We start from the raw sequence: 228,729 nt of genomic DNA, 5'->3' as shown, positions 1-228,729 counted from the left end.
CCCGTCGACAAATCCGGACAACGCGGTACTAAAGGACAGGCGTTCGGATGCCGAGTAGGCGCCGGAAACCCCTGGTCCAGATGGGGTGGACCAGGGGTTACGGGTGCGATTACCCGTATTCGGTAACGGTCACGGAGAGGCCAATCACAGGCCAAAGCACGGCTGGACCATTGGCCGGAGCACCACCCGCCGACCGGTCATAGATCAGCCCTCGGCGCCGCGCCCCTCGTTGTCCGCCGCCTGCGCCCGCAGCGCCCGCGCCAGATCGTCCCGCGCCTCCAGCACCAGCCGCCGGAGCGCCGGCGCGGCCTCCTCGTGGGACGTCAGCCAGGCGTCCGTCGCGTTCAGCGTCGCCTGCGCGTCCGCCGCGGCCGGGTACGCCGGGAACAGCCCCCGCACCACGTCCACGCCGATCTGGATCGACCGCTCCGCCCACACCCGCTCGATCGCCGCGAAGTACTTCTCCGTGTACGGCGCGAGCAACTCCCGCTGCGAGGGCTGCGTGAACCCCGCGATGGTCGCCTCGACGAGCGCGTTCGACAGCGCGTCCGACTCCACGACCTGCGCCCACGCCTGCGCCTTGACGGCCGCCGAGGGCCGGGCGGCGAGACAGCGGACCTGGTGACGTTTGCCCGACGCGGTGTCGTCCCGGGCCAGTTCGGCGGCCATGGCCGTCTCGTCGGCGGCACCGTGCGCGGCCAGCGGCTCCAGGAACGCCCAGCGCAGCTCCTGGTCGACGGCCAGGCCCTCGATCTGCTCCGTGCCGTCCAACAGGGCTTGCAGCAGGGCGAGTTCCTCCGGCGCCGACGCCACCGACGCGTAGAACCGCGCCCACGCCAGCTGGTGCTCGCTGCCCGGCTCGGCGTCCCGCAGATCCCGCAGCGCGACATGCGCCAGGAGCTTCGCGCCGGTCTCGCGCCACCACGGCGGCGAGTAGTTGACCAGCGCCGAGTTCGCCCACGCGTGCAGCATCTGGAGCACGCCGATGTCGGTCTCCCGGCGCCCGAAGCGCATCACCAGGTCGATGAAGTCCGGCGCGGGCAGCAGCGCGTCCCGCGTCATGTTCCACAGCGCCGACCAGCACAGCGCACGCGCCATCGGGTCGGTCAGCGCCCCGAGGTGATCGCGCAGGGTGTCCAGCGAGGTCGCGTCGAAGCGGGTCTTGCAGTACGTGAGGTCGTCGTCGTTGACGAGCACCAGCTCCGGCGCGTCCGCACCGGCCAGCTCCACCACGACCGTGCGCGGACCGTCGACGTCCACCTCGGCCCGCTCGTAGCGCACGAGCCGGCCGTCCTCCATGCGGTAGAGGCCCACCGCCACCCGGTGCGGGCGCAGTTCGGGGTGCGACTCGGGCGCCTCCTGGAGCACGGTCAGCTCGGCGACCCGGCCGCCCTCCACGTCCAGCACCACTTGCGGGGTGAGGGAGTTGACCCCGGCGGTCTGGAGCCAGGACCGCGCCCAGGACGTCATGTCCCGCCCGCTCGTCTCCTCGAGCACCGACAGCAGATCACCGAGACGCGTGTTGCCGTACGCGTTCCGCTTGAAGTAGCGGCGCGCGCCCTCCAGGAACGCGTCCTGCCCGGCGTACGCCACCAGCTGCTTCAGTACGGACGCCCCCTTGGCGTACGTGATGCCGTCGAAGTTGAGCTTGGCGTCCTGGAGGTCGCGGATGTCGGCGGTCACCGGGTGCGTGGAGGGGAGCTGGTCCGCGCGGTAGGCCCACGCCTTGCGGCGGTTGGCGAAGGTGATCCAGCCGTCGGTGAAACGGGTCGCGCCGACCAGCGCGAACGCGCCCATGAAGTCGGCGAAGGACTCCTTCAGCCACAGGTCGTCCCACCACTCCATGGTGACGAGGTCGCCGAACCACATGTGGGCCATCTCGTGCAGGATCGTGTTCGCCCGCCCCGAGTAGGACGCCTGCGTGACCTTCCCCCGGAAGATGTACTCCTCGCGGAAGGTGACGAGCCCCGGGTTCTCCATCGCCCCGAGGTTGTACTCCGGCACGAACGCCTGGTCGTACTTCCCGAAGGGGTACGGGTAGTCGAAGTGGTCGTGGAAGAAGTCCAGGCCCTGCTTGGTGATCAGGAAGACGTCGTCGGCGTCGAAGTGCGGCGCGAGCCCCTTGCGGCACATCGCGCCGAGCGGGATCTCCAGCGTCGTACCGTCGTCGAAGGTGCGCGAGTAGGCGTCCGTGACGTAGTGGTACGGGCCCGCGAGGAACGCCGTGATGTACGTCGAGATCGGCTTCGTCTCCGCGAACCTCCATACGCCGTCGGTCAGTTCGCCGACGCCGTTGCTCCACACCGTCCAGCCCTCGGGGGCCTTCACCTCGGCGCGGAACGGCGCCTTGAGGTCCGGCTGCTCGAAGGTGGCGAAGACGCGCCGGGAGTCGGCCGGCTCGTACTGCGTGTAGAGGTAGACCTCGCCGTCCTCGGGGTCGACGAAGCGGTGCATGCCCTCGCCGGTACGGGAGTACGCGCACTGCGCGTCGACGATCAGCTCGTTCTCGGCGGCCAGGTCCTCCAGCTGGATGCGCGTGCCGTCGAAGACCGCGCCCGGGTCGAGGTCCTTGCCGTTCAGCGACACCGCGGTCACGGACGGTGCGATCAGGTCCGCGAAGCTCGCCGCGCCCGGCTCGGCGCAGCGGAACCGGACCGTCGTCACCGACCGGAAGGTCCGCGGCCCCGCGCCGGCGTCGTCACCGACCGCCGAGCGCAGGTCGAGAGACACGTCGTACCCGTCGACGGACAGCAGGGCGGCCCGCTCGCGGGCCTCGTCGCGGGTCAGATTCTCACCGGGCACGGAGGCACTCCCTCGGATGGTGTTCGATATGCGGTCAGGGCCGATCCTGCCATGCGCCCCTGACCGTGGGCACCCGGGAATGAGGGGTGAAAGAGCGGTGTTGCCCCAAGGAAACGGCCGTATTCCGAGGAGCGTCATGTCTGAGACCGCCAAGACCCCCGTGGACTTCTGGTTCGACCCGCTGTGCCCGTGGGCCTGGATGACCTCCCGGTGGGTGCTGGAAGTGGAGAAGGTCCGGGACATCGAGGTCCGCTGGCACATCATGAGCCTGGCGGTCCTGAACGAGCCCAAGCTGGACGAGCTGCCCGACGAGTACCGCGAGCTGCTCGCCACCAAGGCCTGGAAGCCGATCCGCGTGGTCACCGCCGCCTGGCAGAAGCACGGCTCGGACGTCCTCGGCCCGCTCTACACCGCGCTGGGCACCCGCATCCACAACAACGGCGAGGGTCCGACCGTCGAGGCCATCGCCGGCGCGCTCGCCGACGTCGGCCTGCCCGCCGACCTGATCGACTACGCGGACCAGGACGACTTCGAGTTCGACGCCGAGCTGCGCGCCTCCCACAAGGAGGGCATCGACAAGGTCGGCCCGGACGTCGGCACCCCCGTCATCGCCGTCCCCGGCCCCAACGGCGAGCAGATCGCCTTCTTCGGCCCGGTCGTCACCCCCGCCCCCAAGGGCGAGGACGCGGCCCGCCTCTGGGACGGCACCGTCGCGGTCGCCTCGGTCCCCGGTTTCTACGAGCTGAAGCGCACCCGTACGAAGGGCCCGGACTTCAGCAACCTCTAGGCCCGCGCGCCGACCCTCAGGCCTTCGCGTCCGGCTTGGGGAAGTAGCCGCCGTCCCGCCAGTTGAGCTGCCGCTGGTAGCGCCGACACCCCGGGACGGCGCACCGTATGTACGCCTCCGGGGCGAAGTCCTTCTTCTCCGCCCGGACGAACGCCAGCTCCTCGTCGTCCCGCAGCCCGCAGAACTCCCGCAGCGGACCACGACACCCGGGGCACCACTTGTAGACCATGCAGAACCTCCACGAGACCCGCCCGAGGCGACTCGGCGCCCCGGCCCCGCGAGCGTAGACGCCCACGGGGCCGGGGCGCAGCCGGTCAGCCCCCATTCAGGCGTCCCGTGTCGGCCTATCGCTCCCGCCCCCGCGCCACCGCCAGCCGCGCGAGGTGGTCCTCGTAGCCCTTGGCGCAGGCGGCGGCCCGTCCCGCGTCCGGCTCGACGATCTCCGTCGGGCGGGTCCAGGCCGCCGCGTCCAGCGGGACCCCGTACCGCTCCGCTGCCGCGAGCACCGCGCCCCGCGCGCCGACCTCGCCCTCGACGACCCGCAACGGCCGCCCCAGCACATCCGCGAGCAGCCGCATCCAGGCGGGGCTGCGCGTACCGCCGCCGCACACGGCCAGGGAGCCCGTGAGGCCCGCCGCCTCCAGGCAGTGCCGGGCCGCGTAGCCGATGCCCTCGCAGGTCGCGCGGATCAGGTCGGCGGGGGTCGACTCCAGGGAGACGCCGGTGAGTTCGGCGCGGAGCCGGGGCTCGACGAAGGGGGCGCGCTCGCCGGACGGCGCGAAGTACGGCAGCACCCGCACCCCGTTCGCGCCGGGCGGGGTCGCCGCGAGCAGCGCGTCCACCTCCTCGTGCCGGACGCCCGTCGTCGACAGCACCCAGTCCAGGGCCGCCGTGCCGACCATCGCGGGCATGGCCCGCAGCCAGTGCCCCGGCCGGTCGAGGGAGATGTACAGCCCCGCCGGTTCACCGCTCAAATCCAGCTCGGTGGTCGCGACCAGACTGGCGAGGCAGGTCCCCACGATCAGCAGCCCGTCACCCGGTTCCGTCACCCCGGCGCCGAGCGCGCACGCGGGCAGGTCGTACGGCCCGTTCGCGATCCGGGTCCCCGCCGGCAGTCCTTCCCCACGCGTCTCGGCCGTGGCGACCGGGTCGGCGACCGGCGCCAGCAGCCCCCGCCGCCGGGTCAGCCCGAGCAGCTCCACGACACCGTTGTCGTACGACCGCGTCCTGGGGTCGAGGAAGGGCATCGACGCGTCCGAGACATCCGTGGTCGCCCGCGCCCCCGTCAGCCGCTGGAACACCATGTCCTTGCAGTACAGCGCGGTGGCGGCGGCGTCGAGCGCCTTGGGCTCGTGCGCCTCGAACCAGGCCAGCAGGGGCCCCGGACAGCCGGGGAACATCGCACTCCCGGTCCGCCGGAACACCGTCTCGAAGGTGCCGTCCGCGAGCCACCGGTCGAGCAGTTCGTGCGCCCGCCCGTCCATCCAGGACGCCGCCGCCCGCACCGGCCGCCCCTCCCCGTCCACCAGCCACACCCCGTCGCCCTGCCCGGTCAGCCCGGCCAGCTCGACTGGCCCGTCCACCCCCGCCGTCAGTTCGTCGAGCACGGCGACGACCGCGCCGTAGACCTCGTCCATGTCCTGCTCGACGAACCCGCCGTGCATCGACAGCTCCACCGGCCGTGCCGCCACGGCGAGTTCACGCCCGGAGCCGTCGAAGGCGGCGGCCTTCACCGTGGACGTGCCGACATCGATTCCGACGTACATAACGCCTCCTCGGAGTTGGTGACGATCCTCAGGTCAGGCTGTGCGCGAGCGGCTCCCGACGCGCCCACCGTCCCACCTCCGCCGCGGCGATCCGCGCCGCCTTCTCGGCCACGGCCCGCGAGGCGCCCCCGAGATGCGGAGTCAGTACGACCCGGTCGGCGAACCCGAACAGCCGCGCCCCGGCGGGCAGCGGCTCGCGCGCGTAGGTGTCGAGGGCGGCGGCCGCCACCTGCCCGCCGTCCAGCGCGTCGCACAGCGCGTCCTCGTCCAGCAACGGACCCCGCGCCACGTTCACCACCACCGCGCCCGGCCGCAGCAGCGCCAGCTCGCGCGCGCCGATCAGCCCCCGCGTCTCCGGGGTCAACCGGGCGTGCAGCGTGATGACTTGGGACCGGCACAGCAGCTCGTCCAGTGTCCCGACCCGGAGCCCGTGGATCTCGCCGTGCACATACGGGTCGTACACCATCACCCGCGCCCCGAACGCGCACAGCACGCGCGCCACCCGGCTCCCGACGGCCCCGTACCCGACGAGCCCGACCGGCAGGTCCTCCAGCTCCAGCCCGCTGTGTTCGTACGTGTAGTAGGCCGCACCGCCGGACCAACTCCCCTGCCCGGCAAGGAGGTCGTGCGCCTGCGGAATGCGGCGGAGCGCGGCGAGCATCATCCCGACGGTGAACTCGGCGGTCGCGGCGGCGTTCCGCCCCGGCGCGAAGCACACGCGTACGTCGTGTGTCTTCGCCGCGTCCAGGTTGACGTTGACGGGGCCGCCCCGGCACACGACGACCAGCCGCAGATCCGGGCAGGTCGCCAGCACGCGCTCGGTGACGGGCCCCATCTGGGTGACCAGCACCTGCGCCCCGCAGTCCCGCAGGGCGTCGATCACCTCGTCCTCGGCGTCGCTCGCCTCCTCCACCTCGGCGACGGGACCGAAGGGCTCCAGCGGCCAGCCAAGCTCCAACTCTCCTACGGTGAAGGGGTGTTCGCGCAGTTCCTCGGCGATGGCCGCCGTGATCAGCGACGGCAGTACGAAATGGTCACCGGCGGCGACGACACGCAGGGTCTCGGTCATCGTGGGGCTCCCTCCCTCTCCGCCACGATGAACGGGGAATGCCGAATGCGTAACCCCTGAGGGAGGTCCGGATGATGTTCGAGGGCGAAGCGGAAGCGTGGCTGGGGATCGACCTGGGTACGCAGAGCGTCCGCGCCCTGCTGGTCACGGCCGAGGGCACGGTCCTCGGCAGTGGGTCCGCCCCGCTGACGGGCCGCCGGGAGGGAGTACGGCACGAGCAGGACCCGGGGGAGTGGTGGGAGGCGGTGTGCACGGCGTCCCGGGCCGCGCTCTCCTCACCGGCCGCGCGAGGGCCGATCGGCGGCCTCGCGGTGTGCGGCACCTCCGGGACGGTCCTGCTGACGGACGCCCGAGGCCGCCCGCGCACACCGGGGTTGATGTACGACGACGGCCGCGCGGTCGAGGAAGCGGCACGGCTCGGCATGCAGACGAGCTGGGCCCTGCCGAAGGCGCTCTGGCTCCTGGACGCCTACGGCCCCGGCCGCGTGACCCACCAACCCGACGTGATCACGGCGCAGTTGACGGGAGCGGCGATCCCGACCGACTCCAGCCACGCCCTCAAGACGGGCTACGACGCGGAGCACGAGGCATGGCCGCCCCAACTGGCCCACTTGGCCGAGCGGTTGCCGGAGGTGGTCCGGCCCGGCACCCGGTTGGGCGAGGTCTGCCGGACCGCCGCCGAAGCGACGGGCATCCCCGCCGGCACCCCGGTCATCGCCGGGATGACGGACGGCTGCGCGGCCCAGATCGCGTCCGGGGCACTGCGTCCGGGCGCCTGGAATTCGGTGCTGGGTACCACCCTGGTTCTCAAGGGAGCGTCCCCGGCCCCTGTCCGGGACGACGCCGGGGTGGTCTACAACCACCGTGCACCGGACGGCAGTTGGCTGCCGGGCGGGGCGTCGAGCGTGGGGGCGGGGGCCCTGCCGCCGGGGCTGGACCCGGCGGCGATGGACACCCGGGCGGCGGCCTGCGAACCGTCGGGCGCCCTGACGTACCCCCTGGCCTCACCCGGCGAACGCTTCCCCTTCCTGGCCCCCGAGGCGACCGCCTTCACGCTCGGCACTCCGGCGTCCGAGGCGGACGGCTGGGCGGCGGTGCTCCAGGGCGTGGCGTTCACCGAGCGCCTGTGCCTGGACTACCTCGACCACCTGGGCGCCCCGATAGACGGGCCCCTCGCCTTCACGGGCGGCGCGGCCCGCAGCGCGTACTGGAACCAGCTCCGCGCCGACATCCTCGGCCGCCCCGCCCGAGTCCCGGAACAGATCGAACCGGCCCTGGGAATGGCGGTGTTGGCGGCGTACGGCACCGGAGCGGGCGGGGAGCTGGCGGAGGTGGCCGACGGCATGGTCCGTATCCGCACGGTCCTGGAACCCCGCGCGTTCCGCACGGCCCGCTTCACCGGCCCGTACGCTCGCCTGGTGGACGAACTGGAGACCCGGGGCTGGCTGCCGAGCCCGGTCGCGACCCATGCCCGCACCCGCCTGAACCAGGACACGAACGCCTCATGACCACCACCCTCCTCCTGGCCCGCCACGGCCAGACCGTCTGGCACGCCGAGAACCGCTACGCCGGCATCAGCGACGTCGCCCTGACGGACACGGGCCTCGCCCAGGCGAAGGCGCTGGGCCGCTGGGCCGAGGCCAACCCGGTCGACGCGATCTGGACGTCCCCGCTGTCCCGAGCGATCGCCACGGCAGCCCCCGCATCCCAGGCCCTGCACCTCACCCCGCACACCGAACCGGCCCTGCGCGAATGCGACTTCGGAGTCATGGAGGGCCGCACGCTCGCGGAGTTCGAGGCGGAGCACCCCGAGGCGGCGGAGGCCTTCCGGTCGGACCCGGTGGCACACCCGTTCCCGGCCTCCGAGGACCCGACGGAGGCCGCGGCACGCGGAACGACCGCTCTGCGGCGCATCGCCGCCGCGCACTCCGGAGAGCGGGTCCTCGTAGTCGCGCACAACACCTTGCTGCGTTTGATTCTGTGCCGATTGCTGTCGATTCCGCTCAGCGAATACCGACGCGTTTTCCCGCAGCTGCGGAACGCGGCGGTGTCCGAAATTCGCATGACGCGGGGAGAAGGCGCTCTCCTTTCGCTCAACGTGCCTTGCGTGTAGGGGGCGGATACGACGGAGGCCGGCCGGCGCTCATGGAGGGATGTCTTCACCCCGGGGTCCGGCTGTGGGGGCTTTCTGGGGCTTCCCCGGTTGGGCGTCCCGGTCGGCGCGATCCCTATAGTGCGGAGGTTCGAAGGTCGGACTTCATGCCACGTGAATCAATGCGACCGCGCCGCCCGCACCGCCGTTGTGCGGTGGGCTGCTGCCGTGGCCGCGGAATGAGGAAATGATGGGGCAGGGGATGCAGGGAGCACGGCGTGCCGCGGGGACGCTGACCATGGTGGACGTGCTGTTGCGGTGGACGTGGATCCGGCGACGCTCGCCCGCGCGGGACATCGAGGACTACAAGAGCGGACAGGCACTGCTTGTCATGGGGATGACGAAGACCATCGCCGGGGAGGCCAGGGTCACGGTAGGTAAGGGCAAGCAGATCGCGAGGCTCAGATCCGGTTACCTGCGCCTCTCGGCCGATGGGCAGCCGAGCTGGAGCGATCGCAGAGGAGACCGGAACGCGATCCTCAGACCGCCCTTCTCGCTCAAGCCCACGGGGGAGAAGGTGCCGATGGGGCCGAAGTTCGAACGCTACGAACTCGTCACCGGCGACGGGACGTTCGACTTGGCGGTTCCCAAGAAGGACGGGGAACTGGTCCGCTACGCCTTCGGTCCGGCACAGAACGGCGAAGGGACGCACTAGCCCGGACACAGGATGGGCGGTCGACGGTCATGGCTGTTCCCGGTCCAGCAGCTGGAGATACAGGTCCGGGGGAAGGCCGGATCCGTCGGAAGGAGAGAACCCCCGCGAGTCACGTCCTCGCGGGGGTTCCCCTTTTCATCCGCCCGCCCGCGTGAAGGTTGAGAAGACGATCACGAGGCAGGACGATCTATTCGGATCGGTGGGTCACGCGGACAGGATCGTCGGGCGGGACTTCGCGGCGTCGTAACGACGGGCCACGTCCTGCCAGTTGACGACCGCCCACATGGCCTCGATGAAGTCGACTTTCTGGTTCTTGTACTGGAGGTAGAAGGCGTGCTCCCAGGCGTCGAAGACCAGGAGGGGGGTGGAGCCCTGGCCGACGTTGCCCTGGTGGTCGTAGACCTGCTCGACGATCAGACGGCCGCTGAGCGGCTCGTGGGCGAGGACGCCCCAGCCCGAACCCTGGGTCGTCGCGGCGGCCTTGGTGAGCTGGGCCTTGAAGCCGGCGAAGGAGCCGAAGGAGTCGGCGATGGCGTCCGCGAGACCGCCCACTCCGTCCGCCGCGAGGGGCTCGCCGCCGCCGTCGCCGGTCATGTTGTGCCAGTAGATGCTGTGCAGGATGTGGCCGGAGAGGTGGAAGGCCAGGCTCTTCTCCAGCCCGTTGACCGACCCCCACTGCTCCTTGTCCCGTGCCTCCGCCAGCTGCTCCAGCGTGTCGTTCGCGCCCTTCACATACGCCGCGTGGTGCTTGTCGTGGTGCAGCTCGATGATCTCGGGGCTGATCACGGGGGCGAGCGCGGCGTAGTCGTAGGGCAGGTCAGGAAGCGTGTAGACGGGCATGGCGGATCGGTCCCCTCCGGACTTCTTATTGCACATAACTTGCAACTACAACTTAGCAGCGAAAAGCCTCGGTGTGGTCACTCCGCCACGGATGTGTAGTGCGACGCGTCGCCCTCGATCGAGTAGCTCTCCTTGCCCTCGACGCCGACCGGGATGTCGCCGGCGACGGTGACGCGGTTGAGCCGGCGGGGCTGGTTGTCGTAGTTGTCGATGGCGTAGTGCTGGGTGATGCGGTTGTCGAACAGGACGAGCTGGTCGGGGGACCAGCGCCAGCGGAGGATGTTCTCGGGGCGGGTGACGTAGCTCTGGAGGAGGTCCAGGATCTTGCGGGACTCACCCGTCGACAGGCCGACGATCCGCTGCGCGAACCCGCCGATGAACAGGCCGCGTTCGCCGGTCAGCGGGTGCACGCGGACGACCGGGTGGACCGTGCGGAACGTGATGGACGTGAACTGGGCGCGCTGGGCGGCGCGGTCGGCGTCGATGGACTCTTCCGGTACGGCGTAGTCGTAGTCGTTGGTGTGCTCCGCCCACAGGGTGTCCGCCAGGACGCGCAGCGGCTCGGGCAGGTCGCGGTAGGCCGCCGCGGAGTTCGCGATCAGGGTCTCGCCGCCGTACGGCGGGACCGTGATGCTGCGCAGGGTGCTGGCCTGGGGCGGGTTGAGGACGAACGTCACGTCGGTGTGCCAGTGGTTGGCACGGCCGCGCTCGCTGTCCACGGGCAGCACGTTCGGGGCGCCGTCGACGGCGGGCACCGTGGGGTGCGCGGTGGTGAGGTCGCCGAAGCGGCGGGCGAAGGCCTCCTGGCCCGCGTCGTCGAGGTGGACGTCGTCGAAGACCAGCGCCTTGTGGACGTTGAGTGCCTCGCGGATCGCCGTCACCTCCTCGGCCGACAGCGGCTTGCCGATGTCCACGCCCGACACGCGGGCGCCGATGTTCGCGGTGACCTTCTGGATCTCGATGGACATGTGAAGTCCTCTCAGACGAGGGCGGGTTGGGTGGTGGACCGGGTGTACTGGTTGGCGGGGCGGGGGAGGCCGTAGCGCTCCCTGAGGGTCGTGCGGGGGCCGTACTCCGTGCGGAGCAGGCCGCGGGCGCGGAGGAGGGGGACGACGTGGTCGACGAAGGCGTCGAGGCCGGACGGGAGGACCGCGGGCATGATGTTGAAGCCGTCGGCGGCGCCCTGCGTGAACCACGTTTCGATCGCGTCGGCCACCTGCTCCGGTGTACCGGCGACGGTGAGATGCCCGCGCCCGCCGCCGAGCCGGCCGATGAGCTGCCGTACGGTCAGCCGGTCGCGGCGGGCCAGTTCGACGACGAGCGTGTAGCGGCTCTTCGCGCCCTCGATGGCGTCCTCGGGAGGCAGGTCCGCGGGGAGCGGGGCATCCAACTCCAGTGTCCCGGCAGGTAGTTGCAGCAGCCGCTCCAGATGGTCCACACCGTGCGTGTACACGATGTGGTCCTCCAGCAGCCGTTCGCCGGCCCGCGCCTCGGCCTCCGTCCCGCCGAGGACGGGCACGATGCCGGGCAGCACCTTGATGTGCTCGGGGTTGCGGCCGGCCGCCTCCGCACGGGACTTGAGGTCCGCGTAGAAGGCCTGGGCGTCGGCGAGGGTCTGCTGCGCGGTGAACACCGCCTCCGCGTACCGTGCCGCGAACGCCTTGCCGTCCTCGCTGGAGCCCGCCTGCACGAGCAGGGGGTAACCCTGAGGTGAGCGGGGGACGTTGAGGGCGCCCGCGACGCTGAAGTACGTCCCCTGGTGGCGCGGTGGGTGGATCTTCGTGTCGTCGCCCCACACCCCGGCCGCCTTGTCGGCGACGATCGCGTCGTCCTCCCAGCTGTCCCAGAGCTTCAGCACCACATCCAGGAACTCGGCGGCCCGCGCGTACCGTTCGGCGTGCGCGGGCTCGTGCTCCAGCCCGAAGTTCCGGGCGGCCTCGGCACCGGCGGTCGTGACGATGTTCCAACCCGCCCTGCCGCCACTGATGATGTCCAGCGAGGCGAACTTGCGGGCCAGGTTGTAGGGCGAGTTGTACGACGTGGATGCCGTGGCTATCAGGCCGATGTGCTCGGTGGCCGTCGCCAGTGCGGTGAGGAGAGTGAGCGGTTCCAGGGCGCCGGCGGGGCGTTGGGCGAGGTTGCTCCACAACTGCGGTCCGTCGGCGAGGAAGAGGGAGTCGAAGGTGCCGCGCTCCGCGGTCCGGGCGAGGCGCGTGTAGTGGTCCAGCTCGACGTGGGCGTAGGGGTTGCTCTCCGGGAGGCGCCAGGAGGCCTCGTGGTGGCCGGTGTTCATCAGGAAGGCGTTCAGGTGGAGTCGGCGGGGCATGGGAGGTCCTTCAGGTGAGGGTTCGGGGGTGGCTCGGGGGTGGCTTCTCGACAAGGTCGGCTCGCATCAGCCCGTCCGGCGTGTGAGGACGAGGCCCCTTCAGGGCTGACGGGGGTCTGGGGGCGGAGCCCCCAGAAGGCGGCGCGCTGGAACAGCCCGGGCGCTCAGCGGGAATCCGACGGAACACCGAGCGCCGACAGCAACCGCTCCCGGTACTCCGCCCGCGCCACCTCGGGCTCGATCACCAGGTCCAGCCCGATCCGCCCCTGCTCAAGCACCAGCACCCGGTCCGCGAGGACGATCGCCTCGTCCACGTCATGGGTGACCAGGAGCACCGAGGGCCGATGCCGCTCCCACAGCTCCCGGAGCAGCACGTGCATCCGAATCCGGGTCAACGCGTCGAGCGCCCCGAACGGCTCGTCCGCCAACAGCAGTTCAGGCTCACGCACCAGCGACCGGGCCAACGCGGCCCGCTGCGCCTCACCCCCGGACAACTCGTTGGGCCACGCCCGCTCCCGTCCGGCGAGCCCCACCTCGGCCAGGGCCTCACGCCCCTTGGCGGCGGCTTCCTTGCCCTCCGTCCCCAGCAGCACGTTGTCGAGGACCCGCCGCCACGGCAGCAACCGCGAGTCCTGGAACACCACCGACACCCGCTCAGGGGCGACGAGCCGACCACTTCCGGCGACCTCGTGGTCCAGCCCCGCGATCGCCCGCAGCAACGTGCTCTTGCCGGAACCGCTGTGCCCGAGCAGCGCGGTGAACTGTCCCGCGGGCAGATCCAGATCGACGTGGTCGAGAACCGTACGCCCGTCGAACGACCGGGTGAGTCCGCGGATGTGAACGGCGGTTCCGGCGGGAACCACGTCGGTGGTGGTCAGCTGCTGAGTGTGCGGCGCCATGACAGCACCCTCCGTTCGACGAGACGGACCGCGCTGTCGGAGAGCAGACCGAACACGCCGTAGATCAGCAGGCCGACGAGGATGACGTCCGACTGGCCGTAGTTCTGGGCCTGGAACATCATGTAGCCGAGGCCGCTGGTGGCGTTGATCTGCTCCAGGACCACCAGGCTCAGCCAGGAGCCGGTCACGCCGAGGCGCAGGCCCACGAAGAAGCCGGGCAGGGCGCCGGGGATGACGATCTGGCGGACGAACCGGAGCCTCGACAGGCCCTGGACCTCCGCGAGTTCGACGTAGCGGTGGTCGATGCCGGAGAGCGCGGCGTGCAGGTTGAGGTAGATCGGGATGTAGACGACGATCGCGATGATGGCGATTTTGAAGGTCTCGCCGATGCCCAGCCAGAGGATGAACAGTGGGATGAGGCCGAGGGTCGGGATCGCCCGGTTGAGCTGCACGGTCCCGTCGATCAGCGCCTCGCCGACCCGGCTCAGCCCCGCGGCCAGGGCGAGGGCGACACCGGCGGTGAGGCCGAGCGCGAAGCCGTACGAGGCGCGTTCCAGCGAGGTCAGCATGTCCGAGGGCAGCGTGCCGGACGTCCACAGCCGGCCGGCGGTCCGCAGCACCGTCCAGGGCGCCGGTATCGCGGCCGGGTCCAGCTGCCCGGCGGCGGACGCGGCGGCCCACAGGGCGAGGACGAGGAGCGGCCCGACGACCCGGGAAGCGGGCAGCCGCTTGCCGGGGGCGAGACCGCGCCGTCGCCTGCGCGGAGCCTCGATGGCACCCTCCACGGCGTTCGAGGGCGTGGACGTCGCGGCGGACGTGTCCAGCGTCTGGGAGGTCGTCATCGCCGTCACCTCCGGTACTCCGCCGCCACGGCCTTCGCCGCGATCCCCTCGAACCGCCGGTCGAAGAGCGAGTCCACCGTGAACTTCTTCACGAACCCACCCTCCGCGAGCAGATCGGCGGTCTCCTGCTCCCACTTCACGGCCTCGTCCCAACTCGGCGGGAAGAAGGGCTTGTTGGCGAGCGCGGTGACCGACTCGGCCTGCGCCGGGGTCAGGTTCTGCGTCTTGACGTAGAACTCCTCGTTCCAGACGTCCGGGTGCTCGTACTGCCAGACCTGACCCTGCGCCCACTGCGGGATGTACGCGGCGATCGCGGCCGCTTTCGCCGGGTCGGCCAGCACGGCGGACGGCGCCCACAGCAGATTGAGCAGGTCTACGACATCGGTGGTGATCGCGCGGGCGCCCTTCGCCTCGTACTGCTTGAGGTACGCCGGTGCCTGGCTGTTGGCGAGCGGGGCGATGTCGACCTGGCCGGACTGGAGGGCGGTGAGGAACTGGTTGCTGGTCAGCGGGACGAGTCTCACCTCGTCGTACTTCAGCCCGGCCTGCCTCAACGCCCGCAGCAGGACGACTCCTTGGGCCTGCCCCTGGGAGAAGGCCAGCTTCTTGCCCTTGAAGTCGGCGACGGTGTGGATGTCGCTGCCCGGCTTGGTGGCGAAGAGGTAGTTCGGCTTGCGGGTGACGTCGATCGCGACGATCTTCGCGTCGTAGCCCTGGTAGTGCGCCTGGATCGGCGGGATGCCCGCGTTGTTGGCGAGGTCGAGGGACTTGGCGCGGAACGCGTTGATGACATCCGGGCCGGCCCCGATGTTCACCCAACTCGACACGGTGAACGGCAACTTGGGCAGTTTCGCCAGCTTGAACTGGAGTTGCTGGGTGTTCAGGTACGAGGCGATCTTCAGACGCGTGCCGGACGGGACCTTCTGGGCGAGCGGGGCGGACAGGCCGGCCCCCGACCTGGCGGTGGCGGCGCTGCTCGTGGCGCAGCCGCTGAGACCGGCGACGCCCGCGGCGGCACCGAGCACGGAGGTGAGGAAGAGCCGCCGGTCGACGCCGGGCGCACGGGAATGAGGCATGGGAGGACTCCTGGTCAAAGTCACGGGAACGCGGGAAGGCGCGCGAAATTCACGGACGGCGAAAGACGGAACAGTCCGGGACAGGAAATTCAGGCAGGATGAGACCGGCGCCAGGGGCGCGTCAACGGGTCAGCAACAAAAGGTGCGACAACTCATCCTCAGGCTCATGACCAGGATGTTCCCGGCCACGCGCGCCCGCTGTCAACATTCCGAGTTTCTGAATTAAATACGCCCCGGTGACAGGCTCAGGGGATCCCGGTAGAGGACATCCAGCATTACCGAACCGCCCGCCACGGCCAGTACGGAATCCGGGAAACTCGTCGGCACGACAGCCGACGCCCGCACGTCACCGACCTCCTCGCGCAGCGCCCGCAGGCAGTCCTCCCGCCGGATCACCCCCAGTTCGGTGACGACGACCGTCTCCGGGTTGAGAATGTCGAGCAGCAGCCCGACCGCCCGCCCCACCATCCGCGCCCGCTGCGTCAACAGCCGTACGGCGACCGGGTCTCCGCGCTCCGCCGCCGACACGACATGCGTCGGGTTGACCCCGTCGACGATGCCCGCCTCGCGCGCCCGGCGGCACAACGTCCTCTCGCTCAGCTCGACCTGGAGGCAGCCGACGCGCCCGCAGTCGCAGGGTTCCGTGCCGCCGCGCAGCGGCAGATGGGCGATCGCGCCCGCCTGCGAACGCGGGCCGTGGTGCACCTCGTCGTTGGTCGCGAAGGCCGCGTCGACCACATTGCCGACGAAGAGGTGCAGCACGCTCCGGCTGCCGCGCGCCGTCCGCCCGAAGAGGCGCTCCCCGTTCACCAGCGCCCGCGCGTGGCCGTCCACCTGGACCGGCAGCCCGGTGCGGGCGCCCAGCAGTTCGCGCACCGGCACGTCCCGCCAGCCCAGCAGCGGATGGTCGACGATGCTCCCGGAGTCCCGGTCGACCCAGCCACCGGCGGCGACCCCCACCCCCAGCGGGGTGGCCCCGGCCGCCCCCGCGAGCAGCGCCTCCAGCCCTTCGGCGGCGCGGGCCAGCACCAGAGCGGGGTTCGTACTGTGGTGCGCGAGTCGGCGCTCGGTCAGCACCCGGCCGCGCAGATCCAGCAGCGCGACCGTCGTATAGGGCACGGCCACATGGACTCCGCCCATAACGAACCGTGACGCGTCCAGGTCGACGGGCACATGGGGCCGGCCCACACCGTTCGAGCGTTGAGGTGTGGCCGCCTCCCGTATGAGCCCGAGTTCCGTGAAGCGGGCGCAGTAGTCGGTGACCGACGCCGGGGACAGCCCGGTCAGCCGGGACACGGTCGAGCGCGCCACCGGGCCGTGCTCCAGCACCGAGCGCAGGACGACGCTCGCGTTGGTGCGGCGCCGGTCGCTGTCGGCGGCGCGGGGCACGGGGGAGCGCAGAGAAGCGGGGGAGGGGGAGGCGAGAAGGGGTGCCGCGTTACGGGGCATGGGGATCTTCCTCGGGAACGGGTCCGACAGTGCGCCGTCTCGGATACGAGGCGCACCGGATCCGCTCCGCCCGCCTCAGGGGCGGTAACAGGTCGCCGTGGCCTGGCGTCGCAGGTCGACATAGCGACGCGACGCGAAGTTCCGGGCTTGGGCGACCATGCGCTCGAAGCTAGCAAAGCGGACCACGGCTGCCCAGACCGTGACCGGTGTGCGAGACGCCACGATGACAGGTGCGCGAGACGCCACGACGGCCGGCGAGGGACGACGGGACGGCCGGTGTGCGAGACGGCACGGCATCCGCGTGACCGGCATCACGCCCCGGCGCGTGTAACGGGCATCCTTTGTCCGGAGCCCACCAAGCCCCCGATCCCGCCTTTGTCGGACGCTGACGGTGATCGGCCCGAGGGCCCTGGGGTAGCGTCACGAAGTCCCCCTGTACCCCGGTCAACCTGCGGAGTCCCCCTTGAGTACCGCCGTCGCCACCACCCGCCCGGGCCAGGTCCTCGCCGACCTGCTGCCCGCCTCCCGCGTGCGGGACATCGCCCTCGTGCTCGGCGGCGCCGCGCTCACCGGCCTCGCCGCACAGCTCGCCGTGCCCGTGCCGGGCTCCCCGGTCCCGGTCACCGGCCAGACCTTCGCCGCCCTCCTCGTCGGCACCTCCCTCGGCGCCGGCCGCGGCTTCCTCTCGCTCGCCCTGTACGCGCTGCTCGGCCTGGCCGGCGTCCCGTGGTTCGCCGGGGGCACCTCCGGCGGCGGCGCCTCCTTCGGCTACATCGTCGGCATGCTGCTCGCCTCCGCCGCCGTCGGCGCCCTGGCCCGCCGCGGCGCCGACCGCTCGGTCCTGCGCATGGCCGGCACGATGCTGCTGGGCGAGGCGATCATCTACGCGATCGGCGTCCCGTACCTGGCGCTCAGCCTCGACCTCTCGACCGGCGCCGCGCTCGCCGCGGGCCTCACCCCGTTCCTCATCGGCGACGCCCTGAAGGCCGCCCTGGCGATGGGTGCGGCCCCGACGGCCTGGAAGTTCGTCAACAAGCAGCGCTGATACGGCCGTTACCGCCGGAAGAGGTTCGCCGGGTCGTACGACGACTTGATCCCGGCGAGCCTCTTCCGTGTCTCTGCCCCATATAGCCCCTCGGTCCGGTCACCGGCCCCGAACGCGAAGTTCACCGTCCGCCCGAGCGTGTGCGGCGCGAGCAGCGCGAACGCCGGGTCCAACCGCTCCCGTACGGCCTTCCGCTCCCCGACGGCCAACAGCCGTACCAGGAACCGTCCTTCGCGATACGGCACCGAGTTCGGCGCGGGCCTCGCCAGCGCCCCGCCGAGATGATTGACCTGGACGACGCACATTCCGGGCGCGTCCGGCCCGGCGAGCGACAGCACCTCGCCCACCCGCGCCACATCCAGCTCGCTCACCACCACGCTGTCCCCGTAGTACGCGTGCGGCTGGGGCGGATCGCTGTGGATCGTGTGACTCTCGGAGTACGGCATCTCCCGCAGCGAGTCCGCGAGCACCGGCCCGAACTTCCGCAGCGGCGCGATGAGTTGCTCCCCCTCGGCCTCGCTGCCCGTGAAGGCGACGCGCACGGAGAGGACGTACCGTCCGCGCAGGTGCGGTGGCAGCGCCGGGATGTCCGGGTACGGTACGGCAGCGAAGGACGAGGTCAGCTCGTCCGGCACGGTCCGCGTCCACTCCTCGTACGCCCGCAGCAGGGCCGTGGGGTCGACCTCCCGCCCGTCGAAGGCGAGCGAACCACCGTAGAGCGTCCGCACCGGGACGAGGCCGATCTCCAACTCCGTGACGACACCGAGGACATGACCGGCGCCGAGCAGCGCCCAGTACAGCTCGGGTTCCGACTCCCGTGTCACCCGGCGCAGTCGGCCGTCGGCGGTGACGAGGTCGAGGCCGCGGACATGGTCGGCCGCGTATCCGAACTCCCTTGCCAGGATGCCCAGTCCACCGCCCAGCGTGTACGACACGGCACCCACACCCGGCGCGGAACCGTTCAGGGGAGCGAGGCCGTGGGGTTCGGCGGCGGCCACGACCCGCGCCCAGCGGGCGCCCGCCCGGACACGGACGGTGCGCGCCTCGGGATCGACCCGCACCCCGTCCATCCGCCGCGTCGTGATCAGCACCCCGCCCTCAGAACCGCCCGGCAGCCCGTGCCCGGTGGCCTGCACGCCGACCGGCAGATCCCTCGCGGCGGCGTACCGTACGGCGGCGATCACGTCGTCGGCCGAGCGCACGCCGTAAATGACGGCCGGCCGCAGGGTGAACCCGGTCTGGAAACCGGCGAGTTCGTCCTCGTAGCCGGGGTCGGCGGGGTACAGGATGAGCGGCTGTGTGGGGTGGTCCATGGGGGACATGCTGACCGCATAACCTGACACCTGCCGTCAGGTTTTCCGGCGCGTCCGGGGGTGGGTGTCCCGGCGCAGGCGAGAGGGAGGGCCGGGTGCTCCCGCGACCCGGCCCTCCCTGTCCGGCCCCGCCCGGCCTCGGCCGGCCGGCCCGTCGGGCGCCTACGGCTCAGCCCCGCAGGGCCTGCCCCTCCGGCCGTCGCCGCGACCAGTACAGGCCCGCCGCGCCCGCCGCGATCAGCGATGCGCCGGCCGCGCCCAGGGGCAGGACGTCATCGCCGACGCCCGTCTTGGGCAGCGTGTCGCCGCCCGGTGCCACCGGCTTGTTGTCGGTGCCGAGCAGCAGCGGGGTGGCCGGGGCGTTCGGCGACGGGTTCGCCGTACCGAACGGGACCGGGCCCTGCTGCCAGAACGTCTTCTTGCCGTCGGCGGACATCACCGGCAGACAGATCTTCCCGGCCTTGCTCAGGTCGTACGTCGCGTCGACCGCGTACGACTTCGACCTGCCCGCGGCGAGAGCGCCCACGGAGCACGTGAATCCGCTGTTCGAACCGGCCGGCAGATCCTTTTCGGCAATCGCCGAACAGCCCTGCACGCCCTTGACCCTGAGGCCGTCGAATCCGACGACCAGAAGATTGACATCGCCGCTCGCCTTGGTCCCCTCATTCTTCACGGTGGCGGTGATCGCCGTCTTTTTCGTGCCGTTGTCGACCGAGATCCTCGACGGCAGGAGCGTGGTCAGTTTCACCCCGGCCGGAGCCGCGTCCACGGCCTTTCCGCCTTTTCCGCTTCCCGGCCCCTGGCCGTCCGCCGAGGCGCTGAAGGAAAGGATCATCACCGCCGAGAAAGATGCGGTGAGCAGCGATCCCGCGATGGCCTTGGCGGTGGTCCGGGTCGCGGATGTGGTCGTGGTCTTGGCCGTGTCCGTGGTCATGGTCGTAGCACGATGAGAACTCATGTTCGTCCCCCTTGCGTTCCCCTGTGTCCCCCTGGGACTGCGCCTGAATTCGCAGTACTTGAAGAGGTACCACAAGATTTCTCCGCACTATGCTGATACGGCATGAAGTGTGACCATTGTGGGGGTGCAGCGGATTGCCGGGGAATGTGGGGAACATGAGGGGCGGCGGAGTTCCGGGGCTCTTGGTGACCGGACGTTATCGGCTGGTCGAAAGCATTGGGCAGGGGGGAATGGGGCGGGTGTGGCGAGCCGCCGACGAAATACTCGACCGGCAGGTCGCGGTCAAGGAAATGCGCATCGACGGCCTCGACGCGGAGGACACCCGCACCCGCCGCGAGCGCACCCTGCGCGAGGCCAGGGCGACCGCCCGCATCGACCACCCGAACGTGGTGCGGGTCTACGACGTCGTCGACGAGGGCGAACGCCTGTGGATCGTCATGGAGTTGGTTGCCGGGCGCTCCCTGGAACGCATGCTGACCGACGACGGCGCGCTCGGCCCGCGCGAGGTGGCCGCGATCGGGCTCGGCCTGGTGGCGGCCCTGCGCCAGGTGCACGCGGGTGGCGTCCTGCACCGGGACATCAAACCCGGGAACGTGCTCGTCGAGAACGGCGGCCGACGCGTCGTGCTCACCGACTTCGGCATCGCCGCGATCCAGGACGCCACGGCGCTCACCGTGGTCGGCATGCTGGTCGGCTCGCCCGACTACATGGCACCCGAGCGGATCTCCGGGCGCCCGCAGGGACCGCCGTCGGACATCTGGTCGCTGGGCGCGACACTCTGCGCCGCGCTCGGCGGGCGGTCACCGTTCTCCCGGGACACAACGCTGGCCACGCTGCACGCCGTTCTGTACGAGGAGCCCGAACTCCCGGCTGCGGCCGGTCCGTTGCGGGACGTGCTCGCGGCACTGCTGGAGAAGGAGCCGTCGGGGAGGCCGGGGCTGGAGGAGGTGGAGGGGGCGCTGACGCGGGTGGCGTTTCCGGCGGCGGGGGCTGAAGGGGAGGAGCGGGCGGGGGGAGCTGAAGGGGAGGAGAGGGCCCGGGGCGCCGAGGGGCCTGGGGAACTCACCGCGCCGGACGCGGAGTCGGAGCGGGAGTCGCCACCCGGGGTCTATCGGGAGTCACCGACCCCGGTGTTCCTGGAACCGTCGCTCCTCCGCGCGGCACGCGATCCCCGGGTGTACGACCCCGACCACGTCGCTCACCCCCACCCCGTCGAGGACGCGATACCGACGCAGCGCCCTGCCGTGGAGGAACCGGTCTCCGCCGCCGGAGCGATGTCCGAGGCCGTGTCCGGAGCGGCGTCCGAAGCAGTGTGCGAGGCCGTGTCCGGAGCGGCGTCCGAAGCCGTGTCCGAGGCCGCGTCGGAGCTGAGCTCCGAGGCCCCGTCCGGCAACCCCCGGGGATCTGGGCCACGGAGGACGGGTGTCTCCTTCGTCCGCGCCGATCAAGGGGAGCGAACCGATCGAGGCGCCCGCGCCGATCAAGGCGCCCGGACCGATCAAAGTGCCGGGGCCGATCAACGTGCCCGACCCGGTGAAAGCGCCGCAGCCGGTCAAAGTGCCGGGGCCGATCAACGTGCCCGACCCGGTGAAAGCGCCGCAGCCGGTCAAAGTGCCCGCGCCGATCAAAGTGTCCGAGCCGATCAAGGGGAGCGGACCGAACCCGCCACGCAAGCCGAGTCCGGCGTGGACACTCAACTCGCCGCACGCGCCCAAGCGTTGACCGAGCGGAAACCCGCGCCGCTCCCGGCCCACCCGCCGGCCCCGCGCCCGGCGCCACCGCATCCCGCTCCCGAACGCCCCGCCCTGGGCCCTCACCCGGCCCGTGTGCCCCGCCCCGCGGCCCTGCCGCCCGGCGGTGAACTCCCGGGCCCCGCACAGCCGTTCACTCCGGACCGCACGGGCCGCCCCCACCGCACTCGCCGCCGTATCGCACTGATCGCCGTCGCGGCCGTGGTGGTCGCAGCCGCGGTCACCGGCACGATCCTCGCGAACTCCGGCGACTCGTCCGGTACTTCGTCGGCCGCCTCGTCGACGTCGGCCGAACCGTCCGCCTCCTCGTCCAGGTTGCCTTCTCCCTCCCCGTCCCCCACGGTCGAAGGCACCTCCCGCCCCCCGACTCTCCCTCCGGGCACGCATCGAGAGGCGGGCGGTTTCGCCTGGGCGACGCCGGCGGGGTGGCGGCGGGATCTGAAGACGGGCGCCGAGGTGCACTACACGTCACCCGACGGGAGTCAGGAGCTCGTCGGCAAGTCGGCGCTCGCGCGCGGTGACTTGATGCAGACGTGGGAGGCGTCGGAGCGGAGCGCCCGGCAGGGGCAGGACTACCGGAAGATCCGGCTCGACAGGACGACGTTCCGGGGTCATCCGGCGGTGAGGTGGGAGTACACGTTCACGCTCAAGGGCGTTGCCTGGCACGCCCGGCTGCTCGGTTTCGACGAGGACGGGAAGTCGTACCAGATCAACACCTGGTACCAGCCGGGCGTGGAGACGCAGGCCCTGGCGACCTACGACAAGGTCAGGAACAGCTTCGTCGTGCTGTGAACTCCCTCAGCCCACCGACACCTTGTCCGTGTCGGTGTCCGCGACGACGGCCGTCCGGCCGGCCCGGACCCGTTCCTTGACCACCGAGACCGCGATGACGGCCAGCGCGACGAGCAGGGACAGCAGCACGGTCGTACGGCCGCTGCTCTCGCCCTTCGTGTCGGTGAGCATGTAGCCGAGGACGAACACGATCAGGGCGATCGTCGCCCAGGTCAGATACGGGTACAGCCACATCCGTACGACGAGCTTCTCCGGCGACTCGCGCTCGATGATCCGGCGCATGCGCAGCTGGGACGCGCAGATGACCAGCCACACGAACAGGGCCACGGCGCCCGAGGAGTTGACGAGGAAGAGGAACACCGTGTCGGGGTAGGCGTAGTTGAAGAACACCGCGACGAAGCCGAAGACGACGGAGGCGATGATCGCCGCCATCGGGACACCCCGGGACGTGGTCCGGGCGAACGCTTTGGGGGCGTCACCGCGGCCGCCGAGCGAGAAGGCCATGCGGGAGGCCGTGTAGAGGCCGGAGTTGAGGCAGGACAGCACCGAGGTCAGCACGATGAAGTTCATGATCTGGCCGGCGTGCGCGATGCCGAGGGAGTCGAGGGCGGCGACGTAGGAGCCCTGCGCCTTGATCGACGGGTCGTTCCACGGGAGCAGGCAGACGACGATGAAGATCGAGCCGAGGTAGAAGACGCCGATGCGCCAGATGATGCTGTTGGTCGACTTGGTGACGGCGCGCTGCGGGTCCTCGGACTCGCCGGCGGCCAGCGTGGCGATCTCGCTGCCCATGAAGGAGAAGACGACGAGCAGGACGCCGGTGAGGATCGCGCCGGGTCCGTTCGGCAGGAATCCGCCGTGGTCGGTGAGGTTGCCGAGGCCCGCCTTGTCGGTGTGGGCGCCGGGCAGCACGCCGAAGACGGCCAGGGCGCCGATGACGATGAACGCGCCGATCGCGACGACCTTGATCCCGGCGAACCAGAACTCGAACTCGCCGTAGGAGCCGACCGACACGAGGTTGGTGGCGGTCAGCACCACCATCACGATGAGCGCCCAGCCCCACTGCGGTACGGCCGGTATCCACCCTTCGAGGATCTTGGCGCCCGCGGTCGCCTCGACGGCGAGGACGACGACCCAGAAGAACCAGTACAGCCAGCCGATGGAGAAACCGGCCCAGCGGCCGAGCGCGCGGTCGGCGTGCGCGGAGAACGAGCCGGACGTGGGGTTCGCGGCCGACATCTCACCGAGCATGCGCATCACCAGCACCACGAGCGTGCCGACGAGCGCGTAGGAGAGCAGGATGCCGGGGCCCGCCGTCGCGATGCCCGAACTGGAGCCGACGAACAGTCCGGCACCGATGACGCCGCCGATGGCGATCATCGAGAGATGCCGGTTCTTGAGTCCTGCCTGAAGGCCAGAACCAGAAGTCATGGGGGGAGTTCCTTTACGCCGGTTGGGATTCCGGTGGGGGTGCTCGTACGAGCGGCGTACGAGTCGGTCCAGTGAATCGGAGGTAAAGGAATTCCTGAACCTTTGAATCCAGATCGTTACTTGAGGTTCCCTTGAGGTTGTGAGGCGTTGCCTGTATTTAACCCGGTCGGGCCCCGGAGCTGCTTCCCGGAAACAGCCGTGTCACACTCGACCCATGCGCGTGTATCTCGGCTCCGACCATGCGGGCTTCGAACTCAAGAACCACCTCGTCGAGTGGCTGAAGGAGGCGGGACATGAGCCCGTCGACTGCGGCCCGCACATCTACGACGCCCAGGACGACTACCCGCCCTTCTGCCTCCGCGCCGCCGAGCGCGCGGCCGCCGACCCCGAGGCCCTCGGCGTCGTGATCGGCGGCTCCGGCAACGGCGAGCAGATCGCGGCGAACAAGGTCAAGGGCGTGCGTGCGGCCCTCGCCTGGAGCGAGGAGACCGCGTCGCTCGGCCGCCAGCACAACAACGCCAACGTCGTGGCCGTCGGTGCGCGGATGCACACGACGGAGGAGGCGACGAAGTTCGTCGAGACCTTCGTCGGTACGCCGTTCTCCGAGGACCCGCGGCACATTCGGCGTATCGACATGCTGACCAAGTACGAGGAGACCGGGGAGCTGCCGGAGATTCCGGCGCATCACCCCAAGCAGTAAGCAGAATCAGCCGCCCAGGCTTTTGAGGAGCGGGGTCCGGGGCGGAGCCCCGAGGTCTTTGGAACGCCCACCTGTCGAGTGACCTGGACGGGTGGGCGGGTGGAAGGGAAGTGCGGGACGTGCCAGAGGGGCACACGATTCATCGGCTTGCCCTGGACTACGGCGCTCACTTCACCGGCCGGGCCACTCGCGTCACCAGCCCCCAGGGCAAGTTCAGTGACGCCGCCGCGCTGCTCGACGGCACGGAACTCACCCGCACCGAAGCCCACGGCAAGCACCTGTTCCTCGGTTTCCGGGACGAGGAGTGGATCCACATCCACCTCGGCCTCTTCGGCAAGGTGGCCTTCGGCGGAGCCCCCGCGCCCCCGCCCACGGACACCGTCCGCCTGCGCCTCGCGAACGACACGTCGTACGTCGATCTCCGCGGCCCCACTACCTGCGCCCTGATCACGGACACCGAGAAGCACGCGATACACGCCCGCCTCGGCCCCGACCCGCTGCGCCCGCCGCAGGACACGGACCCGAGCGCGGCGTACCGACGCGTCTCCCGCAGCCGTACGACGATCGCGGCCCTGTTGATGGACCAGAAGGTCATCGCGGGCGTCGGCAACGTCTACCGCGCGGAGGTCCTGTTCCGGCACGGCATCGACCCGTACCGCGCGGGCAAGGACCTCACCCCGGCCGAGTGGGACGCGATCTGGGCCGACCTCGTGGAGCTGATGCACGAGGGCGTCCGCAACAACCGCATCGACACCGTCCGCCCCGAGCACACCCCCGAGGCGATGGGCCGCCCGCCGCGCGTGGACGACCACGGCGGCGAGGTCTACGTCTACCGCCGGGCCCACCAGCCCTGCCACATCTGCGGCGGCGAGATCCGCACCGCCGATCTCGCCGCCCGCAACCTCTTCTGGTGCCCCAACTGCCAGAAGTCGTAAGGGCGTTCAGCGGTACGGCTAGAACCCGTGCGGCAGCCAGGGTGCGACCGCCGACCCGAACGCCAGCGACGCCTCCGCCAGCGCCCCGGACCGCAGCTCCCGCACCCGTCCGGCGCCCGCGAGCGACGCGAGGGACACCCCGCCGAGATACGCGGACCCCAACTCCCGTACGGACAGCGCGAGATCGGCCGGATCGTCGGTCCGCTCGCAGGACGCGCCCTTCGCGTCGCCGGTGAGCCGCCAACGCCCCTCGTTCCAGGGGCAGAAGGCGTCCGCGACCTCGAACACGACGTCCACGGGCGCCTGATACGTCCGCGCCTCCAGCGCCGCCCCCAGCTCCACCAGCCGTACGTGCAACGAGTCCCGCTGCCGGATCGAGCACCGGCGGATGTCGGAGACGAGATGCTGCCAGGAGTCGTCGACGGGCCGGCTGTGCGTCGTCACCTTCCGCGTCAGGTCGATCTCGCAGAGGAACCGCCACAGCGCCGCGTACGCCGCCGGGTCCAGCGCCTCCAGATCCCGCAGCCGTACGGAACCCTTGGGACCCTGCGCGTCCCACTCGGGCTTGATGAAGTACCGCGTGTAGCCGACGAGTTCACCGTCCCGCTCGGCGACCACGCACCGCAGCGGCGACGAGCCCTCCCGCTCGCTCTCCGGGTCCAGCAGCGGCAGGCTCTCCCACCCGGGCCGCCGCGCCAGCATCCCCGGCCGCCGGGCCACCAGCCGCGCGTACACCGCCTCGCACGCGTCGCGCACGGCGGCCGGCTCGGCGAAGCGCAGGCGTACGTCGTCCGTGCCCGGCGGCACCGAGAGGCGCACCCGGTCCGTGTCGATCTCGGCGGAGATGTTCATCGTCGCGGCGCCGTACCCGAAGCGGCCGTAGATCGCCGGTTCGGAGGCCGTCAGCACGGCCAGCGGTTCGCCCCACGAGCGGACGTCGTCCAGCTGGCGGCGCATCATCGACCGCAGGATGCCCCGCCGGCGGTGGGTGGCGGCCACGCTGACCATCGTCACGCCGGCCACCGGCACCGAGGCGCCGCCGGGCACGGTGAGCCGGAAGCTGAACGCGCCCGCCGTCCCCACGCAGGTCTCGCCGTCCCAGACGCCGAGGGAGCGGTCGAGCTCGGTGAGCTCCCGCCACAGCTCGCGCACCTCGGGCGGCTCCGGGGTGCCGCCGAAGGCGTCGAGCAACTTGTCGTACCAGGTGTCCCACTCGTCCTGGCGCGGTACGCGCAGCTCGACCGGCCCGGCAGGCGTGTTCTTCGTGACTGTCCCCATGGGCCATGCCTACCAGGGCATTGCGGGACGAGCCAGGGAATTTCCGTTCGGCGCCACCGCGAACGCCTCCGGTGAAGTTCACTGTGAAGTTGAACCTCGCAGGGGGGACAAGTGGGACCTCCCGTGCCAAGCGGCTGGTCGGATGGATAGGGTCCCGAACTAATGGCAGCAGGACGAGAGCGGCGCGCGGAGGCCGACACGTTCACGGCCCGGTTGAGGAAGCTGGTTCACCGGGTCCGCACCGGCCTGCGCAGAAGTGCCGTCGACTACTTCCGCGGGGACGGCTCGGACTGGGTCGCGCTGGCCGGGCTGCTGATCACGATCCCGGTGATCGTGGCCGTGACGCTCGCCAACCCGGTGTGGTGCTCGCCGAACGCGCTGGTCCTCCCGATCGTCGCCGGCGGTCTGCTGCTGCGCCCCGCGAGCCTGCTCGGTCTGTATGGGGCGGCGGCCACCGGGCTGATCGTGGAGTCGGTGAGGCTCGGCCCGTACACCGAGGGCCCGGCGCGGGTGACCCCGGGCGTGGTGCTCGTGGTGGCCGCGTGCGGTTTCTTCGGTCTGCTGATCGCGCAGTTCCGCAGCCGGGTGGGCGTTCCCTGGCGGCGCGGCGGCACCATGCTCTTCGACCTCCGCGAGCGGATCCGGGTGCAGAGCAAGCTGCCCCAGCTCCCGCAGGGCTGGCACCGGGAGATGGCGCTGCGGCCCGCGGGCGGTCAGTCGTTCTCCGGCGACTTCGTGGTCGCGGCCCGGACGAACGGTGGTCGGACCATGGAGGTGGTCCTCACCGACGTCTCCGGCAAGGGCATGGACGCGGGCTCCCGCGCCCTGCTGCTGTCCGGCGCCTTCGGCGGCCTGCTCGGCTCGCTGCCCCCGCACGCGTTCCTGCCCGCCGCCAACGGCTATCTCCTCCGCCAGGACTGGGACGAGGGCTTCGCGACCTCGATCCACCTCGTCCTGGACCTCGACTCCGGCGACTACGAACTCTTCTCCGCGGGCCACCCGCCGGGCCTCCAGCTCAGCGCGGGCAGCGGCCGCTGGGAGGAGAAGGCGGCCGAAGGGCCACTGCTGGGTGTGTACGACGGCGCCCAGTTCGACCCCGTGAAGGGATCGCTGCGGCCAGGGGACGTGTTGATGCTGTTCACGGACGGCTTGGTGGAGACCTCCGACCGGGACATCGTCGAGGGCATCGACCGCCTCACCGGCGAGGCCGACCGCTATGTCGCCGGCGGCTTCCACGGCGCCGCCTGGCACCTCATCGAGGCGGTCGCCAAGGACGTCAACGACGACCGGGCGTTGCTGCTGGTGTGCCGCGAGGGACCCACGGCCGCGGCCCAGGCCCTGTCCCAGTGACCGCGCATCTCACCGAGGCCGAGGTCGAGACCCTGGCCCGTGCCGCCCACGAGGGCCAGACCGACAAGGCGGGACGGCCCTACGCCGAGCACCTCCGGGCCGTGGCGGAGGGGGTGCGGCTGCGGGGCGGGGACGCCGAGCAGATCGCCGCGGCCTGGCTGCACGACTCCGTGGAGGACGACGCCCTCACCGAGGGGTGGCTGCGCGAGGCCGCGCTGAGCCGTCGTACGAAGGACATCGTGCTCGCGGTCACCAAGCGGGCGGGGGAGTCCCCTGAGGCGTACGCCGAGCGGGTGCTCGCGACCCCCGGCGCGCTCCTGGTGAAGGAGGCGGACATGGCGCACAACGCGGACCCGGCCCGCCTCGCGGTCCTCGACGCACCGACCCGGAGCCGGCTGACCGAGAAGTACGCCCGGATGCGCGCCCTTCTCGGTCTCGGCGCCCCCGAGTAGGCGTACCTGTCTAGGCGTTGACCTTCTCGCGCACGGGCCGCTGACCCCGCGACTGCTCGAACTGCTCGCGTTCCCGGGCCAGTTGGGCCGCGTCCCGCTGGAACGCCCAGTCCATGCCCGGCTCGATCACGAAGCGGAACACCCGTCGTACGGGCGGGGTGCACAGCAGCGTGACGACGGTGGCCGCGAGGGCGGTCACCAGGGCGACGCCGTACGGCCGGTGCAGCCAGGCGTGGTCGAACAGGCCCGCGTAGCCGGCCCCCTTGATCACGAAGCCGTGCAGCAGATAGCCGTAGAGGGTGCCCGCTCCCAGCGCCGTGAACCAGGTCTTCCGGCTCGGCACCCAGGAGTAGAAACCGGCGGTCAGCAGCAGCGAGCAGCCGAACATCGCGAGCATCATCACCGGCCCGACCCACCAGGGCGCGGCGAACTCCTGCGCGGAGTCGTGGTGGTAGAACCAGCTCGCGTTCATCCGCGGCACCGCCCAATAGCCGAAGACCACCGTACTGGCGAACACCGGCACCGCCAGGACCCGCATCTCCCGTCGGCGCACCCACTGGAAGTGCTCGGGCTTCAGCACCAGGCCGAGCACGAAGTACGGCAGGAACTGGGCCGTCCGCTGCAGGTCGAAGTCGTCGGTCAGCTCCGGGGTGCAGGAGGCGAGCATGGCGATGCCGAGGGCGACCGCCAGCGGGTGCCGGACCAGCTTCCAGATCGGGGTGGTCAGCCGCCAGATGAACAACGAGCAGAGGAACCAGGTGAGATACAGCGGATCGAGCAGGGTGATCTTCTGGTGCGGGTCGTGGTTGGCGTAGCGGCTGAAGAGCGAATACGCGATCTCGAAGATGATGTACGGCACCGCGACGCCCGTGAGGAGACGCTTCAGGCGGGCCGGCCGCATGTCGAAACTGCGGGAGAAATAGCCGGAGATGACGATGAACGCCGGCATGTGGAAGCTGTACACGACCATGTACAGCCCCTGGAGCACTCTGCTGTCGCCCTTGAGGGGCTCCCAGGAGTGTCCGATGGCGACCAGCAGGATCGCCAGGTACTTCGCGTTGTCGAAGAACGCGTCGCGCGGTGTGGTCTGTTCGTTCTGTTTGCTCTGTTCGTTCTGGCCCGGGGGCGTGTCAGCGTGGAACATCTGAGGCACCCTAGCGTTGCCCGTGGGAATCGGTGAAACCATCGGGCTCGCGTCCGGAATCTACCTAATATGTCGCGATTAATACCGACCGAAAGGCGCAAAAGGGTACGCGGGAAAGGCCCGTTCGTGTGCGTGTGCCAATTATTCGAACGACCTGCGAACGCGTCTCCTCCGAACCTTTGCCACCAACGATGCGTCACCCGCCGCATACGTGGGCCGCGTTGGTGGCACGATGGACCTGGCGGGGGTGCGCGGGGTCGCGTCCCCGGGCCGGGAGAGCGGACCGACCGAGGGTGTGATCAGTTGTGGCCATTTCACTGTCTGTGGTGCTGCTGTTGGCGATCATCCTGGTGGTGTTGATCCGAGGGGGATCGATCAAGGCGGGCCCAGCCATAGTCGCCATCCTCTTCGGCTTCTTCCTCGCCTCGACAGGCATGGCACCGTCCATCAACCGGTTCCTGAACTCGATAGCGGAGACGATCAACTCGATCAGCTTCTGAGTCGTGACCAGGTGGCGCACCAGATGACAGGACTCCGGGAACGACTCAGGGCCAGGTGGAGGAATCATCCTCCGACCTGGCCCTGAGCTGCCTGGAGCGGGCGACGGGAATCGAACCCGCGTAGCTAGTTTGGAAGATCGCGTATGCGGACCGGGGTTGACCTGGTGAGACGCTGACCTGCCGGTTCTCGGGTCGCTCACCGACGTTCCCCGCTGCTCCCCGCCGGTCGCCGCTCGATCGGGCACGCAGGGGACACGGGGCCGGGCCTCCGGCTCGCTGCCGCGCGATCTACGGCCACCTCACTCGGGGACGCACAACATGCGGTGAGCCGGCACGACAGGTTCACTCGGTAGCGGATCGATTCCACGGACCCGTACGGCCACGATATCCGTGGGGATGGGGGATCGGTCCGGAACCCTCGTCAAACGCCACCTGAAGGCCGCTGGGACGTCTTTCGCGGGCAACTCCACCATGGCGAGGCTGACCCACCGATCGTAGTTGGTCGGGTACACGCGAACCAAAGCGCCGCATTCCGGGCAACGTGGCGGCTCGATCCATGCCACGTCGTCGGGGTCGGGGTCCGGTCTCGGCGGGGCCGTGGCTCCGTCGGCTTCGGCCATCTCGTTGGCGTAGGTGTTCCAACACCTCTCGCAGTAGCTCGCCATGAGGCCGAACCGTCCACGTTCATGCACGGTGGGGCCGGCTTCCCCGCAGCGATGGCATGGCCACTCTTGATCCGCTAATGCCCCCATAGGTTCGAGTGTGAGCGAATCTGACCGTATCGCAGTAGGTGGCGATTAGGCCTCGTTCAGTGAACGTGCGCACGCGAGATAGGGGTGCCTGAGTGATCGGGTGGTGAGCCAACGCAACACTCTGGCTGGGGAGTTGATTGATGCTAGCTTGTGCTGATGCGCGTGGGAGTGTACGTAGACGCTTACAACCTCTACTACGGCGGTAGAGGGATGTGTGGCCGTGGTACGGCAGGGTGGCGCTGGCTTGACATCCGTAGCCTGGCGACGACATTGGTCGGCCAGCGGGCGGATTGGCCGGGGGCGAACGTGTCGCGCATTGTCTATTGCACTGCGCGTATCGACGCAACGACGAACGCGTCTGGGCACCGTGACCAGGACATTTACCTGAAGGCTCTGGCTACAGCGGGGAGTGTGGACCAGATCGAGTACGGCAAGTACGTCTACCGAGTCAAGCAAGCACCGCTAGCAATCAAGGACAGTCATGGCCGTCCTCAGTTGGTAGCCCCACAGTGGCCGATCATGGTGCAGAACGGTGGCGCGCCGTGTAACTCGGCGGTCTTCATGGCTTCGTTTGCTAACCGTGAGGAGAAGGGGTCGGATGTCAACGTTGCGAGCCACCTCTTGATTGACGTGCTCACGCAGGCTGTAGACGCAGCTGTTGTGATCTCCAATGACAGCGATCTCAGCTTTCCGCTACGAGAGGCTCGTCGGAAAGTGCCCGTTGGTCTGGTCAATCCTTCGCGGAGCTACCTTGCCGGCGACCTGCGTGGTGCCCCTGCTGACGGGGTCGGGAGGCACTGGTGGCGGCAGCTCGCTCAGCAGGACTTCACCAGCCACCAGCTCAGTGACCCGGTGGGGAAGTATGCACGCCCTGTAGATTGGTGACGACGCAGGGTCACTGAAAAGTGCCAACGAAGTTGACACTGATGCCGCCTCGTCGTACGTTGGAGACACAAACCACCTGACCCCTTGTGGGTCAGGTTTTTTCTTGCCTGCGTGTCCGCAGTAGATGGGTGTGCCGCCGCCGCCACCTGCGGATATCGCGCTACGTAATGTATGGCCTGCCTATAGAGGGCCCAGCGATGTCACCCAACCTTACGCTCGGTCGCTACGCTGTACCTTCGGTAACCGAGCGTAAGGTTGGGTGACATCGCTGGGCGGGGGATGGCTTTATCTTGACTGTCTCTTGATGGAGTCTTTGCTGAGTATGGCTGGGAATTGTGTGGCCCTTGGCTATGCCTCGGCTCTCTATCTTCGGATCCAGTCGAGGATTGCAGCGCTTCTGACCTGTGCCTGTTCTGACTCGGGCTCTCTGCCGTCTGCCCGAACGGCATCCATCGCGACCAAGCGGAAGTTCCGTCGGCACTGCTTGGCGGTGTCCGTGGCCCGACTCAGTTCGGCAGTGAAGTCGCGCTGAATGGGCTCCGCACCTGCTTCAAGATCCATGATCCAGGTAAGGGCGATGTGTGTCGCGTCTTCGATCGCCGCTGCTAGATCTGCCGCAGTAGCTGCGACTTCTTCGGGGCCCTCAAGGAGCACTCGCTCGTAGGCGGTGCTGCTGGAGGGGGCAAAGCTTGCCCTAAGCCGTGCTTCGGCTGCCTCGTGATGCGGTGGGCTTTGAGACAGTGCATCGTGTACCCACCACAGCGCGTCCAGTCTCGCGGTGGCCTCTGCTGCGTAGTTGGCGTATGCCTGCCGCCGAGGTTCTCGCAACTGTGTTGCCAGGTCGGCGCGTATTTGGCGTTCGGTCTGCTGTTGCTGAGCTACTAGTTGCAGCAGCATCTGGGATCGCGAGAAGAATCCAGTAAGCCCCGCTACGACGGCTGAGCCGCATGCGCCCACTGCTGCACCAAGAATCCCCGCGAGACCTGCATCCATATATACATTCTGGGGCACCCGAGGCTTGGTGACTCTGAGGTGACGATCCGTCAGCAAAACGCCTCTTTCACCCACCACCTTCCCCTGCTTCCATCCCGTCCGCCGTCGACCCACACACCGTGGAGCGGGCGTGGTTCATGGCGTCCAGGTGGAGCGCGCCACTGTACGAACGACCTGGACGCCATGGGCCGCGTCTGCTCGGCTCTGCCTGGGTCGATGGTGGTCGGGATGGAAGCACCCCACGCGTACCCCTACGAGCCCGCACCCGGCGACGGTGCCCCCTCCATCCCGGTGTCGGCCGATCCCCCGCCGGAGGCATGCTCTGACCTCCGCTATCCCGTCCGGTCACCACGGTCACCACGGTCCGCCGGCATCGACGGAGCCTCCAGCCGTCGCGCACCTGCTTTTGGAGTCAAAGCGTCTGTTGGTCCGTGCCTGATCATGCGAGTTGACCTGTGGGCAATGCCGTCTTCCCCCAAGGTCGGGCCTGGTGGTGTGGGTCATGGGCGGGGAATCAGGCTCGGTCCGGTGTATCGGCCCTTGGCGGGATCGGAGTGTGAAGCGTGATCACCCCGGGGCATCGTAGGTGGCGCGGGGCCGGGGGCCGGGGCGGCGCGGGCCGAAGGCAGGAGCGAAGCCCCGGCCCCCGAGCCGCGCGCCGGCCCGCAGTGCGGGCCGGGGGTGTGTGATCAACGCAGCGACGGTCGAAAGCCAGCAGGGACAGCGCGACCGGATGGCGAACGCCAAGAGCCCCCGCCGCTGTCCCGTGCCGCTGCGGGCCTGCGACTCAAGGGGGTTGAGGCGGAAGCCCTGAGGGGCTGTGAAGCGTGGGGAAGCTGAGGAACCTTACGGTTGCTGTCGTGTCCTGTTATCCCAAGTGCGCGACGGCTGGAGGCTCCGTCGATGCCGGCGGACCGTGGTGACCGGAGCACCCCGTCCCCGCCCAACGGGCGGGGCTTGATGAGGTAGAGAAACCTGTAACAGCTCAGGCGTCCGGGGCGACGTAGCAGATGGCGGGGATGCCCTCTCCGTCGCCAAAGTGGTGGGTAGTCTCGCCGATCTTGCGCCAGCCGAGCCGTTCGTAGAGGCGCATCGCGGGAGCGTCCTTGGCCATCACGTCGAGGACCAAGCGGAGATCGTGCTGACGGCCGTAGTTCATCGCGGCTTCTGTCAGTCGCCTGCCCGTGGCGTGCTTCCGCGCCGCCTGGACGACGAACAGCCGGCCGAGAACGGCTACGTGTGATTCCTCGTCGCCGCTCTGCTTGGTCCACAGCGAGACGGCGGCTTCGCCGTGCGGGCTCATGACGGCTACGTGCCCAACTACTTCCCCGTCCATCTCGGCCACCCATGCCGCAAGGACGTCGTCTGAGCTGACCCATGCCTCTGGGTCCTCGACTCCTTCGACCGGGTACCCATCGGTCTCGTGGACCTTGACGAGTGCCGCTGCGGCTCCGGGTAGGTCATCGCTCTTGAAGGGGCGCACGACCGCAGGATTCACCATCAACTCCTAACTCTCGACGGGCAGTTCATAGAGCAATCCGGTTTGGTCCGCTCGGTGCACGTAGCGCGAAACCTCGAATGGCACTCCGTCTTGATCGAGGCTCGTGTGCAGCACTTCGAGGACTGGAACGCCCGGCAAGAGACTCAGGATGGCGGCCTCTTCGGGCGTCGGCATCCTCGCGCTGATCTCGTCTCGCACGCGTGTCATGACGTGGCCAAGATCTTCAAGGCGGCCGTAGATGCCGTCCTTGCCGGTCTTGGCCTCCATCAGCAGAGTGCCTTGAGCCTCGTCCCATCGCACGTACGTCGAAACGATCTGCACCGGTTCGTCATCGGCGAAGTAGTGGTTCTCGCGGTGTACGACGCTCTCCTCGTCCGAGGGGACCTTCAAGCGCTCCGCGACGTCCGCCGACGGCTGCTCTCGGGTGATCGAGGGGACATCGATCCGAGCGACCTTGCCTTGGCGCTTCGCTTCGAGCCGGAACGGGGTCAGTCCCGTTTCCCGGTTCTTGAGCGAGTAGCGATCACTCCCGAAGCGGAACAGTCGTTGCGGCTCGCGCACGAACACGCCACTCCCATGCTTCGCCGTGACGAGCCCCTGCTCAGCAAGCAGGCGGATCGCCTCGCGCGCGGTGTTGCGGGCCGAACCGTACTGCTCGGCCAACGCCCGTTCTGACGGCAGCTTGTCGCCGCTGCGAAGGTCTCCGTTCTCGATCTGACGGCGGAGTTCATCGGCGATACGGCGGCTGGGCTGCTGCGGAGTCGGCGGGCGGGTGGACGTCATGGCCACACTCTAGCAACTGGCTCAAGCCACCTGCTTGACCCTGGCGACCTCGTGTGCTCAACTGGCTTAAGCCAGTAAGTGGCTCAAGCCAGTTGGCACAGCAAGACCGTGCCACGACCAAGGAGTGACGTATGCCGTCCTTCAAGATCGATGTTTCGACCGCTGTGGTGTTCGTGGCGACTGCGCCGGCGCCGAAGCTCGCGAACAAGCAGACCGGGGAGCGGGCCATGGACCGGGAGACCGGCGCCGGTCTGTCGACCGTGGGTCTGCTGATCTCGGACGAGGGAGAGGGCAACCTCTACCAGGTCACCATCCCCGAGACGGGCATCCCCGAGGGCCTGGCCCCGGGTACGCCGGTGCGGGTGGTCGGTCTCAAGGCCCGTGACTGGGAGAACGAGTTCAACGGCCAGAAGCGGCACGGGATCTCGTTCCGCGCGGTCGCCGTGACGGCGGGGGCCTGACCATGACGGACCTGGCGACCTGGCTGGAGGCCGGGACCATAGCGGTCGGCGCCGGTGGCCTCGGCTACGCGAAGGTCCGTGCCCCGCGCGTGTACTGGTCGATGGTGGGCCTGCCGGTCACCTGGGGGCGCTTCACCTGGACCTACCGGGACACGATGGAGGTGTGCGGGCTGACGGTGCAGCCGTCCGGCTTCCGCGCCTTCGTCAAGCGCAACCTGGCCCGCAGCGAGGTGCGGCCGGTGCCGCCGAAGGTCCGCCGTGTGCGGGGTACTTCGACCGGTCTGCGGGTCACTCTCCGGCTCCCGGCCGGCCTGGAGCCAGCCGATCTCGCCGCGTCCTCCGAGCGCCTGCGCCATGCGTGGGGTGTGCGGTCGGTGATCGTGCGGGAGACCAAGCCCGGCTATGTCGAGTTGCGGATGACCGGGTGGGACGTGCTGCGCCGGGTCCAACTGCCGCGCAAGGCCCAGCCGCGTGACCTGGTGGTTCCGGTCGCGCTGCGGGAGGACGGCACGGTGTTCGAGCGGGACTACCGCAAGGTGCCGCACGCCCTGACGCTGGGCGCGAACCAGTCCGGGAAGTCGATGTATCAGCGCAACCTGATCAAGGGGCTGGCTCAGTTGCCGGTCGGTCTGATCGGGATCGACTGCAAGCGCGGTGTCGAACTCGGCCGGTACGCCTCGCGTCTGTCGGCGCTGGTCACCGATCCTCAGTCGGCCGGGGACCTGATGGACGCGCTGGTCGGCGAGATGGAAGAGCGCTTCGACCTGCTGGCCCTGTACGGGGTCTCGGACCTGTGGGAACTGCCGGAAGAGGTACGGCCGGTGCCGCTGGTCGTGCTGGTCGACGAGATCGCGGAACTGTTCTTCGTGACCTCGAAGAAGGACGAGGGGGCTCGTGATCACACGGTCATGAACCTGGTGCGGCTTGGGCAGATGGCCCGTGCGATCGGTGTCTACCTGGAGGTGTGCGGGCAGCGCTTCGGCTCCGACCTGGGCAAGGGCGCGACCGCGCTCCGTGCTCAGCTCACCGGCCGGGTCGTGCACCGCGTCAACGACAAGCAGACGGCCGAGATGGGGCTCGGCGACATCGCCCCGGATGCCGTGATGGCGGTGACCGCGATCGCCCCGGACCGACCCGGGGTCGCGGTGGCCGGTGACACTTCCGGTGGCTGGTCCCGCATCCGTACCCCCGAAACCACCCCCGGCGAGACAGCGGCCGTGTGCCGCCAGTTCGCCCACCTCACCCCGGACCTGCCGTTCCTGGCTCTGTTCCGGCCGGTCGGACAGGTCGTCGTTCCACCGATGCCGGCCGCTGCGCCGCTGGTGCAGCCCTAGCCGGTCTCTGAGTAACGCCCCTCGTTCCACGGTCGGCGTGACCGCCTCGCGCCGGGTCCCTACCCCCGCCATGCCCGAACGCAGGGAGGTACGCACGATGCCCGCCTCGATGATGTTCAACCCGGAGCCCTCCACACGGGTCCACTTCCACGATTACGGCACCGACCACCCGCCCATCCTGGCCCTCGACGCAGAGGACTACTCGCTGACCATCTCGGTCTTCGAGGGCCGCTCGCCCGGCGAGCACAAGGCGTTCGCCCAGAAGCTGGCGCAGACGGTGAACGGCTACCTCGCGGCCGTGGACCGCTGGGCCGCCGCACAGGCCGCCGACGCCGCGACCACGCAGGACGGATGACCGCCGTGGCCGCACGGAAGACCCCCGCGCCCGTCACCGCCGACCCGGAGCCCGCGAAGTGCCCGACCTGCAAGGGCACGGGAGAGGTCTCCCGCACGGTCCAGGTCGGCCGCAAGCGCCGCGCGGTCGGCAAGCAAACCGGCTTCTGCCTCAACTGCTTGGGCAGTGGCGAAGCCCCCGCCGAATGACCTGCTGGGGTCGGGCGGATGGAGATCGCTTCCCCGCCCGCTCCTGGCCCAACTCTCCTGAAGGGAGGTGCCGTTCATGGCCCGCTCGGTCCGTGTGGACGCAGTCCTGATCCAAGCCGTCATCGCCGGTGCCCTCTCGTTCGCGCACCTGCACGACCTCGCCGAAGCGGCGCATCAGTCCGGGTGGAAGGCGTGGGCGTATCCGGTCTCGGTCGACCTGCTGATGGTCGCCGCCTGGCGCCGCCTGCGTACCGCCCGCCGCGACCGCGCGGCGTGGACGTGGTTCGTGATCGCCCTGTCCGCCTCGCTCGGCGCGAACGTCGCGACCGCGGGCCTGCTCGACCTCGGCCACGTACCGGCCTGGCTGCGGATCCTCGTCGCCGGCTGGCCCGCCCTCGCCTTCCTCGGCGGGACCCTGCTCGCCCACGCACCCGCCGGACCCACCCCGGAATCGGAGCCGGAAACCCGGCCCGCGCCGGTGATCGACCATCGCGAGACCCCCGACCCGGCACCGGCACCGGAGATCGCTTCACCGGAGCCCGCACCGGCTCTGCCGAAGGCGGCCCCGGCCGTGCCCCCGGCCCTGGTCGACCACGCCCGGAAGATCGCGACCGAGCACCGCACCCGCACCGGTACCGCGATCGACACCGCGACCCTGCGCGCCCGCCTCGGCGTCCCCGAGGACCTGGCCGGCGCGATCGCCGCCCAACTCGCCTGATCCATAAGGAGGTTCAGCCATGTCCCGCCCGAACCGCTTCGTCAACGTGATCCGTATCGGCCCCGTCAAGGTCGGCTCCTTCAACAACGGCCGGGGCCAGATCAAGCACACCGCCGCCTGCACCGCCCCCAGTTGCGGCTTCTCGACCGAGCACGACGACCGCTCCGCCGCCGAACTCGCCGCCCACACCCACCGGTGTGCCTGACCAGAGAGGGGCGGTCCGATGCAGTTACCCGAAGACCAGTGGCGCGCCGGGCACATCCCCGCCGACGTCTACCGGCAGATCCCGCCCGGCACCGACCTGCGCAAGGTCGTGATCGTGCAGGAAGCCCCGCGCTCCTACAAGGGCCCGATCGTCCTGACGCTCGTCATCGTCGCCGGATCGATCGCGGTACTCCTGGTCATCGCGTTCGTCGTCCAGGTCATCGCCGCCGCTGCCGTCGCGGTCATCTCCGCGTCCGGCGGGATCAGCTACACGATCAGCCGCAGCAAGGACAAGTAACACCCTCCGGGGCGGCCTCAACCGCCAAGTTTCCGCCGCCCCGGACGGCTCGACCTCTTCCCGATCTTCCGACCTGAAAGGGCTCTGCTCATCATGCCTGTTCGTCTCCCGAACCGTCCGGTCTGCCACCACTGCGACGGCTTCCCCGTCGTCTCCGTCACCACCGGCAACCGCCACCGCGACGGCTCCCGCGTCCTGCTCCGCGTCGTCTGCCCCGCCTGCGACGGCACCGGCCACGCCCTCCCGCTGCCCGCCGCGCTCGTGCCGGCCGGGAGGTGACCGCGATGTTCCACAAGCTCCCTGTCGACCTGACCCCGACCGAAGACAGCCCCGGACTGCGCGTCAAGGCCGGAACCCGCTACAGCTCCTCGCAGGGCGACTACGTGTGCGGTGGCTGCGGTGCCGAGGACCACGCCAACGGCGACACCGACGTGACGGCCCCGGTCGAGGACTACAGCGCCAACCACGGGTCCGCCCACCGTAACGGGGGCCGACGATGACCGTTCTTGACCTGTTCGCGGGTCCCGGTGGCTGGTCCGAAGGCCTGCGGGCGCTCGGCGTGCGCGACACCGGGATTGAGATCGACCCCATGGCCTGCGCCACGCGTGCCGCCGTGGGCCACCTGACGATCCGGGCGGACGTTGCCGCCTACCCCACGGAGCCGCTGCGGGGGAAGGTGACCGGGCTGGCCGGCTCGGCGCCCTGCCAGCCGTTCAGTGTCGCCGGGAACCATGGCGGGACCGACGACATGGACCTGTGCCACCAGGGCCTTGACGACCTCGCCCGCGGACACGACACCCGCTCCGCACTCGGCACTGCCTGCACCGACCCGCGGTCCCTGCTCGTCGTCGAGCCCCTGCGCTACGCGCTCGCCCTGCGCCCCGACTGGATCGCCCTGGAACAAGTCCCCGCGGTCGCACCCTTGTTCGCGCACACCGCCGGCATCCTGCACGGCATCGGCTACTCGGTCTGGACGGGCGTCCTCAACGCAGCCGACTACGGCGTCCCGCAGACCCGGCGCCGTGCCTTCCTGCTCGCCTCCCTCAACCGGTCCGCGGTACCGCCGGAGCCGACGCACGCCAAAGACCCCGGTCCTGACACCCTGTTCGGTCCGGCACTCGCCCCGTGGGTGACCATGGCTGAAGCCCTCGGCTGGGGCTACCTCCGGCGCCCCGCCCCCACCGTTACCGGCGGCGGGACCCGGACCGGAGGCGCCGAACCCTTCGGCAACGCCTCCCGCAAGGCCATGCGCGCCGCCATGGACAACCCCGGCCACTGGGCCTGGAAGTGCCCGGCGCCCACCGTGTCCGGCACGGTCGGCCACGTCGGCGGCAGGCGTCCAGGCGGCGGCCATCTCAGCCTCGAACCCGGTGAGGGCGCCGTACTCCAGTCCTTCCGCCGCGGATACCCCTTCCAGGGCAACAAGGGACAGCGCTCCCTGCAGATCGGCAACGCCGTTCCGCCCCTGCTCGCTGCCGCGGCTCTGCGCCCTCTCGTGCCCGCCGCGCTGGAGGTGGCTGCGTGACCGACACCGCCACTCTGGCGGGCCTGGATGCGGCCACCCTTACCGATGTGCTGAGGGTGGCTGGCTCGGCCCACTTCGACCGCTGGCAGGACCAGATCCGCCGCACGGGCGGCTGCTCCGACCCGGTCCGCCTCTCCGGCGCCACCAAGACCATCGACCCGGCCACCAAGACCGTGCTCTACGCCTACACAACCGAGAACGAGCCCGGCGGCATGCTCCGCATCGCGTGCGGCAACCGCCGTGCCTCCCGCTGCCCAGCCTGCGCCTGGACCTACGCGGGCGACACCTACCACCTCATCCGCGCCGGACTCGTCGGAGACCCCGCCAAGGGGACCCCGCGCACCATCCGCGACCACCCCCGCGTCTTCGCCACCCTCACCGCGCCCTCGTTCGGGCCCGTCCACAACCGACCCGGGAATCGGCCCTGCCGCTGCGGTACCCGCCACGGCGAGGACGCCTCCGAACTCGGCACCCCGCTCGACCCCGACTCGTACGACTACGCGGGCGCGGTGCTGTGGAACAACCACGCCTCCGACCTGTGGCGCTACTTCACGATCTACCTGCGCCGCGAGATCGCCAAGCGGGCTGGGCTGACACAGAAGGACGCTCGGGAACAGTCCCGCGTGGCCTTCGGCAAGGTCGCCGAGTACCAGAAGCGCGGAGCCGTTCACTTCCACGCTGTGATCCGCTTTGACGGACCGGACGGGCCCGATAGCCCGCCCCCGGCTTGGGCCACGCTCAACCTGCTTGACGGTGCGATCCGAGCCGCCGCCGCCCGCGTCCAGGTCGACGTGCCGCCTGCGGGAGACGAGCCGGCCCGCACCCTGCGCTGGGGCACGCAGCTCGATGTGCAGCCGATCGGCGCCTTCGGTCACGGCGAAGAGATCACAGAGCTGGCGGTGGCGTCCTACGTCGCCAAGTACGCCACCAAAGCGGCAGAGACCACGGGCACGGTCGACCGCCGCATCGGCAACAAAGAAGCCCTCGTCCTGCTCGACGTGCCCGACCACCCCGCCCGCCTGATCGCGGCCTGCCTCGACCTGCACGCGCTCTACCCGGATCGCAAGCTCCGCGACTGGGCTCACATGCTCGGCTTCCGGGGCCACTTCTCCACGAAGTCCCGCAGCTACTCGACCACCCTGGGCGCTCTCCGGGAGGTCCGTGCCGACTACCGAGCCGCCCAACACCGCGAAGCCCTCGGTCTGCCCGACCCTGGCGACAACCCGGAGGCAACCACGCTCACCCTCGCGCACTGGACCTACGCCGGCCACGGCCACACTCCCGGCGAATCCTGGCTCGCCGCCAACATCCGCCGTGACATCGAACTGAACCGCGAGACCGCCCGCGAGGAACTGAACGCTGACGCGGGGGAGGGCGAACATGGCTGATCGCCTGTTGAACGTGGCTGAGGTCGCCGTGCGTCTCGGCACCTGGGAGGACAGTGGGGAGCGGTTCCCGCGTCGTCTGATCGAAGAGCGTCGGATCGCCTACGTCAAGGTGGGGCGGTATGTCCGCATCGCTGAGAGCGTGGTTGACGCGTACATCGCGGCGAACACGGTGCAGCCGCGTCGGCGTGGTTCTGCGCTCCGGGCGGTGGCTGCCTGATGGCCAGCAAACGACGACAGTTCGGCCGTGTCCGCAAGCTCCCGTCCGGCCGCTACCAGGCTCGCTACGTCGGTCCTGACGGGTTGCTTCGGCCGGCCCCGGACACCTTCGCCACCAAGCGGGACGCTGACGACTGGTTGGCCGACAAGCAGACCGAGATGCGGCGCGGCGACTGGCACGACCCGGACGCCGGGAAGGTGCCGTTCGGTGACTACGCCGCTGCCTGGATCCGGGAACGGGAGCTGACCACCACCACGCGTCAGCTCTACGGCTCGCTCCTGCGTCACCACCTCGCGCCCACCTTCGCAGCGGTCAACGTCGCCGAGATCTCGCCCCCGCTCGTGCGTCGGTGGCGTGCTGACAAGCTCGCCGGCGGTACCGGTCCGACCACCGTGGCGAAGGCGTACGCCCTGATGCGCGCCATCCTGGGTACCGCCGTGGCTGATCTGCTGATCCGCCGTAACCCGTGCACGATCAAAGGCGCCAGCACTGTGCACACGCCGGAGCGACCGACCGCGACCGTGCAAGAGGTGTACGGTTTGGCCGACGCGATCCAGCCCCGCTACCGGGCGCTCGTGCTGATGGCTGGCTTCCTCGGTCTGCGTTGGGGTGAGCTGGTCGGGCTGCACCGCCGGGATGTCGACCTCGACCACGGGGCCGTTCGCGTCCGCCGGGCCGTCGCCGAGCTGAACAACGGGCAGCGGGAGATCAAGGCGCCCAAGAGTGTGGCGGGCAAGCGCACCGTGGCCATTCCTGCCGCGATCGTCCCGGAGATCCGCGTGCACCTGGACACGTACGCCGAACGCGGTGCTGACGGTCGGGTGTTCGTCGGAGCCAAGGGGGCGACTCCGCGTCGCAACCACTTCAACCGGCTGTGGCACAAGGCGTGTTCGGACGCGGGGATCAAGGGCCTGCACTTTCACGATCTCCGGCACACGGGCAACACCCTCGCCGCGTCGACCGGGGCCAGCACGCGTGAGTTGATGGCGCGCATGGGCCACAGCACCGCTCGCGCCGCTCTGATCTACCAGCACGCGAGTGTCGAGCGGGATCGGTTGATCGCCGATGCCGTGAGCGGGCTCGTCGACAAGGGGCGGAAGAAGGCGCGAAAGGCCAAGAAGAAACAAGATCGAAAGCCCAAGGGGCACGAGGGGGACACGGCGGGCTGATCGGAGCCCCCGGAAACGATCAGGGCCAGGCGGAGAATCCAACCTCCGACCTGGCCCTAAGTCATTTGGAGCGGGCGACGGGAATCGAACCCGCGTAGCTAGTTTGGAAGACTAGTGCTCTACCATTGAGCTACGCCCGCACGCGACGCGCCGCAGGTCAGACTACCGCGGCACAGAGAGCATCGTAGCGGGTCGGGTGCCCTCCGCGCACACCGCGTTCCCCATGCCCCGCCCGGCACCCCGGTGCCCGTGAAATGCGGAGGCTCCACCGCCTGCGGGCATGTACCCTACGTGTCGCACCAGACGGGGTGTGGCGCAGCTTGGTAGCGCGTCCGCTTTGGGAGCGGAAGGCCGTGGGTTCAAATCCCGCCACCCCGACCACGTACCGGACCTCCGGACCGGTATCACACCAGTACCCCGCGAGATCGCCTTTTGGGGCGTCCTGCCGCTGCGGCTACTATGCAAGCTGCGCGCCCGTGTGTCTCTCACACTCTGAAGTCCTCCGGGCGACCAGAAACCGCCGGACCTGTCTGGGTCCGCAAACCAAGAAGTCAGCCCCCAAGGAGACCGAACCGTGAAGAGCGCCGTGGAGACCCTGAACCCGACCCGGGTTCGGCTCAGCATCGAGGTGCCCTTCGAGGAGCTCAAGGACAGCCTCGACGCGGCGTACAAGAAGATCAACCAGCAGGTCACGGTGAAGGGCTTCCGGAAGGGCAAGATCCCGGCCCGCGTCATCGACCAGCGGTTCGGCCGCGGTGCGGTCCTGGAGGAGGCGGTCAACGACGCGCTTCCGAAGTTCTACACCGAGGCGGTCAACGAGGCCGAGCTCAACGTCCTGGGCCAGCCCGAGGTCGACATCACGGACCTGAAGGACGGCGAGACGCTGAACTTCACCGCCGAGGTCGACATCCGCCCGGCCATCGAGATCCCGGACTACTCCGGCATCGAGGTCGAGGTCGACGCCGTCGAGGTCAGCGAAGAGGACATCGACACCTCCGTCGAGCAGCTCCGCGAGCGCTTCGCCTCGACCTCCCCGGTCGAGCGCGCCGCCGCCGAGGGTGACGTCCTCACCCTCGACCTGGAGGCCAAGGTCGACGGCGAGGTCCTCGAGGACGGCGTCGCCGAGGGCGTCTCCTACACCATCGGTTCCGGCGAGCTGCTCGACGGCATCGACGAGGCCGTGACGGGCCTGGAGGCCGGTGGCGAGGCCACCTTCGCCTCCGAGCTCAAGGGCGGCTCCGCGGCCGGCCGGGAGGCTCAGGTCACCGTCAAGGTCACCCAGGTCGCCGCCCGCGAACTGCCCGCGCTGGACGACGAGTTCGCTCAGCTCGCCTCGGAGTTCGACACCCTGGAGGAGCTGCGCGCCGACAGCCGCAAGCGCCTCGAGAACATGAAGCAGTACGACCAGGCCACGCAGGCCCAGGAGCGCGTCCTGGAGAAGCTGCTTGAGCTCGTCGAGGTGCCCGTCCCCGAGAAGCTGCTCGAGGACGAGATCAACACCCGCAAGCACAACCTGGAGCACCACCAGCTCGGCCAGATGGGCCTCGACCTCGAGAAGTACCTCGAGATCCAGGGCAAGACGGCCGAGGAGTTCGACGCCGAGACCAAGGAAGCCGCGGTCAAGGGCATCAAGACGCAGTTCGTCCTGGACGAGCTCGTCAACAAGGAGAAGCTGAACGTCAACCAGGAGGAGCTCACCGAGCACCTCATGCGGCGCGCCGCCTCCTCCGGCATGTCCCCCGACCAGTTCGCCCAGGCGGTCGTCGAGGGCGGCCAGGTTCCGCTCCTGGTCGGCGAGGTCGCCCGCGGCAAGGCCCTGGCCGTCGTCGTCGAGGCCGCCACGGTCAAGGACACCAACGGCGAGATCGTGGACCTGGAGGACGAGGACGAGGACGAGGCTGCCGAGGCGGCCGAGACCACGGAGACCGCCGGTGACGCCGACGCCGACGCCGAGGAGTCGGCCCAGGCGTAACCAGCCGCAGAACAGGCCGAAGAGCAAAGGGCCCCGGGGACATCACGCCCCGGGGCCCTTGCCCTTACCCGGGGTCTCACCAGCGCCGTACATGCGCTGACAGCGAACAGTTCCCTTTGCGGGATTCCCCGGAGGGACCCGCGCGTTAGGGTCCATGAATACGAGGGCAGGGGAGTCTCCGTTGCCCTCGGCAGTACACGTGAGACGGCCCGGCGCCGTCGTAAAGACGAGCAGGTGGATACGTGACGAATCTGATGCCTACAGCCGCCGGCGAGCCCTCCATCGGTGGCCTCGGCGACCAGGTCTACAACCGACTGCTCGGTGAGCGGATCATCTTCCTCGGCCAGGCGGTCGACGACGACATCGCGAACAAGATCACCGCACAGCTCCTGCTCCTTGCCGCTGACCCCGACAAGGACATCTACCTCTACATCAACAGCCCCGGCGGCTCGATCACGGCCGGCATGGCGATCTACGACACCATGCAGTTCATCAAGAACGACGTGGTGACCATCGCCATGGGCCTCGCCGCCTCCATGGGCCAGTTCCTTCTCAGCGCGGGTACCCCGGGCAAGCGCTTCGCGCTGCCGAACGCCGAGATCCTGATCCACCAGCCCTCCGCCGGCCTGGCCGGTTCGGCCTCCGACATCAAGATCCACGCGGAGCGGCTGCTGCACACCAAGAAGCGCATGGCCGAGCTCACGTCCCAGCACACGGGCCAGAGCATCGAACAGATCACCCGCGACTCCGACCGCGACCGCTGGTTCGACGCGCTCGAGGCCAAGGAGTACGGCCTCATCGACGACGTGATTCCCACGGCCGCCGGTATGCCGGGCGGCGGCGGTACCGGGGCCTGAGGCCCCAGGACAGCCCTCAGCCGACCGCACAGCCCCTAGGAGAGAGACAGTGAACGACTTCCCCGGCGCCGGCCTGTACGAGCGCGCACGCGCCGAATACACGGCGCCCGCCGCCGAGTCCCGTTATGTGATCCCGCGCTTCGTCGAGCGCACCTCGCAGGGCGTCCGTGAGTACGACCCGTACGCGAAGCTCTTCGAGGAGCGCGTGATCTTCCTCGGTGTCCAGATCGACGACGCGTCGGCCAACGACGTCATGGCGCAGCTGCTGTGCCTGGAGTCCATGGACCCCGACCGTGACATCTCCATCTACATCAACAGCCCGGGCGGCTCCTTCACGGCCCTGACTGCGATCTACGACACGATGCAGTTCGTGAAGCCGGACGTGCAGACGGTCTGCATGGGCCAGGCCGCGTCCGCCGCCGCCGTCCTGCTGGCCGCCGGTACGCCGGGCAAGCGCATGGCGCTGCCGAACGCGCGCGTGCTGATCCACCAGCCGTACAGCGAGACGGGCCGGGGCCAGGTCTCCGACCTGGAGATCGCGGCCAACGAGATCCTCCGCATGCGCGGTCAGCTGGAGGACATGCTGGCCAAGCACTCGACGACCCCGCTGGACAAGATCCGCGAGGACATCGAGCGCGACAAGATCCTCACGGCCGAGGACGCCCTGGCGTACGGCCTGATCGACCAGATCATCTCCACCCGGAAGATGAACAACGCCGACGTCCGCTGACCCGGACCTGTATCGTCCACCACCCCTCGGCACGGTCCACGTGGAAGTGAACCGTGCCAAGGGGGGCCCGAACGGGGGGCCCGGCAAGGTACCGTCGGACATAAGGCAGCACCAGGAGCCGCTGGACCTAGGCGTCTCCCAGGCGAAGGGGAAGCACACCGTGGCACGCATCGGTGACGGCGGCGATCTGCTCAAGTGCTCGTTCTGCGGCAAGAGCCAGAAGCAGGTCAAGAAGCTCATCGCAGGGCCCGGTGTGTACATCTGCGACGAGTGCATCGACCTCTGCAACGAGATCATCGAGGAAGAACTCGCGGAGACGAGCGAGGTCCGCTGGGAGGAACTCCCCAAGCCCCGCGAGATCTACGAGTTCCTCGAGGGGTACGTCGTCGGCCAGGAGTCGGCGAAGAAGGCACTCTCGGTCGCGGTGTACAACCACTACAAGCGCGTCCAGGCCGGTGAGAACGGCGGCGGTCAAAGCCGCGAGGACGCCATCGAGTTGGCGAAGTCCAACATCCTCCTGCTCGGCCCCACGGGCTCGGGCAAGACCCTCCTCGCACAGACCCTGGCCCGCATGCTGAACGTGCCGTTCGCGATCGCCGACGCGACCGCGCTCACGGAGGCGGGCTATGTCGGCGAGGACGTCGAGAACATCCTGCTGAAGCTCATCCAGGCCGCCGACTACGACGTCAAGAAGGCCGAGACGGGCATCATCTACATCGACGAGATCGACAAGGTCGCCCGCAAGAGCGAGAACCCGTCGATCACGCGTGATGTGAGCGGAGAGGGCGTCCAGCAGGCCCTGTTGAAGATCCTGGAGGGCACCACGGCCTCGGTCCCGCCGCAGGGCGGCCGGAAACACCCGCACCAGGAGTTCATCCAGATCGACACGACGAACGTCCTGTTCATCGTGGGCGGTGCCTTCGCGGGCCTGGAGAAGCTCATCGAGTCCAGGGCCGGCGCCAAGGGCATCGGCTTCGGGGCGACGATCCGCTCGAAGCGGGAGCTTCAGTCCAAGGACCAGTTCGAGGACGTCATGCCCGAGGACCTGGTCAAGTTCGGCATGATCCCCGAGTTCATCGGCCGTCTCCCCGTCATCACCTCGGTCCACAACCTGGACCGCGAGGCCCTGCTCCAGATCCTCATCGAGCCGCGCAACGCACTCGTCAAGCAGTACGAGCGCCTCTTCGAACTCGACGGCGTGGAGCTGGACTTCGAGCGTGAGGCACTGGAGGCCATCGCCGACCAGGCCATCCTCCGCCAGACCGGCGCCCGCGGACTGCGCGCCATCATGGAGGAAGTCCTCCAGGGCGTCATGTACGAGGTCCCGTCCCGCAAGGACGTGGCCCGGGTCGTCATCACGGCGGACGTCGTCCTGTCGAACGTCAACCCGACCCTGATCCCGCGCGACGCACGCGGCCGGGGACCGGGGGAGCAGAAGACGGCGTAACAGCCGCACCCCGTACGACACGAAGGGCGCCCGGTCGACCGACCGGGCGCCCTTCGTACGTGAGGCGTCGGGGCTAGATCTTCACCCGAACTTCCTTGCGCAGCTTGGTCGTCATGGAGACGGCGGTGTCCTTGGACACGTCGGCGGTGTTGTCGCCGGGGGAGACCATCGCGATGGTGCTGTAGTCGGCCCAGGCGCAGAACCAGTCGGTCTGCTCCTTCTTGGTCACCTGGTTGGTGCCCTTGGCCGCCTGGCACTTCATGACCGCGCCGTCGGTGTCGACCGACTCGGCATCCCCGACCAGCTTGCTGCCGCCCGACGAACTGCTGGAGGAATTGCTCTGGTTGACGTCCTTCTGGATGTCCGCGAAGAACGCGTCCAGGGCCTTCTGCGGATCGGCGATCTTGCCGTAGGCGCCGATGAGCGAGATGCCCTTGGCCGTGAGCAGCTCGGACGCGCTGGGAGCGGTGGACGGGTCGCTCGGGTCGTAGCCGCTGAGGTCGGCCGTGGAGTAGGCGCCGAAGACGGCGGTGCCGTTCTTGACGCCGCTCTTCTCCAGGTCCTTCACGGTCGAGGAGCCGCTGTCGCTGGTCTCGCCGTCCTTGGTGGCCCGGTTGTAGTCGCCGAGCACCTTCGCCGGGGTCGTCAGCTTGTGGGGACCGTCGTCCGCGAGACCGGAGGACCCGGTGTACCCGAGGACGAAGTACACGCCCACGCCGATGGCGGCCAGGACCGCCACTCCGCCGATGATGAGCCCGGTCTTCTTCTTCCCGCCGGGCGCCGGGGGCTGCGGAACACCGTACGGGGCCTGCCCGTAAGGGGGTTGGCCGTAGGGCTGCTGGCCGTACGGCTGCTGCGGCTGGCCGTAGGGGCCCTGCTGCGGGACGCCCTGCGGGGGCTGGGGCTGCTGCGGGTAGCCGTAGCCGGGCTGGGCGGGGGGAGCCTGCTGGGGGTAGCCGTAGCCGGGCTGAGGCGCGCCCTGCGGCGCCTGCTGGGGAGGCTGCCCGTAGGGGCCCGGCTGACCGTACGGTCCGGGCTGCTGGGGCTGCCCGTCGTACGGGCCCGGCTGGTTGTAGCTCATTCCTGGGTTCCCCTCCAGATACTTATGTGTTCCCGACATCCTGACCCAGTCACAGGAAGCGCACGGCATCGGGGGCCGCACCGTTACAGAACAAACGCGTTTCGGGACACCCCCGCGACACCCCTAAACTGGGCCCGTGACCGAGAACGCTCAGCAGCAGCCACCAGCGCCCGACTCCGAACTGCCGACCCAGTACGCGCCGGCCGATGTAGAGGGGCCGCTGTACGAGCGCTGGGTGGAGCGGGGTTACTTCGAGGCGGACGCCAAGAGCGAGAAGCCGCCGTACACGATCGTCATCCCGCCGCCGAACGTCACGGGCTCGCTCCACCTGGGGCACGCCTTCGAGCACACGCTCATCGACGCCCTCACGCGCCGCAAGCGCATGCAGGGGTACGAGACGCTGTGGCAACCCGGCATGGACCACGCCGGCATCGCCACGCAGAACGTGGTCGAGCGCGAGCTGGGCAAGGAGGGCAAGTCCCGGCACGACCTGGGCCGTGAGGCCTTCGTCGAGCGCGTCTGGCAGTGGAAGGGCGAGTCCGGCGGCCAGATCTCCGGCCAGATGCGCCGCCTCGGCGACGGTGTCGCGTGGTCGCGCGAGCGCTTCACGATGGACGAGGGTCTCTCCCAGTCCGTCCAGACCATCTTCAAGCGGCTCTACGACGACGAGTTGATCTACCGCGCCGAGCGCATCATCAACTGGTGTCCCCGTTGTCTCACCGCGATCTCGGACATCGAGGTCGAGTACCAGGACGACGACGGCGAGCTGGTCTCCATGAAGTACGGCGACGGGGACGAGACCATCGTCGTCGCCACCACGCGTGCCGAGACCATGCTCGGTGACACCGCCGTCGCCGTCCACCCGTCGGACGAGCGCTACAAGCACCTCGTCGGCAAGCTCATCAGGCTGCCGCTGACCGACCGTTCCATCCCGGTCGTCGCGGACGAGCACGTCGACCCCGAGTTCGGCACGGGGGCCGTCAAGGTCACCCCGGCCCACGACCCGAACGACTTCGAGATCGGCCAGCGGCACGACCTCCCGGCCATCACGGTCATGGACGAGCACGCCGTCATCACCGTCCCCGGCCCCTTCCAGGGCCAGGACCGTCTCGAAGCCCGCTCGGCGATCGTCGCCGCGCTGCGCGCCGAGGGCCGGATCGTCGCCGAGAAGCGGCCGTACGTCCACTCGGTCGGCCACTGCTCGCGCTGCAAGACCACCATCGAGCCGCGGCTGTCCATGCAGTGGTGGGTCAAGGTCGCCCCGCTCGCGAAGGCGGCCGGCGACGCGGTCCGTGACGGCCGGGTCAAGATCCACCCGCAGGAGATGGAGAAGCGCTACTTCGACTGGGTCGACAACCTCCACGACTGGTGCATCTCACGGCAGTTGTGGTGGGGCCACCGCATCCCGGTCTGGTACGGCCCGAACGGCGAGGTCGTCTGCGTCGGCCCCAACGACGAGGCGCCCACGGGTGAGGGCTGGCACCAGGACACCGACGTCCTGGACACCTGGTTCTCCTCCGGACTGTGGCCCTTCTCGACCCTCGGCTGGCCCGAACAGACCGATTCGCTCGCGAAGTTCTACCCGAACTCCGTCCTGGTCACCGGCTACGACATCCTCTTCTTCTGGGTCGCCCGGATGATGATGTTCGGCCTCTACGCGATGGACGGCACCCCGCCGTTCCACACCATCGCCCTGCACGGCATGGTCCGCGACCAGTTCGGCAAGAAGATGTCCAAGTCCTTCGGGAACGCGGTCAATCCGCTCGACTGGATGGACAAGTACGGCTCCGACGCGCTCCGTTTCACCCTCGCGCGCGGCGCCAACCCGGGCGTCGACGTCCCGATCGGCGAGGACTGGGTCCAGGGCTCCCGCAACTTCGCCAACAAGCTCTGGAACGCGACCCGTTTCGCCCTCATGAACGGCGCGACGGTCGAGGGCGAGCTGCCCGACGCGTCGGAGATGTCGGCGACGGACCGCTGGATCCTGTCCCGGCTGAACTCCACCGTCGCCGAAGTCGACGCGCTCTACGAGGACTACCAGTTCGCGAAGCTCTCCGACGCGCTGTTCCACTTCGCGTGGGACGAGGTCTTCGACTGGTACGTCGAGCTGTCCAAGACGACGTTCATGGCCGGCGGCGAGCCCGCGAAGGTCTCCGGCCGCGTCCTGGGCGAAGTCCTCGACGTCACCCTCAAGCTCCTCCACCCGATCGTCCCCTTCGTCACGGAGACGCTCTGGACGACGCTGACGGGCGGCGAGTCGATCGTCATCGCCGACTGGCCCACCGACAGCGGGTTCCGGGACCCGGCCGCCGAGAAGGAGATCGGGACCCTCCAGCAGGTCATCACCGAGGTCCGCCGTTTCCGCAACGACCAGGGCCTCCAGCCCGGCCAGCGCGTCCCGGCCCGCCTCACGCTGGACGGCACGGCACTGGCGCCCCACGAGGCCGCCATCCGCCAGCTCCTGCGCCTCCAGCCGGAGGGCGACACCTTCACCGCCACGGCCACCCTCCCGGTCGGCGGCGCCACGGTCGCCCTCGACCTCTCCGGCACGATCGACTTCGCGGCGGAGCGCAAGCGCCTCGCGAAGGACCTGGCCGCCGCCGAGAAGGAGAAGGCCCAGGCGACGGCCAAGCTCGGCAACGAGGCGTTCCTGGCCAAGGCCCCGGACAACGTGGTCGACAAGATCCGCGTCCGCCTCGCCAAGGCCGACGAGGACATCACCCGCATCAAGGCCCAGCTGGACGTCCTGCCGGAGGCGTAAGGATGTGCAGGTGGGACAGGGCCCCCGGAACTTCTCGGTTCCGGGGGCCCTGTCCCACCCACGGGCGCGGGGAACTGCGCGACCAGCCCCCACCGGACCCGCGGACAAAGGACTCCCGACGGGCCCGCAGGGAAAAGACACCCCCAACGTCCGTAGACTGACCCATGTGACTGACAGCGACCCGTTCGACGAGATCATCGAGGCCGAGACAGACCGCGACCCCGACCTCGCGGTCATCGAGGCCGGCAGCCGCACCCTCCGGGCCCAGGGCACAGGCGCCCCCCAGGCCGACGTCCCCGGCCGCCCCGAGGACCCCGCCCTGGACAAGGCCCTCCGCGACGTGGAGGCCGAGCTGGCCACCCGCTGGGGCGAAACCAAGCTGGAACCCTCCGTCAGCCGCATCGCCGCCCTGATGGACGTCCTCGGCGACCCGCAGCGCTCGTACCCCTCGATCCACATCACGGGCACGAACGGCAAGACCTCCACGGCCCGCATGATCGAGGCGCTCCTCGGCGCCTTCGAACTGCGCACCGGCCGCTACACCTCCCCCCACGTCCAGTCGATCACCGAACGCATCAGCCTCGACGGCGCCCCGATCTCCGCCGAGCGCTTCATCGAGACGTACGAGGACATCAAGCCGTACGTCGAGATGGTGGACGCCCAGCAGGAGTTCCGGCTGTCGTTCTTCGAGGTGCTGACCGGCATGGCGTACGCGGCGTTCGCGGACGCACCGGTCGACGTCGCCGTCGTGGAGGTCGGCATGGGCGGCACCTGGGACGCCACGAACGTCATCGACGCCGCCGTGGCCGTGGTCACCCCCATCGATCTCGACCACACCGACCGGCTCGGCGGGACGACCGGTGAGATCGCCACGGAGAAGGCCGGCATCGTCAAGCAGGACGCGACCGTGATCCTGGCGCAGCAGCCGGTGGACGCGGCGCAGGTGCTGCTGAAGAAGGCCGTCGAGGTGGACGCGACCGTGGCCCGGGAGGGCCTTGAGTTCGGGGTCGTGTCCCGGCAGGTCGCCGTCGGCGGGCAGTTGATCAACCTGCGGGGGCTCGGCGGGGAGTACGAGGAGATCTTCCTCCCCCTGCACGGCCCCTACCAGGCGCACAACGCGGCCGTGGCGCTCGCCGCCGTGGAGGCGTTCTTCGGGGTGGGGGCGCAGCGGCCCGATCCGCTCGCCATCGACACCGTGCGGAAGGCGTTCGCGTCCGTGACCTCGCCCGGGCGGCTGGAGGTCGTGCGGCGGTCGCCGACCGTCGTGCTGGACGCGGCGCACAACCCGGCGGGCGCCCGTGCGACCGCCGAGGCGGTGGCCGAGGCGTTCGACTTCAGCCGGCTGATCGGGGTCGTCGGGGCCAGCGGGGACAAGGACGTCCGGGGCTTCCTCGAAGCGTTCGAGCCGATGTTCGCCGAGGTCGTCGTCACGCAGAACTCCAGCCACCGCGCGATGGACGCGGACGAGCTGGCCGCGATCGCCGTCGAGGTGTTCGGCGACGAGCGCGTGCAGGTCGAGCCGCGGCTGCCGGACGCGCTGGAGGCCGCGATCACGCTGGCCGAGGAGGAGGGCGAGTTCGCGGGCGGCGGTGTGCTCGTCACCGGTTCCGTCATCACCGTCGGTGAAGTCCGACTGCTCCTGGGGAGGGGCTGACTTTCCGTGCGTACGCTCTGTTCTTCCACGCTGATCGGCGAGTTCTTCGTGATCGGCTTCGCCGGTCTCGTCGCCATGAAGGACCCGGATCTGACCACCGCCACGGTGTGGACGGTCTGCGGGATCGCGATGTTCCTGTCGGTCGCGCTGTGCGCCGTGGTGACCCGGCCGGGCGGCATCGCGCTCGGCTGGGCGCTCCAGATCGCGCTGATCGCGTCCGGGTTCGTCGTGCCGTCCATGTTCTTCCTCGGGGCGATCTTCGCGGCCCTGTGGTGGGCGTCGGTGCACTACGGCCGGAAGATCGACGAGGCGAAGGCGCGGTTCGCGGCGCAGGCCGCGCAGGCCGACTCCCCTACACCTGACGCTGCGTAATGGACGCATGGACACGCCCTGTAGCCTCGGGCCTGTCGTGAGACGTCCCGCACCATCATGATCCGAAGGAGTCCTGTCGTGACCCAGCGCACCCTCGTCCTGCTCAAGCCCGACGCCGTACGTCGTGGCCTGACCGGCGAGATCATCAGCCGCATCGAGCGCAAGGCCGGCTGGCAGATCACCGCGCTGGAGCTGCGCACCCTGGACCAGGACACCCTGGAGCAGCACTACGGCGAGCACAAGGGCAAGCCCTTCTACGAGCCGCTGATGGAGTTCATGGCCTCCGGCCCGGTGGTTGCCCTGATCGTCGAGGGCGACCGGGTCATCGAGGGCGTCCGCCAGCTGGCCGGTCCGACCGACCCGATCGCCGCCGCGCCGGGGTCGATCCGCGGGGACTTCGGTGTCATCGTCCGGGAGAACCTGATCCACGCGTCGGACTCGGAGGAGTCCGCCGAACGCGAGGTGAAGATCTTCTTCCCCGAGCGTGGCTGAGTCTCCATCAGTAACCCACATGCCTGACCAGGGGCGGCCGCGAATGTCCGGCCGTCCCGCGGCATATGCGTGCCGATCGGGGGAACGCGTGCCCCCGTTGGACCGTCTCCACAAGCGAGGCGGTGCCTCACATGCTGACAATGGCGAAGACCCTCGCGCAGTGTTCGTGCAGGCGCGTCTACGATGGAAGCCTTCACGTCACAGCACCCACTTCGCCGACCTGAAAAGCCCTCAAAAGCTCCCAGGAAGGCCAGACGAATCCTGATGGGGAACTCAATGTCGTTCATCGGCCGTGACATGGCTGTCGACCTCGGGACCGCCAACACGCTGGTGTACGTCAGGGGTCGCGGGATCGTACTCAACGAGCCGTCCGTCGTCGCGATCAACACCAACACCGGTGGCATTCTCGCGGTCGGCTCCGAAGCCAAGAAGATGATCGGGCGGACGCCGGGCAACATCGTTGCCGTGCGCCCGCTGAAGGACGGTGTCATCGCCGACTTCGAGATCACCGAGCGCATGCTCCGCTACTTCATCCTGAAGATCCACAAGCGGCGCTATCTGGCCCGCCCCCGCGTCGTCGTCTGTGTGCCCTCGGGCATCACAGGCGTCGAGCGCCGTGCCGTCATCGAGGCGTCGTCCCAGGCCGGGGCCCGCCAGGTGCACATCATCGAGGAGCCCATGGCCGCGGCCATCGGTTCCGGCCTGCCGGTCCACGAGGCCACGGGCAACATGGTGGTGGACATCGGCGGCGGCACCACGGAGGTCGCGGTCATCTCGCTCGGTGGCATCGTCACCGCCCAGTCCATCCGCGTCGCGGGCGACGAGTTGGACAACGCGATCATCCAGCACATCAAGAAGGAGTACTCGCTCCTTCTGGGTGAGCGGACGGCTGAGCAGATCAAGATCACGATTGGTTCCGCGTACGACCTCGACGACGACCAGCACACCGAAATCCGCGGCCGGGACCTGGTCTCCGGTCTGCCCAAGACCGTCGTCATCTCCGCGGGCGAAGTCCGCAAGGCGATCGAAGAGCCCGTCAACGCGATCGTCGACGCGGTGAAGACGACCCTCGACAAGTGCCCGCCGGAGCTGTCCGGCGACATCATGGACCGAGGAATCGTTCTGACCGGCGGCGGAGCCCTGCTGAAGGGTCTGGACGAGCGGCTGCGCCGGGAGACCGGCATGCCGATCCACATCGCCGAGGACCCGCTGGACAGCGTGGCGCTCGGCTCCGGCAAGTGTGTCGAGGAGTTCGAGGCGCTCCAGCAGGTCCTCGACGCCCAGCCGCGCAGATGACGTAACGCTTCGATTCCGCCGTACGGGATGATCTCCTCTCGTGCGGCGGATCGTTGATATGGAGGCATAGGCTCCGTCATAGGCCTCCGACCACGACACACCACACCTGCATACCTGTACCTCTGCACATTTCTATGAGGAAGGCACGGCCGCCGCACGTGAGGGACACACGAGAGAGCCGGCTGCTCCTGGTGCTGCTGATCGCCGTAGCGTTCGCGTTGATCACGGTGGACATCCGGGGAGGGCAGGACTCGCCGGTCGACGGAGCCCGCCGGGCCGCGGCCACCGTGTTCGGTCCGATCGAGAACGGCGTGTCGTCGGCCGTCGACCCGGTGGGCAACGCGGTCTCCGCGGTCCGCGACTCGGGTGAGCGGCACGACCGGCTCGCCGTCCTGGAGAAGGAGAACGCGGCCCTCAAGGCGAAGCTCGGCAGCGACGACCGCAACCGCAGCCGCCTGACCCAGTTCGACAGGATGCTGAAGGTGGCCGGCGAGGGCCAGTACGGCATCAAGGGCGCCCAGGTCATCGCGATAGGAGCCGCCCAGAGCTTCTCCTGGACGATCACCATCGACGTCGGCGCCAACGACGGCATCAAGCGCGACATGACCGTCCTGAACGGCAACGGACTCGTCGGCCGTGTCACCACCGTCGGCCCCGACACCTCCACCGTCCTCCTCGCCAACGACCCCGACTTCACCGTCGGCACCCGGATGGAGGGCAGCGACGAACTCGGCTTCGCCTCCGGTGAGGGCGACGGACCGCTGCGCGTCGAACTCCTCAACGGCAAGGCCGAGGTGAAGAAGGGCGACCGGCTGGTCACCTTCGGCTCGCAGGCCGACAAGCCGTTCGTGCCCGGTGTCCCGGTCGGTGTCGTCTCCCGCGTCGACCCCTCCGGCGGCGGCCTGACCCGCACGCTGTACGTCACGCCGTACGTCAACTTCACCAAGCTCGACATCGTCGGCGTGGTCGTGGAGGCCCCGAAGAAGGACCCGCGTGACACGGTCCTGCCCGCGAAGCCCCAGCCGACCCCGACCCCGACGGTGACCGTCACGGTCACCCCGTCCGCGAACGCGCCGGTCGTCGGCCAGTAACAGCAGTAGGAGCCCATCCCCATGCGTGTCAACCGGATCCTCCTCTCCGCGCCGCTGGTCGTCGTCGCCCTGGTGATCCAGGTGAGCGTCCTCGCCCGCCTCCACCTCCCGGGCGCGGTCCCCGACCTGCTGCTCCTCACGGTCCTCGGCCTGGCCATGGTCTACGGCCATGTCGCGGGCGCCCTCATCGGCTTCGGCGCGGGCCTCCTCGCCGACCTGGCCCCGCCCGCCGACCACGCGGCCGGCCGGTACGCCCTCGTCCTGTGCGTCATCGGCTACCTCGCGGGCCTGGCCAAGCCGGAGAACGGCCGCCTGAAGTCGGCGACCGGCCCGATGGCCGTCGTGGTCGCCGCCGCGATCGGCGCCACCCTGCTCTACGCTGGTGTCGGCGCCCTCGTCGGCGACACCGCCGCCCGCCATGTCGGCCTGGTCAGCCTGCTGTTCACGGCCTCGCTGTACGACCTGCTGCTCGCCCCGTTCGTGGTCCCCGGGATCATGGCGCTGGCCCGGCGCGCCGACAACGACCCGCTCGCGGAGACGAACGCGGCCAAGTCGGCCGACATCTCATCGGGTTGGCTCGCCTCCGGCACCGGGCTGAGGATCGGCGGCCAGCGCGGCGGCCTGAAGCTGAAGACCGCCCGTGCCCGCGTGGCCCGTGCGGGACGTATCAAGGGGGTCAAGAGGCTTTGACCTCCGGGGAGTTGGCGTACGGCCTCACAGGCAGTTCGGATATGACTCATACACGCGTCGACGCGTCCACGTACACGTACTGAGAGGGGGCGGCAGCACCACATGACCAACGCCCGCCCGTCTCCCACCACCACCCTCAAAGGGATGGGCTTCGCCCATGACTAACATTCCCGAGACCGGTCGGACTCCACGGGTTCAGATCAGGCTCGTCGTCATCCAGATCCTCGTCCTCTCCCTCCTCGGCACCCTCGGCGGGCGCCTCTGGTACCTACAGATCCGCGAGGGCTCCGCCTACCAGAAGGAAGCGTCCGGCAACCACGTCCAGCAGGTCGTCGAGCCCGCGGTGCGCGGTTCGATACTGGACGCGCGCGGTGTGCCCCTCGCCGACAACGAGACCCGGCTCGTGGTCTCCGCCTCCCGCACCGACCTGCTGAAGCAGGCGGACGACGGCAAGGCCGTCCTCACCAAGCTGGCCGGTGTGCTCGGGCTGAAGCCCGCGGACGTCATCCAGAAGGTCCGGCTGTGCGACGCGAAGACCCCGCAGCCCTGCTGGAACGGCTCGCCCTACCAGCCGATCCCGATCACCGACGAGGCCACCCCCAAGCAGGCCCTGCAGATCCGCGAGCGCGCTGAGGACTTCCCCGGCATCACCGCCGAGCCCGAGGCCGTCCGCCGTTACGCGGCCCCCGGTGACGCCAACGCGGCCCAGGTGCTGGGCTACCTCTCGCCGGTCACCGACGACGAGATCACCCGGGCCAAGGACAGCGACTCGCCGTACCTCCGCTCCGACCAGGTCGGCCGCTCCGGCCTCGAGCGCGAGTACGACAAGGAGCTGCGCGGCAAGGCCGGCGTCACCCGCTACGAGGTCGACAACCTCGGCCGGGTCATCGGCAAGGCCAAGTCCGATGCCCCGCAGCCCGGTTCGAACCTCGTCACCAGCATCGACGCCCGGGTGCAGCGCGTCGCCGAGTACCAGCTCGACAAGGCGATGAAGAGCGCCCGCCAGCAGTTCGACAAGATCACCGGCGAGAACTACAAGGCCGACTCCGGCGCCGTCGTCGTGATGGAGGCCAAGACCGGCCGGATCGTCGCCATGGCGTCCGCGCCGACGTACGACCCGAACGTCTGGGTCGGCGGCATCTCCGCCAAGGACTACAAGCAGCTCACCGGCAAGAACTCCGACTACCCGCTGCTCAACCGGGCCATACAGGGTCAGTCGGCGCCCGGTTCGACGTTCAAGGTGGTCTCCACGGCCGCCGCGGTCGAGGCCGGCTACACCTGGGACGGCGGCTACCCCTGCACGAGTTCGTACTCGGTGGGCGGCCAGGTCTTCAAGAACTTCGAGGGCGAGAACTTCGGCCCCATCTCGCTGGGCCGCGCGCTGGAGGTCTCCTGCGACACGGTCTTCTACGGCCTCGCCGACGCCCAGTGGAAGAAGGACGGCGGCATCAACCCGAAGAAGGGCCAGCCGAAGGACTACTTCTACAAGGCGGCCCACCAGTTCGGCCTCGGCAAGACCACCGGCGTCGACCTCCCGAACGAGGTCACCGGCCGCGTCCCGGACCGCAAGTGGAAGCAGCAGACCTACGAGGCCAACAAGGCCTACTGGTGCAAGACCGGCAAGAAGGGCGGCACGTACGTCCAGCAGATCGCGTACGAGAACTGCCTCGAAGGCAACAAGATGCGCGAGGGCGACTCGATCAACTACTCCATCGGCCAGGGCGACACCCTCGTCACGCCGATCCAGGAGGCCATGATCTACGGCGCGCTCGCCAACGGCGGCACCGAGTACGTCCCCACCATCGGCAAGGCGATCGTCAGCGCCGACGGCAAGACGGTCCAGGAGATCAAGCCGCAGGTGAAGGCTAAGCTGCCGATCAGCGCGGCCACCCACAAGGGCATCGACAAGGCCCTCGCGGGCGTGGTCACCAGCGGTACCGCCGCCTGGAAGTTCCAGGGCTGGCCGCAGGACAAGATCGAGCTGCACGCCAAGACGGGTACGGCCGAGGTCTACGGCAAGCAGACCACCTCCTGGTTCGCCACCTACACCAAGGACTACACGGTCGTCATGACGATCGCGCAGGCCGGTACGGGTTCCGGCGCCTCCGGTGAGGCCGTGCGCAACATCTACAACGCGATGTACGGCGTCCAGGCCGACGGCTCCGTCGACAAGAAGAAGGCGATGCTGCCCACGCCGCAGACGAGCCTCCCGAAGGTCCGCGCCGACGGCACGATCGCCTCCCCGAAGATCACCGCCGACCCGGCCAAGGAGCTGGAGAAGCAGCAGAAGGCGACCGAGCAGGGCGTCACCGCCACGGACGGCACCCAGCCGCCCGCCACCTCGCCCACCGCGAACACGACCAACAGCAACACCCGCAGGCGTCCGCGCAGAAGGGGTGGCCGGAGGATGCTCACATGACCGGCAACAGCTTCTCCGTCTCCGGATACGGTCCCGAACGGGCCGGCTGGACACGGGTCTTCGCCCGTGACTCGCTGGCCCGCCGGCTGGACTGGCCGATACTGCTGTCGGCGATCGGCCTGTCCCTGATCGGCTCGCTGCTGGTCTTCTCGGCGACCCGCAACCGCACCGAGATCAACCAGGGCGACCAGTACTACTTCCTGATCCGCCACCTCATGAACACCGGCATCGGCATCGCCCTGATGATCGGCGTCATCTGGGTCGGCCACCGCACCCTGCGCGTCGTCGTCCCGTTCCTCTACGGCGCCTCGGTGTTCGGCATCCTGCTGGTGCTGACCCCGCTCGGCTCCACGGTCAACGGCGCGCACTCCTGGATCGTCCTCGGCGGCGGATTCTCGCTCCAGCCCTCGGAGTTCGTGAAGATCACGATCATCCTGGGCATGGCGATGATCCTCGCCGCCCGGGTCGACGCGGGCGACAAGCCCTACCCCGACCACCGCACGGTCCTCCAGGCGCTCGGCCTCGCCTCGGTCCCGATGATGATCGTCATGCTGATGCCCGACCTCGGCTCGGTCATGGTCATGGTCATCATCGTGCTCGGCGTCCTGCTCGCCTCCGGCGCGTCCAACCGCTGGGTCTTCGGCCTGCTCGGCGCGGGCACCCTGGGCGCGATCGCCGTGTGGCAGCTGCACTTCCTGGACGACTACCAGATCGCCCGCTTCGCCGCCTTCGCCAACCCCAGCCTCGACCCGGCGGGCGTCGGCTACAACACCAACCAGGCCCGCATCGCGATCGGCTCCGGCGGCCTCACCGGCGAGGGCCTGTTCCACGGATCGCAGACAACAGGCCAGTTCGTGCCCGAACAGCAGACGGACTTCGTCTTCACCGTCGCGGGCGAGGAGCTGGGCTTCGTCGGCGCGGGCCTGATCCTCGTCCTCCTCGGCGTGGTCCTGTGGCGCGCCTGCCGCATCGCCCGCGACTCGACCGAGCTCTACGGCACGATCGTCGCCGCCGGAATCGTCGCCTGGTTCGCCTTCCAGGCCTTCGAGAACGTCGGCATGACCCTCGGCATCATGCCCGTCACCGGTCTGCCACTGCCCTTCGTGTCCTACGGCGGTACATCGATGTTCGCCGTGTGGCTCGCGGTGGGGCTGCTCCAGTCGATCCGCGTGCAGCGCCCGATGTCCGCCTAGTTCCGTTGTTCACCCCGTCATGACCGCCCCGTTTGCCCGAGTTTCCCGGTGGTTCATTTCGGACGCCCCCTGCCATCCCGGCTCGTCGGCAACTAGATTCGGTGCATGGCGGACACCCAGCGCGAGATCGAGCGTAAGTACGAGTCCGACGACAGCGGTCTGCCCGACCTGACCGCCGTCGCCGGCGTCGCGACCGTCATCGACAAAGGCGTCATGAACCTCGACGCCGTGTACTACGACACGGCCGACGAACGCCTCGCCGCCGCCGCACTCACCCTGCGCCGCCGCACCGGCGGCTCCGACGCGGGCTGGCACCTGAAGGTGCCGGTCGCGCCCGGCGTCCGCGACGAGATCCGCGAACCCCTCTCCGACACCGTGCCGCGCACCCTCGCGGGCCTGGTCCGCGCCCGCGTCCGCGAGGCCGAGCTGATGCCCGTCGTCCGCCTGCGCTCCGACCGCGACGTACGCCACCTCGTGGACGCCGAGGGCAAGCTCCTCGCCGAGGTCAGCGTGGACGCCGTACACGCGGAGCGCCTCACCGAGGGCGGCGGCACCGCCCAGTGGACCGAGATCGAGGTCGAACTCGCCGAGGGCGGCGACCCGGTGTTTCTCGACAAGGTGGAGAAGCGGCTGCGCAAGGCGGGCGTACAGCCGTCCTCGTCGTCCTCCAAGCTGGCCAGGGCGCTGCGGGAGACGGCTCCGGGGTCCGCGAAGAAGAAGCGCAAGGCGTCCGCGTCCGCCCCGCGGGACCCGGTCACCGCGGGCGACCACGTCCTCGCCTACGTCCGCGCCCAGCGCGACGCGATCCTCGAACTCGACCCGGCCGTACGGCAGGACGCGTACGACTCGGTGCACCGGATGCGGGTCGCCACCCGGCGGCTGCGCAGCACGTTCCGGTCGTTCGGGAAGGTCCTCGACCGCGGGGTCACCGACCCGGTCGGCGAGGAACTGAAGTGGCTGGCAGGGGAGTTGGGGGTCGACCGGGACCGTGAGGTGATGACCGAGCGGCTGGCGACGGTCCTCGGCGAACTGCCCCGCACCCTGATCTCCGGCCCGATCCGCACCCGGCTGCGCACCTGGGCCAACGCCCGGCGCGGCGGCTCGCGGCGCCGGCTGATCGGCGTCCTCGACTCCCGGCGCTACCTCGCGCTCCTCGACACCCTGGACGCGCTGATCGCCGAACCGCCCCTGCTGCCGGACGCCGCCGGCAAGCCGGAGAAGGTGATCGCCAAGGCCGTACGCAAGGACTTCGGGAAGGTTTCCGCGCTCGTCGCGGAGGCGATGGAGGCGCCGCCCGGCGCGGACCGTGACCTCGCGCTGCACGAGGCGCGCAAGAAGGCGAAGCGCACGCGGTACGCGGCGGAGGCGGCGACCCCGGCGCTCGGCGCCCCGGCCCGCGCGCTCGCCAAGTCGATGAAGTCGCTGACCAGCCTGCTCGGTGAGCACCAGGACAGCGTGATGGTCCGGGTGACCCTGCGGGAGCTGTCCGCGGTGGCGCACGCGGCGGGCGAGAGCTCCTTCACGTACGGGGTGCTGTACGGGCGCGAGGAGCAGCGGGCGGCCGGGGTGGAGACGGCCCTGCCGGAGGCGTGGAAGGCGATCGTGGCCGAGGGGTCCGTCCAGGTGTGACCGCTGGTGCGTACGGGTGAGGTCCGGGATCGCGTTAGTCTGGATGGTCACCCGTCCGTTCAGTCCCGCTCACGAAGGTTCGCGAGATGCCTGCCGAAGTCGCTGCGGCCGCAGAGTCCGTGTTTCCGCAGCTCGAAGCCCTGCTCCCGCATGTGCAGAAGCCGATCCAGTACGTCGGCGGCGAGCTCAACTCCACCGTCAAGCCGTGGGAGTCGTGCGACGTCCGCTGGGCGCTGATGTACCCGGACGCCTACGAGGTCGGCCTGCCCAACCAGGGCGTCATGATCCTCTACGAGGTCCTGAACGAGCAGGAGGGCGTCCTCGCCGAGCGCACGTACAGCGTGTGGCCGGACCTGGAGGCGCTGATGCGGGAGCACAAGGTCCCGCAGTTCACGGTCGACAGTCACCGCCCGGTGGGCGCGTTCGACGTCTTCGGCCTGAGCTTCTCCACCGAACTCGGCTACACGAACATGCTCACGGCCCTGGACCTCGCGGGCATCCCGCTGGAGTCGAAGGACCGGACGCTCGACGACCCGATCGTGCTGGCCGGCGGCCACGCGGCCTTCAACCCCGAGCCGATCGCCGACTTCGTCGACGCGGTGATCATCGGCGACGGCGAGCAGGCCGTGCTCGACATGACGAAGATCATCCGCGGCTGGAAGGCGGAGGGCCGCCCCGGCGGCCGCGAGGAGGTCCTCTTCCGCCTGGCGAAGACGGGCTCGGTCTACATCCCGGCCTTCTACGACGTCGAGTACCTCCCGGACGCCCGTATCGCGCGGGTCGTACCGAACAGGAGCGGTGTCCCGTGGCGGGTGTCGAAGCACACCGTCATGGACCTCGACGAATGGCCGTACCCGAAGCAGCCGCTGGTCCCGCTCGCCGAGACGGTCCATGAGCGGATGTCGGTCGAGATCTTCCGCGGCTGCACGCGCGGCTGCCGTTTCTGCCAGGCCGGCATGATCACGCGCCCGGTGCGGGAGCGGTCCATCACGGGCATCGGCGAGATGGTCGAGAAGGGCCTCAAGGCGACCGGCTTCGAGGAGGTCGGCCTGCTGTCCCTGTCCTCGGCGGATCACTCGGAGATCGCCGAGATCGCGAAGGGCCTCGCGGACCGCTACGAGGAGGACAAGGTCGGCCTGTCCCTCCCCTCGACCCGCGTGGACGCGTTCAACGTCGACCTCGCGAACGAACTCACGCGCAACGGACGGCGGTCCGGCCTCACCTTCGCCCCCGAGGGCGGCTCCGAGCGCCTGCGCAAGGTCATCAACAAGATGGTCTCGGAAGAGGATCTGATCCGCACGGTCTCCACGGCGTACGGCAACGGCTGGCGCCAGGTGAAGCTGTACTTCATGTGCGGCCTCCCGACCGAGACCGACGAGGACGTCCTCCAGATCGCCGACATGGCGATGAACGTGATCGCCGAGGGCCGCAAGGTCTCCGGCCAGAACGACATCCGCTGCACGGTCTCCATCGGCGGCTTCGTCCCCAAGCCCCACACGCCGTTCCAGTGGGCCCCGCAGCTGAGCGCGGAGGAGACGGACGCCCGCCTCACCAAGCTCCGCGACAAGATCCGCGGCGACAAGAAGTACGGCCGCTCGATCGGCTTCCGCTACCACGACGGCAAGCCCGGCATCGTCGAGGGCCTGCTCTCCCGCGGCGACCGCCGCATCGGCGCGGTCATCCGCGCGGTCTACGAGGACGGCGGCCGCTTCGACGGCTGGCGCGAGCACTTCTCCTACGACCGCTGGATGCGCTGCGCCGAGAAGACGCTGCCCGCCTTCGGCGTCGACGTCGACTGGTACACCACCCGCGAGAAGACCTACGAGGAGGTCCTCCCCTGGGACCACCTCGACTCCGGCCTCGACAAGGACTGGCTCTGGGAGGACTGGCAGGACGCCCTCGACGAGACAGAGGTCGAGGACTGCCGGTGGACACCGTGCTTCGACTGCGGGGTGTGCCCGCAGATGGACACCCAGATCCAGATCGGCCCGACGGGCAAGAAGCTGCTGCCGCTGACGGTGAAGCAGCCTGCGGGGAGCGGGCACACGCACTGAGGTGTGCGCTCGCCCCCCGTTGAGGGCGACAACCCGCGGACCCCGGACGGGGGTGGGCAGCCCTGTCGGCCCCACCCCCTCTATAGGGCTGTCGCCCGGCCGGTGAACTCCTCGCCCCTCAGCCGGAGTTGGGGCCGTAGAGCGCCGCGATGTCCTTCGAGCCCGCCCAGCCGCTGTAGGTGGGGGACTGGGGCCAGCCGGCGGGGGAGTCCTGCCACTCCTCCTGGCGGCCGTAGGGCAGGAGGTCGATCAGGGCGAAGGTGTGGGTGAGCTGCTCGGTGCCGCGGCCGTTGGTGTGCCAGGTGCGGTAGACGGTGTCGCCGTCGCGGAGGAAGACGTTGACGGCGAAGCCGCCGTCCGGCGGGGCTCCCACGTCGGTGCCGAAGGGGCTGTTCGCGGTCGAGTACCAGGGCATCCGGTTGCCGACGCGCTCCTTGTAGGCGAGGGCCTCGTCGATCGGGCCCTGGGTGACGATGACGAACCGGGCGTCGTAGTTGTCCAGGAACTCCAGGCGGGTGAACTGCGAGGTGAATCCGGTGCAGCCCGGGCACTGCCATTCCTTGTCGGCGAACCACATGTGGTTGTAGACGATCAACTGGCGCTTGCCGTCGAAGAGGTCCGCCAGGCGGACGGGGCCGTCCGCGCCCTCCAGGGTGTAGTCGGGCATCTTCACCATCGGCAGGCGACGACGCTCGGCGGCGATGGCGTCCAGCTCCCGGGTCGCGGCCTTCTCGCGGGTGCGGAGGGCTGCGAGCTGGGACTCCCATGTCGCGGTGTCCACGACGGGTGGCAGTGCGTCGGCGGTCATGGTCCCTCACAGAGCTCGTGGTGTGGGCAGGGCTGTCCCCTGGTACGGGGTAGACCCCGCCGGGTTCCGGAACTCATCGGTGGGCGGCGGGCCGCGTCGGCGGGTCTCGGGCCTAGATGCAATCGGCTGGCTCGCCCTGGCCGCCAAGGGTGGTGCGGGTTCCGTGGTCACCGGTGACGCCGCCGGCATGTTCGCCGCCGCCCCCGGAGACGTCCTCACCGCTCCGGACGGCGCCCGGAGCGCCGCCACGCACTACACGGATTGGCTCGCCACGCACTACACGGACTGGCTCGCCGGGCGCTGGCCCGCTGACGGCAGGGTCGCCCCGGGGGTTCCGGCCGTGTGCGGGGACCCCAGCCGGGCCAGCGCTGCCGCGTCCTCTGTGTCCGGCTCCGCCGTGCCCACCAGGAGGGACTGGCCGGGGGCGCTCTGCACGTCGAACGTCTGGTACGTGAGCGTGATGCGGCCCGCGTCCGGGTGGTTGAAGGTCTTGGACTGGCGGCCCGGCCTGCTGACGCTGTGCTGCTGCCACAGCGTCGCGAACTCCTCGCTGTCACTGAGGAGTTCGGCGATCAGGGAGTCGAGTTCGCGGTCGTCCCGGTCGTGGCCCGTGGCCAGGCGCAGCGCCTCGGCGGAGCAGCGGGCGACGTGTGGCCAGTCGGCGAAGAGCTCCCGGGCTGCCGGGTCCAGGAACAGGGAGCGGACCATGCGGCGCCGGTCGCCCAGGGGCGCGAGCAGCGCGTCGGCCAGCGGGTTCGACGCGAGAACCTCCAGGCGCCGGTTGATGATGTACGCCGCCGCCGCGGGGAACCCGTGCATCAGCTGGAGCAGCGCCGGGTCCACCTCGTCGGACGGCCTCTCCGGGACGGGCCTCGGTACCAGGCCCGCCAGGCGGTACGCGTGCCAGCGGGCGTCCGTGTCGAGGCGCAGGGCGTGGGCGATGGCATCGACGACCTGCCCCGACGGGCTGCGCTCGCGGCCCTGCTCCAGCCGGGCGTAGTAGTCGGCGCTGACCCCGGCCAGCACGGCGACCTCCTCGCGCCGCAGCCCGGCCACCCGGCGCGACCCTGAGCTGGGAAAACCCACCTCCGCGGGCGTCAGCCGGGAGCGCCGCGCCCGCAGGAAGTCACCGAGCGGGTAACCGACCGAACCGTCCATGCCGTCCACGCCGTCCATTCCGAAAGTTTACGGCGCCCTCGCGGTTCCTAGGAGTGGCGCACCCCGGAAGCCCCGTCCTGCCTCATCGGGGCGATCCCGCCGATGCTCGGAGGGCACGGAAAGCACGGGGAGCGCGCGGGATCACCGTCGCGTGGACCGGCTTTCACCTGCTGTCACCGGCTTACCTCGAAGGGCTGCACCCATGACCACCACCGTCCCCTCCACCCCCGGCCCCGGCAAGGCCGTCCTGGTCACCGGCGCGAGCAGCGGTATCGGCGAGGCCACGGCCCGGCTGCTGGCCGCCGCCGGGCACCGGGTGTTCCTCGGCGCCCGGCGCGCCGACCGCCTCGCCGCCCTGGCCGAGGAGATCCGGGCGGCGGGCGGCACGGCCGGTCACCGGGAGGTGGACGTGACCAGCCTGGAGAGCGTCCAGGACTTCGTCCGGGCCGCGCACGAGTCGTACGGCCGGGTCGACGTGCTCGTCAACAACGCGGGCGTGATGCCCCTGGCGGTGCTGGAGGCGCTGAAGGTCGACGAGTGGAACCGCATGATCGACGTGAACATCCGCGGTGTGCTGCACGGCATCGCCGCGGTGCTGCCCGTCATGCGCGAGCAGGGCGCGGGGCACGTCGTGAACGTCGCCTCCGTCGCCGGGCACCGCGTCGATCCGACCGCGGCCGTCTACTGCGCGACCAAGTACGCCGTCCGGGCCATCTCCGAGGGGCTCCGGCAGGAGAGCCGCGACCTGCGCGTCACCGTGATCAGTCCTGGCCTGACCCGTACCGAACTGACCGACAGCATCGACGACTTGGACATGCGCGCGGTCGCCGACGAGATGATGGCCATCGCGATCCCGGCCGCCGCGATCGGCGAGGCGATCGTCTACGCCGTCAACCAGCCCGCCGAGGTCGACGTCAACGAGATCGTCATCCGGCCCGTGGCGCAGGGCTGAAGTCCCTTCGGCGACACCCGAGTTACCTGCCGGTCGGTGAGGGCGGCGGGTAACTCGGGTGCAGGGAGGGGGAGAGCGGGGCCAGGCCCTCGCACAGCGCCGTGGGGAAGGCGGGTTCCGCGCGTCGCACGGCCGCGCAGCCGCCCGTCGCGCTCGACGTGATCGCTGCCCAGCCGGCGGGCTCGGCGCGGAAGAACCAGCGGTCGCCCAGCCGGGACGAGCAGCCCGCCGGGGTCGCGGTCGTGTCGCCGCAGACCGGGCCCGTGGGCCAGGAGAAGTCGAGGACCAGCCATGTGCCGTCGCAGTGTTCCGCGTCGCGGTAGGTGTGCGCGGGGGCGTCGGCCGCGATCAGCGCCTGATCGTAGGAGGCGCTGGTGCAGCCGGTGGCCGGCGGGTGGCAGCCGAGTTCCCCGCACAGGCGCAGGGCGGGCAATGTGGCGCCGTCGGTGGTGAATTGGTTGTCGTGGTCGACGACCAGCTTCTGGTTGCCCAGGGGCCGGGGCAGCCGGACGCGCGTCGAGGCCGACCGTTCCCTGGTGCAGCCGGAGCTTCTGTCCCCCGAGGGGGAGGAGAAGGTGATCTGGACCCACACGGTGTTGTTCTCGGTGTCGGTGACCACGGCCTTGAGCGCACGCACGCACGGATTCTTGCCGTCGGGGACCTGGGCGGTCAGGGTCAAGGTGCGCTGATCGTCGGCCAGTTGGGCCGCCGTGACCCGCGCGGGCTGCCCCGTCGTCCAGGGGATCGGCCCGGTCGGTGTCGCGCCGTCCGCGCCGCCCGCGCGCTGTGTCCCGCAGGCGGTGAGAAGGAGCACGGCGGCCATGGCGCAGAGGGCGGCCAGCACTGGCGCCCCGCGTGTTCTGACGGGTCCCACGAGCGTCAATCCCCCCGGATCGCACCGACGTCGACCGAGACCTCTCGCGTACGGGCCTCAAGTACGCCCATCAATATAGGGAGTTCAGAGCGCGGCGACCCACTCGGCCACCGTCGTCACGCCGACCATCTTGTTGCGGGGGCTGATCTCCGGGGCGCCGGGGCGGAATCCGATTCAACGCGGCCCTCACCTCAACTCACCGCTTTCTGGGCCGCGATGAGGAGTTTCCCGCGCGGACCACGTCGGCCTAGCCGAGGCGCTCGGTCACCAACTGGCCGCGCCACGGGGGGAGATCGTCGACGCACTCCTGTCGCCGCCTGCCGACCCCTACCCTTGACCGATGCCTGAACTGATCCTGCCCGACGCGCGGTTCCGGGTCTCGTTTCTGGACGCCGTGCACGAGCACCTCGCGGAGGACGACTTCTTCGGGGGCACGCTGGCGCGTGAACTGCGGGAGCACGGCGGTGCCTGGCGGCAGCCGGAGGGCTTCGAGCGGTACGTCGAGGCGGTGCGGCAGGAGGAGGCGGAGGACGGGCGGCGGCCCGAGGGGTTCGTGCCCAGCACCTGGTACTGGTACGTGGACGGCGCCACCTACCTCGGCCGCATCCAGGTACGCCACCGCCTCACTCAATGGCTCCTCGACTACGGCGGTCACATCGGGTACGGCGTCCGGCCCGGGGCCCGGCGCCGGGGGCACGCGACCGCGATGCTGCGTGACGTGCTGCCGTACGCTCAAGCGCTGGGTCTGGACCCGGTCCTCGTGACCTGCGATGTCACCAACATCGCGTCCCGCAAGGTGATCGAGGCCGGCGGCGGGGAGCTGGAGGACGAGCGGGACGGGAAACTGCGGTACTGGATACGAACAGGGCGCTGAGGCGTCCTGGTGGATATGGACGCCCCCATGGAATTCGAGAAGCCGCCCTCCGCGCGGCCGTCGCCGCAGCCGCCCGAGGGGTGTCTCGCCGTCGCGATCCGCGTCCCGGTGCGCATCGTCGTGCTCGTGCTCGTGGTGCCGGTGCGGCTGGTCTGGGACGCGCTGGTGGCCGGCGGGCGGTTCCTGTACCGGACCGTGCTGCGGCCGGTGGCGCGCGCGGTGTTCGTGTGGCCGTGGGTGGCGCTGTGGCGGTACGTGGTCGTGCCGCTCGCCAAGGCGCTCGGTCGGCTCGCCGACGTTCTTCTCCCGGTGCCGCTCGTCTGGCTGTACCGGTATGTGGTCACCCCGTTCGGACACGGCCTCGCCTGGAGCGCCCGCCTGATCGGGAGCGCGCTGGCGTGGGTCTACGCGCGCGTGCTCACCCCCGTCGGGCACGCGTGCGCGTGGGTCCTCAACGGAGTGGCCGCCGGTGTGGCGTGGGTCGCCGGCGGGGTGACCGCCGTCGTGGCCTGGCTCGGGCGGTATCTGCTCGTCGTGCCCGCCCAGTGGCTGTACGCCTGGGTCCTCGCGCCGGTCGGGCGGGCCGTCGCCTGGTGCGGGCGCGGTGTGCTGTGGCTGGTGAAGGCGGTCGGTACCGGGATCGGTGCCGTCCTGTACTGGACCGCCCGGATTCTGCTCGTGCTGCCCGCGATCGGCCTCTGGCGCTGGGTGCTGACCCCGGTCGGGCGGGTCCTCGCCGTCATCGGGCGGGAGGTGTGGGACGCCCTCGGGCACGCCTGGCGGATCGCCGGGCACCTCTCCCTCGCCGTGGGACGGGTCCTCGCGACCCTCTTCCGGTGGATCTTCGTCGAGCCCGTGAGCTGGGTGTACCGGACGATCCTCACCCCGGTCGGACACGTCGTACGGGACCTCGTGCTGCGCCCCGCCGCCGAGGCCGCACGCGCCGCGGGACGGGTCACCCGGCAGGTGCTGACCGCCGTCCGCGACTCCGCCCGGCAGGCCCGCGCGGACTTCCGGCGGATGGTTTTCGGCGAGCCGCGCGTGCCCCGGCCGGTGGAGGCGCGGGAACCGATCGGCGACGAGACACGTACTCTTGGTAGGAGTACGACCGTTCTCACGAAGGACTAGGACACTGGGCAAGCGACAGCCCGAAGGCCCGCCGCCCGCACCCGCGGTGCAGCGCATCCGACTGCGCTACACCAAGCGCGGCCGCCTCCGGTTCACCAGCCACCGTGACTTCCAGCGCGCCTTCGAGCGTGCGCTGCGCCGCGCCGAGGTGCCGATGGCGTACTCGGCGGGGTTCACGCCGCATCCGAAGGTGTCGTACGCCAATGCCGCACCCACCGGCACGGGCAGTGAGGCCGAGTACCTGGAGATCGCGCTCACCGCCGAGCGCGACCCCGGCAAGCTGCGCGAGTTGCTCGACGAGTCGATGCCCGTGGGCCTCGACATCATCGACGCGGTCGAGGCCCGGACCTCCGGGCTCGCCGACCGGCTCACGGCTTCCGTCTGGGAGCTGCGGCTCGACGGGGTGGCACCCGAGGACGCCGAGCGCGCGGTGGCCGCGTTCAACGCGGCCGAGAGCGTCGAGGTCCAGCGCATGGCCAAGAACGGCATGCGGACGTTCGACGCCCGCCCGGCCGTAGCGCATCTTGAGACGCTCGGTCCACAGCCCGACGCGAGCGTCGGCTCCACTGGAGCGGCTGAAGCCGCGCCTCCTGATGGGCCAACGGACCAGGCCTGTGCGATACTGCGGCTGGTTGTTCGGCACGTGACGCCTGCCGTTCGACCCGACGACGTCCTGTCCGGTCTTCGCGCCGTGGCCGACCTGGCGCCGCCGGTCGCCGCAGCGGTGACCAGGCTGGCGCAGGGGCTGTTCGATGAAGAGACCGGCACGGTGACCGACCCGCTCGCGCCCGACCGCGAGGCAGCAGAGACCGCGCACCGCACGGTCGCCGAAGCCGCCGCCGCGAAGGCGCCGGTGTAGGGAAGGTTCCGCGTAGGACGGACGTCGTAGCGCAGCCCTCGGACTCGGGAGCCACCTGGGTCGGGCGGCGCACCGACCACAAGACTTTCGCCAGGCCGTCCGCATCTGGGCGTACGGAACCGGCGAGACAGGACACAGAGAGCTCCCGTGCGGCGCCCGCGCCCCGGACGGCGGCACCGCGCAACGCGCGAGCCGCGGACGTCACCGGCATCCATGCCGGACCAGGCGCGGCGCCCGGGAGCCTGACGGGAGAAACGCCCGCATGCTTGAACCGACCGAACCCGCAGAGGGTTCCGAACTGAACAGCCCGAGCGACACGCTGCCGCCGCGCCGCAGGCGCCGCGCCGCGTCTCGCCCAGCGGGACCGCCGACCGCCGCCGAGGGCGCGGTCGAGAACAGCGCTCCGGCCATACCGGCCGAGGTGAGCGCCGCGGAAGAGAAGAGCGGGGCCGACGAGAGCGTTGTGGCGCCCGCTGCCGCGGAGACACCGGTGGCGGACGAGGCGGCGCCTGCCGGGCGCCCGCGTCGGCGTGCCACCCGGCGGGTGTCCGCGCCCGCCGGTGCGCCCGAGGCGAATGAGGTGCCCGAGGCGGCCGAGATCGTGGTGCCGGCCGTTGCCGCCGCCGCGCCCGCCGCCGTCGAGGAAGAGACGCCGGCCGTCGCGTCCGACGAGGACGCCGCGCCGCGCCGCGGTCGCCGTCGTGCCACGCGCCGGGTGACCGCGCCCGAGACCGTCGCGCCGGCTGCCGAGCCGGAGACCGTAGCGCCGGCCGCCGCGACCGAGCCTGAGCCGGTGGAGGAGCCCGCGACCGCGCCTGCCGCCGTCGAGGCGCCCGCCGCCGCGGAGGAAGAGGCCCCCGCGCCCGCAGGGCGTACGCGCCGGCGTGCCACGCGCCGGGTGTCCACGCCCGCCGGGGCGCCCGAGGCCGTCGAGGCCGCCGAGAGCGCTGAAGCCACCGCAGTGACCGAAGAAGTGACCGAAGGGTCCGCCGCCGCCGCGTCCGACGAGGATGCCGGGCGGGGCCGGAGCCGTCGTCGCGCCACGCGCCGTGTCTCCGCGCCTGCCGGGACGCCCGTGGGCGAGGAGGCCCCTGTGAAGGACGAGACCACCGCGCAGACCGGGACGGACGCCGAGCCGGTCGAGGAGACCGGGCCGCGCCGTCGCCGCCGGGCCGTGCGCACCGCCGCCGGAGGGTTCTCCGCGCCCGCGCCCAAGAACGGGAACGCGGCCGAGGAAGAGGACGGCCCGCGCCGCCCGCGTCGGCCCGCCGTGGCCGTGTTCCAGGCCCCCGTCTTCACCGAGCCCATGTTCCAGACGCCGGAGCGCGCCGCCGCCGCTGCCGCCGCCGAGGCCGTGGAGGACGACGAGGAAGAGGTCGTCGCCGCACCGGAGCCCGCCGCGGCCGAGGTCGTCGAGGAGGAGACCGGCGGTCGCCGTCGGCGTCGTCGCCGGGGTGCCGCCGTCGAGGCCGAGCCCGAGGCACCCGCCGCCGTCGAGGCCGCCGTCGTGGAGGAGGAGCCCGAGGAGGCCGACGAGGCCGAGGACTCCGCCGACGGTGACGAGGCCGAGGAGACCGGCTCGCGCCGCCGCCGTCGGCGTGGTGGCCGGCGTCGTCGCCGTGGCGAGTCCGCCACCGGTGAGGACGAGGGCGAGGACGGCGAGGAGTACGCCGCCGAGCAGGCCGCGCAGGATTCCGAGGACACCGCCGAGCAGGTCGAGGAGGACGCCGAGGAGGCGGACGACGACCAGGGCGGTTCCGGGTCGAGCAGCAGCCGTCGTCGGCGCCGTCGGCGTCGTCGCGCCGGTGACTCGGGCGGCGAGAGCGAGACGAACTCGTCGTCGGACGACCCCGAGCGCACCGTCGTCAAGGTCCGCGAGCCGCGCGCCAAGAAGGACGACCACCCGAGCGACGAGGTGCAGTCCATCAAGGGCTCCACGCGCCTGGAGGCCAAGAAGCAGCGCCGCCGCGAAGGCCGCGAGCAGGGGCGCCGCCGCGTCCCGATCATCACCGAGGCGGAGTTCCTCGCCCGCCGCGAGGCCGTCGAGCGCGTGATGGTCGTCCGGCAGACCGGCGAGCGCACGCAGATCGGCGTCCTGGAGGACGGGGTGCTCGTCGAGCACTACGTCAACAAGGAGCAGTCGACCTCGTACGTCGGCAACGTCTACCTGGGCAAGGTCCAGAACGTGCTGCCCTCCATGGAGGCCGCGTTCATCGACATCGGCAAGGGGCGCAACGCGGTCCTGTACGCCGGTGAGGTCAACTTCGAGGCGCTCGGCATGGCCAACGGGCCGCGCCGCATCGAGTCCGCCCTGAAGTCCGGCCAGTCGGTCCTCGTGCAGGTCACCAAGGACCCGATCGGCCACAAGGGCGCGCGTCTGACCAGCCAGGTCTCCCTGCCCGGGCGGTACCTCGTGTACGTCCCCGAGGGCTCGATGACCGGCATCAGCCGCAAGCTGCCCGACACCGAGCGGGCCCGGCTGAAGACCATCCTCAAGAAGATCGTCCCCGAGGACGCGGGCGTCATCGTGCGCACCGCCGCCGAGGGCGCGAGCGAGGACGAGCTGCGCCGTGACGTCGAACGCCTCCAGGCGCAGTGGGAGGACATCCAGAAGAAGTCGAAGAGCGGCAACGCGCCGACTCTGCTGTACGGCGAGCCGGACATGACCGTCCGCGTCGTGCGCGACATCTTCAACGAGGACTTCACCAAGGTCATCGTCAGCGGCGACGAGGCGTGGGACACCATCCACGGCTATGTCGCGCACGTCGCTCCCGACCTCGCCGACCGGCTCTCCCGCTGGACCTCCGAGGTCGACGTCTTCGCGTCGTACCGCATCGACGAGCAGCTGATGAAGGCCCTGGACCGCAAGGTCTGGCTGCCGAGCGGCGGTTCGCTGGTCATCGACAAGACCGAAGCGATGATCGTGATCGACGTCAACACCGGCAAGTTCACCGGTCAGGGCGGCAACCTCGAAGAGACCGTGACCAGGAACAACCTGGAGGCGGCCGAGGAGATCGTGCGCCAGCTGCGGCTGCGCGACCTGGGCGGCATCGTCGTCATCGACTTCATCGACATGGTCCTGGAGTCCAACCGCGACCTGGTCCTGCGCCGTCTGCTCGAATGCCTCGGACGCGACCGCACCAAGCACCAGGTCGCCGAGGTCACCTCGCTGGGCCTGGTCCAGATGACCCGCAAGCGGGTCGGGCAGGGCCTGCTGGAGTCCTTCTCCGAGACCTGTGTCCACTGCAACGGCCGCGGTGTCATCGTGCACATGGAGCAGCCGACCTCGGTCGGTGGCGGGGGCAAGCGCAAGCGGCGCGGACGCGGTGGTGACGGAAGCGGCCAGGACGTCCACGACGGTCACGACACGCACGAGCACGAGCACGACGTGGCCGACGACGAGGTCGAGACCGAGGCGGAGCTGGCGGCCGAGGTCGCCATGCCGGTGCCGTTCGCCGAAACCGAGTTCCGTCCCGACGAGGACCTGTACAGCAGCGCCGCCGAGGCGGAGGCCGCGGCCACCCGTGGCGGGCGTTCGCGGCGCCGGACGAGCCGGCGGGCGTCGGCTCCGGCCGGTGCGCCGCGGGGCGAGCGGCAGTCGCGCGAGGTGCGTGAGGAGGCCGAGCCGGCCGCTGTCGCGCAGGCCGAGCCCGTCGCCGTGGAGGACCCGGTGGTTGAGGCTCCCGCGGCCGAGGAGACCCCGGCGCCGGTCGTCGAGGCTCCGGTGGCCGACGATGCCGCGCCCAAGGGGCGTACGCGCCGTCGTGCGACCCGTAAGGCGACCGCGCCCGCCGGGTCACCGGCCGGGTCCGAGGAGGCCGCCGTGGTGACGGTGACCGAGGCCGCTCCGGTGGTCGTCGAGGCGCCCGCGCCCGTCGAGCAGCCCGAGGCGCCCGCCGAGAGCGCGGCTCCGGCCCGCCCGCGGCGTCGTGCCGTGCGCAAGGCCACCGCGCCGACCGCGTCCGAGGAGGCGGCCGTGACGGTCGTGCCGTCGGCCGCGGTGGAGGCGCCGGTCGCCGAGGCCGAAGCGGATGCCGAGGCAGCGGCTCCGGCCAAGAAGACGGCCGCTCGCAAGGCCGCCAAGAAGGCCCCGGCGAAGAAGGCGGTCGCCAAGAAGACGGCGGCCACCAAGACCGCGGCCAAGAAGACGGCCGCGAAGAAGACGACGGCCAAGAAGGCCGCCAAGACCACGTCGAAGAAGACCGCGGCGGCGGAGCAGACGAACCCGTCCTCCGTCACCGCCTCCACCGACGAGGGCTGAACCCCGGGTGGGTGCGGCCGGTCCCTGTGACCGGTCGTACTCCCCACGGGCCCGGTTTGACCCGTTCGGCCGCGGCCCCGTAACCTTGACTGTCGGCGTGTCCACAGGTGACACGCCACATCCCCGTAAACCTCTTCCTCCCGGGCGTGTTCCGCCGGGAGAGGCCGTCTGCTCTGCAGGGCGGCTGGACTGCGGGGGTGCCGTCCCAGAGCGAGAGAGTGAGATCAGCGTGTACGCCATCGTGCGCAGCGGTGGTCGCCAGCACAAGGTTGCTGTCGGCGACATCGTTGAGGTTGACAAGATTTCCACTGCCAAGGTTGGCGACACGGTCGAGCTCTCGACCCTGCTCGTTGTCGACGGCGACGCTGTGACCAGCGACCCGTGGGTGCTGGCCGGCATCAAGGTCCAGGCCGAGATCGTGGACCACCACAAGGGCGTCAAGATCGACATCCTTCGCTACAAGAACAAGACCGGCTACCGCCGTCGTCAGGGCCACCGCCAGCAGTACACGGCGATCAAGGTCACTGAGATCCCCGCGGCTGCGAAGTAAGGGACTGAGGAGAGATGGCACACAAGAAGGGCGCATCGTCCACCCGGAACGGTCGCGACTCCAATGCCCAGCGGCTCGGCGTGAAGCGCTTCGGCGGTCAGGTCGTCAACGCTGGTGAGATCCTGGTCCGCCAGCGCGGCACCCACTTCCACCCCGGTTCGGGCGTCGGCCGTGGCGGCGACGACACGCTGTTCGCGCTGAACGCCGGTGCGGTGGAGTTCGGTACGCACCGTGGCCGCAAGGTCGTGAACATCGTTCCGGTCGCCTGAAGCATTCAGGTAGCTGATTCAGCTAGCTGATTCTGGCGACTGATCGGAAGCTTTCGCGAGGCGGACCTCACTTCCCTTCCGGGAAGCGGGTCCGCCTTTCGCGTGTTTCTACTGGTAGCAGCACGTGGCTGCACCCCCAAGACTTTCTTGTACGTAACTGGAGGCACATCCCATGACCACCTTCGTGGACCGCGTCGAGCTGCATGTCGCCGCGGGTAACGGAGGCCACGGCTGTGCCTCCGTCCACCGTGAGAAGTTCAAGCCGCTCGGCGGCCCGGACGGCGGCAACGGCGGACGGGGCGGGGACGTCATCCTCACCGTCGACCAGTCCGTGACCACGCTGCTCGACTACCACCACTCTCCGCACCGCAAGGCCACCAACGGCAAGCCCGGCGAGGGCGGCAACCGCTCCGGCAAGGACGGCCAGGACCTGGTCCTGCCGGTGCCGGACGGCACGGTCGTGCTCGACCGCGCGGGCAACGTGCTCGCCGACCTGGTCGGCCACGGCACCTCGTACGTCGCCGCGCAGGGCGGCCGGGGCGGCCTCGGCAACGCGGCGCTGGCCTCGGCCCGCCGCAAGGCCCCGGGTTTCGCGCTCCTCGGCGTCCCCGGTGACCTCCAGGACATCGTCCTCGAACTGAAGACGGTCGCCGACGTGGCCCTGGTCGGCTACCCGAGCGCCGGCAAGTCCTCGCTGATCTCGGTGCTGAGCGCGGCCAAGCCGAAGATCGCCGACTACCCCTTCACGACCCTGGTCCCGAACCTCGGCGTGGTGACGGCGGGCGAGACGGTCTACACGATCGCCGACGTCCCCGGTCTCATCCCCGGCGCGAGCCAGGGCAAGGGCCTCGGCCTGGAGTTCCTGCGCCACGTCGAGCGGTGCAGCGTACTCGTGCACGTCCTGGACACCGCGACGCTGGAGTCCGAGCGCGACCCGATCTCCGACCTCGACATGATCGAGGAGGAGCTGAAGCAGTACGGCGGCCTCGACCGCCGTCCGCGCATGGTCGTCCTGAACAAGATCGACGTTCCGGACGGCAAGGACCTAGCCGAGATGGTCCGCCCCGACCTGGAGGCGCGCGGCTACCGCGTCTTCGAGATCTCGGCGGTCGCGCATACCGGACTGCGTGAACTGTCCTTCGCCATCGCGGAGTTCGTCGCCGCGTCGCGTGCCGCGAAGCCGAAGGAGGAGGCGACCCGGATCGTCATCCGCCCGAAGGCGGTCGACGACAGCGGCTTCACCGTCGTGCAGGAGGAGGATGGCCTCTTCCGCGTGCGCGGCGAGAAGCCCGAACGCTGGGTCCGCCAGACCGACTTCAGCAACGACGAGGCCGTGGGCTACCTCGCCGACCGGCTCAACCGCCTCGGTGTGGAGGACTCGCTGATGAAGGCGGGTGCCCGCTCCGGCGACGGCGTCGCGATCGGCCCCGAGGACAACGCGGTCGTCTTCGACTGGGAGCCGACCGTCATGGCCGGTGCGGAGATGCTGGGCCGTCGTGGCGAGGACCACCGCTTCGAGGCCCCGCGTCCGGCGGCGCAGCGGCGCCGTGACAACCAGGCCGAGCGGGACGAGGCGGCCCAGGAGTTCGACGACTTCAAGCCCTTCTGACCGACCCGTCCGGCGCCTCGCCCGCGTCGGGTTCGTCCGTTCGGCGTGAAGATCATTCGCCGGCGTGACCAATACGGCCGAGACCCGTTGCTCCCGGAGTAACGGGTCTCTTGCTGTGCTCTCATTTGTCATGGACGCGATACTTACTGTTCAACAGGCGGGACTCCGCGCACTGTGAGGCTTCCAAGTGACCCAAGAGGCCAACGTCGCAAGGGAGTTCAACGATGACCGGAGCCGTATCACCCGATCGACGACGTTTTCTCGCGGCCGGCGCGGCGGTGCTCGGGGCCGCCGCCTCCGCCCAGCTCTGGCTGCCGAACTCGGCCCGGGCCGCCGAAACCCCGCTCCCCGACGGTGTGTTCACCCTCGGCGTCTCCTCCGGGGACCCGCTGCCCGACGGCATCGTCCTGTGGACACGGCTCGCCCCCGACCCGCTGAACGGCGGCGGGATGCCCGACCGCGTGGTCCCGGTGGAGTGGGAACTCGCCGAGGACGCCCGCTTCGGAAAGACCCTGCGCCGCGGGATCGCCCCCGCCCGGCCCGAGTTCGGGCACAGCGTCCACGTGGACGTGCGGGGACTGCGCCCCGGCCGCGAGTACTGGTACCGCTTCCGCGCCGGCGGCCAGCTCTCCGCCACCGGCCGCACCCGCACCGCGCCGCACCCGAACAGCTCCGGCGGCCGGCTCCGCGTCGCGCTCGCCTCCTGCCAGAACTGGCAGAACGGCTACTTCACGCCGTACGCCGACATGCTCGCCCAGGACCCCGACTTCGTGCTCTTCGTCGGTGACTACATCTACGAGTCGGCGCCCTCGGGCGCCGGGCCGCGCCGGCACGAGGGGACCGGGGAGCCGTACAGCCTGGTGCAGTACCGCAACCGGTACGCGCAGTACCGCGGCGACCCCGATCTGCTGGCCATGCACGCCCACACCCCCTGGGTCGTCACCTTCGACGACCACGAGGTCGACAACGACTGGGCGGGGGAGGTCCCGCAGGACCCCGACAAGCAGTCGCACGACGCGTTCGTGGCGCGGCTGACGGCGGCCTTCCAGGCGTACTACGAGCACATGCCGGTGCGCGCGAGCGCCGTACCGAACGGGCCGCACATCCAGATGTACCGGCGGTTCGAGTTCGGCCGCCTGATGCGCCTGAACGTCCTGGACACCCGGCAGTTCCGCAGCGACCAGGCAACCACGCAGGCCGGTGCCCAGGACCCGGCGATGACGATGATGGGCGCGGAGCAGAAGGCATGGCTGCTCAGGGGGCTGAAGCACTCGCCCGCGCGCTGGAACGTCATCGCCTCGCAGATCATGATGGCCGAGACGGACATCCTGCTCGGCCCGGGCAAGGAGTGGTTCTACGACGCCTGGGACGGCTACCAGGCCGAGCGCAACGCGCTGCTGGAGGACTTCAGATCCGTCCGCAACCCCCTGGTGCTCAGCGGCGACCGTCACCTCACGATGATCAGCGACCTCAAGGAGGACTTCGCCGATCCGGACTCCGACGTCGTCGGCGCCGAGTTCGTGGGGACGTCGATCTCCAGCAACGGCGACCAGGACCAGGCCGCCTTCCACGCCCAGTGGGACCCGCTGATGGCGGACAACCCGCACTGGAAGGTGATCGACGCCCACCGCGGCTACCACCTGTTCGACATCCGCAAGGACGGTGTCGACGCGCAGGTGAGAGTCGTGGACACCGTGCTGAAGCCCACGGCGACCGCGAGCACGTATGCCTCGCTCCGGGTGGAGTCGGACGATCCCGGCGTCCGCGTGGTCTGACCTCCGTGAACCCTGTGTGACGGGGCCTGGGACTCATCCGTGTCCCAGGCCCCTCTCAGGTCAAACTCAGGAACAACTCTTACCTTCCGTTAACCATGGAGACGGATTGTATTGACGAAGCGTTGCCCGTCGGGACCCGGCTGCTGCACATCGGCCCGCACAAGACCGGGACCACCGCCATCCAGGGCGCGCTCTTCGCCGCGAAGGACACGATGCCCGCGCACGGCGTCGACTTCCCCGCGCACAGCAGGCACCCGATGGAAGCGGCCCTCGCCGCCTGCGCCCGGCCCGCGATGATGGGCGACACCGTGCCCACCGACAAGCACTGGACGCGTCTCCTCGACGCCGTGCGCGCCACCGGCGGACGCACCTCGGTGATCAGCAGCGAGTTCTTCGCCGACGCCCAGGACGACGAGACCCTCGCCAGGATCGTGGAACAGCTCGGCGGCGAGCGCGTGCACGTCCTGATCACCCTGCGCCCGCTGGCGAGGATCATGCCCTCCCAGTGGCAGCAGTACGTGCAGAACGGCCTGCGCATGGGCTACGGCGACTGGCTGGAGCACATGCTCCGCAAGGCGCCGTACGAGCAGCCCAACCCCAGCTTCTGGCGGCGGCACCGGCACGACCGGCTGGTCGAGCGGTGGGCCCGGGCCGTCGGCCCCGAGCGGGTGACCGTCGTCGTGGTCGACGACGGCGACCGGGACGGACTGCTCCGCACCTTCGAGGCGCTGCTCGGACTGCCCGCCGGCCTCCTGCGGCCGGTGCCGGACGCGGCGAACCGTTCCCTCACCCTCGCCGAGACCGAAATGCTGCGGAAGCTGAACGTGGAATTCCGCGGAAATGGACTCCCCGACGAGCTGTATTCCAAGCTCGTGCGCAACGGCGCGGTCATGCATATGAAGAATGCGTGCAGCCCCACTCCGCAGGACGTGAAGATCACCACGCCGCGGTGGGCTGTCGAGGCGGCGGGCGCGATCGGCGCCGAGATGGCCGGCACCATCGCCGCCACGGGCGTCCGGATCGTAGGGGACACGGCACTCCTCTCGGCCGTACCCGAAGGGGTGGAGAAGGTGCCAGGGGCGCCGCGGATCGCGCCCGAAGTGGCCGCGCAGGCGCTCTACGGGGCGCTCGCGGCGGCGGCCTCGGCGCCCGTGCGGCACTCCGCGCCGGCGAAGGCGCGGACCGTTCACCAGACGTCGTCGAAGGAACTCGTGCGCGTTCTCGGACACCGCTGTCTGAAGAGGCTGCGCCGCCGCTGAACGCGTCATCACCCGGTTACCGGCAGTGCAAGATGAATGACAGGTGTCGCGCACATATGCGGCGGAGGTCACTCGCCTTGCACTGCGGTAACCGCGAGTGGGACCATTTGCGAGTTCCCCCGTTGTCCCGAGGTAGGTCAAGGTCACCTGTGTCGCACATAGCCAAGCCCCGCACCACCGCAGTGATCCTGGCCGGCGGTACCGGCCAGCGGGTGGGTCTCTCGATCCCCAAGCAGCTGCTGAAGATCGCCGGCAAGGCAGTCATCGAGCACACCCTGACCACCTTCGAGAACGCCGACTCGATCGACGACATCATCGTGCTGATGGCTCCGGGCTACGTCCCGGACATCGAGAAGATCGTCGCCAAGGCCGGCTTCAAGAAGGTCACCCGGATCATCGAGGGCGGCTCGACGAGGAACGAGACCACCGAGCGCGCCATCGCCGCCCTCGGCGAGGGCCTGGCCGAGGGCGAGGACCGCAACGTCCTCTTCCACGACGCCGTGCGCCCCCTGCTCTCGCGGCGCGTGATCGACGACTGCGTGGTGGCCCTGGAGCGCTTCCAGGCCGTGGACGTGGCCATCCCGTCCGCCGACACCATCATCGTGACCCGCACCCACGGCGACGACGGCGAGTTCATCACCGAGATCCCGGACCGCTCCCGGCTCCGCCGCGGCCAGACGCCCCAGGCGTTCAAGCTGTCCACGATCCGCCGCGCCTACGAGGTCGCGGCCGGTGACCCCAACTTCCAGGCCACGGACGACTGTTCGGTCGTGCTCAAGTACCTGCCGGACGTGCCGATCCACGTCGTCGCGGGCGACGAGTACAACATGAAGGTCACCCAGCCCGTCGACGTCTTCATCGCCGACAAGCTCTTCCAGCTCGCCTCCACCGCCGCCCCCGAGCAGGTCGACGAGGCCGCCTACCGCGAGCTGCTCACCGGCAGGACCCTGGTCGTCTTCGGCGGCTCCTACGGCATCGGCAAGGACATCGCCGAGGTGGCCGAGGGCTACGGCGCCACGGTGTACGCGCTGGGCCGCTCGACCACCGGCACGCACGTCGAGAACCCCGAGGAGGTCGACGACGCGCTGTCCAAGGCGTACGGCGAGACCGGGCGCATCGACTACGTCATCAACACCGCGGGCGTGCTGCGCATCGGCAAGCTGGCCGAGACGGACAACGCCACGATCGAGGAGGCGCTGAAGGTCAACTACCTGGCGCCCGTGCAGATCGCCCGTTCCGCGTACAAGTACCTGGCCGAGACCAAGGGCCAGCTGCTGCTCTACACCTCCAGCAGCTACACGCGCGGCCGCGCCGAGTACAGCCTGTACTCCTCGACCAAGGCCGCGATGGTCAACCTCACGCAGGCCCTGTCGGACGAGTGGGCCGGCGACGGCATCCGCGTGAACTGCATCAACCCGGAGCGCACCGCCACCCCGATGCGCACCAAGGCCTTCGGCCAGGAGCCCGCCGGCACGCTGCTGTCCTCCGAGGCCGTGGCCCGCACCTCGCTCGACGTGCTGCTGTCCGAGCTGACCGGCCATGTCATCGACGTCCGCCAGCAGGACCCGACGGCCGGCGCGGCCAAGGCCTCCGGCTTCGAGGCCGCCCTCGCCTCGGTTCTCGACGTCCAGGACGGCGTTTAATTAAGCCTGCCTCTGAGTTCCCGGTAAATTACTCGAAACCCCCAAGAGCAGGTTTATCAGTGATTTCCACCGCTATTCGCGTGGCCAGGGTGGGCAGCGCGGCTGAGCTGGCCGCCGCCGTCCTCATGATGCTGGGATACCCGGTCCTCATGCTGGCCGCCCTCATCCCGAGCGTGCCCGCCTTCGCCGCCGCGGCCGTCGTCACCTACGTCGCGGACCACTACCTCCACCGCCAGGCCAGCTACCTGATCAACCGGCTCAGCAAGGTCAGAGCGGGCCTCTCCATCCGCTTCCTGATCCGCCAGCTCCTGCTGATCCTGCTGCTGGCCCGCATGGACCTCTCCAACAACCTCATCTTCTACGGCGCCATCGCCTGCTTCATCGCCTTCTACGGCCTCCAGGCCCCGCACGGCGCGGTCGTCACCCTGATCCGCAACCGCCGCCGGATGCCGGTCGCCACCCGCAACGTCGACCTCGGCGCGCGCATCCGCATCCCGGACGCCCCGAAGTTCGGCCTGCTGGAGCGCTCCGCCGAGAAGATGCTCCACCTCGACCTGTTCGCCGTCGTGGGCCTGCTGATCGCCGCCCAGCTCGACTCGGCCGTCGCGGGCTTCATCGGCATCGGCCTCACCCTGGCCCTGGGCAGCCTCTACGTCCTCGCGCTCCTGCCGTACATACGGGGTACGAAGATCCCGCCGACGCCCGAGGTCATCCTCGCCGCCGTCGACGACTGGCTGCACGAGTACAAGCCGCAGACGGTGCTCTACTTCTCCGGCTCCAAGGACTCGGCGTACCAGGTCAACATGTGGCTGGAGACCATGGAGGAGCTGGACACCCGGCCGCTCGTCCTGCTCCGTGAGCGCGTGATACTCCAGAACCTCGCCCCCACCAAGGCCCCCGTCATCTGCGTGCCCGGCGGTGTGCACCTGATGAACATGGACCTGTCGACCGTGCGCGTCGCGCTCTACGCGGCCAACGTCGGCAAGAACATCCACCTGCTCCGCGTCCCCACCATGAAGCACGTCTTCATCGGCCACGGCGACAGCGACAAGCTGGCCAGCGTCAACCCGTTCAGCAAGGTCTACGACGAGGTGTGGACCGCCGGCCGCGCGGGCCGCGACCGCTACGCCATCGCCGACGTCGGTGTCCGCGACGAGGACATCGTCGAGGTCGGCCGCCCCCAGCTCGCCCCCATCCAGACCTGGCAGGGCGTCCCCGACGGCCGTATCCCCACGGTCCTCTACGCCCCCACCTGGGAGGGCTGGGACAACGACCCCGGCAACACCTCCCTGCTGCTGGCCGGCGAGAACATCGTGAAGAAGCTGCTCAAGGCCGACCCGCCGGTGCGCGTGCTGTACAAGCCGCACCCCTTCACCGGCACCGTCAGCCCCGCGGCCGGCTCCGCGCACCGCAAGGTCACCGCCCTCGTCGAGAAGGCCGCCGCCCAGCGCGCGACCGACCCCCGCTTCCAGGCCGACGCGGCCGTCCGGACCAAGGCCAAGGCCGACCTCGCGCGCATCGAGGCCCGTATCGCCGAACTCTCCGGCGGCGGCGCCGACAAGGGCGACGAGGCCGAGATGACCCGCGACGGCGTGGTCGACCTGGCCAAGTACGAGGAGATCGCCCGGCTGCGCGCCGAGTGGAACACCGCGTACTGGAACTCCTTCGGCACCTACGAGCACCGCGTCATCGCGGGCGCCGAACCGCGCCTGTACGACTGCTTCAACGTCTCCGACGCGATGGTCTCCGACATCTCCAGCGTGGTCTCCGACTTCATCGCGAGCGGCAAGCCGTACGCGGTCACGGACTCCGCGAAGCTGGGCGTCGAGGAGTTCAAGCGGCAGAACACCGCGGTGCGCGCGGCCGTGATCCTCTCCAACAAGGCAGCGGAACTGGACGAGTTGCTCGCGGCGGTCCGCACCCCGGACGCCGACCCGATGGCCGCGGACCGCAAGGAACTCAAGGAGTACCTGCTCGGCCCGGACGAGCCCACCTCCATCGAGCAGTTCAACACCGCCGTCCGGAATCTCGCGGTCAAGTCCGAGACGCGGAACGCCGGTCAGGAACGCGCGGCGGCGAGCGGGGACGCGACGAGCCCGACCGAGGCGCATCTGTCGGCGGACCCCACGATCGGCTGACCGGAGGCGGCTTTCGGCCAGGATTTGGTCAAGAAGAGCCCGGTTCTCGAGGAGTGATCCTCGAAAACCGGGCTCTTGTGCGTATCCCCTGCTGACGGGAGGACAACCTGCCGGCCCGCCCGCCCGTCTTCCAGTCGGCTGTCCAGTGAATGCGGGGAGAACGCCCCGTGTACGAAAGGGGAAGCGTGACCGTGCCACAGCCTGATGTGACCGTGGTCATCGGGGCGTACGAGGCGATGCCCTACCTGGTCGAGTGCCTGCGCTCGGTCGAGTCGCAGACCCTGGACCCGGCCCGGATCGAGGTCGTCGCCGTCGACGACGGTTCGACGGACGGCACGGGGGAGTACCTGGAGGAGTTCGCGGCCCGCGCCGCGGCCCACGTCACCGTGATCCACCAGGAGAACTCCGGCGGCCCCAGCGCCCCGCGCAACGTCGGCCTCGGCAAGGCGAGCGGGCGCTACGTCTTCTTCCTCGACGCCGACGACCGGCTCGCCCCCGAGGCGCTGGAGCGGATGCTCGCGATGGCCGACCGCAACGGCACGGACGTCGTGCTCGGCAGGGTCGAGGGCATCAACCGGGTGCCCCCCAAGGCCGCGTGGGTCGAGACCCTGGAGCGCACCGACGTCTTCCACTCCAACATCAAGTTCACGCTGAGCGCGCAGAAGCTGTTCCGGCGGGCATTGCTGGAGCGGCACAGCATGCGGTTCGACGAGTCGCTGTTCACCGGTGAGGACGCGCTGTTCACCATGGAGGCGTATCTCCGGGCCGACGGTGTGTCCGTGATAGCCGACCACACCTGCTACTACCTGGTGGGCCGGGACGACGGCAAACACGTGACGAAGAGCGGGAGTTACACCCTGCGCTTCGACTCCGCGCGGGCGCTGATGAACCTGATCGCGGAGATGGTGCCGCCGGGGGTCGAGCGGGACAAGCTGATGGTCCGGCCGTTCCTGGTGACCCTGCTGCCGCAGTTCGGGCCGAAGTACGCCAAGGACAGCGAGCAGGTCAGACGGCACAAGTTCGAGCTGGCGAAGCCGTTGATGGCGGCCCACTGGACCGACGAGGTGGCCGTACGCCTCAAGGTGGACGAGCGGCTGCGGCTGCACCTGGTTGCGCAAGAACGCCCCGAACTCCTGCTGGACGTCGTCGAGTTCGTGAAGGCGAAGAAACGGCCCGAGGCGGTTCTGGAGAAGGGGGGCCGCCGGGTGTACCTGGCGTATCCGCACTTCCGCTCCGGTGAAGCGGGACTGCCGGACTCGGTCTACCTGGCCGAGCCTCGCGAGGCTCGTGGGGTGGAGGGGTATCGGGAGGGGGGAGCGGGCGTGTTCTTGCGTCGGGTAGTGCGGAAAGTACGTCGACTGCGGGCCGGTGGGGGCGGGCCGCGCAGTTCCCCGCGCCCCTGAAGAACCCGGGGCGGGCGGTGTCTTTTTGGGGCGCGGGGAACTGCGCGACCAGCCCCCACCGACCCGCACCCGGAACTCAACCCAGCTGTCCGCGACCTGGACCAACGTGCACACTCCAGCCCGGTTCGCGTAAATTGCCGCGGGTCACCCGAACTACCCGAGGGGAACTCGCACGTGGCAGGGGCAAGGCAGGCCGTGACCGAGGCCCGCAGGATCGTCGTCAAGGTGGGTTCCTCCTCGCTGACCACCGCCGCGGGCGGACTGGACGCCGACCGGGTCGACGCCCTCGTCGACGTCCTCGCCAAGAGCCGCAGCGGGGGAGAGAAAGAGGTCGTCCTCGTCTCCTCCGGCGCCATCGCCGCGGGCCTCGCCCCGCTGGGACTGCGCCGCCGCCCCAAGGACCTCGCCCGGCAGCAGGCCGCCGCCAGCGTGGGCCAGGGCCTCCTCGTCGCCCGCTACACCGCCTCCTTCGCCCGCTACGGCATCCGCGTGGGTCAAGTGCTGCTCACCTCCGACGACATGAGCCGCCGCTCGCACCACCGCAACGCCTCCCGCACCCTCGACAAACTCCTCGCCATGGGCGCCCTCCCGGTCGTCAACGAGAACGACACGGTCGCCACGGACGAGATCCGCTTCGGCGACAACGACCGGCTCGCCGCCCTCGTCGCCCACCTCGTCCACGCCGACCTGCTGGTCCTCCTCTCCGACATCGACGGCGTCTACGACGGCGACCCGAGCAGGCCGGGCACCTCGCGGATAGCGGAGGTCCGGGGGCCCGCCGACCTCGCGCACGTCGAGATCGGCAGCGCGGGCAAGGCCGGCGTCGGCACCGGCGGCATGGTCACCAAGGTCGAGGCGGCCCGGATCGCCGCCGCCGCGGGCATCCCCGTCGTGCTCACCAGCGCGGTCCACGCGGCCGACGCGCTGACCGGCGGCGACACGGGGACGTACTTCCACGCCACCGGAAAGCGTTCCGCGGACCGGCTGTTGTGGTTGCAGCACGCGTCCACCCCGCAGGGCTCGTTGACGCTGGACGACGGTGCCGTGCGCGCGGTCGTGCAGCGCCGGATGTCGCTGCTGCCGGCCGGGATCGCCGCCGTCGAGGGCGAGTTCAGCGCGGGCGACCCGGTCGAGCTCCGGGACGGCGCGGGGCAGGCGGTGGCCCGGGGGCTCGTCAACTTCGACGCCAAGGAGATCCCCCAGCTGATCGGCCGCTCCACCAGGGAACTGGCCCGGGAACTGGGGCCGTCGTACGAGAGGGAAGTCGTACACAGGGACGACCTGGTGATCCTGCACCCGTAAAACAACCGAATCGTCCGCCTCCCCGCGGTGGACCTTCCGTAAAAGCGCCACGCGGACGCCTTCGGCCTGCTCAACTTTGTCTCGGGGACAAATTCCGCGCGAGCACCGCAGCTCGACCGTTGCGTAAGGAGGCCGTCGTGAGACGAGTGCGCCCTGGGGCGGCGGCGTCCCGCGGTGGTACCACCTCCCGCGCGCCCGGCGAGGAGCGCGCGCTGACGAGCGTCGCGGCCGGCGCCCGGTACGAGGGCGAGGAACCCAAGGACGTCCCCCGGCTGTGGCATGTCACCCTCAGCGTCTCCGGTGGCGAGGCCCCGCTGAAGGAGGTCCGGCGCGGTCTGGAGCAGCTCGCCCACGACCACCCCTTTCTGCTGACCAGCCGCTACGCCAACGACCACGCGGAGATCCGCTACTGGGAGGAGGCCCGCGACCTGCACGACGCCGCCGCCGTCGCGCTGCGCCTGTGGGGCGAGCACCGCCAGACCGCGAAGCTGCCGCCGTGGGAGATCGTCGGCCTGGAGGTCATCGACCGCGAGACCTACCACCAGCGCATCTCCGAGGGATACGGCCCGCTGCCCGCGACCCCCGTCGGCGTCCATCCGTTCTGAGTCCGCTTCGGACCCTTCTGGGCGTGTCTCGCGGTGTGGGATGGCCGCTGGACGCCTCCGCCCGGCGCACTACCCTTCCCTCATGACCACGCTCTCGCCGTACGACGCCATGTCCCCGGTCACGCAGGCCGCCTACCGCGCCAAGTCCGCCGCCGCCGACCTCGCGCCGCTGCCGCGCGCCGAGAAGGACGACGCGCTGCTCGCCATCGCGGACGCGCTGGAGGTCCGGACGAGCGAGATCGTCGAGGCCAACGCCAAGGACATCGCCAAGGCCCGCGCGGCCGGCACCAGCGAGGCGATCATCGACCGGCTGACGCTCACGCCGGAGCGGGTGCGGGCCATCGCCTCGGACGTGCGGGACGTCGTCGCGCTGCCCGACCCGGTCGGCGAGGTCGTCCGCGGCTCGACCCTCCCGAACGGCATCGACCTGCGCCAGGTCCGCGTCCCCCTCGGCGTCGTCGGCATCATCTACGAGGCCCGCCCGAACGTCACCGTGGACGCCGCCGCCCTCTGCCTCAAGTCCGGCAACGCGGTCCTCCTGCGCGGCTCGGCCTCCGCCTTCGAGTCGAACACCGCCCTCGTGCGCGTCATCCGCGACGCCGTCGGCGGCGCCGGACTCCCCGCCGACGCCGTGCAGTTGGTGCCCGGCGAGAGCCGCGAGAGCGTCCGCGAACTGATGCGCGCCCGCGGCCTGGTCGACGTACTCATCCCGCGCGGCGGCGCCTCCCTGATCCAGACCGTCGTCAGCGAGTCGACCGTCCCCGTGATCGAGACCGGCGTCGGCAACTGCCACGTCTACGTCGACGCCGACGCCGACCTCGACATGGCGATCGACATCCTGATCAACTCCAAGGCCCAGCGCCCCAGCGTCTGCAACGCCGCCGAGACCCTCCTCGTCCACCAGGACATCGCCCCCGAGTTCCTGCCGCGCGCCCTGGACGCCCTCGCCGAGGCGGGGGTCACCGTCCACGCCGACGAGCGCGTCCTCGCCTACGCCAAGGACTCCCAGGCCACCGTCGTCGAGGCCACCCCGGAGGACTGGGACACCGAGTACCTCTCCTACGACATCGCCGCCGCCGTCGTCGACTCGCTCGACAAGGCCGTCCAGCACATCCGGCTGTGGAGCTCCGGCCACACCGAGGCGATCGTCACCACCTCCCAGCAGGCGGCCCGCCGCTTCACCCAGCTGGTCGACTCCACCACGGTCGCCGTGAACGCCTCCACGCGCTTCACGGACGGCAGTCAGTTCGGCTTCGGCGCCGAGATCGGGATCTCCACCCAGAAGCTGCACGCGCGGGGCCCGATGGGCCTGCCGGAGCTGACGAGCACCAAGTACATCGTCACGGGCGACGGCCACATCCGCCGCTGAGGCACCGCCATCCGGCATATGCGTCGGGCATACGGCCACGTCCTGGCGGAGACGTCTCACCCAGCGGATGAATTTCCGTACCGTCTGCCCAAATTGACCCCCCAGGTCTACTCTGGAGAGGTGCCGGAGGACGTGGGGGGTACGCCGTTCCCTGACGGCTGGGAGCCCGACGACGACCACGACCGCGGAAAGTCGGACGAAGAGTTCGCATCCGTGGTCTTCGACGAGGCCTTCGTACGGGCGGCCGTAGTACACGAGCCGACCGCCGTCGAACGCCTCCTGGCCGCGGCGCAGGCACGAGCCGAGGCCTCCGAGGCCGAAGCCCGCCGCGCCCAGCACGGCAGACGCGCACGAGGCGATGACGACCCCTTCGAGGACGCCTACGGGCGCGAATTCGGCCATGATCCGGAACTCGACGACCTCGACGACGCCGATCTCGCCGAGGGCCGCTACGGCGCCCCCGGGAGCTATGGCAAACAGGTCCGCTGGCACCGCCCCGTCGCCTGGCTGCTCGCCGTCGTGATGGGCATCGGCATGGTCGCCCTGGCCTTCTCCGCGGTCTACCGGGGCGGCTCCTCGGGCGGCCGTGACCGCGTCCCGCCCCCCGCCTCCACGGGTGTGGAACAGGGCACGGCGGCTGCGCCCTCCGCTTCCGCCGACAACTCCCAGCCACCGCTGTCCGCGGCCCCGCGCACGCCCTGAGCGAGCTGTGACGGGCTCGGTGAGAACCTGTCAGAACTTGTCGTGTAGCAGGGCGTTTACCTGAGGCTCCAGAGACCTACTCTGAAAGTATGGGCGGTCCAGGAGACCCACCTGAGGGGACGTCCGAGGGCGCTCCCGGTGGTGGTGAGGACGAGTACCGATCCGTCGTCTTCGACGAGTCGTTCGTCCGCGCTGCCCGCCTCCAGGAGTTCTCCGCGCAGGAGCGCATGGCCGACCACGCGCCCGCCGTCCGCCGCCGCCCGGCCCTCCGCCGCGGTCTCTCCCGCCAGGCCCTGATCCTCGTCATGCTGATCGCCGTCGCCTTCGGCACCGCGATCTACATGGGCGTACGGCACCCCTACACCACCCCTACGGCCCAGCAGCCCGCCGAGCCACTGAGGATGACCGTCATACCGCTGTCCCCGCAGGGCAAGGTCCCGGGGGCGGCGGACGCCGAGGACCTCTATGCGCACAGTCCCGCCGCGCAGTTCGGCATCGGCGGCGAGGGCGTGCCGCTGCCGGCCGCGCGGCGCACCGCGCACTTCTCGGACAGCCAGGTCATCGCCGCCCTGAGCACCGCCAAGGACTACATCGTGGAGTCCTCGCTCTACCCGGCCGTACTCACCGGCGGACAGACCCGCCCCGCGCGCGTCCTCGTCGACCCGGACCAACTCGACCAGTTCGACCAGAGCTTCGAGCGCCCGACCGCCGACGGCCGGCACGAGCCGACCGGATGGCTGGTTCGCTTCGACCCCTCACGCGTCCAGCTCGCCGACCGCAAGATCCGCGTCCAGGGCACCCTCCAGGCCACCGAGGTCGACTCCTCCACCCTCGAGGTCACCGCCGACGGAACCTTCGCCTACGCCCTGCGGCCCACCGACTCGGCGGCCTCGGCGTCGGCCTCCGCCGGCTCCGGTGTCAAGGCCCAGGTGTCCCTGTTCACCGTCCGCCGCGAACTGCACTTCCGCTTCGACCGCGACGACCTGCGCATGCACCAGGCCCAGCTCATCGTCTCCTACGTCCAGGCCGGGCCCCTGTCCTGCGCCGACGACTCCGTGACGTACCTCCGCCCCCTGCTCGCCGGCCAGACCGCCAAGGCGGGCGGCCCGGCCGGCACGGACCCGTACGCGACGAGCGGGGCGACGGCGCTGTGCGGGACGCTGGCGGCGGGGGCACAGCCGAAGGTGTGAGTTTCCTGAGTTTTCGCTCGCGCGGGACGCTGCGCACACGCTGGAGGTTGCGCCCGCACCGGAGGTTGCGCACACATCGGAAGCCGCGGAGCCACTGGAAGCCGCGCAGCCACCGGAGGCCGCGCGGTCAGCGGACCGCGCGGCCGTGTCCTGCGTGAGGAGTGAGGCCGGTGCTCAGTCCCGCGGCGGTGTGCCGTCCGAGGGCGGCTGCTCCGTGCCGTTGGTGCCCGACGGCGGCTCGTCCTGCGGGGCGGAACTCGCGAAGCCGCCAAAGCCGCGCCGTACCCGGCCGCCCAGGTCGCCCGCGCCGCCGGCGAAGTCGCTGACCAGCTTCATCAGCGGGTCCTTGGAGCTCTTGACGTTGCTGGCGTAGCTCGCCGCCGACTCGCGGAACGAGTCCGTGACCGAGGTGTCCTTGTCCTCGCTGCGCCGCGGGTAGTGGCCGTCCATGATCCGCTGGTAGTCGCGGGACTCGGCCCACTTCTTCAGCTCGGCCGCGCGCACGGTGGTGAAGGGGTGGGAGCGGGGCAGCACGTTCAGGATCTTCAGGACGGAGTCGCGGAGGTCACCGCCGGACTCGAACTCCTCGGCCTGCTTGAGGAAGGCGTCCACGTTCATCTCGTGCAGGTGGTTGCCGCCGGCGATCTTCATCAGGCCGCGCATGGAGGCCCGCAGGTCCTGGCCGACCAGCAGACCCGCGCGGTCGGCGGACAGCTCCGACTTGCGGAACCACTCGCGCAGCGCCGTCACGATCGCCAGGATCGCGAGGTTGCCCAGCGGGATCCAGGCGACCTTCAGGGCGAGGTTGGTGAGGAACAGCAGGATCGTGCGATACACGGAGTGGCCGGACAGCGCGTGGCCCACCTCGTGGCCGACGACCGCCCGCATCTCCTCCTCGTCGAGCAGCTCGACCAGGCCGGTGGTGACGACGATGATCGGCTCGTCCAGCCCGATGCACATCGCGTTGGGCTGCGGGTCCTGGGTGACGTACATCGGCGGGACCTTCTCCAGGTCCAGGATGTAACAGGCGTCCCGCAGCATGTCGTTGAGGTGCGCGAACTGCTGGTCCGACACGCGCACCGAGTCGGACAGGAACAGCAGCCGCAGGCTGCGCTCGGGAAGCAGCCCGCTGAGCGCCTTGAACACCGTGTCGAACCCGGTCAGCTTGCGCAGCGCCACCAGGGCGGAGCGGTCGGCCGGGTGCTCGTACGCACGCGAGGAGATCCCCGGGAAGCGCCTGCGCTGCCTGCTCGGTACGTGCTCGTGCCCGTTCTGCTCGTGGCCGTCTTCGGACATGTGGTCCCCCAAGTGCGTGTGTGTGCCCTGAGTGCCCCCGAAGCAGAGCCCAGCCTAGGCGGAGATACCGTTGACGGGCAGTACAGCGAAGGAGTCAACGCATGGAGCCCCATACCGCAGCCGCCTGGCTCGCAGAGGCCGCGAACGCCGCCCCCCGGCAAGGGTCGGGGGACCTGCTCAGGGTCGTACTGATCGTCATGTTCCTCGGCTGCATCCTGACCGCGTGGTTCCTGCTGCGCGGGTACAAACAGAAGGACGACTGAGGCGCCCGTCGAGTTCCCGGCCGGGGCGCCGGGCGCGTTCCCAATGGCGGAGTCGGCGTGATCGCCGCGGGGGCGCCCGCTTACCATGGGCCGACATCTTTATCCCGCCCACATCGGATAGGTTCTGCTGAGATGAGCATCCACGGCACTGCTGCCCAGTTGGTCACCCTTGCCGCCGAGGGGGAGGGCGGGGGCAATCACGAGAGCCTCCAGCCGATCATCACCGGTGGCGGCGCGTTCATCGTCCTGATGCTCCTGCTGTGGATCACCACCCGTTTCAACCGCGACCGTTAAGGTCCGTCGGCCGGACGGGTCACGGGGCCTTCACACCGGGCCGGTAGGGTCTGCTCGCATGGGAGAGCAGGACATGCCTACCGGTCCGGCGAACGACACGACGCGTGGCACGGAGATCCGCATGGCGAACGGCCCGCGCAACAACGGCCCGTCGAACCCCGGCAAGCGCCGTCTCGGCGTCATGGGCGGAACGTTCGACCCGATCCACCACGGGCACCTCGTGGCGGCCAGCGAGGTCGCCGCGCAGTTCCACCTGGACGAGGTGATCTTCGTCCCGACCGGTCAGCCGTGGCAGAAGACCGACCGCAAGGTCGCGCTGGCCGAGGACCGCTATCTGATGACGGTCATCGCGACCGCCGAGAACCCCCAGTTCTCGGTGAGCCGTATCGACATCGACCGCGGCGGCCCCACCTACACCACGGACACCCTGCGGGACCTGCGCGCGCTCAACCCCGACGCGGACCTCTTCTTCATCACCGGCGCCGACGCCCTCGGCGCGATCCTGACCTGGCGGGACGCGGAGGAACTGTTCTCCCTCGCGCACTTCATCGGGGTCACCCGCCCCGGCCACACGCTGACCGACCCGGGCCTGCCGGAGGGTGGCGTCTCCTTGATCGAGGTGCCCGCCCTCGCGATCTCCTCCACGGACTGCCGGGCGAGAGTCGCGAAGGGGGATCCCGTCTGGTACCTGGTGCCCGACGGAGTCGTGCGCTATATCGACAAGCGCGAGCTGTACCGCGGCGAGTGAGCCGAGAGGGGCACCGGTGAACGACCGATACGACGCCGGGTACGGCGGCGACCAGTACGAACTCGTCGGCTACGACGAGTACAACCAGCCTGTCTACCGGCAGGTCCCGGCCCAGCAGACCCAACAGCCCCCGCAGCAGCAGCCGTACGACCCGTACGGACAGCAGCAGCAACAGGGCTACGCCTACGACCCCTACGGGACCGGCACCCAGCAGCAGCCCCCGTCCTACGACACCGGCGCCTACGACACGGGCCGGCAGGCCCCCCAGCCCGGCTACGACCCGTACGCCACCGGGACGACGACGGCCTACGACCCCTACGGGCAGACCGCGAGCAGCGGACAGCAGCCCCGGGTCGCCGAGCAGACCGCCTATATCCCGCAGCAGGGCGGCCCGGCCGAGGAAACCGAAGCCCCGAAAACCCCGGAGACGGGTGAACGGGACTACCGCACCGAGCAGTTCGCCTTCGTGGAGGAGCCGACCGGCGACTCCGAGGACGTCATCGACTGGCTGAACTTCACGGAGAACCGCACCGAGCGCCGCGAGGAGGCCAAGCGCCGCGCGCGGGGCCGCGTGGTCGCCCTCGTCGTGGTCCTCGCGCTGGTCGTGGCCGGCGGCGTCGGCTACCTCTGGTCCGCGGGGAAGCTCCCCGGAGTCTCCTCGTCCGGCTCGAAGAAGGGCACCACCACGGCCGTGGGCGCCCAGAACCGCGATGTGATCGTCGTCCACCTGCACAACACCTCGAAGGGCGGCACCTCTTCGATGCTGCTCGTCGACAACACGACCCTGAAGCAGGGCACCACCGTGCTGCTGCCCAACTCCCTCGCGCTCACCGACGGCGACGGCAACACGACGACGCTGGCCAAGTCGGTCGGCGACGACGGCACCTCCGGGACCGTCGACCAGCTCAACACGGTCCTCGGCACCGACATCGAGGGCACCTGGCGGCTGGACACCCCCTACCTCCAGAACCTGGTCGACCTCGTCGGCAACATCGACCTCGACACCAACGCCGACGTGCCCGACCCGGACGCCACCAAGAAGAACGCCGCACCCCTCGTCCACAAGGGCAAGGACCAGACCCTCAGCGGCAAGATGGCCGTCGCCTACGCCACCTACCGCGCCGCCGGCGAGGCCCAGAACGCCCAGCTGGAGCGGTTCGGCCAGGTCATGCAGGCCGTGCTGCGCCAGCTGACCTCCGACCCGACGGCGGCCACCACCACCGTGCAGACCCTGGCCCAGATCCTGGACCCGCCGCTCACCGACAAGGACCTCGGCACCTTCCTCGCGAAGCTCGCCGACCTCGCCAAGAGCGGCGACTACAAGACGGCCCTGCTGCCCGTCCAGAACGACGGCACCCTGACCGCCCAGGCCTCGGCCAGCGTCGTCAAGGACATCCTGGGCGGCACCGCGAAGAGCCCCGACGAGGGCTCGGCGGTCCGGGTCGCCGTCCAGAACGCCACCGGCGTCAAGGACGACACCGAGAAGGCCCGCGTGATCCTCCTCAACGGCGGCTTCACCTTCCTGGAGGCCGGCACCGCGTCCGGGACCTCGGCCACGACCAAGATCACGTACTCCGACGCGGCCGACAAGGAGAACGCCACCGAGGTCGCCAAGACCCTGGGCCTGCCCACCAGCACCGTGACCAAGGGCACGGTCTCCGCGAACGCGGATGTGTCGGTGGTCCTGGGAGAGGACTACAAGCCGTCGTCGTCCTGAGGAGGGCGCGGTGACCGTGTGACGGAGAGCACGCCCCGGAGGGCGGAGCCGGTGTCCGACCGGCTTCCGGGGCGTGATCCGTTATTCACGTGGGGTCCCGTCCGCGGTCCGTGAGACCCTTGAGGTCTGTTGACCGCCGACCGAAAGCCGCGTAGTGACCGCCACTGACCGCTCCATCGAGCTCATCTCCGCCGCCGCCCAGGCGGCCGCCGACAAGCTCGCGCACGACATCATCGCCTACGACGTCAGCGACGTGCTGTCGATCACGGACGCCTTCCTGCTGGCCTCCGCTCCCAACGACCGCCAGGTCAAGTCGATCGTCGACGAGATCGAGGAGCGGCTCAACAAGGACCTCGGCGCCAAGCCGGTCCGCCGCGAGGGCGACCGTGACGCCCGCTGGATCCTGCTCGACTACGTCGACATCGTCGTCCACGTCCAGCACAGCGAGGAGCGCGTCTTCTACGCCCTGGAGCGGCTGTGGAAGGACTGCCCCGAGCTGGACCTCCCGGCCGAGGCCAAGGCCACCCGCGGCAAGGCTGCCGAGCACGCCAAGCTGCAGGCCGAGGAGGACGCCTCCGAGTTCGGGGAGGTGCGGTGACCGCCGGGGCCGACGGCCGCAGGGCCGGCCGCGGCCGCCGCGTCATCCTGTGGCGGCACGGGCAGACCGCGTGGAACGTGGAGCGCCGCTTCCAGGGCACCACGGACGTCGAGCTGACCGAGACCGGCGTCGGCCAGGCCCGCCGGGCCGCCCGGCTGCTGGCCTCCCTCAAGCCGGACGCGATCGTCGCCTCCGACCTGAAGCGGGCCGCGAACACGGCCGCCGAGCTGGCCGCCCTCACCGACCTCGACGTCACCCACGACGAGGGCCTGCGGGAGACCTACGCGGGCGTCTGGCAGGGGCTGACGCACGAGGAGATCATCGCCCGCCACGGCGAGGAGTACGCCGCGTGGAAGCGCGGCGAGCCGGTGCGCCGCGGCGGCGGCGAACTGGAGAGCGAGGTCGCCGACCGGGCCGCTCCCGTCGTGCTGCGGCACGCCGAGAAACTGCCCGAGGACGGCACCCTCGTGGTGGTCAGCCACGGCGGCACGATCCGCACCACCATCGGTCGTCTCCTCGGTCTCGAGTCCCAGCACTGGGAGAGTCTCGGCGGCCTCTCCAACTGCTGCTGGTCCGTCCTCGGCGAGGGCGCCCGCGGCTGGCGCCTGCTGGAACACAACGCCGGCACGCTCCCGGAACCGGTGCTCGGCGACGACGACTGAGCGGCCCTCCAGGGCCCCGACCCCGGATTTCACTTTCCGGCAGGTCGCAGGCTAAAGTTCTTCTTGTTCGCCCCGCCGAGCGGGAAGAACACACGGGGCTATAGCTCAGTTGGTAGAGCGCCTGCATGGCATGCAGGAGGTCAGGAGTTCAATTCTCCTTAGCTCCACAGATCGACACTCTTGAGTTGTCAAAGATCGAGAGTCGTTGACGGTCGAATCGATCAGATCCCGTCCCTTTCAGGGGCGGGATTTTTTCGTGCCTGTCAGCGCCGCCGCGCGCAGCCGGGTCTCCTCGTCGGCCGGGGTGTAGACCACGATCCGGCACTCCGGCATGCCGTGGACCGACAGCGACACCGACGTCATCCGCATCTCGCCCACCTCCGCGTGCCGGAACGTCTTCACCCGCCGCCCCGGCTCCGCCACGTCTCCGCTCCGCCACAGCCGTGCGAAGAGCGGACTCGCCGCCGACAGGCCGCGTATGAACTCCTCCCAGACGGGCTCGCCGGTATGCAGTCCGTAGGCCGAGCGCAGCGTCGCCACCATCACCGGCAGCTCCGTGTCCCGGTACAGCAGCGGGCACTCCTCGTCCGGCACCGTGAACAGCTTCCACAGCGCGTTCGGCATCGGGCCCGGCGCCAGCGGTTCCGGCCAGAACACCGTCCGGTACGGGGAGTTGGTGGCGAGGATGTCGTACCGCGAGTTGTAGACCACCGCCGGGCGCGGCTCCAGGGCGTCGAGGATGCCCTGGATCTCCGGCCCCACCGACTGCAGGACCGTCTCCGGAGGATGCGCGTACGGCACCTCGGCCAGGTGGTACAGATGCTCCCGCTCCGGCGCGTCGAGCCGGAGCGTGCGCGCCACGGCGTCCAGGACCTGCGCGGAGGCGTTGATCGGGCGCCCCTGTTCGAGCCAGGTATACCAGGTGACGCCCACGCCCGAGAGCTGCGCGACCTCCTCGCGGCGCAGTCCCGGTGTACGCCGTCGGAAGCCCGGCGGCATGCCGACGTCGTGCGGTGTCACCCTCGCGCGCCTGCTGCGCAGGAACGCGGCCAGCTCAGGCCGGCGGCGCTGTGTCGTCCTCATCCCCGTCGTCACATCCCCCATGCTCGACGCCCGGCCCGGTCCGTGCCAGGTGCTGCCAGTACCAGCATCAGCGGGCTCTCGGCACCCGTACCGGAGCGCCCTCACGCTCGACCGCATGACGACACCACCCCGTACGGAACCGGATTCCGCACCCGTTCCAACTCCTGCCACCAGTAAAGACCCTGGCACTGACAATCGCCGCGGACCGATGCTCGCGGTGCTGCTCGCGGCCCTGTTCATGGCGCTGCTCGACGTGTTCATCGTGAATGTCGCCGCCCCCACCATCGGCACCGAACTCCACGCCTCCGGCGCCGACCTTCAGCTGGTGATCGCCGGATACACCATCACGTACTCGGTGCTGCTGATCACCGGCGCCCGGCTCGGCGACCGGCTCGGCCATGCCCGGGTCCATCTCGCCGGGCTCGCCCTCTTCACCGCGGCCTCGCTCGCCTGCGGACTGGCGCAGGGCTCGACCGAGTTGATCGTGTTCCGGCTGATCCAGGGCTCCGGCTCGGCGCTGATGATCCCGCAGGTGCTGAGCCTGATCCAGCGCCACTTCGTCGGCGAGGCCCGGATGCGGGCGCTCGGCGTCTACTCGGCGGTCATCGCCGTCGGCGCCGCGGCCGGGCAGATCGTCGGCGGGGTCCTCGTCAGCGCCGATCTGTTCGGCACAGGCTGGCGGCCGGTGTTCCTCGTCAACGTGCCCGTGGGCGCCGTACTCCTGGTCCTCGGCAGGCGGGTGCTGCCGCGGGACGGCGGGGCGGAGCCGGAGCGGGCGCGGGCCTTCGACGTGCCGGGTCTCGTGCTGCTCGCCGCGTCGGTCTCGCTGCTGACGGTGCCGCTGGTGCTGGGGCAGGAGGAGGGCTGGCCGCTGTGGTCGTGGCTGTCGCTGATCGCGGCGGCGGTGCTCTTCGCGGCGTTCTGCGGCTACGAGTCCCGGCTCGCCCGGCGCGGGGGAGCCCCGCTGATCGCGCCGCGTGTGCTGCGTCACCCGGGGATGGGCCTCGCCGTCTTCCGGATCCTGGCCGTGATGGCCGTCAACGCCGGTTTCCTGTTCGCGCTCACCCTGCACGTCCAGGGCGGCCTCGGGTTCAGCGCGCTGCGCGCCGGGCTCACCTTCGCGCCGACGGCGGTCGTCTTCGGGGCGGTCGGGCTGACGTGGCGCAGGTGGCCGGCGGCCTGGCAGCGGGCGCTGACCCCGCTCGGATTCCTGATCACGATGCCGGCCGTCGCGGGAGTCGGCCTGGCGTTCGAAGGCGGCGACCGCGGCGGGGCCGTACTGTACGTGGCGTACGTCGGCGTGGGGGCCGGGCTCGCGCTCGCCTTCAGTCCGACGCTGACGCGGGCGCTGGCGACAGTGCGGCCCGAGGACGCGGCGGACGCCAGCGGACTGCTCTCCACGGTCGCCCAGCTGGGGCAGCTGCTCGGGGTCGCGGTTTTCGGCACACTGTTCTTGAACCGGCTTGAGTCACTTGGGGCCCCGGGGGCGTATACCTCTGCGGAGGCGCTTTTGGCGTGCATGTTCGCCCTGGCCGGGACGGCCGCGGTGGGTGCCGTGTCCGGACTGGTACTAAGGCGTCGCTGACCGTATTGGTCCGGCCGTGGCAGAATCAAACGGCCGGAGGGGGCGCGGCCCGACGGGAGGGAGTAGCGATGCCTGCGAGCATCATCGAGGAGGTCGACCACCTCTTCGATGCGGCGTTGATACGGGATACGATCACCCGCCTGAGCTGCCCTTCCTGCGGTTCCGCCCACGTGGCGCAAGTCCTCGGTGACAACGGCGGAGTTTCCTACGTGTGCACGGCCTGCGGCCACAGCTGGAGCTGATCGATGGGTGCACACAGGCGAAAGTGCGACTGGTGCGGCAGTGGGACGCCGATCGTCCGTGACATGGAACCGGTGAATCCCGACTACCAGTACTGGTGCGAGGAGTGCGCGCGGGCGCTGATCATAAAAGGCGATCCGATCGAGACGTACCGCGAACTCGAGGGCGAGCCGATCTACGGTCGGCTCCTCGAAGAGCACTGCACTTTGAAACGGTTCTATTCCTTCGTCACCGCTTGACCCCGGGCGGGCCCGCCCGGTGGACCATAGCCGTCGAATCCGTACAGAACGGAAACGATTTGGTGGTGCACCGGGTCCACCGTGTAATGTTTGCTTCGCCGCCGGGGAGACCCGGAGGACATCGCAAGGGGCTATAGCTCAGTTGGTAGAGCGCCTGCATGGCATGCAGGAGGTCAGGAGTTCAATTCTCCTTAGCTCCACAGAAGTCGAAGGCGGATCATCCCTCGGGATGATCCGCCTTCGGTGTGTTCAGGGGGAGTTGGCGCCGGTCAGGGGCCGGTGGGCCGCCCCTTCTCAAGAAGAGGCGGCGTCGCCGTCCGTGCGCTCAGCGGCCCAGGGCCCGCCGGCCGCGGCCCTGGGAGAGGACCGGCAGGTTCCGGGACGGGGTCTTGTCCCGGGGAGACTCCTCCTCCAGACGCAGGGCGAGCGCGGGGCAACGGCGCACCGCGCGGAGCGCCTTCGCCTCGGCGTACCGAGGCACCTGGGCCTGCGCGACGGTGGGGAAGCCGTCCGCGCCGAGTTCGAAGACCTCCGGGAGGATGTCCGCGCACAGACCGTGGCCCCGGCACAGCGTCCAGTCGACGTAGATCTTCTGACGGCTGGGACCGCTCTCCTCGGCCTCCGCGCCGCTCGTGATGCCCGCCGGGAGCTGGCCGCCCTCGAAGAGCGGCAGAACGCCCTCCACGGGCCTTCCGCAGCCGTTCCCGAGGACGTGGGCGGCGAGGTCGTCCGTGAACGCCTTGATGGTCGACTCCAGGAACATCGCGGAGCCGTCCGGGTGCGAGCACGCGCCGCGCCGCTTCACGGCCTTGGCGACCTGCTTGAGCGCCTCCAGGGCGGCCGGGCCGCCGCCGTTGAGGATGTCCTCCATGCCGCGCGCGGCGGCGGGCAGACCGAGGTAGCAGGGACCGCACTGTCCCGCGCTCTCGTCGGCCAGCCACTGGGCCACGCGCAGTGACTCGCCCAGCGGGCAGGTCTCCTGGGTGATCGGCATGATGGCGCCCGCGCCGAGCGCACCGCCCACCGCGTCCAGTGAGTTGCGGGAGACGATCGCCTCGTTGACCGTCGCCGCGTCGATCCACTTGCCGTGGTAACCGCCCGTCAGCACACCCTGGGGGACTGGCGGGGCGCCGGCCAACTGCAGGACGTAGCGCAACGGAACGCCGGTGGGGACCTCGATCACCATGGGGCGCGCGACCGCCCCGGAGACCGTGAGCATGACGGTGCCGGGCTCGTCGTAGAGGCCGGTGTTGCCGTAGCGCTCGGGGCCGATGCGGGCGGCGATGGCGAGTTGGGCGAACGTCTCGGCGTTCGACAGCAGGGTGGGGGCGCCGCCGACGCCGTTCTGGGAGGCGCTGACCTTGCGGCCGGGCGGGATCGCCGGGCCGCCGTCGATCGAGCGGATCAGTGACGCGGCGGCACCGGTGACCATGCGGACCGGGTTGCGCTGGACGAACGCCTTCAGTGCCGAACGGCGGGTGTTGCTCAGGCCGCGCTCGGAGAGTGCCGCCTCCATGGAGCGCTGCGTCGACTCCCTGGTGACCCCCACCACGAGCGTGCGGGCCCCCAGGGCCTCGGCGACCAGGAGGGCACCGTCCAGGATGAGGTGAGGGGCACGGTTGATGAGCACCGTGTCCTTGCGGCAGGCCGGTTCGTCCTCACTGCCGTTGACGACGACGACCGGTCGTACGCCGCGTTTGATCGCCGCCTCGGCGACCGAACGCAGCTTCTTGTGGAAGGGGAAGCCCGCGCCGCCGCGGCCCTTCAGGTTGATGGCCTCGGAGAGCTTCGCGAGCTGCTCCCCGCCCATCGGTTCGAGCGGCCCGTGCACCTTCAGGTGCATGGGCAGGTCGAGTCGCTCGACAAGGTCGAAGCCCGACGTGAGCTGCGGAAGCCCGACGACGCGGACTTCTGGGACGTCGGGCAGGGCCTCGTTCACCTATAGCCTCCGGAAGGCGTGTTCCAAGGTTCGCCCGAGCCGCCCTGCGCGTCGAAGTCGTACGAAGCGTTGGGCGTTTGATCAGTGGCGGGACCGCTGTTGTACGTGTCATTGGGGTTGTACGTACCGGAGGTGCCGTTCGACTCACCGGTGGGGTACGCGTATCCCTCCCCATAGCCGCCCGTGCCCGAATTGTTGTTGTACGTCGGGATGTTGTACCCGGTGTCCTGGAGCGGGTCGTACGCCGACGGGGGCGCCTCGCCGACCGGCGGCGGCGTCGGGATCGGCCAGCTGCCGGAGGTGCTGCCGCCGCTCTCCATGCGCGGGACGGCCTGGGTGTTCTGCATGTCCATCGGCACGTTCATGCGCGCTGTCTGGTCGGTGATGTACGGCATCTGGCCGGTGGACTCCGGCGTGGCGGTGCGGTAGGCGGCCGCGAAGTCGTTCTGGGCGGGCTCCGGGGTCATGGACCTCGTCTCGTACGTGGCGGGGTCCACGCGCGGGACCGACCCGGTGTCGGTGAACGAGGACTGCCGCGCGGCCCGTCGGCCCTCGGCCGGACGCCGGCTCTCGAAGCCCGGCAGCGTGGACTCGCCCACGCGGCCCCGGCTCGCGTCGAGCTCGTCCAGGCCGGGACGCTCCTCGTTGCCCAGGAGCCGGGCGACCCTGTCGGCGAACTTCCGCTTGAACGGGCGGGGGGCCGAGCGCAGGGCGAGGGCGGCGGCGACCCCGACCAGGCACAGCTCGTACGAGATCATGAAGAACGGCTTCGCCGCGCGGCCCGCGAACAGGCCGTGGACCAGCGCGGCGCACCAGGCCGGGTAGGCCAGCATGTGCATCGCGCGCCAGCGGGCGGCGATGGGCGCGGGGGACGCGAACTGGTTGCGCAGGGCGCCGGTGATGCCCACGAAGATCATGAGCAGGCCGGCCAGGGAACCGAGGCCGATGAGCCCGGCGCTGCCCTTCACGCCGAGGCTGAAGGGGATCAGCGCGGCGATCAGGACGGTGTGGTCGAGTGCCAGCTTGACCGTGATGTGGATCACCAGGAAGGCGATCGAGCCGACGGCGGTCACCCGGTGGATGCCCTGGGCCACGATCCGCTGGCGGATGTTGAGGATGACCCGGTCCTGGGCGACCAGCCCCCAGATCACGGAGCAGGTGAGCGAGACGAGCGAGAGGACGCCCGCACCGAAGTTGAGGAAGTCCTGTACCCGGCTGCCTCCGAGCAGCACGAACACGGGTATGAAGATCAGGACGACAAGGCTCACCACGCCATAGGCCGAACGGCCCGGCTTGGGGAGCGAACTGGTACTACGACGAGGGTTCATGGGGGCAACTCCGAGCAGTATCGGGAAAGCGGTCCCGCTGCCGAACTCTAAGTGGCTCCATACCGGTGGGTACGAGGTTTGAGTTATTGCGTTGTTATCAAACGACAATGCGCTTGCTGTGATGTCCCGTAGGGGGTGGTACGCGAAGGTAGTCCTTGAACTTCGTTCAGTCCGGGTCGGTGTGGTCAGGGTGCCAAGGGTGATACGGAAGCGCGTCGCGTTGTGCTCAAGGGCTGCGGTACTCTGACGCCATGCGTGCTGTACGCCTTCTGCTTAGCGAGCCGCGCTGATCAGTCCCGACCACCGGCGAACGGTGAGGTCGGAATCGGCGCGGCGTCCCCTCCTGTGCGAGGGGATTTTTCATTTGGTGAATGTCACAGCCTGAATGTCGCAGCCGCTGGCAGAGACGATCGATGGAGCCTTGAGGATCATGAGCGAGACGAACCCCGCTGCCGCCGCCGAAGTGGTCGCGCCGCACCGCTACACGGCCGCCATGGCCGCGGACATCGAGGCACGCTGGCAGGACTTCTGGGATGCCGAGGGCACCTACGAGGCACCGAACCCGAGCGGTGACCTGGCCGGCGACCCCGAACTGGTCGCCCGCCCCAAGAAGTTCATCATGGACATGTTCCCGTACCCCTCCGGTGCGGGCCTGCACGTCGGCCACCCCCTGGGCTACATCGCCACCGACGTGTTCGCCCGGTACCAGCGGATGACCGGCCACAACGTGCTGCACACCCTGGGCTTCGACGCCTTCGGCCTGCCCGCCGAACAGCACGCCGTCCAGACCGGCGAGCATCCCAGGATCACCACCCTGGCCGCCATCACCAACATGAAGTCCCAGCTGCGCGCGCTGGGCCTGGGCCACGACAAGCGCCGGTCCTTCGCCACGATCGACCCCGAGTACTACAAGTGGACCCAGTGGATCTTCCTGCAGATCTTCAACTCCTGGTACGACGACGAGGCCGACAAGGCCCGCCCGATCGCCGAGCTGGTCGCCCAGTTCGAGACCGGTGAGCGTGCCGTACCGGGCCACACGCGCGCGTGGGCCGAGCTGAACGCCACCGAACGTGCCGACGTCCTGGGCGAGTTCCGCCTGGCGTACGCCTCCGACGCGCCCGTCAACTGGTGCCCCGGGCTGGGCACCGTGCTGGCCAACGAGGAGGTCACCGCCGACGGCCGCTCCGAGCGCGGCAACTTCCCCGTCTTCAAGGCCAAGCTGCGCCAGTGGAACATGCGCATCACCGCCTACGCCGACCGGCTGCTGGCGGACCTGGAGGAGCTGGACTGGCCCGAGGCCATCAAGCTGCAGCAGCGCAACTGGATCGGCCGCTCCGAGGGCGCCCGCGTCGACTTCCCCGTCGACGGCGAGACCATCACCGTCTTCACCACCCGCCCCGACACCCTGTTCGGCGCGACCTACATGGTGCTGGCGCCCGAGCACCCCCTGGTCGACAAGTTCACCCCGGCCGCCTGGCCCGAGGGCACGCGTGACGCGTGGACCGGCGGTCACGCCACCCCGGCGGAGGCCGTCGCCGCGTACCGCGCGCAGGCCGGCACCAAGTCCGACGTGGAGCGGCAGGCCGAGGCCAAGGAGAAGACCGGCGTCTTCACCGGCGCGTTCGCGACCAACCCGGTCAACGGCGAGCGCATCCCGGTCTTCATCGCCGACTACGTGCTGATGGGCTACGGCACCGGCGCGATCATGGCCGTCCCGGCGGGCGACCAGCGCGACTTCGACTTCGCGCGCGCCTTCGAGCTGCCGATCACCTGCATCGTGGAGCCGACCGACGGCCGCGGCACGGACACGTCCACCTGGGAGGACGCTTTCGCGTCGTACGACGCGAAGATCATCAACTCCTCGAACGACGACATCTCCCTGGACGGCCTGCCCGTCGCCGAGGCCAAGGCCCGCATCACGGAGTGGCTGGCCCGCAAGGGCATCGGCGAGGGAACCGTCAACTTCCGCCTGCGCGACTGGCTGTTCAGCCGCCAGCGCTACTGGGGCGAGCCCTTCCCGATCGTCTACGACGAGGACGGCGTCGCGCACCCGCTGCCCGAGTCGATGCTGCCCCTGGAGCTGCCGGAGGTCGAGGACTACTCGCCGCGCACCTTCGACCCGGACGACGCCAACACGTCCCCGGAGACGCCCCTGTCCCGCAACGAGGACTGGGTCGCCGTCACCCTGGACCTGGGCGACGGCCGCGGCCCCCGGAAGTACCGCCGCGAGACCAACACCATGCCGAACTGGGCCGGTTCCTGCTGGTACGAACTGCGCTACCTGGACCCGCACAACGACCAGCAGCTGGTCGACCCCGCCATCGAGCAGTACTGGATGGGCCCCCGCGCGGGCATGCCGCACGGCGGCGTCGACCTGTACGTCGGCGGCGCCGAGCACGCCGTACTGCACCTGCTGTACGCCCGCTTCTGGTCCAAGGTGCTGTTCGACCTGGGGCACATCTCGTCCCCCGAGCCGTTCCACAAGCTGTTCAACCAGGGCATGATCCAGGCCTACGTCTACCGCGACAGCCGCGGCTTCCCGGTGCCGGCCGCCGAGGTGGAGGAGCGCGACGGTGCCTACTACTACCAGGGCGAGAAGGTCTCCCGGCTGCTGGGCAAGATGGGCAAGTCCCTGAAGAACGCGGTCACTCCGGACGAGATCTGCGACGAGTACGGCGCCGACACCCTGCGCCTGTACGAGATGGCCATGGGTCCCCTGGACGTCTCCCGGCCGTGGGACACGCGCGCGGTGGTGGGCCAGTACCGGCTGCTGCAGCGGCTGTGGCGCAACATCGTCGACGAGACGACCGGCGAGGTCACGGTCGTCGACACCGAGCCCGACGAGGACACGCTGCGTGCCCTGCACAAGGCGATCGACGGGGTGCGCCAGGACCTGGCGGGCCTGCGCTTCAACACGGCCATCGCCAAGATCACCGAGCTGAACAACCAGCTGACCAAGGCGGGCGGCGCCCTGCCGCGCCCGGTCGCCGAGTCGCTGGTGCTGCTGATCGCGCCGCTGGCCCCGCACATCGCCGAGGAACTGTGGCGCAAGCTGGGCCACACCGACACGGTGGTCCACCAGGACTTCCCGGTCGCCGACCCGGCGTACGTCGTGGACGAGAGCGTGACCTGCGTCGTGCAGATCAAGGGCAAGGTCAAGGCGCGCCTGGAGGTCTCCCCGACGATCTCCGACGCCGAGCTGGAGAAGGTCGCGCTGGCCGACGAGAAGGTCGTCGCCGCGCTGGAGGGCGCGGGCATCCGCAAGGTCATCGTGCGGGCGCCGAAGCTGGTGAACATCGTTCCGGCGTAGGTCCGTGGTCCGGTAGTTCCGCGTAGTTCCGCGCGGGCCTTCAGCGAGGTCGGGGCGAGGGCCTTAGGAGTTGCTTTTCGCCGTGGCCGGGCGGTTGGCTCGGGGTAGTCCCCTACGGGCAGGTTCGGGGTTCCTGTGGAACTCGGGACCTGCCCGTTGCGTTTACCTTGGAAGAGCGGCGCGGTGTGTGCCGTCCGGAGCCGGTGGAGGAGCGTTGGAAGCCGTGATCACAGTCTTCGCCCTTCTCTTCCTGCTGTTCGTGGTGCTCGGCAGCTATGCCGCGGTGAAGGCGATCGGCGCGGCCAAGCGCGGCGTCGACCGCACGGTCGCGCAGGCCCGGCGCTCGGTCGAGGACCACACCCTGCGCGCCAAGTCCTTCGCCCAGCCCGGCCCGCAGGGGCAGGTGGCCCAACTGCGCCTCGCCCTGCGGACATCGATGCGCGCGACCCAGGACGCGCTGCACGCGGGCGTGACCGAGGACGAATCCCTCAAGGAGTCCCTCGGCCTCTTCGAGCGGCTCAGCGCGCACGGCCGCGAACTCGACGGCGAGCTGCGGCGCTTGGAGTCCGAGCCCGACCGCAAGACCCTCGCCGAGCGACTGCCCGCCCTGCGCGAGCGCACCGAGCGCATCACGAAGTCGGCGGACTCACTGCGCTGGGCCGCCCGCGACCGCGCCGGCCGCTTCGCGGAGGACGACCTGGACTCGCTCAGCGCCCAGATAGACATGGAGGCCGGCGCCCTGCGGCACTGGACGAAGGCGGACCACACGCCGCCTCCGTGGCCCGACGCCCCGGCCGCCGACGCCACCACCACCCGGCAGACCTGGCCGGAGCCCCCGCGCTCCCGCCCCGCTCCCGAGGAGCCGGCCCCGTCCGCCATCACCCCGCCGGGACGGCGCCCCAGCTACCCGTGGCAGAAGAAACCCCGCCCGGAGAGCACGACTTGATCGCGCGGTACCGAGCGTGTGGGCGATGTGTAAGGATCCGGCCGGTTCCGGCCCAGGTGAAAGGGGTCGGGCTGCCGTCCGGCCGCTACGGCAGGTAACCTCCAGCTCATGTCCCGCCATGTCGCGATCGTCACCGATTCAACGGCCTACCTGCCGCCGCTGACGATGGAGCGCCACGGCATCACAGCGGTGCCGCTGACCGTGGTCCTCGGCGACCGGGCGCTCGAAGAGGGCACCGAGATCTCCACCCGCTCCCTGGCCCAGGCCCTCCAGAAGCGACGCTCGGTCACCACCTCGCGCCCCAGCCCCCAGCTCTTCGCGGAGACCTACCGCAAGGTCGCCGAGTCCGGCGCCACCGGCATCGTCTCCCTCCACCTCTCCGCCGAACTCTCCGGCACCTACGACGCTGCCGTCGTCGCCGCGCGTGAGGCACCGGTGCCGGTGCGGGTCGTGGACACCGGGATGGTCGCGATGGCCCTCGGCTTCTGCGCCCTCGCCGCGGCCGAGACGGCGGAGGCCGGCGGCACGGTGGACGAGGCGGTGACGGCCGCGGAGAAGCGGGCCGCCGGTACGTCCGCCTACTTCTACGTCGACACCCTCGACTATTTGCGCCGGGGCGGCCGTATCGGCGCGGCCCAGGCGCTGCTCGGCTCCGCGCTCGCCGTGAAGCCGCTGCTCCAGCTGGAGGGCGGGCGCATCGAACTCCTGGAGAAGGTACGGACGGCGTCGAAGGCGATCGCCCGGCTCGAAGAACTCGCGGCGGACCGGGCGGGCAGCGCACAGGTCGACATCGCCGTCCACCATCTCTCCGCGCCCGAGCGGGCGTCGGCGCTCGCGGATCGCTTGCGGGGGCGGGTGCCGGGGCTGGCGGATCTGCATGTCAGTGAGGTCGGGGCGGTGATCGGGGCGCATACCGGGCCTGGGTTGTTGGGGGCTGTGGTTTCGGCTCGGTGACGGGGAGTGCCGGGGGCGATGTTCCTTGGCGGGGTGTGCGAGGCCAGGTGTCCTGGCCGGTGCCTTGTGTGGGGACGCCCGTATGGGTGACGGAGTTATCCACAACTGGGCTGTCGTCCCCGGGAATTGACCAAGATCATCGCGAAGTCGCGGGATGTCCGATGCTCGGCACATGGCACTTCGATCACGCTCACACACAGCGACTGCGACCAGCGGCCCGGGCCGCGCTCCCTTCTCCGACGGCCGGACCCGGTATCGCCGACCGGCGACGCGGGGGCGGGCACATCGTCAGGCTTCGGCGGACGAGCTTCGGCGGCGGGCGGAACTGCTCTTTGGCGAACGGGCCGGGGAGCGGGGGGAGTTGGGGAGTGGGCCGCCGGGTGGTGGCGGGGATGTCGGTGCGGGTGGCGGCGGAGGTGGGTGCGCGGGCCCTGGTTCGTCGGTTGAGGAGGGGGCGGGGTCTTCTGTTTCGCCGGTGACTGAGGCGACGGGGCGTGCGGTTCTGCCGGTGAGTGAGGCGAGGGGGCATGCGGTTCCCCCGGCGACTGAGGCAAGGGCGCATGCGGTTCTGCCCGTGGTGAGGGCGGCGGGGCTTGGTTTTCCGGCGCCTGTTGATGCTGGGCCGTGGGCTGTTCCGGAGGCGGAGCCGAAGTCGGAGGCGGAGCCGGGGTCGGGGCGTGGGCCCGAGTCGGAGCCGGAGATCGAGTCGTCGGCAAGGCAGTTGAAGGGAGAGCGGGAGCGGGCGGTCCTTGTGGGGGCGCCGGCGGGTGTTGCTCCTGAACCCGATGGGTTCTTGGGCGCCGACGCGGCTGAAGTGGCCGCAGATGCTGGGGGCTTGGCGGACCCCGGAGATTTCAGCCGTGCCGGTGAGGCGGGTACCCGGCGGGACCGGGCGTCGGGGGCTTGGCGGGAGCGGGTCGGGGCGGCTCTGCGGGAGCGGATGCCGGTGTGGGTGCAGACGCGGTGTGGGCTGGAGCGGCGGAACGTGATCGCGCTCGGTGTTCTGCTGCTGGTGGCCGGGGTCTTCGCCGTGCAGCACTTCTGGGTGGGCCGGACTCAACCCGTTCGCGCACCGGAGGTTGTCCGCGCGGCGGCTCCCTTTGGAGACGGGGGTGGGAGCGAGGGCGGGGCTGCGGGCAAAGGGGCCGGAGCGCGTGCCTCGTCGGTCGGAGCGCGCCCTGCGAGTGGGGCCGATGCCACCGGTGCCGCCGGTGCCGAGATCGTCGTGGATGTCAGCGGCAAGGTCCGGGAGCCCGGGGTGCATCGGCTTCCGGCCGGTTCGCGGGTGACCGACGCCCTGCGGGTGGCGGGTGGGGTGCGTCCGGGGACGAACACGGAGGGGCTCAACCGTGCTCGGTTCCTCGTGGACGGGGAGCAGATCGTCGTCGGCGCTCCGGCCCCCGCGGCAGCGCCGGGTGTGGGCGGCGCGAACACCGCAGGAGTCGCCGGTTCCGCCGCGGGAGCAGTTCCGACGGCCCCGGTCTCCCTCAACACGGGCACCGCGGACCAGCTCAACACCCTGCCCGGCGTAGGCCCGGTGCTGGCGCAGCACATCATCGACTACCGCACCCAGCACGGCGGTTTCCGCACGGTGGACGAACTGCGTCAGGTCAACGGCATCGGCGACCGCCGCTTCGCCGACCTGCGGGATCTGGTCCAGCCATGACCCACGTCCAGGACGTTCCGCCCGGGCCCGAGCCCATGCCCCCTCGTCGCACGGCGCGGGACGACATCCCCGCACCTCCCCACCGGACCGTGCACGCCACCTCCGGCAACCAGCTGGGTACCCCCCACCCCCACCGGGAAGGACCGACAGACCTACGACTCGTACCACCTGCACTCGCGGCCTGGGCTACCGCGGCACTCGCACTCGACGCGTCACCGGCGTGGGTCACGGGAGTAGCACTCGCGGCTGTGGCGGTGGCGCTCGTGCTACTGATGACACGGCAACGGACCACACGGCGGCAGCCCACCCGTCCACAGTCCACACGGCCACAGTCCACACCGCGCCAGCCGACATGGAGGCACGCCACGTGGCCCCGTGTCTCGATCGCCGCGCTGCTTCTCTCCATCGCCGCGGCCGCGGCCTCTGCCGGGCTGCACGGGGCGGATCTGCGGCGCGGGCCGGTACCCGAGTTGGCACGGGAGTACGCGACCGTGACCGCGGAGGTGGAGGTCGGTTCCGATCCACGGCTGACCCGGCCCCGGATCAGTGGGGATCACGCGGCTCCGGTCTCCGTGCTGGTCGACGCCGAGGTGCGGCGGGTCGAGGAGATGGACGGGACGGTCGTGGAGACACGGGCACCGGTGCTGTTGATCGTCGACCCGGGCTCGTCCACCAAGAGAGGGGGCGCGAAAGGGGATTCGCATGGCGGGCCGGAGCGTTCACCTTGGCTCGGGCTGCTTCCCTCCACGCGAGTCAAGGTGACCGCGAGGTTGGCACCCTCACTGACGAGCGGGGACCGGGTCGCGGCGGTGCTGCGGGTGCGGAACCAACCGGTGCCGGAGGTGGTGGAGGAGCCATCCGGGGCGCAGCGGTTCGCGGGGCGGTTGCGGGCAGGGCTGCGTGAGGCCACCGACGGATTGCCGGGCGACGCGCGGGCGTTGCTGCCGGGGCTGGTCGTCGGGGACACCGCGCGGATCACACCCGAGTTGGACGAGGCCTTCAAGGAGACGGACCTCGCGCACACCCTCGCCGTGTCCGGAAGCAACCTGACCATCTTGCTCGCTCTCCTCATCGGCCCGCCCGGCCTCGCCCAGCACATCGAACGCCGGGGTCTGGCACCGCGTCTGGGCATCTCCCTCCGGGCGACGGCACTGCTCGGCGGGGTGCTCACGCTCGGCTTCGTCGTCGTGTGCCGTCCCGACCCGAGCGTGCTGCGGGCCGCGGCCTGCGGAGCCGTAGCGCTGCTCGCCCTCGCGACCGGGCGCCGCAGATCACTGATCCCGGCCCTGGCGACGGCCGTCCTGCTGCTGGTGCTCTACGACCCGTGGCTGGCCCGGAGTTATGGCTTCCTGCTCTCTGTGCTGGCGACCGGCGCGTTGCTCACGCTCGCGCCGCGCTGGAGCGAGACGCTGCGGCGGCACCGGGTTCCGCCGCGGTTGGCCGAGGCGCTGGCCGCAGCCGCTGCCGCGCAGGCGTTGTGCGCGCCGGTCGTGGCCGTGTTGTCGGCGCGGGTCAGTCTGGTGGCGGTGCCGTGCAATCTGCTCGCGGAGATCGCGGTCGCGCCGGCCACGGTGTTGGGTTTCGCCGCGCTGGCGGTGGCGCCGGTGGCGATGCCGGTGGCCAAGGTGCTCGCGTGGGGCGCGAGTTGGCCCACGGGGTGGATCGCGGACGTCGCCCGGACCGGCGCGGCGCTGCCCGGTGGGGGAGTGGACTGGCCGGGGAGTTGGACCGGGGCGCTGCTTCTCGCCGTCGTGGTCGCGGCCCTTGTGCTGGTCGGGCGGCGGCTGTTGAAGTACCCCTGGCTGTGCGGGGTGTGCGGGTTCGTACTGCTGCTGATCGTGGTGGCACCGGCGCCGTTGACCCGGGTGATCACGGGGTGGCCGCCGCCGGGTTGGCGGTTCGCGATGTGTGATGTCGGGCAGGGGGACGCGACGGTGCTCGCGGTCGGCAAGGGCACTGGCGTGGTCGTGGACGCCGGTCCCGATCCGAAGCCGGTCGACCAGTGTCTGCGCACGCTCGGTATCACCAGAATCCCGCTCGTCGTGCTGACCCACTTCCACGCCGACCACGTGGCGGGGCTGCCCGGGGTGTTGCGGGGCCGTTCGGTGGGCGCGATCGAGACGACGTCGTTCGAAGAGCCCGCGGACCAGGTCGAGTTCGTGCGGAGGGCGGCGGCGGAACGGCACATCCCGATCACCCGGGCCGTGGCCGGCGAGGAGCGGCGCACCGGCCCGCTGGCCTGGCAGGTGCTGTGGCCCCCACCGCCCTCACCGCGCCAGGCGCCCGACCTGGACGGGCCGAACGACGCCAGCATCGCCCTGCTGGTACGGACGGCCGGGCTAAGGCTGCTGCTGCTCGGGGATCTCGAACCTCCGGCCCAGCAACAGCTGTTGAGGTCACCGGCAGCCGCGCTGCTGGGCAACGTGGACGTACTCAAAGTCGCCCATCACGGCTCGGCCTACCAAGACCCGGACCTGATACGCAGAGTGGCCCCGCGGCTCGCGCTGATCTCCTGCGGCGAGCACAACGTCTACGGTCACCCCGCCCCGAGTACGGTCGCGGCGCTGCGGGCCATGGGCGCGGTGGTGCTGCGCACGGACGAGGACGGGGCGTTGGCGGTCGGCGGAAGCGGGGAGGGATTGCGGGTGATACGCGGGTGATGGAACGGGTGGGGCGGCGCGGGTCACTGGCACGGCGCCTTCAGGTCCAACGACCGGACCGCTGCACCGTAGGCCCAAATCTCACCCGGCAGCACGCGCACCGCCCCCGTCCCGGAGTGAGACTGGGGGCATGAACCCCGCACAGGTCGACGCCTACCTCCACCGCCTGGGCCTCGCCCGCCCACCCGCGCCCACCGCCGACGCACTACGTGAGCTGCAACTCCACCATCTGCGGGCCGTGCCCTTCGAGAACCTGTCGGTCCATCTGGGCGAGGAGATCGTGCTGGACGAGAACCGCCTGGTGGACAAGGTGGTGGGCGCGTGCAGGGGCGGTTTCTGCTACGAACTCAACGGCGCCTTCGGGGCGTTGCTCGGCGCCCTCGGCTTCGAGGTCACCCCGCTCGCCGCGCGGGTGCACGGGGACGAGGGGCGGCTCGGCATCCCGTACGACCATCTCGCGCTGCGGGTGGGGACGGCGGACGGGAGTGTGTGGCTGGCCGACGTGGGTTTCGGCAAGCACAGCCACCACCCGCTGGCGTTCGCGGAACGGGGTGGGCAGCCGGACCCGGGCGGGACGTTCACGCTGGTCGAGGTGGGACCCGACCTGGACGTCGTCCACGAGGGCAAGCCGCAGTACCGCCTGGAACTTCGGCCCCGGGAACTCGCCGATTTCGTGGCCGGGGCGTGGTGGCACAGCACGTCACCGGCCTCCCACTTCACCCAGTCCCTGGTCTGTTCCCGGCTCCTGGAGGACGGCGGAAGGATCACGCTCTCCGGCCGGACCCTCACGGTGACCAGCGAGGAGGGTACGCGGGACGTACGTGAACTGACCACGGACGACGAAGTGTTGGGGGCGTACCGGGAGCGGTTCGGGATCGTGCTGGGGTCGGTTCCGGAGGTGCGGAAGCGGGGGTAGAAAATATCCTGTGTGAGCGATGTGAGACATGTGCTGGTGCTGCCCGACCGCGACGCGGCCCAGGAGGCGGCGGAGGTGATCGGCGAGCGGTTCCCACTCGACGAGGAACCCCAGTTGGTACGGGATGCCCTGGCCGGTGAGGACGACGCCGAGGACGCCCAGTGGCTCCTGGTCCTGCGCGACGAGCACGCCCGCCTCGACCCCGGAGAGCTGGACGCCTTCGCGGGGGAGTGGGAGGGCTGGCGCGAGGAGCCGTAGAGGCGGCGGCGGTCTCGTGGTCGTAGCCGCACACCTTCCACGGCCGACTCGCCCCGGTTCTAGGGCCGGACCTCCGTTCTGAGGTCGGCCTCGCCCCCGAACCGACCCGATGCCGCACGGTCACCCGGAGCCCGTCCCCGGCCCTGGCCGGGCACGCGCGCCCGATTTCGATCCCGCCTTGGCCGCGCACGCGCAGCCGAGCCCGCCCCCCCCGCACCCGGCCCAACCCTGGCCTTGGCTCGGCACGCGTACCCGAGCCCAGCCCCAGCCCCGGCCCGGCGCGCGCCCGATCCCGCCTTGGCCGCGCACGCGCACCCGAGCCCGCCCCCTCCGCATCCAGCCCAGCCCCGGCCCGGCGCGCGCCCGATCCCGTCCTGGCCGCGCACGCGCACCCGAGCCCGCCCCCTCCGCATCCAGCCCAACCCCGGCCCGGCGCGCGCACCCGAGCCCGGGCCCCGTACTGCACTCCCTCGACCGCACGCGCGCTCTGGCCCGCACCTCGCCCCCGAACCCGGCCCCGCAGGTGCACTCGCGCCCGCACCCCAGCCCGCCCCTCCGGACGCGCACCCAGCCCCGCGCCCGAACCCCCGCACGCGAACTCGGCCCCGCGCCCGGGCCCCCGCACGCGAACCCAGCCCCCACCCCCGACCACCCCCCGGGCCCACACGCCACCCGACCCCCGTTGTCAGTGCCGCGTGCGATGCTTTACGCAATGGCCAGGAAGACTGCGAATGACGACCCTCTCGCCCCGGTGACTCTTGCCGTGGGCCAGGAGGACCTCCTGCTCGACCGTGCCGTGCAGGAGGTGGTGGCCGCCGCCCGGGCCGCCGACGCCGACACGGATGTACGTGACCTCACCTCGGACCAGTTGCAGCCCGGCACGCTCGCCGAGTTGACGAGTCCCTCGCTCTTCGCGGAGCGGAAGGTCGTGGTCGTACGCAATGCGCAGGACCTGTCCGCGGACACGGTCAAGGACGTGAAGGGGTATCTCGGCGCGCCCGCCGAGGAGATCACCCTCGTGCTGCTGCACGCGGGCGGGGTGAAGGGCAAGGCGCTGCTCGACGCCGCGCGCAAGGCGGGGGCGCGGGAGGTGGCCTGCCCGAAGATGACGAAGCCGGCGGACCGGCTGGCGTTCGTGCGGGGCGAGTTCCGGGCGACCGGGAGATCGGCCACGCCGGAGGCCTGCCAGGCGCTCGTCGACTCCATCGGCAGCGATCTGCGGGAACTGGCGTCCGCCGTCTCCCAGTTGGCCGCCGACGTCGAGGGGACCATCGACGAGGCGGTCGTCGGCCGGTACTACACGGGCCGGGCCGAGGCGTCGAGCTTCACGGTCGCGGACCGAGCCGTGGAGGGCCGCGCGGCGGAGGCGCTGGAGGCGTTGCGCTGGTCGCTGTCCACCGGGGTCGCGCCGGTGCTGATCACCAGCGCGCTGGCACAGGGCGTACGGGCGATCGGGAAGCTGTCGTCCGCGCGCGGGGGGCGGCCGGCGGATCTGGCGCGTGAGCTGGGGATGCCGCCGTGGAAGATCGACCGGGTGCGGCAGCAGATGCGGGGCTGGACACCGGACGCGGTCTCCGTCGCGCTGCGCGCGGTGGCCGAGGCGGACGCGGGAGTGAAGGGCGGGGGAGACGACCCGGAGTACGCGCTGGAGAAGGCGGTCGTCACCATCGCACGGGCGGCCCGGTCACGGGGACGGTCGTAAGACCCGGTCACCCGGTCACCCGGTCACCCGGTCACCCGGTCACCCGGTCACCCGGTCAAGGGGACCGTCGTAGCGGAGCCCCGGTGGTGTGAACCCCGGCGGTACAGGGGGCGGACACAGCAATGCCCCCGAAGTGGGTCCGGGGGCACTGTACGTGGCGTGGCGACCACGATGTCTGTCCGTGAATCGAGGTAGAGGGCTCGATATGGTCCTCACGGTGGATTGCTACTGGTCCGGTCCGCGCGGGCGCGGGCCGAGGCAAGTGCGGAGGATCAGCCCTTGAGCGCGGTGACCTTGGAAGCAAGCGCCGACTTCTTGTTGGCGGCCTGGTTCTTGTGGATGACGCCCTTCGCGACGGCCTTGTCGAGCTGACGCGCGGCAGCGCGCTGGTACTCGGTGGCCTTCTCGACGTCACCCGCGGCAGCGGCTTCGCGGGCCTTGCGGATCGCGGTCTTCAGGGAGGACTTGACGGCCTTGTTGCGCAGCCGAGCCTTCTCGTTGGTCTTGATCCGCTTGATCTGGGACTTGATGTTCGCCACGAATGAGCCTTTGCAGGTTCTGGCACGGGGCCGCACGGGTCCCGGGCCGATGATTTTCTTGGGGTGAGCCTCGTGCCGAGAGGGCATGAGACACAGTCGCCCAGGCTACCAGCCACCCACCGGCCCACCCAAACCGGTCCCCGGGCCGGTCCTCGGGAGGCCTCAGGTGAAGCCCCACAGGCCCGGACCGCACTGGCCCCGGACCGCACCGGCCCCGACCGCACCGGCTCGGACCGGCCCCGACCGCACCGCCCTCAACCGCACCCCTTGCCTGCCATGCGAAGCCGGGCCACCAAGCCGATCTCCGACCAGCCCCGGACCTCCCCGGTCCTCCCCGAACCACACCCCGCGCATCCCCGAACACCGAGCCCATCTCTGAAACCCCCCGAAACCCACCCCAAAACCCCGACCCCACCCAGGAAACCCGCCCCCGAACCCCCACACTCACCCACCCGCACCGGCCCAAACCGGACCGCACCTCCCACGCGTGGGACGATGGAGACTACGTATCGATCCGACCCGAGACCGCAGACACTGCGGACGCCTCAAGAATCAGGACCCTGCGTGCCCGCGATCCCCAGCCATGTGCCCGAGCCGAGCCGTACCGACCCGGCGTTGATCCGCAATTTCTGCATCATCGCGCACATCGACCACGGCAAGTCCACGCTCGCCGACCGGATGCTCCAGCTGACCGGAGTGGTCGACCAGCGGCAGATGCGTGCTCAGTACCTCGACCGCATGGACATCGAGCGCGAGCGCGGCATCACGATCAAGTCCCAGGCGGTGCGTCTGCCCTGGGCCCCCACCGAAGGGGCCGACAAGGGCAGTACCCACATCCTCAACATGATCGACACCCCGGGACACGTCGACTTCACGTACGAGGTCTCGCGGTCGCTCGCCGCCTGCGAGGGCACCGTGCTGCTCGTGGACGCCGCCCAGGGCATCGAGGCCCAGACCCTCGCCAACCTCTACCTGGCGATGGAGAACGACCTCACGATCATCCCCGTACTGAACAAGATCGACCTGCCGGCCGCGCAGCCCGAGAAGTTCGCCGAGGAGCTGGCCAACCTCGTCGGCTGCGAGCCCGACGACGTGCTGCGGGTGTCCGCGAAGACCGGTATCGGTGTCGACGCGCTGCTGAACAAGGTCGTCCAGGAGATCCCGGCGCCGGTCGGGAACGCCGACGCGCCCGCCCGCGCCATGATCTTCGACTCCGTCTACGACTCCTACCGGGGCGTCGTGACGTACATCCGTGTCATCGACGGTCAGCTCACCAAGCGCGAGCGGATCCGGATGATGTCGACGAACGCCACGCACGAGCTGCTGGAGATCGGCACCAACTCCCCGGAGATGCTCGGCGCGGACGGGCTCGGGGTCGGCGAGGTCGGCTATCTGATCACCGGTGTGAAGGACGTCCGCCAGTCCAAGGTCGGTGACACGATCACCACCCTGCACCAGGGCGCGACCGAGGCGCTCGGCGGCTACAAGGACCCGAAGCCGATGGTCTTCTCGGGCCTGTACCCGCTGGACGGGTCCGACTATCCGGAGCTGCGCGAGGCCCTCGACAAGCTCCAGCTCAACGACGCCGCCCTGGTCTACGAGCCGGAGACCTCCGCCGCCCTCGGCTTCGGCTTCCGCGTCGGCTTCCTCGGGCTGCTGCACCTGGACGTGATCCGGGAGCGGCTGGAGCGCGAGTTCGGCCTCGACCTCATCGCGACCGCGCCGAACGTGGTGTACCGGGTCGACATGGAGGACGGCAGCGAGCACATCGTCACCAACCCGAGCGAGTTCCCCGAGGGGAAGATCGACAAGGTCTACGAGCCCGTCGTGCGCGCGACGATCCTGGCGCCGTCGGAGTTCATCGGCTCGATCATGGAGCTGTGTCAGACCCGGCGCGGCACCCTGCTCGGCATGGACTACCTCTCCGAGGACCGCGTCGAGATCCGCTACACGCTGCCCCTCGCGGAGATCGTCTTCGACTTCTTCGACCAGCTGAAGTCCAAGACCCGCGGCTACGCATCGCTCGACTACGAGCCCACCGGCGAGGTGACGTCCAGCCTGGTCAAGGTCGACATCCTGCTGCACGGCGACAAGGTGGACGCCTTCTCGGCGATCACGCACAAGGACGCGGCGTACGCGTACGGCGTGCGGCTGGTCGCCAAGCTGCGCGAGCTGATCCCGCGGCAGGCCTTCGAGGTGCCCATCCAGGCCGCGATCGGCTCCCGGGTCATCGCCCGCGAGACCATCCGCGCCATCCGCAAGGACGTCCTCGCCAAGTGCTACGGCGGTGACATCTCCCGTAAGCGGAAGCTGCTGGAGAAGCAGAAGGAGGGCAAGAAGCGGATGAAGATGGTGGGTTCCGTGGAGGTTCCCCAGGAGGCATTCATCGCGGTGCTGTCCAGCGACGACAACGGCGGCGGGGGCAAGGGCAAGAAGTAGCGGCCCTATACACCGAAATTTCGGACGGCAACCGGTGATGCACGGGGCCCGTTGCGCTGTCGCGCGGCGGGCCCCGAGTCGTGGCTCCCCATGGCGTGGTCCCGACTCCGGTGGAAGTGGCCCTCCATCGCCCCTTACGCACCGGCCGGTCGCGGCTTACTCTGATCACTGCCCCATAGTTACTCGTGAGTTAAACAACAGTTCCAGGGGCTACCAGCCGCCCTGCGGCACGAGCCACACTGAGTCACCAGACCCATCGAGTCATCAGCCGCACCGAGTCACCAGCCGCATTGAGCCAACCGCCGCAGCAACAAGCCAGCAGCCGCACCGTCGCGGGCCCGGAGGATGTCGTGAGCGACACACAGACCCTGATCGAGAACCGCCCGCCGTCCGTGGCGGGCCTCTTCCTGGAGCGGGTGGCGGCCACGCCGGACGCGGAGGCCTACCGCTACCCGGTACCGGCGGCCTCCGGCGAGGGCCCCGACGCATGGAAGTCGCTGACCTGGGCCCAGTCCGCCGAGCAGGTCTTCGCGATCGCCGCCGGTCTGATCGAACTGGGCGTACAGCCCGAGGAGCGCGTCGCGCTCGCCTCCGCCACCCGCGTCGAGTGGATCCTCGCCGACCTGGGCATCCTGTGCGCGGGCGCCGCCACGACCACGGTGTATCCGCAGACCAACGCCGATGAGTCGACGTTCATCCTCGCCGACTCCGGCAGCAAGGTCCTCATCGCGGAGGACGCGACCCAGCTCGCCAAGGCGCGGGAGAAGCGCGCCGAACTGCCCGAGCTGACCCATGTCGTGGTCATCGACCCGACCGGCGTGGAGACCGGCGACTGGGTGCTCACCCTCGCCGAGCTGGAGCAGCGCGGCGCCGCGTACCTGGAGAAGAACCCGGACCTGATCAAGGAGCGGGTCGCGGCCATCACCAAGGACCAGCTCGCGACGATCATCTACACCTCGGGCACCACCGGCCGCCCCAAGGGCGTCCGCCTCCCGCACGACAACTGGTCCTACCTCGCCAAGGCCATCGCCGCGACCGGCCTCCTCGGCCCCGACGACGTGCAGTACCTGTGGCTGCCCCTCGCCCACGTCTTCGGCAAGGTGCTCACCTCCGGGCACATCGAGATCGGCCATGTCACCGCCGTGGACGGCCGCGTCGACAAGATCATCGAGAACCTGCCGGTCGTGCAGCCGACGTACATGGCCGCCGTCCCGCGCATCTTCGAGAAGGTCTACAACGGGGTCGCCGCCAAGGCCCGCGCCGGCGGCGGCGCCAAGTACAAGGTCTTCCAGTGGGCCGCCGAGGTCGCCCGCGAGTACGCCAAGGTCACCCAGGACAACTTCCGCCGCACCGGCACCGCCACCGCGCCCTTCGGCCTCGCCGCCAAGCACAAGGTCGCCGACGCGCTGGTCTACGCGAAGATCCGCGAGGCCTTCGGCGGCAAGCTGCGCGCCTGCGTTTCCGGATCGGCCGCGCTCGCGCCCGACATCGGCTACTTCTTCGCCGGCGCCGGCATCCACATCCTGGAGGGCTACGGCCTGACCGAGTCCTCCGCGGCCTCCTTCGTGAATCCCGGCGAGGCCTATCGCACCGGCACGGTCGGCAAGCCGCTGCCCGGCACGGAGGTGCGCATCGCGGACGACGGCGAGATCCTGCTGCGCGGCCCCGGGATCATGGAGGGCTACCACGGCCTCCCTGAGAAGACCGCCGAGGTCCTGGAGTCCGACGGCTGGTTCCACACCGGCGACATCGGCGAACTCTCCCCGGACGGCTACCTCCGCATCACGGACCGCAAGAAGGACCTCATCAAGACCTCCGGCGGCAAGTACATCGCCCCCGCCGAGGTAGAGGGCCAGTTCAAGGCCGTCTGCCCCTACGTCTCCAACATCCTGGTGCACGGCGCCGACCGGAACTTCTGCACCGCCCTGATCTCCCTCGACGAACCCTCCATCCTGGAGTGGGCCAAGGAGAACGACCTGGAGGGCAGGTCCTACGCCGAGGTCGTCGCCGCCCCCGCGACGGTCGCCATGGTCGAGGCCTACGTCAAGGAACTCAACGAGGGCCTCCAACGCTGGCAGACCATCAAGAAGTTCCGCCTCCTGCCCCGCGACCTCGACGTCGAGCACGGCGAGATCACCCCGAGCCTCAAACTGAAGCGCCCGGTCGTGGAACGCGAGTACAAGCACCTGATCGACGACATGTACGCGGGCTCACGCGAGGCGTGACCCTGCTGTTGGCCCGCGCCCGGAAGGGACCGCGGGCCATCAGGGGCGCGGAGAACCGCGCGCCCGGCCCTCACCGGACCCGCACTCGACAACGCACCCGTCGTGGCCCTAACGCCGCCGCATGTTCCGCACGAGTTGCCCCATCTCCCGCACCTGCACCCGAAGTTCCCCCACCTCGTCAACGGAACTCGCGGCCATCCGCGCCTCGATCTCCTTGAGCCGCAACGCCAGCTCATCGAACTGCCCCTGCTCCCGAGCCAGCATCCGCTCCAACAGCTGGTTCTTGCGGTGCAGTTCGAGGAACACGCTCACCTTGGCCCGCAGCACCCAGGGGTCGAACGGCTTGGTCAAGTAGTCGGCGGCACCGGTGGCATAGCCCCGGAACGCATACCCCGCGTCGGCGTCCGTCCCGGTCAGGAAGATGATCGGCACGTCCTTGGTCTGATCGAGCCGTTTGATGTTGGCCGCGGTCTCGAACCCGTCCATCCCCGGCATCCGGATGTCCAGCAGGACCACGGCGAACCGCTGCCGCAGCAGCGCCTTCATCGCCTCCTCGCCCGAACGCGCCCGCACCAGCGGCTCGTTGAGGGACCCCAGGACGGCCTCCAGCGCGACCAGGTTGTCCTCCATGTCATCGACCAGGAGGATGCTCGCGCGCTCGTCGGTCGTTGCCTCAGCGCTCATGATGGCTGTGCCTCACTCAGTCGTCGGCGGTGCCGCCGTCTCCCCTGAAGTACCCGGATCCGCCCCCGCGATGTCCCCGGACTCGGCCCCGGTCTCGGGGTCCAGGAGCGCGCACACGACGGTCAGCAACTGGTCGACGTCGACCGGCTTCGGTACGTAGTCGTTGGCGCCCCGCGCGATGGACTTCTCCCGGTCGCCCGGCATCGCCTTCGCGGTGAGCGCGACGATGGGCAGCCCGGTCCAGCGCGGGGCGCGGCGGATGGCGGCGATGGTCTCGTACCCGTCCATCTCCGGCATCATGATGTCCATCAGCACGAGCTCGACGTCCGGGTTGCGCTCCAGCGTCTCGATGCCCTCGCGGCCGTTCTCCGCGTACAGCACCGGCATCCCGACCCGCCCCAGCACATGGGTGAGCGCGAAGACGTTGCGGATGTCGTCGTCGACGATCAACACCCGCCGCCCCGGCAGTACTTGACCCGCCCGCCCGGCCTTCCACGCCTCCAGCTTGGTAGGCGTGGGCCAACTGTCGTCCACCTCGTGCGCGGTGAACGGCTCCGACGACAACTGCTCGGGAGGCAGCGGCAGTTCATGGTCCTCGGTGAGCGGCGCGCCGCCCGCCGCGTGCCCGGGGCTGACGACGGGGACGTAGAGAGTGAAGGTGGAGCCCTGCCCCGGTTCGCTCTCGGCGACGATACGGCCGCCCAGCAGGCCGGCGATCTCGCGGCTGATGGACAGCCCGAGCCCGGTGCCGCCGTACTTGCGGTTGGTGGTGCCGTCGGCCTGCTGGAACGCCTCGAAGATCACCGGGAGTTTCTCGGGGGCGATGCCGATCCCGGTGTCGGAGACGGCGAAGACGATGACCTCGTCGCTGTCGTCGCAGTAGCGGTGCTCGGGGTCCTTGACGCGGTTGACACGGAGTTCGACGCGGCCCGTCGCGGTGAACTTGATGGCGTTGGACAGCAGGTTGCGCAGGATCTGCTGGAGCCGCTGCTCGTCCGACCACAGCTCGCGCGGCACGTCCTCGCCCACCGACACCTCGAACGCGAGCCCCCGGTCCAGGGTGAGCGGGCGGAACGTGGCGTGGACGTAGTCGAGGAGCTTGATGAGCGGGAGCCGTTTGGGGCGTACGTCCATGCGGCCGGCCTCGATCTTCGACAGGTCGAGGATGTCGTTGATGAGCTGGAGCAGATCCGAGCCGGAGCGGTGGATCGTGGTCGCGAACTGCACTTCCTGTTCGGAGAGCCGGCCGTCCGGGTTGTCGGAGAGCAGCCGGGCCAGGATCAGCAACGAGTTGAGGGGCGTGCGGAGTTCGTGCGACATGTTCGCCAGGAACTCCGACTTGTACTGGGAGGAGGTCGCCAACAGGGCTGCCTTCTCCTCCAGTTCGGCGTTCGAGCGCTGCAACTCGGCCTGCTGCTTCTGGAGTTCGTCCGAGCGTTCCTGCAACTGCATCGCGAGGCGCTGGGACTCGCCGAGCAGTGACTCCGTGCGGGAGTTGGCGATGATGGTGTTGATCGCGACGCCGATGGTGTTCACGAACTGGTCGAAGAACGCCAGGTGGACGTCGGAGAAGCGGGAGAAGGAGGCCAGTTCGATCACGCCGAGGAGCCGGTCCTCGAAGATGATCGGGATGATGACCACGCTCGCCGGTGAGGCCTCGCCGAGCCCGCTGTTGATCTTGATGTAGCCGGGCGGCGCCTCGTCCACCAGGATGCGCTTCTTCTCCCGCGCCGCCTGCCGCACCAGACCGTGCACCGGCATCCCGCCGGTGTCCACGGTCGCGCCCTGCGCCGCCCCGTACCCGGCGATGAAGGCAAGTCCCTTGGCGGGGATGGCCGTTCGCAGGCTGTCCTCGTCGGGATCGGCCAGGAAGAACGCCCCGTACTGCGCGTTCACCAGCGGCGTCAGCTCGCGCAGGATCAGGTCGGCGACCTCCATCAGGTCCCGGTGTCCCTGCATCAGCGCGGCGAGGCGGGCCAGGTTGGACTCCAGCCAGTCCTTAGCGCGGGTCGTCTCGCGGAGGTTGGCCACCATCAGGTTGATGTTGTCCTTGAGCTCGGTGACCTCGCCCTGGGTCTCCACCGTGATCGAGCGGGACATGTCGCCCTGTGCCACCGCCGAGGCGACCTCGGCGATCGCGCGGACCTGCGTGGTGAGGTTGAGCGCGAGTTCGTTCACGTTGGTCGTCAGGCGCTTCCATGTGCCGTAGACGCCCTCCACCCGTGCCTGGCCGCCGAGTTGGCCCTCGGAGCCGACCTCGCGCGCCACCCGGGTGACCTCGGACGAGAAGGACGAGAGCGTGTCGACCATGGTGTTGATGGTGGTCTTGAGTTCCAGGATCTCGCCGCGGGCGTCCACGTCGATCTTCTTCGACAGGTCGCCCTGCGCCACCGCCGTCGCGACCTGGGCGATGTTCCGCACCTGTGATGTCAGGTTGTCCGCCATGTAGTTGACGTTGTCGGTCAGGTCGCGCCAGACCCCGGAGACGCCCAACACCTGGGCCCTGCCGCCGAGTCGGCCGTCGGTGCCGACCTCACGGGCGACGCGGGTGACCTCGTCGGCGAAGGCGCGCAGCTGCTCCACCATCGTGTTGACGGTGTCCTTCAGTTCGAGGATCTCGCCGCGCGCGTCGACGGTGATCTTCTTCGACAGGTCGCCGTTGGCCACGGCGGTCGTCACCTGGGCGATGTTCCGCACCTGCGATGTCAGGTTCAGGGCCATGAAGTTGACGTTGTCCGTCAGGTCCTTCCAGACCCCGGAGACGCCCCGCACCTGTGCCTGACCGCCGAGGTTGCCCTCGGTGCCGACCTCGCGGGCGACCCGGGTGACCTCGTCGGCGAAGGCGGAGAGCTGGTCGACCATCGTGTTGATGGTGGACTTCAGCTCCAGGATCTCGCCCTTGGCCTCCACCGTGATCTTCTTGCCGAGGTCGCCCTGCGCCACGGCCGTCGACACCAGCGCGATATTGCGGACCTGCGATGTCAGGTTGTCCGCCATGAAGTTGACGTTGTCGGTGAGGTCCTTCCAGACGCCGGAGACGCCCCGGACCTGCGCGCGTCCGCCGAGGTTGCCCTCGGTGCCGACCTCGCGGGCGACGCGGGTGACCTCGTCGGCGAAGGCGGAGAGCTGGTCGACCATCGTGTTGATGGTGGACTTCAGCTCCAGGATCTCGCCCTGGGCATCGACCGTGATCTTCTGACTCAGGTCGCCGTTGGCCACGGCGGTGGTGACCTGGGCGATGTTCCGCACCTGTGACGTCAGGTTCGAGGCCATGAAGTTGACGTTGTCGGTGAGGTCCTTCCAGACCCCGGACACACCCCGCACCTGCGCCCGGCCGCCCAACTGACCCTCGGTGCCCACCTCGCGGGCGACGCGCGTCACCTCGTCCGCGAACGCCGACAGCTGGTCGACCATCGTGTTCACGGTCAGCTTCAGTTCGAGCAGCTCACCGGTCGCCTCGACCGTGACCGTCCGTGTCAGGTCGCCCCGCGCCACCGCCGTCGTCACCAGGGCGATGTCCCGCACCTGCGCCGTCAGCCGGGACGCCATCGTGTTGACCGCCTCGGTCACATCACGCCAACTCCCGGACAGCCGCGTCACCTTGGCCCGGCCGCCGAGCCTGCCCTCGGTGCCGACCTCGCGGGCCACCCGGGTCACCTCCCCGGTGAACAGGGAGAGCTGGTCCACCATCTTGTTCACGGCCCGGCCCAGATGCCGCAGGTCACCGCGCAACTGCCTGCTGCCGTCGTGCAGATCGACCCGCTGGGTCAGATCGCCGCCCGCCACCGCGTCCAGCACCCGGGTCGCGTTCGCGGCCGGGGCGACGAGGGCGTCGAGGAGCTGGTTGACGTCGTTGACGCGGGAGGTCCAGCCGCCCTGGCCGGGGCTGGCCGAGAGGCGTTCGTCCAGGCGGCCGTGGCGGATCAGCTCCCGCCGGACGCGCTGCGTCTCGGAGTTGAAGTGGGTGCTGCGGTCCATGATCTGGTTGAAGGCGGCGGTCAGTTCGGCCACGATGCCCTGGCCCGTCTCCGGTGCCTTCGTGAAGTCGCCGTCGCGGGCCGCCGTCATCACGGCGAGCAGGGGACGGAGATCCGATGCTCGAATCCAGTCCTCTTTCCGACCGTCTTCGAGCACACGCGTAGCACTGTTCTCACCCATGGCGGCCCACTTCGGTAACTCGGCGCTTATGCGCGCGGTCAGTCTGTCACTCTGTCCGCATCGAACGAGGCGTATTCGTCCGAACTGCCCGGGGAGCTGTCCATGGGGGCCATTCCGACGCAACGGGAGACCATATCGCGTGCTCCCGACGCGCCCGCGCACCACGGTGCGGACCGGCGTACGACCGTGCGTGCCACGCTGCCCGGCAGCCCCCTAGCGCCCGGCTCGGCCCGCTCCCTGGTGCGTGCCGCGCTCCGTGAATGGGCCGAACTCGCCCTGCCCGGCACCGAGAAGCTCACCGACCGGCTCGCCGAGGACGCGATGGTCGTCATCAGCGAACTCGTCACCAACGCCGTCGTCCACGCCGGCACCGACGTCGAGCTGGTGTGCCGCCTGGAGGACACGGACGCGATCGTCGTCGAGGTCGCCGACCACCACCCCTCCCGCGCCCCGCGCGACAACACCGCCGAACCGGCCTACGAGACACCGGAGTTCGGGCGCGGCCTGCGGCTCGTCTCCACCCTCGCCGAGGCGTGGGGCGTCACCTACCGCACCGGCACCAAGACCGTCTGGGCCCGGCTGCCCGCCGAAGGCACACCGGCCGCCGAGGAGCTGGAGACCTTCGCCGGTGAACGCGGCCTGCGCGTCGCCGAGATCCTCGCCCCCGAACCGCCCGCCCCCTCCGGCAGGCCCACCCGCGGCGACCCCCAGCGCGCCGAGCACGACCGGGACTGGCTCGGCCGCGGCGCCCTCTCCTTCCTGGCCGAGGCCTCCGACCTGCTCGCGGGACAGCTCGACGAGGACCTCGTCGCCGCCCTCGCCGGACAGCTGATCGTGCCGAGACTGGCCGACTGGTGCGCCGTATGGCTGGAGGACGAGACGATGGGGCGGTGGGGGTCCCCCCGGTCGAGCGGAACCGAGAGCGGGGGAGGCTGGAACGAGGACGCCGGAGCAGGCGCAGGACCCCGCCTCGCCCGCGTCTGGCACGGCAGCGAGAACCGCATCGAGGAACTGCGCCGCGCCCTGGAGAAGGACCCGCCCCGCCCCCCGGACGCCCTGCGGCCCGTGTCCTACCCCTGGCCCGCCGACGCGCTCGGCCCGGACGGCACCCAGGGCGCGGCCCTCGCGTACCGGCTGATCGCGGGCGGCCGTCCGCTCGGCACGCTCGTCATCGGACGGTCCGGGCTGCCGCGCTTCCCCGACGAGGTCACCGGCCTGGTCGAGGACCTCAGCCGCCGCGTCGCGCTCGCCATCGGCGCGGCCCGCCAGTACGCCCGCCAGGCCACCATCAGCCGCGTCCTCCAGCGCGGCCTGCTGCCCGGCGCGGTCGCCGCGATCCCCGGCGTGCGCAGCGCCCTCGTCTACGAACCGTGCGACAAGGGCGGCCCCAGCGGCGACTTCTACGACCTCTTCCCGGCCGGTGACGGCCGCTGGTGCTTCGCCCTCGGCGACGTCCAGGGCAAGGGCCCCGAGGCCGCCGTGGTCATCGGACTGGCCCGCCCCTGGCTACGGCTCCTCGCCCGCGAGGGCTACCGCGTCGCCGACGTCCTCGACCGCCTCAACCAGCTCCTCCTCGACGACGCCACCGAGGCCGCCGACGCCGCCGCGCACGCCCTCGTCGCGGCGGGCGGCCACCCCGGCCCGGTCGGCGACGGCCCCCGCTTCCTCTCCCTCCTCTTCGGCGAGCTGATCCCCTTCGACGGCGGCGTCCGCTGCACCCTCGCCTCCGCGGGACACCCGCTGCCCCTGCTGCTCGGCCCGGACGGCGGCGTCGGCACGGTGGCCCGCCCGCAGACGCTCCTCGGGGTCATCGAGGACGCCACCTACACCAGCGAGACCTTCGAACTCCGGCCCGGCGACAGCCTGTTGTGCGTCACCGACGGGGTGACCGAGCGGCGCTCCGGGTCGGTCCAGTTCGACGACGGCGACGGGCTCGCGACCGCGCTGGAGGGGTGCGCGGGTCTGAGCGCCGAGCTGATCGCGGAGCGCATCAAACGCCTCGTCCACGAGTTCGGCGGGCGTCCCCCGGAGGACGACCTGGCGCTGCTGGTGCTCCAGGCGGAATAGGCGGAACAGGCCGAGCGGCCGGGCGGAGCGGAGAGTCGCACGGGTGCTGGACAATGGAGGACATGCCTTCCGCACTCCCCGACGGCGACCCCGTCCCCGAAGACGGCTCCCTGCCCGCCCAGGCGCTCGCCGGGGCAGCCGACCGCCCCCTCGGGTTCTACCTGCACGTTCCGTACTGCGCGACCCGCTGCGGCTACTGCGACTTCAACACCTACACGGCGACCGAGCTGCGGGGCACGGGCGGAGTGCTGGCCTCCCGCGACAACTACGCGGACACCCTGATCGACGAGGTCCGCCTGGCCCGCAAGGTCCTCGGCGACGACCCCCGCCAGGTCCGCACGGTCTTCGTCGGCGGCGGTACGCCCACGCTGCTGGCGGCGGGCGATCTCGTACGGATGCTGGGCGCGATCAGGGACGAGTTCGGCCTGGCCCCGGACGCCGAGATCACCACGGAGGCGAACCCGGAGTCGGTGGACCCCGCCTACCTCGCGGCCCTCCGCGGCGGCGGCTTCAACCGCGTCTCCTTCGGCATGCAGAGCGCGAAACAGCATGTACTGAAGGTGCTGGACCGCACCCACACCCCCGGCCGCCCCGAGGCCTGCGTCGCGGAGGCCCGCGCGGCCGGCTTCGACCACGTCAATCTCGACCTGATCTACGGCACCCCGGGCGAGACCGACGACGACTGGCGCGCCTCGCTCGACTCCGCCCTCGGCGCGGGCCCCGACCACATCAGCGCGTACGCCCTGATCGTCGAGGAGGGCACGCAACTGGCCCGCCGCATCCGCCGGGGCGAGGTCCCGATGACGGACGACGACGTGCACGCCGACCGCTATCTGATCGCCGACGAGGTGATGTCGGCGGCGGGCTTCGACTGGTACGAGGTCTCGAACTGGGCGACGTCGAATTCCGGCCGTTGTCTCCACAACGAGCTGTACTGGCGCGGCGCCGACTGGTGGGGCGCGGGCCCCGGAGCCCACTCGCACGTGGGCGGCGTCCGCTGGTGGAACGTCAAGCACCCCGGCGCCTACGCGGCGGCCCTCGCCTCCGGCCGCTCCCCGGGCGCGGGCCGCGAGATCCTCACCGAGGAGGACCGCCGGGTGGAACGCATCCTCCTGGAACTGCGCCTCCGCGAGGGCGCCCCCCTGACCCTCCTCCACGAGACCGGCCTCCAGGCCTCCCGCCGAGCCCTCACGGACGGCCTCCTGCAACAGCAGCCCTACGACGAGGGCCGCGCCGTACTCACCCTCCGGGGGAGGCTGCTGGCGGACGCGGTGGTGCGGGACCTGGTGGACTGACCGGCCCGACCCCCGCGATCACGGGGACGCCGAACCGCTCGGCCGGGTCGACGAGTTGATCGACGGAAGACCTCCGTGTCGGCAGAGAACGCCATCCACCAGATCCCGCCCGGCCACCGCGCGGAGAAGCCTCAGGGCGCGGTCACGTGGTCGATCAGTTCCTCGACCCGGCCGAGCAGTTCCGGCTCCAGGTCCTTGTACGACTCCACCTTGGCCAGAATCGCCTGCCACACCGCACCGGTGTTTTCCGGCCAGCCCAGTGCCCGGCAGACGCCCTTCTTCCAGTCCTGGCCGTGGGGGACGCGGGGCCAGGCGGCGATGCCCACGGAGGACGGTTTCACGGCCTCCCAGATGTCGATGTACGGGTGGCCGACGACCAACGCGTGCTCGCTCGTCACCCACTGGGCGATGCGCCACTCCTTGGTGCCCGGCACCAGGTGGTCCACCAGGATGCCCAGGCGCGCGTCCGGGCCGGGGGCGAACTCGTCCACGATCGACGGGAGGTCGTCGACGCCCTCCAGGTACTCGACCACCACGCCCTCGATGCGCAGGTCGTCGCCCCACACGCGCTCGACCAGCTCGGCGTCGTGCCGGCCCTCCACGTAGATCCGCCCGGCGCGGGCCACACGCGCGCGTGCACCGGGGACGGCGACCGAACCGGAAGCCGTACGGGTGGGCCGCAGGGGACTCGACACGGGCCTGACCAGGGTGACGACGCGGCCCTCCAGGAGGAAGCCGCGCGGTTCCATCGGGAACACCCGGTGCTTGCCGAAGCGGTCCTCCAGGGTGACCGTGCCGGCCTCGCAGCGGATCACCGCGCCGCAGAAACCGGTGCCCGGCTCCTCGACCACCAGGCCCGCGTCCGCGGGGACCTCGGGGGCCGGCTTGGGCTTCTTCCACGGCGGGGTCAGGTCGGCGGAGTACTGGCGCATTCGGATGACGATAGGAGAACCGGGGCGGCGGCCGTCACGACACGCCGAAACGCGTTGCCAACGCGTCCCGTTGGGCCCGCACGAAGCCCGCGTCCACCACCGCTCCGTGACCGGGCACGTACACCGCGTCCTCCCCGCCCAGGGAGAGGAGTCGGTCGAGGGCCGCGGGCCAGTGGGCCGGTGTGGCGTCGGGGCCCGCCTGGGGTTCGCCGGACTCCTCGACCAGGTCCCCGCAGAACACGACCTTCGGGGAGCCCGGTACGAGGACGGCGAGGTCGTGGCCGGTGTGGCCCGGGCCGACGTTCGCGAGCAGGACCTGCCGATCGCCTCCCAGGGAGAGCGTCCACGCGTCGGAGACCGGATGGTGCGGCCGCACCAGGGCGGCCACCGCCTCGTCGGCCACACGCGCGTGCAGCCCGTTCTCGACGGCGTCCGCGCGCAGCGCCTCCCGTTCGTCCGCCAGTACCCGCTCCACGCCCGCCGCGCCGTACACCTCCGCGTCCGCGAACGCCGCCGCCCCGAAGACGTGGTCGAAATGCGGGTGGGTGAGCGCGAGATGGGTCACAGCGCGACCGGCGAGCGCCCGTGCCTCCGTACGCAACCGCGCGCCCTCCGCGAGGCCCGACCCCGCGTCGACCATCAGCACCGCGTCGTCGCCGATCACCAGCCCGACCGTGCAGTCCCAGCCAGGCAGCCGACACCGGCCCACCCCCGCTGCGATCCGCTCCCATCCCAGCTCTTCCCAAGTCACCGTCACACGGCGACGCTAACGGTGAAGGCACCTCACGGCGTGACATCGCAGGACCGGCCTTGCCCGAGGTGTGCCTCACGGCCGTACACTGGCCGGGGAAGGCTGGCACTCACGCGCACAGAGTGCCAGGAAAGGGCGGGCTCGCGACAAGCGGCGACAAAGGCGACCAGAACCGGGAGGTGTGCGCGGATGCTCAGCGAACGCAGACTTCAGGTGCTGCGCGCCATCGTCCAGGACTATGTGGGCACCGAGGAACCGGTCGGCTCCAAGGCGCTCACCGAGCGGCACAGCCTCGGCGTCTCCCCGGCGACCGTGCGCAACGACATGGCCGCCCTGGAGGACGAGGGTTTCATCGCCCAGCCGCACACCAGCGCGGGGCGCATCCCCACCGACAAGGGCTACCGGCTCTTCGTCGACAAGCTCGCCGGCGTCAAGCCGATGACCGGCCCCGAGCGCAAGGCGATCCAGAACTTCCTCGACGGCGCCGTGGACCTCGACGACGTCGTGGGCCGTACGGTCCGGCTGCTCGCGCAGCTCACCCGGCAGGTCGCCGTCGTCCAGTACCCGTCCCTGACCCGCTCGACCGTCCGGCACGTGGAGCTGCTCTCGCTGGCCCCCGCGCGCGTGATGCTCGTGCTGATCACCGACACCGGCCGGGTCGAGCAGCGCATGGTCGACTGCCCGGCGCCGTTCGGCGAGGCCTCGCTCGCGGATCTGCGGGCGCGGCTCAACAGCCGGATCGCGGGGCGCCGCTTCGCGGACGTGCCGCTGCTGGTGCAGGACCTGCCGGAGGCCTTCGAGGCCGAGGACCGCGGCGCGGTGTCGACGGTGCTCTCCACCCTCCTGGAGACCCTCGTCGAGGAGACCGAGGAGCGGCTGATGATCGGCGGCACCGCCAATCTCACCCGCTTCGGACATGATTTTCCCCTCACCATCCGCCCCATCCTGGAAGCCCTGGAGGAGCAGGTCGTCCTCCTCAAGTTGCTTGGTGAGGCGGGGGATTCGGGCATGACCGTACGGATCGGTCATGAGAACGCCTACGAGGGACTCAACTCCACGTCGGTGGTGTCGGTCGGCTACGGTTCGGGCGGCGAGGCAGTCGCCAAGCTAGGCGTGGTCGGACCGACCCGCATGGATTACCCGGGAACGATGGGAGCGGTACGCGCAGTGGCACGGTACGTCGGACAGATCCTGGCGGAGTCCTAAGTGGCCACGGACTACTACGCCGTTCTCGGCGTGCGTCGCGACGCGTCGCAGGATGAGATCAAGAAGGCCTTCCGCCGGCTCGCGCGCGAGCTGCACCCGGACGTGAATCCGGACCCGAAGACCCAGGAGCGGTTCAAGGAGATCAACGCCGCTTACGAGGTGCTCTCGGACCCGCAGAAGAAGCAGGTCTACGACCTCGGCGGCGACCCCCTCTCGCAGGCGGGCGGCGGCGCGGCCGGCGGCTTCGGCGCGGGCGGCTTCGGGAACTTCTCGGACATCATGGACGCGTTCTTCGGCACGGCGTCGCAGCGCGGACCGCGCTCGCGCACCCGTCGCGGCCAGGACGCGATGATCCGGCTGGAGATCGAGCTCGACGAGGCTGCCTTCGGCACCACGAAGGACATCCAGGTCGACACGGCCGTCGTCTGCAACACCTGCAACGGCGAGGGCGCGGCCCCCGGCACCTCCGCGCAGACCTGTGACATGTGTCGCGGTCGCGGTGAGGTCTCGCAGGTGACCCGGTCCTTCCTGGGCCAGGTCATGACGTCCCGCCCCTGCCCCCAGTGCCAGGGCTTCGGCACGGTCGTGCCGACGCCGTGCCCGGAGTGCGCCGGTGACGGCCGCGTCCGCTCGCGGCGCACCCTCACGGTCAAGATCCCGGCGGGTGTGGACAACGGCACGCGGATCCAGCTCGCGGGCGAGGGCGAGGTCGGCCCCGGCGGCGGCCCCGCCGGTGACCTGTACGTCGAGATCCACGAGCTGCCGCACGCGATGTTCCAGCGCCGCGGCGACGACCTGCACTGCACGGTCACGCTCCCGATGACGGCGGCGGCCCTGGGCACGAAGGTGCCGCTGGAGACGCTCGACGGCATGGAGGAGGTCGACATCCGCCCGGGCACCCAGTCCGGCCAGTCGATCCCGCTGCACACCCGGGGCATCACCCACCTGCGCGGCGGCGGCCGGGGTGACCTCATCGTCCACGTCGAGGTCACCACCCCGACCAAGCTGGACGTCGAGCAGGAGCGTCTGCTGCGCGAACTGGCGAAGCTGCGCGGCGAGGAGCGGCCCATGGGGACGTTCCAGCCGGGTCAGCAGGGGCTGTTCTCACGCCTCAAGGACGCCTTCAACGGTCGCTGAGAGGGTCCGGGGGCAGCCGCCCCCGGACCCTCTCCCCGCTCCGGACGGCCTCGCTCCCGGGCGCCCGGTGGGCCGGAAGCACCGGCATGTGCCGGGGCCCAAGGTCGGATTCGGACTTGTTCGGAGGACGTGACAACATGCCGTCATGTCCTCCGCGCTGACCGATCTCTTCCCCCATCCGATCGTGCAGGCCCCGATGGCGGGCGGTGTCTCCGTCCCGCGCCTCGCGGCCGCCGTGGCCGAGGCCGGCGGGCTGGGGTTCCTCGCCGCCGGGTACAAGACAGCCGACGGCATGTACCAGGAGATCAAGCAGCTGCGGAGCCTGACGTCCCGCCCCTTCGGCGTGAACCTCTTCATGCCGCAGCCGGAGTATGCGGACAAGGCCGCCGTCGACGTCTACGCCCACCAGCTCGCCGGTGAGGCCTCGTGGTACGACACGGAGCTGGGCGACCCGGACAGCGGCCGTGAGGACGGCTACGACGCCAAGTTGTCCGTCCTGCTCGACAACCCGGTGCCGGTGGCCTCCTTCCACTTCGGCGTCCCGACGCCCGAGGTGCTGGACTCGCTGCGCCGGGCCGGCACCTTCACCCTCGTCACCGCCACCACCGTCGAGGAGGCCCTCGCCGTGGAGCGGGCCGGTGCCGACGCGGTGATCGCGCAGGGCGTCGAGGCCGGCGGCCACCAGGGCACCCACCGCGACCTCCCGGAGAACGACGGCGCCAGCGTCGGCCTGCTCTCCCTCGTCGCGCAGATCCGCGAGACCGTGAGCCTCCCGATCGTCGCCGCGGGCGGTCTGATGCGCGGCAGCCAGATCGCCGCGGCCCTCGCGGCGGGCGCCGGCGCGGCCCAGCTCGGCACGGCGTTCCTCGCCACCCCCGAGTCCGGCGCCCACGTCCTGCACAAGCAGGCGCTCACCAACCCCCTGTTCACGCGCACCGAGTTGACCCGCGCGTTCTCCGGCCGCCCGGCCCGCGGCCTGGTCAACCGCTTCATGCGTGAACACGGCCCGTACGCCCCGGCCGCGTACCCCGAGATCCACCACCTGACGTCCCCGCTCCGCAAGAAGGCCGCCGCGTCCGGCGACCCGCAGGGCATGGCGCTGTGGGCGGGCCAGGGCCACCGCATGGCCCGCGAGCTGCCGGCGGGTCAGCTGGTCGAGGTCCTGGTCGCCGAACTGGCCTCCGCCCGGACAGCGTTGTCGGCCGGGGGAGACCTCCGATGACGGCGCCGGTGTTCGTGGTCGAGTCCCTGGAGGGTGCGACCCCGGGATCCGTCACCGAGGTGGCCGGGCCCGAGGGACGGCACGCGGTCTCCGTACGGCGGCTCCAGCCCGGCGAGGACGTCGTGCTCACCGACGGACAGGGCCGGGGCGCCTCCGGTGTCGTCCTCAGGGCCGAGGGCAAGGACCGTCTGATCGTCGAACTCCACGCCTTCCCTGTCGAGTCGGAGCCCGCGCCCCGCATCACCGTCGTCCAGGCCCTCCCCAAGGGCGACCGGGGTGAGCTGGCGGTGGAGACGATGACCGAGACCGGCGTCGACGCGATCGTCCCCTGGGCCGCCTCCCGGTGCATCACGCAGTGGAAGGGCGAGAGGGGTCTCAAGGCGCTCGCGAAGTGGCGGGCCACCGCACGGGAGGCCGGCAAGCAGTCCCGCCGGCTGCGCTTCCCCGAGGTCGCGGACGCGGCAACGAGCAAACAGGTTGCGGCACTTCTGGCCAAAGCCGACTTCGCCGCCGTCCTCCACGAGGACCGCGACTACAGCAGCGAGCCCCTCGCCACCGCCGAACTCCCCGCCGAGGGCGAGATCGTGCTGGTCGTGGGCCCCGAAGGGGGCGTCTCCCCCGAGGAGTTGGCGCTCTTCGAGGAGGCGGGCGCGAAGGCCTGCCGCCTCGGGCGTAGCGTGCTGCGTACATCGACGGCCGGGACCGCGGCGACCGCCCTGCTCCTCGGCCGTACCGGACGCTGGTCCTGAACCAGGGGGGATCGCCGTGGAACTCGCCCAGGTACGGCTGCTCGTCACCGACTTCGCCGCCTGCTACCGCTTCTACGCCGACGTCCTCGGCCTGAAGCCCCAGTCGGAGGCGGCCGACGGACCGTACGAGAAGTTCAGCCCCGCGACCGGGTCCGCCGGGATCGCGCTCCAGGACCGGTCGATGATGGCCCAAGTCCTGGGAGAGCTGGGGGACGTGGCGACCGGGCACCGCTCGCTGGTGGTGCTGCGGGTGGACGACCTGGACGGGTACTGCGCGCAGATCACCGCCCGGGGCGCCGAGTTGTGGCACGGGCCCGCGCCGATGACGGACCGGATGCGGGTCGCGCATCTCAAGGACCCCGAGGGCAATGTGGTGGAGCTTCAGGAGTGGCTGCTGCTGCGCGGCTGAGGAGGGTGCGCCGGGAGACCGCGCCCCCGGCGCACGCGTGGCCGTATGCGCTCTTCCGTGTGCGCCCCGACGGTGGCAGGCTGCCGTCCATGGGGGTGTCGAGACGGAAATGGAGTCGGCCGCGCGGGCGGCGGGTCGCCGCTGTGGCGGGGCTCGCGGTGGTGACCGTGGGCGGGGCCGTGGCGTGCCAGCCCGGTGATCTCAGCGCGGCGACCGTCGCGTACACGACCGACAAGACGGCGACCGCGGAGCTGAAGCGCGACCACGTGAGCGTGCGCTATCTGACCTGCACCGGCAACTACGGCAGCGGCAACAAGGTCTACACGCCCGGCAGGACGCCCTCGCCGACCGAGACCACGGTCGTCAGCGTCGACTGCCAGGGACAGACCGACGACAACCGCGGCATCACCGTCACCGGCAAGGTCACCCGGGCCGTCGACGGCGCCTGTGTGCGCGGCGATCTGGTCGGCAAGGTCGCCGGCAGACAGGTGTTCCACGTGACCGGGCTCGGCGACTGCAACGCGGCGACGCCGTCGTCCGTGAACAACCCCAATCCGACGCTGACCTACGGCCCCGGACCGACCGTCACGGTCACCAAGACGATCTGGTGCAAGGGCGACCCGACCTGCTGGCCCGTCGAGGGCAAGTGATCCAAAGGGCTGTCGGCGGATACCGTCGGTGCATAACCTGATCAGGTGACTCAGCCCTCAGCGTCCGCAGCCCCGGCCTATCTCCGCTTCCCGCACCTGCACGGCGAGTTGGTCGCCTTCACCGCCGAGGACGACGTGTGGCTGGCGTCCCTCGACGGCGGCGGCCGGGCCTGGCGGGTCAGCGCGGAGAACGTACCGGTGACCCACCCCCGCATCTCGCCCGACGGCACCACCGTCGCCTGGACCTCCACCCGCGACGGCGCCCCCGAGGTGCACATCGCCCCGGTCGACGGCGGACCCGCCAGGCGCCTGACCTACTGGGGCAGTTCACGCACCCAGGTGCGCGGCTGGACCGCCGACGGCGAGGTCCTGGTGACCACCACCCACGGCCAGGCCAACCTCCGCCGCAGCTGGGCCCGTTCGGTCCCGCTCGACGGCGGACCGGCGACGACCCTCCCGTACGGCTGGGTCGGCGACGTCGCCGACGGCCCGCGGGGCACGGTCCTCCTCTCCGCGCCGATGGGCCGCGAGGCGGCGTGGTGGAAGCGCTACCGGGGCGGCACCGCGGGCAAGCTGTGGATCGACCGCGAGGGCGACGGCGAATTCACGCGCCTGCACGAGGAGTTGGACGGCAACCTCGAATACCCGGTCTGGGCGGGGGAGCGGATCGCGTTCCTCTCCGACCACGAGGGCACCGGCGCGCTCTACTCCTCCCTCGCCGACGGCTCCGACCTCCGCCGCCACACCCCCGTCGAGGGCAGCTTCTACGCCCGGCACGCGTCCGGCGACGGCACCCGGATCGTCTACTCCTCCGCCGGTGAACTCTGGATCCTGGACGACCTGGACGGCGCCGAACCGCGCCGCCTCGACATCCGCCTCGGCGGCCAGCGCACCGACCAGCAGCCGTACCCGGTGGCCGCCGCCCGCTGGTTCGGGTCCGCGTCCCCCGACCACACCGCGCGCGGCAGCGCGGTCGCCGTACGCGGCGCCGTCCACTGGGTCACCCACCGCTCGGGCCCCGCCCGCGCACTCACCGCCACCCCCGGCGTCCGCGCCCGGCTGCCCCGCACCTTCCGCACGGACGGCGAGGAGTGGGTGGTGTGGGTGACGGACGCCGAGGGCGACGACGCCCTGGAGTTCGCCCCCGCCACCGGCCTCGCCCCCGGCGCCACCCCGCGCAGACTCGCCGCGGGACAGCTCGGCCGCGTCCTCGCCCTCACCGTGGCCCCCGACGGCAGCCGGGTCGCCGTGGCGTCGCACGACGGCCGCGTCCTCCTCGTCGAGCGCGAGACCGGCGAGGTCCGCGAGGTCGACCGCAGCGAGGACGGCGACGCCTCGGGCCTGGCCTTCTCCCCGGACTCGGCCTGGCTCGCCTGGTCGCACCCGGGCCCGCGCCCCCTCCGCCAGCTCAAGCTGGCCAACACCACGGACCTGTCGGTCACCGAGGCCACCCCCCTCCGCTTCCAGGACTACGCCCCCGCCTTCACCCTCGACGGCAAGCACCTGGTCTTCCTCTCCACCCGCTCCTTCGACCCGGTCTACGACGAGCACGTCTTCGACCTGGCCTTCGTGGTCGGCGACCGCCCGCACCTCATCACCCTCGCCGCGACGACCCCGTCCCCCTTCGGACCGCAGCGCCACGGCCGCCCCTTCGAGAACCCCGACAAGGACGAGACCCCCGACAGCGAGGGCCGCCCCACCACCCGGATCGACCTCGAAGGCCTCGCCGACCGCATCGTCGCCTTCCCGGTCGAGGCCGGCCGCTACTCCAACCTGCGCACCGCCAAGGACGGCGTCCTGTGGCTGCGCCACCCGGTCCTCGGCGTCCTCGGCGCCACCCGCGCGACCCCCGAGGACCCGGACCCCAAAACGGAGTTGGAGCGCTACGACCTCGCCCAGCAGCGCATCGAGCACCTCGCGGGGGACGCCGACCACTTCGAGGTCAGCGGCGACGGCAAACGCGTCCTGCTGTGGACGGACCACAAACTCCGGGTCGTCCCGAGCGACCGCCGCGCCTCCGGCTCGGACGACGACGACAGCGACACGAACATCAACGTCGACCTGTCCCGCATCCGCCAGACCGTCGACCCGGCCGCCGAGTGGCGCCAGATGTACGACGAGACCGGCCGCATCATGCGCGACAACTTCTGGCGCGAGGACATGAGCGGCGTCGACTGGGACGCGGTCCTCGACCGCTACCGCCCCGTCCTGGACCGCGTGGCCACCCACGACGACCTCGTCGACCTGCTCTGGGAGGTGCACGGCGAACTGGGCACCTCGCACGCCTACGTCACCCCACGCGGCGGCCACGGCCACGGCGAACGCCAGGGTCTCCTCGGCGCCGACATCTCCCGTCACGAGGACGGCAGTTGGCGCATCGACCGCATCCTCCCCTCGGAGACCTCCGACCCGCACGCCCGCGCCCCCCTGGCCGCCCCCGGCGTGGCGGTCCGCACGGGAGACGCGATCCTCGCGGTGGCGGGCCGGCCCGTGGACCCGGTGACCGGACCGGCCCCTCTCCTCGTCGGCACGGCGGGCAAACCCATCGAGCTGACGATCTCCCCGGCCGCCGGCGGCGACCCGCGCCACGCGATCGTCGTGCCCCTCGCGGACGAGGAACCCCTCTACTACCACGCCTGGGTAGCCGACCGCCGCGCCTACGTCCACGAGAAGTCCGGCGGGCGCCTCGGCTACCTCCACGTCCCCGACATGCAGGCCCCCGGCTGGGCCCAGATCCACCGCGACCTGCGCGTCGAGGTGGCCCGCGAGGGCCTGGTGGTCGACGTCCGGGAGAACCGCGGCGGCCACACCTCCCAGCTGGTCATCGAGAAACTCGCCCGCCGTATCGTCGGCTGGGACCTCCCCCGAGGCATGCGCCCCTACAGCTACCCCGAGGACGCCCCGCGCGGGCCCGTGGTGGCCGTGGCCAACGAGTTCTCCGGCTCCGACGGCGACATCGTCAACGCGGCGATCAAGGCCCTGGGAATCGGCCCGGTCGTCGGCACCCGCACCTGGGGCGGTGTCATCGGCATCGACAGCAGGTACCGCCTGGTCGACGGCACCCTGATCACCCAGCCCAAGTACGCGTTCTGGCTGGAGGGTTACGGCTGGGGCGTCGAGAACCACGGCGTCGATCCGGACGTGGAGGTGGTCCAGCGGCCCCAGGACTACGCGGCGGGCAGGGACACCCAACTGGACGAGGCGATCCGCCTGGCACTGGAGAAACTGGAGACCGTTCCCGCGAAAACCCCTCCAGGCTTGCCGACTTAAGGGGCGCGGCACTCAACGACGATACGATGCCCACCGTAAATCGCCGCTCGACCCCCGGAGGGGAACGCACATGTCAGGGGACCCGCAGGACGACTGCCTGTTCTGCAAGATCGTCGCAGGCCACATCCCCGCGACGATCATCCGAGAGACACCCACCACCGTCGCGTTCCGGGACATCAACCCCCAGGCGCCGACCCACGTCCTGGTGATCCCGAGGGTCCACTACCCCGACGCCGCCTCCCTCGCCGCGGCCGACCCCGCGGTCGCCGCGGACGTCCTGCGCGAGGCGGGCGAGGTGGCGGCGGACGAGAAGCTCGACAGCTACCGCGTGATCTTCAACACCGGCAGCGGCGCGGGCCAGACCGTGTTCCACGCCCACGCCCACGTCATGGGCGGCCGTGGCATGCAGTGGCCGCCCGGATAGCTAGCCGTGTCCGTACGTGAACTGGTGATCCTGGGCACGGCGAGCCAGGTCCCCACCCGCCACCGCAACCACAACGGCTACCTCCTCCGCTGGGACGGCGAGGGCATCCTCTTCGACCCCGGCGAGGGCACCCAGCGCCAGATGCTGCGCGCCGGGGTGGCCGCGCACGACCTGAACCGGATCTGCGTCACCCACTTCCACGGCGACCACTCCCTCGGCCTCGCGGGTGTCGTCCAGCGCATCAACCTGGACCGCGTCCCGCACCCGGTCACCGCGCACTACCCGAAGTCCGGGCAGCGCTTCTTCGACCGCCTGCGCTACGCGACGGCGTACCGCGAGACGGTGGGCATCACGGAGTCCCCGGTGTCGGAGGACGGCACGATCGCCGCCACACCGGCCTACACCCTGGGGACCCACAGGCTCTCCCACCCCGTCGAGTCCTACGGCTACCGCCTCACCGAACCCGACGGCCGCCGCATGCTCCCCGACCGCCTCGCCGCGCACGGCATCAAGGGCCCGGACGTGGGCCGCATCCAGCGCGAGGGGTCGATCGGCGAGGTGGCCCTCGACGACGTCAGCGAGGTGCGCCGGGGCCAGCGTTTCGCGTTCATCATGGACACCCGGCTCTGTGACGGAGTGCACGCCCTCGCGGAGGGCTGCGACCTCCTGGCGATCGAGTCGACGTTCCTGGACGAGGACGAGCAACTGGCCGCGGACCATGGCCACTTGACCGCAGGCCAGGCGGCGGGGGTGGCACGGGAGGCAGGCGTACGGCATCTCGTCCTCACCCACTTCAGCCAGCGCTACTCCGAGCCGGAGGAGTTCGAGCGGCAGGCGCGGGCGGCGGGGTTCGAGGGGGAGCTGACCGTGGCGCACGATCTGCTCCGGGTGCCGGTTCCGAAACGGCGATAAAACACCCGTACGATACTTCGATGCCCATTCCCAAAGCCGAACTGCACCTGCACATCGAAGGCACCCTGGAACCCGAGCTGGCCTTCGCGCTCGCGGCCCGCAACGGCGTCGAGCTGCCGTACGCGGACACGGAGGAACTCCGCAAGGCGTACCTCTTCGACGACCTCCAGACCTTCCTGAACCTCTACTACGAGCTGATGGCCGTCCTGCGCACCGAGCGGGACTTCGAGGACCTCGCGAACGCCTATCTCGCCCGCGCCGCCGAGCAGGGCGTACGGCACGCGGAGATCTTCTTCGACCCGCAGGCGCACATCGCGCGGGGCGTGGACATGGGCACGGTGGTGGAGGGCCTGTGGCGGGCCCTGGGCAGCAGCGAGACCAACCACGGCATCTCGACCCGGCTCATCCTGTGCTTCCTGCGCGACGAGTCCGCCGACTCGGCGATGGCGACCCTGGACGCCGCCGGACCCTACCTCGACCGGATCACCGGCATCGGCCTCGACTCGGCCGAGGTCGGCCACCCGCCGGCGAAGTTCCGCGAGGTCTACGAGGCCGCCGCCGCGCTGGGTCTACGACGGGTCGCGCACGCCGGTGAGGAGGGCCCGCCGGCCTACATCACCGAGGCGCTGGACGTCCTCGGCGTCGAGCGCGTCGACCACGGCCTGCGCTGCATGGAGGACGCGGAGCTGGTGGCGAGGCTGGTCCGGGACCGCGTCCCGCTCACCCTCTGCCCCCTCTCGAACGTCCGGCTGCGCGCGGTGGACGTCCTCGCCGAGCACCCGCTCCCGGCGATGATGGAAGCGGGCCTGCTCTGCACGGTCAACTCCGACGACCCGGCGTACTTCGGCGGGTACGCGGGCGACAACTTCGACGCGGTCCGCTCGGCGCTCGGCCTGACCGAGGAGCGGGTGCGTGAGCTGGCCCGGAACTCCTTCGTGGCGTCCTTCTTGGAGGACGACGAGGAGCGGCGGGGTCGTTATCTGGCCGAGGTGGAGGCGTACGAGTTCGCGTAGGTAGTCGGTGACCTGCGGGCCGGTGGGGGGCTGGTCGCGCAGTTCCCCGCGCCCCTGGGGGGTTTGGGCCTGGGCCTGTCTCGATGTACTGCTCAGCCGCCGGTGGCCGCGGCCGTCTGCCGGGGTCCCGCCGTGTGGTAGTCGTCCTGGGCCGGGACGGCCGGGGTGTCCAGCGGGATCTCGACGACCGGCTGTTCGGGGGCGCCGATCGGCGGGACCGTGCCGCGGGGTGAGCCGGCCGACGCGGCGACCACGGCGGCCGGGGTGCCCCCGCGCCGCCGCACCGTGCCCGGCACCAGCAGCCTGCCGCCGGTGTGGAGGGCGACCGCGGTCATCGGTACGGCGATCACTGCCAGCCCGGTCGCGAGGATCGCGCCCATCGCGGGGAACCCGGCACCCGCCGACAGCACGCTGCCCGCGAGGGGGCCCGCCGCCGTGCCGAGGGACGAGGCCGAGCCGACGAGGACGGCCCAACGCCCGCGCGGGTCAAGGGAGGCGGCGAGGCCGAGGACGTAGGACAGGACGATCGGGTAGAGGGTGTTCCAGGCGATCTCGCCGGTCGCGAACGTCCGCAGGTCGTGTGCGGACGCGCTGAGCACGATGCAGCCCGCGATGAGCGCCGTGCCCGCGCCGATCGGTACCGCGCGCCCCAGCCGGGAGCCGAGCGCGCCCGCGCCGATCACGCCGACCAGACCCGTGCCGAGCGCGATCGCGAAGACCGCGCCGACGGTGACCTCGGAGAGGTGTGCCTGGTGGATGCCGATGCGGCCGCTGACGCCCCAGAGGGAGTTCTGGGCGAGGGACCAGCACAGCAGGGTGCCGGCGAGGACGAGTCCGGCGCGGCGGTGGGGGAGTCCCGCGGTCTCCACGCGCGTGTGCTCCGTCGCCGTACGGACCGGGAGGCGGCCGGTCAGGGGCCATACGGCGAGTGCGGTGAGGGCGATCGCGGCGAGCGGTTGGCCGTGGCCGGGGCCGAGGTGCGGGACGGTGAGGTAGACGGCTCCCGCCAGCGCGGACACGCACAACAGGCCCAGCGTGGACGCGCGGTGGGGGTCCCGTTCGGCGGCGATGCCGGACGCGGCGACCGTGGTGGCCGTACCCGATCCGAACCCGCCGATCACCGCGCCCGCGATGACCGCGGGGACGGCGTGGGTGAGGGCGGCCGAGCCGTAGCCCAGCACGGCGAGGACGAGACCGATCCGCGCGAGCGTGCGCGGCCCGACGCGGTCGACCCGCGAGGCGAGGAGGAACCCCGCCGCCGCCGAACTCAGCAGCAGCGCGCTGCCGACGGCGCCGGCCTGGGTGGCGGAGAGCGGCAGCCCCGAGTCGAGCCTGCCGACGGTGGTGGGGAGGAGGTAGGGGGCGAGGTACCCGGCCGTGAAAAGGGCGACGAGGGGCCAGGGCGTGGTGGTGCGGGCGAACACGGGCGTTCCCAGGGCATGCGAAAGAAGCGGCTCAAAAGGGGGATTGGGCGACGACCGTCGACAGACAGGAACGCGCGGGCAATTTGTATCAAGCACGTGGTTCGCCGAAGAAGGGCGGGGGGTGTGATCTGGGGCACGTCGCGTTTGGGGTGACGAACGTGGGGCAGAAGCGCGGCTCAATTTTCTAACGGCGTTCACTTGTCAGCCGGGTCTCACCCGGAGGCGCGCACGCTAACGCCAGCGCACAGCTCCACCGGTGGTGGGCGGCGCCGCCTCGATCTTCGCCCTGATCTCCCGCATCACCGTCACGATCCGCCCCTCACGCCCCGCCGTCAGCCGGGCCACCGGCACCGAGCAGCTGATCGCGTCCAGCGCCGGACTGTCGTACCGCAGCGCGAACCCGAACCCCACGATCCCGAGCACGCCCTCCTCCCGGTCGACCGAATAGCCTCGGGCGCGGACGGCCGCGAGATCGGCGAGCAAGGACGCCCGATCGGTGTGGGTGTGGGGCGTGGCCGCCTCGTACGGCCCGTCCGGCAACTCCCCGTCCGGCCGCTCCGCGAGCAACGCCTTGCCCAGGGCGCCGACATGGGCCGGCAGCCGACGCCCCACACGGCTGATGGTCCGCAGGTACTCGTGCGACTCCCGGGTCGCCAGATACGCCACGTCCCAGCCGTCCAGCCGCCCCAGGTGGATCGTCTCGCCGAGCGCCTCGGACGCCTCGTCGAGATACGGCCGCACGGTCCGCACGCGAGGGTCGGAGTCCAGATAGTTCGTGCCCGTGAGCAGCGCGTGGATGCCGATGCCGTAGAGCGACCCGGTGATGTCCGTACGGACCCAGCCGCGCGCGATCAGGGTCTGGAGGAGGGCGTACATGGAGCTGCGCGGCACGCCCAGCTCGTCGGCGAGTTCCTGGAGCCGTGCGGGACGGTCGCCGCGCGCGGCGAGCAGTTCGAGCAGCTCGACCGTGCGGGCGGCCGACTTCACCTCACGGACGCCACCGGGCTCTGACATGCGCCGATGGTAGCGAGAGCGGACCGGGACCGGGCGGCCCCGCCGGTGCTCCCCGGCAGGCCCCATTGACGGTCGCGGTTCGCGTATCTAATCTCGGTTTGCATACGTGGATAACGTCTACATAGGGAGATGGCAGTGAACGCCGACACGGAGACCGTGGTGCGCAGGCTCCGGGACGGGATGGCGGGCGGCGTCCTCTCCTTCCCGCTCACCTCCTTCCACGACGACGGCTCCCTCGACCCCGCCGGCTTCCGCACCCATGTCGCGGCCCAGATCGCCACCGCCCCCGGCGCCGTGTTCCCCGCCTGCGGCACCGGCGAGTTCTTCTCGCTGGACGAGGACGAGTACCGCACGGTCGTCACCCTCGCCGTCGAGGAGGCGGCCGGCCGCGTCCCCGTCGTCGCGGGTGTCGGCTACGGCTGGGCGCAGGCCGCCCGTTTCGCCCGTATCGCCGAGGAGGCCGGCGCCGACGCGCTCCTCGTCCTGCCGCACTACCTCGTCGCCGCCCCGCAGGACGGCCTGGTGGCCCAGCTGGAACAGCTCGCCGCCCGTACCCGGCTCCCGCTCATCGCCTACCAGCGCGGCCAAGTCGCCTTCACGGCAAGCTCGTTGAGGCGGATCGCGGCGATCCCCGGCGTCATCGGCCTCAAGGACGGCCACAGCGACCTCGACCGCCTGCAACGCCTCACCCTCGCCGCCCCCGAGGGCTTCCTCTTCTTCAACGGCGCCTCCACCGCCGAGATCCAGGCCCGCGCCTACGCCACCGTCGGCGTCCCCGCCTACTCCTCCGCCGTCCACGCCTTCGCCCCCGAGATCGCCAACGCCTTCTTCGCCGCCCTGCGGGACGGCGACGACAAGACCATCGAGCGGCTGCTGCGCGACTTCTACGTCCCGCTCGTCGAACTCCGCGACCGCGTACCGGGATACGCCGTCTCCCTGGTCAAGGCGGCGGCCCGGCTGCGCGGCCGCCCGGTCGGACCCGTGCGCGCCCCGCTCACCGACCCCTCGGCCGGCGACCTGGCCGACCTCACCGTCCTGCTCACCACCGGACTCGACCTCGTAGGAGCCGCGCTGTGAACCTCACCATCGCCGACGTCCGGCTGACCCCCATCCTGGTCGCCGACCCGCCCCTGCTGAACACCCAGGGCGTCCACCAGCCCTACACCCCGCGCCTGATCGTCGAGATCGAGACCGCCGACGGCGTCACCGGCCTCGGCGAGACCTACGGCGACACCAAGTACCTGGAGCTGGCCCGGCCCTTCGCCGAGAAGCTGACCGGCCGTCAAGTCACCGATCTGAACGGCCTGTTCACGGTCGCCGACGAGCTGGCCGTGGACAGTTCACGGGTCTCCGGGCAGGTCGACGTGGGCGGGCTGCGCGGGGTCCAGACCGCCGACAAACTGCGCCTGTCCGTCGTCTCCGCCTTCGAGGTCGCCTGTCTCGACGCCCTCGGCAAGGCCCTCGGACTGCCCGTGCACGCCCTGCTCGGGGGCAAGGTGAGGGACGCGGTCGAGTACAGCGCGTACCTGTTCTACAAGTGGGCCCACCACCCCGAGGGCGTGGTGGGCGAGAAGGACGACTGGGGTGCCGCGATCGACCCGGCCGGAGTCGTCGAGCAGGCCCGGAAGTTCAAGGAGCGGTACGGCTTCACCTCCTTCAAGCTCAAGGGCGGTGTCTTCCCGCCGGACGAGGAGATCGCCGCCGTACGGGCGCTGGCCGAGGCCTTCCCCGGCCACCCTCTCCGCCTCGACCCCAACGGCGCCTGGTCCGTGGAGACTTCGCTGAAGGTCGCGAAGGAACTCGGGGACGTCCTCGAGTACCTGGAGGACCCGGCGCTCGGCACCCGAGCCATGGCTGAGGTGTCCGCCGGGACCGACGTGCCGCTCGCCACCAACATGTGCGTGACGACGTTCGCGGAGATCGAGGAGGCGTTCACCAAGGACGCCGTGCAGGTGGTGCTCTCCGACCACCACTACTGGGGCGGACTGCGCAACACCCAGCAACTGGCCGCCATCTGCCGTACGTTCGGCGTCGGTATCTCCATGCACTCCAACACCCACCTCGGCATCAGCCTCGCCGCGATGACCCACGTCGCGTCGACCGTCCCCAACCTCCACCACGCCTGCGACTCCCACTACCCCTGGCAGTCGGAGGACGTCCTCACCGAACGCCTCACCTTCACCGACGCCAAGGTCACCGTCTCCGACGCACCCGGCCTCGGCGTCGAACTCGACCGCGCCAGGCTGGAGTTCCTGCACCGGCGCTGGCTCGACGACGACGGCACGCTGCGCGAACGCGACGACGCGGCGGCGATGCGGATCACCGACCCGGAGTGGGTCACACCCTCCATGCCACGCTGGTAGAGGCCCGCGACGACGCCGGGCGCGGCCGGATCCGGACGCGCCCTGCCGCTCCCGCGGACGGACCGGCACCGGGCGCGGCAGCCGCCGTAGCGCCCGGACCTGCGGACGGCCGGAAGCGGTGCGACGGGTGGTCCCGGAGCGGGAGTCGGCGTCACGGGTGCGGGGTGGTGCACACTGGCCTGATCCGTATCACGTCAGGGAGCGCACCGTGACCGCGTCCAACGCGTCCACCTCCGGCAGCGCAGGGCCGTCCTGCCGGGCCACCGAGGTCGACCCCCTGGCCGGGCTGCGCGCGGCGGGTGACCCGCCCTGGGACGTGTACCTCACCGGCACCGTCTTCCTCGACATCATCTTCACCGGGCTCGAGTCCGCGCCGGTGCGCGGCACCGAGTCCTGGGCGCGGGGGATGGGGTCGAGCCCCGGCGGCGTCGCGAACATGGCCACCGCGCTGGCCCGGCTCGGCCTGCGCACCTCCCTCGCCGCGGCCTTCGGCGACGACCACTACGGCGAGTACTGCTGGGACGCGCTCGCGCAGGGCGAGGGCATCGACCTCTCCGCCTCCCGCACAGTCCCCGGCTGGCACTCACCGGTCACCGTGTCGATGGCGTACGAGGGCGAACGCACGATGGTGTCGCACGGTCACGAGCCGCCCCCCGAGGTCGTGTTCGGGCAGGGCGGCGCCCCCGACCGCCCGCCACGCGCGCGTGCCGCCGTCGCCTCCCTCACCCCCGGCAAGCAGGCACCCTGGGTCGCGCAGGCCGCGAGCGAGGGCACCCGGATCTTCGCCGACGTCGGCTGGGACGACACCGGCGCCTGGGACCTCGCCGGGCTCCCCGACCTCGCGCACTGCGAGGCGTTCCTGCCGAACGCCGAGGAGGCCATGCGCTACACCGGCGCCGACTGCCCCCGCGCCGCCGCCCACGCGCTCACCGAACACGTACCGCTCGCCGTGGTCACCCTCGGCGCGGACGGCGCGTACGCCGTGGACCGTCGCACGGGGGAGTCCGCCGAGGTCCCGGCGATCGCCGTGGAGGCCCTGGACCCCACCGGCGCGGGTGACGTCTTCGTGGCCGGTTTCGTCACCGGCACCCTGGCCGGCTGGCCGCTCGCCGACCGGCTCGCCTTCGCCGGTCTCACCGCCGCCCTCTCCGTCCAGGAGTTCGGCGGCTCCCTGTCCGCACCGGGCTGGTCCGAGATCGGCGCCTGGTGGCGCAAGGTCCACTCCGTCGCGGGCCAGGACCCGACCGCCCTCGACCGGTACGCCTTCCTAGCCGGACTGGTACCGGAGGAGGAGCCGGACGGCGGCAGCCCGTGGCCACTGCGTCGGGCGGTGCCGACGATCGGGTTCGGCAGGTCCACGTAGGGGTGGGTTCGCGTGGAGGTGGGTCCGCGGGGAGGTAGGTCCGCGTGGAGGTGGGTCTGCGGGTAGATGGGTCCGCAGGGACGCCTAGACGCGCAGACGCGCAGACGCGTAGACGCGCAGAGGCGGGGACGCGCAGACGCGGAGAGGCGGAGACGCGGAGACGCGGAGACGCGGAGAGGCGGAGGGGCGGGGACGCGCGCAGACGCGCAGACGCGCAGACGCGCAGACGCGGAGAGGCGGAGAATCGGGGACGCGGAGACGCGGAGAGGCGGAGACGCGGAGAGGCGGAGACGCGGAGAGGCGGAGACGCGGAGACGCGGAGACACGTCGACCCGGCCCCCGCCGCGCGGCCGGTCCGGGTGAACGTTCCTGCGCACCTTCCCGCAGCGCACTCCTCAGCCGGCCTCCGCCCGCTCCAGCACACCGCCGACCACGTCCCGTACCGCCTCGAAGACCGCCTCGGGCAGCGTGCCGAGCGGAGTCAGCGCCAGGGCGCGGAGGCTCCGGCCGGTGTCCGGGTCGTACGGGACGCTCTCGCTGAGCACGTCGTAGCCGTCGCGCACGGCGACCCGCAGGACCGGCGTGTCCGTGCCCTCCGCCGGGCCCACGGCCACCGCGACCACGAAGGGGACCTCGCCCCGCAGCCGATCGGTCAGCTTGCGGTAGCCGGTGGCCACCGGTTCGGGCCAGCGCAGGCTCAGCAGCAGGGGCTTCTTCGCGAGCAGTTCGGCGAGGTCGGTCTCGACGGGGCCGTCCGGCTCCAGGACCAGCGCGCGGGCGTCCAGCACCAGCGCCGCCGGCAGCAGGCAGCGCAGCGTGCTGCCCACTATGTTCCCGCCGACCGTCGCGGTCCTGCGCACCGCACCGGTGCCCACCCCGGCCGCCGCCTCGCGCAGCACCTCCGGCACCCGCTCGTCGATCTCGTGCAGGAGTACGGCGGAGCCCAGCGTCCCGTCCCCGATCACCCTCGCCTCGGGCACCTCGCGCAAGGACACCGCCTGCTCGGGGAAACCGTCCCGTTGCCAGCCCGCCCAGACCAGGGTCGCCCCGCCGACGGGCACCGCCCCCTCGGCCAGGCACGACTGTGCTTCGGACACGGACCTGGGCAGACGCACGTGCACAGCGGCCGACCTGCTTTCCCTGCAAGGCTCACTTGGCGGACACAGCGCATTGTCCTGACAAGCCAGGGGGCGCGAACAGGGCTCACGGCGTCACCCCGCGCGCCTCCCCTGCGCCCGACACGCGGCCGGAACGGGAACCCACCACCCGCGTCGCCCCCGCGCCCCGCCCGGATTTCGTGGCCCGACGGTCACCGAAAAGCCCTACGGCGTTGTCAGTGGCCCGGCGTACCCTGGAAACCACCAGGCCGCCCTTGTGGCGGGCGAGTCGATCCAGGAGGACGAGCAAGGCCACAGAGCCGGCCCATGACGCAGACACCCACAGCTCACATCCCCGCGCGGGAGCAGGCGAGAGCTCAGTTCACGGTCCCCGCCCAGCACCCGATGGTCACCGTCCTGGGGTCAGGGGATGCCCTCCTGCGCGTGATCGAAAGGGCCTTCCCGGCGGCCGACATCCACGTCCGGGGCAATGAGATCAGCGCGGCCGGCGACGCCCGTGAAGTCGCCCTCGTGCAGCGCCTGTTCGACGAGATGATGCTGGTGCTCCGCACCGGGCAGCCGATGACGGAGGACGCAGTGGAACGCTCGATCGCCATGCTCAGGGCGAGCGAGAACGGGGATGGCCCTGAGGAGACACCCGCCGAGGTGCTCACCCAGAACATCCTGTCCTCGCGAGGCCGCACGATCCGCCCCAAGACCCTCAACCAGAAGCGGTACGTCGACGCGATCGACAAGCACACGATCGTCTTCGGCATCGGTCCCGCGGGCACCGGCAAGACCTATCTCGCCATGGCCAAGGCGGTCCAGGCCCTCCAGGCCAAGCAGGTCAACCGCATCATCCTCACCCGCCCGGCGGTGGAGGCGGGCGAGCGCCTCGGCTTCCTCCCCGGCACCCTGTACGAGAAGATCGACCCGTACCTGCGCCCCCTGTACGACGCGCTGCACGACATGCTCGACCCGGAGTCCATCCCCAAGCTGATGGCGGCGGGCACCATCGAGGTCGCGCCGCTGGCGTACATGCGTGGCCGCACCTTGAACGACGCCTTCATCATCCTGGACGAGGCCCAGAACACGAGCCCCGAGCAGATGAAGATGTTCCTCACCCGGCTCGGCTTCGAGTCGAAGATCGTGATCACCGGTGACGTGACGCAGGTCGACCTGCCGAGCGGTACGAAGTCGGGGCTCCGGCAGGTGCAGGACATCCTGGAGGGGCTCGACGACGTGCACTTCTCCCGCCTGTCGTCGGCGGACGTCGTCCGGCACAAGCTGGTCGGCCGTATCGTCGACGCGTACGAGAAGTACGACAGCGAGCACGGTACGGAGAACGGCACCCACAAGGGTGCCCGTGACAAGCGGAAGTAGATCAGCACGACCATGTCGATCGACGTCAACAACGAGTCCGGAACCGAGGTCGACGAGCAGGCGATCCTCGACATCGCCCGCTACGCCCTCGCGCGGATGCGCATCCACCCGCTCTCCGAGCTCTCGGTGATCGTCGTGGACGAGAACGCCATGGAGCAGCTCCACATCCAGTGGATGGACCTGTCCGGGCCGACCGATGTCATGTCCTTCCCGATGGACGAGCTGCGTCCGCCGAGCAAGGACGACGAGGAGCCCCCGCAGGGACTGCTCGGTGACATCGTGCTCTGCCCGGAGGTCGCCGCGAAGCAGGGCGCCGAGGCCGAGACGCAGCACACCATGGACGAGGAGCTCCAACTCCTCACCGTCCACGGTGTGTTGCACCTCCTCGGCTACGACCACGAGGAGCCGGACGAGAAGGCCGAGATGTTCGGCCTCCAGGCCGCCATCGTGGACGGCTGGCGCGCGGAGAAGGGCCACACCGGCCCCTCCCCGGCGCCGACGGTCTCCTAGGGCACCGGGTCACCTCATCCCATGAGTCCTCAGATCGTCCTCGGGGCCATCGCCCTTGTCGTTGTCGCCTGGCTCGCCGCCTGCGCGGAGGCGGGCCTCGCGCGCGTCTCCAGCTTCCGCGCCGAGGAGGCCGTACGGTCCGGTCGGCGCGGCAGCGCCAAGCTCGCGCAGGTCGCCGCCGACCCGACCCGCTATCTCAATGTCGCGCTGCTGGTGCGGGTGGCCTGCGAGATGGCCGCCGCCGCGCTGGTCACCTACGAGTGCCTGCACGTGATCCACGGCACCGCGCCCGCGCTGCTCGCCGCGATCGGCGTCATGGTCCTCGTGTCGTACGTCGCGGTAGGGGTCTCCCCGCGCACGATCGGCCGCCAGCACCCGCTGAACACGGCCACGGCGGCGTCGTACGTGCTGCTGCCGCTCGCGCGGATCATGGGCCCGATCCCGTACCTCCTGATCCTCATCGGCAACGCGCTCACGCCCGGAAAGGGCTTCCGGCGCGGCCCGTTCGCCTCCGAGGCCGAGCTGCGGGCGCTGGTGGACCTCGCCGAGAAGGAGTCGCTGATCGAGGACGAGGAGCGCCGGATGGTGCACTCCGTCTTCGAGCTGGGTGACACCCTCGTGCGCGAGGTGATGGTCCCGCGCACCGACCTCGTCGTCATCGAGCGCTACAAGACGATCCGCCAGGCCCTCACCCTCGCGCTCCGCTCCGGCTTCTCGCGCATCCCGGTCACGGGCGAGAGCGAGGACGACATCGTCGGGATCGTGTACCTCAAGGACCTGGTCCGCAAGACGCACATCAGCCGCGACGCCGAGTCCGAACTCGTCTCGACGGCCATGCGCCCCGCGACCTTCGTCCCGGACACCAAGAACGCCGGTGACCTCCTGCGCGAGATGCAGCAGGAGCGCAACCACGTCGCCGTCGTCATCGACGAGTACGGCGGCACGGCCGGCATCGTCACCATCGAGGACATCCTCGAGGAGATCGTCGGCGAGATCACCGACGAGTACGACCGCGAACTCCCCCCGGTGGAGGAGCTGGGCGACGACCGCTACCGGGTCACCGCCCGCCTCGACATCGGCGACCTCGGCGAGCTGTACGGCTTCGAGGCCTACGACGACGAGGACGTCGAGACGGTCGGCGGCCTCCTCGCCAAGGCCCTGGGCCGGGTCCCCATCGCCGGAGCCTCCTCGGTCGTGGAGCTGCCGGACGGACGGGAACTGCGCCTCACGGCGGAGGCGTCGGCGGGCCGCAGGAACAAGATCGTCACGGTGCTGGTGGAGCCGGTGGACCCGGCCGAACCGCCCGAGGAGGAGACGAAACCGGAGTGAGCCCCGAGCAACTGCGCGCGTTCTGCCTGTCGTTCAACGCGACGGTCGAGGAATTCCCCTTCAACCCGGACACCTCCGTCTTCAAGGTCCTGGGCAAGCTCTTCGCGCTCACCCGCCTGGACGCGACCCCCCTCACGGTCAACCTCAAGTGCGACCCGGAGGACGCGATCAGGCTCCGGGAGGAGCACGAGGGGCTGATCATCCCCGGGTACCACATGAGCAAGCGGCACTGGAACACGGTGACCGTGGACGGGCGGCTCCCGGACCGCCTGGTCCGGGAGCTGGTGGAGGACTCGTACGACCTCGTCGTCGCCGGACTACCGCGCGCCGAACGGCTCCGCCTCGACCGCCCCTGACCCGGCCCGCCGCGACCGCAGCCCTACGGCCACCAGCACCGCCGCCCCCAGCAGGATCGCCGCGTCGATGCCCACCACGGTGTGGACCCCCGCCATCAGATCGCCGGAAGTGGCGGCGAGGACGCCCAGCAGGGGGATGCCGACGGTGATGCCGACCTGCTGGGTGGAGGTGACCAGGCCGGTGGCCAGGCCCTGTTCCTCGTCGGGGACGCCCGAGGTGACCGTGAGGCCGTAGGAGATGATCGCGCCCAGGTGACACATGCTCGCCAGGGAGACGGCGGCCGTGGCCACCCAGACCGACCAGGTGTGGGTGTTCAGGGTCAGGAGGGCGGCGGTCAGGGCCGCCTGGCCGGCGAGGGAGGCGATCAGGGTGCGGCGGGCGCCGACCCGGCCGATGACCTTCGGGGCGCAGACGCCCGCGACCGCCGAGAGGATGCCCTGGACGCCGAAGACCAGGCCCGTCTCGAAGGACGACAGGCGCAGGATCTCCTGGAGGTACAGGGTCAGGACGAAGACCACCGTCGACATCATCGAGAAGGTGACAAGGCCGCCCAGGTTGCCCCATGCCACCGTGCGGCGGCGCAGCATCGGGAGGGAGACCAGGGGCTGGGGTGTCCGGGACTCGATGGACACGAAGGCCGCCAGGAGCAGGACGCCCGCGATCAGGGTGGCGATGACGTCCGCGTGGGCGAAGCCGTGGTCCGCCGCCGTCGAGAGGGCGTAGATCAGGGACAGCAGGCCCGCCGTGACCGTGATCGCGCCGGGCACGTCCAGGCGCGGACGGTCCGGGGTGCGGGACTCGGGGAGCAGGGTGGGGGCCAGCGGCAGGACCAGCACCGCGAACAGGGTGAGCAGGGCCATCGTCGAGCGCCAGCCGAACGCGTCGGTCAGGACACCGCCCGCCACCATGCCGACGGTGAAGCCGAGCGAGAGCAGGGTGCCGGAGATGCCGAGCGCGCGGTCGCGGGCCGGGCCCTCGGGGAACGTGGTGGTGAGCAGGCTCATGCCGGTCGGTACGATCGCCGCCGCGCCCAGACCCTGCAAGGCCCGGCCCGTCAGGAACGACGCCGGGTCCCAGGCGAGGGTCGCCAGCAGGGAGGCCGCCCCGAACAGGGTCAGGCCGGTGAGGAACAGCCGGCGGCGGCCGTAGAGGTCGCCGATGCGGCCGAACAGGAGCAGGAAGCCGCCGGACGGCAGCGCGAACGCGGTGACCGCCCACTGGAGACCGGACCGGCTCATGCCGAGGTCGGCGCCGAGCGTGGGCAGCGCCACGTTGAGGACGGAGAAGTCCAGGGCGACCATGAACTGGGCCGCGCAGAGGACGAAGAGGACGAGTTTGTCGCGGGTCGAGAGGCGGGGTTCGCCGAGGGGTTCGTGGACGGGAGTGGTGGTGTCGGTCGCCATGCGTCGAGCTTCCCGGCGCCGGAATAGCCGTGGGGAGCCGCAAGTTGTGCTGGTGGTGGCACCACCAGTCAGCGCGAGGGGGATGTGTACGTGACTGAGGACGCCCTGAAGAGCCGTCGGCTGAGCGAACTGCGCGAGTTCCTGATGAGCCGCCGGGCCCGGGTCTCCCCGGCCGAGGCGGGGCTCCCGGACGGCGGGGCGCGGCGGCGTACGCCGGGGCTGCGCCGGGAGGAGGTCGCCGTGCTCGCGGGCGTGGGCGCCTCCTGGTACCAGTGGCTGGAGCAGGGACGGGACATCTCGGTGTCGCCGCAGGTCCTCGACTCCGTCGCCCGGGTGCTGCGGCTGAGCAACGTGGAGCGACGGCATCTGTACGTCCTGGCCGGGCTGAACCCGCCCGCGCCGGAGCCCGCGGCCGATCACGGCTGCGAGGGGATGCGGCGGCTGATCGACGCGTGGATGCCGTTCCCGGCGCACATCATGGACCGCTACTACAACTGCGTGATGTACAACGACGCGGCCGGCTGGGTGCTCGGCATGCGGCCCGAGAACACCCAGAACTGTCTCGTCGACTTCTTCACCGACCCGCTCTACCGGGCCCGTTCGCAGAGCTGGGAGCGGAACGCGCGCATGGTCGTCGCGCAGTTCCGGGCGGCGTGCGCGGACCGGCCCGACGACGAGGGGCTCCAGGAGGTGCTGGCCGAAGTGGCCTCCGTCAGCCCGGAGTTCACCGAGCTGTGGGCGCGGCGGGACATCCTGGACGCGGGGGTGGTCCGCAAGGAACTCGACCATCCGCTGGTGGGCCTGCTGTGCGTGGAGTCGACGGCGTTGCGGGTGCCGGCGCGGCCTGATCTCACGATCGTGCTGCACACGCCGTTGGACGAGGCGAACACGGTGGGCAAGCTGGAGTGGCTGGCGTCTCCCGAGGGGCGGCGCGGGGCGATGTACCCCGTGGCGGGATGAGTCCCCTGGTCCTTCGTATGCTCTGTGCATGACCGACAGCAGCGCGCTTGATCCCGAGGACCGCAAGATCGTCACCCTGGCCCGTTCCGCGCGGGCCCGCAACGGCGTGCCGGAGGGCGCGGCCGTACGGGACGAGACGGGACGTACGTATGTCGCGGGGACGGTCGCCCTCGACTCGCTGTCGCTGAGCGCGCTGCGGACGGCTGTGGCGATGGCCGTGGCGTCCGGGGCGAAGTCGCTGGAAGCGGCGGCGGTGGTGACGGAGGCGGAGTCCGCGACCGCGGAGGACCTGGCGGCCGTAGGGGATCTGGGTGGGGCGGGGACGCCGGTGCTGGTGGCCTCGCCGGACGGGGTGGTCCGGCTGACCGTCACCGCGGGCTGAGGTGGTGCTGGGGGCTGTGCCCCCAGACCCCCGTCGGCCCTGAAGGGGCCTCGTCCTCGAACGCCGGACGGGCTGACGACTCAGCCCCTGACAATCCTCTAGAAGCCGAGCTTCCGCAGCTGCCGAGGGTCCCGCTGCCAGTCCTTCGCCACCTTCACATGAAGGTCGAGGAACACCGGCGTACCGAGCAACGCCTCGATCTGCTTGCGCGAGGTGATGCCGACCTGCTTCAGCCGCGCGCCCTTCGGCCCGATGATGATGCCCTTCTGGCTGGGCCGCTCGATGTAGACGAACGCGTGGATGTCGAGGAGCGGCTTGTCGGCGGGCCGGTCCTCGCGCGGGAGCATCTCCTCCACCACGACGGCGATGGAGTGCGGCAGTTCGTCCCGCACCCCCTCCAGCGCGGCCTCCCGGATCAACTCCGCGATCATGACCTGCTCGGGCTCGTCGGTGAGATCGCCCTCGGGGTAGAGCGCGGGACCCTCCGGGAGCAGCGGGATGAGGAGGTCGGCGAGCAGGTCCACCTGCTGGTCCGCGACCGCAGAGACCGGCACGATCTCCGCCCACTCGAACCCCAGCTCCTTGCCGAGCTGATCGATGGCGATGAGCTGCTCGGCGAGCGTCTTCGAGTCCACGAGGTCGGTCTTCGTGACGATCGCGACCTTCGGCGTCTTCTTGATGGACGCGAGTTCCTTGGCGATGAAACGGTCACCCGGACCCAGCTTCTCGTTCGCCGGGAGGCAGAAGCCGATGACGTCGACCTCGGCCCATGTGGTGCGGACGATGTCGTTGAGCCGCTGACCGAGCAGTGTGCGCGGCTTGTGGAGCCCGGGGGTGTCCACCAGGATCAGCTGCGCGTCCGGCCGGTGGACGATGCCGCGGACCGTGTGCCGCGTGGTCTGCGGCTGGTTGGCGGTGATCGCCACCTTCTGGCCGACCAGAGCATTCGTAAGGGTGGACTTGCCCGCGTTGGGGCGGCCCACGAAGCAGGCGAAGCCGGCGCGGTGGGGGGCCTCCGCCGACGCGGACGGCTTGGATGACGGGGTACGAACGCTCATGGCGCCCATTGTCCCTGATCCACAAGCTCCTGCCGTACAACAGTCCAACCCCGCCCCTCACAGTGAGCTTTCGGAAACCCCGCCGCAATGAAACGTCACGGAAACACCCCCGTGCACAACCGGAAACCCGAGCCGGTGACCCTCTGACGAGCCCCCACACCGTTGGAGACGACCGTGCCCCTCTCCGTCACCGAAGCCGCCGCGCATATCGACACCGGCGACACCGCCTGGCTGCTCGCCGCGACCGCCCTGGTCCTGCTGATGACCCCGGGCCTGGCCCTGTTCTACGGCGGCATGGTCCGCACGAAGAGCGTGCTCAACATGCTGATGATGAGTTTCGTGTCGATCGCGCTGGTCACGGTGGTGTGGCTGACCGCCGGATATTCGCTCGCGTTCGGCGACGACATCGGCGGCGGGCTGATCGGCGGTCTCCGGCACGCCGGCATGGCGGGCCTCGGCCCGGACAGCGTGCACGGCACGGTCCCCACGCTCCTGTTCGCCACCTTCCAGCTGACCTTCGCGATCATCACGGCCGCGCTGATCAGCGGCGCGGTCGCGGACCGGGTGCGATTCGGGGCGTGGCTGGTGTTCGTGCCGGTCTGGGCGCTCCTCGTATACGTTCCCGTCGCGCACTGGGTGTGGGGCCCGGGCGGCTGGATCGCGGCGCACCTCGGCGCCCTCGATTTCGCCGGGGGTCTGCCGGTCGAGATCACCTCGGGCGCCTCGGGCCTGGCCCTGTGCCTGGTGGTCGGCCCGCGTCTCGGCTTCAAGAAGGACGCGATGCGCCCGCACAACCTCCCCATGGTGATGCTGGGCGCGGGCCTGCTCTGGTTCGGCTGGTTCGGCTTCAACGCCGGTTCCGCGCTCGGCGCCAACGGCCTCGCCGCCGCGGCCTTCCTCAACACCCTCGCCGCGGGCTGCACCGGCCTCCTCGGCTGGCTCTTCGTCGAGCAGAAGCGCGACGGCCACCCGACGACCCTGGGAGCCGCGTCCGGCGCGGTCGCGGGCCTGGTCGCGATCACCCCGTCCTGCGGCTCGGTCTCCCTGCTCGGCGCGCTGGTCGTCGGCCTGGCCGCCGGTGCCGTCTGCTCGTACGCGGTCGGCTGGAAGTTCAAGCTGAACTACGACGACTCGCTCGACGTCGTCGGCGTCCACCTGGTCGGCGGCGTCATCGGCACCCTCCTGATCGGCGTCTTCGCCGTCACCTCCATGACCACCGGCCCCGAAGGCCTCCTCTACGGCGGCGGGCTCGCCCAGCTAGGCAAGCAGCTGGTGGCCGTGGCCGCCGTGGGGGCGTACGCGTTCCTCGTGACGTACGGCATCGGGAAGCTGCTCGACCGGACGATGGGGCTGCGGGCGAGCGAGGAGGAGGAACGGACCGGGCTCGACCTTACGGTGCACGCCGAGAGCGCATACGATCACGGCGTCCTGGGCCACGGAGCCCCGGTCGGCGCAACTCTTCCCTCCGCTCAGAAGGTCAGCACCCAGGCATGAAGCTCATCACCGCGATCGTCAAGCCGTACCGCCTCGACGAGGTCAAGACGGCGCTCCAGGAGCTCGGCGTGCACGGCCTGACCGTCACCGAGGCCAGCGGCTACGGCCGGCAGCGCGGCCACACCGAGGTGTACCGCGGCGCCGAGTACCGCGTCGACCTCGTCCCGAAGGTGCGGATCGAGGTCGTCGTCGACGACGCGGACTCGGACGCCGTGATCGACGCGATCGTCAAGGCCGCGCAGACGGGGAAGATCGGGGACGGGAAGGTGTGGTCGATCCCGGTCGAGACGGTCGTACGGGTTCGGACGGGCGAACGCGGCCCCGACGCGCTCTGACCGCCAGCGCACCCCCGGCGAAGCCGACCGCGAGCAGCAGCGCCGCCGCGAGCCACGGCAGCGCGAAGAACGACGCACTCGCCGACTGCTTCGTGCCCGGCGCGCTCGCGGTCAACGTGACGTCTCCCCAGTCGAGTTGGGGCGACCCCTGCCAGGGCTCGGTCAGCCGCACGCGCTGCCCCGGCAGCAACTCGGCCGGGATACGCGTCAGTCCACGTGACAGCAGGGTCCGGCCGAACAGGCCCCGCGCCTTCAGCGTCACCTTCGGATCGAGGGTGACGTTGCCGGTGTTGTGCAGCGTGTAGGAGATAGTGGCGTCGCTGGCCCCCAACCCCGGTACCAGCGGCTGGTGATGGGACACCCGCACGTGTTCCACGGCGAGTGCGGGCAGCGTGGGTCCGCCGACCCGGAGGTAGACGCGGGCGCCGACGGCCCGCTGCACGCCGAGGGCGAGGGAGCCGTCGCCCTTGTCGACGCGTTCGTCGAGGGCGACCAACGCGCCCGGGTGGTCGCCCGGTTCGGCCCCTTCGGGCACGTGCAGGGTGAACGGCACCGTGACCGTCCTGTGGGCGGGGACGGTCACCCGGGACTTGGCGGGCTTCGCCCAGGCACCCACCCCGCGCATCGTCTCCGTCACGGTCCGCACGGCGAACCCGCCGTCGCGCGCGGTGTTGTAGGCGTCGGCCGCGTACAGCCGGAAGGTGAGCGGCTTCGCCGTCTTGTTGGCGACGACCACCTTGTCCTGGATGGTCTGGCCGGGGTCGGCGGAGAGATAGAAGTACGGCCGCGCGGCGATCTGCGAGGCGGCCGGGTAGACGGACCAACTGCCGTTGTCCGCCGCGTAGGCGGCGGGCGCGGTGAGCACGCCGAGACAGAGACTCAGGAGGAGGACGTACAGCTTGCGCATGGGTGCGGACCCCCACGGACGAGGTGTGGCGGTCGGGCGGGTGCGGGCGCCCGGCCACCGGAGGTGAGCGGGACGGTCAGGTGAGCGTGAGCGTCAGAACGCCGGAGTACGAACCCGGAGGCGTGAACGCCGGTACGTTCAGGGAGAGTCCGGCGTCGACGGTGAACTGACCGCCGGTGAGCGTGCCGTCGGGCGTGGACGCGAGCGTCGCTCCCGATGTGCCCACTGTGCCCGCCGAACCGGCAACACATGTGCTCGGGCTGCCCGCCTTGGTGGCACAGGCGGGGGTCCAGCTCAGCGCCCCGGCACCTATCTTGCCGCCGGGACCGGTGAAGTCGGTGACCTTGCCGGTCAGGGACCAGCCCGCGGGTCCGCCGCGGAAGTCCTGGACCGTCACCGTGTTGAGGGCGCCCGTGGAGGCACCGCCCTTGCCGAAGTCGACCGCGGACAGACGCACGGCGTCCCCGGCCTGTGCCATGGACAGCGTGCCCGCCTTGACGGTCGTCGTCAGCTTCTGACTCCCGGGCGGAACGGGCGTGGTGTCGTTGACGACGTAGGCGGCGGGCCCGGCACCGAGGTCGGCGCTCCACGCACTGCCCTCGTAGGCCACGATCCCGGTGGTCGTCCTGTCGTTGACGACGAGCGAACCGCTGATGGCACCACTGGCACTGGCCGTGACGGTCGCCGTGTCCGCGGTCTGCGCGGTACCGGACCGCCCGGCCAGGGTCACGGTGGCGCCCGGGGTGAAGTTGCTGCCGGTCACGGTGACGCTGTCACCGGCGTTCCCGGAGGCCGAACCCAGGCTGATCGCACGGGTGTTGACCGGGGTGGTGGCGGTCGCGGTGACGGTCTCGGAGACCGGGGCCGGCGGGTTCGTCACCGTGCAGGGGGTGTCCAGCTCCAGGATGTAGCTGGTGTGGATGTTGTAGTCGCCGGGCGAGAGGGTGATCGCGCCCGGGGTGGTGACCGTGAAGGTGCCGGTCATGGAGAACGACGGGAAGGCGCCGTTGCCCGGCACCGGGTCGTTCTTCTTGGGCCCGGCCACCGTGACACTGCCGGTCTGGGCGCCGCCGAGGGCGACCTTCCCGGTGGGCGTCATGATGTCGGCCGGCAGCGCGATCGCGGTCGGGTTGCTGGCGGCGGGCTTGACCACCGTGTACGTCACGGTGACGGTGTCGCCGACCTTCGGCGCGGTGTTGTCCACCGTGATCGCGGCGGTCGTGGTGCCGTCGATCGGCGGGATGCCCGCGACCGCCGGCGGGATGCAGTGCGTCGGGAAGTCCACGTTCGTGGACGCACCGGCCGGACAGGCCAGCGCACCGCCGGTGGCGACCGCGAGCGCGGTCACCCCCAGCAGTGACGCCCAACGGCGTCTTCGGGATGTCGTAGCCATGGCTGTGCCCCCTCCTGAGGACGGTGGGCACAGCGGCTCGTCCGCGCCCACAGGGGGCATTGATGTGGGGATCGCGTGAGAAGTCAATGGAGACGTGAAAACAAACTGATGGGCCGTCAGTTCCTGCTCAACAGCGGGAACTGACGGCCCAGTTGGGACCGTGGGGGGAATTCTCAGTCGAACACGAACGGGCCCGGCGACTGCGCCGCGGTGGCCGTGCAGGTGACGGCGATCCCGAAGATGGTCATCTGGAGCGAGCCGCCGTACGCCTCCAGGCTGTCGCCGGAGGCCACGGTCCCGTCGAGCGGGCCGACGGTGACGGGGTCGCCGGTCGCCATGGCCGGGTTCTTCGTCCCGCTGAAGACGGTGGTGCCACCGCTCGCGTTCACGAAGGTGAAGGTGGAGGAGATGGAGTCCTGCGACAGGGCGAGCGGGGCGGTGATGGCCGAGGTGACGGTGACCGTCGCCGCCGTGCCGTCCTGCGTGGCCGTGATGGTGGCCGCGCCGCCGCCGAAGATGCCGCAGTCCGCGGTGATGGTCGCCGTCTGGGGGGTGACGGCGAGCGCGCTGGGTGCGAACGCCAGCGAGGTGGCCGCGAGGACCCCCGTCACCAGAGCCGCACCCGTGCCGATCCGCTTGCTTCTCGACGTGCCTTTCATGTGTCTGGTTCCCTTCCCGTGTCGGGGAATGCCATGTGGGGACGGACGGGAGAACACATCGGATGCGCCCACGAACGCGGTGCGGTGCGCCACGCGGGCGAGAATCTGACGGTCCGTCGGAACGTACGGTTCCATTGATGCGCGGGGGGCGGGGGAGAGCAAGGGCGAAATCCGGACGGGGTACTTCCGGACAGGTGCGGCCTCGGCCGCCCGGGTGACGGAGGGAACCGCCCGGCCCTTCAGCGCAGGCCCGCGCCGTTCCGCCCGTCCGGCGTCTGAGGCCGAGGGGCGGGGGACATGTCCTGGAGGCCGATCACCCTGAGCAGTTGCAGGCGTTCGTACGACTCCGTGCCGGGGCGGGCCGTGTGGATGATCAGGAGGTGGTGGGCGTCCTGGTTCAGGAGGACCTCGCAGTCCAGCTCCAGGAGCCCCACCAGCGGGTGACGGAAGCGCTTGACGGACCGGCGCCGTACGGCCACCTCGTGGTCCTCCCACAGACGGGCGAACTCCTCGCTGGACGACCGGAGTTCGGCCACCAGCGCGGCCGGCTCGGGATCGTCGGGGCGGGCCGCGGCCACCGCCCGCAGGTTCGCCACGTGGACACGGGCATGCTCGGGCACGTCCTCCGGCGGGAACATCTCCCGGGAAGCCGGGTCCAGGAAGAACCGCCGGAGCAGGTTGCGCTCCCGGGGCGGCCTAGCCAGCACGTCACCCGACAGCGCCCGCGACATCGCGTTCTGCGCGATCATCTCGCCGCAGTCGCTCGACACATGTGCCGGGGTGTCGTGCAACCGGTCCAGCACCAGCAGGAGGCCGGGGCGCAGATGCCCCGTCGGGGTGCCCCGGCGCGGCGGCTCCTCACCGGTCAGGTGGAACAGATGGTCCCGCTCGTCGTCCGTCAGGCGGAGCGCCCGCGCCAGCGCCGTCAGCATCTGACGGGACGGCCGCGGACCCCGGGACTGCTCAAGCCGCGTGTAGTAGTCCACGGACATACCGGCCAGCTGGGCCACCTCCTCGCGGCGCAGTCCGGGCGTACGGCGGCGGGCGCCGGCCGCGAGGCCCACATCGGCGGGGTCCAGGCGGGCCCGGCCGCGGCGCAGGAAGTCGGCGAGTTCGGCTCGGTTCACGCTTCCAGGGTGCGCCCCTCCGCCCGGCTTATCCAGGGACTGCCGATCCCCCGATCGGAAGGTCTCTCCCGCCCGCGCCGCACCCGTCCCAGGCTGGTGGCACCAGATCGTGAGGAGCAGATGATGTTGACACTGGTGACAGGCTCGACAGGACAGGTCGGACGGCGCTTCGTGCCCAGGCTGCTGGCCCAGACCAGGCCGGGCGAGCGGGTACGGGTACTGGTCCGGGACGCGGCCCGCGGCGAACGGTTCGCGGAGCTGGGCGCCGAGGTCGTACTCGGTGATCTGCGCGACGAGGACGCCCTCGGCAAGGCGGTCTCCGGCGTCGACGCGGTCGTGAACGTCGCCGCGTCCTTCCGCGGCGTACCGGACGAGGAGGCCTGGGCGGTCAACCACACCGCCGCGATCGCCCTCGGCCGGGCCGCGGTGACCTCCGGCGTACGCCGCTTCGTGCAGGTCAGCACGGGGATGATCTACGGCGCGGGACGCGGACGCCCGCTGACCGAGGAGGACGAGAGCCGCCCCGGCGGCCAGATGTGGGGCGCGTACAACGAGTCGAAGGTGGCGGCGGAGCGTGACCTCCTCGCGCTCACCGACATGGACGTCCGCGTCGCCCGGCTCCCCTTCGTCTACGGCGAGGGCGACCCCCACCTGGCCAACTGCCTTCAGTGGGCGGCGCACTGGGCCTCGAACCAGCGCCTCCACATGGGCCACCACGCGGACGTGGCCCAGGGCCTCCTGCGCATCCTGCACGCCCCGGGGATCGCCGGCCGCGTCTACAACATCGCCGACGACGCCCCGGTCACCGCGCTCGACATCCACCTGCTCAACGGCGTCGAGATCCCCGCCGAACTCGCCCGGAACACGGACCCGGACCCCTGGTTCGGCATCATGTCCACGGAACGCATCCGCCGCGAACTGGGCTACCGCCCGATGTTCCCGACGGCATGGTCGGCACGGGACGCGGGCGTGCTCTGACGCGAGCGCGCGGTCGCCGGCCGACAAGCGCCGGCCTCACCCGCGCACCCCCGCCTCAGTCCACGCCCCGAATCCGCCGCACCAGCAGCGCCCCCGCCATCCCGATCGCCGCCGACACCAGATACAGCACCCGGTACCCGCCCAGATACGTCACGATCGGCGCGGCGAGGGCGGGGGCGGCGACCTGGGGGAGGGCGTTGGCGACGTTGATGACACCGAGGTCCTTGCCGCGGTCCAGGGCCTTCGGGAGCACATCCGTCATCAGGGCGAAGTCGACCGACGTGAAGACGCCGAAGCCGATGCCCAGGACCGCCGCCGCGGTGATCGCGCCCGGCCAGGTCTGCCAGCCCGCGAGGACCGCCGTCGCCGCCGCCATCAGCACGCCGGACCAGATCACGAACGGCTTGCGGCGGCCGATCCGGTCGGACCACACCCCGCCGACCACGACCGTGGCCAGCAGCGTCACACCGTTCACCGCCGTGAGGATAAGGACGCCCTGGTCGGGGTCGTGGTAGTGCAGGCGGTCACGCAGGTAATACAGCAGATACAGCAGCACCAGCGCGTTGCTCAGGTTGATCAGGAAACGGGTCAGCCAGGCCCAGCCCAGGTCCGGGTAGCGGCGCGGGCTCAGCCAGAAGCCGCGCACGAAACCCGGCCAGGACCACACCGGCCGTGCCGCGGGCGGGAGCCGGAGGTCCTTGTGGCGCAGCACGTACGGCAGCACGCCCACCGCCGTGAACACCGCGCACGCCACATAGCCCGCGCCGATGCCCCCGGCCGCCGTCGCGAGACCCGTGCCGCCGACCACGCCCAGGATCTGCGCGGCACCCAACCAGCCGCCCACGGACCCCCGTTGGAGCCGCGGCACCCGGTCGGGCACGGCCGCCGTGATCGCCGCGAAGGCCGCGTTCAGGGTGAGCTGGACCAGACACCAGCCCGCCGCCATCGTCCACACCCCGCCCGCACCCGCGAGCAGCAGCAACGACAGCGCCCCGCCCGCGGCCCCGCCCACGATCCACGGCGTACGGCGCCCCCACCGCGCCGTCGTCCGGTCGGACAGCGCGCCGAAGAGCGGATTGGCGACCAGCGACACCAGCGCGCCCGCGCCGGTCACCCACGCGAGCATCGTCTCCTTGGACATGCCGCTGCCGGGCGCGAAGTCCTTGGCCTGGGAGGCGAGCAGGATCTGGAGCGGGCCGTACCAGCCCACCCAGATCGCCCCGTTGGCGAGGGAGAGCGTGGACGTCCAGCCCCGGCCGACCCGTTCGACTGGCTCGGCGAGAGCGGGGGCCGAAGTGGCCGTGGCCGGAGCCGGGTTGCCGTCGTCCACCGAACTCCCCGTCGTCGTCATCTCTGCGCCCGCAGCATGCCCTGGAACCAGCCGTACGACGCCTTCGGGGTGCGCTTCTGCGTCGCGTAGTCGACGTGCACGAGACCGAAGCGGCGCTCGTAGCCCTCCGCCCACTCGAAGTTGTCCAGCAGCGACCACACGAAGTAGCCGCGTACGTCCACGCCCGCCTCCAACGCCCTGTGCAGCGCCCGGACATGGCCGTCGAGGTAGGCGATCCGGTCCTGGTCGTCGATGCCGTCGTAGGAGCAGCCGTTCTCGGTGATGACGACGGGCGGGAGGCGGTCGCCGTAGCGGTCGCGGAAGGTGGTGAGGAGTTCGGTCAGGCCCTCGGGGACCACCGGCCAGCCGAAGTCCGTCACCGGGACGTTCTCGATCTCCTGCACGGAGAAGGGGAGTTCGGCGGGGAGCGTGAGGCCGCCGAACTCGATCTCCGCGCCCTGGGGTGCCCCGACCCGGCTCGGCGCGTAGTAGTTGACGCCGTACCAGTCGATCGGCTCGGCGATCACCTTCAGGTCGGACTCGACGTCGCCCGGCATCAACTCGCCGAGCCCGGACGGGTATTCGCCCAGCAGCAGGGGGTCGGCGAAGAGGCGGTTCAGGAGCAGGTCGTAGAAGTTCGCCGCCTCGATGTCCTCCGGCTCCCGCGAGGCCGGCCAGGTCGGGCCGTGGGAGTTGGCGATCCCGATGTCGGTGGCACCGGCCGCGCGCAGGGCCCGTACCGCCAGGCCGTGGGCCAGGAGCTGGTGGTGGGCGACCGGCAGCGCGTCGAACAGAAGCGCCTTGCCCGGCGCGTGGGCGCCCAGCGCGTGTCCCAACAGGGTGTGTTCCGCGGGCTCGTTGAGGGTGATCCACTTCGTCACCCGGTCACCGAGACGCCCGGCGACGACCGACACGTACTCCGCGAAGCGGGACGCCGTGTCCCGCTGCAACCAGTCCAGCGTGACCGGGAGATCCCAGTGGAACAGGGTCGGGACCGGGCGTACGCCCGCCGCGCACAGGTCGTCGACGAGGCGGTCGTAGAAGTCGAGGCCGCCGGGGGAGTTCACCCGCGGCCAGGAGACCGAGAAGCGGTACGCGTCCACGCCCAGGTCGGCCAGGAGGGTCACGTCCTCGCGGTGGCGGTGGAAGTGGTCGCAGGCCACCGCCGCCGTCGAGCCGTCCTTGATCCGGCCCGGCTCGGCCTCGAACCGGTCCCACACGGACGGTTCGCGCTCGTCCGCCGCGCCCTCGATCTGATGGGCCGAAGTCGACACGCCCCAGAGGAATCCGGCCGGGAACCGAGGTATCGGGTTGCCTGCATCAATCGCCATGCGCCGGATCATGGGTACCGGCGGTAACGGGTGTCAACGGGCGGGCGTGAACAAGCAGTTACACCCGCCCGAGGACATCCGCTCAGGCGCCTTCCTTCAACACCCGTGAGATCAGCTCCCGTTGATCGTCGGTGAGCCGCGGGTCGGCCGTGTGCACCGTTTTCCCGTCCACCGTGATCTCGTAGTGGAAGCCGTCCGGGACGCCTGCCGCGGGCGTGCTGTGCCCGGCGGCGACCGCCCGTTCGGCCAGCGCGTGCCACTCATGGGCGTCGGGCCGCGTCGAGGTGTCGACCTCGCCGCGGCGCTGGATACCGCCGAAACCACCCGTGCGCCGAACCTGAATCCGCATGGGCTCCTGTCTAGTACGGATACGGGTCCGGCGCGACCGCCGCGACTACGAGGTCGGCACTCCGACCTGTTCCCATGCCTTCGTCACGGCCTGCGACTCCTCGCCGCCGTCCCCGAACCGCGTCCTCGCGGCGGCCACCGTGAGCTTCGCGAAGTCCGCGAACAGGGCATCCTTCTTCAGCTCGCCGCCGGTGAGGACGTCGTACCAGATCTGGCCCGCCTTCTCCCAGGCGTGGCCGCCGATGGCGTCGGCGACCAGGTAGAAGGCGTGGTTGGGGATGCCGGAGTTGATGTGCACGCCGCCGTTGTCCCTGCCCGTGTTGACGAAGTCGTCCATCGTCGCGGGCTGCGGGTCCTTGCCGAGGGCGTCGTCGTCGTAGGCCGTGCCCGGGGCCTTCATGGAGCGCAGGGCGACGCCCGAGACGCGCGGGGCGAGCAGGCCCGCGCCGATCAGCCAGTCGGCGTCGGCGGCGGTCTGGCCGAGCGTGTACTGCTTGATGAGCGAGCCGAAGACGTCGGAGACCGACTCGTTCAGGGCGCCGGACTGCCCGTAGTACGTCAGGTTCGCGCTGTACTGCGTGACGCCGTGGGTGAGTTCGTGGCCGATGACGTCGACCGGGATGGTGAAGTCGAGGAACAGCTCGCCGTCGCCGTCGCCGAACACCATCTGCTCGCCGTTCCAGAACGCGTTGTCGTACTTCACGTCGTAGTGGACGGACGCGTTGAGCGGCAGGCCCTGGCCGTCGATGGAGTGCCGGTTGAAGGCGTTGAGGTACAGCTCGAAGGTGGCGCCGAGACCGGCGAAGGCGCGGTTGACGGTGGCGTCCTTGCCGGGCTCGGCGCTCTCGGCGCGCACCTTCTTCCCCGGCAGGTCCTGCTTGTGCTGCGCGTCGTAGATCGTGCGCTGCGGCTTGTCGGACGCGACCGGCGCCGCGATCGACGGGGCGCCGATGACGGTGGTCAGCCGGCGGTGGGTGCGCTCCCAGGCGTCGCGCTCCAGGGTCAGACGGGCGGGTCCGGAGAGCGCGGGGTCCTCGTGCTGGGCGAGCTTGTCGAGGACATGTGGCGGGACGATCGTGCAGAAGACGGGCTCGAAGCCCCCGTGAGTCGTCATGCCCGGCACGATTGCACTCCGTTAGATGTATGTCACTACGCGCGACCATGATTGGTGAAATGTGCGGATGCTCCACCCCGGAATGGTCGCTCTGTGTTATGGATCGACGGCTTTGTGTGGCCGGGTCGTGCCCGCCCGGCGGAACCGCACTCCCCGCGGCCCCGCGTCCTCAGGGGTGTGCGGTCCCGCATACTGATACGGAGCCGCACGTCCAGAACAGCTCGGCTAGCATGCTCTGCATCATGCGTATCGGGCTGCTTCTCCTTAGCTGCCGCGGCGAGGGCCTGTAGTCGAGGCCGACCCCCTCCCCGCGGAGTCTGGCGTTGCGCCGTCGGCCGTCCTTCAGGACACCACGAGGAGCCCACGCATCATGGCCCAGAGCGCCAATCGCCAGCAGCCCAGTTCCATGCCGATCCACAAGTACGGCCAGTACGACCAGGTCGACATCCCCGACCGCACCTGGCCCCAGCAGCGGATCACGGTCGCCCCCCGCTGGCTCTCCACCGACCTGCGCGACGGCAACCAGGCCCTGATCGACCCCATGTCACCGGCGCGCAAGCGCGCGATGTTCGACCTGCTGGTCAAGATGGGCTACAAGGAGATCGAGGTCGGCTTCCCGGCCTCGGGCCAGACCGACTTCGACTTCGTACGCTCGATCATCGAGGACGAGGGCGCGATCCCGGACGACGTCACGATCTCCGTGCTGACCCAGGCCCGCGAGGACCTGATCGAGCGGACCGTGGAGTCCCTGAAGGGCGCCAAGCGCGCCACCCTGCACCTCTACAACGCGACCGCGCCCGTCTTCCGCCGCGTGGTCTTCCGCGGCTCCAAGGACGACATCAAGCAGATCGCCGTCGACGGCACCCGTCTGGTGATCGAGTACGCCGAGAAGCTGCTGGGCCCCGAGACCGAGTTCGGGTACCAGTACTCGCCGGAGATCTTCACGGACACCGAACTGGACTTCGCGCTGGAGGTCTGCGAGGCGGTCATGGACGTCTGGCAGCCCGGCCCGGGCCGCGAGATCATCCTCAACCTGCCCGCCACGGTGGAGCGTTCGACCCCGTCGACGCACGCGGACCGCTTCGAGTGGATGGGCCGCCACCTGTCCCGCCGCGAGCACGTGGTGCTCTCCATCCACCCGCACAACGACCGCGGTACGGCCGTCGCCGCCGCCGAGCTGGCGCTGATGGCCGGCGCCGACCGCGTCGAGGGCTGCCTGTTCGGCCAGGGCGAGCGCACCGGCAACGTCGACCTGGTCACCCTGGGCATGAACCTGTTCTCCCAGGGCGTCGACCCGCAGATCGACTTCTCCGACATCGACGAGATCCGTCGTACGTGGGAGTACTGCAACCAGATGGAGGTCCACCCGCGCCACCCGTACGTGGGCGACCTGGTCTACACGTCCTTCTCCGGCTCCCACCAGGACGCCATCAAGAAGGGCTTCGACGCCATGGAGGCCGACGCCGCCGCCAAGGGCGTCACCGTCGACGACATCGAGTGGGCCGTCCCGTACCTGCCGATCGACCCGAAGGACGTCGGCCGCTCCTACGAGGCCGTCATCCGGGTCAACTCGCAGTCGGGCAAGGGCGGAATCGCGTACGTCCTGAAGAACGACCACAAGCTGGACCTGCCGCGCCGGATGCAGATCGAGTTCTCCAAGCTCATTCAGGCCAAGACGGACGCCGAGGGCGGCGAGGTCACCCCGAAGCAGATCTGGGCGACCTTCGAGGACGAGTACCTGCCGAACCCGGACAACCCCTGGGGCCGTATCCAGGTGAAGACCGGCCAGTCGACCACCGACACCGACGGCGTGGACACGCTCACGGTGGAGGCCACCGTCGACGGCGTCGACACCGTCCTGACCGGCTCCGGCAACGGCCCGATCTCCGCGTTCTTCGACGCGCTGGGCTCCGTCGGCATCGACGTACGGCTCCTGGACTACCAGGAGCACACGATGAGCGAGGGAGCCTCCGCGCAGGCCGCGTCGTACATCGAATGTGCGATCGACGACAAGATCCTGTGGGGAATCGGCATTGACGCGAATACGACACGTGCGTCCCTGAAGGCGGTCGTCTCGGCCGTCAACCGCGCTACCCGCTGAACCATCCTGACCGGCGGTTTACCCGTCTTCGCAGGGCCCCGTACGCCGGTCTCCGGCGGGCGGGGCCCCGTCGTTTCCCGGCCAATCCGTGTGCAGGTCACGGAGAGGTCTCGTCCGGGGTACTGACTCCGGCTCGACAATGTGGCTAACATCACGCCAGCGCGGCGATGTTGCCGCGGCGTTACGGAGGTGCGACGTGCTGCCAGAACGGGGACGGAACGGCCGAGTTGTCCATGAGGGCCGTGCAGCGCGCGTGCTGGGCATCCGTACCGCGTGGACCAGCGTCGGAGACGGCGAGTTCTTCTGCCCCGGCTGCGGGGGCGACCGCAACTACCAGCGGCTCACCGGACGCCGCCGTTTCACCCTGCTCGGCATGCCGGTGCTGCCGCGCGGTGACACCGGCCCGGTCGTCGAATGCGCCGCCTGCCAGGGCCACTACGGCACCGACGTCCTCGACCACCCCACCACCACCCGCTTCTCCGCGATGCTCCGCGACGCCGTGCACACCGTCGCCCTCGCCGTCCTCGCGGCCGGCGGGACCTGCGCCCGTACGTCCCTGGAGGCCGCCGCGGGCACCGTGCGCGCCGCCGGCTTCCAGGACTGCACGGAGGAACAGCTCGGCGCCCTCGTCGAGGCCCTGGCGGCCGACACCGGCCGCGTCTTCGGCGAACCCAGCGGTGCCGGCCTCGCCATAGAGCTGCACGAGGCCCTCGACCCGCTCGCCCCCCACCTCGCCCCCGCCGGACGCGAGTCGATCCTCCTCCAGGGCGCCCGCATCGCCCTCGCCGACGGCCCCTACACACCGGCCGAACGCGACGCCCTCGCGACCGTCGGCGCGGCGCTCACCATCTGCGCGGACGACGTGACCCGGCTGCTGGCGGCGGCGCGTACGCCGTCGTAGGCGAGCCGCTCCCCGATCCTCCCGCACCGGCGCGGACACTCGTCCGGCCGAACTCCCCGACGCGGTCCGCCGCGTGCCGCCGCGCGCGGGAACGCGGGGCGCTCACCCCGGCTGACGCGCGAAACACGCACGTCAGCCGTGTCATGGGCGAGTTGGGGTGGGATGGCCGAGACCGGTGGGGTCGGCGCCGTGCGCGCCGGAGGCCGCGCGTCCTGGCCGGTGACTGCGGGGAGGCTGTGACGGACAGGCCGGCGTCGTCCCGCGCGGGCGACCTCCGCAAGGGAGAGCGATGACCATCCTGAGCCGCACGCTGCTCGTCACCGCGGTGCTGGCCGCGCCGTTCGCGGTCGGTACGGCGCCCGCCTCCGCGCACTCCGGCTGCACGTCGTCCGTGCCCTACGTCTCGGGAGACGGCGGCTACGACACCTACCGCATCCCGGCGACCGTCGTCACCGGCCGGGGCACGGTCCTCGCCTTCGCCGAGGGGCGGCACAACGGCGCGGGCGACACCGGCAACATCGACGTGGTCCTCAGACGCTCCACCGACGGCGGCTGCACCTGGGGACCGCAGGCGGTGGTGGCCGCCGGGGACGGGGACACCCGGGGCAACCCCGCCCCCGTCGTCGACCCCCGCACCGGAGCGATCGTGCTGGTCACCTCCTACAACAGCGGAACCGTGACCGAGGGCCAGATCATGCGCGGCGAGGTCACGCCGCAGCAGAGCCGGCGGGTGTTCGTGCAGCGCAGCTGGGACGACGGGCGGCACTTCACCGCTCCGCGCGACATCACGGGGCAGGTGAAGCCGCCCGGTTGGCGCTGGTACGCCACCGGGCCCGGGCACGCGGTCGCGCTCACCCGGGGGCCGCACACGGGACGGCTGGTGATCCCGGCGAACCACTCCGCGGCGCCGCCCGTCGGGTCGACCGACACCGGGCAGGAGGCCAAGTACTACGGCGGCCACGACCTCTACAGCGACGACGGCGGCGAGACATGGCGCCTGGGGTTCGTGGACGCGACGTACACCGGCGTGAACAACGCGAACGAGTCCTCCGCGGCCGAACTCCCCGACGGGCGGCTGTACTTCAGCTCACGGGACCAGCTGGGCACGAGCACGGGCAACCGGCTCGACACGTACTCAAGTGACGGCGGTGTCACCCTCGACCGGCCCTACGAGGTGCAGCACACGCTGGACGACGTGCCGGTGGTCGAGGGCAGCGTCCTCCAACTCCCCGGCGCGGGCGCTCCGTTGCTGTTCTCGGCGCCTTCCGTGCCCAACGTGCGGCAGAGCATGGCGGTGTGGCGGAGCGCGGACGGCGGCGGCACCTTCGTGAAGGCGGTCACCCTGTCGGGGGAGTGGGCGGGGTACTCGGATCTCGTGCGGGTCGGGCCGGACACGGTGGGGGTGCTGTACGAGACGGGGTCGACGAGCGCCTACGACACGATCGTCTTCCGGCGCCTGCCGACGGCGACCCTGTCCGTCACCTGACCGCCGTAGACGGGTGGTGGGTGGGCAAAGCCCCGGTGGCCGGGGGGCAGAGCCGCCGGGCGCTCACAGCAGCCCCGCCCCCGCCAGGAACTTCCCCACCCGCGCCACCTCGTCCGCGGACAACGCCACCTGCGGCTCCGCCGTGGCCGCACAGTCGATGACCCCCCGCAACTGCAACGCGGCCTTGAACGCCCCGATCGCCGACGAACTGCCCCCCATCCGCCCCGGGTCCCCCACCCCCACCAGCCCGAACAACACGCACAGCCGCTCCTGCTCCGCCCGCGCCCGCTCCCAGTCCCCACCCCGGCACAACGCGTCGAGCCGCACATACCCGCGCGGATCGACATTGGCCAGCCCGGGCACCGCCCCGTCCGCCCCCATCGCCAGCGCCGAGTCGACGACCACCTCGGACCCGGTGAGCACGCTGAACCCGCTGATGTCCGGATGGACCCGCGCGCCGGTCACCACCCGCCGAAAGCCGCCGAGGTCCCCGCTGGAGTCCTTGAGCCCGGCGAGCACACCCTCCGCGGCGAGTTCGAGAACGAGGTCGGACGGGAGCTTCGTATGGACGGACGCGGGGAGGTCGTAGGCCACCACGGGAACCGAGGACGCGGCGGCGACCAACCGGTAGTGGCGGGCGATCTCGGCGGGATGGGTGCGCGTGTAGAAGGGCGCGGTCACCACGACCGCGTTCGCCCCGGCCTCCGTCACCGCGGCCACATGGTCCAGGACGCGGGGCGTCGTCATGTCGATCGCCCCCGCCAGCACCGGCAGTTGACCCCCGACATGGGCCACCACCGCCTCGACGACGATCCTCCGCTGCCGGTCCGTCAGATACGCCGCCTCGGACGTCGAGCCGAGCAGGAACAGCCCGTGCACCCCCGCCTCGACCAGATGGTCGACGAGCCTGAGGAGCGAACGGACGTCCACCTCGCGTTCCGGTGTCAGGGGGGTGCAGACGGGCGGTACGACACCGGTGAGCGGGGCGGGGAAGGTCATGAAGGCTCCATGGGGCGGCTTTGGCGAACGAGGTCGCGGGTGGACAGATCCTCCTCCACAGGATGGTGGCAACGGTAGAAATGTCCCGGTGTCGACGCGGCCGAGAAATCCGGCATGGCGTCGGCGCACACGTCGTCGGCCTTCCAGCACCGGGTACGGAACGGGCACCCGCTCGGCGGCCGTGTGGCCGACGGCACCGGTCCGATCAGCGGGATCGGGTCGATGGGGTGGAGCAGCCCGGGGGTCGCCGAGAACAGGGCGCGGGTGTACGGGTGCCGGGCCCGGTCGGAGACCTGGTCGGCCGGGGTCTCCTCGACGATCCGGCCCAGGTACATGGTGATCACGCGGTCGCTCATCCGGCGTACCGTCTGGATGTCGTGCGACACGAACACCAGGGCCAGGCCCAGGCGTTCCTTCAGGTCGAGGAGCAGGTTCAGGATCTGGGCGCGGACCGACACGTCGAGCGCGCTGGTCGGTTCGTCGGCCACCACCAGGTCGGGATCGAGGGCCAACGCCCGTGCGATCGCGACGCGTTGGCGCTGCCCGCCGGAGAGCTGTCCGGGGAGGCCGTCGGCCAGGGCGCGGGGGAGGCCGACCAGGGACATCAACTCCCGCACCCGGTCCTCGCGTTCGGCCCTGGTGCCGCGACCGTGCACGTCCAGCGGGTCGCGCAGTATCTGCCGGATCGTCAGACGGCGGTTCAGCGCGGTCGACGGGTCCTGGAAGATCATGCCGATGCCGGTACCCACCGCGGCCCGCCGTTCACCGGCCGGCATCGACCACAGGTCCCGGCCCCGGAAGGACACCGTGCCGGACGTCGGCCGCTGGACGCCCACCAGCACCTTGGCCAGCGTGGACTTCCCGCAACCGGACTCACCGACCACGCCCACCGTCTCCCCGGCCGCGACGGTGAGATCGGCCCCGGTCAGCGCGTAGACCCGATCCCGGCTGAACAGCCCTCCGCTGCGCGCCTTGTGCACGACATGAGCACCGGCCAACTCGACCAACGCACCACTCACTCGACCACCCTCGGCCTGCACCCCGCTCACGTGACCGCCTCGCTCTCCGTCGTCGCCAGGTCGATCGCCGGGTGATGGCACGCCGCCGTGTGCGTGCGCGGTCCGACCAGGTCGGGGGCCGTCGTACGGCAGACCTCGCTCGCCAACGGGCAGCGGTCGGCGAAACGGCAGCCGGCCGGGAAGTCGGCGGGCGAGGGGACGACACCCTTGATCTGGGTCATCCGCTCGGCCGCGGACTCCAGGGACAGCACGCTGCCGAGCAGACCGCGCGTGTAGTGGTGGGCCGGCGACTCCACCAGGTCGGCGGTCACGCCCGTCTCGACGATCTGGCCGCCGTACATCACCACCACCCGGTCGGTGACGTCGGCGATCAGCGCGAGGTCGTGCGAGACGAGGATCAGCGCGAAGCCCAACTCCTCGCGCAGGCCCAGCAGCAGCTCTATGACCTGGGCCTGCACGGTGACGTCGAGGGCGGTGGTCGGCTCGTCGGCGACGATCAGCTTCGGGTCGCGGGACAGCGCCATCGCGATCAGGACGCGCTGGCGCTGGCCGCCGGAGAGTTCGTGCGGATAGCTGCGCAGGGTGCGGTCCGGGTCGAGGCCGACCATGGTCAGCAACTCGCCCGCCCCGCGGTGCCCGCCGCGCCGTATGACCTGCTTGAGCTGGGCGCGGATCGTCATCGCCGGGTTCAGCGACGACAGGGCGTCCTGGTAGATCATCGCCATCTCGTGGCCCAGCAGCCTGCGGCGGGCACGCATCGGCTCGCCCACCAACTGCCGCTGGTTGAACCGGACATGGCCGCGCACCCGGGCGCCCTTCGGCTCCAGGCCCATCACCGCGAGCGCGGTCAGCGACTTCCCGCAGCCCGACTCGCCGACCAGGCCGAGGACTTCACCCGGCCGCACCTCGAAGCTGATGCCGTCGACGATGTCCACCCCGTGGTGCCGGCCCTCGAAGCCGATCGCCAGGTTCTCGACCGCCAGGACCGGCTGGCCGTCCTGGTCGGGCAACGGCCGTGCGCGCGACCGGAGTCGCAGCGCCGCCTCGGTCAGACCGGGCAGCGGGAGCACCTCGCCGCTGCCGGGCTCCGGCGCGTCCAGCGGGTCCTCGTCGTGTCGTACGTCCACCTCGCGCGGGGCCGGGGCCGCCCACGCGTCGGAGACTCCCTCGGACAGTATGTTCAGCGACAGGACGGTGATCAGCATCAGCAGGCCGGGGAAGACCGTCGCCCACCAACCACCGGTCAGCACCATGTTCTTGCCGTCCGCGATGACACTGCCCCAGGACGGGTCAGGGGGCCGGACGCCCGCGCCGATGAACGACAGTGACGCCTCGAAGACGATCGCCTCGGCGACCTGCACGGTGCAGAACACCAGCACCGGCGCCGCGCAGTTGACGGCCACGTGCCGCGCGACGATGTGCGGGGTGCGGGCGCCGATGACCCGCTCGGCGGTGACGTAGTCCTCGCCGTACTGGTCAAGTACGTTGGCCCGTACGACCCTTGCGACCGGCGGGGTGAACAGGAACGCGATCGCGCAGATCAGTACGGTGATGCCGCCGCCGAACACTGCGACCAGCACGGCCGCCAGCGCGATGCCCGGGAACGCCATCACCACGTCCAGGCAGCGCATCAGCGTCTCGTCGACGCCCTTGCGGGAGGTCGCGGCGACCGCGCCGATCAGCGCGCCGACGACGAGGGCCAGCGCGGTCGCCCCGAGCCCGATCGCGAGGGACCAACGGGCGCCGTACATCAGCCTGCTGAGGATGTCCCGGCCCAGGCTGTCCTGGCCCATCCAGTGGCCGGCGGAGGGGTGTCCGGTGCCGTCGACGGGGAGCTGCTGGTCGAGCGGGTCGTGCGGCGCGAGGAGCGGCGCGAGCAGCGCGACGAGGACGACGACCGCCACGAAGCACACCGCGACCTTCGACAGCAGCGGGAGCCGGCGCCAGCCCCGCAGCCGGATGCCGGGCCGGGACAGGGTCTCGGCGAGGCCCTTGCGGGAGAACTGAGTGAACATCAGGAGGCATCCCTCAGGCGGGGGTTGACCAGCAGATAGAGGATGTCGATGACGAGGTTCACGACGACGAAGCCGGTCGCCGTGGTCAGCACCACGCCCTGGACGACGGCCGGGTCGCCGTTCTGCACCGCGTCGATCATCAGCTTGCCCATCCCGGGCAGGGAGAAGATGGTCTCGATGACCACCGCGCCGCCCAGCAGATAGCCGACCCGCAGGCCCAGGACGGTCAGCGGGTTGATCAACGCGTTGCGCAGGACGTTGCGGCCCACCACCACCCTCGGCGGCAGACCGCTGCCGATGGCCGTCCGGACGTAGTCCTTGTCCAGCTCCTCGACCACCGACGTCCGGACGATACGGGTGAGCTGGGCCGCCACCGGGAGCGACAGGGCGAGCGCCGGGAGGGCCATGGTCCTGAGCCAGCCGGTGAGGGAGTCCGCCGGGTTGATGTAGCCGCCGGTCGGGAACCAGCCCAGGTCGACCGCCAGGTACTGGATCATCAGCAGCGCCAGCCAGAACGCGGGTGCGGCGACCCCGGTCAGCGACACGACCCGGATGATCTGGTCGGGCAGCCGGTCCCGGTAGATCGCCGCCGTCACCCCGCCGAGCAGGGACAGCACGATCGCGATCCCCAGCCCCAGGAAGGTGAGCTGGAGGGTGAGCGGCAGCGCGGTGGTGACCTGATGAAGGACCGGCGCCCGGGTCAGCGCGCTGGTGCCCATGTCACCGTGGAGCAGGGCGCCCACGAAATGGACGTAGCGGACGGGCAGCGGATCGAGCAGCCCGTTCTGGACGCGGAAGTCGTGCAGTTGCCGCGGTGTCGGATTCGCGCCCTGGAAGAACGCCGACGCCGGGTCGACGTCCGAGAAGCGCATCACCAGGAACACGAACAGCACGATGCCGAGCATCAGCGGAACGAGCAGGACGATACGCCGGGCCAGAATCCTGAGGACGGTGACCATGGTCCAACTCCCGGGTGGCTAGGGCTTGTCCGGCGGATCCGGTCGCGGGAAACGAAGGGTGACTGACCAGCGCCGGTGAGCGGGGCGTGGTGCGTGCAGCTGCAAGGCGGAGGAGGGCGGCGACGCGGAGCGTCGGCAACCGACGACAACGCGGCAGATGCGCGTGCCACGCCCCGCGTCTGCGACAGGATCCGCCGGACAAGCCCTAAACCCACTTGGCCTGGAGGACGTTGATTCCGGGGTAGGGCTGGGCCCGTATGCCGGTCAGCTCCTTCGGGTCCCAGGCGGTCATCAGCTCGTTGTGGACGACCGGGTAGAGCACCGCCTGTTCGGCGACGGTGTCGATGTAGTCCTGGATCATCGTCTTCTTCTTCGCCGCGTCCGGCTCGCGGGTGGCCTGGTCCATGTCCTTGAAGAGCTGCTTGGCGACCGGGTTTCCGGCCCACCGGGCGTACCCCATCCAGAGGTTCTGCGGGCCGTAGTTGTAGTGCATGATCAGGTCCGCGTCGACGCCGAACTGGTTGGGGTTCGAGGCGGCGGCGACCACCTGGTAGTCCTGCTTCTGGTCCATCTTGGTGAACACGGCCGTGGTCTCCTGCGGGGCGAGGGTCGTCGACACGCCGATCGCGTCCCAGGACGCCTTGATGGTCGGAAGGCAGTCGACGATCCAACTCACGTTCACCGCGAGGATGTTGACCTTGAGCCCGCTGACCCCGGCGGCCTTCAGCAGCGCCTTCGCCTTGTCGGGGTCGTAGTCGTAGACCGTCTTCGCGCGCCGGTAGGCGGGGTTGCCGGTGTCGAGGAACGACGACGACGGCTTCCCGTGCCCCCGCAGCGCCAACTGGACCATTTTCCCGGTGTCGATGGCGTAGTGCAGCGCCTGGCGCACGCGCACGTCGTCGAAGGGCTTGTGCTGGGTGTTGAACATCAGGAACAGGTTGTTCATCCCGGCCCCGCCCGCGACCGTCAGCCCGCCGCTCCGCAGCCGCTGGATGTTGGCGTAGGGGATGTTGTCGGCGATCTGCGCACCCGCGCTCGACCCGGAGATCTTGGCGACGCGCGGTGCCGCGTCGACGATCGTCAGCCAGTTCATCGTCTTGAAGGCGGCCGGGCGCGGGCCGTTGTAGTCGGCGAACGCGGCGAAGGTGGTGTTGGACTTCGGGTGGTGCGCGGTCTGCCGGTACGGCCCCGAGCCGACCGCCTTGCCCTTGATCGCGTCGTCCCAGGCGCCCGGCTTGGAGAAGATGTGCTTCGGCATGATCTTCGCCAGCGTCAGCCGCGAAACCCCCTCCGGGAAGGGGAACTTGAGGACCAGCTCGACGTTCTGCGCGTCGATCTTCCGCGCCTCCTTCAGCCAGCTGGCGAAGAAACCCTGCGCGAGCGTCGTCGTCTTCGGGTCGAGGATGCGGTCGAAGACGAACACGACGTCGTCGGCGGTGACCGGCTGCCCGTCGTGGAATCTGGCGCCCGCCCGCAGCGTGAACTTCCACGAGGTGCCGCTGGTGTCCTTCGGTACCGCCGTCGCCAGCGCCGGATAGGGCGCGCGGGTGATCGGGTCGGTGTCGATCAGCCCCTCGTAGATGTGGTTGTTGCCGGCCATCGCGAACGCGGACGCCGTCTGCGTCGGGTCCCAACTGCCGTCGTTTCCATAGCCGATCACCGCGGTCAGCGTCCGGTTCTTGCCGGTGCCACCGCCCCCGGTGTCGTTCGTCGACTGCGGCCCCGACGAACAGGCCGTCAGGGACGAGGAGATCGCCGCCGCCGCGCCCAGCGCGCCGGAGTACTTCAGGAACGCCCGGCGGTGCAGCGCGGGCACGTTCTGGGTCACGTCTTCGCGCATGGTTACTCCAGGAGGTACGACGTCCTACGTCCTGCGGTCAGCGCGACCATAAGAGCGGCCGTGGGGGCGGTCAAGGCATCGCACACGAATGGCGTAGCCGTCAGAGGTCGGACCAATGGCGGTTTGAAATGGCGCAAGTTGACGCCCCGTCAGCACGGGTCGGCGCCGGACATGGGACGTGGGACGTTTCGGGCGGCTACCATGCGGCGCATGTCCGGGGAGCCAAGGAACAGTCGGATACAGCGCGAGGTCGTCCAGCTGATCCTCGACCGCAAGCTCCAGCCCGGTGCGCCCCTGCCCACCGAGGCCGAGCTGATGGAAGACCTCGGCATCAGCAGAAACTCCGTCCGCGAGGCCCTCAAGGCCCTCCAGGCCCTCGACATCGTCGAGATCAGACACGGCTACGGCACCTACGTCGGCCGCGCCTCGCTGACCCCGCTCGTCGACGGCCTCACCTTCCGCACCCTCACCCGGCACGAGGACGACGCGGACGCGCTGGCCGAGATCCTCCAGGTACGGGAGGTGCTGGAGGAGGGCCTGATTCATCGGGTCGTTGCCACCGTCACCGAGCCTGAACTGGACGGACTCGAAGCGGTGGTGACCCGCATGGAGGACGCGGGCCGCGCGGGCCGCCCCTTCCCCGAACTCGACCGCGAGTTCCACGAGTTGCTCTACGCCTCACTCGGCAACGAACTCGTCCCCCAACTCCTCGGCGCCTTCTGGACGGTCTTCCGCCGGGTCGCCGGCGCCCGCGGCTGGACCGACGACCCCGACCCCGCCCTCACCGTCCACCGCCACCGAGACATCGTCACCGCGCTGCGCGCCCGCGACGTGGAGGACGCACAGCGGGCGATGGCGGACCACTTCCGGGGAATCGAGGCACGGGCGGCGCAGGAGTCCCGGGGGGTGGGCTGAGGGGTTTCGGGGCGTGGGGCCGAGCGGTTGTTTTCGGACAGCGGGCCCCCACCGCGTCCACGTCTCTACGCTGACCGCGTGACCGAGCCCTGGAACCCGACCACCACCACCGGCATCCTGCGCCTCCCCTCCGGCCGCCTGGTCCGGGGCCGCGGCTTGCGCCGGCCCCTCCCCGCCGACGGCCCGGCACCGACGTACGGCGTGTACCTCCTCGGCAAGCCGCCGCCCCAAGTCCCGTGGGAGACAAGCTGGTTGCGCTGGCCGGACTTCCGGCTGCCCGCAGACCGCGCCGAGGCCCGCGCGGTCCTCACCGAGGTGTGGCAGCGGTCCCGAACCGAGCGCGTTGAGCTGGCCTGCGGCGGCGGCCGGGGCCGCACCGGCACGGCACTGGCCTGCCTCGCGGTCCTCGACGGCGTACCGCCCCGGGAGGCGGTCGGCTACGTCCGCGCCCACTACGACCGGCACGCGGTGGAGACGCCGTGGCAGCGGCGGTACGTACGGCGGTTCAGGCAGGTGTAGCGGTCCGGGCGGGTGGGGGCGCGGGTGGCACACCCGGCGGGCCCGGAAGCGCGGGCCGCCGGGTCGAGGGCGTGTGCCGTCCCGCGGAAGTGCAACACCCGGAAGCGGAAGCCGGGTTGGCTGCTTGCTGCCCGCTGCCGTACTAGCTGACGGCCGCGGCCACCAACTTGGCCGTGTCGGCGACGAGTTGGCTGTCGTACGGCCCGTCGGGCAGCGTCGGCTTCGTGGTCAGGACCGCGAGGACGACCGGGTCACCGGCCTCCGTCCAGGCGATGCCGACGTCGTTGGCGGTGCCGTAGTCGCCGCTGCCGGTCTTGTCCGCGATCGTCCAGGTCGCGGGGAGGCCCGCGCGGAAACGAGTGGCGCTCGTCGTGTTGTTGAGCAGCCAGGCGGTGAGCCGGTCGCGGTCCGGGCGGCGCAGGGCGTCGCCGAGGACGAGCTTGCCGTAGGCGCCGGCGATCGCGCGCGGGCTGGTGGTGTCGGTGATCCGGTCCGGCTCGGCCGAGTTCAGCTCGGTCTCCCAGCGGTCGAGCCGGGTGACCCGGTCGCCGAGGGAGCGGGCGAAGCGGGTGACCGCGGTGGGGCCGCCGAGTTCGCGCAGGAGCAGGTTGCCGGCGCCGTTGTCGCTGTAGCGGATGGCCACGTCGGCGAGCTGCTCGACCGTCATGCCGTCGGCCAGGTGCGCGCGGGTCTGGTCGGAACCGTCGACCAGATCGGCCTCCGTGTAGTGCACGACCCGGTAGAGGACCTCGCCGTGCCGGTCCAGGTCCCGCAGGACGGCCGCGGCGGCGAGCGTCTTGAACACCGAGCACATCGGGAAGAGTTCGTCGGCACGGTGCGCGACGGTCTTCTTCGTACCGAGGTGATGCGCGAACACACCGACACGGGCGCTGTGCCGTTCCTCCAGTGCGCGCAGTCCGGCGCCGATGTCGGTGCCTGTGCCTTCGCCCGTCCCCGCGCCCGTGCTGTCCGACGCCTGCGCGGCGGTGGAACCGGCGAGGAGGGTCGCGGCGGTGGCGGCACCGGCGGTGAGGAGGGTGCGGCGGGTGGCGTTGCGGGCCGTAGGGGTCGTAGGGGTGAGGTCGGCAGGGGTCGTGGGGGACTGTTCGAAGCCTGAGATCACGCTCTCCTTTGTTCGCTGTCCGGCAACGATCTCCGCAGTGATCGACGCGAGAGCTCATCCCTTGGTTGCGTCGCCGTGGACCATCGGCGGACACCGGGGCGGGTCCGCGCTGGGCACAGTGGGTCCATGGTGAACACACAGGGGATCACGCAGGGGATCACTCGGGGGCGGTTCCTCACGGGCGCGCTGGCCCTCGGAGCGGCGGGCGCGCTGCTCCCGTCCGGGCAGGCGACGGCACGGCCACGACCGCACGCGGCGCACGGCCACCGGCCCGGTCTGCGCCGTCACGGGGTCGTCTACACCGTCGGCGAGGGCGAGACCCCCGCCACCGCCTGGAGCACGCGCCGGATGCGCGCCGACCTCCGCGCCATCCGCGACGGACTGCACGCCGACACGGTCGACGTCACCGGCGACGGTGTGGACCGCCTCACCGCCACCGCCGCCGAGGCCGCCGAACTCGGCCTGCACATCTGGCTCCAGCCCACTCTCGCCGACGTCCCCGAGCGCGACATCCTCGAACACCTCGCGGAGACGGGCCGGTTCGCGGAACGCCTCCGGCGCCAGGGCGCGAGCGTCGACTTCAGCGTGGGCTGCGAGTTCTGGCTCTTCGTCCCCGGGATCGTGCCGGGCGCCACGGTCCTGGACCGCGTCCAGAACATCCTGGACGGCACGTTCGACCCGGCGAAAATGCAGCGCAGGCTGAACGCGTTCACCAAGAAGGCGGCGGCGCTGGGCCGTTCGGTCTTCCACGGCGACCTCAGCTACGCCGCGGCCCAGGACGACGAGGTCGACTGGAACCTCTTCGACATCGTGGGCATCGACTACTACTCGTACTTCAATCAACCGGCCGACTATGTGCGGGAGTTGAAGACCTACCAGCGCTGGGGCAAGCCCGTGACCATCACCGAGTTCGGCACCTGCGCGTACCAGGGAGCCGAGAAGACGGCCGGCATGGGCTGGAACGTCGTCGACCACGACAAGGACCCGGAGGAGATCAAGGGCCACCTCGTCCGCAGTGAACACACCCAAGCGGCGTACGTCGTCGACCTGTTGGAGGTCTTCGAGTCGATGGGTCTCCACGGCGCGATGGCCTTCGAGTTCGTCACGCCGGACGCCCCGCACCGCGCCCACGACCCACGCCACGACCTCGACATGGCGAGCTACGCCCTCACCAAGACCGTCAAGGACCGCCCGTACGACCCGAGTTCACCATGGCACTGGGAGCCGAAGGAGGCGTTCCGGGCGCTGGCGGCGCGGTACGCACGGGCGTGCCGCCCCTGACCGCGCTCCGTCGCCCGTGTCTCACATCCCCAGCGTCATGATCAACCGGTCCTCCCCGGGCCCGAAGTAGTCCTTCTCCACGCCTTCCTCGGACGAGAACCCCAGCGACCGGTAGAGCATGATCGCGGCGGCGTTCGTCGGCTCCACCGTCAGACGGACCTGGTGGACGTGTTCCGTCCGCAGTCGGCGCAGGGCCTCGGCCATCAGGCGGCGGCCGAGTCCGCGGCCCTGGAGGTGGGGGATGACGGCGAGGCTCATGATCCAGCTGACGTAGCCGTCCGAGGTGTTGACGAACAGGACGTAGCCCAGCAGCCCCTCGCCGTCGTCCAGGACCAGGATGCGGTCGCCGTGGATGTCGACCAGCTGTCTGAGCACGACCAGGGGGTACGGCTCCTCGGGGAAGGCCTCCCTGTCCACCCGGAGCAGCTCGGGGAGATCTGCCACGGTGACGCCCCGCAGGGTCAGCGGGCGGTCCGCGCGGTCGGCGAAGAATGCCTGGTCAGCGCGGCGTCCTACAGAAGGGAAACGTTCCTCCGGAAAAGCTGCCATGCTGCCCCCTGGGAGTGGGAAGTCAATTGCGCGTTGACACTCGTACGGGTGGTACGGGCGAGACGCGCGCGTCCTGCCTTTCTGGTGTGTTCAGCAGGGTTCCACCCATCTTGAGTGGGGCAATCCGGCAGTTCAAGGCCGAATCCGGTCGCATGAATGTATTCACCACGATGCGCCCCCCATGCGCCCCGAGGGCGGCTGTGGGTTGGCGTAGATTGTGCTACGAAATTGACGAGTGGTGTACGTCGCGCCAGTGATGTTGTTAGTGTGGACTGGTGAAAAACGCGGAAGTCGCCTGGAGCGCGTTCGATTCGATCGCATATGTAGATCACAACTATCGTGACCTACAGGCGGAGGACGCCGAGATCCTGACCATTGTCCGGGATCATTTCGCGGGCCATTTCCGGAATCAGGGCGTCGGCCCGGTCTACGGTATCGACGTGGGCGCCGGCGCCAATCTCTACCCCGCGCTGTCCATGCTCCCGTGGTGCGACGAGATCACCCTCTTCGAGCGCTCCCCCTCGAACGTGGCCTACCTGGAGAGCCAGGTCGGCTCCTACGCGCAGAACTGGGACCAGTTCTGGGACGCCCTGTGCGGATGCGAGGACTACGCCGCCTTCGACACCGACCCCCGCGCACGGTTCCGCGAGGTCGTCAAGGTCGAGCAGGGCAACATTTTCGGTCTCGAACGCTTCGGCGGCCGGTGGTCCATGGGCACGATGTTCTTCGTCGCCGAGTCGATGACCTCCTCGTACCAGGAGTTCACCCTGGGCGTGGAGCGTTTCATGCGTGCCCTCGCCCCAGGTGCTCCCTTTGCCGCCGCATTCATGGAACACTCCAAGGGTTATCACACGGGTGAGCAGTTCTTCCCCGCGTGCGACGTGGGGGAGGGCGAGGTGCGGAAGAGTCTTGAACCATTCGCGGACGAGTTCACGGTGCAGCGGCTGAAAAGTGCGGCCGTGGTGCGGGACGGATATTCGGGAATGATCCTCTCCTATGGCTGGCGCGGGAATTCGGACGCACAGGTTCCGATCTGCTGACAGGGCGGTCGACCGGTGAATCTTCACAACAGAAGAGGGATATTCCTCGGCTGAGGGCAGTGCGGTCTGTGTGAGGGGCATGGAATGGAGATCAAGCCGCGGCAGCACCTGCTGGACATCTGGCAGGCCGTCGCCCGCTACTCCTTCGACGGGGGGCAGTGGGCATGGGGAAAATGGGGCGGTGAGAGCAGCGTCGCCGACGCCGAGCGCCTGCTCTGCCTGCTGTACCCGGCGACCGAGCTGCCCTCGTTCCGGCTGGACGACCCCGACACCACGCTGACCGACGTACAGCAGACGCTGAGGCGGGCGGGCGGACGGCTGGAGATTCCGGCCAACCTCGTCACGGCCGCCGTCGAGTTCATGCGCACCCACACCGACGACAAGAGGCCCACGTTCGCGGGCGGTTACTACTTCCAGTCCCGGGACAAGGAGCGGGACCTCACCGAGGAGCAGCGCCAACTCGGCGTCACCGACTCGTTCTCGATGTCCATCACCCTCTGCCTCGCCCTGCTCGGCTTCCTCAAGGTCTACGAGTCCAAGACCCGCCGCGGCGACATGCAGGAGACGATCCGGGAACTGAAGATCGCGACCAGCAACCGCCTCACCGCCGCCATGGTGAGCCTGCTGCGCTCCTTCACGGTCAACGTCTACGACACCGACTCCTCCCAGGGCCAGACGCTCTGCGAACTGCTGGGCCAGGGGCAGCTGTCGACGCGGCAGGTGCTGGAGCAGTTCCAGCGCCGGTTCCGGCCGCTGCGCGCCGCCATCATCGAGAGCTTCATCCTCGGCGTCGACGTCCAGGAGGCCCTCAAGGACGAGAGCCAGCTCTTCGAGTGCGGCTGGGCCTGGAGCCTGGTGCGGGACGCGCCAGAGGTGGAGACCGACGAGGCCATCGGGCCGCAGCCCGGCGGGGTCGCCAACCCGGTGCCGTACCTCTACTTCACCGTGGTCGCGCTCGACGGCATCCAGGACCTCTTCTCCGACCGCACCCTGACCCTGGGCCTGCTCAACGCCGAACAGCAGAAGCTCGCCGAGGCGCTGCGACTGCGCTGGGAGATCACCCAGCAGTACTGGTCGCGCATCGCCCGCTTCGACGGCGACCGCTGGCCCCTGGAGGACATCCCCTGGCGTACGACGGGACAGCGGCTGGAGTCGGAGTACTTCTCGCTCTCGGTCGCCGCGATCCTCGTGCACGACCTGATGCGCCGCCGGGCCACCGACGACGACCTGACCCGTACCGTCCGCGTCATGGAACGCCTCGCCGAACGCGGCCGGATCACCAGCCGGATGACGCGCGACGACCCGATGATCCAGCTGCACAACCCGGGCGTCACCCTGCCTCTTCAGGGCGGCGGCACCATCGGCCCGCCGATGGACTGGACGATGAGCGACTTCTCGGCCCAACTCCTCAAGCGGACCGTGCAGTTGTGCACGCTCTCCCGCAACCTCACCGCGCACGACCGGCTGCTCAGGCTGGCCGAGGACATCTTCGGCCATGTGTGGCGGCGCCGGATGGGCGAGGGCGAGGGCGTCGGCCTGTGGGACAACGTGCACGCCATCTACCCCGAGACCTCCCTCACCGAGGGCCCGGTGTCCTGGAGCATCACCGAGCGGGTCACCGAGGTGATGGTCCAGGTCCACAACATGTACGCGCAGCCACCGATCCGCAGCCTCGAACTCACCGAACTGGCCAAGGCGTTGCTCAGCGAGTCCACCCACCTCCTGGGCAACGAACAGATGGCGCCCGCCCCCAACTCCGACGGCAAACGGGGCATGCAACTCAGGGGCATCGAGGTCAAGTTGCGCCGCGCCCGCGCCCTCATCGACGAACAGCCGGGCACCGCCTACTCGCTGACCCTCGACGTGCTGGGCCAGCTCGACGCACTCGCCCGTGCCCGCGAAGCCGCCGCGGTCCAGGGAGTGTGAACCGTGCTGATCTTCGCGGCCTCCGACAAGGGAGGCACGGGCCGCTCCGTCACCAGCGCCAACCTCGCCTACCAGCGGGCGCTGACCGGCGACGACGTCTGCTACCTGGACTTCGACTTCGGCTCGCCCACCGCCTCGGCCGTCTTCGACGTGCCCGAGGCCCGCACGGCCGCCGAGGACCGCGGACTGCACTCCTACCTCATAGGCGAGATCAGCGAACCCGTCCGCATCGACGTCTGGGCCGACACCGAACACCGCGTCCTGCGCAACCAGCCGCCCGGAGCGGGCCGGTTGATCCTCATGCCGGGCGACCTCAGCGGCGGCGAGTTCGCCACCTCGGGCGACAACCTGCGCCGCTGCGTGGACCTGCTGCTGCGCCTCAACAGCGAGTTCGACCTGATCGTCGTCGACCTCAGCGCCGGCCGCAGCTACGCCGTCGACATGGTCCTCGCGGCCACCTCGCAGCGCGCGATGAGCGGCGTCCAGGCCCGCTGGCTGGTCTTCCACCGCTGGACCCGCCAGCACGTGGAGGCCGCGGCCAGCCTGGTCTACGGCAAACGCGGCATCCTCGCCGGCGGCGTCGCCCGCGGCCACGACGAGGACGCGCTGCGCGGCGCGATCCGCTTCGTACGGGCCGCCGTACCCGATCCCGACTCGGCGCTGTGGTCGCAGGCCACGCCCACCCAGTCGGCGTGGATGGAGCAGTGCGACACCGAGCTGAAGCACCTCGCCTCGCACCACGGCATCGGCTACAGCCAGGTGCTGGGCTCGGTGCCGCTGGAGCCGGTGCTGCAATGGCGGGAGCAGCTCATCACCGACGAGGACGTGCTGGACAGCCAGATCGCCACCATGGAGACCTGGCAGGCGCTCAGCGACCTGGCGGCGCGGCTGACCGACGACAAGTACTGGGAGGAGGCATGACGGACGCCGTCTTCCGGGAGACCACCGCTGACCCGCGCACCCAGTCGGTGCCCTTGGCCCATCTCTCGCTGGAGCTGGGCCACTTGTACATGGAGGACTTCGAGGCGGGCCCCGAGCGGCTGCGCGAGCACTTCGCCGAGGTCCGCATCTGGGTGGACGCCGCCCGCGCCTCCGCCGCCCGCCGCACCGGCGGAAAACGCCCCCGGATCAGCACCTGTTTCCTCATCGACGACTACTTCAGCCGCTTCTCCACCCCCGCCGAACTCGTGCCGCTGGTCCTCGAAGAGGCCGAGAAGGCCGGCCTCGTCATCGACTACCTCGCCCGCGAGTCGGGCTGCGCGGTCGCCGACCGCATCGAACTGGCCGAGTCGGTGATGCACCGCCTGGTCGAGTCCCCGCCGCCCGGCAGCCACGGCTCCCGCCCGCCGGTCAGCCAGACGGGCTGGCTCGCGAACGGCGAGCGCACCACCCCGACGCGCAGCGCGTTGGCGGAGATCGTCACCTGGCAGCCCCCGCACGAGACCGCCGCCCGCAACCACTCCGTCTTCATGGACGTCGAGCTGTGGTCGGAGACGGACAAGGGCCGCCTGTGGTCCTGCCCCTTCCTCGCCGCCGTATGGCAGTTGGCCCGCCTGGGTCTGCTACGGCACCTGGGCGAGCCGGTGCTGATCCCGCGGCCCTGGACCGGCGGGGACTTCCCGCGCGACTGGGACCGGCTGCCACCGCTGATCCAACTCAGCGACACCCGAGTCCCGTTCAGCGCGTACCGCACCTGCACGCTGATGGCGAACCGCTTCGTCGCCGTGGAGGATGCCGTACGGCTCATCCTCGACCAGGTGGACGTGGACTCCGTCGCGCTCGAACAGGTCGCCAAACGGTCCGCGGGCGAAGGCGTCGCGGTACCGGAGGCGGTGGCCCAGCGCGCCACCTACGTGTTCTACGAGGAGCCCGCCAACCCCGCTGTGCAGGACGGGACGTGACATGACGACCCCTGGACGGCCCACACGCTCGGTCCTCGCCTGCGGCGAGGTGCGCACCGGTCTGCTGCCGTCCTTCCAGGCGCTGGACGGCCGTGCCGCGGCCCAGCTCCTGCGGCTGCGCGCCGACGAACACGTCCGCGTCTCCGAGCGGCCCAATCTCTACGCCCTCTCGCCCGAGGTCCTCACCGGCGTGGACTGCCGGCTGCCCACCGCGAACGGCGCCAAGGTCAGGGCCGTCGGTACGGTCGTCACCCGCGCGGCGCTCACCGAGGGCCGCGTGCTCCAGTCCACCGCCTACTTCAGCGCCCCGGCCGCCGGACCCGACGTACGCCGGCCCTGGGGGCACTACCTCGTCCGCCCCGGGGTCGTCGAGCCGTTCGGGAAACTGCCCGAACAGGCCACCGCCGAGGGCGTGTTGCGCGGCGGCGGGCGCGGCGAACTGGACCTCGGGATGATCGCCGAGGGGCTGCTGGCGCAGCTGGTGCGCCACCCGCTCCTCGACCACAAGGCACCCTTCAAGTCCCGTCGCACACAGCTGCGTTGGGCCGCACGGCAGGCGCCCGCGGGCGAGGACGCCTCCCTGGACCGCTTCACGCTGGCCGAAGACGGTCTGCGGACAGTCGAGTTGAGAGTCCCTGACGGCACCGAGGCCGCCGCGGTCGCGGGGCTCTGCGAAGACCTCGCGTTGCACGACTGGCTTTTGACGACGGTGGTGCACATGCTGGAGAACAGCCGACTCGGTGCGGCCGACGGGCCCGCGGCGGTCCTGGCGCTGCGCCCGGCCGTGGATCACCTGCTGCATCTGTGGATGCCGCGCGCTCACGTGGACCGCACGCTGGGACACCTGTGGGACGTACTGGAGCGGGAACCGGGCTTCAGCCGCCAATGGGAGAACCTTCGCCAGCGTATCCGGGACCAACTGGCCATACAGGCCATTCCGTTGCTGCACCAGGCGCTGAGCACGCGCTGACGGGGCGGCACGAACCGCATATCCGACGGGGGAGGCTCACATGAACGGAGTGACGACAACAGGGGCGGGACCAGGGGCCGTTCCACAGCAGGGCCAGGTCCAGCGCGGCTCGAGGCTGTTCATCAGGACGGGGTTCGCCGTCTTAGCGGGAGTGGCCGCGTTCTTCGTGACCAACGTCCTCAACGAGAACGACGGCGACCTGTGGCAGTGGACGATGTCCATCGTCCTCGGCTGCGCGACGCTGATCGTGCAGTTGCTCGTGGACTTCGGGGAGCGGCTGGAGGCCGTCCAGGAGAGCCAGAAGCGGCGCATGCGGGACATGAAGGACAGCCTGTCCAGCCACCACACCGAGATGCGTGCGGCGGTCGACGAGAGCTTCGCGAAGATCAACGCCGCGACGGAGCTGTACAGCAAGGTCGACGGCTCGGTGCTGCGCTCCGACGAGGTGACCCGGCTGGTGCTGGGCTACACAAAAGTGGGCGAGCAGGGCGCGGACATCGTCAAGGCCTTCGCCGAGGAGGAGCTGGGCCGACTGGCACTCCTGATGGAGAGCCTCGGCAACGGCACGGCGGACTGCCCCGGCGAGAACCATGAGTGGCTGATCGACCTCACCAAGTGCGTCAAGCGCACCCTCTACGCCACCAGCACGTCCGTCGACCGCGACTTCTGGTCCAGCGAGCCCGCCCGGCGCTATCTCGCCGCCCAGGAGACGGCCATCAAGTCCCGCCGGGTGGAGATCCGGCGGGTGTTCCTCGTCGACGAGGAGTCGGAGGTCACCGGCAGCCTCCGCCAACTCTGCGAAAGGCACCGGAAGTTCGGCATCGACGCGCGTATCGCGGTCCGCGCCCTCCTCGAACCCACCGCCCAGATGAACTCGCTGAACGACTTCATCGTCTTCGACGGCGAACTCTGCTACGAGACCGAGCCCGACATCCGCGTCATGCCCGCCAAGACGACCCTGAAGATGACCCACGAACACGTCGAGGAACGCATCAACCGCTTCAACGTCCTGTGGGAGGCGACGGAACCGGACTCCCGGCCGGACCCGGAGCCGGCGGTGAGCCCCACCCCGGAACCCCGGGTGCACGCGCCGGGCGGTGGCGCAGCCCGTTCGTAGGCACCCCTGGAGCAGGACGCCCGCGTGGTGGCTCGCCGTGGCCGCCCGCCAGGGCCCTCACGTCAAGAACCTTTCGTGGAGCGGGTGTTCGTCGCCCATGCGGACCTCGTGGACGAACAGTGACGGGACTCGGCGTGTGTTTATGCGCCGGTGCCCGAAAAAGTGGCGCCCGATTTCGGAATCCCGTCAAACCGGTTGGACGGGATTGTTCGTGATTTCCGAATGGCCTGTTCGAACAGTGTCGATATCTCTTCCGGGCTGCCCGCCGTGAACCGTTGGCCAACACCAACACCCTTGCCGCGCACCGCACTTGTGGCCCCTTGCGGTCGACAGACTCCTGCCGAGTGTAGGGGCGAATAGGGGTCGTGAAGTGAAGAAGCGTGAAACTCGAAAAGTGAGGGGAGCCAGGTGTGGGCACACTGGCCGGAGGCGAAGGACACCTTGATGGAATTGCGGATTCGGGTGCGAGGAGAGCGATGAAACCGTCGGTCGGATCGGTCGCCATGGACACCCGTACCGGACGCGTGGGCATCGTCATGGGACATGAGGGGCCTTATGTTCAGCTCCGCCCGTACGGCGGCGGGCGGGAGTGGGACGTCGAGCCGGCCGCCCTGCGGGACGCGACCCCGGCCGAGCGGCTGAGCGCGGCGACCGCCTATGCGAACGCCCGAAGCCGCGGTGAGGTCCCCTGACATGTCCCGGATGCCCCGACGCGTCGTAGGGCCGTGGAGCCGTAGGGGACAATGGGCGTCATGAGTCTGTTCCGCGACGACGGCATCGTGCTGCGCACCCAGAAGCTGGGTGAGGCGGACCGGATCATCACGCTGCTCACCCGGGGTCACGGGCGGGTACGCGCGGTGGCGCGCGGGGTGCGGCGGACCAAGTCGAAGTTCGGGGCACGGCTGGAGCCGTTCTCGCACGTGGACGTCCAGTTCTTCGCGCGGGGCAGCGAACTCATCGGCCGCGGACTGCCGTTGTGCACCCAGAGTGAGACCATCGCTCCGTACGGTGGCGGGATCGTCGCCGACTACGCGCGGTACACCGCCGGCACCGCGATGCTGGAGACCGCCGAGCGGTTCACCGACCACGAGGGCGAGCCCGCCGTGCAGCAGTATCTGCTGCTGGTGGGCGGGCTGCGGACGCTGGCCGGTGGCGAGCACGCCCCGCATCTCATCCTCGACGCGTTCCTGCTGCGTTCCCTCGCCGTCAACGGCTACGCGCCAAGCTTCGGAGACTGCGCGAAGTGCGGGATGCCCGGTCCGAACCGGTTCTTCTCGGTGGCGTCGGGCGGGGTCGTCTGCGTGGACTGCCGGGTGGCCGGGAGCGTCGTACCCTCACCGCAGGCCCTGGAACTCCTCGGTGCGCTGCTTACGGGAGACTGGGAGACGGCGGACGCGTGCGAGGCGCGGCATGTGCGGGAGGGGAGCGGACTGGTGTCCGCCTATCTGCACTGGCATCTGGAGCGCGGACTGCGCTCGCTGCGGTACGTCGAGAAGTCGTAGCACGTCGTGAGAGACAGCAAGAGGCAAGAGGAGCGAGAAGCACATGGCCGTACGCGGGATTCTGGGGCGCCAGCGGCGCGAGTACACGGCGCCGGAGCCGCACCCGTCGGGGGCCACCGCGCCGAAGCTGCCGGGTGAGCTGATCCCCAAGCACGTGGCGATCGTCATGGACGGGAACGGCCGGTGGGCGAAGGAGCGCGGGCTGCCCCGCACCGAGGGCCACAAGGTCGGCGCCGAGCGGGTGCTGGACGTGCTCCAGGGCGGTGTCGAGATGGGGGTCGGCGCGATCTCGCTGTACGCCTTCTCCACCGAGAACTGGAAGCGGTCGCCCGACGAGGTGCGCTTCCTCATGAACTTCAACCGCGACTTCATCCGCAAGACCCGCGACACCCTCGACGAACTCGGCATCCGGGTGCGGTGGGTGGGCCGTATGCCCAAGCTGTGGCGGTCGGTCGCCAAGGAGTTGCAGGTCGCGCAGGAGCAGACCAAGAACAACGACGCCCTCACCCTGTACTTCTGCATGAACTACGGCGGCCGGGCCGAAATCGCCGACGCGGCGAAGGCGTTGGCCGAGGACGTGCAGGCGGGCCGGCTCGACCCGGCCAAGGTCGACGAGAAGACCTTCGCCAAGTACATGTACTACCCGGACATGCCCGAGGTCGACCTCTTCCTGCGCCCCAGCGGTGAGCAGCGCACCTCCAACTACCTGATCTGGCAGAGCGCTTACGCCGAGATGGTCTTCCAGGACGTCCTGTGGCCGGACTTCGACCGCCGCGACCTGTGGCGCGCCTGCGTCGAATTCGCCCAGCGCGACCGGAGGTTCGGCGGCGCGGTCCCGAACGAGAAGCTGCTGGAGATGGAGAAGAACATGCGAGGCGGCTCTTCCCTCTAGCCTGTCCGGCGTTTGAGGACGAGGCCGTTCAGGCCGAAGCGGGGGGCCTGGGGGCGGCAGCCCCCAGGGACGGCCACTTCGGCCCACCCGCACGACAACCGGTCACCCCGCGGCGCACTCCGCACAGGTGCCGAAGATCTCCACCGTGTGCGCCACGTTCACGTAGCCGTGCTCCGCGGCGATGGCCTCCGCCCACTTCTCGACGGCGGGACCCTCCACCTCCACCGCCTTGCCGCACACCCGGCACACCAGGTGGTGGTGATGGTCGCCCGTGGAGCAGCGCCGGTACACCGACTCGCCCTCCGAGGTGCGCAGGACGTCGACCTCGCCGGCGTCGGCGAGGGACTGGAGGGTGCGGTAGACCGTGGTCAGGCCGACCGAGTCACCCTTGTGCTTGAGCATGTCGTGGAGTTCCTGGGCACTGCGGAACTCGTCCACCTCATTGAGTGCCGCCGACACGGCGGCGCGCTGGCGGGTGGATCGTCCCTTAACGGGCGGGCCGGCCGTCGTCACCGTTGCCTCCTCACGTCTGCACTGTGCCGGGCCATTGTGCCAGCCCGGGCTGTGCGTGGTCAGACGCCGACCTCGTCGGCGGCCCCCCGTGTGGCCGGAATCGCGCACTCCAGCGGGTCCCCCGCGGGTCGCGCGGCGGCCGCGGCCCGGGCCCGGCGCCGGGCCAGCGGGGTCGCCAGCGCGGTGAGCGCGATGAACGCGGCGATCGTCAGGAGCACGATCGTCGCGCCGGGCGGGACGTCCTGGTAGTACGAGATGACGGTGCCGCTGACCGTCACGGTCACGCCGATGACGCCCGCGATGGCGAGGGTCGCCCCGAAGCTGCGGGTGAGCTGCTGTGCGGCGGCGACCGGCACCACCATCAGCGCGGAGACCAGGATCAGGCCCACGACGCGCATCGCGACGGTGACGGTGACGGCCGCGGTGACCGCCGTCAGCAGGTTCAGGGCGCGTACGGGCAGGCCGGTGACCCGGGCGAACTCCTCGTCGTGGTTCACGGCGAACAGCTGCCGCCGCAGGCCGAGGGTGACGACGATCACGAAGGCGGCGAGGATGCCGATCGCCGTCACGTCGGACTGCGAGACGGTGGAGAGGGAGCCGAAGAGATACGAGTTCAGGTTGGCGTTCGAGCCGCCCGGCGCGAGGTTGACGAACATCACGCCGCCCGCCATGCCGCCGTAGAAGAGCATCGCGAGGGCGATGTCGCCGCGGGTCTTGCCGTACCAGCGGATCAGTTCCATCAGGACCGAGCCGAGGGCGGAGACGGCGGTGGCCATCCACACCGGGGAGGCGTTCAGCAGGAAGCCGAGGCCGACGCCGGTCATCGCGACGTGGCCGATGCCGTCGCCCATGAGGGGCTGGCGGCGCTGGACGAGGTAGATGCCGATCGCGGGGGCGGTGATGCCGACGAGGACGGCGGCGATGAGCGCCCGCTGCATGAAGGCGTAGTCGAGGAGGTCCATCAGCTCAGCAGTCCCGTGCGGATCGGTTCGGCGTCCGCCGAGTGCGGGTGTACGTGGTCGTGGCCGGGCAGGGCGTGCTGGCCGAGCGCGCGCGGCGGCGGGCCGTCGTGCTGGACGCAGCCGTCGCGCAGGACGACGGCGCGGTCGATCAGCGGCTCCAGCGGGCCGAGTTCGTGCAGGACGAGCAGCACCGTCGCGCCTTCGGCGACTTGGCGAGTGAGAGTGTCGGCCAGCACCTTCTGGCTGGCCAGGTCCACGCCCGCCATCGGCTCGTCCATGATCAGGAGTTCGGGTTCGGCGGCGAGCGCGCGGGCGATCAGCACGCGCTGGTGCTGGCCGCCGGAGAGCGCGTTGACGGAGTCCTTGGCGCGGTCCGCCATGCCGACCAGCTCCAGGGCGTGCCGTACGGCCTCGTGGTCCGCCTTGCGGAGCAGGCCGAAGCGGGCGCGGGAGAGGCGGCCGGAGGCGACGATCTCGGTGACGGTGGCGGGGACGCCGCCCGCGGCCGTCGTGCGCTGCGGTACGTAGCCCACGCGCCGCCACTCCTTGAAGGCGCGGCGCGGGGTGCCGAACAGCTCGATCTCGCCGCCGCTGAGCGGGACTTGGCCGATGATCGTGCGGATCGCGGTCGACTTGCCGGAGCCGTTGGCGCCGAGCAGCGCGACCACCTCACCGCGGCGCACGGTGAGGTCGATGCCGCGCAGGACGGGGCGCGAGCCCAGCTCGGCGCGGACTCCGCGCAGCGATATGACGGGTTCGCTCATCAAGTCGCTCATCAACTCGTCCTCCGTGCTGGTCATTTACTTCCCAGGGCCTTCTGGAGGGCCTTGAGGTTGGCCTGCTGGACCGAGAAGTAGTCCGTGCCGCGGGACTTGTCGGTGATGCCCTCGATCGGGTCGAGGACGTCCGTCTTCAGGTGCGCGTCGGCGGCGATGGTCTTCGCGGTCTTGTCGCTGACGAGCGTCTCGTAGAACACCGTGGTGACGCCGTCGGCCTTGGCCATCTTCTCAAGGTTCTTCACGCGTGCGGCACTGGGCTCCGACTCGGGGTCGAGGCCGTTGATGGCCTCCTCGGTGAGGCCGTAGCGCTCGGCGAGGTAGCCGAAGGCGGCATGGGTGGTGATGAACACCTTGGTGCCGGTGTCCGCGAGGCCGGTCCTGAACTCGGTGTTGAGCGCGTCGAGTCTCTTGACCAGGGCCGCGGTGCGCGTCCGGTAGTCGGCCGCGTTCTTCGGGTCGGCCTTCTCGAAGGCCTTGCCGACGCCCTCGGCGACCTGGGCGTAGCGCACCGGGTCGAGCCAGATGTGCGGGTCGAGGCCGGCCAGCTCGTCGTTCTTCGAGGTGTCGTGCGTGGCCGCGTGGCCGCCGACCTCGTTGCCGTGCTTCTCCAGCGTGGTGAGGGAGGCGGCGTCGATCTTCGTCTTGACCTCGGACTGGCTCACCGCGTCGTCGACGGCGGGCTGGAGGTTCTTGAGGTAGAGCACCGCGTCGGACTCCCCGAGCGCGGCGGTCTGCTGCGCGCTGATCTCCAGGTCGTGCGGTTCCTGGCCGGGCTTCGTCAGGCTGGTGACGTGCACGTGGTCGCCGCCGATCTGCTCGGCGAGGTACTGCAAGGGGTAGAACGCCGCGACGACGTCGAACTTGTCCGTGTTGGCCGCGGACGCGCTGTCGGAGCAGGCGGAGAGGGTCCCGAGACCGAGGGCGGTGGCCGCGGCGATGGCGATCCCGGATATGTGGCGTCGTCGTACGTTCATGACAGTCATTTTCAACTGAGATGGAAACCGTTGTCAACAAGCCCAGGGTAGGGAACCGATTTGATACGGGGCAGGGAGGCGCCGGTAACCTGAAGCATTCGCTGCCTGTCCATTCGTCATGAAGAGAGCACCGTGGCCGCCGACAAGATCGACACCATCGTCAGCCTGAGCAAGCGCCGTGGCTTCGTTTTCCCTTGTAGTGAGATCTACGGCGGCCAGAAGGCCGCCTGGGACTACGGACCGCTGGGTGTCGAGCTCAAGGAGAACCTGAAGCGCCAGTGGTGGCGCTACATGGTGACGTCGCGCGAGGACGTGGTCGGTATCGACTCGTCCGTCATCCTGGCGCCCGAGGTCTGGGTCGCCTCCGGCCACGTCGCCACTTTCTCGGACCCGCTCACCGAGTGCACCGCGTGCCACAAGCGGTTCCGCGCGGACCACCTGGAAGAGGCGTACGAGGCCAAGCACGGCCGCCTCCCCGAGAACGGCCTGGCCGACATCAACTGCCCCAACTGCGGCAACAAGGGCCAGTTCACCGAGCCCAAGCAGTTCTCCGGCCTGCTCTCCACCCACCTCGGCCCGACGCAGGACACCGGCTCCATTGCCTACCTGCGCCCCGAGACCGCCCAGGGCATCTTCACCAACTTCGGTCAGGTGCAGACCACTTCGCGCAAGAAGCCGCCGTTCGGCATCGCGCAGATGGGCAAGTCCTTCCGCAACGAGATCACGCCCGGCAACTTCATCTTCCGGACCCGCGAGTTCGAGCAGATGGAGATGGAGTTCTTCGTCAAGCCGGGCGAGGACGAGAAGTGGCAGGAGTACTGGATGCAGGAGCGCTGGAACTGGTACACCGGCCTGGGCCTGCGCGAGGAGAACATGCGGTGGTACGACCACCCCAAGGAGAAGCTCTCCCACTACTCCAAGCGCACCGCTGACATCGAGTACCGCTTCCAGTTCGGCGGCAACGAGTGGGGCGAGCTGGAGGGTGTGGCCAACCGCACCGACTACGACCTGACCGCCCACTCCAAGGCCTCCGGCCAGGACCTCTTCTTCTTCGACCAGGAGGCCCAGGAGCGCTGGACGCCGTACGTCATCGAGCCGGCGGCCGGTGTCGGCCGGGCGATGCTGGCGTTCCTGCTCGACGCGTACGTCGAGGACGAAGCGCCCAACGCCAAGGGCAAGTTGGAGAAGCGGACCGTGCTGCGGCTCGACCACCGCCTCGCCCCGGTGAAGGTCGCGGTGCTTCCGCTGTCCCGGAACCCGGAGCTGTCGCCGAAGGCCAAGGGCCTCGCCGCCGCGCTGCGGCAGAACTGGAACATCGAGTTCGACGACGCGGGTGCGATCGGCCGTCGTTACCGCCGTCAGGACGAGATCGGCACGCCGTACTGCGTGACCGTCGACTTCGACACGCTCGAGGACAACGCGGTGACGGTGCGCGAGCGCGACTCGATGAAGCAGGAGCGGGTCTCTCTCGACCAGATCGAGGGCTACCTCGCCGGGCGCCTCGTGGGTGCCTAGGGTCTGAACGGGACTGCGGGCGGGCCGAGTCGATCGGCCCGCCCGCAGTTTTTTGTGCGCTGCCCTCAACGCCCTTGCAGGGCCTTCACGTTGTCGCCGAACGTCCAGTTCTTCGAGCCGTCCCAGTTGATGGACCAGGTCATCAGGCCCTTGAGGCTCGTGCCGTAGTGCTTCCAGGCCTGGGAGACCAGGGACGGTGTCATGTAGCCGCCGCCCGCGCCCGATTGGGCCGGCAGGCCCGGGACCTGCTTGTCGTAGGGGACCTTGATCGTCGTACCCTGCACGACAAGGCCCTTGTTGAGGCAGTCGGTCTGGGCGGTGAAGCCCGCGACGGTGCCGGCCGAGTACGAGTCGCCGGAGCAGCCGTACATGCTGCCGTTGTAGTACTGCATGTTGAGCCACCACAGGCGGCCGTTGTCCGCGTACTTCTTCACGATCGGGAGATACGCGCCCCAGATCGAGCCGTAGGTGATGCTCCCGCCGGTGACGTACGCCGTCTCCGGGGCCATCGTCAGGCCGAAGTTCGACGGCATTTGGGCCAGGATGCCATCGATGATGCGGATCAAGTTGGCCTGGGACGTGGAGAGTTGGCTGATGCTGCCGCTGCCCACCAGGCCCGTCTCGATGTCGATGTCGATGCCGTCGAAGTTGTACTTCTTCAGGATCGGCACGATCGTCGCGACGAACTTGTCCGCCACAGCGGTGGAGTTGAGGTCGATGCCCGCCGCCGCGCCGCCGATCGACATCAGGATCGTCTGGCCGGAGGCCTTCGCCGCGCACATCTCGGCGGGCGTGGCCACCTTCACGCCCGTGTCCATGCCGTCCTCCCACAGGGCCGTTCCGTCGGACCGGATGACCGGGAAGGCCGCGTTGATCACGTTGTAGCCGTGCGCGGCGATACGGGAGTCGGTGATCGGGGTCCAGCCGAAGGGCGGATGAACGCCGTTGGAGGAGCCGTCCCAGTTCTCCCAGTAGCCCTGGAGGACCTTGCCCGCCGGGCGGGACTTGACGGCGCAGGTGTCGGCCGCGGACGCCGTGGGGGCGGTGGCGATCGAGAGGGGGACGAGCAGGGTGGCCGCCGTGAGGGCGGCGGTGACAAGGCGACGGAGCATGCGAGGCCTCCCGGTGGGGGTGCGGTGAGGTGTCGTGCGTCGTAGACATGACAGTGCTCGTGGTCCAGACCTTTCGTCAAGAGGTCTGTACCAATTGATCGCGTCGGTGCGGGACGGGTCGACAGGTGGGGGCGGGTCGGCACGTGCGGCGCCGGGTGGCGCTGACAAGTATGGAATGACAGATATTGAAATCTGTCAGCTGTCATGCCAAGGTGGACGCATGACGATCCCCACACGCACTCTCGGCACCACCGGCCCCCAGGTCTCCGCCCTCGGCCTCGGCTGCATGGGCATGTCCGCGCTCTACGGCGAGGCCGACCGCACCGAGTCCATCGCCACCATCCACGCGGCCCTCGAAGCGGGCGTGACGCTCCTCGACACCGGCGACTTCTACGCCATGGGCCACAACGAGATGCTGATCGGCGAGGCCCTGCGCACCGCCCCCGCCGCCCGCCGCGAACAGGCGCTCACCAGCGTGAAGTTCGGGGCCCTGCGCGACCCGGCCGGCGGCTGGTCCGGCTACGACGGCCGGCCCGCCGCCGTGAAGAACTTCGCCGCGTACTCCCTCCAGCGCCTCGGCGTCGACCACATCGACGTGTACCGGATCGCCCGGGTCGACCCCGGCGTACCGATCGAGGAGACCGTCGGCGCGATCGCCGAACTGGTCGAGCAGGGGTACGTCCGGCACATCGGCCTCAGCGAGGCGAGCGCCGACGCCATCCGCCGGGCCGCGGCCACCGCGCCGATCTCCGACCTCCAGATCGAGTACGCGATCATCACCCGCGACATCGAGCGGGAGATCCTGCCGACCACCCGCGAACTGGGCATCGGCGTCACCGCGTACGGCGTGCTCTCCCGCGGTCTGATCTCCGGCCACTTCACGCAGGACCGGCAGCTCGGGGCGACGGACTTCCGCGCCCTCTCGCCCCGCTTCCAGGGCGACAACCTCCGCCACAACCTCGAACTCGTCGAGGCGCTGCGGAAGATCGCCGAGGAGAAGGGCGTGACGGTCGCGCAGATCGCCATCGCCTGGGTCCTCTCGCGCGGCACGGACATCGTGCCCCTGATCGGCGCCCGCACCCGCGAGCGGCTGAGCGAGTCGCTGGGCGCGCTGGACGTCACGCTGGACGCGGCCGACCTGGCGGCGATCGAGGAGGCGGTACCGGAGGGAGCGGCGGCCGGCACCCGCTACCCGGCCGTGCAGATGGCACATCTGGGCACCGAACAGTGATCCAGCCTGCGGGTACCGTCTAGGGCATGGCACCGACCACCCAGGCCCTGACCGCCGAGCGCATCCTCGAAGTGACCGAGGAGGTGCTGCGCCGCCACGGCCCGGCGAAGGCCACCGTGGTGGACGTGGCCCGCGCGCTCGGCGTCAGCCATGGCACCGTCTACCGGCACTTCCGCACCAAGGCGGCGCTGCGCGAGGCGGTCACCAAGCGCTGGCTCGACCGGACGTCGGAGCGCCTGTCCCGCTTCACGGCCGAGGACCGCGACCCCGAGGCCCGCCTCCGTGCCTGGCTGGCGGGCCTCTTCGAGGCCAAGCGGCGCAAGGCGGGCGACGATCCCGACATGTTCGCCGCGTACATGGTGCTCGTCACGGAGGCGGGCGAGGTGGTCGACGAGCACCTCGACGAACTCACCGGCCAGCTCACCGCGATCATCGGCGCGGGCATCGACAGCGGTGTCTTCACGGCCACCGACCCGGCCGTCGCCGCCCGCGCCGTCTTCCAGGCCGCCAACCGCTTCCACGACCCGTCCTACGCGCGGGAGTGGCAGAAGCCCGGCGCGGACGCGGATTTCGCGGCGCTGGTGGAGCTGCTGGTGCGCGGGCTGCGCAACTGACCGCCGGTGCCGGTCAGTCGACCTTGACGGTGACGGTCGGGGAGTACGTCGTCCCGGCCGCGATCCGCAGGTGTTCCTGGCCCTTGGTGTTGAGCTTCGCGGTGAGCGAGTAGCTGCTGCCGTTCTTGACCGTGGTGGACGCGTTGAGCGCGTTCCACTTCCCGGACTTCTCGTGCTGGAGCACCAGCTTGGTGCCGACCTTCAGGCCTTTCGTACGGCCGATGAAGGTCACCTTGTCTCCGGCCTTGACCGTGCTCTTGTCGGCCTTGACGGTGATCGAGCCCATGGCGCTCGGACTCGGGGACGCGGCGAAGGCGCTCACGGTCCCGGCCGACAGCAGGGCGAGACTCAGGGCACCGGCGGCGAGCGTACGAGTGCCGCGAGCGCGGAGTGCGACGTTCACGGGGACTCCTCTCGTGCGGAGGGGCGTTCGGCTGAGCACGCCCATCCATGCTGATGCCGGTCGGCCGCGTCGGCGAGCCGAGAGGTCAGTGCCCCGCCGCGGACGCCCAGAACTCCCGCATCAGCGCCGTCGGCGTCGGGCTGGTCATCGCGACCTGGGTCAGCAGGACCGTCACCGTGCCCGTGGGCGGCAGGACGTGGGCCGCGGTGCCGGTGCCGCCGACCCAGCCGTAGCGCCCTGGGACGTTCCACGGGTCGATCGGATCGACGTCGACCTGGCCGCCGTAGCCCCAGCCCTGGCCCTCCAGGAAGAGGGCGGACGCCTCGCGCTGGGCTGCGGTGAGGTGGTTGGTGGTCATGTGGCTCACCGAGGTGGGGGAGAGGACCTGGGTGCCGTCCGGTGAGGTGCCGCCGGCGCCGAGCATGCGGAAGAAGGCCAGCAGGTCGTCGGCCGTGGAGACCAGGCCGCCCGCGCCCGAGGGGAAGGCCGGGGGACGGCTGAAGCCGCCGTCCGGGGTGTCGGCCCGCTCCAGGGCGCCCAGTTCGCCCGGGGTGTAGGCGGTGGTGAAGCGGGATCGCTTCGGCTCCGGCACCGCGAAACCCGTGTCCGTCATGCCCAGCGGCCCGAAGAACCGCTCCGCCAGGAAGTCGGGGAAGGACGAGCCCGAGGCGCGGGCGACCAGGACGCCCTGGATGTCCGAGCAGGTGTTGTACAGCCACGCGGCACCCGGCTGACGCACCATCGGGAGCCGGGCCAGCGCGGCCAGCCACTCGTCGGGGCCCGGCTGGAGGTAGGGCGCGCGGCCGTCCTTCTGGAACGCGAGCAGCGCCTGCACGGCCGGCAGGAGGAAGTCGTCGGGGAAGCCCCATCCGGCCCGGAAGCTCAGCAGGTCCTCGACCGTGACCGGACGCTCCGCCGGGACCACGTCGTCGACCGGCGAGGACGGCGTACGGGCCACCGTCGGCTTCGCCAGCTCCGGCAGCCACTCCTCCACCGGGGCGTCCAGCGCGAGCCGCCCGTCCTCGACCAGCGCCAGCACCGCCGCCGCCGTGACCGGCTTGCTGACCGACGCGATCCGGAAGATCGAGTCGCGGGCCATCGGGGCGGTGCCCTCGGCGTCGACGGAGCCGACGGCGACCACCTCGACATCGTCGCCGCGGGCCACCAGGCCCACCGCGCCCGGCACGGTGCCGTCGTCGACGCGTCGCCGCAGGGTGTCGTGGAGAGAGCTCATGGGTCGGCCTTCCGGTCCGGGGAGTCGTATCGGATACGACTCTCCTCGCCTCGCGAACTCATCGCCCCGGTCAGTCGGCGGACGGGTCAACCGTCGCCTGGTGCTCCTCGGCCAGATGCTCCTCCGCCTTCAGCCAGGGCAGGAACTGCGCGCTCTTCTTCCAGCCGCAGGTGTCGCACACGATCGTGCGCTGCGCTCCCTTGCGCTGCACGCGGACGACATGTTCCCGCCCGTGCTGGTCCCAGCGGCTCACTTTGCTCGTGTTGATCTGCAACATGCGCCTCGCCTCCGTTCAGGAGTGTCCGGCAAGGAGTGTGCAGCACTATCAACATCAACAGGGCTCAATTCACGCCGAGTTGTCCAAGCTGTGAGCATGACATCCCGGATGGTGTCCGGGATGTCGTCCGCCGGGTCAGCCGATCGTGCGCGGCAGCCGCAGGCTCAGCAGGCCGGTCAGTACGACCCCCGCCAGCTGCGCCGACAGCGTGATCGCCAGGGCGTCCCGCATGCCCATCCCCGGGACCAGGGAGAGGAAGAGGGTGCCCAGGGTGGCCACGCCCAGGGCCAGCGCGGACTGCTGGGTGGTGACCATCACGCCGGCGCCCACACCGGCCCGGGCCGTCGGCACCTCGGACAGGATGATGCGGAAGATGATGGGGAGTTGGAGCGCCTGACCGGCACCGGCGACGGCCGCGCCGGGGAGCAGTTCGACGAAGCCGAGGTGCGGCCAGGAGCGCCACACGGCCAGCACGATCAGGCCCAGGCCCACCGCCTGGATGACCGAACCGGCGGTCACGACCCGGGTGCCGTACCGGTTCACCAGGCGCGGCCCGGCGAGCGAGGCGAGGAAGAAGGTCACCGCCAGCGGGACCAGCGCGAGACCCGCCGCGACCGGGCCGAGACCCGCGCCGCTCTGTAGCGCCACCGCGATCACGAACATGAACCCGCTGAAGCCGATCGCGAACGGCACGATCATCACCAGCCCGCGCCGCAGCGAGGTCAGCGCCAGCAGACTCGGCGGCACCAGCGGCGTCAGCCCCTGCCGGTCGGCCCTGCGCTCCACCGCGTAGAACGCCGACGCCAGCCCGGGGAACGCGGCCAGCGACAGCCAGGTCCACAGCGGCCAGCCCGCGGCCCGGCCCTCGGTCAGCGGGACCAGCAGCGCCAGCAGGGACGCGGCGAGGAGGAAGGTGCCGGGCACGTCCACCGGCTCCGGGTGCTGGGAGCGCGTCTCCGGCACCACCTTCGCGGCCAGGAACAGGCCGACGATGACGACTGGCACGTTCACCAGGAACACCGCGCGCCAGCCGGTACCGGCGATGTCGGCGGCCACCAGGACCCCGCCGAGGATCTGGCCCGCCACCATGGCGAGCCCGGCGGTCGCGCCGTACAGGCCCATCGCCTTGGCGCGGCGCGGGCCCTGCGTGGTGGCCTGGATGGTGGCGAGGACCTGCGGGAGCATCGCCGCGGACGCGGCGCCCTGGGCGATCCGCGCGGCGACCAGCGTCCAGGCGGTGGGCGCGAGCCCGCACGCCAGCGAGGTCAGCCCGAACGCGGCCATCCCGCCCAGGAACAGCCGCCGCCGGCCGAACAGGTCGCCGAGCCGGCCGCCGAGGACGAGCAGCACGGCGTACGCGACCCCGTACCCGGCGACGACGAGTTCGAGGACGGCCTCGCTCGCCGAGAGGTCCTTGCCGATGGTCGGCAGGGCCACGTTCACGATGAAGAAGTCGATGAGGGGCAGCGCCGCGGCCAGCAGCACCGTGAACAGTCCGAGGCCGCTGAGCACGGGTGCCGCCGCCGGGGATCGGACGGTGCGGGAAGTGATGGTTTCGGTCACGCTGCCGAGCGTGCGCCGTCCGGGAGACTGGTACCAGAGTGTCCTTATCCTGGTAGAAGGACTACCTGGAAACAGGCTCCGGGCGACGGCAGACTGGAGCGATGACGACCATGGCACAGGAGACGGCGACGGGGGCGGCGGTCGGCGCGGTGACCGAGGCGGCCGCCGCTCCGGGGGCCGCCCCGCAGAGCGCGTCGACCGTCCGGCGCCATGAGCTGGCCGCGTTCCTGCGCCACCGCCGGGAGCACATCACCCCCGAGCAGGTCGGCCTGCCGCGCGGCACCCGGCGCCGCACACCCGGCCTGCGCCGCGAGGAGGTCGCGCAGCTCGCCGCGGTCGGGGTCACCTGGTACACGTGGCTCGAACAGGCCCGGGACATCCAGGTCTCCGTGCAGGTCCTCGACGCCCTCGCGCGCACCCTGCTCCTGGACAGCAGCGAACGCTCCCACCTCTTCCAGCTGGCCGGTGCGATCGACCCCCGGCCGGCCACGAGCTGCGCGGTCGTCACGCCCGCCCTTCAGGCGATGCTGGACCAGCTGGACCCGATCCCGGCCTGCCTCCAGAACAGCAGGTACGACATCCTCGCCTACAACCGCACCTACGGGATGCTGCTCTGCGACCTGGAGGCCGTGCCCCCGGAGGACCGCAACTGCCTGATCCTCTCCTACACGCACGAGGAGTGGCAGTCGTCGATCGTGCATCTGGAGAAGAGCCAGCGCCTGATGGCTGCCCGCTTCCGTGGCTCGATGGCCGACCACCTCGCCGATCCCACCTGGAAGATGCTCCTCAAGCGCCTCCGCACGTCCCCCGAGTTCTGCGAGGTCTGGGACCGCCACGAGGTGATGGGTGCCAGCCCCCGCCGCAAGGAGTTCCGCAACACACATGTGGGCCGCCTCACCGTCGACCACACGGACCTGTGGCTGGGCCCGTCGAGGGGCCCGAGGATGGTGACGTACGCGCCGGCGGACGAGGAGTCGCGAGTACGCCTGGAGAGGCTGTACGCCATAGCGCGGGCCAGGTGAGGTTCTCAGGGGCGCGGGGCTGTACCTGATGTGCGGCTGCCGCCCCGTGGGCGCTACGGGCCACCGGTGACCCGCTCCCCACGGACCTAGGCGCTGATCCCCGCCGCTTCGCGCACCTCGACAGAAGCCAGCTTGTCAGCCGTGCGCTCGGCGGTCCGCCGAGCCCACACCCCACTGGTCACCGCCCCTAGCACCAGCACAGCCACCCCGCACGCCACGAGAATCCACCATCCCGGCCGGGCCGCGGACACGAACGTCTCCTTGTACGACGACGCCGACACCCCGGAAGCCAGCACCGCCCCCACCACGGCGACCCCGAGCGTCTGCCCCAACTGCCGGCTCGTGGAGGCGACGGCCGCCGCGACACCCGCTTGAGCGCGCGGCATCCCGGACACCGCGGTGTTGGTGATCGGCGCGTTCACGAACCCGAAGCCGATGCCGAACAGCGCGTACCCGATGAACCGCGAGACCCCGGACGTCTCCGCCTCGAACCCCGCGAAGAGCACCGCACTCGCCGTCATCGCCGTCCCCGCGATCAGCAGGGATATGCGCGGCCCGTGACTGCCGACCAGCCGCCCGGAGATCGGCGCGCACAGGAACGTGGGCACAGCCATCGGCAGCATCCACAGCCCTGCGTGCAGCGCGTCGAGCCCCACCACGTTCTGCAAGTACAGCGTGGACAGGAACAGGAACCCGCCGAGCGCCGAGAACGCGCTGATCGCGATCACCGTCGCACCGCTGAACGGCGCCGAACGGAAGAAGCGCAGGTCGATGAGGGGTTCGTCGCGCCGCGGCTCGTACCAGAGCAGTGCGGCGAGCGCGGCCAGCGCGAGGACCGCGAACGGCAGGATCGAGGTGAACCCGGAGTCCGGCGCCTCGATGATCGCGTACGTCAGGGAGCCGAACAGCGCGATCACCAGGAGCTGGCCGACCGGGTCGGCACGGCGGGCCTTGGGCGCGCGGGACTCGGGGATGAACTTCAGCGTGAGCAGCAGCGCGGCCAGGCCCACCGGAAGGTTGATCCAGAAGATCGAGCGCCAGCCGACCGAGTCCACGAGCAGTCCGCCGATCAGCGGCCCGGCGGCCATCGATATGCCGACGACCGCGCCCCACACGCCGATCGCGCGGGCGCGCTCGCGGGGCTCGGTGAAGGTGTTGGTGATGATCGACATCGCGACCGGGTTGAGCATCGAGCCGCCGACCGCCTGGATCATGCGGAACCAGATCAGCGAGTCCAGGCCGGGCGCGAGGGAGCAGAGCAGGGAGCCGAGGCTGAAGACCACCAGGCCGACGACGAAGACCCGCTTGCGGCCGATCCGGTCGGCCGTCGAACCCGCCAGCATCAGCAGGGAGGCCAGGACCAGGGTGTACGCGTCGATCGTCCACTGGAGACCGGAGGTCGACGCGTGCAGATCCGTCTGCATCGCGGGCAGGGCGACGTTCAGAATGGTCACGTCCAGGCTCACGATCAGCAGACTCATGCAGCAGATCGCGAGCACCAGCTGTCGGCGGCGGTGGCTGAGCTCGGGCATGCGGACCATCGTACGCGAAAGTCGATAGTGCGTCTAACTAATGACTGCTACATGATCTCCGTACGCGGGCACCGGAAGCGGTGCGCCACAATGGAGCAATGTCCACGCCCGTGTCCCTGCCCGCGCCCCCGGCCGTGTCGCCCTTGCAGATCGGCCCGCACACCGTCTCGCCGCCCGTCGTCCTGGCCCCCATGGCCGGGATCACCAACGCGCCCTTCCGCACCCTGTGCCGGGAGTTCAGCGGGGGCAAGGGGCTGTTCGTCAGCGAGATGATCACGACCCGGGCGCTGGTCGAGCGCAACGAGAAGACCATGCAGCTGGTCCATTTCGACGCGACGGAGAAGCCGCGCTCGATCCAGCTGTACGGCGTGGACCCGGCGACCGTCGGCAAGGCCGTCCGCATGATCGCGGAGGAGGACCTCGCCGACCACATCGACCTGAACTTCGGCTGCCCGGTGCCGAAGGTCACCCGCAAGGGCGGCGGCTCCGCGCTGCCGTACAAGCGGAACCTGCTGCGGGCGATCCTGAAGGAGGCCGTCAGCGGGGCCGGTGACCTGCCCGTCACGATGAAGATGCGCAAGGGCATCGACGACGACCACATCACCTTCCTCGACGCCGGACGCATCGCCGTCGAGGAGGGCGTCACCTCCATCGCGCTGCACGGCCGCACCGCCGCCCAGCACTACGGCGGTACGGCGGACTGGGACGCGATCGCCCGGCTCAAGGAGCATGTGCCGGAGATCCCCGTGCTCGGCAACGGCGACATCTGGTCGGCCGAGGACGCGGTGCGGATGGTCCGGGAGACCGGGTGCGACGGGGTCGTGGTCGGGCGCGGGTGCCTGGGGCGGCCGTGGCTGTTCGCCGATCTCGTGGCCGCCTTCGAAGGGCGTCAGCAGGACGTGCTGAAGCCGTCGTTGCGCGAGGTCGCCGACGTCATGGTGCGGCACGCGACGCTGCTCGGCGAGTGGATCGGGGACGAGGCGCGCGGGGTCATCGACTTCCGCAAGCACGTCGCCTGGTACCTGAAGGGCTTCGCGGTCGGCAGCGAGATGCGCAAGCGGCTCGCGATCACCTCGTCCCTGGACGAACTCCGGTCCGGGCTCGACGAGTTGGACCTCGACCAGTCCTGGCCGACGGGCGCCGACGGGCCCCGCGGCCGTACGTCCGGCAACAACCGGGTGGTGTTGCCGGACGGTTGGCTCAAGGACCCGTACGACTGCGCGGGGATCGGCGAGGACGCGGAACTGGACACGTCCGGAGGCTGAACCCCCTTCGGTGGCCGGTCAGTTCTTCTTCGGGTGGGGCGTCGAGCCGTACGCCGTCAGGAACTTGTCGCGGAAGTCGCTCATCTTCCACACCGGGGCGTTGTGCGCGGGGCGCAGGCCGTCGGACCAGTTCCAGCCGTCGATCTTCTGAAGGACCTTGGGGTCCTTGGCGACGATCGAGATCGGGACGTCACGGCTGGCGTGGTTGCCGCTGACGCGGGCGATCGGCTGGTGGTCGCCGAGGAAGACGAGCACGGTGTTGTCGTTGCCGTAGCGCTCCAGCCACTGGGTGAGGGAGTTCACCGAGTACTGGATCGACTTGCCGTACTCCTGGCGGGACTTGGTGGTGTCGGCGATGACGCTGGACGCCTTGTTGCCGGCCTTCTCGATCGAGTCGAAGATCGAGCCGTTGCCCAGCTGGTCCCACGGGACGAGCTTCGGGATCGGCGCCCAGGGCTGGTGGCTCGACGTCAGGATGATCATCGACATCAGGGACTTGCCGTCGGTGCGGGGCTTGCTGTGCACCTGCTTCTGGAACTGCTCGAGCGCGTACTGGTCCGGCATCGTCGACCAGCTGAACTTCGGTCCCTTGTAGCCGAGTTGGAAGGCGTTGTAGACCTTGTCGAGGCCGTAGAAGCTCTGCTCCGGCCAGCCCTTCTGCACGCCCGGCATCACGCCTACGGTGTCGTAGCCGCCGGTCTTCTTGAAGGCGTCGGTCAGGCTGAGGTGGTCGCTGGCCATCACCGTGCGGTAGCGCTGCTGGTTGCTGACCCACAGGCCGGACATGGTGGTGGAGTGGCCGAGCCAGCTGCTGCCGCCGTAGGTCGCCGAGGTCAGCCAGCCGCTCTTCGCCGCGAAGCCCGCCTTCGAGAGGGCCTTGGTGTCGGCGGCGAGGGTGTCGTCTACACCCGGCGCCATGATCGGGTCCTCGATCGCGCTCCGGCCGTAGCTCTCGATGAAGGTGAAGATCATGTCCTTGCCGCGCAGGTCGGGGACGAGCTGGCTGCCGGGGGTGTTGCCGAAGGCGTCGACCTTGGCGACCTTCTTGAAGTCGGCCTCGTCGCGCAGGGTTTCCTGCATCGCGCGTACCTGGTACTTGATGACACCGGCCGTGTGGTCGGCGGCCAGCGGGATGCCGTGGAACTCCAGCGCGAACGCGGTGAGGGTGATCCACACCGTGCCCGCGATCAGGGTGCCCTTGGTGGCGATGGCCTTGTAGGTGACGAGCACGTTGCTGAGCCGGACCATCGCCAGCGCGACGAGCACGATCAGCGCGACGATGAGGGCGATGAGGGCGACCGTGAGGATCTGGGTCGCCGTCCCGCCGAAGGTGTCCTTCAGATAACCGCGGGCATCCCCGAACAGGCTCCAGTCCAGGATGATGTTGAAGTGCCGGCCCAGGTACTCGTTGAACCCCATGTCGAACATGTTCAGCACGGCGATGGCCCCGACGAGCGCCCCGAACGCCGCGGCCACGACGACCCGGGCCCGCCGCGGCAGACTCAGCAGAACCACCGCCGCCATGATCGCCTCGGCGGGTATCCGCGCGAACTCCATCAGCCTCAACTGCCCCAAGGTGTTGGGCATTTCGAGGCAGACGTAGACCAGCACGGCGGCGAGGAAGGTGACCACCCAGGACAGGGTGAGCGCGGCCACGGGGTGCTTCTCCCGCCAGCCCTTCATACGCCGGCGGAGCCCCAGGCGGCTGACCCGGGTGCGGGGGTCGGCGGCTTCGCCGGGTCCGGCCGAGGGGGCGGTGTCGGTGGCCGGGGCGTCGGGTTCGGCGTCCGGGGTGGTCACGGGGGTGTTCTCGCCGGGCTCTGAGCCGAGTGCCTCGGGGTCGGCGCCCCCGGGGTCGGTGGCGTCCTCGGCTGTGTCGGCCTCCACGGCGCCGGACGTGGTGTCGGGCGTCGCGTGGGACACGGTTCCGGTGGCGTCTTCCGCCGTGGCCTCAAGCGGCACTTCTACGGCCCGTTCGGGCGCGGAGGTCTCGGCTTGCCCGCTCTTGGCGGCGGAAGAGGCGGCTGCTTCGACCTCGGCGCGAGCAGACGAACCGGCCTCGGTCTTGGCGTCCGCAGGTGAACCGGCCTTGGTCCCGGTGTGGGCGGAAGTGTCGGTTTCGGGCTTGGTGGCGGCGGGGGAGCTGGCCTCGGTCTTGGCGCCCGCAGGTGGACCGGCCTTGGTCTTGGCGGTCGTGGAAGTGTCGGTTTCGGGCTTGGTGGCGGCGGGGGAGCCGGTCTCGGTCTTGGCGCCCGCAGGGGAACCCGCCTCGGGCTCGGCGGTCGTGGAAGTGCCGGCTTCGGGCTTGGCGGCGGCGGGGGAACGGGCCCCGCCCTTGGCGACTGCGGGGGAGCCGGTCTCGGTCTTGGCGCCCGCAGAGGAACCGGCCTTGGTCTTGGCGGCCGTGGAGGCGCCGGCTTCGGGCTTGGCGCCCGCAGGGGAACCCGCCTCGGGCTCGGCGGTCGTGGAAGCGTCGGCTTCGGGCTCGGTGGCGGCAGGGGAACCGGCCCCGCTCTTGGCAACTGCGGGCGAACCGGCCTTGGTTTTCGCCCCCGCAGGGGAGCCGGACTTGGGCGCGGTGGCGGCGGGAGGCCTGGCCTTGTTCTTCACGTTCGCCAGGCGGTTGGCCTTCGTCTCGGCGGGTGTGGAGGTTCGGGTGCTGGGCTTGCCGTCGGTCTCGGCGCCGGGCTCGGCCTTCGCCTCGGCTGTCGTGGAACTCCCCGTCCCGGTCTCGGACTTGGGCCCGGTGTCGGTGGAGGGGGTGCCGGAGGCCTCCGGTGTTGTCGTCGTGCCGTCCGGCGGCAGTGCCTCGCCATCGGCTGCCCCGGCCGTATGCGGTGTCTGGCGTGTGCTCGTGTGCTGAGGCAACCCGAAGGTCCTTCCGTGCGAGGCCCGTGATCGGAGTGGAGGGGCGGTCCGATGGGGAGGCAGGACCGCCGCTCTTCCGTACGAGTTGCCTCGGGCCCCTGTTCACGGAACTGGGCAAACACCCGGCAAACGCCTTATCACCGTTGTGTCACGCTCCCCCGACCGCCGTGAGCAGCGCCAGCGGGGACGCCGCCGAACGGGACTCCCGTACGCACGCGTGCGGGTACGGGACCGGCTCCGGGTGGGTGTCGCGGCCGTAGCCCGCGAGGACCTCCGGGAGGCGGTGGCCGGTCGCCGTCGCCGCGTCGACCAGGGCGTGTGCGACCGTGCGGGCCTCGTCGTGCAGGCCGTAGCGGGCCAGGCCGAGGGTGATCAGCGCGTTGTCGTGGGGCCAGACCGAACCCCGGTGGTAGGACAACGGGTGGTACGCCGCCTGGCCCGACGCGAGGGTGCGGACACCCCAGCCCGAGAAGAAGTCCGGGGCGAGGAGTCTGCGCCCGACCAGTTCGCCGTACTCCTTGTCCAGCAGGCCGGACCAGAGCAGATGGCCCGCGTCCGACGCGAGCGCGTCCACCTGGCGGCCCTCGCCGTCCAGCGCCAGCGCCGGGAAGGAGTGCTCCCGCATCCAGAAGTCCCGCTGGAAACGGTCCCGCAGATCGGACGCGGCCTGCTCCAGGAGGGCCGCGTACGTCTCGTCCTCCCACACCGTCCGCGCCACCCACGCCGTGCGGCGCAGCGCGTCGTACGCGTACCCCTGCGCCCCCGCCGCCATCACCGCACCGCTCGCCCGCGTGCCGTCGGCGCCGCAGATCGCGCCGGGGGAGTCCTTCCAGTTCTGGTTGGCGAGGCCGCCCTGGTCGGCGCGGTAGACCAGGTAGCCGCGGGACGTCAGGCCGCCGTGGTCCAGCATCCAGCCGATCGCCGCACGGGCGTTGGGCTCCAGCCGCCGGGCCAGGGCCGAGTCGCCGGTCTGCTCCACGTACGCGCCGAGCAGCACCAGGAACAGCGGGGTCGCGTCGACCGAGCCGTAGTACCGCCCGTACGGCACCTGCCCGAAGTGCGCCAGCTCGCCGTGCCGCACCTCGTGCACGATCTTGCCGGGCTGGGAGACGGACTCAGGGCCCACGTCCGTCGCCTGCGTCGCGGCGAGCGCCGGCAGGGTGGCGGCGGCGAGCTGAGGGCGGTAGGGGAGGGCGAAGAGGGAGGTCAGGAGGGCGTCACGGCCCAGGAGGGTCAGGAACCAGGGGGCTCCCGCCGCCGGTACCCGCAGTTCCTCGCCGTCCGGGCCCTTCGCCGGGACCTGGAGCGAGGCCAGGTCCGACAGGCCCCGCGCGCAGGCGGCGGCCAGCTCCGGCCAGCCGGTGGGGAAGGAGACGCCCTGGACGTACTCGCCCTCCAGGGCCATGAGTTGCTCGTTCAGCGCGGACGGTGAGCGCGGTACCCGCAGGGCCCGCTTGTCACCGTGCGGGCGGGCCATCACGCGCAGGGCCAGCTCGGCGGTGCCGTGCGGTTCGAGGTCCAGGGTCCACACCATGCGGCGCGCTCCGGTGCCGGTCTCCTCGACGCCGTCGGGCGCGGGCTCGGCCGTCACCGTCGTACAGGACCGCCATTCGCCTCGCTGGTAGGCGAACTCCACGCCGTCCTCCAGGACTTGGCGGGAGCGGGTGACGCCGGTCTTGGCGTACGTGCGGTGGTCGGAGCGGAGTTCGAACTGGTCCGTGAAGTCGGCGTCGGCGGTGACCGCAAGCCGGACCGTGGTGGCCACCGGGCGGTTGCTGGTCACCTTCAGCGATTCGACGAACGCGCCGTCGCCCACGGCCTGTTCACGGAAGAGCGTGTGCGCGGGCGGCTCCTGGCGTCCGCCGCGCGGGACGAGGACACAGCGCGCCATGTCCCCGTCGGCCACCGGCGTCAGCGCCTCCGGCACCGCGCCGTCCACCGTCAGCTGCCAGCGGCTCAGGTGCCGGGCGTCCCGGACGAATAACCCGTCCGGGGAACTGCCGCCCCGTACGCCGCTGATGTCCCCGCCGTCGCCCACGACGGCGAACGTCCCGCCGTGCACGAGCAGATGATGCCGGTCCGTCATCCCCGGTCCCCTCCCTTGACTCCGTTGGCGACCTTGACCTCGCTGGTCTTCGCTTCGGTCACTTCTGTGTCGCGCGCTTGTGTGTCACGCCTGTCGAACGTGCCGAGGACCGTGCCGGAGACGGCGGGTCCCGGGGGCTCGTGGAGCAGATCGAGGGTCAGCGCGGCGGTCCAGCTGAAGCCGGTCGCACCGCACGCCTCGCCGTCGTACGGGTCGACGTACTCGGCGAAGTCGGTCGCGTCGGCCGTCTCCAGCACCGCCGTGCGCAGCGCCTCCGCCCGGGTCCGCTCGCCGTGCAGCCGCAGCCCGCGCTCCAGCAGCCAGCTCGTGTTGAACCAGGCCGGGCCGCGCCAGTACCGGTGCGGGTCGAACGCCTCGCCCGACAGGTCGTAGCTGGGCGGCAGCCGGGTGGTGTCCCCGAGCCCGAAGTGCGGGCCGGACGCCGTACGGACGAGGGCGGTGGCGATGTCCCGGGGCAGGTCGGGGAGGAGCAGCGGGATCAGACCGGAGACGCTGCGCTCGGGGATCAGTCCCTCGCCGCGTACGTCACGGCAGAAGAACATGCCCTCCGCCGGGTCCCACAGCCGGTCGATGAGCACCCCGGTGAGCCGCTCCGCGCGCGCGTGCCGGGCCGTGCCGGTGGCGCCCAACTCCCGTGCGATCCGGGCGAGTGCGTGCTCGGAGGCGATGAGCAGGGCGTTGAAGGACGGGTCCTCGACCGCGAACTCGCTTGCCCCGTCGGCGTACTGCCCGTCCCGGTAGTCCGTCGCGAGCCGCACGTAACGGCCGTAGTCCAGGTCCGTGGGCCGGTCCTCGGCGGCGCCGTGGTCGAGGTCGGCGCGGCGGAAGGAGCGGGCTGGGGCGGGCGTGATCCGGCTCAACGGGGCATCCCAGCAAGGGCTGTTGTCCATACCCTGTTCCCAGGGGTGCACGACGGACGCGAGGCCGCCCCCGCCGAGGTCGCGCCGGTGCAGCAGATAGCGGTGCCAGGCGGCCAGCCGGGGGTAGACGCCGGCGAGGAAGCCGCGTGCGCGGGACAGGCCGGGGTCGGCGCGGTGCACGAGCCACGCGGCGAGCGCGTGGACCGGTGGCTGCACGATGCCGGAGGTCTGTACGGTGCGCGGGGCGCCCGCCGTGTGCCCCGCGGTCGAGGAGCGCCAGAAGTCGGGGCTCGGGAAGTACGCGTCGAGCGGCACGGAGGGGTTGAAGACGATGTGCGGGACCCGGCCGTCGCCCCACTGGGCGGCGAGCAGCGTCTCCAGTTCCTTCTGCGCCCGCAGGGGCGAGAGGTGCCGCAGACCGATCGCGATGAACGCGGAGTCCCAGGACCACTGGTGCGGATACAAGCCACGGGAGGGGACGGTTGAGGTACCCGTCCAGTTTCCTTCCAGTACGGCAGCCGCCCTGAGGTGCAGGGAACCTGACAAGGACGGCGGATCGTATACGAAGGTGCGTTCCTCGGGGAGGGCTGTGAGCTGGGCAGTGCGATCCACTCGGGACTCCACGAAACACGTCGTGCCGACCGGTTCGGTCATGGCTACCGTAGGGTTACGTCTATTTAACACGCAAAACTCAATATGTAATGCAGGGTTGAGAAACACAAGGGGGTGCGCATGACGGGACGAGGTCATGGGAGCGCCGGAGATCTGCTCGAACTGGTGCGCACCGGGCGCGCGACGACCCGGGGCGCCCTCCAACAGGTGACCGGACTCTCCCGCGCGACCGTCGGCCAGCGTCTGGACCGGCTCTTCCGCGCGGGCTGGCTGCGCGAGGGCGCGGGCGGTCCCGTGGACTCCCCGCTGGGCGGCAGGCCGTCGATCACCCTGGAGTTCGACGACGCCCACGCGGTCGTCCTCGCGGCGGACCTGGACACCCGCCACGCGCGCGCGTGCGTCCTGTCCCTCACCGGCGAGATCCTCGCGGAGCACGGTGGCACGCTGGTCATCGAGGACGGCCCGGACGCCGTGCTGGGCGAACTCGGCCGCTGGTTCGCCGAGTTGCTGGAGAAGGCGGGCCACCGGGCGTCCGAGGTCTGCGGGATCGGGCTCGCGGTGCCCGGGCCCGTCGACAGCGAGACCGGCCGCGTGGTCCAGCCGCCGATCATGCCCGGCTGGGACGGCTACGACATAAGGGGCCGCCTGGCCCGCGCCTTCACCGAACACACCGGCGCCCCGCGGGTCCCGGTCCTGGTCGACAACGACGCCAACCTCATGGCGTACGGCGAACAGCGCACCGGACACCCCGACTGCTCGGCCTTCGTGCTGGTCAAGGTGTCGACGGGTATCGGCGCCGGGGTGGTCGTCGGCGGCTCCGTCTTCCGGGGGATCGACGGCGGCGCGGGCGACATCGGCCACATCCGGGTCCCGGCGGGCGCGCAGGCGCTGTGCCGGTGCGGGTCCTACGGCTGTCTGGCCGCCGTGGCGAGCGGTGGCGCCGTGGCGCGACGGCTGGCCGAGACCGGGGTGCCGGCCGCGTCCGGCTCCGATGTGCGGGACCTGCTCGCGTCGGGGCACCCGGGAGCGGCCGCGTTCGCCCGCGAGGCGGGCCGGCAGGTCGGGGACGTCCTGGCGACCGTGGTGACGCTGCTCAACCCCGGGGTTCTGATGATCGCGGGAGACCTCGCGGGAACCTCCTTCCTCACCGGCGTGCGCGAGCTGCTGTACCAGCGGGCGCTGCCGCGCTCGACCGCTCATCTGCACGTACTGACCTCGCGGCTCGGCGAGCGGGCCGGGCTGGTGGGGGCGGGGGCGATGGTCGTGGAGCATCTGTACGCGCCGGAGCGGGTCGAGGAACGGCTGCTCGCGCTGGGCATGTGACGTCCGCGTTTCCGTCCCGGGACCCGTCCGGATGGTGAAATCCGGTCGGTTGTGGAAGCGTGATTCTCGCCACCTTTGATAGAGGTGGCGCTCAGGTGAGCGGATCTTGCGCGGCTGCACTTCTCCAAGGGGTGGCACTCCGTGCCACCCCTTGATCGTTCATCGATCGAAAACAGCCGAGCCGTGAACCGCTCACGTGAGCGCAAATGTGCGCCGATGGTCCATGTTGCGTTCAAGAAGTGAAAACATCCGGCCGTGTTCGCTTGCCGAGCTTTGACTTTCGATCCGCTGGCGGACTACCGGTTACAGACGCATGACATGCAAGTGGACGTACCCAGACGCCTTCGATCTGGGTATGTTCCTGGCCGTCAGGGCAGCCACCCGCGTCCCGAGGAGTCGAGACCCGTGTCGGAAAACAAAGAACCCCACGTAGTGAAGTTCGTCTACGACTTCACCGAGGGAAACAAGGACCTCAAGGACCTCCTCGGCGGCAAGGGTGCCAACCTCGCCGAGATGACCAACCTGGGCCTTCCCGTCCCTCCGGGTTTCACCATCACCACCGAGGCGTGCAAGACGTACCTCGACAGCGGGGACGAGCCCGCGGCACTGCGTGACGAGGTGAGTGCACACCTCGACACCCTCGAAGCGACGATGGGCAAGCAACTCGGGCAGGCCGACGACCCCCTCCTCGTCTCCGTCCGTTCCGGGGCGAAGTTCTCGATGCCCGGCATGATGGACACCGTCCTGAACATCGGCCTCTCCGACAAGTCCGTGCAGGGCCTGGCGAAGCAGGCCGGCGACGAGCGCTTCGCGTGGGACTCGTACCGGCGGCTGATCCAGATGTTCGGCAAGACCGTCCTCGGCGTCGACGGCGACCTCTTCGAGGAGGCGCTCGACAAGGCCAAGGACGCCAAGAAGGTCACGGTCGACACCGAGCTGGACGCGGCCGACCTGAAGAAGCTGGTCACCCGGTTCAAGCGGATCGTCAAGGCCGAGGCGGGCCGCGACTTCCCGCAGGACCCGCGCGAGCAGATGGACCTCGCGATCCACGCGGTCTTCGACTCCTGGAACACCGACCGCGCCAAGCTCTACCGCCGCCAGGAACGCATCCCGCACGACCTCGGCACCGCGGTCAACGTCTGCTCGATGGTCTTCGGCAACCTCGGCCCGGACTCCGGCACCGGCGTCGCCTTCACCCGCGACCCCGCGAGCGGCCACCAGGGCGTCTACGGCGACTACCTGCAGAACGCGCAGGGCGAGGACGTCGTCGCCGGCATCCGCAACACCGTGCCGCTGGCGGAACTCGAGCAGATCGACAAGAAGTCGTACGACCAGCTCATGCAGATCATGGAGACCCTGGAGAACCACTACAAGGATCTCTGCGACATCGAATTCACCATCGAGCGCGGGCAGTTGTGGATGCTCCAGACGCGGGTGGGGAAGCGGACGGCGGGCGCGGCGTTCCGGATCGCGACCCAACTCGTCGACCAGGGGCTGATCGACGAGGCCGAGGCCCTCCAGCGGGTCACCGGGGCGCAGCTGGCGCAGCTGATGTTCCCGCGCTTCGACGAGGACGCGAAGATCCAGCAGGTCGGCCGGGGCATCGCGGCCTCGCCCGGCGCGGCGGTCGGCAAGGCGGTCTTCGACTCGTACACCGCGGTGAAGTGGTCGCGTTCGGGCGAGAAGGTGATCCTGGTCCGCCGGGAGACCAACCCCGACGACCTCGACGGCATGATCGCGGCCGAGGGCATCCTCACCTCGCGCGGCGGCAAGACCTCCCACGCGGCCGTCGTGGCGCGCGGCATGGGCAAGACCTGTGTGTGCGGCGCCGAGGAGCTGGAGGTCGACACCAAGCGGCGCCGGATGACGGTGCCGGGCGGGCACGTCGTCGAGGAGGGCGACGTCATCTCCATCGACGGCTCCAGCGGCAAGGTGTACCTGGGCGAGGTCCCGGTCGTCCCCTCCCCGGTCGTCGAGTACTTCGAGGGCCGGATGCACGCGGGCGCCGACGACGCCGACGAACTGGTCGAGGCGGTCCACCGGATCATCGGCTACGCCGACCGCGTCCGCCGGCTGCGGGTCCGCGCCAACGCCGACAACGCCGAGGACGCGCTGCGCGCCCGCCGCTTCGGCGCCCAGGGCATCGGCCTGTGCCGTACGGAGCACATGTTCCTCGGCGACCGCCGCGAACTGGTCGAGCGCCTGATCCTGGCCGACACGGACACCGAGCGCGAGGAGTCCCTCAAGGCGCTGCTCCCGCTCCAGAAGGCCGACTTCGTCGAGCTGTTCAAAGCGATGGACGGACTCCCGGTCACCGTGCGCCTGTTGGACCCGCCGCTGCACGAATTCCTGCCGGACATCACGGAGTTGTCGGTCCGCGTGGCGCTGGCGGAGTCCCGTCAGGAGTCCCACGAGAACGACCTCCGCCTCCTCCAGGCGGTGCACCGCCTGCACGAGCAGAACCCGATGCTGGGCCTGCGCGGCGTACGCCTCGGCCTGGTCATCCCCGGTCTGTTCACCATGCAGGTACGGGCCATCGCCGAGGCCGCCGCCGAACGCAAGGCCGCGAAGGGCGACCCGCGCGCGGAGATCATGATCCCGCTCGTCGGCACGGTCCAGGAGCTGGAGATCGTCCGCGAGGAGGCCGACCAGGTCGTCGCCGAGGTCGAGGCCGCGACCGGCACGTCCCTGAAGCTGTCGATCGGCACGATGATCGAACTCCCGCGCGCCGCGCTGACGGCGGGCCAGATCGCGGAGGCCGCGGAGTTCTTCTCCTTCGGCACGAACGACCTCACCCAGACGGTGTGGGGCTTCAGCCGCGACGACGTGGAAGCCTCCTTCTTCACGGCCTACCTGGAGAAGGGCATCTTCGGAGTCAGCCCCTTCGAGACGATCGACCGCGACGGCGTCGGCTCCCTGGTCGAGCTCGCGGCGAAGGCGGGCCGCGAGACCCGCCCGGACCTGAAGCTCGGCGTCTGCGGCGAACACGGCGGCGACCCCGAGTCGGTCCACTTCTTCCACGAGGTCGGCCTGGACTACGTCTCCTGCTCGCCGTTCCGGATTCCGGTGGCTCGGCTGGAGGCGGGCCGGGCGGCTTCGGCGGCGCAGGGGAGCGACCACCGGTAGGGCGTACGGCGTTCACGGCCCCGGGACTCCCGCCGCTCAACCTGACCCTCACCGCGGCGGCGGTGGTTCCGGATCATGGGAGAGGGCGGCACCCCTGTGCGGGGGGTGCCGCCCTTTCCGCTGCCGGTGTCACTCGCAGGCGACGCCGTCCCCGTCCCGGTCGAGGTGGGAGTCGTAGCCCGGGTCGCCCACGTACAGGGGTGTGACCCCGGCCGCGCGGGCTGCGGTGCAGTTCGTGTAATAGGTGCTGCCGCCACCGGAGTTGGAGTCGCCGGAACCGGACCCGGAGCCTGAACCGCTGTCCACGGCTGCCGCCGCGGTGACCGTCTTCGTGACCTTGACGGTCTTCGTCGTGGTGACCGTGGGGGCGGGGGCCGGGCTGGCCGTCTCCGTCGCGGTCGCCGTGACGGTCGTCGTCGGCTGGGGGTCGGCCGCCGCGGGCTTCGCGTCGGCCGTCGTGTCGGTCTTCCTGTCCTGGCCCGAGCCGCCCGCGCCGATGCCGATGAAGAAGGCCACCGCGAGGGCGGGGAGGACATACCGCTTGCGGGCCCAGCGGGGTGCCGGGCGGACCGGCTGGAACGGCGGCTGGGGCATGGGCGGTGTGGCGTACGGGTGAGTCATCTCGTCCCCCTGTGTCCGGTGAGACATGGACCGTATTGCCCCGGTGAGGGCGGTGAAGGGGGAGTGACCATCTCGTGATGGAGGTGTCGCCCGGTGTGACCGGAGCGGTGCCGTCTCGGCTCTCGTACGCTGAGATCCCGACCGCTCGCCGATGCCCGCAGAGGAGCCCGCTCATGTCCGGCTGGAACGAGAAGGACATCCCCGACCAGCACGGCCGGGTCGCCGTCGTCACCGGGGCCAACAGCGGGCTCGGCTACGTCACCGCGCGCGAGCTGGCCCGCAAGGGCGCCCGGGTGGTGCTCGCGTGCCGGAGCGAGGTGCGGGGGAGCGAGGCCGCCGACCGGATCGTCGCCGAAGTGCCGGGCGCCGAGGCCGAGTTCGCCCGGCTGGACCTCGGGGACCTGGCCTCCGTACGGGAGTTCGCGGCCACGTTCCCCTACGAGCGGCTCGATCTGCTCGTCAACAACGCCGGGGTCATGGCGATGCCCTACGGCACGACGGTCGACGGCTTCGAGACGCACTTCGGGGTCAACCACCTGGGGCACTTCGCGCTCACCGGGCTGCTGCTGCCCGCGCTGCTCGACGCGCCCGCCGCCCGGATCGTCACGCTCTCCAGCTTCATGCACGTGCTCGCCAACATCGACATCGACGACCTCAACAGCGAGCGCCGGTACAGCCGTTGGACCGCGTACTCCCGGTCCAAGTCCGCCAACCTGCTCCTCACGCACGAGCTGGCACGGCGGCTCGCGGCGGCCGGTTCCGGGGTGGTCGCGGCCGCCTCCCACCCCGGCTACGCGGCCACCAACCTCCAGACCGCCGGTCCGCAGGCCGAGGGACGCAAGGGCAGGGAACGGCTCATGGAGATCGGCAACCGCGTCTTCGCCCAGTCCGCGGAGGCCGGTGCGCTGCCCTCCCTCTACGCCGCCACCGCCCCCGACGTACGCCCCGACTCCTTCTTCGGCCCCCGCCTCGCGATGTGGCGCGGGGCACCCGCCCCGTCCTGGCGGGCCCCCTGGACCGTCAACGACGCCATGGGGCAACGCCTTTGGGCCGCCTCGGAGGAGCTGACGGGGGTCGTCCACGACCAACTCAAGGCGTGACCGGCCCCGTCGCGGTGCGTGGCGTGCCCCAGGCGCGTCAGGGCCGGTGCGTCACCGGGTTCGCCCGCACCTCGTAGGCCGTCACCCGCACCGACGCGTCGTCCAGACACTCCCCGGAGATCAGGTCGAACCGCTGCTTGAGCAGTGGCGACGCGACGAACGGACGGCCCTGGTGGGTGCCGGTCAGGCCGCGCGAGAGGACCGCCGCGCCACTGAACGGGTCGCGGTTGTCGATGCCGTAGAGAGTGCCGGAGCGGTCGCGGAACAGGGCGACCTGGGAGCCGTCGGGCAGCAGGGCCGCCACTCCGCGGCCGGGGGTGAGCAGATGGAGGTCGCAGACCGTGAACCAGTCCTCGGTGAACCGGAGTTGGACCTTCAGGTCGGTCGTCTCGGGGGCCAGGGTCATCGCTGGGCGCTTCCTTCCAGGACGTCTGCGGGCTGCTGGGGCCGCATGCCGATGGTCAGCAGCGGCAGATCGGGCTTGATCTGGTCGCGCTCGGGGACGAAGCCGACGACCGGGTCCGGGGTGTCGGGCGCGTTCACGAAGGACACGAACCGGGCCAGTTTCTCGGGGTCGTTGATGGTTGTGGCCCACTCGTCGCGGTACCCGGCGACATGCGCGGCCATCAGCGCCTCCAACTCCTCGCAGATACCGAGCGAGTCCGCCACGACCACCTCGCGCACATGGTCCAGGCCGCCCGGAATCCGCTCCAGCCACACGCTCGTGCGCTCCAGCCGGTCGGCCGTACGGATGTAGAACATGAGGAACCGGTCGATCAGGCGCACCAGTTCGGCGTCGGAGAGGTCCTTCGCGAGCAGATCCGCGTGACGCGGAGTCGCACCGCCGTTTCCGCCGACGTACAGGTTCCAGCCGGTGGCGGTCGCGATGATCCCGAAGTCCTTCGACTGGGCCTCGGCGCACTCGCGGGCGCAGCCGGACACCGCCGACTTGAGCTTGTGCGGGGAGCGCAACCCCCGGTAGCGCAGCTCCAGGTCGATCGCCATGCGGACCGAGTCCTGGACGCCGTAGCGGCACCAGGTCTGCCCCACACAGGACTTGACCGTGCGCAGCGCCTTTCCGTAGGCGTGCCCGGACTCGAAGCCCGCGTCCACCAACCGGGCCCAGATCAGCGGGAGTTGCTCCACCCGTGCGCCGAACAGGTCGATGCGCTGGCCGCCGGTGATCTTCGTGTAGAGGCCGAAGTCGCGGGCCACCTCGCCGATCACGATGAGCTTCTCGGGGGTGATCTCGCCGCCGGGGACGCGCGGGACGACCGAATAGGAGCCGTTCTTCTGGAGGTTGGCGAGGAAGTGGTCGTTGCTGTCCTGGAGGGCCGCCTGTTCGCCGTCCAGGACGTAGCCGCTCGCGCCGATCGCCGGGGCGAGCGACGCGATGACCGACGCGACCGTCGGCTTGCAGGTCTCGCAGCCGTCGCCACCCCGGGCGCCGGCACGGCCGTAGCGGTCCAGCAGATCCTGGTAGGAGGAGATCCGCAGGGCGAGGACGATCTCGTACAACTCCTCGCGGGTCTGCGCGAAGCAGCCGCACAGGCCCTTGTCGACCTCGACGCCGTTCGCCTCCAGCTCGGCGGTGACCAGCTGGCCGAGCACCTTGACGCAACTCCCGCAGCCCGTACCGGCCTTGGTGCACTTCTTCACCTCCGGCACGCTCGTGCAGGAGTGGTCGGTGACGGCGCCGCGGATCGCGCCCTTGCTGACGTTGTGGCACGAGCAGACGACCGCCGCGTCGGGAAGCGCGGAGGGGCCGAGCTGGACGGCCTCGCCGGAACCGGCCGGGAGCACCAACTGCTCGGGGGAGACGGGCGGTACGGACCCGGTGAAGGCGCGCAGGGTGCCGTACGCGTCCGCGTCGCCGACCAGAATGCCGCCCAGCAGCTCACCGCCCCGGCCGATCACCAGCTTCTTGTACGTCCCCGCCCGCGCGTCGGAGTAGACGACGTCGAGGCAGTCCGCGGTGGCGCCGTGCGCGTCGCCGAAGGACGCCACATCCACCCCGAGGAGCTTCAGCTTGGTCGACAGGTCGGCGCCGGTGAAGGCGGATTCGTCCCGCGCGATGGTCGCGGCGGCCGTCTCCGCCTGCTCGTACCCGGGCGCCACCAGCCCGTACACCCGGCCGTCCGCCGCCAGGGCGCACTCGCCGATCGCGAACACGTGCGGGTCGTCGAGCGTACGGCACTGCTCGTCGACCGCGATGCCGCCGCGCTCACCGACCGACAGGCCGCAGGCGCGGGCGAGTTGGTCGCGGGGACGGACCCCGGCGCTGAACACGACCATGTCCGTGGAGAGTTCGGAGCCGTCCGACAGCCTCATGCCGGTGACGGCGCCGTCCGGGCCGGTCAGGATCTCCTGGGTGCCGACGCCCGTGTGGACGGTCAGGCCCATCTCCTCGATGGTGCGCAGCAGCGCGGCACCGCCGCCCGCGTCGATCTGCACCGGCATCAGCCGCGGGGCGAACTCCACGATGTGGCTGGTGAGTCCGAGCCCCTTCAGCGCGCCGGCCGCCTCAAGACCGAGCAGTCCACCGCCCACCACGGCACCCGTCGTGGCCCGTGATCCGGCGTACTCCTCGATCGCGAGCAGGTCCTCGATCGTGCGGTACACGAAACAGCCCTCGGCGTCCTTGCCGGGGACCGGCGGCACGAACGGGTACGAGCCGGTGGCCAGGACGAGGGTGTCGTACTCGAGTGACAGTCCAGAGCGGGCGGTTACCGTCTTCGACGAGCGGTCGATCGTCTCCGCCGGGTCTCCCACGCGCAGCTCGATCCCGTGGTCCCTGATGAACTCCGCGTCCGTGAGCGAGAGTTCCTCGGGTGTACGGCCCGCGAAGTACGAGGTGAGCTGGACGCGGTCGTAGGCCGGGCGGGGTTCCTCGCACAGCACGACCACGCGGTGCGTGCGGGTCAGGCCGCGCTCGGCGAGCGCTTCGAGGAAGCGCTGACCGACCATGCCGTGGCCGACGAGCACGAGGGTGGGCACCACACGCGGATTCGAGGTCATGTCGAGGAGCCTGCGACGTCGGTGTTACCCGACCGCATCACACCTGTTTCCCGCCGGGAACGCTGCCCTCAGCGGGAGCGTGCGGGGGGTGTGAGGGAATGGGGTGTGCGCCGGGGGAGGGTGTGAGGCCGAGTCCGGTGTGCGCCGGTTCGGTTAACCGAACCCCCAGGTCCCGTGCAGGCACCATCGTGTACAGCGGGCGGCGGCGGAAAGCTGGAGACATCGGTTCACAGCGGTTCACAGGGACTGCGCCGACACACGGACACCGACTCCACATACGCCCGCTCATGTGCAGGGGGACGCACCATGACCACCGCCCCGGACCCGACCTCCGCCCACGCCTGGAACCTCGTCCACGCCCCGTTCACCGCCACCACCTGGCGCCGCACCGCCTACGCACTCCTCGCCCTCCCGCTATGCCTGGCCTGCATCCCGCTCGCCCTCCTCGGCGCCCCCACGGCCCGCTGGCAGCGCGGCCTCGTCCACCGCTTCCTCGACCCCGGCCGTACCGACCCCACGAACCCCACCGACCTCCCCGGCAGGCCCCGGGCCGGCGGCCTGCCCCACGCCCTCCTCGCCACGCCCCTCAACCTCGTCACGGCGTTCATCACGCTCTACGGCTGGGCGATCGTCCCCCTCAACATCGGCTGGCCGCTGCGCGCCGGCGACGACTACGCCGACGCCTGGGGCGGGCCCACCTTCGCCGGGGCCTGGGCCTTCCACGCGGTGGTGGGCGGCCTCGGCTTCCTGCTGCTGATGCCGTGGGTGGTGCGCGGCCTGACCGCCGTGCAGTTCCGTGTCGCCCGGTCGCTCCTCTCCTAGGTTGATCCCCATGCCGAGCCTCCGCTCCCGTCTCCGATCCCTCGCCTCCCGTCTCCGTTCCCTCGCCACCGCCACCTTCGGCCGCCGCGCCCTGGCCGCCGTCCTCTACGGAGTGATCGCCCTCCCGCTCGCCCTGGCCGGCTTCTTCCTCACGCTCGCCGGGCTGGTGTTCGGCGGGGCGCTGTCGGTGACCACGCTCGGCCTGTGGCTGCTGGCGGTCACCGTGCGCGGCGCGCTGGCGCTGGGCGCGCTGCAACGGGGGCTCGCACACCGCCTGCTCGGCCTGGAGATCGAGCCGCCGGGCGTGCCGGGCGCGGAAGCCGGCGGGGTCAGCGGGAGTGGCGGCGGCCCGACCGGCACCGGCACCGGCAGCGGCGTGACCGGCACCGGCAGCAGTGCCACCGGCATCGGCACCGGCGGCAGCGCCTCCGCGATCCTCGGCTGGCGGCGCGGCATCCTGCTCGACCGGACCGGCTGGCGAGCCGTCGGCTGCGCCCTGTTGACTCCGTTCACAGCCGTTTTCGCGTACGCCACCGTCGTCATCGGCTACCTCTACGGCGTCCTGTTCACACTGCACCCGCTGCTCAAGCGCTGGAACTACAACACGGTTCACAACGCCGACGGCTCCACGCACCAGGTGTCACTGGAGTTCCTCGGTCACCAGCTCGACTCCTGGCCGCGCTGGTTGATTCCGTTCACAGCCGGTCTGCTGTTGCTGGCCGTCGCACCCCTGATCCTGCGGTACGCCCTCGGCCCGCACCGCGCCCTGCTGACCGTGCTGCTCGGCCCCGACGCCGCGACCCGTCGTATCCGCACCCTGGAGGAGACCCGCGCCCGCGCCGTCGACGACGCCGCGCTGACCCTCCGCCGTATCGAACGCGACCTGCACGACGGAACCCAGGCCCGCCTCGTCGCCCTCGCCATGCACCTCACCCTGATCCGCGAACTGGTCACCGCCGGCGCCGAACCCGACCGCGTCCTCACCGTCGTCGACACCGCGCAGGGCAACGCCACCCAGGCCATCTCCGACCTGCGCCACCTGGTCAAGGGCATCCACCCGCCCGTACTCGACGAGGGACTGCACGCCGCCCTCACCACCCTGGCCGCCGACAGCGCCCTCCCCGTCACCCTCACCACCGACATCGGCACCCGCCCCACCCCGGCCGTCGAGACCATCGCCTACTTCTGCGCCGCCGAACTCCTCGCCAACGCCACGAAACACGCCCGCGCCACGGCCGCCGCCGTCGATGTCACCGCCCGCGACGGCGTCCTGCGCCTGCGCGTCACCGACGACGGACAGGGCGGCGCGACGATCGGCGCCGGTTCCGGACTCACCGGGCTGTTGGCCCGGGTCCGCACGGTCGACGGCACACTGACCTGCGACAGCCCACCCGGAGGCCCTACGGTGGTCACGGTCGACCTGCCCCACATCTGACCCGCCCCGATCGCCCCGACCGACCCGACCGACCTGAACGGAGCGGCATGCGCGTCGTCATCGCCGAGGACTCGGCCCTGTTGCGCGACGGCCTGGTCCAACTCCTCCAGCTGCGGGACGTGGAGGTGGCCGCGGCGGTCGGCGACGCGGAGTCCCTGCTGACCGCCGTCGCGGCCCACGCGCCCGACGTGGCCGTCGTGGACATCCGCCTCCCGCCCACCCAGACCGACGAAGGCGTACGGGCGGCCGTACACCTGCGCGAACGGCATCCCGGGACCGGTGTCCTGCTGTTCTCGCAGTACGTCGAGACGACGCACGCGGCCCAACTCCTCGGCAACCCGGCCGGATTCGGGTATCTCCTCAAGGAACGGGTCGTGGACATCGGGGAGTTCATCGGCGCCCTGGAACGCGTAGCGGGCGGCGGTACCGCGCTCGACCCCGAGGTGGTGGCCCAACTCTTCGGCGCCGCACGCCGATCCACCGCCCTCGACACCCTCACGCCCCGCGAGCGCGAGGTCCTCGCCCTCATGGCGGAGGGCCGCACGAACCACGCGATCGCCACCGCCTTCACCGTCTCCGAACGAGCCGTGGAAAAGCACGTGGCGAACATCTTCACCAAGCTGGATCTGCCCCCGACGGAAACGGGAAACCGCCGCGTGCTGGCGGTACTCCGCTACTTGGAAACGATCCGCTGACGATGCCGTTCAGGCCGACGGCGAACCCGGCGTACGGAACCCGCGGACGACCTACGGCCCTTCCCCCTGCCGGCTCCCATCCCCTTACCGACTCCCACTCAGGTGCGCGAAGACGACGACGTTGCCCTGATACCCCGTCGCCCGCGAATACCCGCCCCCACAGGTGATCACCCTCAACTCGGGCCGCCGCGCGGCCCCGTACACCGTCTGATCCGGAAAGCGGCTCGCCTGGTACACCTCGACCGCATCCACCGTGAACAGCGCGACGCTCCCGTCCAACCGGTCCAGCTCGATCGTGGCGCCCTTCTTCAGGGCGCCGAGGTCGTAGAAGACGGCAGGGCCGTCCGCGTTGTCGACATGGCCGGCCACGATCGCCGTACCGGTCTCACCAGGGGTCGTGCCCGCCTCGTACCAGCCCGCGAGGTTCTTCCTCGCGGCCGGGGGCACGTCCAGGCTGCCGGTGGCGGTCAGTCCGAGGCCCATCAGGGGGGCGTCCACATGGATGGCCGGGATGCGGATGCGGTCCGGCGGCGACGGCGGCAGCGGACGGGCCTCGGTGCGCCCGGCGACCGGATCGGGCCGGCCCTCGGCGGCGGACGGCTGCGGCGGGGCGTTCGTCCCGGAGCCGCCGGCCAGCAGCCACGCGCCCGTGCACAGGGCGACCACGGTGACGGCCCCTATCGCGGTGTTGCCGAATCGCATTGCGCACCCCTCTCCCGTAACTGCCCCGCGCCCCCCTCCGGGTCGCGAGGGGCGTCGGACCCGGAGGGGGAGGGGACATGCGGTACCGGTGGACGGACAGCGGAGGGTGTCCGTCAGAACCTGTCGCCTCTCGCCCGGCGATGCAGGAGCCAGGTACCGCCCGCGGCGGCGACGGCGAGAGCCGCCACACCGGCCGCGGTCTGCACGGGGTCGGGGCCCAACGCGCCGCCGACCCCCGTCTTCACACTGCCCCGCGGCTGCACCTGCTGCCGCATCGAGGCCAGCGTCACCATCAGATCGCCGGAGACCTCCCGGCCGTCCGTGCACTTCGCGACGATCTCGTACGTCCCCGGCTGCGCACTCGGCGGCACCTTGAACTGCCCGATCGCATCGCCCTCGTGCGTGCTCGGCGCCAGCGTGAACGTGCCGGCGCCCACCGCGCTGGCATCACCGGCGGCCGTACCGTCGGCGCCGCACGCCGCCGTGTTCACCGTGACGGCGCCGCCCGGCACGGCGTTCGACGGGAACACCTCCAGGCTGCCGGTCTCGCCGCCGTACGCCGGGGCGGTCGCGAGACCCGCGGCGGCGACGGCGAGCGCGGTGCCGGTCAGCAGACGGGCGGTACGACGCATCGGTGCTCCTCCGAGCTGTGGTTGGCTGCCCTTCCGAGGTAAGTGGCACCGGGCCGAGCCCGCTTCCTGAGCGGGCGTCAGAAATGCGGTGAATGGGTGTCAGGAAGCCGCCCGGTCGGCCCAACCCGCCGCCGTTTCAGCAGGTCATAGAGGTACGCCGAGCCCGCACGAACCCATCCCGGAGAAGAACCCGAAGAGCGCAAGCGGCGCGTGTGAACGGGTGACCGGGAGTCAGGGGAGGGCGGCGGAGGACGGCGGAGGACCCGGGGGGGCCACCCTTGACCTCAATAATGGTTGAGGTAACAGGCTGCCCATATGGACACCACCACGACTGACACCACCACGACTCCTCTGACCGTCACCGTCGTCATCGGCAGCAACCGACACGGCCGCTTCGGCCCGGTCGTCGCCGACTGGCTCCTCGCCCACGTCCGCGACCACCCCGACCTCACCCTCCAGGTGGTCGACGTCGCCGACACGGGCCACTTGCCCACGACCCTCGCCCCGACCCCGGAGGCGACGGCGGCACTCGCCGGGATCACCCCGAAACTCGTCTCGGCCGACGCCTTCGTCGTCCTCACCCCCGAGTACAACCACTCCTTCCCGGCCGGCCTCAAGAACCTCATCGACTGGCACTTCACGGAGTGGCGCGCCAAGCCCGTCGCCCTCGTCTCCTACGGCGGCCTCGCGGGCGGCCTGCGCGCGGTGGAGCACCTGCGCCAGGTCTTCGCCGAACTCCACGCGGTGACCGTCCGCGACACCGTGTCCTTCCACAATGCGGGCGCGTCCTTCGACGACGACGGCCGCCTCAAGGACGCCACGGCAGCGGACGCTGCGGCGAAGGCGATGCTGGACCAACTGGTGTGGTGGGGCCGGGCGTTGCGGGACGCGCGCCAGGTGCGGCCGTTGATCTAGCGAAAAGAAAAAAAGGGGGGGGGGCGCCCCCGGGGGGGCCCCCCCCCCCCACCCCCCCCCGGGGGGGGGGGGGGGGCCGCCCCCGGGGCGGGGGGGGGGGGGCCGGCCGCCCCAATGCCCCGCCCCCGGCCCCCGACCCCCCTGTTTT

The 228,729-nt window shown here is 70.5% G+C and carries 199 protein-coding genes and 4 tRNA genes; 131 read left to right on the top strand and 72 right to left on the bottom strand.

Annotated features, from left to right (window positions below):
• Positions 1-204: 204 nt before the first annotated feature.
• Entirely contained in the window at positions 205-2,802 is a 2,598-nt protein-coding gene (gene pepN / locus ACIRB1_RS24580) for an aminopeptidase N (RefSeq protein ID WP_403466974.1), read from the bottom strand.
• 136 nt (positions 2,803-2,938) lie between these two features.
• On the opposite strand from pepN, the gene ACIRB1_RS24575 reads away from it, so the two are divergent.
• Positions 2,939-3,589, top strand: a complete 651-nt coding sequence (locus tag ACIRB1_RS24575) for a DsbA family protein (protein WP_403466973.1) — start codon at positions 2,939-2,941, stop codon at positions 3,587-3,589.
• A 16-nt stretch (positions 3,590-3,605) separates the two neighbouring features.
• Here the strand turns inward: ACIRB1_RS24575 and ACIRB1_RS24570 are convergent, their stop codons facing one another.
• From ACIRB1_RS24570 to ACIRB1_RS24560, 3 genes are all read right to left on the bottom strand, one after another.
• Positions 3,606-3,818 (bottom strand): hypothetical protein, encoded by a 213-nt coding sequence (locus tag ACIRB1_RS24570; protein ID WP_352182533.1) that lies wholly within the window; start codon positions 3,816-3,818, stop codon positions 3,606-3,608.
• A gap of 115 nt (positions 3,819-3,933) precedes the next feature.
• Entirely contained in the window at positions 3,934-5,355 is a 1,422-nt protein-coding gene (locus ACIRB1_RS24565; RefSeq protein WP_352182534.1) for an FGGY-family carbohydrate kinase, read from the bottom strand.
• 28 nt (positions 5,356-5,383) lie between these two features.
• Entirely contained in the window at positions 5,384-6,424 is a 1,041-nt protein-coding gene (locus ACIRB1_RS24560; RefSeq protein ID WP_403466972.1) for a 2-hydroxyacid dehydrogenase, read from the bottom strand.
• 71 nt (positions 6,425-6,495) lie between these two features.
• Here ACIRB1_RS24560 and ACIRB1_RS24555 point away from each other — a divergent pair, with 71 nt between their 5' ends.
• The 3 genes from ACIRB1_RS24555 (at position 6,496) to ACIRB1_RS24545 (ending at position 9,231) form a co-directional block, all read left to right on the top strand.
• Positions 6,496-7,932, top strand: coding sequence for an FGGY-family carbohydrate kinase (locus ACIRB1_RS24555; protein ID WP_403466971.1), 1,437 nt, complete (start codon positions 6,496-6,498; stop codon positions 7,930-7,932).
• The gene (locus ACIRB1_RS24550; protein WP_403466970.1) at positions 7,929-8,537 is read left to right on the top strand and encodes a histidine phosphatase family protein; all 609 of its coding nucleotides are present in this window, start codon (positions 7,929-7,931) and stop codon (positions 8,535-8,537) included. The genes ACIRB1_RS24555 and ACIRB1_RS24550 overlap by 4 nt, the downstream gene beginning before the upstream one ends.
• Positions 8,538-8,814: 277 nt before the next feature.
• Positions 8,815-9,231, top strand: a complete 417-nt coding sequence (locus ACIRB1_RS24545; protein WP_403466969.1) for a hypothetical protein — start codon at positions 8,815-8,817, stop codon at positions 9,229-9,231.
• A gap of 204 nt (positions 9,232-9,435) precedes the next feature.
• On the opposite strand, the gene ACIRB1_RS24540 is transcribed toward ACIRB1_RS24545, so the two are convergent.
• The 7 genes from ACIRB1_RS24540 to ACIRB1_RS24510 form a co-directional block, all read right to left on the bottom strand.
• Entirely contained in the window at positions 9,436-10,071 is a 636-nt protein-coding gene (locus ACIRB1_RS24540) for a superoxide dismutase (protein WP_352182538.1), read from the bottom strand.
• A 77-nt stretch (positions 10,072-10,148) separates the two neighbouring features.
• Positions 10,149-11,039, bottom strand: coding sequence for a TauD/TfdA dioxygenase family protein (locus ACIRB1_RS24535; RefSeq protein ID WP_403466968.1), 891 nt, complete (start codon positions 11,037-11,039; stop codon positions 10,149-10,151).
• Positions 11,040-11,050: 11 nt separating this feature from the next.
• Positions 11,051-12,397, bottom strand: coding sequence for an LLM class flavin-dependent oxidoreductase (locus tag ACIRB1_RS24530; protein ID WP_403466967.1), 1,347 nt, complete (start codon positions 12,395-12,397; stop codon positions 11,051-11,053).
• A gap of 164 nt (positions 12,398-12,561) precedes the next feature.
• Positions 12,562-13,296, bottom strand: coding sequence for an ABC transporter ATP-binding protein (locus tag ACIRB1_RS24525; RefSeq protein WP_403466966.1), 735 nt, complete (start codon positions 13,294-13,296; stop codon positions 12,562-12,564).
• On the bottom strand, positions 13,272-14,138 hold the full coding sequence (locus ACIRB1_RS24520; RefSeq protein WP_403466965.1) for an ABC transporter permease: 867 nt from the start codon (positions 14,136-14,138) through the stop codon (positions 13,272-13,274). Before ACIRB1_RS24520 ends, ACIRB1_RS24525 begins: the two co-directional genes overlap by 25 nt.
• Positions 14,139-14,143: 5 nt before the next feature.
• A complete protein-coding gene (locus tag ACIRB1_RS24515; protein ID WP_403466964.1) occupies positions 14,144-15,214 on the bottom strand; it encodes an ABC transporter substrate-binding protein in 1,071 nt (356 codons plus the stop codon).
• A gap of 222 nt (positions 15,215-15,436) precedes the next feature.
• On the bottom strand, positions 15,437-16,663 hold the full coding sequence (locus ACIRB1_RS24510; protein ID WP_403466963.1) for an ROK family protein: 1,227 nt from the start codon (positions 16,661-16,663) through the stop codon (positions 15,437-15,439).
• A gap of 463 nt (positions 16,664-17,126) precedes the next feature.
• On the opposite strand from ACIRB1_RS24510, the gene ACIRB1_RS24505 reads away from it, so the two are divergent.
• A complete protein-coding gene (locus ACIRB1_RS24505; RefSeq protein WP_352182545.1) occupies positions 17,127-17,708 on the top strand; it encodes a biotin transporter BioY in 582 nt (193 codons plus the stop codon).
• Between the two features lie 8 nt (positions 17,709-17,716).
• Here ACIRB1_RS24505 and ACIRB1_RS24500 read toward each other — a convergent pair whose 3' ends face one another.
• Positions 17,717-19,021: an FAD-binding oxidoreductase gene (locus tag ACIRB1_RS24500; RefSeq protein ID WP_403466962.1), complete on the bottom strand. Its 1,305-nt coding sequence runs from the start codon at positions 19,019-19,021 to the stop codon at positions 17,717-17,719.
• 169 nt (positions 19,022-19,190) lie between these two features.
• A complete protein-coding gene (locus tag ACIRB1_RS24495) occupies positions 19,191-19,856 on the bottom strand; it encodes an LPXTG cell wall anchor domain-containing protein (protein ID WP_403467148.1) in 666 nt (221 codons plus the stop codon).
• Between the two features lie 353 nt (positions 19,857-20,209).
• Here ACIRB1_RS24495 and ACIRB1_RS24490 point away from each other — a divergent pair, with 353 nt between their 5' ends.
• Positions 20,210-22,522, top strand: coding sequence for a protein kinase (locus ACIRB1_RS24490; RefSeq protein WP_403467147.1), 2,313 nt, complete (start codon positions 20,210-20,212; stop codon positions 22,520-22,522).
• Positions 22,523-22,528: 6 nt separating this feature from the next.
• Here ACIRB1_RS24490 and ACIRB1_RS24485 read toward each other — a convergent pair whose 3' ends face one another.
• Positions 22,529-23,953, bottom strand: coding sequence for an amino acid permease (locus ACIRB1_RS24485; protein WP_352182548.1), 1,425 nt, complete (start codon positions 23,951-23,953; stop codon positions 22,529-22,531).
• Between the two features lie 214 nt (positions 23,954-24,167).
• Between ACIRB1_RS24485 and ACIRB1_RS24480 the strand changes: the two genes are divergently transcribed.
• Together ACIRB1_RS24480 and ACIRB1_RS24475 are read left to right on the top strand one after the other, a co-directional pair.
• Positions 24,168-24,653 carry a ribose-5-phosphate isomerase gene (locus tag ACIRB1_RS24480; protein WP_352182549.1) on the top strand — a complete coding sequence of 162 codons (486 nt, stop codon included), beginning with the start codon at positions 24,168-24,170 and terminating at the stop codon, positions 24,651-24,653.
• A gap of 119 nt (positions 24,654-24,772) precedes the next feature.
• Positions 24,773-25,588 carry an Fpg/Nei family DNA glycosylase gene (locus ACIRB1_RS24475; RefSeq protein WP_403466961.1) on the top strand — a complete coding sequence of 272 codons (816 nt, stop codon included), beginning with the start codon at positions 24,773-24,775 and terminating at the stop codon, positions 25,586-25,588.
• A gap of 18 nt (positions 25,589-25,606) precedes the next feature.
• Here ACIRB1_RS24475 and ACIRB1_RS24470 read toward each other — a convergent pair whose 3' ends face one another.
• A complete protein-coding gene (locus ACIRB1_RS24470) occupies positions 25,607-26,866 on the bottom strand; it encodes a GNAT family N-acetyltransferase (RefSeq protein ID WP_403466960.1) in 1,260 nt (419 codons plus the stop codon).
• A 162-nt stretch (positions 26,867-27,028) separates the two neighbouring features.
• On the opposite strand from ACIRB1_RS24470, the gene ACIRB1_RS24465 reads away from it, so the two are divergent.
• Together ACIRB1_RS24465 and ACIRB1_RS24460 are read left to right on the top strand one after the other, a co-directional pair.
• Positions 27,029-28,216 carry a PP2C family protein-serine/threonine phosphatase gene (locus ACIRB1_RS24465; RefSeq protein ID WP_403466959.1) on the top strand — a complete coding sequence of 396 codons (1,188 nt, stop codon included), beginning with the start codon at positions 27,029-27,031 and terminating at the stop codon, positions 28,214-28,216.
• Positions 28,213-28,668, top strand: a complete 456-nt coding sequence (locus ACIRB1_RS24460) for an HD domain-containing protein (RefSeq protein WP_403466958.1) — start codon at positions 28,213-28,215, stop codon at positions 28,666-28,668. The genes ACIRB1_RS24465 and ACIRB1_RS24460 overlap by 4 nt, the downstream gene beginning before the upstream one ends.
• A 10-nt stretch (positions 28,669-28,678) precedes the next feature.
• Here the strand turns inward: ACIRB1_RS24460 and ACIRB1_RS24455 are convergent, their stop codons facing one another.
• Positions 28,679-29,812, bottom strand: coding sequence for an acyltransferase family protein (locus ACIRB1_RS24455; RefSeq protein ID WP_403466957.1), 1,134 nt, complete (start codon positions 29,810-29,812; stop codon positions 28,679-28,681).
• Positions 29,813-30,117: 305 nt separating this feature from the next.
• Between ACIRB1_RS24455 and ACIRB1_RS24450 the strand changes: the two genes are divergently transcribed.
• Positions 30,118-30,312 (top strand): hypothetical protein, encoded by a 195-nt coding sequence (locus ACIRB1_RS24450; protein WP_026178055.1) that lies wholly within the window; start codon positions 30,118-30,120, stop codon positions 30,310-30,312.
• A gap of 299 nt (positions 30,313-30,611) precedes the next feature.
• Here the strand turns inward: ACIRB1_RS24450 and ACIRB1_RS24445 are convergent, their stop codons facing one another.
• The gene (locus ACIRB1_RS24445; RefSeq protein ID WP_403466956.1) at positions 30,612-30,932 is read right to left on the bottom strand and encodes a DUF6083 domain-containing protein; all 321 of its coding nucleotides are present in this window, start codon (positions 30,930-30,932) and stop codon (positions 30,612-30,614) included.
• 543 nt (positions 30,933-31,475) lie between these two features.
• Here ACIRB1_RS24445 and ACIRB1_RS24440 point away from each other — a divergent pair.
• Positions 31,476-31,949, top strand: coding sequence for a hypothetical protein (locus ACIRB1_RS24440; RefSeq protein WP_403466955.1), 474 nt, complete (start codon positions 31,476-31,478; stop codon positions 31,947-31,949).
• Positions 31,950-32,312: 363 nt separating this feature from the next.
• Here the strand turns inward: ACIRB1_RS24440 and ACIRB1_RS24435 are convergent, their stop codons facing one another.
• The 3 genes from ACIRB1_RS24435 to ACIRB1_RS24425 all read right to left on the bottom strand — a co-directional run bounded on the left by ACIRB1_RS24435 (position 32,313) and on the right by ACIRB1_RS24425 (position 35,226).
• Positions 32,313-32,942 (bottom strand): hypothetical protein, encoded by a 630-nt coding sequence (locus ACIRB1_RS24435; RefSeq protein WP_403466954.1) that lies wholly within the window; start codon positions 32,940-32,942, stop codon positions 32,313-32,315.
• Between the two features lie 985 nt (positions 32,943-33,927).
• A complete protein-coding gene (locus ACIRB1_RS24430; protein ID WP_403466953.1) occupies positions 33,928-34,443 on the bottom strand; it encodes a GNAT family N-acetyltransferase in 516 nt (171 codons plus the stop codon).
• A 6-nt stretch (positions 34,444-34,449) separates the two neighbouring features.
• Positions 34,450-35,226 (bottom strand): GntR family transcriptional regulator, encoded by a 777-nt coding sequence (locus ACIRB1_RS24425; protein ID WP_403466952.1) that lies wholly within the window; start codon positions 35,224-35,226, stop codon positions 34,450-34,452.
• A gap of 131 nt (positions 35,227-35,357) precedes the next feature.
• On the opposite strand from ACIRB1_RS24425, the gene ACIRB1_RS24420 reads away from it, so the two are divergent.
• The 13 genes from ACIRB1_RS24420 (at position 35,358) to ACIRB1_RS24360 (ending at position 43,083) form a co-directional block, all read left to right on the top strand.
• Positions 35,358-35,687 carry a hypothetical protein gene (locus tag ACIRB1_RS24420; protein ID WP_403466951.1) on the top strand — a complete coding sequence of 110 codons (330 nt, stop codon included), beginning with the start codon at positions 35,358-35,360 and terminating at the stop codon, positions 35,685-35,687.
• Positions 35,688-35,689: 2 nt separating this feature from the next.
• The gene (locus tag ACIRB1_RS24415; RefSeq protein ID WP_403466949.1) at positions 35,690-37,021 is read left to right on the top strand and encodes an FtsK/SpoIIIE domain-containing protein; all 1,332 of its coding nucleotides are present in this window, start codon (positions 35,690-35,692) and stop codon (positions 37,019-37,021) included.
• 70 nt (positions 37,022-37,091) lie between these two features.
• On the top strand, positions 37,092-37,376 hold the full coding sequence (locus tag ACIRB1_RS24410; protein ID WP_403466948.1) for a hypothetical protein: 285 nt from the start codon (positions 37,092-37,094) through the stop codon (positions 37,374-37,376).
• Complete coding sequence (locus ACIRB1_RS24405; protein WP_403466947.1) at positions 37,373-37,564, top strand: hypothetical protein; 192 nt, start codon at positions 37,373-37,375, stop codon at positions 37,562-37,564. Before ACIRB1_RS24410 ends, ACIRB1_RS24405 begins: the two co-directional genes overlap by 4 nt.
• Positions 37,565-37,640: 76 nt before the next feature.
• Complete coding sequence (locus ACIRB1_RS24400) at positions 37,641-38,282, top strand: DUF2637 domain-containing protein (RefSeq protein ID WP_403466946.1); 642 nt, start codon at positions 37,641-37,643, stop codon at positions 38,280-38,282.
• Between the two features lie 19 nt (positions 38,283-38,301).
• Positions 38,302-38,487, top strand: a complete 186-nt coding sequence (locus ACIRB1_RS24395) for a mobile element transfer protein (RefSeq protein WP_403466945.1) — start codon at positions 38,302-38,304, stop codon at positions 38,485-38,487.
• An 18-nt stretch (positions 38,488-38,505) separates the two neighbouring features.
• Positions 38,506-38,784 (top strand): hypothetical protein, encoded by a 279-nt coding sequence (locus ACIRB1_RS24390; protein WP_403466944.1) that lies wholly within the window; start codon positions 38,506-38,508, stop codon positions 38,782-38,784.
• Between the two features lie 93 nt (positions 38,785-38,877).
• Positions 38,878-39,063, top strand: coding sequence for a hypothetical protein (locus ACIRB1_RS24385; RefSeq protein WP_403466943.1), 186 nt, complete (start codon positions 38,878-38,880; stop codon positions 39,061-39,063).
• Positions 39,064-39,068: 5 nt separating this feature from the next.
• Positions 39,069-39,284: a hypothetical protein gene (locus tag ACIRB1_RS24380; RefSeq protein ID WP_403466942.1), complete on the top strand. Its 216-nt coding sequence runs from the start codon at positions 39,069-39,071 to the stop codon at positions 39,282-39,284.
• The gene (locus ACIRB1_RS24375; protein WP_403466941.1) at positions 39,281-40,309 is read left to right on the top strand and encodes a DNA cytosine methyltransferase; all 1,029 of its coding nucleotides are present in this window, start codon (positions 39,281-39,283) and stop codon (positions 40,307-40,309) included. Before ACIRB1_RS24380 ends, ACIRB1_RS24375 begins: the two co-directional genes overlap by 4 nt.
• On the top strand, positions 40,306-41,697 hold the full coding sequence (gene repSA / locus ACIRB1_RS24370) for a replication initiator protein RepSA (RefSeq protein ID WP_403466940.1): 1,392 nt from the start codon (positions 40,306-40,308) through the stop codon (positions 41,695-41,697). Before ACIRB1_RS24375 ends, repSA begins: the two co-directional genes overlap by 4 nt.
• Complete coding sequence (locus ACIRB1_RS24365) at positions 41,690-41,914, top strand: excisionase family DNA-binding protein (protein ID WP_403466939.1); 225 nt, start codon at positions 41,690-41,692, stop codon at positions 41,912-41,914. Before repSA ends, ACIRB1_RS24365 begins: the two co-directional genes overlap by 8 nt.
• On the top strand, positions 41,914-43,083 hold the full coding sequence (locus tag ACIRB1_RS24360; protein WP_403466938.1) for a tyrosine-type recombinase/integrase: 1,170 nt from the start codon (positions 41,914-41,916) through the stop codon (positions 43,081-43,083). Before ACIRB1_RS24365 ends, ACIRB1_RS24360 begins: the two co-directional genes overlap by 1 nt.
• 66 nt (positions 43,084-43,149) lie before the next feature.
• On the opposite strand, the gene ACIRB1_RS24355 is transcribed toward ACIRB1_RS24360, so the two are convergent.
• Positions 43,150-43,223, bottom strand: a tRNA-Gly gene (locus ACIRB1_RS24355).
• Positions 43,224-43,387: 164 nt separating this feature from the next.
• On the opposite strand from ACIRB1_RS24355, the gene ACIRB1_RS24350 reads away from it, so the two are divergent.
• The 5 genes from ACIRB1_RS24350 (at position 43,388) to clpX (ending at position 48,089) form a co-directional block, all read left to right on the top strand.
• A tRNA-Pro gene (locus ACIRB1_RS24350) sits at positions 43,388-43,464 on the top strand.
• A 193-nt stretch (positions 43,465-43,657) separates the two neighbouring features.
• On the top strand, positions 43,658-45,055 hold the full coding sequence (gene tig / locus ACIRB1_RS24345; protein ID WP_403466937.1) for a trigger factor: 1,398 nt from the start codon (positions 43,658-43,660) through the stop codon (positions 45,053-45,055).
• Between the two features lie 254 nt (positions 45,056-45,309).
• Complete coding sequence (locus ACIRB1_RS24340) at positions 45,310-45,912, top strand: ATP-dependent Clp protease proteolytic subunit (protein WP_033285987.1); 603 nt, start codon at positions 45,310-45,312, stop codon at positions 45,910-45,912.
• Positions 45,913-45,961: 49 nt separating this feature from the next.
• Positions 45,962-46,642 carry an ATP-dependent Clp protease proteolytic subunit gene (locus ACIRB1_RS24335; RefSeq protein WP_352182556.1) on the top strand — a complete coding sequence of 227 codons (681 nt, stop codon included), beginning with the start codon at positions 45,962-45,964 and terminating at the stop codon, positions 46,640-46,642.
• Positions 46,643-46,802: 160 nt separating this feature from the next.
• Positions 46,803-48,089, top strand: a complete 1,287-nt coding sequence (gene clpX / locus ACIRB1_RS24330; RefSeq protein WP_266768669.1) for an ATP-dependent Clp protease ATP-binding subunit ClpX — start codon at positions 46,803-46,805, stop codon at positions 48,087-48,089.
• A gap of 73 nt (positions 48,090-48,162) precedes the next feature.
• On the opposite strand, the gene ACIRB1_RS24325 is transcribed toward clpX, so the two are convergent.
• Complete coding sequence (locus ACIRB1_RS24325) at positions 48,163-49,170, bottom strand: hypothetical protein (protein WP_403466936.1); 1,008 nt, start codon at positions 49,168-49,170, stop codon at positions 48,163-48,165.
• Between the two features lie 136 nt (positions 49,171-49,306).
• On the opposite strand from ACIRB1_RS24325, the gene ACIRB1_RS24320 reads away from it, so the two are divergent.
• From ACIRB1_RS24320 to ACIRB1_RS24270, 11 genes are all read left to right on the top strand, one after another.
• Positions 49,307-51,931, top strand: coding sequence for a valine--tRNA ligase (locus ACIRB1_RS24320; protein WP_403466935.1), 2,625 nt, complete (start codon positions 49,307-49,309; stop codon positions 51,929-51,931).
• 166 nt (positions 51,932-52,097) lie between these two features.
• Positions 52,098-53,585: a bifunctional folylpolyglutamate synthase/dihydrofolate synthase gene (locus tag ACIRB1_RS24315; RefSeq protein ID WP_403466934.1), complete on the top strand. Its 1,488-nt coding sequence runs from the start codon at positions 52,098-52,100 to the stop codon at positions 53,583-53,585.
• 6 nt (positions 53,586-53,591) lie between these two features.
• A complete protein-coding gene (locus ACIRB1_RS24310; RefSeq protein WP_352182560.1) occupies positions 53,592-53,957 on the top strand; it encodes a DUF4233 domain-containing protein in 366 nt (121 codons plus the stop codon).
• Positions 53,958-54,035: 78 nt separating this feature from the next.
• Complete coding sequence (ndk, locus tag ACIRB1_RS24305; RefSeq protein WP_403466933.1) at positions 54,036-54,449, top strand: nucleoside-diphosphate kinase; 414 nt, start codon at positions 54,036-54,038, stop codon at positions 54,447-54,449.
• 276 nt (positions 54,450-54,725) lie between these two features.
• Positions 54,726-55,745: a rod shape-determining protein gene (locus ACIRB1_RS24300; protein ID WP_019065566.1), complete on the top strand. Its 1,020-nt coding sequence runs from the start codon at positions 54,726-54,728 to the stop codon at positions 55,743-55,745.
• 158 nt (positions 55,746-55,903) lie between these two features.
• Complete coding sequence (mreC, locus tag ACIRB1_RS24295; protein ID WP_403466932.1) at positions 55,904-56,836, top strand: rod shape-determining protein MreC; 933 nt, start codon at positions 55,904-55,906, stop codon at positions 56,834-56,836.
• A gap of 21 nt (positions 56,837-56,857) precedes the next feature.
• Positions 56,858-57,526, top strand: a complete 669-nt coding sequence (gene mreD / locus ACIRB1_RS24290; RefSeq protein WP_352182563.1) for a rod shape-determining protein MreD — start codon at positions 56,858-56,860, stop codon at positions 57,524-57,526.
• A 157-nt stretch (positions 57,527-57,683) separates the two neighbouring features.
• Positions 57,684-59,945: a penicillin-binding protein 2 gene (gene mrdA, locus ACIRB1_RS24285; protein WP_403466931.1), complete on the top strand. Its 2,262-nt coding sequence runs from the start codon at positions 57,684-57,686 to the stop codon at positions 59,943-59,945.
• Entirely contained in the window at positions 59,942-61,138 is a 1,197-nt protein-coding gene (gene rodA / locus ACIRB1_RS24280; RefSeq protein ID WP_352182565.1) for a rod shape-determining protein RodA, read from the top strand. Before mrdA ends, rodA begins: the two co-directional genes overlap by 4 nt.
• 105 nt (positions 61,139-61,243) lie before the next feature.
• Entirely contained in the window at positions 61,244-62,767 is a 1,524-nt protein-coding gene (locus ACIRB1_RS24275; protein ID WP_403466930.1) for a CHAD domain-containing protein, read from the top strand.
• An 86-nt stretch (positions 62,768-62,853) separates the two neighbouring features.
• Positions 62,854-64,821 (top strand): TIGR03960 family B12-binding radical SAM protein, encoded by a 1,968-nt coding sequence (locus tag ACIRB1_RS24270; protein WP_403466929.1) that lies wholly within the window; start codon positions 62,854-62,856, stop codon positions 64,819-64,821.
• Between the two features lie 118 nt (positions 64,822-64,939).
• Here the strand turns inward: ACIRB1_RS24270 and ACIRB1_RS24265 are convergent, their stop codons facing one another.
• Complete coding sequence (locus tag ACIRB1_RS24265) at positions 64,940-65,629, bottom strand: DUF899 domain-containing protein (RefSeq protein WP_403466928.1); 690 nt, start codon at positions 65,627-65,629, stop codon at positions 64,940-64,942.
• Between the two features lie 276 nt (positions 65,630-65,905).
• A complete protein-coding gene (locus tag ACIRB1_RS24260; RefSeq protein WP_403467146.1) occupies positions 65,906-66,787 on the bottom strand; it encodes a helix-turn-helix domain-containing protein in 882 nt (293 codons plus the stop codon).
• Positions 66,788-66,989: 202 nt separating this feature from the next.
• Between ACIRB1_RS24260 and ACIRB1_RS24255 the strand changes: the two genes are divergently transcribed.
• The gene (locus tag ACIRB1_RS24255) at positions 66,990-67,739 is read left to right on the top strand and encodes an SDR family oxidoreductase (protein ID WP_403466927.1); all 750 of its coding nucleotides are present in this window, start codon (positions 66,990-66,992) and stop codon (positions 67,737-67,739) included.
• A gap of 22 nt (positions 67,740-67,761) precedes the next feature.
• Here ACIRB1_RS24255 and ACIRB1_RS24250 read toward each other — a convergent pair whose 3' ends face one another.
• Positions 67,762-68,562, bottom strand: coding sequence for a hypothetical protein (locus ACIRB1_RS24250; protein WP_403466926.1), 801 nt, complete (start codon positions 68,560-68,562; stop codon positions 67,762-67,764).
• A 391-nt stretch (positions 68,563-68,953) separates the two neighbouring features.
• On the opposite strand from ACIRB1_RS24250, the gene ACIRB1_RS24245 reads away from it, so the two are divergent.
• From ACIRB1_RS24245 to ACIRB1_RS24165, 17 genes are all read left to right on the top strand, one after another.
• Positions 68,954-69,487: a GNAT family N-acetyltransferase gene (locus ACIRB1_RS24245; protein WP_403466925.1), complete on the top strand. Its 534-nt coding sequence runs from the start codon at positions 68,954-68,956 to the stop codon at positions 69,485-69,487.
• 27 nt (positions 69,488-69,514) lie between these two features.
• Positions 69,515-70,615, top strand: a complete 1,101-nt coding sequence (locus ACIRB1_RS24240; protein ID WP_403466924.1) for a hypothetical protein — start codon at positions 69,515-69,517, stop codon at positions 70,613-70,615.
• A gap of 46 nt (positions 70,616-70,661) precedes the next feature.
• The gene (locus ACIRB1_RS24235) at positions 70,662-71,474 is read left to right on the top strand and encodes a TIGR03936 family radical SAM-associated protein (RefSeq protein WP_403466923.1); all 813 of its coding nucleotides are present in this window, start codon (positions 70,662-70,664) and stop codon (positions 71,472-71,474) included.
• 262 nt (positions 71,475-71,736) lie between these two features.
• Positions 71,737-75,735, top strand: a complete 3,999-nt coding sequence (locus tag ACIRB1_RS24230; RefSeq protein ID WP_403466922.1) for an Rne/Rng family ribonuclease — start codon at positions 71,737-71,739, stop codon at positions 75,733-75,735.
• Positions 75,736-75,964: 229 nt separating this feature from the next.
• The gene (gene rplU, locus ACIRB1_RS24225) at positions 75,965-76,285 is read left to right on the top strand and encodes a 50S ribosomal protein L21 (protein ID WP_006374708.1); all 321 of its coding nucleotides are present in this window, start codon (positions 75,965-75,967) and stop codon (positions 76,283-76,285) included.
• 14 nt (positions 76,286-76,299) lie between these two features.
• Complete coding sequence (gene rpmA, locus ACIRB1_RS24220; protein WP_019063244.1) at positions 76,300-76,554, top strand: 50S ribosomal protein L27; 255 nt, start codon at positions 76,300-76,302, stop codon at positions 76,552-76,554.
• 172 nt (positions 76,555-76,726) lie between these two features.
• Positions 76,727-78,163: a GTPase ObgE gene (gene obgE / locus ACIRB1_RS24215; protein ID WP_352182588.1), complete on the top strand. Its 1,437-nt coding sequence runs from the start codon at positions 76,727-76,729 to the stop codon at positions 78,161-78,163.
• A gap of 224 nt (positions 78,164-78,387) precedes the next feature.
• Positions 78,388-79,938, top strand: coding sequence for an alkaline phosphatase D family protein (locus ACIRB1_RS24210; protein WP_352182589.1), 1,551 nt, complete (start codon positions 78,388-78,390; stop codon positions 79,936-79,938).
• Positions 79,939-80,033: 95 nt separating this feature from the next.
• Positions 80,034-81,197, top strand: a complete 1,164-nt coding sequence (locus tag ACIRB1_RS24205) for a hypothetical protein (protein WP_403466921.1) — start codon at positions 80,034-80,036, stop codon at positions 81,195-81,197.
• Between the two features lie 149 nt (positions 81,198-81,346).
• Positions 81,347-82,840 (top strand): bifunctional cytidylyltransferase/SDR family oxidoreductase, encoded by a 1,494-nt coding sequence (locus ACIRB1_RS24200; RefSeq protein WP_352182591.1) that lies wholly within the window; start codon positions 81,347-81,349, stop codon positions 82,838-82,840.
• Positions 82,841-82,899: 59 nt separating this feature from the next.
• Entirely contained in the window at positions 82,900-84,978 is a 2,079-nt protein-coding gene (locus ACIRB1_RS24195) for a hypothetical protein (protein WP_403466920.1), read from the top strand.
• Positions 84,979-85,163: 185 nt separating this feature from the next.
• On the top strand, positions 85,164-86,381 hold the full coding sequence (locus ACIRB1_RS24190; protein ID WP_403466919.1) for a glycosyltransferase family 2 protein: 1,218 nt from the start codon (positions 85,164-85,166) through the stop codon (positions 86,379-86,381).
• A 195-nt stretch (positions 86,382-86,576) separates the two neighbouring features.
• Positions 86,577-87,683, top strand: coding sequence for a glutamate 5-kinase (gene proB / locus ACIRB1_RS24185; RefSeq protein ID WP_403467145.1), 1,107 nt, complete (start codon positions 86,577-86,579; stop codon positions 87,681-87,683).
• Between the two features lie 137 nt (positions 87,684-87,820).
• Positions 87,821-88,288, top strand: a complete 468-nt coding sequence (locus tag ACIRB1_RS24180) for a hypothetical protein (protein ID WP_352182594.1) — start codon at positions 87,821-87,823, stop codon at positions 88,286-88,288.
• A gap of 82 nt (positions 88,289-88,370) precedes the next feature.
• Positions 88,371-89,657 carry a glutamate-5-semialdehyde dehydrogenase gene (locus tag ACIRB1_RS24175; RefSeq protein ID WP_352182595.1) on the top strand — a complete coding sequence of 429 codons (1,287 nt, stop codon included), beginning with the start codon at positions 88,371-88,373 and terminating at the stop codon, positions 89,655-89,657.
• Between the two features lie 120 nt (positions 89,658-89,777).
• Positions 89,778-90,359 carry a hypothetical protein gene (locus ACIRB1_RS24170; protein ID WP_352182596.1) on the top strand — a complete coding sequence of 194 codons (582 nt, stop codon included), beginning with the start codon at positions 89,778-89,780 and terminating at the stop codon, positions 90,357-90,359.
• Between the two features lie 89 nt (positions 90,360-90,448).
• Positions 90,449-91,549 (top strand): hypothetical protein, encoded by a 1,101-nt coding sequence (locus ACIRB1_RS24165; RefSeq protein ID WP_403466918.1) that lies wholly within the window; start codon positions 90,449-90,451, stop codon positions 91,547-91,549.
• 174 nt (positions 91,550-91,723) lie between these two features.
• Here ACIRB1_RS24165 and ACIRB1_RS24160 read toward each other — a convergent pair whose 3' ends face one another.
• On the bottom strand, positions 91,724-92,845 hold the full coding sequence (locus tag ACIRB1_RS24160) for a M48 family metallopeptidase (protein ID WP_352182598.1): 1,122 nt from the start codon (positions 92,843-92,845) through the stop codon (positions 91,724-91,726).
• A gap of 101 nt (positions 92,846-92,946) precedes the next feature.
• On the opposite strand from ACIRB1_RS24160, the gene ACIRB1_RS24155 reads away from it, so the two are divergent.
• From ACIRB1_RS24155 to ACIRB1_RS24125, 7 genes are all read left to right on the top strand, one after another.
• Positions 92,947-93,108, top strand: coding sequence for a hypothetical protein (locus ACIRB1_RS24155; RefSeq protein WP_352182599.1), 162 nt, complete (start codon positions 92,947-92,949; stop codon positions 93,106-93,108).
• Between the two features lie 132 nt (positions 93,109-93,240).
• Positions 93,241-93,402, top strand: coding sequence for a hypothetical protein (locus ACIRB1_RS24150; RefSeq protein WP_033285922.1), 162 nt, complete (start codon positions 93,241-93,243; stop codon positions 93,400-93,402).
• 58 nt (positions 93,403-93,460) lie between these two features.
• A complete protein-coding gene (nadD, locus tag ACIRB1_RS24145) occupies positions 93,461-94,150 on the top strand; it encodes a nicotinate-nucleotide adenylyltransferase (protein WP_026151393.1) in 690 nt (229 codons plus the stop codon).
• 16 nt (positions 94,151-94,166) lie between these two features.
• Positions 94,167-95,867, top strand: a complete 1,701-nt coding sequence (locus tag ACIRB1_RS24140) for an LCP family protein (RefSeq protein WP_403466917.1) — start codon at positions 94,167-94,169, stop codon at positions 95,865-95,867.
• A 154-nt stretch (positions 95,868-96,021) separates the two neighbouring features.
• A complete protein-coding gene (rsfS, locus tag ACIRB1_RS24135; RefSeq protein WP_328831471.1) occupies positions 96,022-96,465 on the top strand; it encodes a ribosome silencing factor in 444 nt (147 codons plus the stop codon).
• The gene (locus ACIRB1_RS24130) at positions 96,462-97,127 is read left to right on the top strand and encodes a histidine phosphatase family protein (protein WP_352182601.1); all 666 of its coding nucleotides are present in this window, start codon (positions 96,462-96,464) and stop codon (positions 97,125-97,127) included. The genes rsfS and ACIRB1_RS24130 overlap by 4 nt, the downstream gene beginning before the upstream one ends.
• Positions 97,128-97,221: 94 nt before the next feature.
• Positions 97,222-97,294 (top strand) — tRNA-Ala (locus ACIRB1_RS24125).
• A gap of 70 nt (positions 97,295-97,364) precedes the next feature.
• Here the strand turns inward: ACIRB1_RS24125 and ACIRB1_RS24120 are convergent.
• Positions 97,365-98,210, bottom strand: a complete 846-nt coding sequence (locus tag ACIRB1_RS24120) for a helix-turn-helix transcriptional regulator (protein ID WP_403466916.1) — start codon at positions 98,208-98,210, stop codon at positions 97,365-97,367.
• A 208-nt stretch (positions 98,211-98,418) separates the two neighbouring features.
• Between ACIRB1_RS24120 and ACIRB1_RS24115 the strand changes: the two genes are divergently transcribed.
• The 4 genes from ACIRB1_RS24115 to ACIRB1_RS24100 all read left to right on the top strand — a co-directional run bounded on the left by ACIRB1_RS24115 (position 98,419) and on the right by ACIRB1_RS24100 (position 100,474).
• Positions 98,419-99,795 (top strand): MFS transporter, encoded by a 1,377-nt coding sequence (locus tag ACIRB1_RS24115; protein WP_352182603.1) that lies wholly within the window; start codon positions 98,419-98,421, stop codon positions 99,793-99,795.
• A gap of 68 nt (positions 99,796-99,863) precedes the next feature.
• Entirely contained in the window at positions 99,864-100,037 is a 174-nt protein-coding gene (locus ACIRB1_RS24110) for a hypothetical protein (protein ID WP_019063265.1), read from the top strand.
• Positions 100,038-100,040: 3 nt separating this feature from the next.
• Positions 100,041-100,274: a hypothetical protein gene (locus ACIRB1_RS24105; RefSeq protein ID WP_003976229.1), complete on the top strand. Its 234-nt coding sequence runs from the start codon at positions 100,041-100,043 to the stop codon at positions 100,272-100,274.
• A gap of 127 nt (positions 100,275-100,401) precedes the next feature.
• A tRNA-Ala gene (locus tag ACIRB1_RS24100) sits at positions 100,402-100,474 on the top strand.
• Positions 100,475-100,599: 125 nt separating this feature from the next.
• On the opposite strand, the gene ACIRB1_RS24095 is transcribed toward ACIRB1_RS24100, so the two are convergent.
• Positions 100,600-102,213: an NADH-ubiquinone oxidoreductase-F iron-sulfur binding region domain-containing protein gene (locus tag ACIRB1_RS24095; RefSeq protein ID WP_352182604.1), complete on the bottom strand. Its 1,614-nt coding sequence runs from the start codon at positions 102,211-102,213 to the stop codon at positions 100,600-100,602.
• Complete coding sequence (locus ACIRB1_RS24090; protein ID WP_352182605.1) at positions 102,210-103,541, bottom strand: cytochrome b/b6 domain-containing protein; 1,332 nt, start codon at positions 103,539-103,541, stop codon at positions 102,210-102,212. The genes ACIRB1_RS24095 and ACIRB1_RS24090 overlap by 4 nt, the downstream gene beginning before the upstream one ends.
• A 430-nt stretch (positions 103,542-103,971) precedes the next feature.
• Here ACIRB1_RS24090 and leuS point away from each other — a divergent pair, with 430 nt between their 5' ends.
• From leuS to holA, 8 genes are all read left to right on the top strand, one after another.
• A complete protein-coding gene (gene leuS / locus ACIRB1_RS24085; RefSeq protein ID WP_352182606.1) occupies positions 103,972-106,851 on the top strand; it encodes a leucine--tRNA ligase in 2,880 nt (959 codons plus the stop codon).
• Positions 106,852-107,065: 214 nt separating this feature from the next.
• Positions 107,066-107,797, top strand: coding sequence for a hypothetical protein (locus ACIRB1_RS24080; RefSeq protein ID WP_352182607.1), 732 nt, complete (start codon positions 107,066-107,068; stop codon positions 107,795-107,797).
• A gap of 108 nt (positions 107,798-107,905) precedes the next feature.
• The gene (locus ACIRB1_RS24075; protein ID WP_352182608.1) at positions 107,906-108,751 is read left to right on the top strand and encodes a DegV family protein; all 846 of its coding nucleotides are present in this window, start codon (positions 107,906-107,908) and stop codon (positions 108,749-108,751) included.
• Between the two features lie 793 nt (positions 108,752-109,544).
• Positions 109,545-110,417: a helix-hairpin-helix domain-containing protein gene (locus ACIRB1_RS24070; protein ID WP_403466915.1), complete on the top strand. Its 873-nt coding sequence runs from the start codon at positions 109,545-109,547 to the stop codon at positions 110,415-110,417.
• A gap of 35 nt (positions 110,418-110,452) precedes the next feature.
• Positions 110,453-113,077 (top strand): ComEC/Rec2 family competence protein, encoded by a 2,625-nt coding sequence (locus ACIRB1_RS24065; protein WP_352182745.1) that lies wholly within the window; start codon positions 110,453-110,455, stop codon positions 113,075-113,077.
• Between the two features lie 130 nt (positions 113,078-113,207).
• Positions 113,208-113,993 (top strand): arylamine N-acetyltransferase, encoded by a 786-nt coding sequence (locus ACIRB1_RS24060; RefSeq protein WP_403466914.1) that lies wholly within the window; start codon positions 113,208-113,210, stop codon positions 113,991-113,993.
• A 12-nt stretch (positions 113,994-114,005) separates the two neighbouring features.
• Entirely contained in the window at positions 114,006-114,251 is a 246-nt protein-coding gene (locus tag ACIRB1_RS24055; protein WP_352182653.1) for a hypothetical protein, read from the top strand.
• 712 nt (positions 114,252-114,963) lie between these two features.
• Entirely contained in the window at positions 114,964-115,953 is a 990-nt protein-coding gene (gene holA / locus ACIRB1_RS24050; protein ID WP_352182654.1) for a DNA polymerase III subunit delta, read from the top strand.
• A gap of 272 nt (positions 115,954-116,225) precedes the next feature.
• Here holA and rpsT read toward each other — a convergent pair whose 3' ends face one another.
• Positions 116,226-116,492: a 30S ribosomal protein S20 gene (rpsT, locus tag ACIRB1_RS24045; RefSeq protein ID WP_043676462.1), complete on the bottom strand. Its 267-nt coding sequence runs from the start codon at positions 116,490-116,492 to the stop codon at positions 116,226-116,228.
• 564 nt (positions 116,493-117,056) lie between these two features.
• Between rpsT and lepA the strand changes: the two genes are divergently transcribed.
• A complete protein-coding gene (gene lepA, locus ACIRB1_RS24040; RefSeq protein WP_328933994.1) occupies positions 117,057-118,931 on the top strand; it encodes a translation elongation factor 4 in 1,875 nt (624 codons plus the stop codon).
• Between the two features lie 350 nt (positions 118,932-119,281).
• The gene (locus ACIRB1_RS24035; RefSeq protein ID WP_352182655.1) at positions 119,282-121,156 is read left to right on the top strand and encodes an AMP-dependent synthetase/ligase; all 1,875 of its coding nucleotides are present in this window, start codon (positions 119,282-119,284) and stop codon (positions 121,154-121,156) included.
• A gap of 108 nt (positions 121,157-121,264) precedes the next feature.
• Here the strand turns inward: ACIRB1_RS24035 and ACIRB1_RS24030 are convergent, their stop codons facing one another.
• The gene (locus ACIRB1_RS24030) at positions 121,265-121,840 is read right to left on the bottom strand and encodes a two-component system response regulator (protein ID WP_403466913.1); all 576 of its coding nucleotides are present in this window, start codon (positions 121,838-121,840) and stop codon (positions 121,265-121,267) included.
• Between the two features lie 12 nt (positions 121,841-121,852).
• A complete protein-coding gene (locus tag ACIRB1_RS24025) occupies positions 121,853-125,998 on the bottom strand; it encodes a HAMP domain-containing protein (protein ID WP_403466912.1) in 4,146 nt (1,381 codons plus the stop codon).
• Between the two features lie 102 nt (positions 125,999-126,100).
• Here ACIRB1_RS24025 and ACIRB1_RS24020 point away from each other — a divergent pair, with 102 nt between their 5' ends.
• Together ACIRB1_RS24020 and hemW are read left to right on the top strand one after the other, a co-directional pair.
• Complete coding sequence (locus tag ACIRB1_RS24020; RefSeq protein WP_403466911.1) at positions 126,101-128,065, top strand: SpoIIE family protein phosphatase; 1,965 nt, start codon at positions 126,101-126,103, stop codon at positions 128,063-128,065.
• A gap of 62 nt (positions 128,066-128,127) precedes the next feature.
• Positions 128,128-129,360 (top strand): radical SAM family heme chaperone HemW, encoded by a 1,233-nt coding sequence (gene hemW, locus ACIRB1_RS24015; RefSeq protein ID WP_403466910.1) that lies wholly within the window; start codon positions 128,128-128,130, stop codon positions 129,358-129,360.
• Positions 129,361-129,491: 131 nt separating this feature from the next.
• On the opposite strand, the gene ACIRB1_RS24010 is transcribed toward hemW, so the two are convergent.
• Together ACIRB1_RS24010 and ACIRB1_RS24005 are read right to left on the bottom strand one after the other, a co-directional pair.
• Positions 129,492-130,292, bottom strand: a complete 801-nt coding sequence (locus ACIRB1_RS24010; RefSeq protein ID WP_403466909.1) for a DUF3097 domain-containing protein — start codon at positions 130,290-130,292, stop codon at positions 129,492-129,494.
• Positions 130,293-130,326: 34 nt separating this feature from the next.
• Positions 130,327-131,049: an MBL fold metallo-hydrolase gene (locus ACIRB1_RS24005; RefSeq protein ID WP_403466908.1), complete on the bottom strand. Its 723-nt coding sequence runs from the start codon at positions 131,047-131,049 to the stop codon at positions 130,327-130,329.
• Between the two features lie 183 nt (positions 131,050-131,232).
• Here ACIRB1_RS24005 and hrcA point away from each other — a divergent pair, with 183 nt between their 5' ends.
• The 10 genes from hrcA to ACIRB1_RS23955 all read left to right on the top strand — a co-directional run bounded on the left by hrcA (position 131,233) and on the right by ACIRB1_RS23955 (position 142,035).
• Positions 131,233-132,249, top strand: coding sequence for a heat-inducible transcriptional repressor HrcA (hrcA, locus tag ACIRB1_RS24000; protein WP_352182663.1), 1,017 nt, complete (start codon positions 131,233-131,235; stop codon positions 132,247-132,249).
• Positions 132,250-133,386 carry a molecular chaperone DnaJ gene (dnaJ, locus tag ACIRB1_RS23995; protein ID WP_328831498.1) on the top strand — a complete coding sequence of 379 codons (1,137 nt, stop codon included), beginning with the start codon at positions 132,250-132,252 and terminating at the stop codon, positions 133,384-133,386.
• Between the two features lie 145 nt (positions 133,387-133,531).
• Positions 133,532-134,608, top strand: coding sequence for a nitronate monooxygenase (locus ACIRB1_RS23990; RefSeq protein WP_352182664.1), 1,077 nt, complete (start codon positions 133,532-133,534; stop codon positions 134,606-134,608).
• A complete protein-coding gene (locus tag ACIRB1_RS23985; protein WP_403466907.1) occupies positions 134,605-135,357 on the top strand; it encodes a 16S rRNA (uracil(1498)-N(3))-methyltransferase in 753 nt (250 codons plus the stop codon). Before ACIRB1_RS23990 ends, ACIRB1_RS23985 begins: the two co-directional genes overlap by 4 nt.
• Before the next feature lie 16 nt (positions 135,358-135,373).
• Positions 135,374-135,766: a VOC family protein gene (locus ACIRB1_RS23980; RefSeq protein ID WP_403466906.1), complete on the top strand. Its 393-nt coding sequence runs from the start codon at positions 135,374-135,376 to the stop codon at positions 135,764-135,766.
• 89 nt (positions 135,767-135,855) lie between these two features.
• Positions 135,856-136,416: a hypothetical protein gene (locus ACIRB1_RS23975; RefSeq protein ID WP_403466904.1), complete on the top strand. Its 561-nt coding sequence runs from the start codon at positions 135,856-135,858 to the stop codon at positions 136,414-136,416.
• 45 nt (positions 136,417-136,461) lie between these two features.
• Positions 136,462-139,686 carry a S41 family peptidase gene (locus ACIRB1_RS23970; protein ID WP_403466903.1) on the top strand — a complete coding sequence of 1,075 codons (3,225 nt, stop codon included), beginning with the start codon at positions 136,462-136,464 and terminating at the stop codon, positions 139,684-139,686.
• A 70-nt stretch (positions 139,687-139,756) separates the two neighbouring features.
• Positions 139,757-140,110, top strand: a complete 354-nt coding sequence (locus ACIRB1_RS23965; protein ID WP_352182669.1) for an HIT domain-containing protein — start codon at positions 139,757-139,759, stop codon at positions 140,108-140,110.
• Between the two features lie 6 nt (positions 140,111-140,116).
• Complete coding sequence (locus ACIRB1_RS23960; RefSeq protein WP_352182670.1) at positions 140,117-141,022, top strand: ribonuclease Z; 906 nt, start codon at positions 140,117-140,119, stop codon at positions 141,020-141,022.
• A gap of 20 nt (positions 141,023-141,042) precedes the next feature.
• Positions 141,043-142,035, top strand: a complete 993-nt coding sequence (locus ACIRB1_RS23955) for an adenosine deaminase (RefSeq protein ID WP_403466902.1) — start codon at positions 141,043-141,045, stop codon at positions 142,033-142,035.
• A gap of 92 nt (positions 142,036-142,127) precedes the next feature.
• Here the strand turns inward: ACIRB1_RS23955 and ACIRB1_RS23950 are convergent, their stop codons facing one another.
• Both ACIRB1_RS23950 and ACIRB1_RS23945 read right to left on the bottom strand, forming a co-directional pair.
• The gene (locus ACIRB1_RS23950; protein ID WP_403466901.1) at positions 142,128-143,459 is read right to left on the bottom strand and encodes an MFS transporter; all 1,332 of its coding nucleotides are present in this window, start codon (positions 143,457-143,459) and stop codon (positions 142,128-142,130) included.
• Positions 143,460-143,690: 231 nt separating this feature from the next.
• The gene (locus tag ACIRB1_RS23945; RefSeq protein ID WP_403466900.1) at positions 143,691-144,473 is read right to left on the bottom strand and encodes an IclR family transcriptional regulator; all 783 of its coding nucleotides are present in this window, start codon (positions 144,471-144,473) and stop codon (positions 143,691-143,693) included.
• Positions 144,474-144,653: 180 nt separating this feature from the next.
• On the opposite strand from ACIRB1_RS23945, the gene ACIRB1_RS23940 reads away from it, so the two are divergent.
• From ACIRB1_RS23940 to ACIRB1_RS23930, 3 genes are all read left to right on the top strand, one after another.
• A complete protein-coding gene (locus ACIRB1_RS23940) occupies positions 144,654-145,550 on the top strand; it encodes a 5-dehydro-4-deoxyglucarate dehydratase (protein ID WP_403467144.1) in 897 nt (298 codons plus the stop codon).
• Entirely contained in the window at positions 145,547-146,836 is a 1,290-nt protein-coding gene (locus tag ACIRB1_RS23935; RefSeq protein ID WP_403466899.1) for a glucarate dehydratase family protein, read from the top strand. The genes ACIRB1_RS23940 and ACIRB1_RS23935 overlap by 4 nt, the downstream gene beginning before the upstream one ends.
• A 208-nt stretch (positions 146,837-147,044) precedes the next feature.
• Complete coding sequence (locus tag ACIRB1_RS23930) at positions 147,045-148,199, top strand: carbohydrate kinase family protein (RefSeq protein WP_403466898.1); 1,155 nt, start codon at positions 147,045-147,047, stop codon at positions 148,197-148,199.
• A gap of 395 nt (positions 148,200-148,594) precedes the next feature.
• Here ACIRB1_RS23930 and ACIRB1_RS23925 read toward each other — a convergent pair whose 3' ends face one another.
• Positions 148,595-149,320 (bottom strand): FAD binding domain-containing protein, encoded by a 726-nt coding sequence (locus ACIRB1_RS23925; RefSeq protein WP_403466897.1) that lies wholly within the window; start codon positions 149,318-149,320, stop codon positions 148,595-148,597.
• A gap of 303 nt (positions 149,321-149,623) precedes the next feature.
• On the opposite strand from ACIRB1_RS23925, the gene ACIRB1_RS23920 reads away from it, so the two are divergent.
• From ACIRB1_RS23920 to ACIRB1_RS23905, 4 genes are read left to right on the top strand one after another with little or no spacing between them, the layout of a single operon-like run.
• Positions 149,624-150,679 (top strand): PhoH family protein, encoded by a 1,056-nt coding sequence (locus tag ACIRB1_RS23920; protein WP_352182678.1) that lies wholly within the window; start codon positions 149,624-149,626, stop codon positions 150,677-150,679.
• A gap of 12 nt (positions 150,680-150,691) precedes the next feature.
• Positions 150,692-151,189 (top strand): rRNA maturation RNase YbeY, encoded by a 498-nt coding sequence (gene ybeY / locus ACIRB1_RS23915; protein WP_352182679.1) that lies wholly within the window; start codon positions 150,692-150,694, stop codon positions 151,187-151,189.
• Between the two features lie 21 nt (positions 151,190-151,210).
• A complete protein-coding gene (locus ACIRB1_RS23910) occupies positions 151,211-152,518 on the top strand; it encodes a hemolysin family protein (RefSeq protein WP_352182680.1) in 1,308 nt (435 codons plus the stop codon).
• Complete coding sequence (locus ACIRB1_RS23905) at positions 152,515-152,874, top strand: MmcQ/YjbR family DNA-binding protein (protein WP_403466896.1); 360 nt, start codon at positions 152,515-152,517, stop codon at positions 152,872-152,874. Before ACIRB1_RS23910 ends, ACIRB1_RS23905 begins: the two co-directional genes overlap by 4 nt.
• On the opposite strand, the gene ACIRB1_RS23900 is transcribed toward ACIRB1_RS23905, so the two are convergent.
• On the bottom strand, positions 152,836-154,278 hold the full coding sequence (locus tag ACIRB1_RS23900; protein ID WP_403466895.1) for an MFS transporter: 1,443 nt from the start codon (positions 154,276-154,278) through the stop codon (positions 152,836-152,838). The two genes, ACIRB1_RS23905 and ACIRB1_RS23900, sit on opposite strands and share 39 nt — an antisense overlap.
• A gap of 144 nt (positions 154,279-154,422) precedes the next feature.
• Between ACIRB1_RS23900 and ACIRB1_RS23895 the strand changes: the two genes are divergently transcribed.
• The gene (locus tag ACIRB1_RS23895) at positions 154,423-155,238 is read left to right on the top strand and encodes a helix-turn-helix transcriptional regulator (protein WP_352182746.1); all 816 of its coding nucleotides are present in this window, start codon (positions 154,423-154,425) and stop codon (positions 155,236-155,238) included.
• Positions 155,239-155,266: 28 nt separating this feature from the next.
• Complete coding sequence (locus ACIRB1_RS23890; RefSeq protein WP_352182683.1) at positions 155,267-155,620, top strand: cytidine deaminase; 354 nt, start codon at positions 155,267-155,269, stop codon at positions 155,618-155,620.
• Between the two features lie 98 nt (positions 155,621-155,718).
• On the opposite strand, the gene era is transcribed toward ACIRB1_RS23890, so the two are convergent.
• Positions 155,719-156,687 (bottom strand): GTPase Era, encoded by a 969-nt coding sequence (gene era, locus ACIRB1_RS23885; protein ID WP_403466894.1) that lies wholly within the window; start codon positions 156,685-156,687, stop codon positions 155,719-155,721.
• A gap of 165 nt (positions 156,688-156,852) precedes the next feature.
• Here era and ACIRB1_RS23880 point away from each other — a divergent pair, with 165 nt between their 5' ends.
• Together ACIRB1_RS23880 and ACIRB1_RS23875 are read left to right on the top strand one after the other, a co-directional pair.
• Positions 156,853-158,172: an ammonium transporter gene (locus ACIRB1_RS23880; protein WP_403466893.1), complete on the top strand. Its 1,320-nt coding sequence runs from the start codon at positions 156,853-156,855 to the stop codon at positions 158,170-158,172.
• Positions 158,169-158,507, top strand: coding sequence for a P-II family nitrogen regulator (locus ACIRB1_RS23875; protein WP_200682139.1), 339 nt, complete (start codon positions 158,169-158,171; stop codon positions 158,505-158,507). Before ACIRB1_RS23880 ends, ACIRB1_RS23875 begins: the two co-directional genes overlap by 4 nt.
• Here the strand turns inward: ACIRB1_RS23875 and ACIRB1_RS23870 are convergent.
• From ACIRB1_RS23870 to ACIRB1_RS23855, 4 genes are all read right to left on the bottom strand, one after another.
• Complete coding sequence (locus ACIRB1_RS23870; protein WP_403466892.1) at positions 158,401-159,414, bottom strand: WxL protein peptidoglycan domain-containing protein; 1,014 nt, start codon at positions 159,412-159,414, stop codon at positions 158,401-158,403. The two genes, ACIRB1_RS23875 and ACIRB1_RS23870, sit on opposite strands and share 107 nt — an antisense overlap.
• A gap of 76 nt (positions 159,415-159,490) precedes the next feature.
• Positions 159,491-160,807 carry a beta-xylosidase gene (locus ACIRB1_RS23865; protein WP_403466891.1) on the bottom strand — a complete coding sequence of 439 codons (1,317 nt, stop codon included), beginning with the start codon at positions 160,805-160,807 and terminating at the stop codon, positions 159,491-159,493.
• 173 nt (positions 160,808-160,980) lie between these two features.
• A complete protein-coding gene (locus ACIRB1_RS23860) occupies positions 160,981-161,466 on the bottom strand; it encodes a hypothetical protein (protein ID WP_352182688.1) in 486 nt (161 codons plus the stop codon).
• Between the two features lie 239 nt (positions 161,467-161,705).
• On the bottom strand, positions 161,706-162,593 hold the full coding sequence (locus ACIRB1_RS23855; protein WP_403466890.1) for a helix-turn-helix transcriptional regulator: 888 nt from the start codon (positions 162,591-162,593) through the stop codon (positions 161,706-161,708).
• Positions 162,594-162,716: 123 nt separating this feature from the next.
• On the opposite strand from ACIRB1_RS23855, the gene ACIRB1_RS23850 reads away from it, so the two are divergent.
• Positions 162,717-163,571, top strand: coding sequence for an NAD-dependent epimerase/dehydratase family protein (locus tag ACIRB1_RS23850; protein ID WP_403467143.1), 855 nt, complete (start codon positions 162,717-162,719; stop codon positions 163,569-163,571).
• A gap of 55 nt (positions 163,572-163,626) precedes the next feature.
• Here ACIRB1_RS23850 and ACIRB1_RS23845 read toward each other — a convergent pair whose 3' ends face one another.
• The 4 genes from ACIRB1_RS23845 to ACIRB1_RS23830 form a co-directional block, all read right to left on the bottom strand.
• Positions 163,627-164,922, bottom strand: coding sequence for an MFS transporter (locus ACIRB1_RS23845; RefSeq protein ID WP_403466889.1), 1,296 nt, complete (start codon positions 164,920-164,922; stop codon positions 163,627-163,629).
• Positions 164,919-166,244, bottom strand: coding sequence for a GH1 family beta-glucosidase (locus tag ACIRB1_RS23840; protein ID WP_352182692.1), 1,326 nt, complete (start codon positions 166,242-166,244; stop codon positions 164,919-164,921). The genes ACIRB1_RS23845 and ACIRB1_RS23840 overlap by 4 nt, the downstream gene beginning before the upstream one ends.
• 70 nt (positions 166,245-166,314) lie before the next feature.
• On the bottom strand, positions 166,315-166,581 hold the full coding sequence (locus tag ACIRB1_RS23835; protein ID WP_403466888.1) for a protealysin inhibitor emfourin: 267 nt from the start codon (positions 166,579-166,581) through the stop codon (positions 166,315-166,317).
• A 45-nt stretch (positions 166,582-166,626) separates the two neighbouring features.
• A complete protein-coding gene (locus ACIRB1_RS23830; RefSeq protein ID WP_352182694.1) occupies positions 166,627-167,694 on the bottom strand; it encodes a M4 family metallopeptidase in 1,068 nt (355 codons plus the stop codon).
• A gap of 370 nt (positions 167,695-168,064) precedes the next feature.
• Between ACIRB1_RS23830 and leuA the strand changes: the two genes are divergently transcribed.
• The 3 genes from leuA (at position 168,065) to ACIRB1_RS23815 (ending at position 172,182) form a co-directional block, all read left to right on the top strand.
• Positions 168,065-169,795, top strand: coding sequence for a 2-isopropylmalate synthase (leuA, locus tag ACIRB1_RS23825; protein WP_352182695.1), 1,731 nt, complete (start codon positions 168,065-168,067; stop codon positions 169,793-169,795).
• A 196-nt stretch (positions 169,796-169,991) separates the two neighbouring features.
• The gene (locus ACIRB1_RS23820) at positions 169,992-170,696 is read left to right on the top strand and encodes a TerB family tellurite resistance protein (RefSeq protein WP_352182696.1); all 705 of its coding nucleotides are present in this window, start codon (positions 169,992-169,994) and stop codon (positions 170,694-170,696) included.
• A 289-nt stretch (positions 170,697-170,985) separates the two neighbouring features.
• A complete protein-coding gene (locus ACIRB1_RS23815) occupies positions 170,986-172,182 on the top strand; it encodes a sialidase family protein (protein WP_352182697.1) in 1,197 nt (398 codons plus the stop codon).
• Positions 172,183-172,245: 63 nt separating this feature from the next.
• Here ACIRB1_RS23815 and ACIRB1_RS23810 read toward each other — a convergent pair whose 3' ends face one another.
• From ACIRB1_RS23810 to ACIRB1_RS23790, 5 genes are all read right to left on the bottom strand, one after another.
• On the bottom strand, positions 172,246-173,181 hold the full coding sequence (locus ACIRB1_RS23810; protein WP_352182698.1) for a dihydrodipicolinate synthase family protein: 936 nt from the start codon (positions 173,179-173,181) through the stop codon (positions 172,246-172,248).
• Positions 173,178-174,200: an oligopeptide/dipeptide ABC transporter ATP-binding protein gene (locus ACIRB1_RS23805; protein ID WP_403466887.1), complete on the bottom strand. Its 1,023-nt coding sequence runs from the start codon at positions 174,198-174,200 to the stop codon at positions 173,178-173,180. The genes ACIRB1_RS23810 and ACIRB1_RS23805 overlap by 4 nt, the downstream gene beginning before the upstream one ends.
• A 26-nt stretch (positions 174,201-174,226) precedes the next feature.
• Positions 174,227-176,215 (bottom strand): dipeptide/oligopeptide/nickel ABC transporter permease/ATP-binding protein, encoded by a 1,989-nt coding sequence (locus tag ACIRB1_RS23800; protein ID WP_403466886.1) that lies wholly within the window; start codon positions 176,213-176,215, stop codon positions 174,227-174,229.
• A complete protein-coding gene (locus ACIRB1_RS23795) occupies positions 176,215-177,174 on the bottom strand; it encodes an ABC transporter permease (RefSeq protein ID WP_403466885.1) in 960 nt (319 codons plus the stop codon). Before ACIRB1_RS23795 ends, ACIRB1_RS23800 begins: the two co-directional genes overlap by 1 nt.
• Positions 177,175-177,379: 205 nt before the next feature.
• Positions 177,380-179,014, bottom strand: coding sequence for an ABC transporter substrate-binding protein (locus ACIRB1_RS23790; RefSeq protein ID WP_403466884.1), 1,635 nt, complete (start codon positions 179,012-179,014; stop codon positions 177,380-177,382).
• 201 nt (positions 179,015-179,215) lie between these two features.
• Here ACIRB1_RS23790 and ACIRB1_RS23785 point away from each other — a divergent pair, with 201 nt between their 5' ends.
• Together ACIRB1_RS23785 and ACIRB1_RS23780 are read left to right on the top strand one after the other, a co-directional pair.
• Positions 179,216-179,929, top strand: a complete 714-nt coding sequence (locus ACIRB1_RS23785; RefSeq protein ID WP_403466883.1) for a FadR/GntR family transcriptional regulator — start codon at positions 179,216-179,218, stop codon at positions 179,927-179,929.
• Between the two features lie 78 nt (positions 179,930-180,007).
• Complete coding sequence (locus ACIRB1_RS23780) at positions 180,008-180,448, top strand: protein phosphatase (RefSeq protein WP_403466882.1); 441 nt, start codon at positions 180,008-180,010, stop codon at positions 180,446-180,448.
• Positions 180,449-180,590: 142 nt separating this feature from the next.
• Here the strand turns inward: ACIRB1_RS23780 and bla are convergent, their stop codons facing one another.
• On the bottom strand, positions 180,591-181,571 hold the full coding sequence (gene bla, locus ACIRB1_RS23775; RefSeq protein ID WP_403466881.1) for a class A beta-lactamase: 981 nt from the start codon (positions 181,569-181,571) through the stop codon (positions 180,591-180,593).
• Positions 181,572-181,697: 126 nt separating this feature from the next.
• Between bla and ACIRB1_RS23770 the strand changes: the two genes are divergently transcribed.
• A complete protein-coding gene (locus ACIRB1_RS23770; RefSeq protein ID WP_403466880.1) occupies positions 181,698-182,852 on the top strand; it encodes an abortive phage infection protein in 1,155 nt (384 codons plus the stop codon).
• Between the two features lie 21 nt (positions 182,853-182,873).
• On the opposite strand, the gene ACIRB1_RS23765 is transcribed toward ACIRB1_RS23770, so the two are convergent.
• Positions 182,874-183,401, bottom strand: coding sequence for a GNAT family N-acetyltransferase (locus ACIRB1_RS23765; protein ID WP_403466879.1), 528 nt, complete (start codon positions 183,399-183,401; stop codon positions 182,874-182,876).
• 275 nt (positions 183,402-183,676) lie between these two features.
• Between ACIRB1_RS23765 and ACIRB1_RS23760 the strand changes: the two genes are divergently transcribed.
• The 9 genes from ACIRB1_RS23760 to ACIRB1_RS23720 all read left to right on the top strand — a co-directional run bounded on the left by ACIRB1_RS23760 (position 183,677) and on the right by ACIRB1_RS23720 (position 192,749).
• The gene (locus ACIRB1_RS23760; protein WP_403466878.1) at positions 183,677-184,441 is read left to right on the top strand and encodes an SCO2525 family SAM-dependent methyltransferase; all 765 of its coding nucleotides are present in this window, start codon (positions 183,677-183,679) and stop codon (positions 184,439-184,441) included.
• 84 nt (positions 184,442-184,525) lie between these two features.
• On the top strand, positions 184,526-186,367 hold the full coding sequence (locus ACIRB1_RS23755; RefSeq protein ID WP_403466877.1) for an SCO2524 family protein: 1,842 nt from the start codon (positions 184,526-184,528) through the stop codon (positions 186,365-186,367).
• Positions 186,368-186,370: 3 nt separating this feature from the next.
• Complete coding sequence (locus tag ACIRB1_RS23750) at positions 186,371-187,288, top strand: SCO2523 family variant P-loop protein (RefSeq protein WP_266768473.1); 918 nt, start codon at positions 186,371-186,373, stop codon at positions 187,286-187,288.
• On the top strand, positions 187,285-188,268 hold the full coding sequence (locus ACIRB1_RS23745; RefSeq protein WP_403466876.1) for an SCO2522 family protein: 984 nt from the start codon (positions 187,285-187,287) through the stop codon (positions 188,266-188,268). Before ACIRB1_RS23750 ends, ACIRB1_RS23745 begins: the two co-directional genes overlap by 4 nt.
• Position 188,269: 1 nt before the next feature.
• Positions 188,270-189,238 carry an SCO2521 family protein gene (locus ACIRB1_RS23740; protein WP_403466875.1) on the top strand — a complete coding sequence of 323 codons (969 nt, stop codon included), beginning with the start codon at positions 188,270-188,272 and terminating at the stop codon, positions 189,236-189,238.
• Positions 189,239-189,278: 40 nt separating this feature from the next.
• Positions 189,279-190,355 carry a hypothetical protein gene (locus ACIRB1_RS23735; protein WP_403466874.1) on the top strand — a complete coding sequence of 359 codons (1,077 nt, stop codon included), beginning with the start codon at positions 189,279-189,281 and terminating at the stop codon, positions 190,353-190,355.
• Positions 190,356-190,831: 476 nt separating this feature from the next.
• A complete protein-coding gene (locus ACIRB1_RS23730; protein ID WP_352182710.1) occupies positions 190,832-191,047 on the top strand; it encodes a hypothetical protein in 216 nt (71 codons plus the stop codon).
• Positions 191,048-191,107: 60 nt separating this feature from the next.
• The gene (gene recO / locus ACIRB1_RS23725) at positions 191,108-191,857 is read left to right on the top strand and encodes a DNA repair protein RecO (protein ID WP_328831552.1); all 750 of its coding nucleotides are present in this window, start codon (positions 191,108-191,110) and stop codon (positions 191,855-191,857) included.
• 43 nt (positions 191,858-191,900) lie between these two features.
• Complete coding sequence (locus ACIRB1_RS23720; RefSeq protein WP_352182711.1) at positions 191,901-192,749, top strand: isoprenyl transferase; 849 nt, start codon at positions 191,901-191,903, stop codon at positions 192,747-192,749.
• Positions 192,750-192,851: 102 nt separating this feature from the next.
• On the opposite strand, the gene ACIRB1_RS23715 is transcribed toward ACIRB1_RS23720, so the two are convergent.
• From ACIRB1_RS23715 to ACIRB1_RS23700, 4 genes are read right to left on the bottom strand one after another with little or no spacing between them, the layout of a single operon-like run.
• A complete protein-coding gene (locus ACIRB1_RS23715; protein WP_200686659.1) occupies positions 192,852-193,262 on the bottom strand; it encodes a Fur family transcriptional regulator in 411 nt (136 codons plus the stop codon).
• A 59-nt stretch (positions 193,263-193,321) separates the two neighbouring features.
• Positions 193,322-194,224 (bottom strand): metal ABC transporter permease, encoded by a 903-nt coding sequence (locus tag ACIRB1_RS23710; RefSeq protein WP_403466873.1) that lies wholly within the window; start codon positions 194,222-194,224, stop codon positions 193,322-193,324.
• Positions 194,224-195,024, bottom strand: a complete 801-nt coding sequence (locus ACIRB1_RS23705; protein ID WP_384286449.1) for a metal ABC transporter ATP-binding protein — start codon at positions 195,022-195,024, stop codon at positions 194,224-194,226. Before ACIRB1_RS23705 ends, ACIRB1_RS23710 begins: the two co-directional genes overlap by 1 nt.
• Positions 195,021-195,977: a metal ABC transporter substrate-binding protein gene (locus ACIRB1_RS23700; RefSeq protein WP_403466872.1), complete on the bottom strand. Its 957-nt coding sequence runs from the start codon at positions 195,975-195,977 to the stop codon at positions 195,021-195,023. Before ACIRB1_RS23700 ends, ACIRB1_RS23705 begins: the two co-directional genes overlap by 4 nt.
• 132 nt (positions 195,978-196,109) lie before the next feature.
• Here ACIRB1_RS23700 and ACIRB1_RS23695 point away from each other — a divergent pair, with 132 nt between their 5' ends.
• Positions 196,110-197,492: a glycine--tRNA ligase gene (locus ACIRB1_RS23695; RefSeq protein WP_328831557.1), complete on the top strand. Its 1,383-nt coding sequence runs from the start codon at positions 196,110-196,112 to the stop codon at positions 197,490-197,492.
• Between the two features lie 65 nt (positions 197,493-197,557).
• Here the strand turns inward: ACIRB1_RS23695 and ACIRB1_RS23690 are convergent, their stop codons facing one another.
• A complete protein-coding gene (locus tag ACIRB1_RS23690) occupies positions 197,558-198,604 on the bottom strand; it encodes a chitinase (protein ID WP_403466870.1) in 1,047 nt (348 codons plus the stop codon).
• Between the two features lie 220 nt (positions 198,605-198,824).
• Between ACIRB1_RS23690 and ACIRB1_RS23685 the strand changes: the two genes are divergently transcribed.
• Both ACIRB1_RS23685 and ACIRB1_RS23680 read left to right on the top strand, forming a co-directional pair.
• Positions 198,825-199,835: an aldo/keto reductase gene (locus ACIRB1_RS23685; RefSeq protein WP_403466869.1), complete on the top strand. Its 1,011-nt coding sequence runs from the start codon at positions 198,825-198,827 to the stop codon at positions 199,833-199,835.
• Between the two features lie 26 nt (positions 199,836-199,861).
• The gene (locus tag ACIRB1_RS23680; protein ID WP_403466868.1) at positions 199,862-200,449 is read left to right on the top strand and encodes a TetR family transcriptional regulator; all 588 of its coding nucleotides are present in this window, start codon (positions 199,862-199,864) and stop codon (positions 200,447-200,449) included.
• 13 nt (positions 200,450-200,462) lie between these two features.
• Here ACIRB1_RS23680 and ACIRB1_RS23675 read toward each other — a convergent pair whose 3' ends face one another.
• From ACIRB1_RS23675 to ACIRB1_RS23660, 4 genes are all read right to left on the bottom strand, one after another.
• The gene (locus ACIRB1_RS23675) at positions 200,463-200,852 is read right to left on the bottom strand and encodes a hypothetical protein (protein ID WP_403466867.1); all 390 of its coding nucleotides are present in this window, start codon (positions 200,850-200,852) and stop codon (positions 200,463-200,465) included.
• A gap of 85 nt (positions 200,853-200,937) precedes the next feature.
• On the bottom strand, positions 200,938-202,086 hold the full coding sequence (locus ACIRB1_RS23670; protein ID WP_403466866.1) for a serine hydrolase domain-containing protein: 1,149 nt from the start codon (positions 202,084-202,086) through the stop codon (positions 200,938-200,940).
• 70 nt (positions 202,087-202,156) lie between these two features.
• On the bottom strand, positions 202,157-202,363 hold the full coding sequence (locus ACIRB1_RS23665; protein ID WP_043676622.1) for a hypothetical protein: 207 nt from the start codon (positions 202,361-202,363) through the stop codon (positions 202,157-202,159).
• A 135-nt stretch (positions 202,364-202,498) separates the two neighbouring features.
• A complete protein-coding gene (locus ACIRB1_RS23660) occupies positions 202,499-203,926 on the bottom strand; it encodes an MFS transporter (protein ID WP_403466865.1) in 1,428 nt (475 codons plus the stop codon).
• 101 nt (positions 203,927-204,027) lie between these two features.
• On the opposite strand from ACIRB1_RS23660, the gene ACIRB1_RS23655 reads away from it, so the two are divergent.
• Complete coding sequence (locus ACIRB1_RS23655) at positions 204,028-204,948, top strand: helix-turn-helix transcriptional regulator (RefSeq protein WP_352182720.1); 921 nt, start codon at positions 204,028-204,030, stop codon at positions 204,946-204,948.
• 86 nt (positions 204,949-205,034) lie between these two features.
• On the opposite strand, the gene ACIRB1_RS23650 is transcribed toward ACIRB1_RS23655, so the two are convergent.
• Positions 205,035-206,480 carry an MFS transporter gene (locus ACIRB1_RS23650; protein ID WP_403466864.1) on the bottom strand — a complete coding sequence of 482 codons (1,446 nt, stop codon included), beginning with the start codon at positions 206,478-206,480 and terminating at the stop codon, positions 205,035-205,037.
• Positions 206,481-206,578: 98 nt separating this feature from the next.
• Here ACIRB1_RS23650 and dusB point away from each other — a divergent pair, with 98 nt between their 5' ends.
• Positions 206,579-207,745: a tRNA dihydrouridine synthase DusB gene (dusB, locus tag ACIRB1_RS23645; protein ID WP_403466863.1), complete on the top strand. Its 1,167-nt coding sequence runs from the start codon at positions 206,579-206,581 to the stop codon at positions 207,743-207,745.
• A gap of 18 nt (positions 207,746-207,763) precedes the next feature.
• Here the strand turns inward: dusB and ACIRB1_RS23640 are convergent, their stop codons facing one another.
• The 3 genes from ACIRB1_RS23640 to ACIRB1_RS23630 form a co-directional block, all read right to left on the bottom strand.
• Entirely contained in the window at positions 207,764-209,428 is a 1,665-nt protein-coding gene (locus tag ACIRB1_RS23640) for a sulfatase-like hydrolase/transferase (RefSeq protein ID WP_403467142.1), read from the bottom strand.
• Between the two features lie 1,333 nt (positions 209,429-210,761).
• The gene (locus tag ACIRB1_RS23635) at positions 210,762-212,699 is read right to left on the bottom strand and encodes a glycogen debranching N-terminal domain-containing protein (protein WP_403466862.1); all 1,938 of its coding nucleotides are present in this window, start codon (positions 212,697-212,699) and stop codon (positions 210,762-210,764) included.
• Complete coding sequence (locus tag ACIRB1_RS23630) at positions 212,696-214,192, bottom strand: MGH1-like glycoside hydrolase domain-containing protein (RefSeq protein WP_403466861.1); 1,497 nt, start codon at positions 214,190-214,192, stop codon at positions 212,696-212,698. Before ACIRB1_RS23630 ends, ACIRB1_RS23635 begins: the two co-directional genes overlap by 4 nt.
• Before the next feature lie 120 nt (positions 214,193-214,312).
• Here ACIRB1_RS23630 and ACIRB1_RS23625 point away from each other — a divergent pair, with 120 nt between their 5' ends.
• Both ACIRB1_RS23625 and ppdK read left to right on the top strand, forming a co-directional pair.
• Entirely contained in the window at positions 214,313-215,515 is a 1,203-nt protein-coding gene (locus tag ACIRB1_RS23625; RefSeq protein ID WP_328934042.1) for an ROK family protein, read from the top strand.
• A gap of 405 nt (positions 215,516-215,920) precedes the next feature.
• Positions 215,921-218,641 (top strand): pyruvate, phosphate dikinase, encoded by a 2,721-nt coding sequence (gene ppdK, locus ACIRB1_RS23620; protein WP_403466860.1) that lies wholly within the window; start codon positions 215,921-215,923, stop codon positions 218,639-218,641.
• A gap of 129 nt (positions 218,642-218,770) precedes the next feature.
• On the opposite strand, the gene ACIRB1_RS23615 is transcribed toward ppdK, so the two are convergent.
• A complete protein-coding gene (locus tag ACIRB1_RS23615) occupies positions 218,771-219,262 on the bottom strand; it encodes an excalibur calcium-binding domain-containing protein (RefSeq protein ID WP_403466859.1) in 492 nt (163 codons plus the stop codon).
• A 173-nt stretch (positions 219,263-219,435) separates the two neighbouring features.
• Between ACIRB1_RS23615 and ACIRB1_RS23610 the strand changes: the two genes are divergently transcribed.
• Entirely contained in the window at positions 219,436-220,362 is a 927-nt protein-coding gene (locus ACIRB1_RS23610) for an oxidoreductase (RefSeq protein WP_403466858.1), read from the top strand.
• A 37-nt stretch (positions 220,363-220,399) separates the two neighbouring features.
• Here ACIRB1_RS23610 and nirD read toward each other — a convergent pair whose 3' ends face one another.
• The gene (gene nirD / locus ACIRB1_RS23605) at positions 220,400-220,768 is read right to left on the bottom strand and encodes a nitrite reductase small subunit NirD (protein ID WP_403466857.1); all 369 of its coding nucleotides are present in this window, start codon (positions 220,766-220,768) and stop codon (positions 220,400-220,402) included.
• On the bottom strand, positions 220,765-223,380 hold the full coding sequence (nirB, locus tag ACIRB1_RS23600) for a nitrite reductase large subunit NirB (RefSeq protein WP_403466856.1): 2,616 nt from the start codon (positions 223,378-223,380) through the stop codon (positions 220,765-220,767). The genes nirD and nirB overlap by 4 nt, the downstream gene beginning before the upstream one ends.
• Positions 223,381-223,686: 306 nt before the next feature.
• Between nirB and ACIRB1_RS23595 the strand changes: the two genes are divergently transcribed.
• Genes ACIRB1_RS23595 through ACIRB1_RS23585 form a run of 3 tightly spaced genes read left to right on the top strand, consistent with a single transcriptional unit; the run spans position 223,687 to position 226,332 of the window.
• Positions 223,687-224,202 carry a hypothetical protein gene (locus ACIRB1_RS23595; RefSeq protein ID WP_403466855.1) on the top strand — a complete coding sequence of 172 codons (516 nt, stop codon included), beginning with the start codon at positions 223,687-223,689 and terminating at the stop codon, positions 224,200-224,202.
• 10 nt (positions 224,203-224,212) lie between these two features.
• Complete coding sequence (locus ACIRB1_RS23590) at positions 224,213-225,637, top strand: sensor histidine kinase (RefSeq protein ID WP_403466854.1); 1,425 nt, start codon at positions 224,213-224,215, stop codon at positions 225,635-225,637.
• A gap of 47 nt (positions 225,638-225,684) precedes the next feature.
• Positions 225,685-226,332, top strand: a complete 648-nt coding sequence (locus ACIRB1_RS23585) for a LuxR C-terminal-related transcriptional regulator (protein WP_403466853.1) — start codon at positions 225,685-225,687, stop codon at positions 226,330-226,332.
• A gap of 84 nt (positions 226,333-226,416) precedes the next feature.
• Here the strand turns inward: ACIRB1_RS23585 and ACIRB1_RS23580 are convergent, their stop codons facing one another.
• Together ACIRB1_RS23580 and ACIRB1_RS23575 are read right to left on the bottom strand one after the other, a co-directional pair.
• A complete protein-coding gene (locus ACIRB1_RS23580) occupies positions 226,417-227,034 on the bottom strand; it encodes a class F sortase (RefSeq protein WP_403466852.1) in 618 nt (205 codons plus the stop codon).
• A gap of 113 nt (positions 227,035-227,147) precedes the next feature.
• A complete protein-coding gene (locus tag ACIRB1_RS23575) occupies positions 227,148-227,666 on the bottom strand; it encodes a hypothetical protein (protein WP_403466851.1) in 519 nt (172 codons plus the stop codon).
• A 315-nt stretch (positions 227,667-227,981) separates the two neighbouring features.
• Between ACIRB1_RS23575 and ACIRB1_RS23570 the strand changes: the two genes are divergently transcribed.
• Positions 227,982-228,581 carry an NADPH-dependent FMN reductase gene (locus ACIRB1_RS23570; RefSeq protein ID WP_403466850.1) on the top strand — a complete coding sequence of 200 codons (600 nt, stop codon included), beginning with the start codon at positions 227,982-227,984 and terminating at the stop codon, positions 228,579-228,581.
• Positions 228,582-228,729 lie beyond the last annotated feature (148 nt).

Origin of the sequence: Streptomyces sp. NPDC096013, from assembly GCF_044763565.1 — a bacterium.
Classification (GTDB): domain Bacteria; phylum Actinomycetota; class Actinomycetes; order Streptomycetales; family Streptomycetaceae; genus Streptomyces.
This window is presented reverse-complemented; position numbering and strand designations above follow the sequence as displayed.

Excerpts from the sequence above, each read along its gene's own strand:
- ACIRB1_RS24575 (WP_403466973.1), top strand. The coding sequence starts at position 2,939 with ATGTCTGAGACCGCCAAGACCCCCGTGGACTTCTGGTTCGACCCGCTG.
- ACIRB1_RS24570 (WP_352182533.1), bottom strand. The coding sequence starts at position 3,818 with ATGGTCTACAAGTGGTGCCCCGGGTGTCGTGGTCCGCTGCGGGAGTTC.
- ACIRB1_RS24565 (WP_352182534.1), bottom strand. The coding sequence starts at position 5,355 with ATGTACGTCGGAATCGATGTCGGCACGTCCACGGTGAAGGCCGCCGCC.
- ACIRB1_RS24560 (WP_403466972.1), bottom strand. The coding sequence starts at position 6,424 with ATGACCGAGACCCTGCGTGTCGTCGCCGCCGGTGACCATTTCGTACTG.
- ACIRB1_RS24555 (WP_403466971.1), top strand. The coding sequence starts at position 6,496 with ATGATGTTCGAGGGCGAAGCGGAAGCGTGGCTGGGGATCGACCTGGGT.
- ACIRB1_RS24550 (WP_403466970.1), top strand. The coding sequence starts at position 7,929 with ATGACCACCACCCTCCTCCTGGCCCGCCACGGCCAGACCGTCTGGCAC.
- ACIRB1_RS24545 (WP_403466969.1), top strand. The coding sequence starts at position 8,815 with ATGGTGGACGTGCTGTTGCGGTGGACGTGGATCCGGCGACGCTCGCCC.
- ACIRB1_RS24540 (WP_352182538.1), bottom strand. The coding sequence starts at position 10,071 with ATGCCCGTCTACACGCTTCCTGACCTGCCCTACGACTACGCCGCGCTC.
- ACIRB1_RS24535 (WP_403466968.1), bottom strand. The coding sequence starts at position 11,039 with ATGTCCATCGAGATCCAGAAGGTCACCGCGAACATCGGCGCCCGCGTG.
- ACIRB1_RS24530 (WP_403466967.1), bottom strand. The coding sequence starts at position 12,397 with ATGCCCCGCCGACTCCACCTGAACGCCTTCCTGATGAACACCGGCCAC.
- ACIRB1_RS24525 (WP_403466966.1), bottom strand. The coding sequence starts at position 13,296 with ATGGCGCCGCACACTCAGCAGCTGACCACCACCGACGTGGTTCCCGCC.
- ACIRB1_RS24520 (WP_403466965.1), bottom strand. The coding sequence starts at position 14,138 with ATGACGACCTCCCAGACGCTGGACACGTCCGCCGCGACGTCCACGCCC.
- ACIRB1_RS24515 (WP_403466964.1), bottom strand. The coding sequence starts at position 15,214 with ATGCCTCATTCCCGTGCGCCCGGCGTCGACCGGCGGCTCTTCCTCACC.
- ACIRB1_RS24510 (WP_403466963.1), bottom strand. The coding sequence starts at position 16,663 with ATGCCCCGTAACGCGGCACCCCTTCTCGCCTCCCCCTCCCCCGCTTCT.
- ACIRB1_RS24500 (WP_403466962.1), bottom strand. The coding sequence starts at position 19,021 with ATGGACCACCCCACACAGCCGCTCATCCTGTACCCCGCCGACCCCGGC.
- ACIRB1_RS24495 (WP_403467148.1), bottom strand. The coding sequence starts at position 19,856 with ATGATCCTTTCCTTCAGCGCCTCGGCGGACGGCCAGGGGCCGGGAAGC.
- ACIRB1_RS24490 (WP_403467147.1), top strand. The coding sequence starts at position 20,210 with ATGGGGCGGGTGTGGCGAGCCGCCGACGAAATACTCGACCGGCAGGTC.
- ACIRB1_RS24485 (WP_352182548.1), bottom strand. The coding sequence starts at position 23,953 with ATGACTTCTGGTTCTGGCCTTCAGGCAGGACTCAAGAACCGGCATCTC.
- ACIRB1_RS24480 (WP_352182549.1), top strand. The coding sequence starts at position 24,168 with ATGCGCGTGTATCTCGGCTCCGACCATGCGGGCTTCGAACTCAAGAAC.
- ACIRB1_RS24470 (WP_403466960.1), bottom strand. The coding sequence starts at position 26,866 with ATGGGGACAGTCACGAAGAACACGCCTGCCGGGCCGGTCGAGCTGCGC.
- ACIRB1_RS24465 (WP_403466959.1), top strand. The coding sequence starts at position 27,029 with ATGGCAGCAGGACGAGAGCGGCGCGCGGAGGCCGACACGTTCACGGCC.
- ACIRB1_RS24455 (WP_403466957.1), bottom strand. The coding sequence starts at position 29,812 with ATGTTCCACGCTGACACGCCCCCGGGCCAGAACGAACAGAGCAAACAG.
- ACIRB1_RS24445 (WP_403466956.1), bottom strand. The coding sequence starts at position 30,932 with ATGGCCGAAGCCGACGGAGCCACGGCCCCGCCGAGACCGGACCCCGAC.
- ACIRB1_RS24435 (WP_403466954.1), bottom strand. The coding sequence starts at position 32,942 with ATGGATGCAGGTCTCGCGGGGATTCTTGGTGCAGCAGTGGGCGCATGC.
- ACIRB1_RS24430 (WP_403466953.1), bottom strand. The coding sequence starts at position 34,443 with ATGGTGAATCCTGCGGTCGTGCGCCCCTTCAAGAGCGATGACCTACCC.
- ACIRB1_RS24425 (WP_403466952.1), bottom strand. The coding sequence starts at position 35,226 with ATGACGTCCACCCGCCCGCCGACTCCGCAGCAGCCCAGCCGCCGTATC.
- ACIRB1_RS24420 (WP_403466951.1), top strand. The coding sequence starts at position 35,358 with ATGCCGTCCTTCAAGATCGATGTTTCGACCGCTGTGGTGTTCGTGGCG.
- ACIRB1_RS24415 (WP_403466949.1), top strand. The coding sequence starts at position 35,690 with ATGACGGACCTGGCGACCTGGCTGGAGGCCGGGACCATAGCGGTCGGC.
- ACIRB1_RS24410 (WP_403466948.1), top strand. The coding sequence starts at position 37,092 with ATGCCCGAACGCAGGGAGGTACGCACGATGCCCGCCTCGATGATGTTC.
- ACIRB1_RS24405 (WP_403466947.1), top strand. The coding sequence starts at position 37,373 with ATGACCGCCGTGGCCGCACGGAAGACCCCCGCGCCCGTCACCGCCGAC.
- ACIRB1_RS24400 (WP_403466946.1), top strand. The coding sequence starts at position 37,641 with ATGGCCCGCTCGGTCCGTGTGGACGCAGTCCTGATCCAAGCCGTCATC.
- ACIRB1_RS24395 (WP_403466945.1), top strand. The coding sequence starts at position 38,302 with ATGTCCCGCCCGAACCGCTTCGTCAACGTGATCCGTATCGGCCCCGTC.
- ACIRB1_RS24390 (WP_403466944.1), top strand. The coding sequence starts at position 38,506 with ATGCAGTTACCCGAAGACCAGTGGCGCGCCGGGCACATCCCCGCCGAC.
- ACIRB1_RS24385 (WP_403466943.1), top strand. The coding sequence starts at position 38,878 with ATGCCTGTTCGTCTCCCGAACCGTCCGGTCTGCCACCACTGCGACGGC.
- ACIRB1_RS24380 (WP_403466942.1), top strand. The coding sequence starts at position 39,069 with ATGTTCCACAAGCTCCCTGTCGACCTGACCCCGACCGAAGACAGCCCC.
- ACIRB1_RS24375 (WP_403466941.1), top strand. The coding sequence starts at position 39,281 with ATGACCGTTCTTGACCTGTTCGCGGGTCCCGGTGGCTGGTCCGAAGGC.
- ACIRB1_RS24365 (WP_403466939.1), top strand. The coding sequence starts at position 41,690 with ATGGCTGATCGCCTGTTGAACGTGGCTGAGGTCGCCGTGCGTCTCGGC.
- ACIRB1_RS24360 (WP_403466938.1), top strand. The coding sequence starts at position 41,914 with ATGGCCAGCAAACGACGACAGTTCGGCCGTGTCCGCAAGCTCCCGTCC.
- ACIRB1_RS24340 (WP_033285987.1), top strand. The coding sequence starts at position 45,310 with ATGCCTACAGCCGCCGGCGAGCCCTCCATCGGTGGCCTCGGCGACCAG.
- ACIRB1_RS24325 (WP_403466936.1), bottom strand. The coding sequence starts at position 49,170 with ATGAGCTACAACCAGCCGGGCCCGTACGACGGGCAGCCCCAGCAGCCC.
- ACIRB1_RS24300 (WP_019065566.1), top strand. The coding sequence starts at position 54,726 with ATGTCGTTCATCGGCCGTGACATGGCTGTCGACCTCGGGACCGCCAAC.
- mreD (WP_352182563.1), top strand. The coding sequence starts at position 56,858 with ATGCGTGTCAACCGGATCCTCCTCTCCGCGCCGCTGGTCGTCGTCGCC.
- mrdA (WP_403466931.1), top strand. The coding sequence starts at position 57,684 with ATGACTAACATTCCCGAGACCGGTCGGACTCCACGGGTTCAGATCAGG.
- rodA (WP_352182565.1), top strand. The coding sequence starts at position 59,942 with ATGACCGGCAACAGCTTCTCCGTCTCCGGATACGGTCCCGAACGGGCC.
- ACIRB1_RS24275 (WP_403466930.1), top strand. The coding sequence starts at position 61,244 with ATGGCGGACACCCAGCGCGAGATCGAGCGTAAGTACGAGTCCGACGAC.
- ACIRB1_RS24270 (WP_403466929.1), top strand. The coding sequence starts at position 62,854 with ATGCCTGCCGAAGTCGCTGCGGCCGCAGAGTCCGTGTTTCCGCAGCTC.
- ACIRB1_RS24265 (WP_403466928.1), bottom strand. The coding sequence starts at position 65,629 with ATGACCGCCGACGCACTGCCACCCGTCGTGGACACCGCGACATGGGAG.
- ACIRB1_RS24260 (WP_403467146.1), bottom strand. The coding sequence starts at position 66,787 with ATGGACGGTTCGGTCGGTTACCCGCTCGGTGACTTCCTGCGGGCGCGG.
- ACIRB1_RS24255 (WP_403466927.1), top strand. The coding sequence starts at position 66,990 with ATGACCACCACCGTCCCCTCCACCCCCGGCCCCGGCAAGGCCGTCCTG.
- ACIRB1_RS24250 (WP_403466926.1), bottom strand. The coding sequence starts at position 68,562 with ATGGCCGCCGTGCTCCTTCTCACCGCCTGCGGGACACAGCGCGCGGGC.
- ACIRB1_RS24245 (WP_403466925.1), top strand. The coding sequence starts at position 68,954 with ATGCCTGAACTGATCCTGCCCGACGCGCGGTTCCGGGTCTCGTTTCTG.
- ACIRB1_RS24240 (WP_403466924.1), top strand. The coding sequence starts at position 69,515 with ATGGAATTCGAGAAGCCGCCCTCCGCGCGGCCGTCGCCGCAGCCGCCC.
- ACIRB1_RS24230 (WP_403466922.1), top strand. The coding sequence starts at position 71,737 with ATGCTTGAACCGACCGAACCCGCAGAGGGTTCCGAACTGAACAGCCCG.
- rpmA (WP_019063244.1), top strand. The coding sequence starts at position 76,300 with ATGGCACACAAGAAGGGCGCATCGTCCACCCGGAACGGTCGCGACTCC.
- obgE (WP_352182588.1), top strand. The coding sequence starts at position 76,727 with ATGACCACCTTCGTGGACCGCGTCGAGCTGCATGTCGCCGCGGGTAAC.
- ACIRB1_RS24210 (WP_352182589.1), top strand. The coding sequence starts at position 78,388 with ATGACCGGAGCCGTATCACCCGATCGACGACGTTTTCTCGCGGCCGGC.
- ACIRB1_RS24205 (WP_403466921.1), top strand. The coding sequence starts at position 80,034 with ATGGAGACGGATTGTATTGACGAAGCGTTGCCCGTCGGGACCCGGCTG.
- ACIRB1_RS24175 (WP_352182595.1), top strand. The coding sequence starts at position 88,371 with ATGACCACGCTCTCGCCGTACGACGCCATGTCCCCGGTCACGCAGGCC.
- ACIRB1_RS24165 (WP_403466918.1), top strand. The coding sequence starts at position 90,449 with ATGGGCGGTCCAGGAGACCCACCTGAGGGGACGTCCGAGGGCGCTCCC.
- ACIRB1_RS24160 (WP_352182598.1), bottom strand. The coding sequence starts at position 92,845 with ATGTCCGAAGACGGCCACGAGCAGAACGGGCACGAGCACGTACCGAGC.
- ACIRB1_RS24155 (WP_352182599.1), top strand. The coding sequence starts at position 92,947 with ATGGAGCCCCATACCGCAGCCGCCTGGCTCGCAGAGGCCGCGAACGCC.
- ACIRB1_RS24150 (WP_033285922.1), top strand. The coding sequence starts at position 93,241 with ATGAGCATCCACGGCACTGCTGCCCAGTTGGTCACCCTTGCCGCCGAG.
- nadD (WP_026151393.1), top strand. The coding sequence starts at position 93,461 with ATGGGAGAGCAGGACATGCCTACCGGTCCGGCGAACGACACGACGCGT.
- ACIRB1_RS24120 (WP_403466916.1), bottom strand. The coding sequence starts at position 98,210 with ATGAGGACGACACAGCGCCGCCGGCCTGAGCTGGCCGCGTTCCTGCGC.
- ACIRB1_RS24115 (WP_352182603.1), top strand. The coding sequence starts at position 98,419 with ATGCTCGCGGTGCTGCTCGCGGCCCTGTTCATGGCGCTGCTCGACGTG.
- ACIRB1_RS24110 (WP_019063265.1), top strand. The coding sequence starts at position 99,864 with ATGCCTGCGAGCATCATCGAGGAGGTCGACCACCTCTTCGATGCGGCG.
- ACIRB1_RS24105 (WP_003976229.1), top strand. The coding sequence starts at position 100,041 with ATGGGTGCACACAGGCGAAAGTGCGACTGGTGCGGCAGTGGGACGCCG.
- ACIRB1_RS24090 (WP_352182605.1), bottom strand. The coding sequence starts at position 103,541 with ATGAACCCTCGTCGTAGTACCAGTTCGCTCCCCAAGCCGGGCCGTTCG.
- leuS (WP_352182606.1), top strand. The coding sequence starts at position 103,972 with ATGAGCGAGACGAACCCCGCTGCCGCCGCCGAAGTGGTCGCGCCGCAC.
- ACIRB1_RS24075 (WP_352182608.1), top strand. The coding sequence starts at position 107,906 with ATGTCCCGCCATGTCGCGATCGTCACCGATTCAACGGCCTACCTGCCG.
- ACIRB1_RS24065 (WP_352182745.1), top strand. The coding sequence starts at position 110,453 with ATGCCCCCTCGTCGCACGGCGCGGGACGACATCCCCGCACCTCCCCAC.
- ACIRB1_RS24060 (WP_403466914.1), top strand. The coding sequence starts at position 113,208 with ATGAACCCCGCACAGGTCGACGCCTACCTCCACCGCCTGGGCCTCGCC.
- holA (WP_352182654.1), top strand. The coding sequence starts at position 114,964 with ATGGCCAGGAAGACTGCGAATGACGACCCTCTCGCCCCGGTGACTCTT.
- ACIRB1_RS24030 (WP_403466913.1), bottom strand. The coding sequence starts at position 121,840 with ATGAGCGCTGAGGCAACGACCGACGAGCGCGCGAGCATCCTCCTGGTC.
- ACIRB1_RS24025 (WP_403466912.1), bottom strand. The coding sequence starts at position 125,998 with ATGGGTGAGAACAGTGCTACGCGTGTGCTCGAAGACGGTCGGAAAGAG.
- ACIRB1_RS24020 (WP_403466911.1), top strand. The coding sequence starts at position 126,101 with ATGGGGGCCATTCCGACGCAACGGGAGACCATATCGCGTGCTCCCGAC.
- hemW (WP_403466910.1), top strand. The coding sequence starts at position 128,128 with ATGCCTTCCGCACTCCCCGACGGCGACCCCGTCCCCGAAGACGGCTCC.
- ACIRB1_RS24010 (WP_403466909.1), bottom strand. The coding sequence starts at position 130,292 with ATGCGCCAGTACTCCGCCGACCTGACCCCGCCGTGGAAGAAGCCCAAG.
- hrcA (WP_352182663.1), top strand. The coding sequence starts at position 131,233 with ATGCTCAGCGAACGCAGACTTCAGGTGCTGCGCGCCATCGTCCAGGAC.
- ACIRB1_RS23990 (WP_352182664.1), top strand. The coding sequence starts at position 133,532 with ATGTCCTCCGCGCTGACCGATCTCTTCCCCCATCCGATCGTGCAGGCC.
- ACIRB1_RS23985 (WP_403466907.1), top strand. The coding sequence starts at position 134,605 with ATGACGGCGCCGGTGTTCGTGGTCGAGTCCCTGGAGGGTGCGACCCCG.
- ACIRB1_RS23975 (WP_403466904.1), top strand. The coding sequence starts at position 135,856 with ATGGGGGTGTCGAGACGGAAATGGAGTCGGCCGCGCGGGCGGCGGGTC.
- ACIRB1_RS23965 (WP_352182669.1), top strand. The coding sequence starts at position 139,757 with ATGTCAGGGGACCCGCAGGACGACTGCCTGTTCTGCAAGATCGTCGCA.
- ACIRB1_RS23955 (WP_403466902.1), top strand. The coding sequence starts at position 141,043 with ATGCCCATTCCCAAAGCCGAACTGCACCTGCACATCGAAGGCACCCTG.
- ACIRB1_RS23945 (WP_403466900.1), bottom strand. The coding sequence starts at position 144,473 with ATGTCAGAGCCCGGTGGCGTCCGTGAGGTGAAGTCGGCCGCCCGCACG.
- ACIRB1_RS23940 (WP_403467144.1), top strand. The coding sequence starts at position 144,654 with ATGGCGGGCGGCGTCCTCTCCTTCCCGCTCACCTCCTTCCACGACGAC.
- ACIRB1_RS23920 (WP_352182678.1), top strand. The coding sequence starts at position 149,624 with ATGACGCAGACACCCACAGCTCACATCCCCGCGCGGGAGCAGGCGAGA.
- ybeY (WP_352182679.1), top strand. The coding sequence starts at position 150,692 with ATGTCGATCGACGTCAACAACGAGTCCGGAACCGAGGTCGACGAGCAG.
- ACIRB1_RS23910 (WP_352182680.1), top strand. The coding sequence starts at position 151,211 with ATGAGTCCTCAGATCGTCCTCGGGGCCATCGCCCTTGTCGTTGTCGCC.
- ACIRB1_RS23900 (WP_403466895.1), bottom strand. The coding sequence starts at position 154,278 with ATGGCGACCGACACCACCACTCCCGTCCACGAACCCCTCGGCGAACCC.
- ACIRB1_RS23895 (WP_352182746.1), top strand. The coding sequence starts at position 154,423 with ATGAGCCGCCGGGCCCGGGTCTCCCCGGCCGAGGCGGGGCTCCCGGAC.
- ACIRB1_RS23890 (WP_352182683.1), top strand. The coding sequence starts at position 155,267 with ATGACCGACAGCAGCGCGCTTGATCCCGAGGACCGCAAGATCGTCACC.
- era (WP_403466894.1), bottom strand. The coding sequence starts at position 156,687 with ATGGGCGCCATGAGCGTTCGTACCCCGTCATCCAAGCCGTCCGCGTCG.
- ACIRB1_RS23875 (WP_200682139.1), top strand. The coding sequence starts at position 158,169 with ATGAAGCTCATCACCGCGATCGTCAAGCCGTACCGCCTCGACGAGGTC.
- ACIRB1_RS23870 (WP_403466892.1), bottom strand. The coding sequence starts at position 159,414 with ATGCGCAAGCTGTACGTCCTCCTCCTGAGTCTCTGTCTCGGCGTGCTC.
- ACIRB1_RS23865 (WP_403466891.1), bottom strand. The coding sequence starts at position 160,807 with ATGGCTACGACATCCCGAAGACGCCGTTGGGCGTCACTGCTGGGGGTG.
- ACIRB1_RS23860 (WP_352182688.1), bottom strand. The coding sequence starts at position 161,466 with ATGAAAGGCACGTCGAGAAGCAAGCGGATCGGCACGGGTGCGGCTCTG.
- ACIRB1_RS23850 (WP_403467143.1), top strand. The coding sequence starts at position 162,717 with ATGTTGACACTGGTGACAGGCTCGACAGGACAGGTCGGACGGCGCTTC.
- ACIRB1_RS23845 (WP_403466889.1), bottom strand. The coding sequence starts at position 164,922 with ATGACGACGACGGGGAGTTCGGTGGACGACGGCAACCCGGCTCCGGCC.
- ACIRB1_RS23840 (WP_352182692.1), bottom strand. The coding sequence starts at position 166,244 with ATGATCCGGCGCATGGCGATTGATGCAGGCAACCCGATACCTCGGTTC.
- ACIRB1_RS23835 (WP_403466888.1), bottom strand. The coding sequence starts at position 166,581 with ATGCGGATTCAGGTTCGGCGCACGGGTGGTTTCGGCGGTATCCAGCGC.
- ACIRB1_RS23830 (WP_352182694.1), bottom strand. The coding sequence starts at position 167,694 with ATGACGACTCACGGGGGCTTCGAGCCCGTCTTCTGCACGATCGTCCCG.
- leuA (WP_352182695.1), top strand. The coding sequence starts at position 168,065 with ATGGCCCAGAGCGCCAATCGCCAGCAGCCCAGTTCCATGCCGATCCAC.
- ACIRB1_RS23815 (WP_352182697.1), top strand. The coding sequence starts at position 170,986 with ATGACCATCCTGAGCCGCACGCTGCTCGTCACCGCGGTGCTGGCCGCG.
- ACIRB1_RS23810 (WP_352182698.1), bottom strand. The coding sequence starts at position 173,181 with ATGACCTTCCCCGCCCCGCTCACCGGTGTCGTACCGCCCGTCTGCACC.
- ACIRB1_RS23800 (WP_403466886.1), bottom strand. The coding sequence starts at position 176,215 with ATGTTCACTCAGTTCTCCCGCAAGGGCCTCGCCGAGACCCTGTCCCGG.
- ACIRB1_RS23795 (WP_403466885.1), bottom strand. The coding sequence starts at position 177,174 with ATGGTCACCGTCCTCAGGATTCTGGCCCGGCGTATCGTCCTGCTCGTT.
- ACIRB1_RS23790 (WP_403466884.1), bottom strand. The coding sequence starts at position 179,014 with ATGCGCGAAGACGTGACCCAGAACGTGCCCGCGCTGCACCGCCGGGCG.
- ACIRB1_RS23785 (WP_403466883.1), top strand. The coding sequence starts at position 179,216 with ATGCGGCGCATGTCCGGGGAGCCAAGGAACAGTCGGATACAGCGCGAG.
- ACIRB1_RS23770 (WP_403466880.1), top strand. The coding sequence starts at position 181,698 with ATGGTGAACACACAGGGGATCACGCAGGGGATCACTCGGGGGCGGTTC.
- ACIRB1_RS23765 (WP_403466879.1), bottom strand. The coding sequence starts at position 183,401 with ATGGCAGCTTTTCCGGAGGAACGTTTCCCTTCTGTAGGACGCCGCGCT.
- ACIRB1_RS23755 (WP_403466877.1), top strand. The coding sequence starts at position 184,526 with ATGGAGATCAAGCCGCGGCAGCACCTGCTGGACATCTGGCAGGCCGTC.
- ACIRB1_RS23745 (WP_403466876.1), top strand. The coding sequence starts at position 187,285 with ATGACGGACGCCGTCTTCCGGGAGACCACCGCTGACCCGCGCACCCAG.
- ACIRB1_RS23740 (WP_403466875.1), top strand. The coding sequence starts at position 188,270 with ATGACGACCCCTGGACGGCCCACACGCTCGGTCCTCGCCTGCGGCGAG.
- ACIRB1_RS23735 (WP_403466874.1), top strand. The coding sequence starts at position 189,279 with ATGAACGGAGTGACGACAACAGGGGCGGGACCAGGGGCCGTTCCACAG.
- ACIRB1_RS23730 (WP_352182710.1), top strand. The coding sequence starts at position 190,832 with ATGAAACCGTCGGTCGGATCGGTCGCCATGGACACCCGTACCGGACGC.
- recO (WP_328831552.1), top strand. The coding sequence starts at position 191,108 with ATGAGTCTGTTCCGCGACGACGGCATCGTGCTGCGCACCCAGAAGCTG.
- ACIRB1_RS23720 (WP_352182711.1), top strand. The coding sequence starts at position 191,901 with ATGGCCGTACGCGGGATTCTGGGGCGCCAGCGGCGCGAGTACACGGCG.
- ACIRB1_RS23710 (WP_403466873.1), bottom strand. The coding sequence starts at position 194,224 with ATGGACCTCCTCGACTACGCCTTCATGCAGCGGGCGCTCATCGCCGCC.
- ACIRB1_RS23705 (WP_384286449.1), bottom strand. The coding sequence starts at position 195,024 with ATGACCAGCACGGAGGACGAGTTGATGAGCGACTTGATGAGCGAACCC.
- ACIRB1_RS23700 (WP_403466872.1), bottom strand. The coding sequence starts at position 195,977 with ATGAACGTACGACGACGCCACATATCCGGGATCGCCATCGCCGCGGCC.
- ACIRB1_RS23690 (WP_403466870.1), bottom strand. The coding sequence starts at position 198,604 with ATGCTCCGTCGCCTTGTCACCGCCGCCCTCACGGCGGCCACCCTGCTC.
- ACIRB1_RS23685 (WP_403466869.1), top strand. The coding sequence starts at position 198,825 with ATGACGATCCCCACACGCACTCTCGGCACCACCGGCCCCCAGGTCTCC.
- ACIRB1_RS23680 (WP_403466868.1), top strand. The coding sequence starts at position 199,862 with ATGGCACCGACCACCCAGGCCCTGACCGCCGAGCGCATCCTCGAAGTG.
- ACIRB1_RS23670 (WP_403466866.1), bottom strand. The coding sequence starts at position 202,086 with ATGAGCTCTCTCCACGACACCCTGCGGCGACGCGTCGACGACGGCACC.
- ACIRB1_RS23665 (WP_043676622.1), bottom strand. The coding sequence starts at position 202,363 with ATGTTGCAGATCAACACGAGCAAAGTGAGCCGCTGGGACCAGCACGGG.
- ACIRB1_RS23655 (WP_352182720.1), top strand. The coding sequence starts at position 204,028 with ATGACGACCATGGCACAGGAGACGGCGACGGGGGCGGCGGTCGGCGCG.
- ACIRB1_RS23650 (WP_403466864.1), bottom strand. The coding sequence starts at position 206,480 with ATGCCCGAGCTCAGCCACCGCCGCCGACAGCTGGTGCTCGCGATCTGC.
- dusB (WP_403466863.1), top strand. The coding sequence starts at position 206,579 with ATGTCCACGCCCGTGTCCCTGCCCGCGCCCCCGGCCGTGTCGCCCTTG.
- ACIRB1_RS23640 (WP_403467142.1), bottom strand. The coding sequence starts at position 209,428 with ATGAAGGGCTGGCGGGAGAAGCACCCCGTGGCCGCGCTCACCCTGTCC.
- ACIRB1_RS23635 (WP_403466862.1), bottom strand. The coding sequence starts at position 212,699 with ATGACGGACCGGCATCATCTGCTCGTGCACGGCGGGACGTTCGCCGTC.
- ACIRB1_RS23625 (WP_328934042.1), top strand. The coding sequence starts at position 214,313 with ATGACGGGACGAGGTCATGGGAGCGCCGGAGATCTGCTCGAACTGGTG.
- ACIRB1_RS23615 (WP_403466859.1), bottom strand. The coding sequence starts at position 219,262 with ATGACTCACCCGTACGCCACACCGCCCATGCCCCAGCCGCCGTTCCAG.
- ACIRB1_RS23610 (WP_403466858.1), top strand. The coding sequence starts at position 219,436 with ATGTCCGGCTGGAACGAGAAGGACATCCCCGACCAGCACGGCCGGGTC.
- nirD (WP_403466857.1), bottom strand. The coding sequence starts at position 220,768 with ATGACCCTGGCCCCCGAGACGACCGACCTGAAGGTCCAACTCCGGTTC.
- nirB (WP_403466856.1), bottom strand. The coding sequence starts at position 223,380 with ATGACCTCGAATCCGCGTGTGGTGCCCACCCTCGTGCTCGTCGGCCAC.
- ACIRB1_RS23595 (WP_403466855.1), top strand. The coding sequence starts at position 223,687 with ATGACCACCGCCCCGGACCCGACCTCCGCCCACGCCTGGAACCTCGTC.
- ACIRB1_RS23590 (WP_403466854.1), top strand. The coding sequence starts at position 224,213 with ATGCCGAGCCTCCGCTCCCGTCTCCGATCCCTCGCCTCCCGTCTCCGT.
- ACIRB1_RS23585 (WP_403466853.1), top strand. The coding sequence starts at position 225,685 with ATGCGCGTCGTCATCGCCGAGGACTCGGCCCTGTTGCGCGACGGCCTG.
- ACIRB1_RS23580 (WP_403466852.1), bottom strand. The coding sequence starts at position 227,034 with ATGCGATTCGGCAACACCGCGATAGGGGCCGTCACCGTGGTCGCCCTG.
- ACIRB1_RS23575 (WP_403466851.1), bottom strand. The coding sequence starts at position 227,666 with ATGCGTCGTACCGCCCGTCTGCTGACCGGCACCGCGCTCGCCGTCGCC.
- ACIRB1_RS23570 (WP_403466850.1), top strand. The coding sequence starts at position 227,982 with ATGGACACCACCACGACTGACACCACCACGACTCCTCTGACCGTCACC.